222 protein-coding genes, 1 tRNA gene, 2 pseudogenes and 1 other annotated feature (2 of these 226 running past the window's edge) are annotated in these 230,686 nt (G+C 49.5%); of the genes and pseudogenes, 47 read left to right on the plus strand and 178 right to left on the minus strand.

The genetic code is table 11. From position 1 onward, the window contains the following. Positions 1-440 carry the 5' portion of a nitroreductase family protein gene (locus ACAN54_RS08930; RefSeq protein WP_379153145.1) on the minus strand. The gene continues 160 nt to the left of window position 1, outside the view, so only the first 440 of its 600 coding nucleotides appear in the window; the start codon lies at positions 438-440; its stop codon lies off the left edge, out of view. A 430-nt stretch (positions 441-870) separates the two neighbouring features. On the opposite strand from ACAN54_RS08930, the gene ACAN54_RS08935 reads away from it, so the two are divergent. Then, on the plus strand, positions 871-2,151 hold the full coding sequence (locus tag ACAN54_RS08935; RefSeq protein ID WP_379153147.1) for a metallophosphoesterase: 1,281 nt from the start codon (positions 871-873) through the stop codon (positions 2,149-2,151). A gap of 76 nt (positions 2,152-2,227) precedes the next feature. Here the strand turns inward: ACAN54_RS08935 and ACAN54_RS08940 are convergent, their stop codons facing one another. The 21 genes from ACAN54_RS08940 to ACAN54_RS09040 all read right to left on the minus strand — a co-directional run bounded on the left by ACAN54_RS08940 (position 2,228) and on the right by ACAN54_RS09040 (position 29,146). Next, complete coding sequence (locus ACAN54_RS08940) at positions 2,228-3,745, minus strand: copper amine oxidase N-terminal domain-containing protein (protein WP_379153149.1); 1,518 nt, start codon at positions 3,743-3,745, stop codon at positions 2,228-2,230. An 88-nt stretch (positions 3,746-3,833) separates the two neighbouring features. Then, a complete protein-coding gene (locus ACAN54_RS08945; RefSeq protein ID WP_379153151.1) occupies positions 3,834-4,502 on the minus strand; it encodes a TraX family protein in 669 nt (222 codons plus the stop codon). Between the two features lie 262 nt (positions 4,503-4,764). After that, positions 4,765-5,928, minus strand: a complete 1,164-nt coding sequence (mmsB, locus tag ACAN54_RS08950; RefSeq protein WP_379153153.1) for a multiple monosaccharide ABC transporter permease — start codon at positions 5,926-5,928, stop codon at positions 4,765-4,767. Between the two features lie 6 nt (positions 5,929-5,934). Beyond that, positions 5,935-7,464 carry a multiple monosaccharide ABC transporter ATP-binding protein gene (gene mmsA / locus ACAN54_RS08955; protein ID WP_379153155.1) on the minus strand — a complete coding sequence of 510 codons (1,530 nt, stop codon included), beginning with the start codon at positions 7,462-7,464 and terminating at the stop codon, positions 5,935-5,937. A 104-nt stretch (positions 7,465-7,568) separates the two neighbouring features. Continuing rightward, the gene (gene chvE, locus ACAN54_RS08960) at positions 7,569-8,663 is read right to left on the minus strand and encodes a multiple monosaccharide ABC transporter substrate-binding protein (RefSeq protein ID WP_379153157.1); all 1,095 of its coding nucleotides are present in this window, start codon (positions 8,661-8,663) and stop codon (positions 7,569-7,571) included. Positions 8,664-8,907: 244 nt separating this feature from the next. Further along, positions 8,908-10,137, minus strand: a complete 1,230-nt coding sequence (locus ACAN54_RS08965; protein ID WP_379153159.1) for a response regulator — start codon at positions 10,135-10,137, stop codon at positions 8,908-8,910. Positions 10,138-10,162: 25 nt separating this feature from the next. Then, entirely contained in the window at positions 10,163-12,025 is a 1,863-nt protein-coding gene (locus ACAN54_RS08970) for a cache domain-containing sensor histidine kinase (protein ID WP_379153161.1), read from the minus strand. Between the two features lie 23 nt (positions 12,026-12,048). Continuing rightward, positions 12,049-13,062, minus strand: a complete 1,014-nt coding sequence (locus ACAN54_RS08975; protein WP_379153163.1) for a substrate-binding domain-containing protein — start codon at positions 13,060-13,062, stop codon at positions 12,049-12,051. Positions 13,063-13,269: 207 nt separating this feature from the next. Next, positions 13,270-15,075: an LTA synthase family protein gene (locus tag ACAN54_RS08980; protein ID WP_379153165.1), complete on the minus strand. Its 1,806-nt coding sequence runs from the start codon at positions 15,073-15,075 to the stop codon at positions 13,270-13,272. A 174-nt stretch (positions 15,076-15,249) separates the two neighbouring features. Next, on the minus strand, positions 15,250-16,239 hold the full coding sequence (locus ACAN54_RS08985; protein ID WP_379153167.1) for an aldose 1-epimerase: 990 nt from the start codon (positions 16,237-16,239) through the stop codon (positions 15,250-15,252). Positions 16,240-16,322: 83 nt separating this feature from the next. After that, on the minus strand, positions 16,323-17,045 hold the full coding sequence (locus ACAN54_RS08990; protein ID WP_379154181.1) for an MgtC/SapB family protein: 723 nt from the start codon (positions 17,043-17,045) through the stop codon (positions 16,323-16,325). A 256-nt stretch (positions 17,046-17,301) separates the two neighbouring features. Beyond that, on the minus strand, positions 17,302-18,093 hold the full coding sequence (locus ACAN54_RS08995) for an SDR family oxidoreductase (protein ID WP_379153169.1): 792 nt from the start codon (positions 18,091-18,093) through the stop codon (positions 17,302-17,304). Between the two features lie 284 nt (positions 18,094-18,377). Continuing rightward, positions 18,378-19,490 (minus strand): rhamnogalacturonan acetylesterase, encoded by a 1,113-nt coding sequence (locus ACAN54_RS09000; protein WP_379153171.1) that lies wholly within the window; start codon positions 19,488-19,490, stop codon positions 18,378-18,380. A 34-nt stretch (positions 19,491-19,524) separates the two neighbouring features. Beyond that, positions 19,525-20,364: a carbohydrate ABC transporter permease gene (locus ACAN54_RS09005; protein ID WP_379153173.1), complete on the minus strand. Its 840-nt coding sequence runs from the start codon at positions 20,362-20,364 to the stop codon at positions 19,525-19,527. Between the two features lie 3 nt (positions 20,365-20,367). After that, positions 20,368-21,264: a carbohydrate ABC transporter permease gene (locus ACAN54_RS09010; protein ID WP_379154183.1), complete on the minus strand. Its 897-nt coding sequence runs from the start codon at positions 21,262-21,264 to the stop codon at positions 20,368-20,370. Positions 21,265-21,370: 106 nt separating this feature from the next. Further along, positions 21,371-22,702 (minus strand): ABC transporter substrate-binding protein, encoded by a 1,332-nt coding sequence (locus ACAN54_RS09015; protein ID WP_379153175.1) that lies wholly within the window; start codon positions 22,700-22,702, stop codon positions 21,371-21,373. A gap of 148 nt (positions 22,703-22,850) precedes the next feature. After that, positions 22,851-24,410: a response regulator transcription factor gene (locus ACAN54_RS09020; protein ID WP_379153177.1), complete on the minus strand. Its 1,560-nt coding sequence runs from the start codon at positions 24,408-24,410 to the stop codon at positions 22,851-22,853. Further along, the gene (locus ACAN54_RS09025; RefSeq protein WP_379153180.1) at positions 24,385-26,178 is read right to left on the minus strand and encodes a sensor histidine kinase; all 1,794 of its coding nucleotides are present in this window, start codon (positions 26,176-26,178) and stop codon (positions 24,385-24,387) included. The genes ACAN54_RS09020 and ACAN54_RS09025 overlap by 26 nt, the downstream gene beginning before the upstream one ends. 155 nt (positions 26,179-26,333) lie before the next feature. Continuing rightward, positions 26,334-27,128, minus strand: a complete 795-nt coding sequence (locus tag ACAN54_RS09030; protein ID WP_379153182.1) for an ABC transporter ATP-binding protein — start codon at positions 27,126-27,128, stop codon at positions 26,334-26,336. Beyond that, the gene (locus ACAN54_RS09035) at positions 27,115-28,041 is read right to left on the minus strand and encodes an ABC transporter permease (protein ID WP_379153184.1); all 927 of its coding nucleotides are present in this window, start codon (positions 28,039-28,041) and stop codon (positions 27,115-27,117) included. The genes ACAN54_RS09030 and ACAN54_RS09035 overlap by 14 nt, the downstream gene beginning before the upstream one ends. Before the next feature lie 64 nt (positions 28,042-28,105). Beyond that, positions 28,106-29,146 carry an ABC transporter substrate-binding protein gene (locus tag ACAN54_RS09040; protein WP_379153186.1) on the minus strand — a complete coding sequence of 347 codons (1,041 nt, stop codon included), beginning with the start codon at positions 29,144-29,146 and terminating at the stop codon, positions 28,106-28,108. A 326-nt stretch (positions 29,147-29,472) separates the two neighbouring features. Here ACAN54_RS09040 and ACAN54_RS09045 point away from each other — a divergent pair, with 326 nt between their 5' ends. Then, positions 29,473-30,402, plus strand: a complete 930-nt coding sequence (locus ACAN54_RS09045; RefSeq protein ID WP_379153188.1) for a C40 family peptidase — start codon at positions 29,473-29,475, stop codon at positions 30,400-30,402. 115 nt (positions 30,403-30,517) lie between these two features. Here ACAN54_RS09045 and ACAN54_RS09050 read toward each other — a convergent pair whose 3' ends face one another. From ACAN54_RS09050 to ACAN54_RS09065, 4 genes are all read right to left on the minus strand, one after another. Further along, the gene (locus tag ACAN54_RS09050) at positions 30,518-30,805 is read right to left on the minus strand and encodes a stage VI sporulation protein F (protein ID WP_379153190.1); all 288 of its coding nucleotides are present in this window, start codon (positions 30,803-30,805) and stop codon (positions 30,518-30,520) included. A gap of 71 nt (positions 30,806-30,876) precedes the next feature. After that, on the minus strand, positions 30,877-32,928 hold the full coding sequence (gene recG / locus ACAN54_RS09055) for an ATP-dependent DNA helicase RecG (protein ID WP_379153192.1): 2,052 nt from the start codon (positions 32,926-32,928) through the stop codon (positions 30,877-30,879). Between the two features lie 13 nt (positions 32,929-32,941). Continuing rightward, positions 32,942-33,802, minus strand: a complete 861-nt coding sequence (locus tag ACAN54_RS09060; protein ID WP_379153194.1) for a DegV family protein — start codon at positions 33,800-33,802, stop codon at positions 32,942-32,944. Positions 33,803-33,902: 100 nt separating this feature from the next. Continuing rightward, a complete protein-coding gene (locus ACAN54_RS09065; protein WP_379153196.1) occupies positions 33,903-35,684 on the minus strand; it encodes a DAK2 domain-containing protein in 1,782 nt (593 codons plus the stop codon). Positions 35,685-35,875: 191 nt separating this feature from the next. Here ACAN54_RS09065 and rpmB point away from each other — a divergent pair, with 191 nt between their 5' ends. Next, entirely contained in the window at positions 35,876-36,064 is a 189-nt protein-coding gene (rpmB, locus tag ACAN54_RS09070; RefSeq protein ID WP_019911441.1) for a 50S ribosomal protein L28, read from the plus strand. 101 nt (positions 36,065-36,165) lie between these two features. Here the strand turns inward: rpmB and spoVM are convergent, their stop codons facing one another. From spoVM to ACAN54_RS09170, 20 genes are all read right to left on the minus strand, one after another. Continuing rightward, positions 36,166-36,246: a stage V sporulation protein SpoVM gene (gene spoVM, locus ACAN54_RS09075; protein ID WP_020431362.1), complete on the minus strand. Its 81-nt coding sequence runs from the start codon at positions 36,244-36,246 to the stop codon at positions 36,166-36,168. Positions 36,247-36,526: 280 nt separating this feature from the next. Continuing rightward, positions 36,527-37,195 carry a ribulose-phosphate 3-epimerase gene (gene rpe, locus ACAN54_RS09080; RefSeq protein ID WP_379153198.1) on the minus strand — a complete coding sequence of 223 codons (669 nt, stop codon included), beginning with the start codon at positions 37,193-37,195 and terminating at the stop codon, positions 36,527-36,529. 4 nt (positions 37,196-37,199) lie between these two features. Beyond that, a complete protein-coding gene (gene rsgA / locus ACAN54_RS09085) occupies positions 37,200-38,105 on the minus strand; it encodes a ribosome small subunit-dependent GTPase A (protein ID WP_379153200.1) in 906 nt (301 codons plus the stop codon). Positions 38,106-38,229: 124 nt separating this feature from the next. Beyond that, the gene (gene pknB, locus ACAN54_RS09090; protein ID WP_379153202.1) at positions 38,230-40,419 is read right to left on the minus strand and encodes a Stk1 family PASTA domain-containing Ser/Thr kinase; all 2,190 of its coding nucleotides are present in this window, start codon (positions 40,417-40,419) and stop codon (positions 38,230-38,232) included. Next, on the minus strand, positions 40,416-41,192 hold the full coding sequence (locus ACAN54_RS09095; protein WP_379153204.1) for a Stp1/IreP family PP2C-type Ser/Thr phosphatase: 777 nt from the start codon (positions 41,190-41,192) through the stop codon (positions 40,416-40,418). Before ACAN54_RS09095 ends, pknB begins: the two co-directional genes overlap by 4 nt. Positions 41,193-41,198: 6 nt before the next feature. Continuing rightward, the gene (rlmN, locus tag ACAN54_RS09100; protein WP_379153206.1) at positions 41,199-42,239 is read right to left on the minus strand and encodes a dual-specificity RNA methyltransferase RlmN; all 1,041 of its coding nucleotides are present in this window, start codon (positions 42,237-42,239) and stop codon (positions 41,199-41,201) included. A 194-nt stretch (positions 42,240-42,433) separates the two neighbouring features. Further along, entirely contained in the window at positions 42,434-43,894 is a 1,461-nt protein-coding gene (gene rsmB, locus ACAN54_RS09105) for a 16S rRNA (cytosine(967)-C(5))-methyltransferase RsmB (protein WP_379154186.1), read from the minus strand. A gap of 38 nt (positions 43,895-43,932) precedes the next feature. Next, the gene (gene fmt / locus ACAN54_RS09110) at positions 43,933-44,871 is read right to left on the minus strand and encodes a methionyl-tRNA formyltransferase (protein ID WP_379153208.1); all 939 of its coding nucleotides are present in this window, start codon (positions 44,869-44,871) and stop codon (positions 43,933-43,935) included. A 5-nt stretch (positions 44,872-44,876) separates the two neighbouring features. Beyond that, on the minus strand, positions 44,877-45,362 hold the full coding sequence (def, locus tag ACAN54_RS09115; RefSeq protein WP_379153210.1) for a peptide deformylase: 486 nt from the start codon (positions 45,360-45,362) through the stop codon (positions 44,877-44,879). A gap of 125 nt (positions 45,363-45,487) precedes the next feature. Further along, entirely contained in the window at positions 45,488-48,019 is a 2,532-nt protein-coding gene (gene priA, locus ACAN54_RS09120) for a primosomal protein N' (protein ID WP_379153212.1), read from the minus strand. Further along, a complete protein-coding gene (gene coaBC, locus ACAN54_RS09125) occupies positions 48,019-49,251 on the minus strand; it encodes a bifunctional phosphopantothenoylcysteine decarboxylase/phosphopantothenate--cysteine ligase CoaBC (protein WP_379153214.1) in 1,233 nt (410 codons plus the stop codon). The genes priA and coaBC overlap by 1 nt, the downstream gene beginning before the upstream one ends. A 227-nt stretch (positions 49,252-49,478) precedes the next feature. Next, positions 49,479-49,679, minus strand: a complete 201-nt coding sequence (rpoZ, locus tag ACAN54_RS09130; RefSeq protein ID WP_379153216.1) for a DNA-directed RNA polymerase subunit omega — start codon at positions 49,677-49,679, stop codon at positions 49,479-49,481. Between the two features lie 55 nt (positions 49,680-49,734). Next, the gene (gene gmk / locus ACAN54_RS09135; RefSeq protein ID WP_379153218.1) at positions 49,735-50,304 is read right to left on the minus strand and encodes a guanylate kinase; all 570 of its coding nucleotides are present in this window, start codon (positions 50,302-50,304) and stop codon (positions 49,735-49,737) included. A gap of 18 nt (positions 50,305-50,322) precedes the next feature. Next, the gene (gene remA, locus ACAN54_RS09140) at positions 50,323-50,583 is read right to left on the minus strand and encodes an extracellular matrix/biofilm regulator RemA (protein WP_006209218.1); all 261 of its coding nucleotides are present in this window, start codon (positions 50,581-50,583) and stop codon (positions 50,323-50,325) included. Between the two features lie 51 nt (positions 50,584-50,634). Then, positions 50,635-51,525, minus strand: coding sequence for a YicC/YloC family endoribonuclease (locus tag ACAN54_RS09145; protein WP_379153220.1), 891 nt, complete (start codon positions 51,523-51,525; stop codon positions 50,635-50,637). A 38-nt stretch (positions 51,526-51,563) separates the two neighbouring features. Further along, positions 51,564-53,438 carry a bifunctional homocysteine S-methyltransferase/methylenetetrahydrofolate reductase gene (locus ACAN54_RS09150; RefSeq protein ID WP_379153222.1) on the minus strand — a complete coding sequence of 625 codons (1,875 nt, stop codon included), beginning with the start codon at positions 53,436-53,438 and terminating at the stop codon, positions 51,564-51,566. Between the two features lie 154 nt (positions 53,439-53,592). Continuing rightward, positions 53,593-55,308, minus strand: a complete 1,716-nt coding sequence (locus tag ACAN54_RS09155; protein ID WP_379153224.1) for a methyl-accepting chemotaxis protein — start codon at positions 55,306-55,308, stop codon at positions 53,593-53,595. Then, complete coding sequence (locus ACAN54_RS09160; protein ID WP_379153226.1) at positions 55,305-56,609, minus strand: ABC transporter substrate-binding protein; 1,305 nt, start codon at positions 56,607-56,609, stop codon at positions 55,305-55,307. Before ACAN54_RS09160 ends, ACAN54_RS09155 begins: the two co-directional genes overlap by 4 nt. 249 nt (positions 56,610-56,858) lie before the next feature. Then, a complete protein-coding gene (dapF, locus tag ACAN54_RS09165) occupies positions 56,859-57,695 on the minus strand; it encodes a diaminopimelate epimerase (RefSeq protein WP_379153228.1) in 837 nt (278 codons plus the stop codon). A gap of 71 nt (positions 57,696-57,766) precedes the next feature. Beyond that, a complete protein-coding gene (locus tag ACAN54_RS09170) occupies positions 57,767-60,592 on the minus strand; it encodes a calcium-translocating P-type ATPase, SERCA-type (RefSeq protein WP_379153230.1) in 2,826 nt (941 codons plus the stop codon). Positions 60,593-60,784: 192 nt separating this feature from the next. Between ACAN54_RS09170 and ACAN54_RS09175 the strand changes: the two genes are divergently transcribed. Then, positions 60,785-62,710 (plus strand): Rqc2 family fibronectin-binding protein, encoded by a 1,926-nt coding sequence (locus tag ACAN54_RS09175; RefSeq protein ID WP_379153233.1) that lies wholly within the window; start codon positions 60,785-60,787, stop codon positions 62,708-62,710. 182 nt (positions 62,711-62,892) lie between these two features. Here the strand turns inward: ACAN54_RS09175 and ACAN54_RS09180 are convergent, their stop codons facing one another. The 11 genes from ACAN54_RS09180 to ACAN54_RS09230 form a co-directional block, all read right to left on the minus strand. Then, positions 62,893-63,795 (minus strand): PHP domain-containing protein, encoded by a 903-nt coding sequence (locus ACAN54_RS09180; protein WP_379153235.1) that lies wholly within the window; start codon positions 63,793-63,795, stop codon positions 62,893-62,895. A 49-nt stretch (positions 63,796-63,844) separates the two neighbouring features. Continuing rightward, on the minus strand, positions 63,845-64,744 hold the full coding sequence (locus tag ACAN54_RS09185) for a LysR family transcriptional regulator (RefSeq protein WP_379153237.1): 900 nt from the start codon (positions 64,742-64,744) through the stop codon (positions 63,845-63,847). Between the two features lie 137 nt (positions 64,745-64,881). Beyond that, a complete protein-coding gene (locus ACAN54_RS09190; protein WP_379153239.1) occupies positions 64,882-65,397 on the minus strand; it encodes a hypothetical protein in 516 nt (171 codons plus the stop codon). A gap of 36 nt (positions 65,398-65,433) precedes the next feature. Beyond that, positions 65,434-66,399: a GGDEF domain-containing protein gene (locus ACAN54_RS09195; protein WP_379153241.1), complete on the minus strand. Its 966-nt coding sequence runs from the start codon at positions 66,397-66,399 to the stop codon at positions 65,434-65,436. Further along, positions 66,380-67,288 (minus strand): EAL domain-containing protein, encoded by a 909-nt coding sequence (locus ACAN54_RS09200; RefSeq protein ID WP_379153243.1) that lies wholly within the window; start codon positions 67,286-67,288, stop codon positions 66,380-66,382. Before ACAN54_RS09200 ends, ACAN54_RS09195 begins: the two co-directional genes overlap by 20 nt. A gap of 208 nt (positions 67,289-67,496) precedes the next feature. Further along, positions 67,497-67,760, minus strand: coding sequence for a YlbG family protein (locus ACAN54_RS09205; protein ID WP_074088579.1), 264 nt, complete (start codon positions 67,758-67,760; stop codon positions 67,497-67,499). 39 nt (positions 67,761-67,799) lie between these two features. Beyond that, the gene (locus ACAN54_RS09210) at positions 67,800-68,240 is read right to left on the minus strand and encodes a YlbF/YmcA family competence regulator (RefSeq protein ID WP_379153245.1); all 441 of its coding nucleotides are present in this window, start codon (positions 68,238-68,240) and stop codon (positions 67,800-67,802) included. Positions 68,241-68,313: 73 nt separating this feature from the next. Then, the gene (locus tag ACAN54_RS09215) at positions 68,314-70,272 is read right to left on the minus strand and encodes a helicase-associated domain-containing protein (protein WP_379153247.1); all 1,959 of its coding nucleotides are present in this window, start codon (positions 70,270-70,272) and stop codon (positions 68,314-68,316) included. Beyond that, complete coding sequence (locus tag ACAN54_RS09220) at positions 70,269-71,969, minus strand: DNA repair helicase XPB (protein WP_379153249.1); 1,701 nt, start codon at positions 71,967-71,969, stop codon at positions 70,269-70,271. The genes ACAN54_RS09215 and ACAN54_RS09220 overlap by 4 nt, the downstream gene beginning before the upstream one ends. 123 nt (positions 71,970-72,092) lie before the next feature. Beyond that, on the minus strand, positions 72,093-72,521 hold the full coding sequence (locus ACAN54_RS09225) for a CBS domain-containing protein (RefSeq protein WP_379153251.1): 429 nt from the start codon (positions 72,519-72,521) through the stop codon (positions 72,093-72,095). A 79-nt stretch (positions 72,522-72,600) separates the two neighbouring features. Beyond that, positions 72,601-73,770 carry a M20 family metallopeptidase gene (locus tag ACAN54_RS09230; RefSeq protein ID WP_379154188.1) on the minus strand — a complete coding sequence of 390 codons (1,170 nt, stop codon included), beginning with the start codon at positions 73,768-73,770 and terminating at the stop codon, positions 72,601-72,603. Positions 73,771-74,007: 237 nt separating this feature from the next. Here ACAN54_RS09230 and ACAN54_RS09235 point away from each other — a divergent pair, with 237 nt between their 5' ends. Then, complete coding sequence (locus tag ACAN54_RS09235) at positions 74,008-74,355, plus strand: YugN family protein (protein ID WP_379153253.1); 348 nt, start codon at positions 74,008-74,010, stop codon at positions 74,353-74,355. After that, positions 74,352-75,596: a putative lipid II flippase FtsW gene (ftsW, locus tag ACAN54_RS09240; protein ID WP_379153255.1), complete on the plus strand. Its 1,245-nt coding sequence runs from the start codon at positions 74,352-74,354 to the stop codon at positions 75,594-75,596. The genes ACAN54_RS09235 and ftsW overlap by 4 nt, the downstream gene beginning before the upstream one ends. Positions 75,597-75,737: 141 nt before the next feature. On the opposite strand, the gene ACAN54_RS09245 is transcribed toward ftsW, so the two are convergent. Further along, on the minus strand, positions 75,738-76,103 hold the full coding sequence (locus ACAN54_RS09245) for an Asp23/Gls24 family envelope stress response protein (protein ID WP_019911482.1): 366 nt from the start codon (positions 76,101-76,103) through the stop codon (positions 75,738-75,740). A gap of 153 nt (positions 76,104-76,256) precedes the next feature. Between ACAN54_RS09245 and cax the strand changes: the two genes are divergently transcribed. Further along, entirely contained in the window at positions 76,257-77,327 is a 1,071-nt protein-coding gene (gene cax, locus ACAN54_RS09250; protein WP_379153257.1) for a calcium/proton exchanger, read from the plus strand. Positions 77,328-77,440: 113 nt separating this feature from the next. On the opposite strand, the gene ACAN54_RS09255 is transcribed toward cax, so the two are convergent. The 5 genes from ACAN54_RS09255 to ACAN54_RS09275 all read right to left on the minus strand — a co-directional run bounded on the left by ACAN54_RS09255 (position 77,441) and on the right by ACAN54_RS09275 (position 82,501). Continuing rightward, positions 77,441-77,746 (minus strand): Fpa/YlaN family protein, encoded by a 306-nt coding sequence (locus ACAN54_RS09255; protein WP_379153259.1) that lies wholly within the window; start codon positions 77,744-77,746, stop codon positions 77,441-77,443. A gap of 180 nt (positions 77,747-77,926) precedes the next feature. Then, on the minus strand, positions 77,927-78,172 hold the full coding sequence (locus ACAN54_RS09260; RefSeq protein WP_019911485.1) for an HPr family phosphocarrier protein: 246 nt from the start codon (positions 78,170-78,172) through the stop codon (positions 77,927-77,929). Between the two features lie 136 nt (positions 78,173-78,308). Beyond that, positions 78,309-79,424, minus strand: a complete 1,116-nt coding sequence (locus ACAN54_RS09265) for an aminopeptidase (protein WP_379153262.1) — start codon at positions 79,422-79,424, stop codon at positions 78,309-78,311. Positions 79,425-79,519: 95 nt separating this feature from the next. Further along, complete coding sequence (locus ACAN54_RS09270; RefSeq protein WP_379153264.1) at positions 79,520-80,425, minus strand: hypothetical protein; 906 nt, start codon at positions 80,423-80,425, stop codon at positions 79,520-79,522. Positions 80,426-80,494: 69 nt separating this feature from the next. After that, positions 80,495-82,501, minus strand: coding sequence for a sensor domain-containing diguanylate cyclase (locus tag ACAN54_RS09275; protein WP_379153266.1), 2,007 nt, complete (start codon positions 82,499-82,501; stop codon positions 80,495-80,497). 492 nt (positions 82,502-82,993) lie between these two features. Here ACAN54_RS09275 and rpsD point away from each other — a divergent pair, with 492 nt between their 5' ends. After that, positions 82,994-83,593, plus strand: a complete 600-nt coding sequence (gene rpsD, locus ACAN54_RS09280) for a 30S ribosomal protein S4 (RefSeq protein ID WP_379153268.1) — start codon at positions 82,994-82,996, stop codon at positions 83,591-83,593. Positions 83,594-83,709: 116 nt separating this feature from the next. On the opposite strand, the gene tyrS is transcribed toward rpsD, so the two are convergent. Continuing rightward, complete coding sequence (gene tyrS, locus ACAN54_RS09285; protein ID WP_379153270.1) at positions 83,710-84,963, minus strand: tyrosine--tRNA ligase; 1,254 nt, start codon at positions 84,961-84,963, stop codon at positions 83,710-83,712. 79 nt (positions 84,964-85,042) lie between these two features. Continuing rightward, positions 85,043-85,298, minus strand: a binding site (T-box leader). Positions 85,299-85,435: 137 nt separating this feature from the next. Between tyrS and ACAN54_RS09290 the strand changes: the two genes are divergently transcribed. Continuing rightward, positions 85,436-88,519, plus strand: a complete 3,084-nt coding sequence (locus ACAN54_RS09290) for a transglycosylase domain-containing protein (protein ID WP_379153273.1) — start codon at positions 85,436-85,438, stop codon at positions 88,517-88,519. A 100-nt stretch (positions 88,520-88,619) separates the two neighbouring features. On the opposite strand, the gene acsA is transcribed toward ACAN54_RS09290, so the two are convergent. Beyond that, positions 88,620-90,344: an acetate--CoA ligase gene (gene acsA, locus ACAN54_RS09295; protein WP_379153275.1), complete on the minus strand. Its 1,725-nt coding sequence runs from the start codon at positions 90,342-90,344 to the stop codon at positions 88,620-88,622. Between the two features lie 162 nt (positions 90,345-90,506). Between acsA and ACAN54_RS09300 the strand changes: the two genes are divergently transcribed. Next, positions 90,507-91,139, plus strand: a complete 633-nt coding sequence (locus tag ACAN54_RS09300) for a GNAT family N-acetyltransferase (RefSeq protein WP_379153277.1) — start codon at positions 90,507-90,509, stop codon at positions 91,137-91,139. Positions 91,140-91,167: 28 nt separating this feature from the next. On the opposite strand, the gene ACAN54_RS09305 is transcribed toward ACAN54_RS09300, so the two are convergent. The 3 genes from ACAN54_RS09305 to ACAN54_RS09315 all read right to left on the minus strand — a co-directional run bounded on the left by ACAN54_RS09305 (position 91,168) and on the right by ACAN54_RS09315 (position 93,720). Further along, positions 91,168-91,863 carry a 5'-methylthioadenosine/adenosylhomocysteine nucleosidase gene (locus ACAN54_RS09305; RefSeq protein ID WP_379153279.1) on the minus strand — a complete coding sequence of 232 codons (696 nt, stop codon included), beginning with the start codon at positions 91,861-91,863 and terminating at the stop codon, positions 91,168-91,170. Positions 91,864-91,956: 93 nt separating this feature from the next. Continuing rightward, positions 91,957-92,967, minus strand: coding sequence for a catabolite control protein A (gene ccpA, locus ACAN54_RS09310; protein ID WP_379153281.1), 1,011 nt, complete (start codon positions 92,965-92,967; stop codon positions 91,957-91,959). 321 nt (positions 92,968-93,288) lie between these two features. Further along, on the minus strand, positions 93,289-93,720 hold the full coding sequence (locus ACAN54_RS09315) for a hypothetical protein (protein ID WP_379153283.1): 432 nt from the start codon (positions 93,718-93,720) through the stop codon (positions 93,289-93,291). A gap of 249 nt (positions 93,721-93,969) precedes the next feature. On the opposite strand from ACAN54_RS09315, the gene ACAN54_RS09320 reads away from it, so the two are divergent. Then, positions 93,970-94,494, plus strand: coding sequence for a type 1 glutamine amidotransferase domain-containing protein (locus tag ACAN54_RS09320; protein WP_379153285.1), 525 nt, complete (start codon positions 93,970-93,972; stop codon positions 94,492-94,494). 141 nt (positions 94,495-94,635) lie between these two features. On the opposite strand, the gene ptsP is transcribed toward ACAN54_RS09320, so the two are convergent. From ptsP to aroA, 5 genes are all read right to left on the minus strand, one after another. Further along, complete coding sequence (gene ptsP / locus ACAN54_RS09325; RefSeq protein WP_379153287.1) at positions 94,636-96,402, minus strand: phosphoenolpyruvate--protein phosphotransferase; 1,767 nt, start codon at positions 96,400-96,402, stop codon at positions 94,636-94,638. Next, positions 96,399-98,285: a glucose PTS transporter subunit IIA gene (locus ACAN54_RS09330; protein ID WP_379153289.1), complete on the minus strand. Its 1,887-nt coding sequence runs from the start codon at positions 98,283-98,285 to the stop codon at positions 96,399-96,401. Before ACAN54_RS09330 ends, ptsP begins: the two co-directional genes overlap by 4 nt. A gap of 338 nt (positions 98,286-98,623) precedes the next feature. Further along, entirely contained in the window at positions 98,624-99,058 is a 435-nt protein-coding gene (locus ACAN54_RS09335; RefSeq protein ID WP_379153291.1) for a CoA-binding protein, read from the minus strand. Between the two features lie 133 nt (positions 99,059-99,191). Continuing rightward, on the minus strand, positions 99,192-99,740 hold the full coding sequence (locus tag ACAN54_RS09340; RefSeq protein WP_379153293.1) for a GNAT family N-acetyltransferase: 549 nt from the start codon (positions 99,738-99,740) through the stop codon (positions 99,192-99,194). Positions 99,741-99,782: 42 nt separating this feature from the next. After that, positions 99,783-101,075 (minus strand): 3-phosphoshikimate 1-carboxyvinyltransferase, encoded by a 1,293-nt coding sequence (aroA, locus tag ACAN54_RS09345; protein ID WP_379153295.1) that lies wholly within the window; start codon positions 101,073-101,075, stop codon positions 99,783-99,785. 113 nt (positions 101,076-101,188) lie between these two features. On the opposite strand from aroA, the gene ACAN54_RS09350 reads away from it, so the two are divergent. After that, positions 101,189-101,497 carry a rhodanese-like domain-containing protein gene (locus tag ACAN54_RS09350; protein WP_379153297.1) on the plus strand — a complete coding sequence of 103 codons (309 nt, stop codon included), beginning with the start codon at positions 101,189-101,191 and terminating at the stop codon, positions 101,495-101,497. Positions 101,498-101,522: 25 nt separating this feature from the next. Here ACAN54_RS09350 and ACAN54_RS09355 read toward each other — a convergent pair whose 3' ends face one another. From ACAN54_RS09355 to ACAN54_RS09370, 4 genes are all read right to left on the minus strand, one after another. After that, positions 101,523-102,035, minus strand: a complete 513-nt coding sequence (locus ACAN54_RS09355; protein ID WP_379153299.1) for a shikimate kinase — start codon at positions 102,033-102,035, stop codon at positions 101,523-101,525. A 189-nt stretch (positions 102,036-102,224) separates the two neighbouring features. After that, positions 102,225-103,637: an NADP-dependent phosphogluconate dehydrogenase gene (gndA, locus tag ACAN54_RS09360; RefSeq protein ID WP_379153301.1), complete on the minus strand. Its 1,413-nt coding sequence runs from the start codon at positions 103,635-103,637 to the stop codon at positions 102,225-102,227. 268 nt (positions 103,638-103,905) lie between these two features. Continuing rightward, complete coding sequence (locus tag ACAN54_RS09365; RefSeq protein WP_379153303.1) at positions 103,906-104,502, minus strand: hypothetical protein; 597 nt, start codon at positions 104,500-104,502, stop codon at positions 103,906-103,908. A gap of 348 nt (positions 104,503-104,850) precedes the next feature. Then, positions 104,851-106,140 (minus strand): MFS transporter, encoded by a 1,290-nt coding sequence (locus ACAN54_RS09370; RefSeq protein WP_379153305.1) that lies wholly within the window; start codon positions 106,138-106,140, stop codon positions 104,851-104,853. Positions 106,141-106,230: 90 nt separating this feature from the next. Between ACAN54_RS09370 and ACAN54_RS09375 the strand changes: the two genes are divergently transcribed. After that, a complete protein-coding gene (locus ACAN54_RS09375; protein WP_379153307.1) occupies positions 106,231-107,706 on the plus strand; it encodes an aminotransferase class I/II-fold pyridoxal phosphate-dependent enzyme in 1,476 nt (491 codons plus the stop codon). A 119-nt stretch (positions 107,707-107,825) separates the two neighbouring features. Here ACAN54_RS09375 and ACAN54_RS09380 read toward each other — a convergent pair whose 3' ends face one another. Together ACAN54_RS09380 and ACAN54_RS09385 are read right to left on the minus strand one after the other, a co-directional pair. After that, positions 107,826-108,149 carry a DUF1292 domain-containing protein gene (locus tag ACAN54_RS09380; protein WP_019911532.1) on the minus strand — a complete coding sequence of 108 codons (324 nt, stop codon included), beginning with the start codon at positions 108,147-108,149 and terminating at the stop codon, positions 107,826-107,828. Positions 108,150-108,239: 90 nt separating this feature from the next. Further along, positions 108,240-108,791, minus strand: coding sequence for a copper amine oxidase (locus ACAN54_RS09385; RefSeq protein ID WP_379153309.1), 552 nt, complete (start codon positions 108,789-108,791; stop codon positions 108,240-108,242). A 153-nt stretch (positions 108,792-108,944) separates the two neighbouring features. Between ACAN54_RS09385 and ACAN54_RS09390 the strand changes: the two genes are divergently transcribed. Beyond that, a complete protein-coding gene (locus ACAN54_RS09390; RefSeq protein ID WP_379153311.1) occupies positions 108,945-109,679 on the plus strand; it encodes an MBL fold metallo-hydrolase in 735 nt (244 codons plus the stop codon). Between the two features lie 75 nt (positions 109,680-109,754). Here the strand turns inward: ACAN54_RS09390 and ACAN54_RS09395 are convergent, their stop codons facing one another. The 5 genes from ACAN54_RS09395 to ACAN54_RS09415 form a co-directional block, all read right to left on the minus strand. Beyond that, complete coding sequence (locus tag ACAN54_RS09395; RefSeq protein WP_379153313.1) at positions 109,755-109,994, minus strand: DUF3892 domain-containing protein; 240 nt, start codon at positions 109,992-109,994, stop codon at positions 109,755-109,757. Positions 109,995-110,087: 93 nt separating this feature from the next. Then, entirely contained in the window at positions 110,088-110,531 is a 444-nt protein-coding gene (locus ACAN54_RS09400; RefSeq protein ID WP_379153315.1) for a GNAT family N-acetyltransferase, read from the minus strand. A 103-nt stretch (positions 110,532-110,634) separates the two neighbouring features. Further along, the gene (locus ACAN54_RS09405; protein ID WP_379153318.1) at positions 110,635-110,850 is read right to left on the minus strand and encodes a hypothetical protein; all 216 of its coding nucleotides are present in this window, start codon (positions 110,848-110,850) and stop codon (positions 110,635-110,637) included. Positions 110,851-110,917: 67 nt separating this feature from the next. Next, positions 110,918-111,997, minus strand: a complete 1,080-nt coding sequence (locus tag ACAN54_RS09410) for a site-2 protease family protein (RefSeq protein ID WP_379153320.1) — start codon at positions 111,995-111,997, stop codon at positions 110,918-110,920. Positions 111,998-112,149: 152 nt separating this feature from the next. Next, positions 112,150-112,632 (minus strand): cupin domain-containing protein, encoded by a 483-nt coding sequence (locus ACAN54_RS09415; RefSeq protein WP_379153322.1) that lies wholly within the window; start codon positions 112,630-112,632, stop codon positions 112,150-112,152. Positions 112,633-112,764: 132 nt separating this feature from the next. Here ACAN54_RS09415 and ACAN54_RS09420 point away from each other — a divergent pair. Further along, positions 112,765-112,836 (plus strand) — tRNA-Val (locus tag ACAN54_RS09420). Between the two features lie 142 nt (positions 112,837-112,978). On the opposite strand, the gene ACAN54_RS09425 is transcribed toward ACAN54_RS09420, so the two are convergent. Together ACAN54_RS09425 and ACAN54_RS09430 are read right to left on the minus strand one after the other, a co-directional pair. Beyond that, positions 112,979-113,170 carry a helix-turn-helix domain-containing protein gene (locus ACAN54_RS09425; RefSeq protein ID WP_379153324.1) on the minus strand — a complete coding sequence of 64 codons (192 nt, stop codon included), beginning with the start codon at positions 113,168-113,170 and terminating at the stop codon, positions 112,979-112,981. A gap of 504 nt (positions 113,171-113,674) precedes the next feature. Continuing rightward, complete coding sequence (locus tag ACAN54_RS09430; protein ID WP_379153326.1) at positions 113,675-113,917, minus strand: hypothetical protein; 243 nt, start codon at positions 113,915-113,917, stop codon at positions 113,675-113,677. A 383-nt stretch (positions 113,918-114,300) separates the two neighbouring features. Here ACAN54_RS09430 and ACAN54_RS09435 point away from each other — a divergent pair, with 383 nt between their 5' ends. Beyond that, the gene (locus tag ACAN54_RS09435) at positions 114,301-114,735 is read left to right on the plus strand and encodes a DUF4279 domain-containing protein (RefSeq protein ID WP_379154190.1); all 435 of its coding nucleotides are present in this window, start codon (positions 114,301-114,303) and stop codon (positions 114,733-114,735) included. Between the two features lie 561 nt (positions 114,736-115,296). Here the strand turns inward: ACAN54_RS09435 and ACAN54_RS09440 are convergent. The 3 genes and pseudogenes from ACAN54_RS09440 to ACAN54_RS09450 form a co-directional block, all read right to left on the minus strand. Next, positions 115,297-115,509, minus strand: a complete 213-nt coding sequence (locus ACAN54_RS09440) for a hypothetical protein (RefSeq protein WP_379153328.1) — start codon at positions 115,507-115,509, stop codon at positions 115,297-115,299. Between the two features lie 509 nt (positions 115,510-116,018). Continuing rightward, positions 116,019-116,213 (minus strand): annotated as a pseudogene (locus tag ACAN54_RS09445) (DNA cytosine methyltransferase); the annotation flags it as partial. 288 nt (positions 116,214-116,501) lie between these two features. Further along, complete coding sequence (locus ACAN54_RS09450) at positions 116,502-117,674, minus strand: fibronectin type III domain-containing protein (RefSeq protein ID WP_379153330.1); 1,173 nt, start codon at positions 117,672-117,674, stop codon at positions 116,502-116,504. Between the two features lie 160 nt (positions 117,675-117,834). Between ACAN54_RS09450 and ACAN54_RS09455 the strand changes: the two are divergent. Next, a pseudogene (locus tag ACAN54_RS09455) lies at positions 117,835-118,263 on the plus strand (ATP-dependent DNA ligase); the annotation flags it as partial. A gap of 173 nt (positions 118,264-118,436) precedes the next feature. Here ACAN54_RS09455 and ACAN54_RS09460 read toward each other — a convergent pair. The 5 genes from ACAN54_RS09460 to ACAN54_RS09480 all read right to left on the minus strand — a co-directional run bounded on the left by ACAN54_RS09460 (position 118,437) and on the right by ACAN54_RS09480 (position 121,347). Then, positions 118,437-118,508, minus strand: a complete 72-nt coding sequence (locus ACAN54_RS09460; RefSeq protein ID WP_379154193.1) for a helix-turn-helix domain-containing protein — start codon at positions 118,506-118,508, stop codon at positions 118,437-118,439. A gap of 92 nt (positions 118,509-118,600) precedes the next feature. Then, positions 118,601-118,777 carry a hypothetical protein gene (locus tag ACAN54_RS09465; protein ID WP_379153332.1) on the minus strand — a complete coding sequence of 59 codons (177 nt, stop codon included), beginning with the start codon at positions 118,775-118,777 and terminating at the stop codon, positions 118,601-118,603. A gap of 647 nt (positions 118,778-119,424) precedes the next feature. After that, complete coding sequence (locus ACAN54_RS09470; protein WP_379153334.1) at positions 119,425-119,898, minus strand: YhjD family protein; 474 nt, start codon at positions 119,896-119,898, stop codon at positions 119,425-119,427. Continuing rightward, positions 119,895-121,157: a DNA polymerase IV gene (locus tag ACAN54_RS09475; protein WP_379153336.1), complete on the minus strand. Its 1,263-nt coding sequence runs from the start codon at positions 121,155-121,157 to the stop codon at positions 119,895-119,897. The genes ACAN54_RS09470 and ACAN54_RS09475 overlap by 4 nt, the downstream gene beginning before the upstream one ends. Further along, positions 121,150-121,347, minus strand: a complete 198-nt coding sequence (locus tag ACAN54_RS09480) for a hypothetical protein (protein WP_379153338.1) — start codon at positions 121,345-121,347, stop codon at positions 121,150-121,152. The genes ACAN54_RS09475 and ACAN54_RS09480 overlap by 8 nt, the downstream gene beginning before the upstream one ends. Positions 121,348-121,597: 250 nt before the next feature. Here ACAN54_RS09480 and ACAN54_RS09485 point away from each other — a divergent pair, with 250 nt between their 5' ends. The 3 genes from ACAN54_RS09485 to ACAN54_RS09495 all read left to right on the plus strand — a co-directional run bounded on the left by ACAN54_RS09485 (position 121,598) and on the right by ACAN54_RS09495 (position 122,618). After that, positions 121,598-121,834 (plus strand): MATE family efflux transporter, encoded by a 237-nt coding sequence (locus ACAN54_RS09485; RefSeq protein ID WP_379153340.1) that lies wholly within the window; start codon positions 121,598-121,600, stop codon positions 121,832-121,834. Beyond that, positions 121,831-122,064, plus strand: coding sequence for an MATE family efflux transporter (locus tag ACAN54_RS09490; RefSeq protein WP_379153342.1), 234 nt, complete (start codon positions 121,831-121,833; stop codon positions 122,062-122,064). Before ACAN54_RS09485 ends, ACAN54_RS09490 begins: the two co-directional genes overlap by 4 nt. Before the next feature lie 251 nt (positions 122,065-122,315). Continuing rightward, positions 122,316-122,618: an MATE family efflux transporter gene (locus tag ACAN54_RS09495; protein WP_379153344.1), complete on the plus strand. Its 303-nt coding sequence runs from the start codon at positions 122,316-122,318 to the stop codon at positions 122,616-122,618. Here ACAN54_RS09495 and ACAN54_RS09500 read toward each other — a convergent pair. Both ACAN54_RS09500 and ACAN54_RS09505 read right to left on the minus strand, forming a co-directional pair. Beyond that, a complete protein-coding gene (locus tag ACAN54_RS09500) occupies positions 122,599-123,270 on the minus strand; it encodes a stalk domain-containing protein (protein WP_379153346.1) in 672 nt (223 codons plus the stop codon). The two genes, ACAN54_RS09495 and ACAN54_RS09500, sit on opposite strands and share 20 nt — an antisense overlap. A gap of 359 nt (positions 123,271-123,629) precedes the next feature. Further along, positions 123,630-123,743 (minus strand): YjcZ family sporulation protein, encoded by a 114-nt coding sequence (locus ACAN54_RS09505; protein ID WP_379153348.1) that lies wholly within the window; start codon positions 123,741-123,743, stop codon positions 123,630-123,632. A gap of 210 nt (positions 123,744-123,953) precedes the next feature. On the opposite strand from ACAN54_RS09505, the gene ACAN54_RS09510 reads away from it, so the two are divergent. The 4 genes from ACAN54_RS09510 to ACAN54_RS09525 all read left to right on the plus strand — a co-directional run bounded on the left by ACAN54_RS09510 (position 123,954) and on the right by ACAN54_RS09525 (position 128,304). Next, on the plus strand, positions 123,954-124,139 hold the full coding sequence (locus ACAN54_RS09510; protein WP_379153350.1) for a hypothetical protein: 186 nt from the start codon (positions 123,954-123,956) through the stop codon (positions 124,137-124,139). A 140-nt stretch (positions 124,140-124,279) separates the two neighbouring features. Then, the gene (locus ACAN54_RS09515; protein WP_379153352.1) at positions 124,280-124,474 is read left to right on the plus strand and encodes a hypothetical protein; all 195 of its coding nucleotides are present in this window, start codon (positions 124,280-124,282) and stop codon (positions 124,472-124,474) included. A 232-nt stretch (positions 124,475-124,706) separates the two neighbouring features. Next, positions 124,707-125,762 carry a LacI family DNA-binding transcriptional regulator gene (locus ACAN54_RS09520; RefSeq protein WP_379153354.1) on the plus strand — a complete coding sequence of 352 codons (1,056 nt, stop codon included), beginning with the start codon at positions 124,707-124,709 and terminating at the stop codon, positions 125,760-125,762. A 106-nt stretch (positions 125,763-125,868) separates the two neighbouring features. Then, positions 125,869-128,304 carry a glycoside hydrolase family 94 protein gene (locus ACAN54_RS09525; RefSeq protein WP_379153356.1) on the plus strand — a complete coding sequence of 812 codons (2,436 nt, stop codon included), beginning with the start codon at positions 125,869-125,871 and terminating at the stop codon, positions 128,302-128,304. Positions 128,305-128,433: 129 nt separating this feature from the next. Here ACAN54_RS09525 and ACAN54_RS09530 read toward each other — a convergent pair whose 3' ends face one another. The 6 genes from ACAN54_RS09530 to ACAN54_RS09555 all read right to left on the minus strand — a co-directional run bounded on the left by ACAN54_RS09530 (position 128,434) and on the right by ACAN54_RS09555 (position 133,172). After that, entirely contained in the window at positions 128,434-129,195 is a 762-nt protein-coding gene (locus tag ACAN54_RS09530; protein WP_379153358.1) for an ABC transporter permease, read from the minus strand. Between the two features lie 2 nt (positions 129,196-129,197). After that, a complete protein-coding gene (locus tag ACAN54_RS09535) occupies positions 129,198-129,956 on the minus strand; it encodes an ABC transporter ATP-binding protein (RefSeq protein WP_379153360.1) in 759 nt (252 codons plus the stop codon). Positions 129,957-129,971: 15 nt separating this feature from the next. Further along, positions 129,972-130,289, minus strand: coding sequence for a DUF1048 domain-containing protein (locus ACAN54_RS09540; protein WP_379153362.1), 318 nt, complete (start codon positions 130,287-130,289; stop codon positions 129,972-129,974). A gap of 12 nt (positions 130,290-130,301) precedes the next feature. Further along, complete coding sequence (locus tag ACAN54_RS09545; RefSeq protein ID WP_379153364.1) at positions 130,302-130,649, minus strand: DUF1048 domain-containing protein; 348 nt, start codon at positions 130,647-130,649, stop codon at positions 130,302-130,304. After that, on the minus strand, positions 130,649-130,954 hold the full coding sequence (locus tag ACAN54_RS09550; protein WP_379154196.1) for a PadR family transcriptional regulator: 306 nt from the start codon (positions 130,952-130,954) through the stop codon (positions 130,649-130,651). Before ACAN54_RS09550 ends, ACAN54_RS09545 begins: the two co-directional genes overlap by 1 nt. A gap of 250 nt (positions 130,955-131,204) precedes the next feature. Continuing rightward, a complete protein-coding gene (locus tag ACAN54_RS09555; protein ID WP_379153366.1) occupies positions 131,205-133,172 on the minus strand; it encodes a glycoside hydrolase family 127 protein in 1,968 nt (655 codons plus the stop codon). Positions 133,173-133,332: 160 nt separating this feature from the next. Between ACAN54_RS09555 and ACAN54_RS09560 the strand changes: the two genes are divergently transcribed. Then, positions 133,333-134,205, plus strand: a complete 873-nt coding sequence (locus ACAN54_RS09560) for a helix-turn-helix transcriptional regulator (RefSeq protein WP_379153368.1) — start codon at positions 133,333-133,335, stop codon at positions 134,203-134,205. 30 nt (positions 134,206-134,235) lie between these two features. Here ACAN54_RS09560 and ACAN54_RS09565 read toward each other — a convergent pair whose 3' ends face one another. Continuing rightward, positions 134,236-134,448 carry a hypothetical protein gene (locus tag ACAN54_RS09565; RefSeq protein ID WP_379153370.1) on the minus strand — a complete coding sequence of 71 codons (213 nt, stop codon included), beginning with the start codon at positions 134,446-134,448 and terminating at the stop codon, positions 134,236-134,238. A gap of 130 nt (positions 134,449-134,578) precedes the next feature. Between ACAN54_RS09565 and ACAN54_RS09570 the strand changes: the two genes are divergently transcribed. Both ACAN54_RS09570 and ACAN54_RS09575 read left to right on the plus strand, forming a co-directional pair. After that, positions 134,579-135,097, plus strand: a complete 519-nt coding sequence (locus ACAN54_RS09570) for a DUF3231 family protein (protein ID WP_379153372.1) — start codon at positions 134,579-134,581, stop codon at positions 135,095-135,097. Between the two features lie 118 nt (positions 135,098-135,215). Continuing rightward, positions 135,216-135,809, plus strand: coding sequence for a YitT family protein (locus ACAN54_RS09575; RefSeq protein ID WP_379153374.1), 594 nt, complete (start codon positions 135,216-135,218; stop codon positions 135,807-135,809). Positions 135,810-135,921: 112 nt separating this feature from the next. Here ACAN54_RS09575 and ACAN54_RS09580 read toward each other — a convergent pair whose 3' ends face one another. The 5 genes from ACAN54_RS09580 to ACAN54_RS09600 all read right to left on the minus strand — a co-directional run bounded on the left by ACAN54_RS09580 (position 135,922) and on the right by ACAN54_RS09600 (position 142,257). Continuing rightward, positions 135,922-136,971 carry a protein-glutamate methylesterase/protein-glutamine glutaminase gene (locus ACAN54_RS09580; protein ID WP_379153376.1) on the minus strand — a complete coding sequence of 350 codons (1,050 nt, stop codon included), beginning with the start codon at positions 136,969-136,971 and terminating at the stop codon, positions 135,922-135,924. Between the two features lie 30 nt (positions 136,972-137,001). Continuing rightward, a complete protein-coding gene (locus ACAN54_RS09585; RefSeq protein WP_379153378.1) occupies positions 137,002-137,805 on the minus strand; it encodes a CheR family methyltransferase in 804 nt (267 codons plus the stop codon). Positions 137,806-137,810: 5 nt separating this feature from the next. After that, on the minus strand, positions 137,811-139,547 hold the full coding sequence (locus ACAN54_RS09590; RefSeq protein ID WP_379153380.1) for a methyl-accepting chemotaxis protein: 1,737 nt from the start codon (positions 139,545-139,547) through the stop codon (positions 137,811-137,813). 26 nt (positions 139,548-139,573) lie between these two features. Then, positions 139,574-140,062, minus strand: a complete 489-nt coding sequence (locus ACAN54_RS09595) for a chemotaxis protein CheW (RefSeq protein WP_379153382.1) — start codon at positions 140,060-140,062, stop codon at positions 139,574-139,576. A gap of 95 nt (positions 140,063-140,157) precedes the next feature. Then, positions 140,158-142,257: a chemotaxis protein CheW gene (locus ACAN54_RS09600; RefSeq protein ID WP_379153384.1), complete on the minus strand. Its 2,100-nt coding sequence runs from the start codon at positions 142,255-142,257 to the stop codon at positions 140,158-140,160. Between the two features lie 216 nt (positions 142,258-142,473). On the opposite strand from ACAN54_RS09600, the gene ACAN54_RS09605 reads away from it, so the two are divergent. Both ACAN54_RS09605 and ACAN54_RS09610 read left to right on the plus strand, forming a co-directional pair. Beyond that, positions 142,474-143,241, plus strand: coding sequence for a threonine/serine exporter family protein (locus tag ACAN54_RS09605; protein ID WP_379153386.1), 768 nt, complete (start codon positions 142,474-142,476; stop codon positions 143,239-143,241). A gap of 45 nt (positions 143,242-143,286) precedes the next feature. Beyond that, the gene (locus ACAN54_RS09610) at positions 143,287-143,718 is read left to right on the plus strand and encodes a threonine/serine exporter family protein (protein ID WP_379153388.1); all 432 of its coding nucleotides are present in this window, start codon (positions 143,287-143,289) and stop codon (positions 143,716-143,718) included. A 142-nt stretch (positions 143,719-143,860) separates the two neighbouring features. Here the strand turns inward: ACAN54_RS09610 and ACAN54_RS09615 are convergent, their stop codons facing one another. Genes ACAN54_RS09615 through ACAN54_RS09625 form a run of 3 tightly spaced genes read right to left on the minus strand, consistent with a single transcriptional unit; the run spans position 143,861 to position 146,655 of the window. Next, complete coding sequence (locus tag ACAN54_RS09615; RefSeq protein ID WP_379153390.1) at positions 143,861-144,370, minus strand: GNAT family N-acetyltransferase; 510 nt, start codon at positions 144,368-144,370, stop codon at positions 143,861-143,863. 2 nt (positions 144,371-144,372) lie between these two features. Further along, the gene (locus ACAN54_RS09620; protein ID WP_379153392.1) at positions 144,373-146,394 is read right to left on the minus strand and encodes a Na+/H+ antiporter; all 2,022 of its coding nucleotides are present in this window, start codon (positions 146,392-146,394) and stop codon (positions 144,373-144,375) included. Positions 146,395-146,451: 57 nt separating this feature from the next. Further along, positions 146,452-146,655 (minus strand): helix-turn-helix transcriptional regulator, encoded by a 204-nt coding sequence (locus ACAN54_RS09625; protein WP_379153394.1) that lies wholly within the window; start codon positions 146,653-146,655, stop codon positions 146,452-146,454. 231 nt (positions 146,656-146,886) lie between these two features. On the opposite strand from ACAN54_RS09625, the gene ACAN54_RS09630 reads away from it, so the two are divergent. After that, the gene (locus ACAN54_RS09630; protein WP_379153396.1) at positions 146,887-147,648 is read left to right on the plus strand and encodes an MBL fold metallo-hydrolase; all 762 of its coding nucleotides are present in this window, start codon (positions 146,887-146,889) and stop codon (positions 147,646-147,648) included. A gap of 123 nt (positions 147,649-147,771) precedes the next feature. Here ACAN54_RS09630 and ACAN54_RS09635 read toward each other — a convergent pair whose 3' ends face one another. The 16 genes from ACAN54_RS09635 to ACAN54_RS09710 form a co-directional block, all read right to left on the minus strand. Next, on the minus strand, positions 147,772-148,647 hold the full coding sequence (locus tag ACAN54_RS09635) for a beta-1,6-N-acetylglucosaminyltransferase (RefSeq protein ID WP_379153398.1): 876 nt from the start codon (positions 148,645-148,647) through the stop codon (positions 147,772-147,774). A 75-nt stretch (positions 148,648-148,722) separates the two neighbouring features. Beyond that, positions 148,723-149,589, minus strand: a complete 867-nt coding sequence (locus ACAN54_RS09640; RefSeq protein ID WP_379153400.1) for a VOC family protein — start codon at positions 149,587-149,589, stop codon at positions 148,723-148,725. 245 nt (positions 149,590-149,834) lie between these two features. Beyond that, positions 149,835-150,566 (minus strand): metallophosphoesterase family protein, encoded by a 732-nt coding sequence (locus tag ACAN54_RS09645; RefSeq protein WP_379153402.1) that lies wholly within the window; start codon positions 150,564-150,566, stop codon positions 149,835-149,837. A 96-nt stretch (positions 150,567-150,662) separates the two neighbouring features. Then, positions 150,663-151,034 (minus strand): helix-turn-helix domain-containing protein, encoded by a 372-nt coding sequence (locus ACAN54_RS09650; protein WP_379153404.1) that lies wholly within the window; start codon positions 151,032-151,034, stop codon positions 150,663-150,665. 120 nt (positions 151,035-151,154) lie between these two features. Further along, positions 151,155-151,706, minus strand: a complete 552-nt coding sequence (locus ACAN54_RS09655; protein WP_379153406.1) for an O-acetyl-ADP-ribose deacetylase — start codon at positions 151,704-151,706, stop codon at positions 151,155-151,157. Between the two features lie 39 nt (positions 151,707-151,745). After that, positions 151,746-151,922 (minus strand): hypothetical protein, encoded by a 177-nt coding sequence (locus tag ACAN54_RS09660; RefSeq protein WP_379153408.1) that lies wholly within the window; start codon positions 151,920-151,922, stop codon positions 151,746-151,748. A gap of 424 nt (positions 151,923-152,346) precedes the next feature. Next, positions 152,347-152,625, minus strand: coding sequence for a hypothetical protein (locus tag ACAN54_RS09665; protein ID WP_379153410.1), 279 nt, complete (start codon positions 152,623-152,625; stop codon positions 152,347-152,349). Between the two features lie 143 nt (positions 152,626-152,768). Continuing rightward, entirely contained in the window at positions 152,769-153,194 is a 426-nt protein-coding gene (locus ACAN54_RS09670; protein ID WP_379153412.1) for an Rrf2 family transcriptional regulator, read from the minus strand. 52 nt (positions 153,195-153,246) lie between these two features. Further along, entirely contained in the window at positions 153,247-154,062 is an 816-nt protein-coding gene (locus tag ACAN54_RS09675; protein ID WP_379153414.1) for a hypothetical protein, read from the minus strand. Between the two features lie 79 nt (positions 154,063-154,141). After that, positions 154,142-154,888 (minus strand): type I methionyl aminopeptidase, encoded by a 747-nt coding sequence (gene map, locus ACAN54_RS09680; RefSeq protein WP_379153418.1) that lies wholly within the window; start codon positions 154,886-154,888, stop codon positions 154,142-154,144. Positions 154,889-154,909: 21 nt separating this feature from the next. Then, positions 154,910-155,425, minus strand: a complete 516-nt coding sequence (locus ACAN54_RS09685) for a YhfM domain-containing protein (RefSeq protein ID WP_379153420.1) — start codon at positions 155,423-155,425, stop codon at positions 154,910-154,912. Between the two features lie 180 nt (positions 155,426-155,605). Beyond that, positions 155,606-156,064, minus strand: a complete 459-nt coding sequence (locus ACAN54_RS09690; RefSeq protein ID WP_379153422.1) for a ferritin-like domain-containing protein — start codon at positions 156,062-156,064, stop codon at positions 155,606-155,608. A 259-nt stretch (positions 156,065-156,323) separates the two neighbouring features. After that, complete coding sequence (locus ACAN54_RS09695; protein WP_379153424.1) at positions 156,324-156,953, minus strand: SGNH/GDSL hydrolase family protein; 630 nt, start codon at positions 156,951-156,953, stop codon at positions 156,324-156,326. Between the two features lie 114 nt (positions 156,954-157,067). Then, positions 157,068-157,679, minus strand: a complete 612-nt coding sequence (locus ACAN54_RS09700) for a class I SAM-dependent methyltransferase (protein ID WP_379153426.1) — start codon at positions 157,677-157,679, stop codon at positions 157,068-157,070. A gap of 259 nt (positions 157,680-157,938) precedes the next feature. Beyond that, positions 157,939-159,117 carry an NAD(P)/FAD-dependent oxidoreductase gene (locus ACAN54_RS09705; protein ID WP_379153428.1) on the minus strand — a complete coding sequence of 393 codons (1,179 nt, stop codon included), beginning with the start codon at positions 159,115-159,117 and terminating at the stop codon, positions 157,939-157,941. Between the two features lie 18 nt (positions 159,118-159,135). Next, a complete protein-coding gene (locus ACAN54_RS09710) occupies positions 159,136-159,543 on the minus strand; it encodes a helical membrane plugin domain-containing protein (RefSeq protein WP_379153430.1) in 408 nt (135 codons plus the stop codon). Between the two features lie 332 nt (positions 159,544-159,875). Here ACAN54_RS09710 and ACAN54_RS09715 point away from each other — a divergent pair, with 332 nt between their 5' ends. Further along, positions 159,876-160,496 (plus strand): nitroreductase family protein, encoded by a 621-nt coding sequence (locus ACAN54_RS09715; RefSeq protein WP_379153432.1) that lies wholly within the window; start codon positions 159,876-159,878, stop codon positions 160,494-160,496. Positions 160,497-160,579: 83 nt separating this feature from the next. Here the strand turns inward: ACAN54_RS09715 and ACAN54_RS09720 are convergent, their stop codons facing one another. From ACAN54_RS09720 to ACAN54_RS09730, 3 genes are all read right to left on the minus strand, one after another. Continuing rightward, complete coding sequence (locus tag ACAN54_RS09720) at positions 160,580-162,769, minus strand: alpha-galactosidase (RefSeq protein WP_379153434.1); 2,190 nt, start codon at positions 162,767-162,769, stop codon at positions 160,580-160,582. Between the two features lie 253 nt (positions 162,770-163,022). After that, on the minus strand, positions 163,023-163,646 hold the full coding sequence (locus ACAN54_RS09725; protein ID WP_379153436.1) for a hypothetical protein: 624 nt from the start codon (positions 163,644-163,646) through the stop codon (positions 163,023-163,025). Positions 163,647-164,202: 556 nt separating this feature from the next. After that, on the minus strand, positions 164,203-165,090 hold the full coding sequence (locus ACAN54_RS09730; RefSeq protein ID WP_379154199.1) for a LysR family transcriptional regulator: 888 nt from the start codon (positions 165,088-165,090) through the stop codon (positions 164,203-164,205). A 168-nt stretch (positions 165,091-165,258) separates the two neighbouring features. On the opposite strand from ACAN54_RS09730, the gene ACAN54_RS09735 reads away from it, so the two are divergent. Further along, on the plus strand, positions 165,259-165,999 hold the full coding sequence (locus ACAN54_RS09735) for an SDR family NAD(P)-dependent oxidoreductase (RefSeq protein WP_379153438.1): 741 nt from the start codon (positions 165,259-165,261) through the stop codon (positions 165,997-165,999). 161 nt (positions 166,000-166,160) lie between these two features. Here the strand turns inward: ACAN54_RS09735 and ACAN54_RS09740 are convergent, their stop codons facing one another. The 9 genes from ACAN54_RS09740 to ACAN54_RS09780 form a co-directional block, all read right to left on the minus strand. Further along, the gene (locus tag ACAN54_RS09740; protein ID WP_379154201.1) at positions 166,161-170,348 is read right to left on the minus strand and encodes a X2-like carbohydrate binding domain-containing protein; all 4,188 of its coding nucleotides are present in this window, start codon (positions 170,346-170,348) and stop codon (positions 166,161-166,163) included. Positions 170,349-170,783: 435 nt separating this feature from the next. Then, positions 170,784-171,443 carry a YcnI family copper-binding membrane protein gene (locus ACAN54_RS09745; protein WP_379153466.1) on the minus strand — a complete coding sequence of 220 codons (660 nt, stop codon included), beginning with the start codon at positions 171,441-171,443 and terminating at the stop codon, positions 170,784-170,786. A gap of 15 nt (positions 171,444-171,458) precedes the next feature. Further along, the gene (locus ACAN54_RS09750; RefSeq protein WP_379153468.1) at positions 171,459-172,124 is read right to left on the minus strand and encodes a response regulator; all 666 of its coding nucleotides are present in this window, start codon (positions 172,122-172,124) and stop codon (positions 171,459-171,461) included. Beyond that, complete coding sequence (locus tag ACAN54_RS09755; protein ID WP_379153470.1) at positions 172,121-172,918, minus strand: sensor histidine kinase; 798 nt, start codon at positions 172,916-172,918, stop codon at positions 172,121-172,123. Before ACAN54_RS09755 ends, ACAN54_RS09750 begins: the two co-directional genes overlap by 4 nt. 244 nt (positions 172,919-173,162) lie before the next feature. Continuing rightward, positions 173,163-174,182 (minus strand): hypothetical protein, encoded by a 1,020-nt coding sequence (locus ACAN54_RS09760; protein WP_379153472.1) that lies wholly within the window; start codon positions 174,180-174,182, stop codon positions 173,163-173,165. A 32-nt stretch (positions 174,183-174,214) separates the two neighbouring features. Then, entirely contained in the window at positions 174,215-175,135 is a 921-nt protein-coding gene (cysK, locus tag ACAN54_RS09765; RefSeq protein ID WP_379153474.1) for a cysteine synthase A, read from the minus strand. A gap of 205 nt (positions 175,136-175,340) precedes the next feature. Next, on the minus strand, positions 175,341-177,038 hold the full coding sequence (locus ACAN54_RS09770; RefSeq protein WP_379153476.1) for a methyl-accepting chemotaxis protein: 1,698 nt from the start codon (positions 177,036-177,038) through the stop codon (positions 175,341-175,343). A gap of 257 nt (positions 177,039-177,295) precedes the next feature. Further along, entirely contained in the window at positions 177,296-177,991 is a 696-nt protein-coding gene (locus ACAN54_RS09775; RefSeq protein ID WP_379153478.1) for a Crp/Fnr family transcriptional regulator, read from the minus strand. A gap of 107 nt (positions 177,992-178,098) precedes the next feature. Beyond that, positions 178,099-179,634, minus strand: coding sequence for a DUF4153 domain-containing protein (locus tag ACAN54_RS09780; RefSeq protein WP_379153480.1), 1,536 nt, complete (start codon positions 179,632-179,634; stop codon positions 178,099-178,101). A gap of 112 nt (positions 179,635-179,746) precedes the next feature. Here ACAN54_RS09780 and ACAN54_RS09785 point away from each other — a divergent pair, with 112 nt between their 5' ends. Continuing rightward, positions 179,747-181,420, plus strand: coding sequence for an ABC transporter substrate-binding protein (locus tag ACAN54_RS09785; RefSeq protein WP_379153482.1), 1,674 nt, complete (start codon positions 179,747-179,749; stop codon positions 181,418-181,420). Positions 181,421-181,476: 56 nt separating this feature from the next. On the opposite strand, the gene ACAN54_RS09790 is transcribed toward ACAN54_RS09785, so the two are convergent. From ACAN54_RS09790 to ACAN54_RS09815, 6 genes are all read right to left on the minus strand, one after another. After that, positions 181,477-181,968 carry a DinB family protein gene (locus ACAN54_RS09790; RefSeq protein ID WP_379153484.1) on the minus strand — a complete coding sequence of 164 codons (492 nt, stop codon included), beginning with the start codon at positions 181,966-181,968 and terminating at the stop codon, positions 181,477-181,479. Positions 181,969-182,081: 113 nt separating this feature from the next. Continuing rightward, complete coding sequence (locus tag ACAN54_RS09795; protein ID WP_379153486.1) at positions 182,082-182,906, minus strand: carbohydrate ABC transporter permease; 825 nt, start codon at positions 182,904-182,906, stop codon at positions 182,082-182,084. Beyond that, positions 182,906-183,790, minus strand: coding sequence for a carbohydrate ABC transporter permease (locus tag ACAN54_RS09800; protein WP_379153488.1), 885 nt, complete (start codon positions 183,788-183,790; stop codon positions 182,906-182,908). The genes ACAN54_RS09795 and ACAN54_RS09800 overlap by 1 nt, the downstream gene beginning before the upstream one ends. A gap of 118 nt (positions 183,791-183,908) precedes the next feature. After that, positions 183,909-185,219 (minus strand): ABC transporter substrate-binding protein, encoded by a 1,311-nt coding sequence (locus ACAN54_RS09805; RefSeq protein WP_379153490.1) that lies wholly within the window; start codon positions 185,217-185,219, stop codon positions 183,909-183,911. A 193-nt stretch (positions 185,220-185,412) separates the two neighbouring features. Next, positions 185,413-187,194, minus strand: a complete 1,782-nt coding sequence (locus ACAN54_RS09810; protein WP_379153492.1) for a cache domain-containing sensor histidine kinase — start codon at positions 187,192-187,194, stop codon at positions 185,413-185,415. A 6-nt stretch (positions 187,195-187,200) separates the two neighbouring features. Next, positions 187,201-188,733 carry a response regulator gene (locus ACAN54_RS09815; protein ID WP_379153494.1) on the minus strand — a complete coding sequence of 511 codons (1,533 nt, stop codon included), beginning with the start codon at positions 188,731-188,733 and terminating at the stop codon, positions 187,201-187,203. A gap of 436 nt (positions 188,734-189,169) precedes the next feature. On the opposite strand from ACAN54_RS09815, the gene ACAN54_RS09820 reads away from it, so the two are divergent. The 3 genes from ACAN54_RS09820 to ACAN54_RS09830 are packed head-to-tail and all read left to right on the plus strand — an operon-like array spanning position 189,170 to position 191,635. Continuing rightward, positions 189,170-189,985 carry an ABC transporter ATP-binding protein gene (locus ACAN54_RS09820; protein WP_379153496.1) on the plus strand — a complete coding sequence of 272 codons (816 nt, stop codon included), beginning with the start codon at positions 189,170-189,172 and terminating at the stop codon, positions 189,983-189,985. A 20-nt stretch (positions 189,986-190,005) separates the two neighbouring features. After that, entirely contained in the window at positions 190,006-190,836 is an 831-nt protein-coding gene (locus ACAN54_RS09825) for an ABC transporter permease (protein WP_379153498.1), read from the plus strand. 7 nt (positions 190,837-190,843) lie between these two features. Further along, positions 190,844-191,635, plus strand: coding sequence for an ABC transporter permease (locus ACAN54_RS09830; RefSeq protein WP_379153500.1), 792 nt, complete (start codon positions 190,844-190,846; stop codon positions 191,633-191,635). An 86-nt stretch (positions 191,636-191,721) separates the two neighbouring features. Here ACAN54_RS09830 and ACAN54_RS09835 read toward each other — a convergent pair whose 3' ends face one another. From ACAN54_RS09835 to ACAN54_RS09850, 4 genes are all read right to left on the minus strand, one after another. Then, complete coding sequence (locus ACAN54_RS09835) at positions 191,722-192,165, minus strand: GNAT family N-acetyltransferase (RefSeq protein ID WP_379153502.1); 444 nt, start codon at positions 192,163-192,165, stop codon at positions 191,722-191,724. A 43-nt stretch (positions 192,166-192,208) separates the two neighbouring features. Beyond that, positions 192,209-192,745: an AAA family ATPase gene (locus tag ACAN54_RS09840; RefSeq protein WP_379153504.1), complete on the minus strand. Its 537-nt coding sequence runs from the start codon at positions 192,743-192,745 to the stop codon at positions 192,209-192,211. Positions 192,746-192,850: 105 nt separating this feature from the next. Further along, a complete protein-coding gene (locus tag ACAN54_RS09845; protein ID WP_379153506.1) occupies positions 192,851-194,260 on the minus strand; it encodes an NAD-dependent malic enzyme in 1,410 nt (469 codons plus the stop codon). Between the two features lie 106 nt (positions 194,261-194,366). Continuing rightward, positions 194,367-194,996: a TetR/AcrR family transcriptional regulator gene (locus tag ACAN54_RS09850; protein ID WP_379153508.1), complete on the minus strand. Its 630-nt coding sequence runs from the start codon at positions 194,994-194,996 to the stop codon at positions 194,367-194,369. 120 nt (positions 194,997-195,116) lie between these two features. Here ACAN54_RS09850 and ACAN54_RS09855 point away from each other — a divergent pair, with 120 nt between their 5' ends. Continuing rightward, positions 195,117-196,109: an acrylyl-CoA reductase family protein gene (locus tag ACAN54_RS09855; protein WP_379153510.1), complete on the plus strand. Its 993-nt coding sequence runs from the start codon at positions 195,117-195,119 to the stop codon at positions 196,107-196,109. Positions 196,110-196,231: 122 nt separating this feature from the next. Here ACAN54_RS09855 and ACAN54_RS09860 read toward each other — a convergent pair whose 3' ends face one another. The 7 genes from ACAN54_RS09860 to ACAN54_RS09890 form a co-directional block, all read right to left on the minus strand. After that, entirely contained in the window at positions 196,232-196,999 is a 768-nt protein-coding gene (locus tag ACAN54_RS09860) for a cupin domain-containing protein (protein ID WP_379153512.1), read from the minus strand. A gap of 163 nt (positions 197,000-197,162) precedes the next feature. Beyond that, entirely contained in the window at positions 197,163-198,755 is a 1,593-nt protein-coding gene (locus ACAN54_RS09865; protein ID WP_379153514.1) for a sensor domain-containing diguanylate cyclase, read from the minus strand. A 243-nt stretch (positions 198,756-198,998) separates the two neighbouring features. After that, positions 198,999-199,544, minus strand: a complete 546-nt coding sequence (locus ACAN54_RS09870) for a YfiT family bacillithiol transferase (RefSeq protein ID WP_379153516.1) — start codon at positions 199,542-199,544, stop codon at positions 198,999-199,001. A 47-nt stretch (positions 199,545-199,591) separates the two neighbouring features. Next, complete coding sequence (locus tag ACAN54_RS09875) at positions 199,592-201,217, minus strand: glycoside hydrolase family 9 protein (RefSeq protein ID WP_379153518.1); 1,626 nt, start codon at positions 201,215-201,217, stop codon at positions 199,592-199,594. A gap of 55 nt (positions 201,218-201,272) precedes the next feature. Continuing rightward, positions 201,273-202,010, minus strand: a complete 738-nt coding sequence (locus tag ACAN54_RS09880; protein WP_379153520.1) for a GTP pyrophosphokinase — start codon at positions 202,008-202,010, stop codon at positions 201,273-201,275. A gap of 144 nt (positions 202,011-202,154) precedes the next feature. Then, positions 202,155-203,189, minus strand: a complete 1,035-nt coding sequence (locus ACAN54_RS09885) for an HD-GYP domain-containing protein (RefSeq protein WP_379153522.1) — start codon at positions 203,187-203,189, stop codon at positions 202,155-202,157. Positions 203,190-203,333: 144 nt separating this feature from the next. Then, complete coding sequence (locus ACAN54_RS09890; protein WP_379153524.1) at positions 203,334-203,798, minus strand: hypothetical protein; 465 nt, start codon at positions 203,796-203,798, stop codon at positions 203,334-203,336. Positions 203,799-203,895: 97 nt separating this feature from the next. On the opposite strand from ACAN54_RS09890, the gene ACAN54_RS09895 reads away from it, so the two are divergent. Then, entirely contained in the window at positions 203,896-204,198 is a 303-nt protein-coding gene (locus ACAN54_RS09895; RefSeq protein ID WP_379153526.1) for a Dabb family protein, read from the plus strand. Here the strand turns inward: ACAN54_RS09895 and lepB are convergent. From lepB to ACAN54_RS09940, 9 genes are read right to left on the minus strand one after another with little or no spacing between them, the layout of a single operon-like run. Further along, entirely contained in the window at positions 204,195-204,692 is a 498-nt protein-coding gene (lepB, locus tag ACAN54_RS09900) for a signal peptidase I (protein WP_379153528.1), read from the minus strand. The genes ACAN54_RS09895 and lepB overlap by 4 nt on opposite strands. Positions 204,693-204,718: 26 nt before the next feature. After that, the gene (locus tag ACAN54_RS09905; RefSeq protein WP_379153530.1) at positions 204,719-205,120 is read right to left on the minus strand and encodes a DUF4265 domain-containing protein; all 402 of its coding nucleotides are present in this window, start codon (positions 205,118-205,120) and stop codon (positions 204,719-204,721) included. Positions 205,121-205,163: 43 nt separating this feature from the next. Beyond that, positions 205,164-206,048 (minus strand): SDR family oxidoreductase, encoded by an 885-nt coding sequence (locus ACAN54_RS09910; protein WP_379153532.1) that lies wholly within the window; start codon positions 206,046-206,048, stop codon positions 205,164-205,166. A gap of 54 nt (positions 206,049-206,102) precedes the next feature. Next, positions 206,103-207,245 carry a GNAT family N-acetyltransferase gene (locus tag ACAN54_RS09915; protein WP_379153535.1) on the minus strand — a complete coding sequence of 381 codons (1,143 nt, stop codon included), beginning with the start codon at positions 207,243-207,245 and terminating at the stop codon, positions 206,103-206,105. After that, positions 207,242-208,558, minus strand: a complete 1,317-nt coding sequence (locus ACAN54_RS09920) for a F390 synthetase-related protein (protein WP_379153537.1) — start codon at positions 208,556-208,558, stop codon at positions 207,242-207,244. Before ACAN54_RS09920 ends, ACAN54_RS09915 begins: the two co-directional genes overlap by 4 nt. Beyond that, positions 208,555-209,409, minus strand: a complete 855-nt coding sequence (locus tag ACAN54_RS09925; RefSeq protein ID WP_379153539.1) for an MBL fold metallo-hydrolase — start codon at positions 209,407-209,409, stop codon at positions 208,555-208,557. Before ACAN54_RS09925 ends, ACAN54_RS09920 begins: the two co-directional genes overlap by 4 nt. Continuing rightward, positions 209,406-210,401, minus strand: a complete 996-nt coding sequence (locus ACAN54_RS09930; protein WP_379153541.1) for an NAD-dependent epimerase/dehydratase family protein — start codon at positions 210,399-210,401, stop codon at positions 209,406-209,408. Before ACAN54_RS09930 ends, ACAN54_RS09925 begins: the two co-directional genes overlap by 4 nt. Next, entirely contained in the window at positions 210,398-211,627 is a 1,230-nt protein-coding gene (locus ACAN54_RS09935; RefSeq protein ID WP_379153543.1) for an ATP-grasp domain-containing protein, read from the minus strand. The genes ACAN54_RS09930 and ACAN54_RS09935 overlap by 4 nt, the downstream gene beginning before the upstream one ends. Next, positions 211,617-212,618, minus strand: coding sequence for a beta-ketoacyl-ACP synthase III (locus ACAN54_RS09940; protein WP_379153545.1), 1,002 nt, complete (start codon positions 212,616-212,618; stop codon positions 211,617-211,619). Before ACAN54_RS09940 ends, ACAN54_RS09935 begins: the two co-directional genes overlap by 11 nt. Before the next feature lie 304 nt (positions 212,619-212,922). Here ACAN54_RS09940 and ACAN54_RS09945 point away from each other — a divergent pair, with 304 nt between their 5' ends. Beyond that, positions 212,923-213,738: a hypothetical protein gene (locus ACAN54_RS09945; protein WP_379153547.1), complete on the plus strand. Its 816-nt coding sequence runs from the start codon at positions 212,923-212,925 to the stop codon at positions 213,736-213,738. Between the two features lie 93 nt (positions 213,739-213,831). Here ACAN54_RS09945 and ACAN54_RS09950 read toward each other — a convergent pair whose 3' ends face one another. The 9 genes from ACAN54_RS09950 to ACAN54_RS09990 all read right to left on the minus strand — a co-directional run bounded on the left by ACAN54_RS09950 (position 213,832) and on the right by ACAN54_RS09990 (position 219,276). Further along, the gene (locus ACAN54_RS09950) at positions 213,832-214,623 is read right to left on the minus strand and encodes a lipid II flippase Amj family protein (protein ID WP_379153549.1); all 792 of its coding nucleotides are present in this window, start codon (positions 214,621-214,623) and stop codon (positions 213,832-213,834) included. Between the two features lie 30 nt (positions 214,624-214,653). Then, the gene (locus ACAN54_RS09955; RefSeq protein ID WP_379153551.1) at positions 214,654-215,055 is read right to left on the minus strand and encodes a ribosomal maturation YjgA family protein; all 402 of its coding nucleotides are present in this window, start codon (positions 215,053-215,055) and stop codon (positions 214,654-214,656) included. 47 nt (positions 215,056-215,102) lie between these two features. Continuing rightward, positions 215,103-215,576: an NUDIX domain-containing protein gene (locus ACAN54_RS09960; RefSeq protein WP_379153553.1), complete on the minus strand. Its 474-nt coding sequence runs from the start codon at positions 215,574-215,576 to the stop codon at positions 215,103-215,105. A gap of 57 nt (positions 215,577-215,633) precedes the next feature. Further along, positions 215,634-216,089: a hypothetical protein gene (locus ACAN54_RS09965; RefSeq protein WP_379153555.1), complete on the minus strand. Its 456-nt coding sequence runs from the start codon at positions 216,087-216,089 to the stop codon at positions 215,634-215,636. 163 nt (positions 216,090-216,252) lie between these two features. After that, positions 216,253-216,840, minus strand: coding sequence for a putative ABC transporter permease (locus tag ACAN54_RS09970; protein ID WP_379153557.1), 588 nt, complete (start codon positions 216,838-216,840; stop codon positions 216,253-216,255). Positions 216,841-217,079: 239 nt separating this feature from the next. Beyond that, the gene (locus ACAN54_RS09975) at positions 217,080-217,265 is read right to left on the minus strand and encodes a hypothetical protein (RefSeq protein WP_379153559.1); all 186 of its coding nucleotides are present in this window, start codon (positions 217,263-217,265) and stop codon (positions 217,080-217,082) included. 187 nt (positions 217,266-217,452) lie between these two features. Next, on the minus strand, positions 217,453-217,626 hold the full coding sequence (locus tag ACAN54_RS09980) for a hypothetical protein (RefSeq protein WP_379153561.1): 174 nt from the start codon (positions 217,624-217,626) through the stop codon (positions 217,453-217,455). A 93-nt stretch (positions 217,627-217,719) separates the two neighbouring features. Next, complete coding sequence (locus ACAN54_RS09985) at positions 217,720-218,259, minus strand: hypothetical protein (RefSeq protein WP_379153563.1); 540 nt, start codon at positions 218,257-218,259, stop codon at positions 217,720-217,722. A 114-nt stretch (positions 218,260-218,373) separates the two neighbouring features. Further along, on the minus strand, positions 218,374-219,276 hold the full coding sequence (locus ACAN54_RS09990; RefSeq protein WP_379153565.1) for an ArsR/SmtB family transcription factor: 903 nt from the start codon (positions 219,274-219,276) through the stop codon (positions 218,374-218,376). 150 nt (positions 219,277-219,426) lie between these two features. On the opposite strand from ACAN54_RS09990, the gene arfA reads away from it, so the two are divergent. Beyond that, positions 219,427-220,935, plus strand: coding sequence for an arabinosylfuranosidase ArfA (gene arfA / locus ACAN54_RS09995; protein WP_379153567.1), 1,509 nt, complete (start codon positions 219,427-219,429; stop codon positions 220,933-220,935). Positions 220,936-220,966: 31 nt separating this feature from the next. Here the strand turns inward: arfA and ACAN54_RS10000 are convergent, their stop codons facing one another. Then, entirely contained in the window at positions 220,967-221,656 is a 690-nt protein-coding gene (locus tag ACAN54_RS10000) for an LrgB family protein (protein WP_379153569.1), read from the minus strand. Then, a complete protein-coding gene (locus tag ACAN54_RS10005; RefSeq protein ID WP_379153571.1) occupies positions 221,653-222,063 on the minus strand; it encodes a CidA/LrgA family protein in 411 nt (136 codons plus the stop codon). Before ACAN54_RS10005 ends, ACAN54_RS10000 begins: the two co-directional genes overlap by 4 nt. Positions 222,064-222,392: 329 nt before the next feature. Here ACAN54_RS10005 and ACAN54_RS10010 point away from each other — a divergent pair, with 329 nt between their 5' ends. Then, the gene (locus ACAN54_RS10010) at positions 222,393-222,776 is read left to right on the plus strand and encodes a winged helix-turn-helix transcriptional regulator (protein ID WP_379153573.1); all 384 of its coding nucleotides are present in this window, start codon (positions 222,393-222,395) and stop codon (positions 222,774-222,776) included. 108 nt (positions 222,777-222,884) lie between these two features. Here ACAN54_RS10010 and ACAN54_RS10015 read toward each other — a convergent pair whose 3' ends face one another. Continuing rightward, a complete protein-coding gene (locus ACAN54_RS10015; protein WP_379153576.1) occupies positions 222,885-223,262 on the minus strand; it encodes a YkvA family protein in 378 nt (125 codons plus the stop codon). A 136-nt stretch (positions 223,263-223,398) separates the two neighbouring features. Here ACAN54_RS10015 and ACAN54_RS10020 point away from each other — a divergent pair, with 136 nt between their 5' ends. Then, complete coding sequence (locus ACAN54_RS10020; protein ID WP_379153578.1) at positions 223,399-224,487, plus strand: low temperature requirement protein A; 1,089 nt, start codon at positions 223,399-223,401, stop codon at positions 224,485-224,487. Positions 224,488-224,559: 72 nt separating this feature from the next. Here ACAN54_RS10020 and ACAN54_RS10025 read toward each other — a convergent pair whose 3' ends face one another. Then, on the minus strand, positions 224,560-225,531 hold the full coding sequence (locus ACAN54_RS10025) for an acetylxylan esterase (protein ID WP_379153580.1): 972 nt from the start codon (positions 225,529-225,531) through the stop codon (positions 224,560-224,562). 127 nt (positions 225,532-225,658) lie between these two features. Here ACAN54_RS10025 and ACAN54_RS10030 point away from each other — a divergent pair, with 127 nt between their 5' ends. The 5 genes from ACAN54_RS10030 to ACAN54_RS10050 form a co-directional block, all read left to right on the plus strand. Next, entirely contained in the window at positions 225,659-226,480 is an 822-nt protein-coding gene (locus ACAN54_RS10030) for a sugar phosphate isomerase/epimerase family protein (RefSeq protein WP_379153582.1), read from the plus strand. A gap of 151 nt (positions 226,481-226,631) precedes the next feature. Then, on the plus strand, positions 226,632-227,738 hold the full coding sequence (locus tag ACAN54_RS10035; RefSeq protein WP_379153584.1) for a glycosyltransferase: 1,107 nt from the start codon (positions 226,632-226,634) through the stop codon (positions 227,736-227,738). A gap of 147 nt (positions 227,739-227,885) precedes the next feature. Further along, positions 227,886-228,653 (plus strand): SGNH/GDSL hydrolase family protein, encoded by a 768-nt coding sequence (locus tag ACAN54_RS10040; RefSeq protein WP_379153586.1) that lies wholly within the window; start codon positions 227,886-227,888, stop codon positions 228,651-228,653. 237 nt (positions 228,654-228,890) lie between these two features. Then, a complete protein-coding gene (locus ACAN54_RS10045; protein ID WP_379153588.1) occupies positions 228,891-229,427 on the plus strand; it encodes an RNA polymerase sigma factor in 537 nt (178 codons plus the stop codon). Continuing rightward, positions 229,424-230,686 carry the 5' portion of a DUF4850 domain-containing protein gene (locus ACAN54_RS10050; RefSeq protein ID WP_379153590.1) on the plus strand. 177 nt of this gene lie beyond the right edge of the window, so only the first 1,263 of its 1,440 coding nucleotides appear in the window; the start codon lies at positions 229,424-229,426; its stop codon lies off the right edge, out of view. The genes ACAN54_RS10045 and ACAN54_RS10050 overlap by 4 nt, the downstream gene beginning before the upstream one ends.

Here is a 230,686-nt window from a genome sequence, read left to right on the forward strand (position 1 = left end):
AGTGAAGCACCAAGACCGGCATCAGCAAATGCTGTCCATACTACAAACTGAAGAATCCCGGAGGATTGGTTAGACCAAATCGGGAAATTCTCAGCGTACAAGGCAAAGTTCTCCTGCAGATGCTTCACCACTGCCTGATCTTCAAAGAAAAGTACTGTACCGTAACCAGCTTTGAATGAAGATAATTTCTGGGCTGTACCTTCAAATTGTTCTGTGGGAACAATTTTACGAAGGGTTTCTGAAGTAATATCCCATACCTTATCATGCTTATCTCCCAACAGTACTACTGCTCTCGAGCTCTGGGAGTTAAATGAAGTCGGGCTATGCAGAACGGCCGTTTCTACAATTTCCTGGATTTCCGCATCAGAGATCGGGGATTCTTTGCTGATTGCATATACGGAACGTCTGCCTTTTACTGCTTCAAAAAAGTTTTTAGACATAAAATTTAAACCTCCATTTATTTAGTAACTTACTTTTTTAAATCTTAACACTTTTATTCCGAATTCACAATACTTTTTCTTAATTTTTCCTTTGACTGATTTTCAATGCCAACGCTTATTGTTGTTTGCCTCGAATATAATTATACGTTCCCCTATTCTGTATACTCCATTCCCATGATTAAGAAACAGTTACTCACTTTTCGATATACAATCCCCCTCCAAATAGGCTACAATAATTCAGCAAAAGTTCAAAAGAAGGGTTGATCGAATGAGATTTCAAAGCCATAAAGAGATGTTTTCTACAAAAAAGACCAATATATATGCACTTTCCTTACTTTTAGCGGCCGGCTTCGCTCTTGCAAGCTGCAAGGACACAACTTTGTCACTACGAAATACTGCAGCAGCAAGCGTAGTATCTGCGGAAGAAACAATGGCTCCTATATCTTTCTGGGTAGCTACGGATACCCATTATCTCGATAATGATCTTCAGGATGGCGGGGAAGCCTTTCAGGCTTATGTGAATGGCGGAGATGGTAAAATTCTGCCTTACAGCGATGAACTAATGGAAGCCCTTGTCTATGATGCAGGGGTAAAGAAGCCGGAGTTTTTGATTCTCAGCGGGGATCTTACCAATAACGGGGAAGCAAGCAGCCACAAGAAACTAGCCGAGAAGCTGAAGCGTGTGGAAGCCGCGGGCACCGATGTCTATGTTATTCCTGGCAATCACGACTTGAATAATCCATGGGCAAGATCGTTCAAAGGGGGGAAGCAAGTAGTAGCTCCGCATATCACTCCGGAGAATTTCACAGAATTGTATGCGGATTTCGGCTATAAGGAAGCTATTACCCGTGACAAGGACAGCCTTAGCTACCTCGTTCAAGCGGCACCTGAATTATATCTGCTGATGATTGACAGCAGTCAGTATGCCAACAACGAAAGCTACGGGTTTCCCCAGACAGACGGCCGTATCCTCCCTTCAACCCTATCCTGGATAGATGAGTGCACGAAGCTTGCAGCTGAGAAGCAGGCCTCCGTCATTACGGTGATGCACCATAACCTGATCAGCCATACCTCCATGTCTGTATCGGGATTCACCCTTAACAATAGTCAGGAGACGATGAAGACCCTGCGCAAAGACGGGCTAAACCTGGTATTGTCCGGACATATACATATGCAGGATATTGCGCGTGATCCAGAAGAAGTGACTGACGGTACTGCCGGTTCCGGAGACTCGCCGGTCTATGATATTGCTACTAGTGCTATGGCTGTGAACCCGCACCAGTATGGTGCAATGCACTTTGATCCTGTTACCCGGGAAGTCACCTATCACACTACAGCGGTCGATGTGGAGGGCTGGGCCAAGGCCAATGGTAGTACCGATCCCCATTTATTAGACTTTAAAAATTATGCAGAGAAGGTATTCGCGGGACAGTCGTATGAGAAGGCAATGTCCAAGCTCAAAGACTCCACCTTCAGCCAAGATGAAAAACAGTCGATGGCTGAAGTGATGTCACGGCTTAACGTGAATTATTTCGCCGGGACGGCTGCGAGTAGGCTGGATGAAATCAAGGCCATGCCGGGTTATGAACTGTGGATGGGTATGGACGGCGGATTCATGTCCGGATATATCCAAAGTATGGCTAAGGGTAAAGAACTCAGCAATGTTTCACTCAGAATGGTACTGTCAAATCTAAAATCTTTAGAAGAATGATCCTGCAAAGTATAGAACGTCAAAAAGCCGGAGCCTCTTGTATAAGAGATTCCGGCTTTTTGTTGTTTAGTTTAGCTTATGGACGGTCAATATAGATGTATCCATCTTCGTCCACTTCAACTTTTGCATGGAGCGCTTCTGCCAGTACACGAAGCGGTACATAAGCATCACCATACTCGTCCACGAATACCGGCTGCGGGAGTTTCACTGTCTTCCCGTTAATCAGAGCCTTGTTAGACCCAATTGTGAATACCAGCTTATCTCCGTAGACGTCATCGGTTACAGTGATCGCACGTTTTGCCCCATCCCACTCCACTGCTGCATCCATATCTTCAGCAAGATACCGTAGTGGCACGTAGGTAGTGCCTCCTTCGACAATCGGATAATAATAATCATCATCAGGTGCAATCATCAGGGATTTTGCGGTAATATTCATATCATTCTTGAGCATGTTGTAGACATCTGAGCCTGGCGCAAAGCTTCGGAGGGTCTCTCCTGGTGTAAGCCCGGCAGAAGTCAAATCCATTGCTCCGTCTGTTGAAATCGAATCTGCGGTTACCGCACCATTCACGTTCCAGGTTTGTGTAGCCATTTTGAGGGAAATACTCTGAAGCGGCAGATCCTCACTTGCCGGCAATGCGACAAAGAGATTGATATTTTGCTTGCGGACATGGAATCCACTATCTACAAACATATCGATATCAAGCTTGGTCTCTTTGCTCAGGATGGTTTTCAGTTCTGGGGTGGATGAGTATAGATTATCCAGCTGTTTATCATAGATAAGCAGAAGGGCATCTACAGCCAATTTGGCCGCATCATGCACTACAGTCACTACACCTTCCTTGTCTTCAAGCGGGATTTCGCCCAGTCCCAGATCACTGAGTTCGTCTGCCCCGATACCATTGGCTTCGAGAAGCGGGTACAGATAATCATAGAGACTGCTGATGAAAGTCGTAAAGCCTTCAGAATCCTTAGAAATGGATTTCAGGAAGCTCTTCACAAGCACCGGCATTTCATCGCCAGTAATCTCCGTATGTAGCTTAGTCAAATTCAGTTGTTCGCCATATACAGATTCATTTACAGCAGCTACACTGATCGCGCCGGGATTCGGCAGATTTTTCACCACGAACTGGGTCAGCAGCTTGGAAATCTCCTGTGCTTTGTTCTGGTCAAGTCCTTCAATGCCCATGGATTCTTCGTACCCGGCAATCGGGTAGTAGAATGGATGTTTTGCTCCTTCAACATTAAAGACGACAGCCTCTTTATCCATAAAGAATGTAAAAGGAATAGATAATTGCTTGAAGCCTACAACTCCAGCTGCTGATACGTTGCCATTGTCCTGAAGCTTCATACTGCTAAGATTCAGAGAGAAGGAATTGATGAGATCTACCATTTCCTTATCTTCCGCACTAATTCCCGCAGCAGGTACAGCATTCAATGACATGGTGGTGCTGGATTCAGAAGACTTCACATCCAGATCTCCCAGTAGCGCCTTGTTCACATCAAATCCCGCAATACTCTGGCAGCCTGCCAATATCAGCAGTACGGCGAGAAAAGGGAGCAACCACTTGGTTCTTGCTTTCATTTTCTTCATAGCATTTCTCCTCTGATCATATTTACAATCTATATCCATCAACTCATAAAGAGGGAGGATCGTGCATAAAAGGAAACCGCTAACAGGATTATATTGTAAACAGACTCTGCCAATCTATAAATACCCATTCCTGAAATATCAGAATCTTCACTATTGCCAGTACCGCCAAATGGGCCGGGTAGAATGACCACCAGATCCAGCGCGGCAGCCGTTTTTTCTCCAGAAGCCTCCAGAAATCCGGAACCGCTCCTATGAGAATAGCAGGCACGATACTGAACATTTGTATCACCCATCCATAATAGAATAAATACACAACATTGAGTATGAAATGGGCCAGAATGAGCCAGTAGAATCGGGCATAACGGAAGATAAGCACCAGCAGCAGACCATAGGCATTATAATCCATCGGTAGACGGTCCATGAGAATTAATGCAATAAGGATTACTGGAATTCCATACCAGAGATTAGGCAGCTTATCGAGTATAAATAAAACTGCTGCAGAGAGCAGCAAGGTGAATACGACATTCCAGCCGCCAGGATCCAATGCCAGATTATAGGGAATCTGGGCTAACAGCGCTATCCATAGCAGCCGCCTCAAATAACGGGTTCTTGATGATGTATGTATATGCCCTTGTACGAGCGCATAGCAGTATATTGGAAAAGCAATTCTCCCCACATATCTCCAGGCCATCTCTCCCGGAAAAAAAATGTAGCCGATATGATCAATCAGCATGGTCAGCATCGCGAGAATTTGCATCTGTGGCCTCCAGTTGAATGAATGATGGGATGACGTCTTATGTAAACATATTGTCAACATTATAGCAGAGATGTAAGCAGTTTACTAAGAAAGAACTGTCAATTCCATCCTGATTCTACGAAAGGATCCGGTTCATACCTCTCCTTTACTATCGGCCAGATCATGATCCGAGTTGAATTCTATATAGAAAAGAACCTCTCCTTTATAATACCAGGAGCGGTTCTTCACATTTCTACTTCTTGTATTACAGTAGCCAGAGTTGTTAAGCAGTCTTCGACTTATTGTAAATATCAAAGCCCACAGCCAGCAGCAGCACCAGGCCTTTAATACCTTGCTGCCAATCTACACCGAGTCCGATGAGTGACATCCCGTTGTTCATAACACCCATGACCAGGCCGCCGATGATGGCGCCTACCACCGTTCCGATCCCGCCAGATGCAGATGCTCCTCCGATGAAGCAGGCTGCGATGGCATCCAGCTCGAAGTTGGTGCCGGCTTTTGGTGTCGCCGAATTCAGACGGGCTGCAAACACCAGCCCGGACAGGGCTGCGAGCACACCCATATTAACGAATACCCAGAAGGTGACACGTTTGGTTTTGACACCGGAGAGACTGGCTGCCTTCTCGTTGCCGCCGAGTGCGTAAATGTGACGCCCCATCGTCATATGATTCATAACAAAGGAATAGATAACGATCAGCACCATCAGGATCACCAGAATGTTCGGAATCCCGTTATATTGGGCAATGACATAAGTGAACAAGTTAATGACGATTACTAGCGCTGCAGCCTTGGCAATGGAGAGCCAGACAGAGGTTTGCTCAAAGCCATATTTGACAGAGATTTTCCGGTTACGGAACTCCTGATAGACAACCAGTACGGACAGTATAACGCCCACCACTAATGTCAGGACATTCAGCGTGCTTCCTCCAAAGATATCCGGAATGAACCCGGAGCTGATCTTTTGAAAGGTTTTGGGGAAAGGGGCTATCGACTGGCCATTCAGCACAATCATCGTCAGCCCCCTGAACAGTAGCATACCTGCAAGCGTTACGATGAACGCGGGGATTTTGATATAAGCGACCCAGAAGCCCTGCCAAGCTCCAACCAGTGCTCCCATCAGCAGTGAGAGAATGACCGCCAGCACTGGATTCATCTGCATGTCCACCATCATTATTGCGGACAGCGCCCCGATAAAAGCGGCTACGGAACCGACAGAAAGGTCGATATGACCAGTGATAATTACGAGCACCATCCCGATGGCCAGCACCAGAATATAGCTGTTCTGAAGAATCAGATTGGTTACATTAAGCGGCTTAAGCAGAATGCCGTCTGTAAGAATCTGAAAGAAAATCGAGATAAAGATCAGAGCAATGATCATGCCGTATTGGCGGATATTCTTTTTGAAAATTTCAGTTATCGCTCCCATGCGGTGCTACCCCCTGCTTCGTGTCATATATTTCATTAGCAGCTCCTGCGATGCATCCTGCCGTTCCACTTCGCCGCTGATGCGGCCTTCACACATGGTATAAATCCGGTCACACATTCCGATAATCTCCGGCAGTTCCGACGAAATGACCAGCACCCCTTTGCCTTCTGCCGCCAGCCCGTTAATAATGGAGTAAATTTCGTATTTGGCTCCCACATCAATTCCGCGTGTAGGCTCATCAAGAATGAGGATATCCGGCTGGGCGTAGATCCATTTGCTGAGGACAACTTTTTGCTGATTGCCTCCGCTGAGGTTCACGGTTTTCTGCAAAATGCTTGGCGTCTTGATGTTCAGCTTCCTGCGGTATTCCTCCGCGACCAGCACTTCCTCGTTCTCATTAATGACACCCCGGCGGGACAGCTTCTTCAAGCTGCTGAGCGAAATATTACGTTTGATGTCATCGATTAGAATCAGTCCGTAATGCTTGCGGTCTTCAGTCACATAGGCCAAACCGCTGTCGATTGCTTTGTTGATATCATTCAGATGGACCTCTTTACCCTGCATGAACAACTGGCCGCTGATCCGTCTGCCGTACGATTTGCCGAATACACTCATTGCCAGCTCTGTCCGCCCTGCTCCCATCAGTCCGGCAATACCAACCACTTCCCCGCGCCGGATATGGAGATTGATATTGTCGAGCATTTTGCGTCCCGCCTGAGTCGGATGGTATACTTCCCAATCTCGGATTTCAAAAATTGTCTCTCCCAGATTCGGCGTCCGCTCCGGATAACGATTGGTCAAATCACGGCCCACCATGCCTTTAATAATGACATCCTCGGTAACCTCATCTTGCTTCATATCCAAAGTGCGGATCGTCTGCCCATCCCGTAGAATGGTTACAGAGTCTGCTACCTTCTCAATTTCATTCAGCTTGTGGGAAATGATAATTGAAGCAATCCCGCGTTTTTTTAGCTCGAGAATTAATGTAAGCAGGTTTTCACTGTCATCCTCATTCAATGCCGCTGTCGGTTCGTCGAGTATGAGTAGCTTAACCTCTTTGGACAACGCTTTGGCGATCTCCACCAGCTGCTGCTTGCCGACACCAATCGTGGATACCTGTGTGAACGGCGATTCACTTAGGCCGACGGTCTCCAGCAGCTCCTTGGTTTTGACCGTGGTTGCGTTCCAGTTGATCACCCCGCGACTTGCCTGTTCATTGCCGAGAAAAATATTCTCCGAGATGGACAGATAAGGAATCAGGGCCAGCTCCTGATGGATAATGACAATCCCCAGGCTTTCACTATCTTTAATATCCTTGAACTGACAGACCTGTCCTTGAAATAAAATATCCCCCTCATAGGTTCCATGCGGATAGACGCCACTCAGTACCTTCATCAGAGTAGATTTTCCAGCTCCGTTCTCACCACAGAGGGCATGAATTTCCCCGGCTCTAACCTGCAGGTTCACGTTGGAGAGTGCCTTGACCCCGGGAAAGGTTTTGGTTATGCCCTTCATTTCCAGAATAATCTCGCTCATTGCCTCTCACCCAGCTTTCCTTTATGACTGTTGCAGCGGTTGTTGCGGCTTGCAGCCTTTAAAAGCACTGCTTGCCGCATTCCGCTAAAAACATTCGCAGCCTGCTATTCGCCAAGCTGTTCTTTTGTATAGTAGCCGCCTTCTACGAGCACTTTATCCACATTGGCAGCATCCACTGATACTGGCTCCAGCAGGTAAGATGGTACAATTTTGACTCCATTGTCATAGGTGGTGGTATCGTTGACTTCTGCTTCTGTGCCGTTTAGTACACTCTCCGTCATCTCTACAGCTTTTTTGGCCAGCAGACGAGTATCCTTAAATACAGTCTGTGTCTGCTCTCCGGCCAGAATCGACTTCACAGAAGCGAGCTCAGCATCCTGTCCGGTTACAACCGGAAGCTTCTTGTCACCCGAACCATAGCCCACGCCTTTCAGTGAAGAAAGAATACCAATACTGATGCCATCGTAAGGGGACAGGACAGCATCCAGATTATCGCTGGCATAATTGGCACTCAGCAGATTGTCCATGCGGGCTTGAGCAGCCGCACCATCCCAGCGAAGTGTAGCCACTTGGTCCATCGTAATCTGCTTGCTGCGGACAACTAGCTTGCCCGAATCAATGTAAGGCTTCAAGATCGACATGGCTCCGTCAAAGAAAAAGTAGGCGTTGTTGTCATCCGGCGAGCCGCCGAAAAGTTCAATGTTAAACGGCCCTTTGCCTTCTTTCAGTCCCAGCTTTTCCTCGATATAAGAGCCTTGCAGCACACCAACTTTGAAATTATCGAAGGTAGCGTAGTAATCCACGTATTCGCTTTTCTTGATCAGACGGTCATAGGCGATGACTTTGACGTTAGCATCATGCGCTTTTTGCAGAACGTCTGTCAGGGCTTCACCGTCAATGGAAGCGATAACGATGGCATTCACGCCCTTAGTGATCATATTCTCGATCTGTGATACCTGGTTCTCAACAACATCCTCAGCGTATTGCAGGTCTGTGCCATAACCCAGGCTCTTGAATTCTTTTACCATATTGTTGCCGTCGTTCACCCAGCGCTCTGAGGACTTCGTCGGCATCGCAATGCCCACCTTGCCCTTCGTTCCTTCCGAACTGCCGCCGGAGCTGTTTCCTCCGTTATTGCCGCAAGCGGATAATACCAGTACAAGTGCCAATGCCAGCATAATGAATGAATACTTTTTCATAATCTGCGCTACCCCCTGAACTATTCTGGTGTCGCGGGCAGTCTGCCCGTTTGACAAGTTGAGTATAGCAAGGGGAACAGGGATCGGTATTTACACTCAGGCTACTGTTTTTATAAAATCAGAACTTTTGTCAGCGTTTTCAAAATTGATATGTATGTCGAACTTTTGATTTATTTATGACGATAAATAAACCACATACGGGATAAGCCGCATGTGGTTCCTTTTATAGCCTATGAGTATAGTCTTACTCTCCTTCGCGGCCTGTACGCTCTCCATCTTCCGGCAGTACACCTTTGCGAAACTGGAGCGGGGATACGCCCGTCTGCTTCTTAAAAGCGGTACTGAAATAATGCTGGGTTTCGTAACCTGTACGTTCCGCAACTTCGCTAATGCTAAGTTCTGTGGAGTGCAGCAGCTGCGCCGCTTTGCGGATGCGGATTTGGGTCAGATACGCCCCGAAGGATTCACCTAGTTCCTGCTTGAATAGTCGGCTGAGGTAGACCGGTGAGGCTTGAAGACTGCCGGCAGTAGATTCTAGAGTGAGCCCGTATTCATTAAAATGCTCCAGCATATACTGCCTCGTTCTGCGGACCAAGGGGGACAAGGGCTGTTCCCTGGAGAGGTTCACTCTGCATTTGCGGTAAGCGGCTGCCAGACTTGAGGTATCTCCCTCAACAGATTGGATGCCAACCTCAACGGCGATCTTGAGATGGCTTCGCACTACGGCCTCAACCCCGGCCAGTACCGGTTCCCCAGATTCATCCCACAACAGAATGATGATCTGACCTGCGGCATCCCGGAAGATTACCTTACGATAATCCTGAAACAACTCTGCCACAATGTTCTCAATCGCAAAAAGAAACAGCTGCCGCTCTTTCTCCTGCATCCCTGAGTTCTGTGTCTCCCTCCAGCGGATCATGCCGATAACTTCAGGACGCTCCGGCGGCAGGCGCAGGAAGTGCAGCTGCTCCCTGATTTCGCCCCGGCTCAGATTCCCTTCCAGCCATTCCTGGCAGAAGCGTTCCCTGAGCAGCGGGAAGTTCTTAAGAATCTGCCGGGAGGCCTGCTGGAGATGCTGGCTCTTTTGCTTCTCCAAGACCAGCTGATCCCTGACTCCGCGAAGCACCTGCATCAGCTGCTTGGGATCGGCAGGCTTGAGAATATAGTCGTGAACCTGCAGACGAATCGATTCCTGGGCGTAAGAGAACTCATCATGGCCGGTAATCACAATGATTTTACAGTCAGAACGGTTCTCCCGCAGCTGCTTCATCAGCTCAAGGCCATGCATGATCGGCATGTTCAAGTCCACTAAGGCAATGTGTACTTCATGCTGGACGGCCAGCTCCAGCGCTTCCTCGCCGTCCTCCGCTTCCGCAACTACCTGAAGCCCCAGACCTTCCCAATCCACACTTCGTCTGATCCCTTCACGGATGATCGCTTCATCATCGGCAATCATTACTTTCCAAGGTTCCATTGCTTTCGGCTCCTCCCTATCAGATTCATTTCTCCGGATAGCTGTCAAGGACAACGGGATGTCGCACAGTTACTACCGTTCCCTTACCGCGTTCGCTCTCAATATGCAGCCCATAGGGCTCTCCATAAGTGAGCCGCAGGCGGGCCTGCACATTCAGAATGCCGTAGCCACTACCCGCACTGCCCGGCACCGGCTGCTCGATTTCCCCGGCATCTCCGTCATTTCTGCCCACAGCCGAAAGACGCTCCTGTAGCATAGCAAGCCGTTCCGGGGTCATTCCTGCCCCATCATCTCGGATCGTCAGGTACAGCTCATTTGCCTGCTGTACCACCTCGATGGAAATATGGCCCGGCCCCCGGCGCTCCTTGATGCCATGGTAGATGGCATTCTCCACAATGGGCTGTAGCAGCAGCTTAAGCACATATAGCTCGTGAAGCTGCGGATCCACTTCAATACGGTAAGCCAGCTTGCTGCTGTAACGCACCTGCTGAATTTTCAGATAGCTCACCATATGCTCCAGCTCGTCGGACAACGGAACCAGATCACTGCCTTTGCTGAGGCCCAGCCTGAACAGCTTGGATAAGGATTGAACCACTTCCGCAATATCCTCCGCCCCCTTGTTGCGGGCCATCCAGTGGATCGTATCCAGTGTATTATAAAGAAAATGCGGCTTGATATGCGCCTGCAGGCTGCGCAGCTCCGCTTCCCGCTTCTGCCGGGCCTGAAGCTCTGTCAACGAGAGCAGCCGGGCAATCTGGGCCAGCATCGAGTTGAAGCTGCGGCCCAGCAGGCCAATTTCGTCAGAACGGTTGCCCCAGTAACGGATCGTCAGATCACCGGACTGCGCCTTGCTCATGAAGGAGGCCAGTTGACCGATCGGACGCGAAATCGAGTAGGCCAGATAGAACGAGGCTGTCATCCCCAGCATGCAGACGATAAATACGAAGGTGACCACATTGAATGTAATCTCCCTGACCCCATAGGCCGATTCGTCCATTGGGAACACGCCCATGGTGGTCCAGCCCGTAAAGGGAGAGGTTCGATAAATCAGCTGCAGATGACGGCCAGCCACGGTCTCTGATGTAAAACCCGAGGTTTCAGTGAACAACGCTTTTGGGATATTGTTCATAAAAGGATGTTGCGGCGCGTAGATGATCTCCCCGCTGCTGTCGACGACGGTAAGATAACCGGTTTTGCCCAGTGTGACGTCTCTTGCTGTTTCAGCGATGACCCTTAGCTTCAGATCAATCAGCACAACCCCCTGAACCACTTGTGTCTCGGGGTCAACAATGGCTCTTACAGCAGACACCACCTCGCTCTCCTTATAGTCCACATGTGACATTACGGCACGGCCATAAGGGTGACCGATGATTTTGAATATCCCTTTATTGTTTTCAGCTTCTTTATACCAAGCCTCATTAATCACAGAGGTGCCCGGCCGGGTATACATCTCATTGCTGATGAAATCGCCTTCACGATTAACCAGCATAATACCCGCAATTTCGGAGCTAAGGGTGGTAAAGCCCTGGAGAAATTTACGGATGTTATATTCCGCAGACTCCCCGCCTTCGTACCATTTCCCAGCTTGCTCCGGATCCTTCATTGATCCGTTCATAAAGGCCTGCACACCGGGGTCAAATGAGATCAGGTAGGTGATCTTCTGGAGATCCTCCACTTCATTTTCCAATGAGGAGTTGACTTTGCCGATAAGCTGCATTGTATTCTCGTTGCTTCTTTCCTCTACAATCCGATCAACTGTCCAGCCGATGAGCAGCCCGAGTCCGATGGAGGGGAGAATACTGATTAAGAGAAAATGAATAATTAGCTTATAGCGGATCGGGAGGTTATTCAGCTTCAGCTTTTCCACATTCAGGCTATTCTTGCGCACAGGCAGCCCTCCCCTGCTTCTCACTACTTGGCATAGTAATTATCCACATTGGCCCGGGTCACTACATCAATCCCGGTATCCACATTATCCGGCACGGGCCTCGGCTTGCTGCCCTCATAGGCCGCCCGGTCTTGCTGCAAATCACGGTGCAGGTGGAACAGCTCGGTCAGCGACCAATAACCCATGTTCCAGGTCCCTTGCGCCATAGTCGCAGCAATCCTGCCTTCCTTTACAAGGTCGAGTGTCCCCTTATCGGTATCGAAGCTGATAATCTGTAGCGTGGAACTGTCTCCCTGCTTCGCCTGCACGGCTTCGGCTACGCCTATTCCACCGTTCGACTCTGTTGCAAATATCCCTTGAAGCTGCGGATACTGAATCAACAGCTGCTCTGCCGCCTGCCGTGAAGCTACCTGATCTCCACGTCCATCCTTGACCGATACCAGCTTCATTTCCGGATACTCACTGCGGATCGTGTGACTGAACCCATCCGTGCGTTCCTGGTGATTGTGCTGGTCAGGTGTTGTAATCACCGCCACTTCGCCTTTGCCTCCGGTAAGCTCGGCCATTTTGCGGGCAGCTTCAACACCAGCATTGTAATTATCCGTCCCAAGAAAAGAATAGGCTTTGCTGTCAGGCGCCCCCGAATCAAATAGAACTACCGGAATTCCACTCTCCACCGCTTTGTTGATCGTAGCTGTAAGCAGCTTTGAATTCACCGCAGAAATGGCGATTCCCGCTGGTTTTTTGGCTATCGTCTGCTCCAGCACCGTCATCTGCTCATTGGCATTATGCTGGGTTGAGCCATGATATTCTACAGATACATTCAGCTCCTCAGCCGCATCCTCGAAGCCTTTGAGCACACTTTTCCAGTAATCTATGCCGATCTGGAACGTAACCATCACGTACTTATCTTCGATGTTCCCGCGCAGACCGGCATTTTCCCAAGGGTCCTCGGGGCCCGGCTGCAGCTTGTAATTCAGCACATAAATCAGGAATAGGCCAATCAAAAGCACATAGACAAGCCCCAGCTTTTTCAACATGTAACCCCTTTCAATAATAAAATAACAGCTATTCGCTTTATACCCGCTCCCACCCTCATATGTTAAGTCCAACATGCTGATTCCGTCAATGAATGTACCAGACATTCCCTTGTCCGATTCCTAGAATCAAAAAAAGAACTCTGCCATAACAGCAGAATTCTCATCTTTCAAAAGTATCATTTTTCTCCGGAACAATAGGGTTACTCAGAACATCAAATCTGCCGCATATCCTTCTCCTTCAAGCAGATCATACTCCACCATACGGTAATCATCCAGCAGCGGCTGCTGTTCGGGAGTCACCGTGGTTATCTTGTCTGTTGCGCCGATCAGTGCGTTTTTACTGAGGCCGGGCAGCTGTGTCTGCACCTGCTCCAGCATTTTATAGTAGGACGGGAGCGATTGGCCAGATAGCTTGAACACGGTTGGTCCAAGATAGGCAGGACTCAGCGTTCCCAGCTTTTCCTTCCCGATATCATAATTGGCCAGGATCATAAGCTTGGTCTCATGCTTCAGCCGGGGTTCCTGGTCCCAGCCAGCATCCGTATAGATTCCCGCCGACAACGCCGGCAGATGGTCCCCCCAGAACACTACAATGGTTGGCCGTTCGATCGTCTTCAGTTCCTGCTGCAAATAAGACAATGCCTCGTCAGTCAGCTTGGTGTCCTGAACATAGGTTTCGAGCTCATCCTTCCAGGAATCCTTAGCACCATGTACAGTGATCGTATTCGGGCCATTATGACCTTTGGTAAATGGAAAATGATTCTGCATGGTAACCATGTGCAAAAAGGTCGGAGTATCTGAAGCTTTCAGCTCATGGATAGCCTCTTGGACTGCAGCTTTATCAGAAATATATCCCTCTGGTGTGATCCGCTCTGCATGCTGTAAATCCTTCTCACTCGTAAAACGGTCAAACCCAAGTACAGGATATACCCGGTTCCGGTTGTAAAATGTCTCATCGAACGGATGCAGAGCCAGCGTCTGATAACCTCTTTCCTTCAGGATGCTGACGATGGAGGGAAGCGAGGACATTTTGACAATCCGCTGCTGATAAGGAATCGACCCGTCCCCCAAAAAATACATCGACATCCCCGTCAGCGCTTCAAATTCCACATTCGCCGTATTGCCTCCAAACTCAGGGGAAAGCAGGTACCCTGCCGGGGTTACCGTTTCCTCTTGATGAATAAATGACAACGGATCTTCACTGAACTGGAGGCCAGGCAGCCGGGTGGGATCAAAAAACGCCTCATCCATCATGAACATGATGTTCGGCTGCTCCACCGCTTTTGACGCTGCAGGAGTATCCGGCAAAGAGCCATATTTTGCAGCTATGACTTCAATTGCCGCCCGGCTATATCCTTCCGGTTTCTCCAGCAGATTCTGCCGCAGATTCCCTGTGAATGCAAACACAAAGCCATTCTGGGAGTAATTCACCTTCTGGTTCCAGAAAATATTCTGGTAATTCAGGGAGGAAGCAAAGGTCGTTTGTCCGCTGACCATCACCACAAAACCGGCCATCATACCCGCTGACACCGCAGTGAGCAGCAGTCGCAGCGGCAATTGCACTCTGACCTTGGGTAACTTAAGCAGCAGCCATACCCCCGCTGCAATCACCAGAATAGCAAATATAGCCGCAAGCGGAGAAATCATACCTTTCGTAATCTTGCTCATTTCTCCGGCATTCTTCACCAGCATCAAATCCCAAGGAAACAGTGGCTCCCCTGTTGTACCCTGCTTCTTGTAATTCGCGATACCCAGCAGAAGAATCAGAAGAGTCCCAATCACCGGGCCAATATACATATTGGGTAAGATCGCCGAAAAGGCCATAAGCACGAAGAAAAAGAACAAGCTGCCGCCTACATACAGCCAATAAGACTTCCCGATCCACTGGAGCACGCTTATGAAATTCATGTCCAGCGAAGCCGCCTGAATAAAAAAGTTCAGCACGAAACCGCCTAGCAGCAGGCCAAGCAGCAGAAAACCAAGTTTTTTGGAAGGTAGAATATAACGCATTGCTTTCACTCCTATCTGTACTAAACGTACAGTATACGCCTCTTAGCTTAAAGGAGCATTAAAGCGGCCTCATAAATTAAGCTTCATACTATATAGCTGCAAAAAAACAGGGCGCAGCCACATTCGCTGCACCCCATCCGTAACACTGCTTACTGAACTCCCGCACTTAGTGACTTATTTTACATAAATACGGCTGGTTTCTTCCCAATATTCGCCCGGCTCCAGGCCAAACAATCCGATATCATCTGCTGGTAGATCTACCTTAGGTGCGTTAACCAGATTGATCTGCGGCTCAGGACAGAAGAATCCTTCGGTTGCGCCGTTGTTCCAGATCATCCATTGCTTGTAGGAAGTTCCCACATCGTATACGAGTGTGACTCCGGCCTTGCTGTCCGTAAGCTCCATGCGGTTGCGTCCATTCTGGGCGACTGCAGTGTAATGATTGTCCATTGGCGCATAAAAAGGATACAAGCCTTCGTCACGAAGAGCAATCTCATCGGCGGTCAGTTCCTGGAAGGATCCAGTTGGCAGCATACGGTTGCTGAGCTCCCAGCGGTTCCCGATGGTTAGCTTCACCCGGTAATCCTGAGGAGTGCTTCCCGGTGCAAATGGTGCATTAATCGCAGTGTGGAATGCGAGCAGACACGGCATAAGTTCCTTACCATCATTATGCACCAGAAGCTGCTGGGACAAACCGGCATCGCTAAGGCTATAACGCAGTTTGACCGTATATTTGAACGGGAGGTATTGATACGATGGATGATTCTCGTCGACCTTGATGAACACCGTAACAAAGCTCTCACTAACCCCACTGCCGAATTCTTCAACCTGCCAGGCTGCTGTATGTAAGAATCCGTGCAGATGGTTGTGCGTAGCCTCTTCATTCACCGGGAGACGATAGGTTTGTCCGTTCCATGGAAATTCCCCGTCCTCATAACGATTCGGTGGAAACAGTACAGGGATACCGTGGATTCCTGGGTTCGCCTTGAACGCATCCATCTCATCTGCACCCGGCTCATGCAGAAAACGGTAACCGTTTTCGGTATCGCGGAAGCAAATCAGATTGCCGCCGATGCCTGGTAGAATAGCTGCTTCATACCGGCCCGCCTTCAACCAGACCGCAGCCTCTCCTTCATATAGTCCTTCATAAGCTGTAATTGTCATAGTGTGTTTCTCCCTTCCATAATCTCAAAATGACGCTCTCCTAGATAGATTACCACATCTGTCCAGGAGGGAACATGTCATTTTTACAACTGTTCTACTTCAACGCTCATTACATGCTCTATTTTCTTCACGTCATAATAGATTTCTGTTGCGTAATCCCGGTCAGGGGCGGAAATAACCATATCGATCATTTGTCTGCCATCATCCAGATCCTTGATTTTCATCCGGCGGATCGTTCTTCCGTTCCTCTTCGACTTCCGGGATTCGACGGCATGACGTTCCTCAATTTTCTGAATTACATCCGTCAGTACATAATTAGGCTCCATGATGATTTTGATAGAGATCTCATGCTTGTTCAGCACCCCAGGCCCAATGGCTTTGATCAGATGCGGGACAGCATTGACAGCGAACATCAGCAGCACAACCGCATACCCGGCTTCCATATAAAAGCCTGCCCCGACCGCAATTCCGATCCCGGACGCCGTCCAGATCAGCGCAGCCGAGGTGAGGCCCGAAATAGCATCCCCGCCGCGCCGGAGAATAACACCAGCGCCGAGAAACCCGATCCCGCTGACAATCTGCGCCGCGAGACGCATGGGGTCCATATTCGGATGCGACGTCCCACCAAATTTGTCGTAAGCGTGAATAGAGACGAGCGTCACCAGACAGCTCGCGATACTGATGACCATACTGGTCCGGATGCCCAGCGGCTTCTGTTTCAATTGCCGGTCAATCCCGATGAACAGCCCGAACAGCATGGCCACAAGCAATTTGATAATCGATTCCATGTGCAAATTTAGATCCATACTCATAAATGCCCTCTCTTCTAAGACGATAAAAATAGTATACCTAAGCAGCAACGCCCGCGCCATCTTTAATAAGGGATCCTTATTAAGGATATTAACGTGAAGTTGTCTCATCAATAGAAAATGAAGAAACGGCATCGCTGAGATCTGCTATGCTTGCAGCCGTTCAGAGCTGCGCAAGTGCAGAAGACAGAGTCCGTTTCTCCAGACCACTGTTTCATTCAAGGTATGCTTTTTTATTATCGGTTAGAAGAGGTCACCCGTGCAGTAACGACTCAGCACCATCACAAAAGATTTCCGTACCGGTAATGTGGTCGGAATCATCGGAAGCCAGGAATAATGCCAGCTTAGCAACCTGATCCGGACGCCCTGGCCCTTTTTCCAGCGGCTCACCGCCATCCGGGAATTCCACAGCAATCTGCACTTCCTTCAGATCCTCGGATGGATAGGTATTGTCGTCAATATTGGTAGTGATCGCTCCCGGACATATCGCATTGACACGGATTTTGTATTGAGCCAGCTCCAGCGCGGCCATCTTCATAAAAGCGACTTGCCCAGCCTTGGTGGTACTATAAGCTGAGAAGCCAATATTTGAAAAAACACGGTTACCGTTAATCGAACTGTTAATCAATATGCTGCCGCCACTCTCTTTCAAGAATGGAATTGCATATTTAACAGTGGCAAAGGTACCGCGCAGGTTGATGTTGATCGTCTGGTCCCAAGATTCAATGTCCATGGTCTCAATAGGTGTCATCGCCCCATTAATACCAGCGTTGGCGAAGACAATGTCAAGTCTGCCCCATTTCGCTGCAGCCTGTTTCACCGCCTCTTCCACCTGCTGCGGTTCAGCAATGTCACATGCAATGACAATGGCTTCTCCGCCTTCTTCCTCCACCTGCTGGCGTACCTTCTCGGCATTCTCAACCGTCCGGTCAAGCAACGCGACTTTTGCTCCGTTTCGGGCAAATTCCAGCACAGACGCCCGTCCTATGCCTGATCCGCCTCCACTGACTATGGCTACCTTGCCTTGAAGCCTTTGTTCTGCCATACCTGATGTCCCTCCCTAAGTAATTACGTGTTCAAGTTATGTTGTTTCCCTAACTTATACCTCGCATACCTTGTCGTGAATCGGCAAATCATCGGAACTTCGGGTATTTGGAGGTGCAGTGTTGGTCAATTGGCTCCATAGGGCGGCTAATGCTCATATGTACAATACATGCTAAAAGGTTCCCGCCAATGAAAAATACACCCAGCAGCGCTCCCCGGATGGGGGACCGCTGCTGGGTATATTTAATTATTGTAACTTGATATAGTGAAAAGTACTGCTTACGTTCATTCACCCTGGCGTAAGTGAATAATCAGATCATTCAGTCCGGCTTCGCGGATGCCATCCACGACAAGCTGTGCCATAAGACGTGCTCCCAGGATTTGAAAATGAGTGTTATCTTGTACTCCGGCAGAGTGGCATAGATACTCACCGGGATAACTCCACATGAACAAGTCCTTGCTACCCTCCGGACCGTAAGTTTCATACAGCCTGCGGCTTTTGGAAGCCAGGTCAACCAGTGGCACCTGCTCGTCAGCGGCTAGTTCCTGCATTGCCGCTAAATATTCGCCGTGGGTATCCACGATCAAGCCTGCCTGATCGAACCGCCGCCGGTGCATTGGAGTGACTAGCACCGGGTAGGCACCAGCGTTCCGTGCGGCCATAATCATCTGGAGCAGGTTCTCTTTATAAGTCGTGTACGGTTCCGTATGTCTGGCTTCATCGGGCTTCGAATCATTGTGTCCGAACTGGATGAAGAGGTAATCGCGTGGCCTGAGAACGGCACTGATCTCCTGGAGGTGGCCTTCCTGGATGAAGCTGCGCGTGCTGCGCCCAGATAAAGCGCGGTTATCTACGACAACCCCGGATTTGAAGAAGAGCGGAAGCAGCTGCCCCCAGCCCGCGTAGGGATAACCCTCCTCTCCCTGGTCGGTTACAGTTGAATCTCCAGCGAGTACAATCGCCAACGCCTCGGTATCCTCTTGAATCACAAGTGTGTTAATCCGCGGCGCCTGTCCCGAAAAGGACAGGCTTAGCTGCCCTCCGCTCACTCTAAGCGCGAAGGCTTCATACAAAGCCTGGCCTGCCGGAACGTTCAACGTTTCAAGGACATATTTGCCATTGCCCGGTCTAACTGTGGTAATGGTGTCAGCCAGTATATCGCCGACCAATAGCGTGACCCGGTAGATGCCATCCGGCATATCCACCAGAAACTTAGCCTTCTGCGGAATACAAAAGTCTCCCACGAGAGTATCATCACCACCCCGGAATCGTCCAAACACAGATGAACCGGGAGTGAAGCCAAAGCCCTGCTCAGGACTGTAAAGGCTATCCGGCTTCACTTTGGTGTAGCCGGGTGCCGCAGCCTGTATGCCAAAATCAAAACAATAACTTTTCACAGGCGAAGCGCATCCTTTCCCCATGCATGCATATCTAGCCCTTAAGCCCGCTGGTGCTGATGCCATCTACGATCTGCTTCTGGAAGATGAAGAAGATCAGCATAACCGGTGTCAGGCTCAATACGGACATGGCGAACATCGGCCCCCAATTGGATACGGACTCACTGTCCAGGAACATTTTGAGGCCCATGGACACGGTATACTTGGACGGTGAATTCAGATATAGCACTGGTCCCAGCAGATCCTCCCAACGCCAATAGAAGGAGAAGATTGCTGCTGTTGCCATCGAAGGACGGATCAACGGAAGGATGATTTTGTAATACAGTCTGAACTTGCCGCACCCGTCGATGGTTGCCGCTTCATCCAGTTCACCGGGAATGGTGCGGATGAACTGCAGCATAAGAAAGATGAAGAATGGAACTCCGAAGAACTGCGGAATTACAATCGGGCGGATGCTGTCCAGCCAGTTCAGCTTGGTATAAATAATATATTGCGGTACAAGCACGACGTCAGCCGGCAGCATCAGTGTCATCATCATGATTCCGAACCAGAGACCATGACCGACAAATTTATTGCGGGCAAAGCCGAAAGCGACCAACGATGAGGAAAATACTGCTCCAATTGTAGCTACGATAACAATTACAAACGAATTTTTGATGAAAACACCGAAAGAATAACCGGCTACCCCTTCCCAGCCTTTAGCATAGTTCCCCCATTCCCAGGGATGCGGAAGCAGGGTCTTAGCCGTAACAAACACCATACGGCTTTCCTTGAAGGAGCTCATGATCATCCATAGAATCGGGTAGAGCATAATGATGGCGAGCCCGCCGATAAGGATGTGATAGATCGGCCATTTGATTTTATTCTTCGCCATGACTCACTTTCCTCCTCCCGATTCGTAGAAGACCCATGATTTGGAGGTCTTGAACAGAATACCTGTCATAATGCCGACCAGCAGCAGCATCACCCAAGCCATAGCCGAAGCATATCCCATGTTGTTGAACATGAAGGCCTGACGGAATAGATACAGGGAATAGAGCATCGTGCCATCCATTGGTCCACCCTCGCCTTTAGAGATGATATAGGCAGGAACAAAGGTCATGAATGCACTGATCGTCTGCATAACCATGTTGAACAAGATGACAGAGCTGAGCAGCGGCAGCGTGATTTTGAAAAATTTACGGAAAAAGCTCGCCCCGTCCACACTCGCGGCTTCGTACATCTCACCTGAGATATTCTTCAGCCCGGCCAGGAATATCAGCATGGAGGAGCCGAATTGCCAGACTGACAAAGTAATCAGCATGAACAGTGCGGCATTCGGATTACCAAACCAGCTAACCGGTCCAAGACCAAAGAAGCCAAGCATGCCGTTGATAATACCGGTATCACTAAAAATATTACGCCACATGATGGAGACTGCAACACTTCCCCCGATGATAGAAGGCAGATAATACACCGTACGGTAAGCTCCCACCATCTTGGATTTTGTATTCAGAATCATCGCGACGAACAAGGCGAAACCCAGCCGAAGCGGCACTCCGATGAACACATACAGCAGCGTAACCTTAAGGGAATGTAAGTATTTCGGATCGCCGGTGAACATTTTGACATAGTTATCCAGTCCTATCCAGCGCGGCGGAGCGAACAGATTATATTTAGTAAAAGACAGATACAGTGATATGACCATCGGCACCAGTGTAAAACACAGGAAACCGATAATGAAAGGACTGATAAAGGCATACCCCGTCAAATTTTTGCGCAGCCGCTGACCCAGCGATTTTTTCGCTCTATAAGTGCCAGGACTTACGGTAATGGGATTACTTAAGCCCAATGTTCTCCAACTCCTATCCAGTTAAATTCACAGTATGGCAATCACCATTTTAGCGGTTCGCAAGAATCTCGCTGGCTTCTTTGCGGAACTGGGTTGAAGCTGCTTCTGGTGTAATCTGGCCAAAGTTCATCTGCTCTGCAAGGTCAGTCAGCAAGGCTACCACTTCAGGTGAACCTACAGGAGGACTCATCGGTGAAGTTTTCGGCTCCATATCAGCAACGAATTTGAATACCTGTTTGCCGGAGTCTGTTAATTCTGTAGCAAGCGATTCCTTGATTTTACTCGAAATCGGTACGCCGCGTTCGCCCTTGATCAGCTTGTTCGCCTCAGCATTATTGGTCCAGAAATCAATAAACTTGGCTGCTTCTTCCTTGGCTTTGGAGTTCGATGTGATCGACCAGTACATGCTCGGCTGCATATACAGACCTTTCTCCATATCCGGACCCGGCATCGGGGCCAGTTCCATCGGGCGGTTCACCGCGATTTGAAGCGCGACATATTGGTTGGACCACTGCCACATACCGATTCCAGTTCCTTTGACGATGTCAGATTCTTCGATAACGCCTTTATTCTGACTCAGCTTATCTTGCGACGGTACTGCCCCTTTGGCAATCAGATCAGATGTCATCCCGAAAAAATCAGTGAACAGCGCATCGTCATCATACCCGAGAGCAGAGCCGTCTGAATTATAGAGTGACAGGCCTTTAGTACGCAGATAGTAGTTGAAGAAAATATCCGCGGCCATCGAGGAGTCCATGAAGAGTCCGGCATCCTTGGCTTTCATGGCAATTTCTTTGTATTGATCCCACGTCCAGTTCTCTTGAATCGAATCTACACCGGCTTTCTTCAGCAACGCAGGATCATACTGGAACCCGAGTACGTTAACTCCCAGCGGAATACCATATTGTTTGCTGTCGATAACACCGGTAGAGAGGACATTCTCATTCACATCCCCCACCTGAATCGTTTTGTTCAGGTAAGGCGTCAGATCCTCCAGTTGGCCGTTTGTGCCGTATTGATTAATATAAGAAACATCCATTTGTACGATATCAGGGAGGCGGTTAGCTGCAGCTTGGGGAGCAAGTTTTTTCCAGTAATCATCAAAAGATGCATATTCCGGTTCGATCTTCACATTAGGATTCTGGGCTTCATACATATCAATGACCTGTTGGGTATACGAATGACGCGTATCGCTGCCCCACCAGGCAATCCGCAGGGTTACGGGATCTGACGAGCTGGCGGCCGTTGCTGCAGCTGGCTGGTTGCCTGCTGCGTTTGTGGCAGCCGCATCCTTGGCGGCGTTATTGCTATTGTTGCCGCCGCATCCTGCCAGTATAGACAGCAGCATCGGAACAGCCATTAATGCGAATCTCTTTTTCAATTGGATATCTCCCCTTTTAGTGAAATGAGTAGGAAGTCCAGTTGTTCTGGTAACGCTTCCATGAATAGATTTTCTCAAATTCCGCCGCTTTCTTGAATACAAAAAACCGTCATCTTTGTTCAATAATCAGGTCCAAGTGTTCAATCAATCACTGAGGCTTCATAAAGTCAGTCGGCGTCATCCCGGTTACCTTCTTGAACACCTGACTGAAATACTGCGCGTTGCCGCCAAATCCGTACAGCTCTGCAAGCTCAAATACCTTCACATCACCGCTGCGGGTAATATGCTCAGAGGCCTTGCCGATCCGATAATTAGTGACATAATTCGAGAACTTCTCGCCGGTCACTTTTTTGAATATTTTGCCGAGATAGTCCGGATTCATATATAGCATCTCTGCAGCCACCGAACCGAGCGACAGCTCCGAGTTCTGATAATCCGCCTCGATGATCCGGAGCATTTTATCTACAATGGACGATTGTCGGGTCACAAAATGGCGGTCATACATTCCAGTAAGTCGTTCTGCCGCCCTCATAACAAAACCTTTGAGATTGCCCAGCGTACCCAGCTCTGCCAGCTCTGCCAGCCCGGAAGTAAAGCTGCTGCGCTCGTCTGGAACGCATAAACGGATCATAGCCGAATACAGCTGAAGCACATAAGAACGCGTTACATTCATATCATAGCGCTGGTCTGCAAGTACGCTAAATAAGCGGTCCAGCTCGTTCACCACTGCATTTTGATTCCCGGCTTTGATCAGGAGACAGATCTGCTCCTCTTGCAGATCTATTTCGCCATGACCGCTAAGCTCATCCTCGGGAATATCGCTGCCAGTGATCAGACTGCCTTCTTCCAGATAAAAGCGGTGGCTCATGCACTGCAGCGTCTGCCTGAACAGACTGCGCGACTCACTCATCCTTCCCTGGTCGCTGACAGCGGTCGTAACATGGATTTTATAAAAGTTAAAAAATACCTCCTTCACACTTGAAATCCGCTCAAGCAGATGTTGCTGAGGGACTGCTTCTTCCGGCTGCTCCAGAAGAATCAGAAGTTGTGATCCGATATTTGTGCTGAGAAGCACCTCACATAGCATATCTTGGGCGATATTTTGCAGGGCGAACAAATGCTCATACTCAAAGGAATCCTCCAGCTTGAAAAGAATAAGCCGGACGTTTTTGCTGCCCAGCTCAATGCCGAACAGCTCCTGGTAATAATCCAGGTCATGGCTGCCATACATCTTATTGGAGATCCATTCCTTTAGAAATTGTGTTTTGACATGCGGCAGCACCTTGGTAAGGCGTTGTTTCATCTCGGTAACAAATTGCTCACGGCGGCTCTGCTCATCCAGTTCCTGCACAAGCTCCGTCAGCGCTTCATGAATCTGCTGCTCATTGCAGGGTTTCAGCAGGTAATGCCTTACTCCATGCTGCATGGCGCTGCGGGCATAATCAAAATCTTTATAGCCGGTCAGCATGATGAACTTTATCCCGGGATACTTGCTGCTGCAGCGGTCTACAAGCCCAAGTCCATCCAGCCCCGGCATGGAAATATCAGTGATTACAATGTCCGGTTCCAGCAGCTCAATTTGTTCCAGCGCTTCAAGACCGTTGCGCGCCGTTCCCACCAGCTCGGTCCCTGCAAGCCCCCATTCCACCACTTGGGATATCCCCTCCAGAATCAGGCGTTCATCATCTACCAGCAGCAATTTGTACATGTCTTATTTCTCCTCTCCAATACGGGATATGCACATGAATCGTAGTGCCTTCTCCCGGTTCACTCTCAATGTCCGTTCCCCATTCCTGCCCAAAAACAATCTGAATACGCTCTGTTATATTAGCCAGCCCAATCCCTTCTCCACGTGTCTGAATGTTGCCCTGCTGCAGTTCACGGATGAATTCAGCCGTCATTCCCGGGCCGTTGTCACTGACCATCAGATCCAGTCCGCTTTCCGTCTTGGTGATGGTAATCGAAATAATACACGGCTCAATATTTGGCTCAAGCGCATACCGGATTGCATTTTCTACCAATGGCTGCAGCGTGAGCTTGGGAATCAGCGCATCCAGCAGATCCTCAGGAACATCCATCCTGAAATCCAGACGTTCCTCAAACCGTGTGCGCTGAATCGTTATATAGCTTCGGACGATATTCAGCTCCTTTTCCAGGGAGATCAGCATGTCTTTAAGCCCGATAGAACTTCGGAGCAGAAATCCCAGTGCCTCAACCATTTCAGAAATTTGCTTCTGCTTGTTGACCTTTGCCAGCCAATTGATGGATTCCAGCGTATTATACAAAAAGTGTGGATTAATCTGGGCTTGGAGCGCTTTCAATTCTGTCTCCCGAATCACCAGCTGCTTGGCATAATTCTCGTCGATCAGCTCCCGGATCCGCCGGATCATCATCTGGAAAGTCCGGTTCAATTGACTTACTTCATCCTGCGCAGTTTGCGAGACAAACCCTAACGCCTGCTCCTCAAGATTATCCAGGTCGCCCTTCTCAATCCGCCGCATCTTTTGTGTCAGCTTGGAGATAGGCCGCGCAATGCTTCGTGCCAGCCGGTATCCCAGCAGCAGCCCCAGCAGGAGGATACAACCGAAGATGACTACCACTAGTCTTTTGACAAAGGTGATCTGTCTGAACATTTCATTGAACGGTGTAGCATTAATGTAGGTCCAGTCCATATAAGAAGAATTCGTCTTGGCTACAAAATACGTGCCCTTGCTGTAGCTAACGGTTCTGTAGGATTCCTGGCGACGCACTTCCTCAGTCAGTTCCTGCGGCAGAAGGAACGGATTAACCGGGTAAATGGACTCTCCGGTACCTTTATCCATTACAATAACCTGGCTGCCATCCTCCGCTGTGCTGGTGCTGTCCGCAATAATGCGTTCGACGCGGATACGGATGACAAGGGTTCCCAAATGGTCCAGTGTGAAGGTAGACCCGGTGTACGATTTGATTTGTCGAATGGCCAGAAGTGAATTTTTGCTTCCCTGGGTGTACCATACATTACTGCCTGCACCTTCGATCGCGAGCGGTTTAAGCCGGTCCTGCAGATCTTGTGACAGTCCTTCCCTGTTCCCCGCAGTCATCACTCCGTCGTTCGCATCCAATATCATCATCGAATACACATATTTCTCCGCACCCGCAAAAGCCACGAGCCGGTTGATGATCTTGTTGTGGAGCAGCTGACGCTGATACGGTGAAGGATTGTCCAATAATTGGCGCAGACAGTTCTGAATCTGTTCATCTGATACAACTGTGAAGGATAGCTGCTCCAGTTCTTTCAGTTCGTTCTCAATGCTGATCGACGACATACCCAGCACCTCTGAGGCTTTTTCATAAATTTGATGGTCATAAATTCGATAGACATATTGGAGGAAGATCAGAGAGAACAAGAACGACAGTAGTAGTAAAAACGAAATCAGCATGATCATCTTGCTAAAAATTCCTGAATTCTTGAAAGCGCTCTTATTTCTATGCAACATCATGTCTCTCCCTCTGCTTTCTCATTCTGTTGTAAAATATGTACTTCATTATATATTAATCGAAAGCGCCTGCCATGGAAATATAAACCAAAAAAACTTGAATATCAGTCACATTTGACTGAAATCCAAGTTTATTTGCTTTTGCCTATTGGCAACTAACCCAACATCATCCGGTCATCCGCCAGCTTATGTCCGCTGATGGCCTCAAATTCACCAAGCAACCGCTCAACCGTCAGATCCTGCTTGCGGTCCTCATTAATATCCAGTATGATGCTTCCTTTGTCCATCATGATCAGCCGGTTGCCCAGACGTATGGCCTGTTCCATATTATGTGTAACCATAAGTGTTGTCAGCTTCAACTCACGGACAATGGACTCCGTGAGCCCGGTGATCAACTCCGCTCGGGCGGGGTCCAGTGCAGCCGTATGCTCGTCAAGAAGCAGAATCTGCGGATTCGTGAAGGTCGCCATGAGCAGACTCAGAGCCTGGCGCTCCCCGCCGGAGAGCAGTCCTACCTTGGCTCTTAGCCGATTCTCCAGACCAATACCAAGCCGGCTTAGCTGCTCACGGAAAAGGGTCCGGCGTGCAGCAGACACACCGAGAGACATACGGCGGCTCTGGCCTCTTTTGTAGGCCATAGCCAGATTCTCTTCGATCGTCATGTGAGGTGCTGTACCCGCCATAGGGTCCTGAAAAACCCGGCCAATCCAGCGGGCCCGCTGGAACTCGGCGAGGGAGCTGATCGGGCTCCCTTCAATGTGCACTTCCCCAAGATCCGGTTTCATCACACCGGAGATGACATTCATCAGAGTGGACTTGCCAGCACCGTTGCTGCCGATGACGGTCACAAAGTCTCCGCTTCGAAGCTCAAGGTCAATACCGAGGAGCGCAATTTTTTCATCCGGTGTACCCGGATTGAACAGCTTGGATACACGATTAAGCTTTAACATCGGCTGCGCCCCCTTTCTTGTTGTTCAGCGCTTCTTGCACCAGCTCCACACTACGTCTGCGCGCCATTCTCTTCTGCTTCATGAAACGCTGAACCGAAGGGAATACGAGTGCAATAATGACAATGATTGCAGTGATCAGCTTTAGGTCCGATGCCTTGAGCCAAGGAACCCGTAGCGCCAGCGCAACAACTATGCGATAGACGATGGAACCCAGTATGACTGCCAGCGTTGCCCGGAACACATTTCCCGCTCCAAAGATGGCCTCACCTATAATGACCGAAGCCAGACCAATCACGATCATTCCTATCCCCATAGTAGAATCAGCAAAAGCTGAATATTGGGCTACCAGCGCACCCGAGAGCGCCACCATTCCATTTGCCAGACTGATGCCGAGGATAGTAGTGGTATCCGTATTCACTCCGAAGCTTCGGATCATTCTGGAATTATCGCCAGTAGCCCGGAGAGCAAGCCCCAGATCGGTACGCAGAAACAGATCCATCAGAATTTTGACGGCAATCATCACAATGGGCATTACCAATAGAGGGTTAATAGAGGTAAATAAAGAATCTTCGCCCATGATTGAGACGTTAGGCTTATCCAGAATCCGCAAATTAATGGAATACAATGCGATCATCATCAAAATACCGGACAGCAGGCCATTAATCTTCCCCTTGGTATGCAGAAGTCCTGTACACATTCCCGCTGCCATTCCTCCGACAAGTGCACAAATTGTGGCCAGCCACGGCGAATAGCCGTGCGTAATCATAACCGCGGCAATTGCTCCACCTGTAGTGAAGCTTCCATCCACAGTCAAATCAGGAAAATCAAGAATACGAAATGTAATATATACACCTAAAGCCATAAAAGCATATAACAAGCCCATTTCCACGGCTCCAATTATTGAATCAACCATTGCTGACTTCCTCCTTCAAGCGGCAAGGGGCGCTCCTTTCGGATTCCCCCCATTGTTGTCATAATTATTGAATAATATTATTATCCGGATCAGCAACTTCAGCCTTCATAGCATCTGTCACTTCAATCCCCTGCGCCGCCGCAGCTTTGAGATTCATAATCAGGTCCAGCTTCTCCTGCATGGTCACCTTCATGTCCCCCGGATTCTTACCGTTTTTCAACACTTCCACAGCCATTTGGCCTACTTGGTAGCCATGATCATAGTATTTGAACCCGACGGTTGCAAAAGCCCCTTTTTCTACCGTATCCCGGTCAGCGGAGAAAAACGGAATTTTGTTGTCATTAGCAGTCTGAATGATCGTATCCACAGCGCTTACTACCGAGTTATCGAGAGTGATGTACAAGGCATCCACACGGCCAACAAGTGATTCTGCTGCCTGCTTCACTTCAGAGGTGTTAGTAATCGCAGCTTTAACCAGCTCGATGCCATGCTTGTCCAGCTCTTTTTTGGCAATATCAGCCATTACGACAGCATTCGGTTCACCCTCATTGATAATAAGGCCGAGTTTTTTGACCTTCGGGAACTGTTCGGCGATAAATGTCATCAGGCGTGTGATCGACTCAGGGTTGGTATCCGAAGCCCCGGATACATTGCCGCCGGGATGATCCAGATCGGTTACGATCTTGGCATCCAGCGGGTCTGTGACCGCCGCGAACAGAATCGGTGTATCCTTGCCCTCTGCCTGAACAACAGCCTGAGCCGAAGGTGTGGCGATCCCCAGCACAAGGTCATTCTTGTCAGCCGCTATCTTCTGGGCGATAGACAGATTATTGGATGAGTCTGCCTGGGCGTTCTCCAGATCCACCTTCAGATTCTCGCCTTCCACCAATCCAGCGTCCTTCAGAGCGGCGAGGAACCCTTCCCGTGTAGCATCCAAAGAAGGGTGCTCGACATATTGTGAGATAGCTATTTTGTAAGTTTTTGAATCCGCGCTCCCGGAATCAGCTTTTCCTGAATCCGCAGCATTGTTATTGTTGGAACCACAGGCAGTAACCGCCAGCAACGCGCTTAGACTTAAACCTAGCCATATTTTCTTTGTTCTCATCGTATAAACCCCTCTTCTTTTTACGAATTCAGCGCGTGCTTCAAGGGTAGCGTCTCAGCAGTAACACTTTCATCTTTAAAAGCATTAAAGCAAAATCAGCCACGAAGCCCGTAACTAAAAAGTAAATATAATATGCTTATCTTATATAAAGGTTCATTTTCCGTCAATCACTTATGACAGGACCACTTTTTACAATAAACGCACAATATTGGACTTTATCTTATTTATCTGGGTGATTATTACAGCGCTTGTCTTCTTCTCTTCCTACATAAAATAGGGCTCACTGTGCAAACTTATACTACAGTTTGAATATGGAGCGTGCCATTATGACAACAAACCGATCTGTAAAATCCATCACTGTCTCCGCTTTGTTGACTGCAGCAATTATAGCAAATAGTGCTTGCAGCTACGGCACAAGCGATCAGAAGCCAAAGGTCAATGCAGTCACGCCTGCCGGATCTCTTTCAGGCAGCTATTATGAAAAAGCTTCGTTCACCGATAAACAAGGTAAATACTGGATCCCTCTGAAACCGGCAGCCGCTTCTATCGGTTACCGGATGAAGGATGATACCGCCAGCGGGGGCTATGCCAAAATCGGCTATACCGATGTAATGTACATGCTTCATCCGAATTCAACCCAAGTATTCTCCTTGGGGGAAAAAATAAAATTGCCGGATGCTCCGATTCGTCGAAACGGTCAAATTTATATCACTCCTACTTCACTGTCAAAATTATTGCAGACCGAAGTCGGCTGGAACTCCCGTACCGGTGAGATCAACGTCGCTTCTCCCGCCGATAAGGAGCGTGCTGAACAGACTGGCAGACCCGAATCAGCCAATACTCTGCGTATCCAAAGTCTGTCCACTGCAGACAGCAGAGAACTGGTTGCCTATGCCAAAAGGTTTCTCGGCGTTCCGTATGACTTCGGCGCAGGACCATACGAGGAAACCAAGCGGTTCGACTGTTCCTCATTCACTCGCCATGTCTATAAGAAATTTGGTGTAGACCTCCCCCGTTTAGCTAAAGACCAGGATAATCGAGGCAGACGGGTAAGCCGCAGTGAACTGGAGGTTGGCGACCTGATCTTCTTTACAGTACCCGGACGTTTTGAGAGTGATGCGGTTCCGGGACATGTCGGCATATACATCGGAAACGGCAAATTCATTCATACCTGGGGTGATCCGGGTGTCCAGATCAGTGATCTGGATACTGGCTACTGGAGTAATGTCATGCTACACATGCAAAGAGTTCTTTAAACCGGCAACGCACCATCACGTAAAAATGCAAGGGGATCAGGACTCCGGGTAGCCGAAGTACAGACTCTCCTTGCATTTTTTACGGCCGGCTGGGTCATCCTGAGTTTGCATATTACTACCGGAACATTCCCCATAACCGGATCAAATGAAAAGTATTGTTAGGGTCAATCTTCTGCGCAATAACAAATTTAACAATTTGCTCTTCCTGCGTGGAGGTCAGCTTCTCCCCCAGTACTACCGAGGCATTTCGCACCAGTCTGCGCACCACCGCAGGATCCTGAAGCTCCTGTTTGGAGACTCCGTTGATCATATTCTTAATACGTTCTTTAACAGCCGGATTTTTCATCTTCAGCTTGATGCGATCCACTAGCTGGGGACTGATTCCAAATTGCTGATAGCCCACGCGCAGCACCTCCTGTCATATTCCAACCATTCACAGTATATGAGGGAGAGCTGGCACATGTGCCTAATTAATTAATCGATTAAGTCCCCTTGAAAAATCTGCTCATTCTGCAAATAGCTCCGCAGTGGCGCATAGTCATTAGAGGTCCAGAAGTCAGTTTCTTTCAGCAATCCTGCAGCATCATCTCTGGCTTGCTCCAGCACATCAAAATCAGCAGTCATATCGGCCAACCTGAACTCCGGAAGCCCGCTCTGCTTAGTCCCAAAGAAATCCCCCGGGCCCCGCAGCTCCAGATCCCTTCGAGACACCTCAAATCCATCGTCTGTATCGGTCATTGCCGTCATGCGCTCACGCCCGATCTCTGATTTGGGATCAGCTACAAGCACACAGAAGGAGGCGTGCTGGCCCCGTCCTACCCGTCCGCGTAACTGATGCAGCTGGGACAGTCCAAAGCGGTCTGCATCCATAATGATCATCAGAGTAGCATTAGGAACATCGACACCAACCTCTACCACCGTTGTGGAGACCAGCAGTTGAACCTCATTACTATAAAAAGCACGCATGATTTCGTCCTTTTCCCCAGGTGTCATCCGTCCATGCAGCAGCCCTACCTTGTAATTGGGAAAAGACTGCGACATTTGAATATGCAGGTCAATCGCGTTCTGCACATCCAGCTTTTCCGATTCCTCAATGAGCGGACAGATTAGATAGGCTTGTCTGCCCTGATCGATCTCACGGCTGATCAGCTTCAGCACCCTCTCCATCAAGTCCGGTTTTACCCAATAGGTTGTGATCGGTACACGTCCCTTAGGCCGCTCAGAAAGTGTGGACACGTCCATATCTCCGAAGACCGTAATCGCAAGTGTACGTGGTATAGGCGTTGCCGTCATGGTCAACACATCCGGATTGTAGCCCTTGCGGCGCAAAATACTGCGTTGGTTAACGCCAAAACGATGCTGCTCATCCGTGACCACCATTCCCAGCCCCCGAAAAAAAACATCCTCCTGAATCAAGGCATGCGTACCCACCACAATATCGAGCATTCCCAATTGCAGGGAGGCTAACAGATCCTTCCGTTTGCGTCCGGTGACGCTTCCTGTCAAGAGACCGACCGTAATCCCAAATGGCTCAAACATCTTAGTGAGTGAACGCATATGCTGCTCTGCAAGAATCTCAGTAGGTACCATCAGCGCTCCCTGAAATCCTGATTTCACTGTGGCATACAGGGCAATTGCTGCGAGTACTGTTTTACCGGAACCCACATCCCCTTGTAAAAGACGATTCATGCAATGCGGAGAACGCATGTCCTGCAGGATTTCCAGCTCCACGTGCTTCTGAGCATCGGTCAGTTCAAAAGGCAGGCTGCGGACAAACTGCCGGACCGTGGCATTGTCTACCGTATGCACCACTCCATCCATTCTGCCGCGGTTTAGCACCCGGAAAGCCTGTACCTTAAGCTGGAACAGAAACAGTTCTTCATATACCATCCGCCGCCGCCCCTGCTGGCCTTCCCGCGTATCTTCAGGCCGATGGATGGTGGCAATAGCCCGTTTGCGGGACATAAAATCATATTTACGTATAATCATCTGCGGAAGAATTTCCGGAATCAGCTCACCATACTGCTGCAGGCCCTGATGAATCATTTTGCGTATCCAGGACTGTGTTATCTTGCCCCCCACAGAATAGACCGGCTGCAGGGTGCCGATTTTGCCTTCTCCCCGATCAGTAAATTCATAATCCGTAACAGTGATGGCGTTACGTTTCTGATCCCATTTGCCGGTTATTACAATTTCACGCCCCACGGTCAGCTGCTCACGTACATAATGCTGGTTGAACCATGTAGCTGTGAACATCCAAGGCTCTGCTACCATTTTGCAGCTCAGTCGGGATTTACCCCCAAAACGCTGCAGGACAGGTATACCGATAACCTTCGCGACAAGCGTAGCCTTATCACCGTGTTTGATCTCACTCAGTGAGCGGGGGCGGAAATCATCATAGCGGAATGGATAATACTCCAGCAAATCCTTCACTGTAAAGACGCCAAAGGCGTGAAGCTCATTTTGCTTTTGAGCGCTCACGCCATTTATTTGTTTCACTTCGATTGAATCCAAAGATAGTCCCATATTCATCCCCTATTTACGCAGGCCAGATGAAAACGGCTAAGGTACCGTTGCCAACATGGCTCCCCACAACCGGGCCCACATTGGTCAGCACTTTCTCTTCCAGGGTGAAGTGTCCGGCCAATTCCCTAAGGAACTCTTCGCCGGAAGCCGGTTCAGCCGTATGACCCACGGCCACGTTGATTTTGTCCACACCCGGCAGTTCATTTTTGAACAGCTCGATCATGCGGGCTACTGCCTTTTTACGTCCTCTAACCTTCTCAACCGCGTAGATAATTCCTTCTGCATCAATAGAAAGGATCGGTTTGATGTTAAGCAGCGTCCCCAGAAACGCGGAGGCTTTGCCGATTCTTCCGCCTTTTTGCAGGTATTCCAAGGTATCGACGAGAAAGTACAGCTTGCGGGATTGACGAAGACTCTCGACTTTAGTCAAAATATCTTCCGGGCTATGCCCCTCTGCCGCCAGCCTCGCCGCCTCGATAACCATAAAGCCGAATCCATAGGAAGCGGAGAGTGAATCAATTACAGTAATTGATTCACCTTCCTCTTCCAGCATGGATTTAGCCAGAACAGCCGATTGATACGTACCGCTAAGACCTGAGGAAATGTGAAAAGATAGAATTCGGCAACCCGGTACACGTTCCTGAATCGCCCGGTAGACATCCATATATTCAGCCGGTGATGGCTGAGAAGTGGTCGGAAGCTGCGTTGAACGGGGAAGACGTTCATAGAATTGCTCCGGCGTCATGTCCACATTATCCCGGAATGCCTCCTCGCCAAACATCAGAGTCAAAGGAACAACCTCAATACCATACGCTTCCGCCATGGACGGCGGGATATCGGAAGTGCTGTCGGTGACGATCACAGTACGATTCATGGATTTCCTCCCCAAACTATGATGTGGCAGACAGAATGGCAGACCTGATAAAGGACACCATGCTGATTCTGCTTAAGACTATATAAGGAGTAAATGAAGCCTACGGTTCGACAGAGAAAAGGTAATAATACAGCGGCTGGCCGCCTTCATGAACCTCAACTTCAACCTGCGGGTAAGCCTGTTCAAGCCAGCTCTTGAGTGTTTCGGTAACCTTTTCCTCGGATTCAGCACCTGTCAGAATAGTGACAATTTCATCACCATTCACAAGCATGCTTGTGAGCAGCGCCTGACTTGCAACCAGCAGATCATCGGCAGCGGATACAATCTTCGAATTGGAAATTCCGATATATTGCCCCGATTTGATCTCCAGCTCCTCGATAACCGTATCACGGACGGCATTGGTAATTTGCCCCGATTTCACTTGAGTGATAGCTTCCAGCATATTGCTTGTATTCGAGTCTACCGTGTCCTCCTCCTGGAAGGCAAAGGCAGCGGCTATCCCCTGCGGGATGCTTTTGCTTGGAATAACGGTGATTTCCCGTTCTCCTTCAAGCAATTCCTTGGCCTGCTGGGCGGCAAGCACAATGTTCGAGTTATTTGGCAGGATGTAAATATGCTTCGCCGAAATGGATGAGATCGCGTTAACGAAATCTTCGGTACTCGGATTCATCGTCTGCCCGCCGGACAGAATAGCATCCACCCCCAGGCTTCTGAAAATATCAGAGATGCCTTCACCCGAAGAAACGGCAATGAATCCGTACTGAGCCATATCATCCGCAGGAGGAACAGCTGGAGCCTGTACACTGCTCACTTCCTTAGGAATATCTGCAAATACCTCAGGCATAGGCGCAATATCCATTCCTGCAATCAGAAGATCACGATGCTGCTCGCGCATGTTGAGGATATGGATTTGTGTGATCTCACCATATTGAAGCGCCAGATTCAGTACCTCTCCCGGAGTCTTGGAATGAACATGTACCTTGATGGTCTCATCATCCGAAATGACGATAATCGAATCACCATTAACTGATAGTGCTCTGCGGAATGCCTCTTCATCAAAGTGCGTTTTCACCGAATTGCCAAGCAAACGGTTGATAAAAAACTCCATATCGTATAAAAATTCAATGTCTTCCGTAGACAGCCGGGATTGAGCAGAGGACTGCACTGAGGACAATACGTTCTCATGTTTGGTCAGCACTGGGGCTGGGGCCGCTGCAGGAGCGGGGGCTTGTCCTTGCACAGTAACGGGAACTGCCGTGCTTCCATGGCCCGTCAAATGTTCAAGAAATCCTTCGTAAATATATACCAAGCCTTGCCCCCCGGAATCAACTACCCCTACCTGTTTCAGCACAGGCAAAAGTTCTGGAGTATTGGCTAACGCTTCTTTGGCTTTGGCCAGGACCTCAGTCATCAGTTCTATTACATCCGTTGTGCGCCGTGCATAGTAGCCGGCATGTCTTGCAGCTTCCTTGGCAACTGTAAGTATCGTTCCCTCTACCGGTTTGACCACCGCTTTGTAGGCTGTATCCACTCCGGTCTGCAGCGCTGCTGCGAACTGCTGCGTGTTCAATTCTTCGTATTGGGCAGCGTACCGTCCAAGACCTCTGAACAGCTGTGACAAAATAACGCCGGAATTTCCCCTCGCGCCCATTAAGAGACCCTTAGACAATACTCCTGCACATTGGCCAACAGAGGCGGTATTATTTTTCTTCAATTCGTTCACGCCTGCAGTCATCGTCAAATTCATGTTGGTTCCCGTATCCCCATCGGGTACAGGAAATACATTCAGGGAATTGACGTGCTCTGCATGCTGCTGCAGCTTCTCCGCTCCGGCGAGTACCATTGCGGTAAAATCTGTTCCGTTTATAGAACGCTTACTCAATGAGAATTCCCCTTCCTAACTTCATGCCTAATCAATTCTATGATTAACTGGACATAATACACTAATTTATATTGTACTATAAGAGCCAAAAGAAATAAATGTTTTTGAAGCGGTTGACGAAGCAAATTTTGCTGTGATATTATATTTAAGTATTGTTTTACGCAGGTGTAAGTAACAAGGAGGTGTAATCTATGTCCCGCAAATGTACTGTAACTGGCAAGAAACCGGGCAGCGGCAACCACGTATCTCATGCGAACAACCGCAACCGTCGCTCTTGGGGAGTTAACGTTCAGAAGGTCCGTATCCTCGTGAACGGCAAACCGAAACGCGTGTACGTCAGCACCCGTGCTTTGAAAGCCGGCAAAGTTGAACGCGTTTAGTCTTAGGTTTTCCTAGGACCTAGCGATATCTCATATGAAGCAAAAAGCACCCTTTACATATGTAAGGTGCTTTTTTTCATGTTTTCTTTTCTATTCCGCCCTCAACTTTTCTGAAATGTGTTCAAAATCGCTTTAACAAAACCTCCCAAAAATCTTGGCAGCTTGAACGTGTAAAATTTCATTATTAACCCTCCCATCAATTCATGCCATACGGTAGGAGACTTTCCTGGCGAGCCGATAACCTGGCGAATGCAGACCTCCCTTATTGAATAAGAAGAAACGACTTGGCCGTCCCCTGGAAGAGGCGGTGTTTTTGTTTCTCAAAAAATAAAAGGATACAGGGAATACTGGAACTTCGGCTTTCCTATTCAAAAAAGGCTACATGAGATTTCTGCTCATGTAACCATATTTATGCGTCGGCAACTTGGCCTATACCATTAGATCGAACGTATCGCTTACGTTTTAGCGCAGGGCTGCCTCCGCCGCTTCCCGAATGGCCTTGATGGCAGCTGCGCGGTCACTTCGTCCGAACACCGCATTTCCGGCGACCAAAATATCCGCACCAGCTTCTGCAACTAGTGGAGCGGTCTCTTCGGCGATTCCACCGTCTACTTCAATCCGTAGGGAGGTATGATTCACTTCCCGGGCCCATTCCCGGATCTGACGGATCTTCTTCAAGGTGTGCGGAATAAACGATTGACCTCCAAAACCGGGGTTTACCGTCATTATAAGCACCATATCAATATCCTCCAGCACCTCTTGCACAGCTGATGCAGGTGTACCCGGATTAATCGCCACACCGGCCATTAGTCCAAGCTCCTTAATCTGGTGAACTACACGGTGAAGATGAACACAAGCCTCGGCATGAACTGTAATAACCGATGCCCCTGCGGCTGCAAACTCTGGGATATAGCGTTCCGGATTCTCAATCATCAAGTGGACATCGAGCGGCAATGAGGTGTGTGCTTTGACAGCTTTTACAATCGGTGGGCCTAGGGTAATATTCGGCACAAAATGGCCGTCCATGACATCCACATGAATCCAGTCCCCGCCACTGGCTTCGGCTTCTGCGACCTCTGCGCCCAGTGCGGCAAAATCAGCTGATAATATCGATGGTGCGATTGTAATCATAGGGTTAGTACCTCCGCTTTTTATCTTTCATTTCAGTATAGAACAGCTTGTAATGGTCATAACGGCTGCCTGCAATCACTCCCGTATTCACGGCATCAATGACATGGCATCCGGGTTCATGCAGATGGCTGCAGCCGCGGAATTTGCATTGTTCGGCAAAAGGGGCAAACTCCCGGAAACAAGTAGACAACTCATCCACACCGAGCTCCAGAAAATCCAGCTGACTAAAGCCCGGAGTATCGGCCACAAAACCTCCGTTGCCAATATCCATTAACTCCACATGACGGGTAGTATGCCGCCCCCGGCCCAAGCGAAGACTGATTTCTCCTGTTTCCAGTTCAAGGCCGGGCACAAGGCGGTTCAGCAATGTAGACTTGCCGACACCGGACTGGCCGGAGAAGACACTGATAATGCCTGCCAGACGATTCCGCAGCTCCTCACTGCCGGAGCCGGTAAGCGAACTGGTGACCAACACTTCGTAACCAATACGCTCATACAGCTCTTTGACAAGTGCAGTGGCTTCACCTTTATCGTCAGCCAGATCCTGCTTCGTCAGCACGATAAGAGTCTCCAGACCGGAGTGTTCAATGTGTACCAGGAATTTATCAAGAAGATTCAGATTCATATCCGGTTCCCGCACCGAGAAGAGAAGCACAGCCAGTTTGACATTGGCTACCTGCGGACGGATCAGCTCGGACTCCCTGGGAAGCAGCTCATCAACCATCCCTTCTCCATTTTCGGTCAGAATATATTTAATCCGGTCACCCACAAGCGGAGCAACCCCTTTCTTCTTGAGGATTCCCCGCCCTCTGCATTGTACAGCCTCTTCCTCCGTAGCTATCAATCCTTCACGAAGCGGCTTGACGTAATAATAACCGCTTAATGCTTTGATTATAATTCCTTCAGGCATACATCCTAAGCCTTCCTCTCCTGATATTGCACAAATGACCCAAGTCTATAAAAAGCTCCCGGGTCATTCTGCTAGCTGCAGTCAGCTCCGGAATTTCTTCAGAAAAGCTGCAGCTTTTATCCATTTATTTACCTTTTTTATCTTTTCCACTCTTCGAAGATGCCTGTACGTTTCCGGCATTGTTATTCGTAAATCCGGTCTGATCCGCTGCTCCAGTGCTGCCACCTTCAGTAGAAGGAGGTAAAATCTCCGGTGCTATTGTAGGATCAGCTGAAGCTGGTGCCTCCGTAGGGGCCTGAGTCGGCTCAGGAGTATTCTGAACCGGTGGCTCTGGATCAGGAACCGTCCCATTTTTGGCGTCTGAATATTTTATCGTATAGGTTTCGATGAAATCGCCATCCTGATATACAGAGATGGAACCGTCCTTATTAGGAGCTAGCAATAGATTCACAGCCAGATTCTGGCTTTTGGCTATCGTGCGGGTTCCCCATTCCTGGTTCTCGCCATCCTTACGGGCGTCAGCATAAATAATGCGGATTTTTGTCTTTTTACCTTCGACTGAAGGAGTCACCGGCACATTGAATGTGTATTCCAAAGCCTCAGGTGGATAACCTGTACTTACCGTAATATTGATCTTCTCACCCGGTGAGGCCGTATCGCCTTTTTCATATGGCCATTGGTTCATTACGATGCCTTTTTCTTCAGAGAAGCTGGATTCCTCTTTAACTTCACCAAGGACAAGACCGGCTGCCTCCAGCATAGCCTTCGCATCTTCCTTCGTGTGGCCTTTGAGATCAGGTATAGGTGTCGTCTCTTGCCCCAGACTGACGATCAGCTTGATCGTTGCTGTCTCAGGGTCATATGGACTGCCCGCGGCCGGCTCTGTGCTGATGACCTGCCCTTCAGGAAAGTCCTCGCTATAACGCGGATCTTCAGTAATCCGGTTCTGTTCAACACCCTCTGCGATCAGCAGTTTTTCGGCTTCGTCTTTAGGTTTGCCCGATAACTCAATCATCTCAGGCAGCTCCTTGGCAATACTAACTGTGAGCAGAATAGAGGTTCCTTCTTTGACCATGGTATCCGGAGCTTTATTTTGCTTAAATACCACATCAGGCTCCTTATTGGGATTGTACTCCGTCAGTGGTGGTTCTTCCGCGACGAGCCCTACCTTGGCCAGCTCTGCTTTGGCCGCTTCAAAGGACATGTCGGTCACCGAGGGTACTGCCACTTCATCCACATCGAATTTGTCACTGACATACCACACCAGCCCGCCCATCGCCGCCAATAGCAGCAGTGTGAGGCCGATCCATAGCACAGGACGTCCCCATTTCCGTTTGGAAGGGCTTCGCGGCATTTCTTCTTCGTCATCACGCCTCATCCGATCTTCGCCGCCACGGCTGCCTAAAGTCCGCTGCATCGGCCGGATTGCCGGAATAATACGGGTTCTGTCCTCATCTTCTTCATCATGGAACTGAGCTTTGGACTCGCTTCGACGTTCAGGCAGCAGACATGTCTCCAAATCCTGCAGCATTTCTTTGGCAGACTGGTATCTCTCTTCCGGATTCTTGCGCATGGATCTTAAAATAACATTCTCTACGCTTTGGGGTATCAGCGGATTCAGAAGACGCGGCTCTTCAAATTCCTCCTGTAAATGCTTCAAAGCTACGCTAATCGGGCTTTCACCCAAGAATGGAAGCACTCCGGTAAGCATCTGGTAAAGGACAATTCCCAGGGAATAAAGATCGGACTTTTCCCCAGTCGCTACCCCTTTTGCATGCTCTGGCGAGAAATAATGAACTGAACCAACTACAGATCCCGTCTGGGTTATGGTAGTAGAAGTAACTGCACGGGCTATTCCGAAATCTGTTACCTTGACTCGTCCATTACGGCCAATCAGAATGTTGTGGGGTTTGATGTCCCTGTGAATGATCTGGTTCTGGTGTGCATGGTCCAGGGCATCGCATATCTGTGAAGCAATACGGATGGATTCATCTACCTGAAGCGGGGCCCGTTCTTTAATAATCTCATTCAAGTTCTTGCCTTCTATATATTCCATAACAATATAATGAATTTCATCTTCCTGTCCTACATCGTATATGCTGACCACATTTGGATGAGACAAGGATGCGGCGGATTGCGCCTCCCGCCGGAACCGGCGGATAAATTCCTCATCATGCACAAACTGGTTACGCAAAACTTTAATCGCGACGTTACGGTTAAGCAGGATATCATGGGCCCTATAGACGAGCGCCATGCCACCTCCTCCAATCCGTTCGATAACCTGGTAACGGCCGCCCAATTCGTGACCGATCATTTATCCCACTCCTTCGTTTCGGGCACAGCGGCCACTCCTTGATGTTCTAGCAAAGCGACGCTAATGTTATCGCCACCGCCGGCAAGCAAAGCCAGCTGAAGTAAACGGTCCGCTCTTTCTTCCAGGGATATTTCATGTATCCCTGCCACCTTGCCCAAATGCTCCTGGCTGACGAAATTGCTTAATCCATCACTGCACAGAAGCAAAAGCTCCCCTTGTGACAGATGGACAGGTGCCAGATCAGCCGTTACCTCCGCATCCGTACCCAGAGCCCTGGTCAATACATTTCTACGCGGATGGTTGTCAAGCTCCTCGTGGCTGATCTGGCCATTCTTGAACAGCTCATTGACCAGCGTATGATCATCGGTTAACTGTACGGCTATACCATCCTTGATCAAATAGGCTCTACTATCCCCGATATGGCCGATATATCCATCCGGACCATTTAAAAGAACAGTAACGACAGTCGTACCCATGTTATGGTATTTCTCATCGCGGGAAGCCTCATTGTGGACTGCACTGTTGGCCTCATAAATGGCAGCAGCGAGCGCACCCTGAAGTTCTTCCTCCGGAAGATCAGGCTGTAGCCCGTCCAAGGCATTCTTTATGGTCTCCAGAGCAAGACGGCTCGCGGTGTCGCCAGCCAAATGTCCACCCATTCCATCGGCTATAATGCCGAGGGTATAGCCGTTATGTGTCACCCCGATCCAGACTGAATCCTCATTGACCGTACGTACCCGGCCAATGTCGCTGGCATGAACTGTTCTGATCAAATATCCTCACCCCAACTCCATATGTTTGGCGCGCAGCTGTCCGCATGCGGCCGCTATATCATGGCCCTGCTCACGGCGGATGGTTACATTCACACCGTGATCGGCCAAAATACGTTGAAATTCAAATATATCATTGCGTGAAGTCCGTACATATTTGCGTTCAGGCACATGATTGACGGGAATAAGATTCACGTGGCACAGCATCGTCTTAAGCACTCCGGCAAGCTCCTCGGCATGCTCCTTCTGGTCATTAACGCCACCAATCAGGGCGTACTCAAAGCTGATCCGCCGGCCTGTCTTAGCCTGATAATACCGCAGAGACTCAATCACATCATCAAAAGGATACCGCCGGTTAACCGGCATCAGCTTCGAACGAAGTGTATCATTGGGTGCATGAATGGAAATAGCCAGATTGATCTGTGTATCTTCATCAGCAAACTTATATATATTCGGCACAATACCGCTGGTTGAGACAGTGATATGCCGTTGTCCAATATTCAGGCCTTTCTCATGGATCATGAGACGCAGGAATCGCATAGTGGCGTCATAATTCTCAAAAGGTTCACCCGTTCCCATGATGACAATGCTGCTGACCCGCTCCCCACGGCTATCCAAAATCTGTTGGGACCGGACGACTTGAGCCACTATCTCGCCCGCGGTCAAATCACGCTTAAGACCACCAAGTGTAGAGGCACAGAATGTGCACCCGATCCGGCAGCCTACCTGAGTCGTAACACACACGCTGTTGCCATAATTGTGTTTCATAATTACAGTCTCTATCGCATGATCATCATGCAGCCCGAAGAGGAATTTCACAGTACCATCTTTGGATTCCAGCTTAGTGATCTCCGTAAGAGCCGTAATACGAAATTGTTCTTCCAGCTTGGCGCGCAGCGCCTTGGACAAGTTACTCATAGATTCAAAATCATTCACCCGTTTGACATACAGCCAGTCAAAAATCTGGCCTCCGCGAAAAGCCGGCTCACCATTCTCCTTGGCCCACTGCTGCAACTCTTCCAGAGAAAAATCATATATTAAAGGTTTCATTAGATTCAGCACCTGTACTTTCTTAAAATATTGAAATTTATTAGAATACGCATCAATTTATACATTTTTATCATATGCGTATTATTTCTCATTCTTCCTATTTTAACACAAATTTCAGAGACGGTAAAAGAAAAGCCCGCCGCGCATAAAGACGTGCGGGCGGGAGACCGTAAAATGTCTTAAAGTTTGCTATATTACAAGAGTCTTTGAAGCCTGGAAATGAAGAAACCATCACTGCCATAATGCTGCGGCAGCAGCTGTATTCCGTCGCCCTCAGCAAGCGCGGTTCCCTTTACTCTATCCCATACTGGGGAGCTGAAGGTTACAGAGCTAAATCCGGGATTATTCTGAAGAAATTCAGCGATAATTTTGCTGTTTTCCGCCTGTTCAGTTGTACATGTACTATAGACCAGAATACCACCGGGTTTCAATAAACCAGAGACTGTCTGCAGCAGCTCAGACTGTAGTTCAGCCACACTGGCTACATCCTCCGGCTGTTTACGCCATTTAAGATCCGGTTTGCGGCGGATCACCCCAAGTCCGGAGCAAGGGGCATCAAGCAGAATCCGGTCAAACGATTCCGGCTCGAACTTCTGTGCTAGCTGCAGTGCATCACTGCTTCCCGTAACTATGCTATCGAGTCCAAGCCTCTTAGCCTGGTCTCCAATCAGCTGTGCCTTGTGAGGATGCAGATCATTTGCATAGATGAACCCTTCGTCCTTCATCAGCTCACCCATATGGGCGCTTTTGCCGCCAGGAGCAGCACAGCAGTCAAGTACTCTCATACCTGGTTCCGGTGCAACTGCCTCCGCCACCAGCATGGAGCTCTCATCCTGAACAGACAAATAGCCGTCCCGGTACCAGGTACTAAGCGCGAGATTGCCGCCGCCTTTGACAATAATGCCATAAGGGCTGAGCTGGGAGGGGGAGGCCTCCAGTCCTGCTTCAACCATTTGTGCCAGCAGTGCTTCGCGGCTGATCATCGTAAGATTCACACGAACACTGGATACTGGCGGTTCATTGTTCGCAGCGCATATCGCTTCAGCAGCCTCCAGCCCATACTCCGCAGCCCACTGTCTAACCATCCACAGCGGATGGGAATGGAGTACGGAAATCCGTTCTTCGCGGCTCAGATTCTCTGGCAAAACTGGGAGATCCCCGGCGCGAAGCACGCTTCGAAGTACACCGTTCACCATGCCAGATATCCCTTGATGCCCGCGTTTTTTGGCGATATTCACCGCTTCGTTAACAGCTGCATGGGACGGGACACGGTTCAGATACATAATCTGGTACAAGCTAAGTCGAAGCAAATTGCGTACCCAAGGCTGGAGCTTGGCAACACCTTTGCTTACGAAACCACCAAGTACATAATCTAAGGTAATTAGGCGAGAGATACTGCCATATACCAGCTCCGTTGCCAGTCCCGTATCTTCACGGCTAAGCGAGGACTTCTGCAAGCTGCTGTTGAGCAGCAGGTTACTGTATGCTCCTTGCTGCTCAACACGGACAAGAATATCTAGCGCTACTTCCCGTGCAGATTCGGCTGCTCCGCTACCCGAAGCACCTGACCGGTTATTCCTACCACTAGCTCCTTTGCCTTTGCTGCCACCTGCAGGTCTCGCTCCAGATCCCTTACCGCTGCCGTTCGGCTTCACCTGTGGACCTTGGCGGTCCGCGCCGCCTTTGCCCGCGCTCAACCCAGCACCATCCCGGGCTTCATCACCCCTCCACGGCTGAAGTCAGCTGCAGTCATGGCTTTTTTACCTGCTGGTTGAACTGAAGTAAGCAGTAGACATCCATCCCCTGACTTCACCTCAATACCGTCACTGCTCACTGCAAGCACCGTTCCTGGCATAGTCCCTTTGCTTTCACTGTTCCCGGCAGGTTTCTGCGCACCCCATACCTTGAACGTTTCTCCATTCCAAAGTGTAAAAGCGCCTGAGAACGGGACCAGTCCGCGAATACGGTTATAGATATCAAGCGAATTCGCCTTCCAGTCAATCCGTTCATCTTCTCTGCTGAGATTTGGAGCGTAGGTTGCTTCACTATCGTCCTGAGGAGTTGCCTGCACGCGGCCACTGACAAGCCTCGGCATTTCATCCTTAAGCAGCTCACAACCTGCCAGACTAAGCTTCTCAAACAACGTTCCCGACGTGTCCGTATCTTCAATAGAAACCTCTACCCGCGAGATCATATCACCAGTATCTAGTCCCTCCGCCATATACATCAGAGTAACGCCGGTAACCTTTTCCCCATTAATAATACAACGCTGAATTGGAGCACCCCCCCGGTATTTCGGAAGCAGTGATCCATGGACGTTCACACAACCGAATTGCGGAAGATCCAGTACCGATTTGGGCAAAATCTGCCCGTAAGCAGCCGTAACAATCAGATCCGGCTTGTAGGCTGCCAGCTCAGCTACGGCTTCAGGGCGCCGCATCCGTTCAGGCTGCAGGACCGGCAGGCCCAGAGCCAGAGCCGCTTCCTTCACCGGAGAAGGCGTCAGTGTTTTTTTGCGTCCCTGCGGACGGTCCGGCTGGGTGACGACGGCCACAACCTCATAGCCCTGCTTAAGCAGCATTTGCAGGGAGGGTACCGCAAACGCCGGAGTTCCCATGAATACTATCTTCATTTCCTTCACTCCTCAGTTTCGCTGCGCTCAGCTGTATACTCATATACCTTCTCGGCAATATCCGTGAACAGCACCCCGTTCAGATGATCAATTTCATGCTGAAACGCCCGGGCCAGCAAGCCGCTTCCGGTGATTGTCACTTCCGTACCCTCACGGTCAAGTCCGCGTACAGTCACTGTCTCTGCACGGCGCACATCTCCATTTAAGCCAGGTATGCTTAGGCAGCCTTCCGGTCCGAACTGCTCACCTTCCATACTAACAATTTCCGGGTTGATCAGCTGGATCAGTCCATGCTCTTCATCTGCATCCACTACGATGAGACGCTTCAGAATGCCAACCTGCGGGGCAGCGAGTCCGACGCCCTCCGCATCATACATAGTATCCGCCATGTCATCCAGCAGTTTTTGAACATTGGGAGTTACCTTCGTTACTGTCTTTGCTGTCTTGTGCAGCACTTCATCCGGTTCTTTTACAATCAGCCTTATCGCCATATACACACACCATCCTTGAAGATTTCTATAGGTTATCTAATTCTAATCAATCCAAGCTTGCTTGCGCTCTATATTTGCATTTTAGAATTCTCTGTAATGCGTACTTATTGTAACATGCCTGATGATCACATCAACATCTGCGGGTCTACGTCCAGACTGATTTGAAGACCTGTATCGCGAACTGAATCCTCAAGTTCTTCAGCCACCTGACGGGCCAGCCCAATCGCATCAATAGAGCCGCGCCACTTGATAATACATTGGAATCTGTATCTGCCTTTCAGCCGCGGTAGCGGAGAAGCGACAGGTCCGAGCAAATCCAGCGCATCGGATGACAGCTTATCCAGACTGCCGAACCAGCGCAGCTGCCGGGCCTTTCCCTGCAGATTCAGCGCATAATTTTCTGCCATCCGCAGCAGCACTGGAAGCTGTTCATGGGAAAGGGTAACAAGAATCAGGCGGCAATACGGCGGATAATGCAGCTCCCGGCGGTGTTTCAGCTCTTCCCGCACAAACGAGTGATAATCGTGTCCGCTGGCATGCACAATTGAATAGTGCTCCGGCGTATACGATTGTACAACCACCTCTCCCGGAAGCTGGTGTCGCCCAGCTCTCCCTGCCACCTGTGTCAGCAGCTGAAAAGTCTTTTCTGCCGCTCTGAAGTCCGGCAAATTCAGTGCTGAATCTGCTGTGATCACACCCACCAGCGTAACATCAGGAAAGTCCAGCCCTTTGGCTACCATTTGCGTGCCCAGCAGCACATCTGCTTTCTTATCTCTGAACTGGTTAAGTAGTTTCTCATGCGAACCCTTCTCCGTGGTAGTGTCAACGTCCATTCGGATGACACGGATACCCGGGAACAGCTTTCCGAGCTCCTCCTCCACCCGCTGAGTCCCCGTACCAAAGAAACGGATATGCTCACTGCCGCATTCCGGACACAGCTTGGGCGCCGGTTCGGCATGGCCGCAATAATGGCAGCGCAGGTTATCGCTGCGGCTGTGGTAGGTAAGAGAAATATCACACTCTGGACAGCCGGCCACATACCCGCAGTTACGGCACATCACAAAGGTGGAAAACCCTCTGCGATTCAATAGTAATACTGTCTGCTCTCCGCGTTCCAGTCTGCTCTCCAGAGCCGAATGGAGCCGGCGGCTGAACATCGAACGGTTCCCCTCCTTGAGCTCCTCCCGCATGTCAGTCACATGCACCTTAGGCAATTCATTGCCGAGCGCACGGCTTGGCATGTGCAGGAGAACCGGCGAGAAATGAATATCGCTCTGGGAGCGGGCCGCATGATAGCTCTCCAGCGAAGGAGTCGCTGAGCCGAGAATCACAGCAGCTCCTCCCTGTTCTGCTCTACGAACCGCCACATCACGGGCATGATATTTCGGATTCTCCTCCTGTTTATAAGAGGATTCATGTTCTTCGTCCATAATAATGAGGCCAAGATTCACAAACGGTGCAAAAACTGCGGAACGTGCGCCTACCGCCACTGTTGCTTTGCCTTCACGAATTTTACGCCATTCATCATATCGTTCACCGACAGACAGGCGGCTGTGCATCACCGCCACGCCGCTTCCGAAGCGGCCTTTGAAGCGTTCGACCATCTGCGGAGTAAGGGCAATCTCAGGAACCAGAACCACCGCCTGTCTGCCCTGGTCCACACAGCGCTGAATACACTGGAGATAAATTTCTGTTTTACCGCTCCCGGTTACCCCATGCAGCAGGAACACCTCATGCCGCTGCTCATCGACGGTTGCTGCGATTCGCGTATACACTGCTTCCTGTTCGGCTGTCAGCGGCAATGGAGCAGTGGGCTTAAAGTCACGGCCACGGTAAGGATCACGGTATACTTCAATCTCTGTGATCTCAATAAACCCCTTATCTTCCAGTGCTTTCACCGTCCCGGCCGTTACTTGCAGAACTGATAATATATCCTTCATCGGCATGGGCAACACGGCTTCCATTTCAATCAAAAAGGCCAGCACTTCTTTTTGGCGGGCTGAACGCGCCGGAAATCCGGCGAGGGATTCGCGGGCTGCGGAAAGGCCAATGGCCAAATCGACTGCCTTTAGCTTTTTTTTGCCCATCTTATCCTTAATCGACTGGCTCTCAGCCAATACACCGCGGCGGAGCATAAACTTCACCGTCTCCGCAGCATGAGGAAAGGTACGTGTCAGCAGCTTCATGGAGACTTCACCATGACGTCCCACGAATTCAGTGATTCGGCTCTCTTCCTGATCGGTCTCCAGAAACATAGGAAACAGCTCATCCGGATTGCTTCCGTTGTCTTCCGAAGTATCGCCAAGTGTGATGAGCCGTTCGGCCTTGCCTTTCAGAGCGGTTGGAAGCATCGCCTGAAGCGCAGAAATACGTCTGCAGGCATATCTTTGGCTCATCCAGTCACCGAGCTCCACTAGCTCAGGGGATAGCGGGGGAAGCAAGTCCAGCACTTCCTGTATGGGTTTCAATCCCGATACTGCACTAGTCTCCCCTGATTCCAGTGACACTACAAAGCCTTGCACCGTCCGGTGTCCAAAAGGCACCGCCACCCGGCTTCCCACTTCAATCCACAGCTTAAGCGAGTCCGGTATCAAATAGTCAAAAGGCCGGTCAGTGCTGCGTACAGGAACATCGACAATGACCTTGGCTATCTCCATTATAATCCAGCTCCGGAAATGCGAGTTGCAGCCAATTGCAGCACTTGCCTCGCAACTTCGTCTTTTGAAACCAGCGGAAGATCAAGCACTAGACCCTTGGCGTCATAGATGGATACGATATTGGTATCTGTCCCAAAACCCGCACCTTCGGTTGCCACATCATTGGCAACGATCAAATCCAGATTTTTGCGGATCAGCTTGTCCTTGGCATAAAGTTCGGCATTACCTGTTTCGGCGGCAAATCCGATCAAAAATTGCTTATCCTTCATTTTCCCGAGGCTCTCCAGAATATCCGTTGTCTTCACCAATTCAAGTGTCATCGTATCGCCGCTTTTTTTGATCTTGGATTCAGCACTCTGCCGAGGACGGTAATCTGATACTGCAGCGGCCTTGATCAGGAGATCACAATCCTTCCAGCGGCTTACCACTGCTTCATACATCTCCGCAGCCGATTCAACCTTAACCACCTGGATCTCCGGGTCCTGTGGAGGTGCTTCGTCCGTTCGTGCTGCGATAAGTGTTACCTCAGCTCCCATTGCACGCGCAGCCCGGGTGAGTGCAAAACCCATTTTTCCGGAGGAATCATTGGTAATGTAGCGTACCGGATCAATCCGTTCAATGGTTCCGCCAGCGGTGATGATCACTTTTTTGCCGGTTAGGGGCCCGTTAGCTGAAGTATGCTGAAGAGTGAAAAATTGCTCTACAACTTTTACTATAGCTTCAGGCTCCTCCAGCCGACCCTTCCCTACATAGCCGCAGGCCAGCAGACCCTCGCCGGGTTCAATAAACTTCACACCCCGCTTATACAGCGTATTAATATTTTCGAGCACCGCCGGATGCTGGTACATGTGCACATTCATAGCAGGTGCCACCATTACGGGAGCCGTTGCAGCAAGCAGTGTAGTGGACAGCATATCATCCGCCAGCCCATGTGCCATTTTAGCGATGATATTGGCGGTTGCCGGTGCTATCAGAATAAGATCGGCAGAATCTGCCAGGTCAATATGCGAAATCGAAGACGGATCACGCTCCTGAAAAGTATCGCTGTATACGCGCTGTTTGGACAATGACTGCAATGTCAGTTCGGTTATGAACTGTTTCGCTGAAGCTGTCATGATCACATGCACCGTAGCCCCTTTTTGCGTAAGCTTGCTGGTCAAGGCAGCTCCTTTGTATGCAGCAATTCCACCGGTAATCCCCAATATAATCGTTTTGCCCTGTAAGCTCTTCAACTTAATCTCCCCCCTGTTTCCTTGCTGGCACCTCTACCATCCTCAATTATGAAAAGAAAAACCGAAAATCCTCACTTTTTGAGAAAAAAATAACAACCTTCCGGTTGTCAGGTACAGCCCGGTCCGGGCTATTTAAAATATTGGACCTCTAACCCAAGAAGAAACGGCAGCAGCCATACAAAAGGTTGCGTCCGTTTCTGATCATGGCTTAGCAGGAATAGCTCGGACTACTCTTCGCCGCGGGTTACAACGATGCGGTCTTCATAAATTTCTTCCAGAGCGACACCGACGTTCTTATGTGATCTCGGAGCTTTGACATCAGTCTTGCCGCCTTCACGCAGCGCTCTTGCCCGGCGGGCTGCAGCAACAACCAAGGAATACTTGCTGTCGACTTTGGTCATCATTTCATCAATGGATGGATATAGCATGTAAAACACCTCTTCATCTTTTACTGTGATATGAGCTTGAGTTCTGATGTAGCTATCATCTCACCTTACAATGCTCGGCGATGATGATACTTTCTATTCGTTTGCAGGCCAGATCAATCTCATCATTCACTACTGCATAATCGTAATGTCGGATCAGGCCGATCTCATCCTCTGCCACGGACATACGGTGGTTAATGACATCAGGATGCTCCGTACCGCGTCCGCGGATGCGGTCCTTCAATTCGTCCATAGACGGTGGAAGGAGGAATACAAAGATACCTTCGGGAAATTTGTCTTTGACTTTGAGGGCTCCCTGAACTTCGATCTCCAGAATAATATCTCTTCCGCTGTCGAGTGTTCTCTCCACAAAATCACGCGGAGTACCGTAATAGTTGCCTACGTACTCCGCATATTCAAGCAGTTGGTCAGCTTCAATCATAGCTGCAAACTGCTCTCTGGTCTTAAAGAAATAATTGACTCCGTTCTCTTCGCCTTCACGCGGCAAACGTGTGGTAGCAGATACGGAATAGACTAGTTCAGGCATCTTCGGCCGCAGTGCGGAACACACGGTTCCTTTGCCAACACCGGACGGACCGGATAGTATGATCAGCAATCCTCTTGACATAGTACACTCCATTTGTTGTTATTCGTCGTTATCGTCATCTTTGCTGGAAAGACGGTGTGCCACAGTCTCCGGCTGCACAGCCGAGAGAATGACATGATCGCTGTCAGTAATGATGACGGCCCGCGTCCGGCGGCCATAAGTGGCGTCGATCAGCATATGCCGGTCTCTGGCCTCTTGAATAATACGTTTGATTGGTGCAGATTCCGGGCTGACAATGGAAATAATTCGGTTGGCCGATACGATATTTCCAAAGCCGATGTTGATTAATTTAATTGCCATGTTCCGGTTGTTCCCCCCATAGGTTACATCGTTGCTTGCTTCAGATAGCTGTCATTCCAAATTCGCTGCTTGTTCACGTATCTTCTCCAGCTCAGCCTTCATATCCAGCGTGAGGTTAACCAGAGTCAGATGATTGCATTTGGACCCGATTGTATTCGTCTCCCTGTTCATCTCCTGAATGAGAAAATCCAGCTTGCGTCCTGCCGGCTCGCTTCCTTTCAGCAGAGCCTTACATTGTTCAAAATGACTATACAACCGGGTAAGCTCTTCATCAATATTACAGCGGTCGGCAAAGATAGCCATTTCCATTCCGAATTTATGCTCTTCAAAAGGGAACGTCCCGTCACTCAGCACGCTAAGACGCTGGCGCAGCTTCTCACGGTATTCGTTCACGACCACTGGAGCAAGCACAGCCATTTCAGCATGCAGCTCCTCCAGATGATTCAGCCTGTGCCCCAGATCAGCGGTTAGAAATCCGCCTTCACGTGCCCGCATCGCTATCAAGGCTTCCAGACTCTGGTTCAGACCCTGCACAAGAATATCCTTGAAGTCCTGGGACAAGTCGGATGCATGGGCATCTTCCTTGGACTCCATTACACCGGGTAGCGAAAGGACGTCTTGCAGCAGCAGCTCACCTTGAATTCCAAATTCTTCTCGCAGCTGCTCGGCAGACTTCAAATAGGAACGTACCGCCGAACGGTTCAGCACTTGTGCTAACTCAGCTTCTTCGGTATGCTCCCTGTTAATGATGACATCCACTCGTCCCCGTTTGATATGAGTTTGAACCTGTCTTCGCAGCATATCCTCATAAACCGTCCATTCCCGGGGCATCCGCAGTACAACTTCGTAGTAACGGTTATTCACCGATTTGACTTCGAATGTAATCTTGTAACCGCCGAATTGCAGGGAAGACTGACCGTATCCGGTCATGCTAAATGACAACGGAATCACATCCATTACACTATTGTAATTGATTATTACTAGCGAAACAAGGGGGACAATTTGCGTCCTTGTTTCTCCCACACATACTCCAGTAGCTGCACACTCATATCATAGAACATGAAAGGCGTCATCAAATAGATACCATTAAAATGCGCAGTAGCCGCATCCAGCAGTTCTTTGGCGATCCGTACACCCTCTGCACGTCCTTCTTCGCCTTCCAAGCCCTGCATTCGGCTTCTCACTTCCTGGGACAACTGTATGCCGGGAACTTCGTTGTGAAGGTATTCAGCGTTACGTCCGCTGGCCAGCGGCATAATGCCGATAAAAATTGGAATCTCCAGATGTGCCGTAGCCTTTGCAATTCGTTCGATCAGCTCTGGATCATAGACAGGTTGGGTCATGATATAGTCTGCACCGGAGGCGATTTTTTTCTCCAATCGTTCAACTGCCTTGTCCAAATGTTTAACATTAGGATTAAAAGCGGCTCCGATGACAAAATTCGCATTTTGTTTCAGCGGCTTGCCGGAGAAGGCGATACCGTCATTCAACTGCTTGATCATCCGTATAATCTCAAAAGAGGTCAGATCGTAGATCGAGCTTGAACCCGGCAAATCGCCGAATCTGGCCGGGTCACCCGTAACTGCCAGCACATGATCAATCCCTAAGGCATCGAAACCCATAAGATGGGACTGGGTTCCGATCAGATTGCGGTCACGGCAGGCAATATGAACCAGCGGGCGCAGCCCCGTACGAGCCTGTACCAGATGTCCCAGCGCCATGTTGCTCATCCGTGTTACAGCGAGCGAATTATCCGCCAGAGTCAGCGCATCTGCTCCTGCTCTGCGCAGCGCTTCCGCTCCACGCATGAACTTTGCGATATCCAAATCACGCGGCGGATCAAGCTCAACAATTACCGTATGGCGTTCCTTGACCAGATCAACAAGTGTCGGTTCATGGCCATCGCGTTCCTCGTTCTCTCCCAAATGCTCCTGCACTATAATTCGTTCCAGATTGTTCTGGACGGTAGGCTCCGGCAGGGGCTGCAGAGAATACCCTCTAAGTGCAGCAGAGATTTCGGTGATATGTTGTGGCGTTGTGCCGCAGCAGCCGCCAATAATACGGGCGCCCATATCCGCAAAGACCGGGGCCATCTGGCCGAAATAATCCGGCGACGCACCATACCGGTACTGGCCGTCCACATAATCTGCGATCCCGGCATTGGGATACACCGATGCGGGGAGCCTCAGGCTTCCCTGCAGCGAATTCAGCGCCCGCTTAATGCCATTAGGTCCGGTCCGGCAGTTGAAGCCGATAATATCCGCCCCATCCTGTTCAAGAATATGAAAGGCCTCCGTCAGTGTTAATCCGTCCAAGGTCCGCGCGGTCTCATCTACAGCGAGCTGGCAGATGACCGGGAGCTCGCTGAGCTTGCGGACTGATCTTAATGCCAGATGCAGCTCCTCCACATCATAGAATGTTTCCAGCATAATCCCGTCAGGCTGCTCTTCCAGAAGCGCCGAAAACTGCTGGGTATAAAACCGCTTCAGCTCCGAGCTGGACAGATTTGCCCGTTTACCTGCACGGATTGAACCTACCGCACCTACAACGTAACCGTTATCTCCAGCGGCATGCCGTGCGATCCGCACACCTGCGCGGTTGATATCAGCCACCTTGGCCTCCAGGCCAAATTTGGACAGCTTATCATAATTGGCGGAGTACGTATTACTCTCTAGCAGCACCGCTCCCGCTTCCATATAGCTCCGGTGTACATCTTCAATAACCTCCGGAGAGGTCAGATTCAATTCTTCATAGGAGATACCGACCGGGAAGCCTTTTTGATATAAAAAAGTTCCCATCGCTCCGTCTCCGACCAACACGTTATTCTTCCACGCAGAGCGCAAATCCGGCTTCACCGTAAGAACCTCCCCTATTCAGTCCATAGTTTCATACTAATGTAACATAAAACGGGATGGATGATAAGCTTTCGCCAGGTAAAAGCTAAACGTCTTATCCGAACTAAAAAAAGCAAATCTCCGTATTGGAGACTTGCTGTAAACACATGGAAAATCAGCTTATTCTGAATTTCCCGGCGAGTTCTAATAATTCTTCAGACATTTTTGCCAGAGCCATAGAAGCACCATTGACTTCTTCAACCGTCGCCAGCGTTTCCTGCGCAGAAGCTGATACACTCTGTGTCCCGTCAGATGTCTCATTGACAATTGCAGATATTCCTTCAAAAGTTGTAACCAGATTATTGGTATCACTGGACATTTCTTTGGAAGCCTCGGAAACTTCACTTATCTCAGCGGTCACACCATTCATGGCCAATTCTATTTGTTCAAAAGCTTCCCCCGCTTCAGTGACAGAACGGATGCCCACAAGCACCACTTCTTCGCCTTTCAATACCTTGGATACACTGATTTCGCTCTCCACCTGGATACTCTTGATGACCTCAGATATCTGTTTTCCTGACATTGCAGTTTGGTCAGCAAGCTTCTTCACCTCAGAAGCTACAACCGCAAAACCTCTGCCTGCTTCTCCTGCACGCGCTGCTTCGATGGAGGCATTCAAGGACAAAAGATGGGTCTGCTCTGCAATCTCATTAATAAAGTTAATAATCGTACCGATTTCCTTTGATTTCTCACCCAGGGATTTAACGGATATGGCAACCTCAGAAGAATTATCCTGAATCGATGCCATTTGCTGTATAGCTAATTTTACGGCGTCTGAACCCTGAACCACAATTTGTGAGGCATTAATAGCTGATTGATTCACACTGAAGGCACTTTCTTCTATAAAAGTTGCCTGTTCATTCATCCTGTTTACCATCTTCATGCTTCCGGCTATACTTTCAACTTGTTTATCCGTACCTTGGGCCAGATCCTCAGTAGTGCGGGCAATATGTTCAGTGGCCTGGCTTGTCTGTTCCGCACCTGCTGTCAGTTCTTCGGCTGAAGCTGCAACTTGCTCGGCATGAGAGCCGATTTCCTGAATCAGATGGCGCAGATTGCCTGACATGTGATTAAACGAAACTGCCAAATCGCCAAGTTCATCCTTATTCTTGATATGAATTTCGTTAAGTGTCAAATCGCCATCTGCAATACGGACTGCCGCTGCCTGCAGCAACTTGATGGGCTTTGATATCTGACTGCTGATCAGTAGAGATGACCCCACTGCTGCTATTAGCGATATGATACTGATTCCAATGATTGTCGTTTTCACATCTTTTGCACGTTGCTGTGCCATTACAGTTCTAGCATCAGCTTCCGTCTGTTCCGTGGTAACCAGGTTACGGGCTACTTCAACAAACTTATCCAGTACGACGCTTTGGTTAACTGCAATAGAGACAACGCTCTCTAGATCACCTTTATTTTTAGCGTCAATCATCTGATCAGAGATTACTATAAATTGCAGTTGCAGCAAATCTAGTCCGGCCAAAATCTGCTTTTTACCGGGATCCGTTATCAGTGATTCCAGCTTTGCATGATGATCCGTGAATTTGAGGCGTGCAGCTGCATAACCATCCATTTTTTTCGGATCAGCGGATATAATATAATCGGATACATTGGCATGTTCAGATTCGATGGTAGTGTTCAAATCTTTGATTAAACCAATGGTGGCCACTTGCTTTTTCAGGAGGCTGGTATAGGTTGCATTAATTTGCGAAAGATACATGTATCCGGTAGCTCCGAGAAACACCAGCAAAACCAAAACAATACCAAACCCTACATATAAACGCTGCTTGATACTTTTCGCTTGTAAAAACCCCTGGATTCTATTCACTTGTTTCCCTCTCCCCTTGGCCCCAAAATCTCTTCAGCTTGTGCTCTGAACGTGCTTGCAGCCACCTCCGGTGTAATACTGCCGGCATATAGGTTTTTTAGTATAATTTTCAGAGCGTTTTGAACAACTGTATCAGACAACGGTGCCGGCGGATCAATAGGGGTAGAGTGCTTGGCAATATAACTCATATATGTGTATTGTTCTTTCCCCTGTTCGGTGGACTGGCTGGATAATTCTTTTGCAATTTTAGCAGCAATCGGAACCCCTCTGTCACCCTTGAGAATGTTATTCGCTTCCTTGTTATTGGTGAGAAAATCAATGAATTTAACCGCCGCTTCCTTATGTTTAGCATAAGAAGATACCATTATGAACATGGAAGGTTTCACAAAGTTCCCTTCTGCAGTAGCTCCCTCGACCGTAGGAAGGTTCATGATTTTCAGCGTTCTGCCCGCTTCTTCACCGTTAGAGACCATTTGGTTGCTTACAAGTTGTAAAAATGCCGCTTTCCCTGTTGCCAGTGGATTTTTCTCATCCTTGGACGAATCTGTACCGGGGTTCAGAAGCCCCTGATCCAGCCATGTTTTCGTCAGTGTCAGATATTCAACCAGGGTAGCATCTTTGAAGCCAAGACCCGTTTTTTCCTTATTGTAAAAGGACTCACCCTTCATTCTGAACCAATAAGATAAATCAAACATTGCATGCAAAGGATAAAAACCCGGTGTTTCCACCTTATCTTTAAATTGCTGCATGGTTTGCTGCAGATCCTGAATGGAATACGAATCTTTAAGCGGCTCTATGCCATACTGTTCAAACATAGCAGGGTCATATCCGATTCCGAGGGCATTTGATCCCAAAGGGATACCATACTGCTTCCCCTCATACTGCCCTGAGGCCAAATAGGATTTATCCACATCCGACAGATCAAGGATTTTGGATTTGATATACGGTTCAAGCGGCTCGATCAAATTATGGGTGACATAGTTAAAAGCAAAATTATAGTCCGTTTGCATAATATCCGGTGTTTTTTGCTCAGCGGTATCCATTGCCAGCTTTTGCGCTACCTCGGCAGTTGAAGAATAATCCTCTGTACTAATTTTTATATTGGGATTCTCTTTCTCAAACATCTCTATAACCTTTAAGGTGATCTCCTTACGGGCCGGTTTACCCCACCACACAAAATTCAATGTGATTTGTTCATCCTTCTGTACTTCTTCGCTCTCTTTTCCGGCACAACCCACAAGTGATATCAACATCACAAAGGTAAATACAATAGCAGAAATACGTGTTGATTTGTGTTTCATGAATGCCCGCCTCTCTAATACGAATCAATTTCTGTAAAAATAAATTCCTATAATTGCAAGTAACTTATCATCTATATCGGCTGGTTCAGTTAATTATTGCTAAGTTTTTTCGACTTATTTCAACAATAAGAAACTATTCCTATTGTGTATAAATTCACATTTCTACATAAATGCGAAAAAGAGCTACTTCCAAGTGAATAATCCACTCGAAAATAGCTCTAGTTATTAATTCATCTTATAGAAGGGCCGTTAGATATCTATAGAACCAGTGTAAACCACCTGAGCCGGACCGGTCATGTAGACATGATTGTCTTGTTCGTTCCATTCAATGTACAGATCCCCGCCCTTCAGACTGATCGTCGCGGAGCGGTCGGTGAGACCATTCATCACAGAGGAGACTAATGTGGCACAGGCGCCGGTTCCGCAGGCCAAAGTAGGTCCCGCGCCGCGTTCCCAGACACGCATATCGACATGTCCGCGGTCCAGCACGGTAGCGAATTCAACGTTAACTTTTCTCGGGAACAGCGGATGAACTTCCAGCTTCGGTCCCCAAGTGTTCAGGTCAAAGCCTACAGCATCGTCCACATAGATTACGCAGTGTGGATTGCCCATGGATACAGCTGTGAATTTGAACTCTCTGCCATCCGCTTCAATCGGCTGATCCAGTACCGGCTCAGCGTCAATAGCTACAGGTATCTGTGTTCCCGACAATACAGGCTCGCCCATATCAACCGTAACAGTCTCCACCACGCCATTATCCACCTTCAAAGATACTTTCTGTTCGCCGGCACCGATAGTTTCGATAACGATCTGCTCCGAGCTTACCAGGCCGTGCTCATAGACATATTTGGATACGCAGCGGATCGCATTCCCGCATTGTTCGGCTTCCGATCCGTCTGAATTCATGATGCGCATCATATAATCGCCGCGTTCAGACGGCAGGATATATACCAGTCCGTCAGCACCAATGCCGAAGAACCGGTTACACAGCTTTACTGCAAGCTCAGAGGCATTGGCAGGAAGCTCCTGTTCGCCGAAAACGATAATAAAGTCATTGCCAAGGCCGTGCATTTTGGTAAATTCCATTGAGATCCCACTCCTAAATGTTATTAACGTTAACCAAGCATACCTTAAGGAGTAGGTTTAAGCTATTGATTTTATGCCGAAATTTTTGTACTTTTTATCATCGTCCGTCCTCCGCTGCGGCTGCGGTTTTTCTTACCACCCCAGACACTGCCCGCTCCCATAAGGAAGGTGGGGATGCCAGCGGTGACAAGTACCAGACACCATTCACGGAAGCTAAGCGGCACAGTCTTGAATACTGGCTGGAGCACAGGCAGATACATAACTGCCAGCATCAGCAGAACAGATGATAGCACCGCTAGCACCAGATATTTGTTCTGGAACGGATTCCGGTGGAACACCGAACGGGAGCTGCGGCAGTCGAAGACATGAATCAGTTGAGCCATAACCAGGGTGGCAAAAGCAACAGACTGCGCCCGAATCAGCTGCTGCGGACTGTTTGGGTCAATTCGCAGGGTAAGCCAGAATGCAGCCAAGGTGCACAGGCCGATTAACAGCCCTCGGCTGATGATTTTCCAGCCGAGACGGCGGGCAAAGATATTTTCCTTGGATCCGCGCGGCTTGTGTTCCATCAAATCTTTCTCGGCCTGGTCCACACCCAGCGCCATCGCTGGCAGGCCATCGGTCACCAGGTTAACCCAGAGAATCTGGATGGGAACCAGAGGCAGAGGTAATCCCAGCATCATGGCAAAGAACATTGTCAGAATCTCTCCGACATTCGAGGCGAGCAGGTAACGGATGAATTTACGGATATTCTCGTAAATGTTACGCCCTTCTTCGATTGCAGCTACAATAGTAGAAAAGTTGTCGTCACCAAGGATGAGTGCTGATGCTTCTTTTGTTACATCTGTACCTGTGATGCCCATGGAGATCCCGATATCCGCCGCTTTGATCGCCGGAGCATCATTAACACCATCTCCGGTCATAGCCACCACATGTCCATGACGCTGCAGCGACTTGACAATACGCAGCTTGTGCTCAGGGGAAACCCGGGCATATACATATACGTTATCCGACACTTTATCCAGTGCATCGTCGTCCATCCGTGTAAGCTGACTGCCGGTCAATACAGTGCCGCCACGCTGCAAAATACCCAGCTGATGGGCAATCGCTTCAGCAGTGGTACCATGATCTCCAGTAATCATTACTGTCTTAATTCCAGCTCTGCGGGTGATACTGATGGCATCACGGACCTCACGGCGCGGCGGGTCGATCATCCCGGCCAGTCCGGCGAATACCAGCTGGCATTCCGCCTCTTTTTCACTGCCCGCAACTTCTCCGGAGCGCATATCCCTGTAGGCCATTCCCAGTACCCGAAGTGCGCCTGAAGCCATTTCTTCATTGGCCTCCAGCACCTTCTGGCGCAAGGTAGGCGTACAAGGCACGACTGCACCCTCCCACAGCATATAAGAGCAGCAGCTCAGCAGAACATCCGGTGCACCTTTGGTGCAGATCATTTTACCACCCGGATGCTTCACAACCACTGACATCAGCTTGCGTTCCGAATCAAACGGGAACTCTGTTTCCCTTGTATAGGTTACAGCGAGCGACTGCGCAGTGAGCCCCATTTTTGCGGATAAGGCGACCAGCGCCCCTTCTGTAGGATCACCTTTCAGCTCCCACACGGACGACTGAACCATATTCTTGTCGGCTTCACTGCCCTTTTCTTTCTCCTTGCCTTTGCGCTTGCCGCGCGTTTCTCCGGGAGCAGTCTCAATAATCTCTGCGTTGCTGCACAATGCACCGATTTGGAGCATGCGCCGAAGGCTTTGGTCATTTTTCAGGTCAATGGGCTTGCCTTTTTGCAGCACATGTCCGATTGGAGCATAACCCTCACCCGTAACCTCCAACTTACGTCCGGCGCTCCATAGCCGCGTAACCGTCATTTTGTTCTGAGTCAGCGTCCCTGTCTTGTCGGAACAAATTACCGAGGCGCAGCCAAGTGTCTCGACCGATGGAAGCTTGCGGACAATGGCCTTGCGCTTGATCATCCGTTGAACGCCGAGTGCTAGAGCAATGGTGACAATTGCCGGCAATCCTTCCGGAATCGCGGCTACCGCAAGGCTTACCCCGGCAAGGAACATAGCAGCAACAGGCTGCCCGTGTAAAATACCCGCCGCGACAACTACAATCGTTAATCCTAATGAAACATAGATCAGAATTTTACCCAGCTGCTCCAGCCGGTGCTGGAGTGGAGTTTCCTGGGATTCGGTATTCAGGATCAGATCGGCAATTTTGCCCATCTCGGTATCCATGCCGGTTCTTACCACGATAGCCCGGCCGGTTCCCCGTGTGACCATCGTGCCCATGAACCCGATATTTTTCTGGTCACCAAGTGGAATTTCTTCGGCATGAATGGTTTCCGAGTGCTTCGAGACAGGCAGCGATTCACCGGTTAGCGCAGACTCCTCGGCGTACAGGGCGCTGCACTGGAGCCAACGGACATCTGCCGGAATCCGGTCACCGCTCTCCAGCAGCACAATGTCCCCAGGCACTAGCATTTTAGCAGGAATATGCTCAATCTTACCGTCCCGCAGCACTTTGGCAGAGGGTGCCGAGAGCTGCTTAAGCGCACGCAGCGAACGTTCTGCGCGGAATTCCTGTACAAAACCCAGCACTCCGTTCAACATAATAATGGCGACAATCGTTATGGCATCCAGGTATTCTCCCAGCAGACCGGACACCAGTGTTGCTCCCATCAGCACCAGCACCATAAAATCCTTGAACTGGTTGAGCAGCAGGATAAGCGGGGATATCGCTTTTCCTTCCGACAGCTCATTGTGGCCATTCTCCTTTAACCTCTGCGCGGCATCCTCTCCGCTTAGGCCCGATCCCGGATGAACGCCGAATAATTGCTGCAGTTCCTCTGCACCGAGCCGGTGCCAACTTTTTTGTTCCATATTTCTTCTTTCCCCTCCCGGTCGTTTCTTGACTTCCGGCGGCGCACAGCTTTTCCACCTGTTCATGTCCAAGTGTATTCATGGTCGTCCCAAAATATCACCTTCGCCCGGCTTCTCCTTTTGCGCAATTGTGTCAAAGTATGGCATCATAGAGAGAGTAACTTTATTATCAGGCGACAGGAGAACATGATTATGGCATTAGACGGCATTGTAACCAAAGCGATCGTGCATGAGCTTCAGCCCTTTATAGGTGCACGCATCGGCAAAATATATCAGCCCAGCACACACGATCTAATCTTCATCCTGCGTGGCTCCGGCGGTGGCGGCAAGCTGCTGCTCTCGGCCAATCCTACTTATCCGCGGGTTCATCTGACCGACAGAAACAGCATTAACCCGGCGGAAGCGCCGATGTTCTGCATGCTGATGCGCAAACATTGTGAAGGCGGAGCCATTGAGAGCATCACTCAAGTAGGTATGGAGCGCATTATTCATATTCAGGTACGGACACGGGATGAGCTCGGGGATGTATCGGCCAAAAAAATCATCATCGAGCTGATGGGCCGCCACAGCAACATCATTCTTACCGATCTTGCGACAGGCACCATTATCGACGGTATTCATCATGTTACACCGACGATCAGCAGTTACCGGAATGTTATGCCTGGTATTGCCTATATTGAGCCGCCGCAGCAGCATAAGCTGAATCCTCTGGAAATTGATCAAGAGTCATTCATCGATCTGGCAGCAGCTGCCGAGCAGGAAGCACGTTCAGCCGGCTCCGGTGAAGATCAGGAGCCCGAAGAGATCATTGAGGGCGAGCTGGCCGACCTATTGAAGTCGCTGGAGGAGCCTAAGGTTGACGGTTCGGGGGGACCGGCGCCATCCGCAGATCCTATAGGCTGGATAGTGCATGCCTTCAGCGGCATGAGCCCTCTGATTGCCGGTGAGATTGTGCGGAAGAGCGGCGTGACCGGCGCTGCTGCAGCAGATGGCTCCGCAGGTGAACCTTCTGTGGCTTCACCTGATTTGGATGAACATTGGACGCAAGGGATCACTTCCTTATGGAGAGCCTTCGACAAAGTGCTTGCACCCGTACGGGCATGCAGCTTCTCCCCGATGTCAGGAGCGAATGCCAAAGGTAAGCCTGTCTTCTCGGCCATTACACTGACACTTCCGGATGAGCATGTGAAGCATTACAGCTCTATCAGCGCCTGCCTGGAGGATTATTACGGAGATAAAGCCGAACGAGATACAGTGAAACAGCGGGTTAGTGACTTAATTCGTTTCCTGAGCAATGAACGGACCAAAAATATCAAGAAGCTCGCCAATCTGCAAAAGGACCTGGACGAAGCCCAGGATGCCGATCAATTCCGGATCTGGGGCGAGCTGCTGTTCGCTTCATTACACGCCGTCTCCAAAGGCGACAAGCAAGCCACGCTTGTGAATTACTACGATGAGGACCAGGCAGAAATTACTATCCCGCTAGATCCGCTGCTCACCCCCTCAGACAATGCACAGCGGTATTTCAAGAAATATAATAAATACAAGAACAGCCTGCTGGTGATCAATGAACAGTTGCTCAAAACCCATGAGGAAATAGCCTATATGGAAACACTACTCCAGCAGTTGGCCCATGCTTCATTGAATGACATCGAAGAAATCCGCGATGAGCTTGTAGGTCAGGGCTACCTGCGCGACCGTAACAAGAAGGGCAAGAAAAAGAAAAAAGTCACCCGCCCTACCCTGCAGGTATTCACTTCCTCGGAAGGCGTGGAAATCTATGTTGGCAAAAACAATCTTCAAAATGAATATGTCACCAACCGTCTGGCTTCAGGCAATGATACCTGGCTGCATACCAAGGACATTCCCGGCTCTCATGTAGTGATCCGGAGTGAAACATTTGGAGATGCTACCCTCGAGGAAGCTGCACAGCTGGCTGCTTACTTTAGTCAAGCCAAGCAGTCGAGCAGCGTCCCTGTGGACTGCACACTCATTCGTCATGTCCGCAAACCTAGCGGAGCCAAGCCCGGCTTCGTCATCTATGATCATCAGAAGACTCTTTTCGTCACTCCTGACGAGGAAAGGATCAAGAGTCTGCCGAATACGCTCAAGAGTTAACGCATACTTAGGATTGCTGCTGCAATATTGAGCGCAACCTAAGCTCTAACCTAAACATAAAGAACCACCAGCCGCATCCGTCCTTTGGCTGGTGGTTCTTTATGTATCAAGAATTCGTTGACAGCATAAGCGGGGGGGTGCAAATAAAGGCATTTCTGCCGTTATTCCTACCTATTTTTCACCTAAGCTCCAGATGCCTCGCCCTTCAGCTGTTCCAGCACCGACACCGGTACCGAGACACTGCCGATCTCTCCATGGAATACAACACCTTGGCGTGCACCGTGAAAATCCGAACCGCCGGTGACCAGCAGCCCGTACTCTTCAGCAAGCGAGAGGTAACGATCTTCATCGGCCCGGTTATGATCCGAATGGTAGGCTTCGATGCCGCGCAGTGTGCTGCGTTCAATAATACCGCGGACCAGCTCATCATCCCCGTAGATTCCCGGATGAGCTAGTACAGCTGCCCCTCCTGCTTCGGCAATCCATTCGCAAGCCAGCTCCGGCGTAATACGCGGCGGTGACACATAAGCTGCTGCACCTTCAGCCAGGTATTTGTCAAATGCATCGCGCATATCTGAGGCGGCACCGAGTCGAACCAATGCGTCAGCGATATGCGGACGCCCCACGCTCTCGTCCGGTTTCAGTTCCCGTCCTATACCTGTGATGACTTGGTCTAGAGTAATGTCGATGCCGAGTCCCTGCAGCTTAGCAATAATAGCCTCATTCCGCTGCGCGCGGGTATCTCTTTGCTCCGCAAGCCGGGACAGGAACAGATCCTGCTCCGTATCCATGTAATATCCCAACACATGGATCTCTTTACCGCCGGCTCGTGTACTGATCTCGACACCAGGAACAACGGTAATACCATATTTCCGCCCAGCCTCAAGCGCTTCAGCAACTCCGGCTACCGTATCGTGATCCGTGATTGCCACTGCCGCCAGCCCTTTTTCATAGGCCAAACGCACATTCTCAGCCGGAGGCTGCATTCCGTCCGAAGATAATGTATGGGTATGCAAATCGGCTCTGCCTGAGAAACCGCTGCCTGTCTGTTCTTTTAAATAGTTATTCATATGATTCTGACCCATCGCTTCTCCCTGCCCTTCAGGTCTAGTATTTACAACATAATTATACTCTTTACTGATCTCCTGCATGGTCACGCAAAAACGTCAAAAACGTCACCGCCGAGATAGGCAGCAGCGTCGATTTGAGATGGATCGCATAAAACTGCCTTTTAAACGAGGCATCCGCAATGTTGACAATCTTCAGTAATCCCAGTGCCACTTCATGCTTGACCGAGGAGGTAGAGATTATAGTGAGGCCGAGCCCTGCTTCCACCGCAGATTTCACAGCTCCTGTACTTCCCAGCTCCATCACCACACGCATCGCTCCCGGGTCTAGTCCTTTGGCCAGCAATTGTTCTTCCATGACCCGGCGTGTTCCCGAGCCCTGCTCGCGCAGAACAAACGGATGCTCCAGCGCTTCAACAAGTGTGACTTCGTCTCTCTCAGCCAGCGGATGCTCCCGGGGCACGATCAGCTTCAGCTCGTCCCCCATCACCGGTTCAATGACCATATCCGGATGAGAGATCGGCGCCTCAATCAGGCCGAAATTCAGCTGATGTTTGTGAATCTCCTCCAGCAATTGCGAAGTATTCATTACCTTCATCACTATAGAAATATGGGGGTAAGTTTTGCCGAATGGACCTAACAGGCGAGGCAGCACGTACTCCCCAATAGTCAGACTTGCCCCCAGCAGCAGTCGTCCCTCCAGCATATGAGTAAATGCCGACATCGCCTGGTCCGTATCACGCATCAGCTGAATGCTGCGCAGTGCGAACGGCATCAGGGTGCGGCCTGCTTCTGAGAGTATGATTTTTTTGCTGGAACGGTCGAAGAGCTTAGCTCCAAAATAATCCTCTAGCGCCTGAACCTGCATGGTCACTGCAGGCTGAGTCATGTGCAGCGTCTGGGCTGCGGCAGAGAAGCTTCCACGCTCTGAAACGGTATAAAAAATATGCAGCTGATGAAAATTCATCCTCATTACTCCTTCATCAAAATCCAAGTAGAAACGGCTACGCCTTCCTTAAATGTAGTGTAGGCCTACTATTTCTCTATATCAAAAAAAGAACATGCAGCCTTCCGCCGCATGCCTTCTCTGTAACCGTGCACTTGTTACCTGCGTCTGCGGCGTTTCTTCCCCAGCTTTATACGGCGGGAATGGCGCAGCCACGAAAAGTAGGCTCTCAGATCCCGCAGCTGTGGAGTTACCGAAATATTGCCGAGAAAACTAACCACAACCATCACATACAGCGGTTGGCCTGAGAGTGTGGTGGTGCCTTCCAGTTCCTTGAACTGAACCACCATCGACGTATTGTTGTCGATCAAGTAAGCATTATATTCAGTCTGCGAATACGGCCTTACCCGGTTCTGTTTCACGCATTGCCATATCCACGCGCCAATATCCGCTTCCTTACCGTCTTCATTGCTGATCCGGTCTGCATATCGGCTTTTCGCATGCGGTGTTATAACAATATCGGCTACCCTGTATTCATTCAGCATGATGTGAAAGGGCTCGTACACCCCCCACATTTCCATCCCCTTGACATGCATAATCATCACACTCCACTGAAAGGGTCTTGGCATGCTCTTATTGTTGTCAATCTTACCGCATTGACGTTTGTTGTTCAAGCATGCTCCCGTTTCAGACCCTGGTGCCGCAAATGATTAGCTGGGTTTATTTACGGATAGATCCCTATCATCCACATAACTGCTACCTTTGATCGATTTGCATTTTTTCTTAAGCCTTGCGGCCTCACCAGAGAGGTCCTCAATAGAATCGAATGGGCGGTAACGGTTCGTAACAACGGCTATGGAGATCGAGACCAGCGGAATTTCTTCCACCACGCCTGAACGGCTCTCGGTCAGCACGTAATGCTGTGCCAAATGCCCGGGATGATAGAACTCTAGCATCACTTTGTCAAACTCTGCCATGATGGTCTGGCAATATTCCTCATAGTGATAATCGTCTATACAAATAATAAAGTCATCCCCACCGATATGCCCCAAAAATCCTTCCAGCCGCAAGGTACAATGCTTTAGGATCTCCGCCGTGGCCTGAATCATCCGGTCGCCTTCCTTAAACCCGTAAGTATCGTTATACGCCTTGAAATGATCCAGATCTATGTACAGTACACTGAACTGCTCTTGCAGCAGCGATTTCACCATCCACTCATTGATGCTCAGATTTCCCGGCAGACCGGTCAGCGGATTCAAAAAGCTCGCGGCCACCGCCTGGATCTCGGCAAAATTCAGCAGCAAATCCCTCACGCTTACCGCCCCGAACAATGCCCCTTCATGGGTGACCAGCACGTAATCATACAGATGCTCTTCAGTTCTGTCCATTGCCAGCCGGCTAACCTCGGTAATTGGCGTTTTGTAATCTACAACCAGCGGAGAACCGTCCATGATCAGTCCGACGGAGCGGCCCATATATAGCGTGAAGCCATAGAGCGTGCCAATCTGCTGATAAAATCGAATCCTCATAATCAGTGCGACCGCTTGTCCGCCCTCCGTCACCGCCACACCTTGAAGCTGAGGGTTGCTTTTGAAAATTTGATCCACATACGCGCATTTCTGGTGAGGGGAGATCTCCGGAATTTGTTCAGCAATTTCACCGATCTGAAGAAACATGCTTATAACCTCCTCTAACTGGAACTTGTAGTGAATCCGTTGGAAAAGCGCCTCGCACAGGCAAGTGGCCGGGTCTGCCAAGCGCATAACCCTGTCCGAATTCAATGCCTGCCATTTGCAGATACAGCAGTTCTTCCCGCGTTTCAATGCCTTCGGCAATGATCCGGGTAGCAGAGCGATAAGCATATTCACGGATCAGCTCCAAAAGCTCCTGCTGCTCCCTGTTGCCGTGGATGCCTCGGATCAGTGATTTATCCAGTTTTATGAATTCTGGCTTCAGATAGACAAGCGTCTTGAGGCTATTATAGCCGGAGCCGGCATCATCCACCGCAATACGAAAGCCCTGCTCACGATAATGAGACAACACTTTCTCGAATCCTACATAATCCTGGACCGCCTGCCGCTCGGTTAATTCAAATACAACCCGCTCCGGGGAGAGATTCAGCTCCTGCAGAAGACTGAGCGTTTCTCCGCTTTTATGCCGGGCATCGTTCAGGACTCCAGGGTGTACGTTGATAAATACAAGCCTGTCTGTCCATACTTCATCTTCCGGCAACCGTTCCATGTAGCGAGATAGTGAAATCCGCCGGCAGTAATGCTCAAATCTGAACATCTGATCTGTGCGGCCAGCAAATTCGTAGAAATGCTCCGTGGTGGGAAATTGTGCAGAGTTAGGCGGCCTGTTCAGAACCTCATGTCCCATCGTCTGCCCGCTTCTCAGCTGCAAAATCGGTTGAAAAAAGGTATCCAGCCGCCCATGATTCATAATATCCAGCAGAGCAGACAGCCTTCCCAGCTCTTTCACTTCGTTACGCAGCCTTCCGCTGATATGTTGAACATACTGGGGAATTGCTGATATTTTTTGGGTTATTGCCATTCGTTTCGTCATTTGGTCACCTGTATGCTTTTCCTCGTGAATTTGGCCACTCTCTCCCCAGCTTAATCCGGAAGTATTAAGCAGCGATAAAATACAAGGGAAAACAGAGGCATTTCGACAAACTTCACAGCTTCACCAAAAGTCCAAAGCTCATATTTAACCTCCTTACACAAAAAAAAGCAGATGCCCCTGGCACCTGCTCATTCTCAAAGATCAGAACCTACAGACCATAATAACGGGTCTTGTCCGGTCCATTGCTTGTATATTCCGTCTTCAGTTCATTCCGGTAGGATCTTTCAATCTTGCGCACGTAGGAGAGTCTGCGGACGTTCTTCATTACTTCCTCGGCACGTTCAGCGTTCACATACATTACGGCGTAATGCATTTTCCTGGACACATAATGCAAAGTCCCGTATTTCTCCAGATTCCGTGCCGCCTTAACGTCACTTACCCATACAATATATCCTGTTCGTTCCGCAAACATCAGCTATTCGCCTCTCTTTCTCTTGCCCTGATCCGAAGCCTATCCGCAGGAGCAGCTACCGCCGCTTCCGCATCCGCCGCCCTTGGGAGACGGGTCATTGCTTGGAACCTTGATGCTCTCCGATACCGAGAAAGCAATGGTTTCCGACATGGAATGAAGCATGTCATCGAGGTTTTTCTCAGCCTGCTTGAAGCGGGCAACCTCTTCGAACAGCTCAAGCTTCTGCTCAACCGCTGTAACCTCATCCTTAGCAGAATGATAATTGGGATGGAAATGTCCAAACCGCTGCGTCTCCTCAAACAGCTCTTTTTTCATTTGCAGCTGCTTGACCATGGCCTGGACTTCTGGGTTGGCATCCACCTGGCCCTTCCAGTATAAGTAATCCGATACCTCGGCGGATTGATTAATCATATCACCTAATTCATAGGCGTATGTCAGCACTTCGGCCATATCAACCGTATTCAATTCCGCTACGCTCATGAACTTCAACTCGTTTCTCTGTTAATGTTCTACTTCATATCGTAGACTTACTTATCATACCATACCCGGCCGCCTAAGCAGAAGAGGAATTTCTCCGCATTTTGGGAATGATGAGCTGCATTTCCTGCCAATCCTCTGCGCCTAGACATGCCTCCTCCACACTATCCGAATCCACAGAGAGCAGCACACCCTGTACTTCCCAAGGATTCCGGCGGATGTGTGCGGGAACGAATTCATAGATTTGGCCCTTAACGGACAAACGGACCTTAATCCCCCAGTCCCAAGCCTGCTCCATCACTTTCTGAGCGGTCGTAACGTGATACTGGCGCCATTGCTTCATCCACATCTGTGGCACAGACGCAAGACCGGTGAGCATCGCCTCCTCGTCCGTATGCAGATTCAAATGGACTTTTGGCAGGTCTGGTGCGGTGACAAGCAGCCCTCGTTCAGGCACATATGCGGAAAAAGCAGATGCGGATGAGAGATGCACCTGGCTCCCGCTGATTAATGGCCATTCCTTCCCCGGCTTCTCTTCCACTCCCGCTATCCGCTTGGCTGGAGCCATTCCTGCTGCTCCCAGCTCCTTACGTACTGCTCCTATATCTTCTGCTTGGATAATAAAATGCAAGGGACCAATGCGGGACAGCTTTCCTGCCAGACGGGGATGGGCAGCGATATCATTGCCGTCTGTTTCGGACAGACAGGCAAGCAAGATTACCTGTGTGAGTTCCGTCCTGCCAATCCCTTTTCCCCACTGTTCCAAAGACAACTCCACCTGTTCCGGCAGTCCGCCTATTGCATGACTTGCCAGCCAGCTAATTACAGTTTGCGGTGAGAGCCCGAGCTCCGCTGCAGACTCCAGCTTTTCCCGGGTCAGCCGGTAGCTCCAAATATCGTCACTGTGCAGAAGCTCTGCACATGCTGCGAGTATCCAGCGCTGGATGTAAGGACACTCCCGAGGAACCAGCACTTCAAAATCAGGGTGAATAATGAACCCTTTAGATGCCGGAATGCCCACTTCTCCCGCTTGCTGTGTACCCTGCTGATTCCCTTTTATCTCAGCTTCGATATCCCGTTCTGCAATACCGCTGCCTGAGCATATTAGCATAGCAGACTCGTCCGAATGGATCTCCGGTTTAGCCGGTGCCCAGCGGAAACAAGCTGATCCGTCCTCCGTACTTCCCAGCTCACACCAGCCGAATCCTGCCAGCCCTTTGAGCCAACGATGTGCAGAACCCTCTAATGTTTCTAGAGATTGTCCATGCGCCATTCCCTGTTCAGACATCCAGGCCAGAACATCCCGGATCATATACCACTGGCCTGAATGATATGCGGATGAGGAAATGATATAACGGAAAAGCTGCTCTGCTGGTCCCAGAAGACCGTAACGATTCAATATCAATCCGTACAGCTGATTTGACATCTGCTTGCCGGTAAGCTGCAGCCAGCTTCCCAGTATGTCCGTTTCCACAAGGTATGCCGATTCCGTTCGGCGGATAAGCCCAAGGCATAGCAGCAGATCGAGCATAACCATAACCGGAAGTGGAAAAGGATACACTGCAAGCTGCTCCGGCGGGAACAATCCTTTCAGCAGTTCCTCGGACAGAGTAAGCTTGGCAGCTAGACGGCTGATACTTTTTTTATGAACAGCTCCTTTGGCTGTAACCGGCAGCCCATCGCCGGCGATGAACATAAGAGTTCGAAATAATTCTCCCGCGAGTTCCGGTCCGGCCTCCGCTTCAATTCCCGTTACCCTTTCTGTAGTCGGCATAGGCTTACGTCTGGGGAACAATTTGTGCAAAAGACCGGACAGGTGCTCTACGGGGATTTGATACAGCAGTTCCCCCCATAATTTCTGCCGAAGCTCCAGCATACCTGCCTCCCGCAGTTCCAGCAGAGCCAGATGCAGATCTACCCGGCACAGCGACACTGGAGACAGCTGCTCCGCCTGCGCTTCATTAAACGGGCGGGCAGCGTAGGCTTTGATAATCTGGTGGAGTACCAGCAATGCTTCAGGCGATAACCCCATCATAAGATAATCTCCTCCTGTTGCTCTGTCTGGACCGCATAATCATAACCCTGCTCGGTCAAAAACCTGCGGCGGCGCAGTGCAAAATCCTGCTCCCTGCTCTCTCCAGACACGAGTGTATAGAAGTAAGCCTTGTTCTCTCCGGATTTTGGCCGTAGAATACGTCCCAGTCGCTGGGCTTCCTCCTGCCTAGAACCGTAGGCACCAGACACCTCGATGCCTACAGAGGCATCCGGAAGATTCACAGCAAAGTTCGCTACCTTGGATACAACCAGAATCCGTATTTTTCCATCTCTAAAAGCAGAATACAACTCGCTGCGTTGCCGCTGCGGCGTTTTTCCGGTAATAAGCGGTGCACCCAGGCTTGCCGCCAGCTGGTTGAGCTGGTCCAGATATTGTCCGATGACCAGAACCGCTTCATCAGGATGTGCATTAACGATCCTTGTTACAGCAGCAATCTTAGCCGGATTGCAAGCAGCGATCCGGAACTTTTCTTTTTCTCCGGCATACAAGTACTTCAGCCTGATCTCAGCGAGCATGGGTACGACAACCTCTATGCAGTCTACTGAAGCTATCCATCCCTGCTTCTCCAGCACCTTCCACGGCAATTCGTAACATTTGGGACCGATAAGCGAAAATACATCACTCTCCCTTCCATCTTCCCTGACTAAGGTTGCGGTCAATCCAAGTCTCCGGGTGGCCTGAATATCCGCCGTAGCTCGAAATACCGGAGCTGGAAGAAGGTGTACCTCGTCATAAATAATCAGTCCCCAATTCCGCTGCGTGAACAGATTCATATGAACAAAAGCACCTCCCCTGGAACGCCGGTGTGTCAACATTTGATACGTCGCTACCGTTACAGGTAAGACCTCTCTTTTCACGCCGCTGTATTCCCCTACAGATTCTTCATTCAGTCCCGTTCTCTCCAGCAGCTCATCCCGCCACTGCGCCACTGAGGTGGCGCTTGAAGTTAAGATCAATGTCTCGCATTGCAGGCTCGCCAGCACAGCCAGACCCACAATTGTCTTACCAGCACCGCAGGGCAGAACTACAACTCCGCTAGCACCCATCTCCTTGAATCTACGGACTGCTGCTTCCTGATAGTCGCGAAGTCCAAAAACATCCTTAACGGAAGCCGTCCCGCTCGGCGCTGACTCTTTCCATGGCACATCCAATGCCTGACCATCCCGATAGCCTGCATAATCAAGAACAGGATACCCCATCCGTGTCAGCTCCTGCTTTAGCAGACCGCGTTGTTCCGACGGACACCGGTATTCCAAAGGAGCGGTTCTTATCAGACCAACCCCGCTCAAGCAGTTTTGCTCTGCCAATTCATCCATTAGCCCCGGGTTATCCGCTCGCAGAATGAGCAGCGAAGGATCCGCCGAATCGGTATGGAGCTGCAATCTTCCGTAACGGGAGACCAAAAGTCTGATCTCCTCCTCCAGACCGGCAGGAACTCCCGAGCTAGATAGCAGAGCCAGATTCTGCAGTATATCTTCGGCTGTTCTGCCTGAGGCCGCCGCATTCCAAAGTGACAGATGGGTAATCCGGTAAGTGTGATAGGCCGGCAGGCTCTTCACAAGCTCACAAAAATCAGCCAAAAGCATCCTCGCCGCCTCAAAACCCGAATGCCCGCATTCCAGCAGCAAGGACCCGTCCTTACGGACAGTGCACGCTCCCATTCCGCTACCTTTCATCCAATAACCTCCATTACAAATCTCTCAATGATCAACGGCACTATGTATCTTTTGAAAAAAATAAGATAGCAGGAAAAAGCCCACCCCCGTAAACAACGGACATGAGCTTCCCCTAATTATTATCTAATGCAGATGCTGCTGCGAAATGTCAGTCAAGGCATCCGCCGCTTCATCAGCGAAAATGTTCTTCACTGCCAAATCGCCTAGCGATACAATTCCGATCAGCTTTTTCCCTTCTACGACCGGTATACGACGAATTTGCTTGGAAGCCATCAGATCGGCTGCTTCATCTACAGAGGTGGTCTCAGATACTGCTGTGATCCCTTTGGTCATCACCGTTTCCACGGAAGTTGAACCGGAATGCTTCTGCGCATAACCGCGGATGACCAAGTCCCGGTCCGTAATGATGCCAATCAGGGTTTCTCCATCCGAATCCACAACAGGAATTACACCTGTATCGGCATCTTTCATCTTCACAGCAACCTCATACAGATTATCCTGCAGCTTCACACATACAGGATGTGCTGTCATCACTTCTTTGACTGTCTTCAAGATTGAACCCTCCTGTCATGTTATCCATGCTATTCGGAAGTAGGTTCCCCTTGAAGTCCAAAATTTATGCGTGAGTCATCTATTCATTCAGACAGGAATCAGCCATCGCTATAAGCAGTTTCGCTCCATACAGCAAAGCATCCTCGTCAAAGTCAAATTTGCTGTGGTGGTGCGGGTATACTGCATCTTTATCAGGGTTCCCTGCACCAACAAAGATAAAGCAGCCGGGAATTTCCTTGACATAGTATGCAAAATCCTCAGCCGGCATGATCTTCTCCATCTGTACAACGCTGACCGCATCACCGAGCGCGGATGGCGCCACACGGAGAAAACGCCGAAACTCCGCTTCATCATTCTCCAGCGGAGGATACCCCATTAAATAATCCATCTTGGCTTCCGCACCGTAAGTAGCCGCCACGGCAACCACCATCTCTTCCATTCTCTTCTTAATGAGGTAACGGGTCTCCTCGTCAAACGCGCGCACTGTCCCTGTCAGCCGGCAGCGCTCCGAGACGATATTCTGAGCGGAGCCTCCCTGAATCGTGCCTACATTGACTACAGCGGGCCGAAGCGGGTCTACGGACCGGCTGACTATGCTCTGCAGCTGTGTCACAAGAGCAGCTCCGGTCAGTATACTATCAACTGTGCGGTGCGGTGTACCGGCATGTCCGCCTTTACCGGTGATGTCAATGAAGAATTCATCGGCTGAGGCCATCAATGGTCCAGGTGCACTGGCTACTGTTCCAATCGGCAAAGGTGTCCACAGGTGAAGCCCATAGACCGCATCTGCACCCTCCAGCACCCCTTCTGCAATCATTCCCAGTGCTCCCCCAGGGCATATCTCCTCCGCCGGTTGGAACAGGAAGCGCAGCTCTCCTTGCAGCTCTTCCTTGCGGCTGCTGTAATAAGCCGCCGCCGCTAGCAGCATGGACGTATGTCCGTCATGACCGCAGGCATGCATGACTCCTGGTTTCTGCGAGGCATATTCACGGCCATTCTCTTCTGTAATGGCCAGAGCATCCATGTCAGCACGCAGCACAACTGTTTTACCAGGCTGCCTTCCCTTTAATATCCCGGTCAATCCATAACCGGCTTTGCTTCTAATGACTTCAATCCCGAATGCTTCCAGCTTGGCAGCAACAAATGCCGACGTTTCTTTCTCCTGGTAAGACAGCTCCGGATGACGGTGTAAGTGCCGGCGCCATTCCACCATATCCGGCATCAGCTGTTCAAGCTCTAACCTCTCCATATCCAATCCATTCCCTTCTCCTGATTCCTGCTATGGCAAGGCATATAAGTCTACCGTTCTACTTCCAATCAACCCTAAGGCTATATTTCTATTATTGTAGCAGAAACACAAAAAAGAGGGTACCGATAGGCCTCTCGTGCCTTGCAGAACACCGGGAAACATACTATCATGAAAAAGAACATCTATAATAATGAGCATAAAATTATGATTATACTTCATAAGGGGGATATGTGCGCTATGATATTTGAGAACACGGGCCTCGTTGGATTGAAGAGTGACCTTGTCTATCTGGACGAAAGTGCTGCCAAAGCCGGATTTATCCGCTGGCAGTGGGAATACTACCGTGCCACTTACGACTGCAAAATCGAAGATAAGCAGAACGGTGGAGAGTACTTTTTGCGGATCAATACACGTGCTGTCGAGGGTAAGCTGGAAAAATCGGATGCTGTGCTCGCAATTGAAGCCGTTTACTTGGGTAAAGCTACCTTTCCGCATGGTCTGGAGTATGAATCTCCGGTGCCCAAGCCTGTTCTGGATGATGCAGCGAAGCATATTCTTGAACTGAAAGCGTTGCTGGAGGCTTGAGCAGTGTAAAGGGAAAGACGGCCAAAAATGTCAGCCTGCCCAAAAGAGGAACACCTGATTTCCAGTTGCTTATTCTGACCCTCCTGCTTGTCGGCTTTGGACTGGTGATGGTCTTCAGTTCCAGTTCAAGCCTTACCCTGGCCAGTGAGAAGTTCGGAAATGACCCCTTATATTTTGTTAAACGCCAGATCATATGGGTGGTGCTTGGAAGCATTGTTATGTTTGTAACGATGAATATCCACTACACCAAATTCAAGAAATGGTATGCCCCAATCTTCATGATCACCCTATTTCTGCTATTATTCGTGGCATCCACAGAGAAAATCAACGGTGCCAAAAGCTGGATCGGCATTGGCGGACTCGGCATCCAGCCCACGGAGCTGGCCAAAATATCCATTATTCTCTATTTGGCCGCCCTGATTACCAAAAAAGGTGAACGGCTTAGAGACTTACGTACAGGATATATTCCCGTGATGGTTATTGTCGGAATTGTCGCCGGACTCATTATGATGCAGCCGGATTTAGGTTCATGTCTTATCCTTGTAGCCACAAGCGGGCTGGTCATCTACGCAGGGGGGGCCAGCATGAAACATATTATGGCCTCTATTGCTCTGCTTGTGCTGGGTGTCGGGATTGTTATGGGGGCGAAAACGGTTATAGATTCCCTGTCACCGTCTTCAGAGACCGCAGTAGTCAACCAGGACTACAAACAGGACCGGATCAGTGCCTTTATTGACCCCCTCGCAAATGCTGAGGACAGTGGCTTCAATATCGTTCAGTCTTTGATCGCTCTTGGTGAGGGTGGAACCCGCGGCTCAGGCTTCGGGCAGAGTATTCAGAAGCTACACTACCTCCCTTATCCCTATACAGACTTTATCTTTGCCGTTATCGGTGAAGAACTGGGATTTGTGGGAACCTCCATTTTTCTGTTGATCTATCTTTACTTCATTTGGAGAGGCATCCTGATTGCGCTTAGATGTACTGATCCCTTCGGGACCCTTGTCGGTATCGGTGTCATGGGTCTGATTGCCATCCAGGCCTTTGTCAACATCGGCGGTGTCACCAACACCATCCCGCTTACCGGGGTAACACTTCCATTTATCAGCTATGGAGGTTCTTCCTTGCTTGTTACCATGCTGTCCATGGGAATTATGCTGAGTATTTCAAGAGAGACCAACCGGCCAGCCAAAGAGGAAGTCACGAAATCTGTTACGACCGTTAGACAAGTACGTGCCCGCTGACGCTACATAAGTGTCATCTCAGCGACTAACCCCATCTAACATTTTTTTTACCAAATACACAAAAGGCAGCCCAGGATAACCTCCCGGACTGCCTTTTGTAATTTGGGTCAGCATGCTGCCCTCATAAGCCTTTATACAGTTTTACGAAATTTCGTCGTTCTTAAAGGCTACGCCTTCTACCTTAACATTGACTTCAACGATATGAAGTCCTGTCATGCTCTCCACAGCCTCACGGACATTCTGTTGAAGCATCCGGCACACCTCGTGAATCGGAGTTTCATACAGTACGATAATTCGCAAGTCTACTGCGGCTTCAAGCTGACCCACTTCAACGGTTACACCCTTTTGAACGTTCTTACCGCTGAGACGTTTAGCCCAGCCTTCCGACAAGCCGCCAGACATGGCCGCGATTCCCGGGGTCTCCAAAGCAGCCAGTCCGGCAATCTTCGAGACGACGTCATTTGATATCCGTATGTTACCCATTTCCAGTTGAAGTTGTTCCGCCATGCCATAACCCCCCTACACTCATTATCAATTATTGTAATTCGAAAACAGGCTAAAAAGCAAATGACTTTCTTGCATTCCCGTTTACACTTAGGAACAATTTGGGTATATTGATTATGAATTCAACCTACATATTGAGACTGGAGTGTGCTTTACTTGAAAAAATGGATATCTCCGGCGCTGTTAGCTGTTACTTTTCTCCTCAGCGCCATCGGACACTATGCGAATTGGGACCACACGCTGCAGTTCGTGCTTTCTGCCATTTCGGTCGTTTTTGTAGCAGGGTTTCTGGGAAGAGCTACCGAGAGTGTAGCCCACTATGCCGGACAGCGGCTGGGAGGCTTTCTTAATGCCACCTTCGGCAATGCGGCTGAGCTGATCATCGCCTTTTTCCTGGTAAAGGAAGGTCTCTTCGATATGGTCAAAGCCAGCCTCACCGGTTCCATCATCGGTAATCTCCTGCTGGTACTGGGCCTCAGTATTTTTGCCGGCGGCATGAAATTCAAAGTTCAGAACTTCAATGTCACGCTGGCTGGACTGAATGGCTCCCTGATGATCGTTGCGGTTATAGCCCTGTTTGTACCCGCCATGTTCTTCAACACCCATTCCATCACAGAAAAAGATACCGATGTACTAAGTCTCGTGGTGGCCGGACTGCTGATCGCCGCCTACATGGCCTGGCTGATCTTCTCCATGATTACACACAAAAAATATCTGGCAGACGTTACCGAAGACAACGATGAAGAACTGCCGAATGAACACAAGCCAGCCTGGTCTATGCGCAGATCAATTATCTATCTGGTGCTGGCAACGGTTATGGTTGCTTTCGTCAGTGAATGGCTGGTCGGCACACTGGAAACCTTGACCGAACGTTTTGGCTTCAGCGAGCTCTTTGTTGGTGCATTCCTTGTAGCCATCATTGGGAATGCCGCAGAGCACAGCGCAGCAATTATGCTGGCTATGAAGAACAAGATTGGGGCTGCGGTAGAAATTGCTGTCGGCAGCAGTCTGCAGATCGCCTTATTCGTTGCTCCGGTTCTGATCTTTGCCAGCTATTTCATGGGCAACACAATGGATATTGTCTTCACCACGATAGAGATTGTCGCGATCGCCGTATCGGTCTTTATCGCCAAATCCATCATTCAGGATGGTGCAACCAACTGGTATGAGGGATTGCTCCTGCTTGCCGTGTACATGATTCTCGGCGTTTCTTTTTATCTCGTGTAAGACAAAAAAGCACATGGGCGGACCAAAGGTCCCCATGTGCTTTTTTATAATATAAGAATTATAGGTTGTGCACCATTCATCATCCTGCTATTCACTGCTTCTAAAGGTTAGGATTACAGCATCTCGCGCTCCTCAGCCTTCTTATTCAACGCCTCGTACAGTACAGCCAGATTACGCTCCAGTTCGCTCAGAATCAGCTTGCCCGTAATTTCCGGAACCAGCCCTGCTCTGACCGCAAAGTCTACCTCTCTGGAGAAACCGTACATCTGGGTATCCAGCACTTCCTCATAGAGAGGACAGTAACGTGTCGCCAGATTCTCCATTTGCACTTCAATGAGCTTCTGAATTTTATCTGCATCTTCTTGTAGAAGAGTGATTGCTCTTAGATTAAGCTGTTCCTGTAAATCCGGTGAAGTCATGCATTATCCCCCCATTCCCAAAAGTTACAGCTGCAATTGCTATTAAGTCTAATATTAGTCGAAATCGGAACCCAATACAAGAATGCAGTTCATCCTCAGCCAGAAATGCAGTCTATATTCAAATATTTATAGAAAAAACGCCCTGCCGCACAGGCAGGACGTCCCACGGAAATAAATAATTTATTCCGCTACTACTGTAAATTTCAAACCGTGTTTGGCAAAAACTTCGCTCATTGCCTTCTTGGCTTCTTCAGCATCTGCGCCATGCACATGCAGCTCGTAGCTTTGGCTGGATACAAGAGTTGTAAACAAACCAAGAATACTCTTAACATCAATGTACTTGTTCTCTGCTTGCAGAACGATAGATGAGTTGAACCGGCTTGCCGTTTGGGCAATATCCACGATTGCCGCATTGTTACTGGACATAGGAATCCCTCCGCAACTTGATTATGAAACTTAAGTCTGGTGTAACCAATACCATGATACATTGAATCCGCTTACTCGTGCAAGGAATTTTCCTGAAAATAGAATGTAAGCAGCAAATTTCGCTTGTGATACCATTTTATTTCAAGTTTTCGGGGTTCAGACCTTCAAGCTCAGGAAGTACAAAAATCCCATCCTTACGGATCAGCACATCGTCAAAATAAATTTCGCCGCCGCCGTATTCCGGACGCTGAATGAGGACAAGATCCCAGTGAATCGAGGAACGGTTCCCGTTATCCGTTACATCATAGGCTTGGCCCGGTGTGAAATGCAGGCTGCCGGCGATTTTCTCATCGAACAGAATGTCTTTCATGGGGTGCAGGATATAGGGGTTAAAGCCGATCGCAAATTCGCCAATATGGCGGGCACCCTCATCAGAATCGAGAATCTCGTTCAACCGCAAGGTATCATTGCTGGTAGCTTCAATAATTTTCCCGTTTTCGAATTTGAATTTGACATTTTCGAAAGTCACACCGTTATAGAGTGTAGCCGCGTTATAGCTGATCGTTCCATTCACAGAGTCACGTACAGGGGCGCTGTAGACCTCGCCGTCCGGGATGTTTTTCTGTCCGGAACATTTCTCTGCACCAATTCCCTTAATGGAGAAAGTGAGCTCTGTACCTGGTCCGGCGATGCGGACCTTGTCCGTTCTGCGCATCAGGTCAGCAAGCGCGTCCTGAGCCTTGTCCATTTTGGCATAATCCAGATTGCAGACCTCAAAGTAAAAGTCCTCAAAGGCTTCAGTAGGAGTATTGGCCAGTTGAGCCATACTTGCATTCGGATACCGCAGAACAACCCATTTAGTGTGCTTTACGCGCTGCTCGCTATGTACCGGATGGGAGTACAGTGAATTATATAGCTTCATATTCTCTTCAGGGACGTCCGAAAGATCATTAACGTTCTCCCCGGCACGTATACCGATATAGCAATCCATTTGTTTCATCCGGTTCAGATCAATTTCAGCCCAGGCTTGAAGACCTTCGGGTGTTGCATATTTAAGCATGCTGCGCAGAACCGTACGGTCGGTAAGTTGCACAAATGCACGGCCTCCGGCTTTGCCCACTTCCTCCACCACAGCTTTGATCAAATCTCTTTCGCTGCCAATCATTTCCACGAGCACATTTTCACCCGGCTGCACGTTTACGGAGTAGCTTACAAGGTTCTCCGCAAGCTTTTGAATCCTTGGATCCTTCATTCTTTTCTCTCTTCCTTCCTCATGCTAAATAGTAGGCATACCGTTTTATTGTAGCATGCCTGTACTGGAGCGCAAGGCATTTGAGGCACTGAACCTCAGCGGTAGCCATAAAAATTGACCTGTGTTAGATAATTTTCCTCTGCAGTGTTGCCGCTTGCTTCCCGGACTCCCGGATAGCTTACTGTGCGGCTGCTGGTCAGGCTCCTCGGAAGATTTCGTTTGGTATCTACCTTGAGGTAGTACACAGTCTTGACGGATGCCCGTTGAAGCTTCTGATGAAGTTCATTATTCTTCTTTTCCCAGAGAAGCTGTAATGGCTCCAATCCCTTGTCAACCATCTGATGGTTTGCTGTCACCCCTTCGGGACGGATGGCATCCATCTGACGCTCCAGTTCAGCAGTTAACTGCCTGTTGGCCTCCGCTTCACTGAGCTCAATGCGCAGCACCCGGGTTCCTCTTGCTGCACCAGCTTCTTCGCTCACCTTTTTCTCCAGATTCTCCAACTCTTCAAGCTGGCTGATCGGATTAAGCGAAGGCAGCGGATTCTTGCCCTGGGCAGAACCCTTCTCCGATAATAGAGTCCACTTGCCATTTTTTTTCTCAAGCTTGGAATAGTAGGCCGGAGTTCCTGCTGAACTTGATTTCAGCGTGTTCTTCTTTTCGCCACTGACCGCAGTACGAGGTGTGCGACTATCCGGCAACAGCGTATAAAGGCTTACCTTGTTATGGTCTGCTACCGTTCCTCCATAGTAAAGAGCGGCTTCCGGGACTGGTTTACCGTCAAGCAGCAGGGAAGAAGCCCCTTCAAAGGTTACTCCGTCGCTCCCGTCCATCCCGGCCAGCACCAGACTCAAATTCTCAGCAGCAGGTTTGTCATTAAGAGCGCTACAACTCGTGCTAAGTATGGCGGTACACAGCAAAAATGTGCTTATTACCACCCTGTTAACTTTTCTCATGGCAGTCAGGCCTTTCGGGTTATGGATGCTTAGATTTCTTTCCATAGGATTTCCCGCCAGCTGCGGCTTATACGCCTTAAGATTTGCAGTTAAACGCAAAAAAAATCCTCAGGCTTACACCCAAGGATTCTGTACATTGATCTCAACTTTTTTGTTATCTATCACAACCAGGTTTCTGCCGTTATTCTTCGCTTCATACAGCGCCATATCTGCCCGATAGAAGAGCGATTCCACACTGACTTTATCATCGGTCCAACTCCACTCCGCAATACCGCAAGATACGGTAACATGTGGATGAGTCTCAGCCATTACCCGCTTGCGGATACGTTCTGCCACAAATACTGCCTGCTGGACGCCAAGCTGAGGCAAATAGACCGCAAGTTCCTCCCCGCCCCACCTTGCGGCAATATCCCCCTGACGGATGGATGACTTGACGATTTCGCTTACCTGCCTCAGTATTCTGTCTCCCTGTTGATGCCCGTATGTATCATTAACCATCTTGAATTGATCGATATCCACAACGATTAAAGAACCGCAGAAATCAGTAACCTGCTTATCCTTGATCACTTCGTCCAAATAATGCCTCGCGTACAATCCAGTCAGAGTGTCCCGGTTTGCCAGACGCCGTACCTCGGCATGCAGACGGGCATTGCCTACTGCAAGTCCAATATGGCCCGCCATTGCCTGCAGCAGCCTGTAGCTGTCATAAGAGAAGAAATGCGGATCACGGTGGGTCAGCATAATCGCACCACGAACCTCTCCACCGACACTAAGCGGAGTGGCAATCATGGAATTCGATCCTGTAGCATCCATCAGACGCGAGTAGGTTTCTGCCGAATTCTGATAATCGGATAGAATAAGCGCTTCGCCCGTAGCATAGACCTTTCCTCCAAGGCCAACACTCTCCTCAATAATCTCTCCCTGCATCGGATGATAATTGCAGGCAATCGTCTCAAGCCCGCCCTTTTCTTCATTCATATGTAAAATGCAGCAATAATCTGCATCAAACATTTCGAGCAGCTCTTCAAAAGCAAATTTAAAAATATCACCAAGCCGCAAGCTTTGATTCAGGCGCTGAGTAAGTTCATTGCTCATGCGCAGTTCCCGAATCAGCTGATTGGAGCGTTCATACAGTTTGGCATTTTCAAAAGCAGTCCCTGCTGTATCAGCAACCATTGATAGAAATCGCAAATCAACTTCCGGGAATGAGGGTTTGTCCATGACCAAATGAAATACTCCATACACCCCCTGCTTACCGCAAAGCGGGAGTCCAATTTCAACGGAATGGCTGTTATCACGGCCGGCATACAAGGTAACACGCCCATCTTTGAACGCCCTTGCACACACATCATCATTCCCCCAGCGGAGCGGGAGCGGTTTGACCTGCGGATGTGTGCTGCGGTGATCTTGAGACATGAAAAGCTCCAGTCTAGCTCCCGGGTACATGGCAGAAATACTGTCAATAACCTCTGTAAGCACAGCGTTCACATCTATATTGTCATGCATCCGCTGCACAATCTGGAAGAGTAGGGAACGCCTGCTGCTCTCACGCTCTGCATGAAGGTGCACACCGGCCATATCAGACACGAACACCTGCTCAAATCTGCGGTAGAAGCAGGTCTGGAAATGTGCAGCCATGGCTTCCGCAACATGCAGCCCGCCTTGCTCATATTGAGATTGCAGCATGGCACAGCCGAGCAGCGCAAAGATTTCATTCTGCGTACGCGAGAATACCGGCAGAACGATAACGGTCATTTGGCGTCCATCTGCCACTTGATGGGCCGTATAAACCTCTCTCGATTCCAAGGCAAAAGCGGCAACCTCTTCCCATTCATCCTTCCAGTTGTGCACCGAATGACCTATATCCTCTGTACTGCAAATATATTCACCTTCAAAATTAAGCACACCCCAGTTCCAGGACCTCGCGAATTCCGGTGCAACCTGGCTCTGCCATTCTGTGAAGCTCTCCACTATCAAATTGACTGCATAAGGAAAGTCATACGATACAATATCCATTTCCCTGAGCCATGCGGCCGGATCTTGATGTTCTCCGCTTGATCGCATGGTATCCTGTAACAGCACACGATTCTCCTTGCGTTCGTATGCTTCCCGTTCTGACATAAAAAGGATCCCCTTTACATCTCGTACAAGCAGAAACGGCTTTGCCAATCACCAAGAGGCCTGTACCGTTCCAGCGAGAAAGAGAAGGATATTTTTAGAATGTGAAACATATAAACACTTAAATTGCAAAATAGCTTTCCGATAACATCTAATTAGTTATATTTTACTCCCTTTCATTGGGTATTGCATTATATTTTCCTCAAAACCGGGATTTTTTTTAGGACCTAAGAACTAACGACAAAGTTAGACAAAATCTCTTTTAACTTGCACTTGACTTTATCTGTCGTTTTCATATAATATTTATTGTTGAACAAGACTGTAAGCAGTCTTAATTGGGCGTAACGTTGTGTCACCCTCACGCATCTCGTTACTGCCAGGGCAGCGGCTGAACTTCCCCGGCAGAGTGAAACCATCTAACGCTTTCACGGATACGATTTGCGGCGCAAATAGGCCCTAACATGAAATTTCAATTATAAAGGAGTCTACTATAACATGGCACGTTACACCGGACCTAAATTCAAACTCAGCCGCCGTCTGGGCATTTCCCTTAGCGGTACAGGCAAAGACCTTAAACGCCCTTTCCCACCAGGACAGCACGGCGCTAACCAACGCAGAAAAGTAAGTAACTACGGAATGCAGCTTTTGGAAAAACAAAAACTGCGTCACATGTACGGTTTGGGTGAAAAGCAATTTAAAACTCTTTTCACTAAAGCACAGAAGCTCCAGGGTATCGCGGGCGAAAACTTCATGTTCCTGCTCGAAAGCCGCTTGGACAACCTGGTATACCGTCTTGGTTTTGCTAACTCCCGCGCTGGTGCGCGTCAGCTGGTATCCCACGGACATGTTACCGTTAACGGTAAAAAAGTCGACATCGCTTCTTACCGTGTAAGTGTAGGCGACGTTATCGGACTTCGTGAAAGAAGTCGCGCTATGGCTTCCATCAAAGAAGCTTTGGAAAACCGTTCCCACCTTGCAGGCTATCTGGAATATGCTGAAGGTTCTTTCGAAGGCAAATACATTCGTTTGCCAGAACGCGCCGAGCTGTCCCAAGATATCGATGAAAAGCAAATCGTCGAATTCTACAACCGTTAAGATTTCGCCTACAAGCGAAAACGAGCAAAGCCTCCAGAGCAATCTGGAGGCTTTTTTCATTTCCATTGAACAAGGTATATCAGAGAGAGATCCCTTCGCTTGTTATTCAGCCATGCCTAGACCAAGATCAACTTGACGAACTTCCGCTTGCCCGACTGGATTATATCCCCATCCTTAGGCCGGAGTTCACCGTTGATGTCCTCCTGTTTCACTTTGTTCCATTTAACCGAACCTTGCTTGATACTTCGTTTGGCTTCACTTTTGGAGTCTGCAAAACCAATCCGGGTCAGAAGCTCCGCCAGTCTGATCATGCCGTTCTCAAGCTCAGCCTCTGCGAGAGTATACGTCCCGATATCCTCAGGCAGCAACCGCCGCTGAAAGACAGTGACGAAATGCTCCTGTGCGGCATCTGCCGCTGCCATACCGTGGTATGTACGTACAAAGTTATGGGCCAGCTGCATTTTGACATCCCTGGGATGTGCTTTTCCTGATGCCAGAGCTTCCTTCAGTGAAGCCAGCTCCTCATTGCTCAGGTCCGTAACCATTTCGTAGTATCTAAGCATCAGCTCATCCGGAACAGACATGGTTTTCCCGTACATTTCATTCGGCTCTTCATCGATACCAATGTAATTGCCAAGACTCTTACTCATTTTCTTAACTCCGTCAAGCCCTTCAAGCAGCGGCATCAGCATCACAACCTGCAGCTCTTCGCCGTATTCTTTCTGCAGAGTACGTCCCATCAGTATATTGAATTTCTGATCCGTGCCGCCCAGCTCGATATCAGTCTTATTGTGAACCGAGTCCATTCCCTGCATCAACGGGTAGAAAAATTCATGTATGCTGATGGCTTGGCCGCCCTGGTAACGTTTCGTGAAGTCATCACGCTCCATCATCCGGGCTACAGTGACTTTGTCCGACATATTTACTACTTCTGTAAAAGTCATCGGGCTCAGCCATTCAGAGTTGCATAGGACCTCTGTTTTTTCAGAATCTAGAATTTTGTAAATTTGCTTCTTGTACGTATCAGCGTTACGCTGAACATCTTCTTCACTAAGCTGTTTGCGTGTCTCGGATTTGCCTGTAGGGTCACCAATCCGTCCAGTGAAATCTCCGATAATCAATTGTACGTGATGTCCCAGCTCCTGGAACTGGCGAAGTTTGTGGAGCACCACTGTATGCCCGATGTGGATGTCGGGAGCGGACGGGTCCAGCCCCAGCTTAACGTTAAGCGGAATCCCTGTTACCACTGACTTTATCAGCTTGCCCCTCAGTTCCGACTCAGGCACAATTTCTGCCGCTCCGCGTGAGACGACTTTCAGTTGCCGTTCCACTTCCAGCTGCTGTTCCCGGGTCAACTCTTCCCATTTCATAACTACCCCTCCTCGAAAATCTGTCAGTGCACATTTCGTTTCAAGCCAAGCAACGCAAAAAGAGCCTTCCACTCATCCCATAAGGGACGAGAAAAAGACTCGCGGTACCACCCTAATTAAAAGCACTCGCAGCCGGCACGCCGGAGGGCTTTTCACTTCATTGCCATAACGGGATCCACCCGGAACCGGACTACTGGACAAATCTGAATTCAGATTATTGTTCCTCCGGTCAGCTCCAGACTGTAATTCAAAGGGGCCTGCTGCCGGTTCGCACCACCCACCGGCTCTCTGAAATACCTGGCTTCCCTTCTACTGATGTCCTTCTATGCCTTTATGATATCTAATTGAATCTATTTGTATCACAGCAGCTTTTCAAAAGTCAATATAAGGCTAAAAAGCCCATAAAGCAGGGGCGCATTCAAAATCGGCAAATTGTGCTATAATAGTTCCGTTAAAAGGAGGATTAACGTCGATGGTTGAGGAGAACAAAAAGAAGACCGCAAAGCAGCGTCCACCCCGTAGATCCTGGCTCCGCAGGTTCGGTTCCGTCGTGAAGTGGATGTTTATACTCGGCATACTTGGCATACTGTTTGCCGGTGGTGCTGTGGCAGGCTACGTCACTTCCATAGTGAAGGACGATCCTGTCCGTTCCGAAGAATTGATCCAACAGCAAGTCAGCCAGAATGCCGTTACCGGCTTTGCGTATTTCCGGGATGGCCAACCGATAGGCCAGCTTCGGACTGAAGAGGACCGCAGACTTGTAGAATTCAACAATATTCCGCAGCTTGTTATTGATGCCGTCCTCGCTATAGAGGACAATAATTTCTACAATCATAAAGGGGTCGATTTCAGCGGCACCCTGCGTGCCGTAAAGCAAAAGCTGCTGAACGAATCTGTCCAGACCGGCGGCAGCACCCTGACCCAGCAATTGGCGCGGCGCGTGTTCCTCAATCTGGACCGGACCGAGGACCGCAAGATCAAAGAGATTCTGCTGTCTCTAAGACTGGAACGTTATTTATCCAAGCAGGAAATTTTAACGGCCTATTTGAATAAGGTTCCTTTCGGGAATGGATCGAACGGTTACAACGTGTACGGTATCAAAGCAGCGGCAAAAGGGATTTTTGGCTTGGATGATCTGGATAAGCTGAATACAGCCCAAGCCGCGTATTTGGCCGGACTCCCCCAACTGCCCTCCAAATATTCCGCGTTTAATGGAGTCGGTGAATTTAATGAAACCGCATTTAATCGTGCTATGGAGCGGCAGAAGCTTGTACTTCGCCGGATGCTGGAGGAGAACAAAATTACTAACTCCCAGTATAACGAAGCGCTTCAGTTTGATATCAAGGGTTCTTTAGCACCGCATACGAAGAAGGCTTATGCTACATATCCTTATTTGATGCTGGAGACGGAGCGCAAAGCGGCCGAGATCATTCTGTCCATCAATGAAGGCAATAATGGTGTGATCGATCCAAACACCCCTGCCACTGAAGATAACAGTGTGCAGTTGGAGGAAGCACGCCTGCAGCTTATGACCGGAGGGTACCGCGTATACACAACGATAGATAAAAAAGTATACAGCGCCATGCACAGCATCTCCGAGGACAGCGAAAACTTCACGAAGGACAGTAAGGCCAGAGGTAAGGAACAGACAGCTGGCATGATGATCAATAACAAAACTGGGGCTATCCTGGGCATGATTGAAGGCAGAGACTTTAATATTGAGCAAATGAACTATGCCACACAAATGGTTCGTCAGCCGGGCTCAACCATGAAACCGATAGCAGCCTACCTCCCTGCACTGGACGCCGGATTAATTCAGCCTGCAGGCATTCTGGATGATGCGCCGATTATTCTCAAAGACGGTGGCAAAGGCTTCCACATTCCAAAGAATGCCAACAACCGGTATCAGGGACTGGTAACAGCCCGTTATGCGCTTAACAAATCCTTAAATCTGCCAGCCCTTAAGCTGTTCAACGATAAGGTTGGCATCGAGAAAGCATGGGCCTTCTCCAAGAAATTGGGCATTACAACTATACAGGATAATGATTACAACGCTCAGACCGGGGTTATCGGCGGGTTACGTTATGGGGTTACTGTTGAGGAATTAACAAATGCCTACTCTTCGATTGGGAATCAGGGGGCATTCAATGATGCCTATATGATCGAGAAGATTGTGGATTCACAGGGTAAAATTATCTACCAGCATAAAGTGAATCCGGAGCAGGTATACTCCAAACAAACCGCTTATCTAATGACGGATATGTTGCGTACGGTTATTACCGACGGTACAGCAAGCACAGTTAAGAAAAACTATAAACACTTCAAAGATGTACCCATTGTCGGCAAAACCGGGTCTACCCAAAACTATGGAGATGTGTGGTTTATGGGCTATACACCGGATGTAACACTTGGAATGTGGGTGGGCTACAAGGAACAAATCAATACACTACAGGGCGATACCCAAAAACGTCAGGCACAGACCCTGTGGACAAAAGTGATGAACGCCGTTATTGACAAGCAGCCTGAGCTTTTTGTTACCAAGGAATTTCCGAAACCTGAAGGAATCGTCAAAAGGACAGTATCTGCATACAGCGGCAAGCTCCCGACTGACTTGACCGACAGGTTCACCACAGATGTATTTAATGTGAAGTATGTACCTACTTCAAGCGATGATGGAATCTCAAGAGCCAAGTATATTAGTTATAACGGAGTTAATTATATCCCTCTCGAAGGCACTCCTGAGGATTTCCTCAAAGAAAAAATTGTCGTCAAGCGTGAAAAACCAATTCAGGATCTGGTGAAGGAGCTGCTTGCCGCATTCCCGTCGATGAAAGAGCATGAATCGCTGGAATATTATATGCCTGAAGATGCGAAATCCGATTATCCTACCGAGGTTGATCCCCGTGTGGATGATGGAAGTGCACCAACGGCTCCAAGCGGAGTCAATATATCCTACAATACAGGCAAAGCGGTTATCACCTTTAATCCGAGCGGTTCGCCGGATGTAATTGGCTACCGTTTGTACCGCTCGCTGAATGGTGGTTCGTTCCAAAAGCAGGCCATTCTGTCAGTTGGCGAAGGAACTACTTTCACACCGGGCACTCCGGCCAGTGTGAATGCGTCCTTTTATGTAGCTGCAGTAGATGTTGCCGGTCATGAGTCAGCTTCCGGCAGCGTGGCCGGGGCTACACCAACACCAGAAACCACCCCTCCACCCGTAGATCTTCCAGATGCAGAAGCTACACCAGAGCCGGGAGCTCTACCGGGAGCTACGGAGGATCCCGGGATGATTATTATCCCGCCATCGGATGGCTCTGACATTCCTACGGGATCCGGAACCAACGTTGCCGGCGGCGGCAATGCCGCTGGCGGCGGAAACGCAGCTGGTGGTGGCAACGCCGCTAGTGGTAGTAACGCCGCTGGTGGTAGTAACGCCGCTGGTGGCGGCAATGCCGCTGGTGGTAGTAACGCCGCTGGTGGCGGCAATGCCGCCGGAGGTAATGCCAGCGGCGGCGGGAATGCCGGCTCTGGCAACGGTGGAGCTAAAACCCCTTAATATTAGGTCTGCAGACACCATCATACTTTCGAAACCCCAAAAAACACCACTACCGGTTCATCACCGGCGGTGGTGTTTTTTCCATGTCTCTGGGAATCAATTAATCCTCTATGGTGGATAGATCTCCTGCGGGAAGATGCAGCTCCCAGGCTTTCAGCACGCGGCGCATAATTTTGCCGGAGCGCGTCTTGGGCAGCTTTTCCTTGAATTCAATTTCACGCGGCGCCGCATGGGCAGATAACCCGGTTTTGACGAAAGCCGCAATTTCCTCCTTCAGCTCTGCCGTAGGGAAATAACCATCCCGTAAAGAAATGAACGCCTTGATGATCTCTCCCCGCATGACATCCGGTTTACCGATTACCCCAGCTTCAGCAACTGCAGGATGCTCTACCAGTTTGCTCTCCACCTCAAAAGGTCCTATCCGCTCACCAGAGGAATTGATGACATCATCAATGCGACCCTGAAACCAGAAATAACCTTCATCGTCCATGTAAGCAGAGTCCCCGGAAATGTACCAGCCTGGAATGCGGAAATACTCCTCGTATTTCGCCTGATTGTTCCAGATCTGTCCCATCATAGAGGGCCAGGGGGTCCGGATCGCGAGGTTCCCCATGGAATAAGGCGGTAACAGATTACCCCTGTCATCCAGTATTGCAGCTTCGATACCAGGCAAGGGCCGCCCCATGGAGCCGGGCTTGATGTCCATTCCCGGATAATTGCAGATCAGCTGTGCTCCGGTTTCTGTCATCCACCATGTATCATGAATGCGTTGCTGATAGAATTTATCCCCCCAACGCACCACTTCAGGATTCAACGGTTCCCCTACTGACAAGACATGCCGCAGACTGCTTAGATTGGTCCCCTGCAGGCTCGCCTCTCCTGCCCCCATGAGCATCCGGAAGGCGGTAGGTGCGCTATACCATACAGTAACCGCAAAACGTTCAATGGTCTTATACCAATCCTGCGGACTAAAGCGCCCGCCACGAACAACATTGGTCACACCGTTCAGCCAAGGAGCAAAGATCCCATAGGATGTTCCAGTGACCCATCCCGGATCTGCTGTGCACCAATAGATATCATCAGGACGCAGGTCAAGTACAACCTTACCTGTATAATAATGCTGTATCATTGCTCTTTGCACATGGTATACACCCTTGGGCTTGCCAGTGGAGCCGGAGGTATAATGCATAATCAGCCCATCCTCCAGACTAAGCCATTCGGGTTCAAGCTCCGCAGATGCCGCAGCGGTCTCTTTTTCATAGCTGATTAGCCCTTGTTCACTATCTGCAGTGCCTCCTACCACAAAAATATGCTTCAGCGCAGGCAGCTCTTCACGCTTGACCCGCTGCAGCAATTCCGGGGTTGTAACGAGAGCTATGGCACCGCTGTCCTCCAGACGGTCCTTAACAGCTGTTTCCATAAACGCCTCAAACAACGGTCCCGCCACCGCACCGACTTTGAGCACACCCAACAGACTGAAATACAACTCCGGCTTGCGGGGCATAAAAATAAACACCCTGTCCCCCCGGCCAATACCGTGCGCACGCAACACGTTCCCAAAACGATTGGATCTCTCCCGAAGGTCAGAGAACGTATACTTCTCTTCCCTAGTGGAATCACTGTAGATTAAAGCCGTCGCCGCTCCGCGGCCTTCCTGGACATGCCGGTCAATCGCTTCATGGGCCATATTCACCTTGCCACTCTCATGCCAGGAGAAGTCTTTCTCCACATCCTCCCACCGGAATTCGCTAACTGCCCGGGAATAATCCGCCATATTGGCTTGCTTCACGCGGCCCGGTAAAATTTCGCTGTGGACTTGCCCCATTACTCTTGCCTCCCTCACTCGTTTGATTTAAGCTTTAAGGGCGAGACTCTTCTCTTAAGCAATGCTGTCAATGGATTAAATGTGAATATTTTATGTCGGAACTAGTATATCACAGGAAGCGGTTACATTCTAGATTAGCCTAACTTGGAGGGGAGCCTGTCCATGGAGCACCGCAAAATCCATGTATCCCATATTCTTCATCATCAAGAAAGCACCCTTACCGTTAGTGGACCTTTGTCTCCAGACAGGCTGAGGAGGCTCCAAATGCATCCTGATCTGGACGCCTTCCGTAAACCGCAGGAGCAGCTGGAAGCGCTTATAGAGATTGCTGGACTGCCTGAAGGGCGTGTAATAGCCGCTGTTGCTGACCACATGATCACCGGATATGTTACGTTTCATTATCCCGATGAATTGGAGCTGTGGTCGCAGGGTGGTATGGTAGATCTTATAGAGCTGGGTGCTATAGAAGTAGCAAATGTATACAGGGGGATGGGGCTTGCGAAGCTGCTGATTACCACTGCTTTTGAGCGGGAACAGCTGGAGAACTGCATCGTATTCACCACTGAATATTACTGGCACTGGGATCTTAAAGGCAGCGGACTTGATGTATGGGCTTACCGCCAGATGATGGAAAAACTTATGCAAACGGTGGATATGGTCTGGTATGCTACAGATGATCCAGAGATTTGCTCCCACCCTGCCAATTGCCTCATGGTACGTATCGGTCATGAAGTGCCGATGTCTTCACAGGAAACTTTTGACCGGGTGCGATTCAGACAGCGATTCATGTACTAGGCTGCAGATAAACCTCCGGAGAAATCGTTCACATTGCTTTCAGTATATATTCGAGGATGGCATGGGAGCGTTCGGCAGCGGTTACCGTAAATTCACGATAATTCGCATGCGCCGAACCATCTGCTTTATCAGACATCGAGCGGATAATGACAAAAGGAATCTCATTCATGAAGCAGACTTGTGCCACAGCAGCGCCCTCCATTTCCGCACATGCTCCGCCCAGCTGCTCCCGGAGCTCGGATACAGCGGCCGTACTGGCAATAAATTGATCCCCTGACAGTACGATTCCCGTAATCGACTTCTGCTTCATGGCATGGCAAGCACCTTCTGCCAGCTGCACAAGGACTGGATCTGCAGGGAAAAAGGATACCTCCTGATAAGGAATCACTCCCCGCGGGTATCCAAGAGCGCTAGCATCCATGTCATGCTGAATACACTGTGAAGAGATGACGATATCCCCAATACCCAGATCCGGGTGTAACGCTCCCGCAACACCTGTGAACAACACGCACCCCACTCCGAAGCTATCGATCAGAATTTGCGTCGTCACCGCAGCATTCACCTTACCGACCCCAGATTTACAAAGAACTACCTTTTGGCCCGAGATGGTACCTGAATAGTACGCAATACCTGCCTTAATAGTGCTCTCTCTGTCTTCCATACTGTCTAACAACAGCTTGATCTCCTCATCCATCGCTCCAATTAATCCAATGACTTCATTCATATGTATCCCCCTACGGTATAATTAACGATATAAAACATAAAAAGCCCCAAAAGGAGCTTTCTACGCACTTATGTTCCAACCTATTCCGATTGCTTACTTGTTCAAATGATTAACAGACAAACGGAGAATCGTCTCATGCGGCAAAATAACCCGCGGGTTCTCAACGGTTTCCTTCTTCATCAGCTTCGTCAGCAGTCTCATTGCTACCGCACCCAGATCGTACATGGGCTGTGCTACTGTCGTCAGCAACGGACGAACCATTGAAGCCATACGGATGTTATCCACACTGATAATGGAGAAGTCATCCGGAACTTTAAGACCTTCATCCTGAATGCTGTGGATTGCTCCGATCGCCATTTCATCGGTTGCAGCAAATACTGCCGTTGGTTTCTTCTTGAGTCCGAGGAAATACTTCATGGCTTCGACACCGGATTCGTAACGATAGTTCCCGATACGCACCAGGTCCTCCTGATACTCAATACCTGCTGCTTCCAGCGCTTTCTTATAGCCTTGGAAACGGGCATAGCCGTTGGCAGGATCCTGCAGGGTACCGCTGATCATCGCAATTTCGCGGTGGCCATGACGGATCAGTGTGTTCACAGCGTCAAAGGCAGCAGTCTCATGGTCGATATCCACCGACGGATAGCTACCCTTTTCATCACGCGTCGCGCAAAGTACGATTGGCACAGCAGATGTCTGAAAAGCTTGAATATGCTCTTCAGTTACAGTCCCGCCCATGAAGAGCAGACCATCCACTTGTTTCTCCAAAAGCGTATTAATTACACGAATTTCCTTCTCTTTGCGTTTATCCGCATTACACAAAATAATATTGTAATGATACATGTTGGCAATATCTTCAATCCCGCGCGCAATTTCTGCAAAAATCGAGTTCGAGATATCGGGGATAACAACCCCAACGGTTGTCGTTTTCTTGCTGGCGAGACCTCTCGCCACGGCATTTGGACGATAGCCCAAACGTTCAATCGCTTCAAAAACTTTCTTCCGGGTCTGCGGTTTCACGTTCGGGTTATTATTCACAACCCGTGATACCGTAGCCATAGATACGCCTGCTTCTCGAGCTACATCGTAAATGGTTACCGTCAAATTACTCTCTCCATTGCGATAAATTTTATCGTTCGACTAATTAAAATTATGATACGACACTTTGTACAATTGTGCAATGATAACGCTTCATTTTCCTTTCAAAATTTCTTTCAAAGGTTAAAACGCTATTCGCTATACGGAATAAAGGCCTGGTGTTGCTACATTTCCTCCGAGTAATTGCCACTAATGAGCCAGTCGCATTCATAGGTTTGTCTGATCTGATACTATCGTATCAAAAAGCGCGTGAAAAATCCAACATTCGTGAAATATTTTCATTGATTTTGCAGAAAAAATTTCAGAATCCGCTTTATTCTGCATTAATTACGTTCTTTCTGCAGGCTCAACTGTCAATTGAGATAGTCTTTTACCAGTTTCCTCCATCCACTTCCGGTCGGAACTATCTGCCGCTACCCGGTAGACATCCAGCAGTAAATCTACACGCCCCTGTATTGCACACCGGATCGTTTCCTCTACCTCAGACATTCCGCCTTCGAACAATCCCGCAGCAAAAGTTTCTTTCAGAACGCTTGCCCATTCATTGTTATCCGCAAAGGAAATATGCCTCTTAGGCGGAGAATCCCCAAGTTCATGAATCAGCTTGGACAGATCGCTTCTGATGAATGGCAGAGGGTCGTAACGGCCGCACACTCCACAGGTATAGACTGGAACATGTGTGATTTTTATTTTTGCGCTGTAGATCAGCGTATGCATATGTATGGTCATGATTCCGCCGCAGCCACACGACTTCTTCATTAATGGCTCTTTATACATCTCCCACACCTCAGATTTAATAGTAAATTCACTGAAAGTCTATCCCATGGAAAATCGCGAAAATTCTCCTGCTCCATTGCTATATTCGACTCGCATCCTCCAAACCCTTCTGATTTGCATAAAATGATTTAATTGGAAATTAAGTAAAACATTACTGTCACCAGGATGACTTCATATATCAAATTTGCTAGAATGTACTGAAGTCAAGATTAATGAAGGGAGCTGCAAAGCATGAGACTAACCGGAAAAAAGGTCATAGCACTCGTAGACGATGAGTTCGAAGATTTGGAGCTGTGGTACCCGGTGTACCGTGTCAGGGAAGAAGGTGCCGAGGTACATCTGGCCGGACTGGAGAAGAACAAAACTTACGTTGGAAAATATGGCGTACCCGCCAAAGCCGATTATTCCTGGGATGAACTGAACGCTTCTGATTATGATGGCATCCTCGTACCGGGCGGCTGGGCTCCCGATAAGATCCGCCGCTATAGCGCTGTACTGAAGCTGGTGCAGGATTTCAATGCTGCCAAGAAGCCGATCGGCCAAATCTGCCATGCCGGCTGGGTGCTGATCTCTGCGAAAATCCTGAATGGTGTCACTGTCACTTCCACCCCAGGAATCCGTGATGACATGGAAAATGCCGGAGCGATCTGGAAAGATGAAGCTGTCGTCACAGACGGACACATTATCTCAGCCCGCCGCCCACCAGATCTGCCGCCTTATGGCAAAGCCTTTTGCGATGCGCTCGCGGAAATATAAGATTAGAAAGCCCTGACCCTCTGCTATGCAGAGGGTCAGGGCTTTTATTATGGTATATGCAGCTGTTTACGGATGGAGAGGGAGGTTTTCTTTTATCGGATTAGGTAGCTATTGATCTTCTGAGTTGAGTCCTCCTGAAACTTACGAGCTTTTACTCTTCGCCTCGGCACCTGATCCAAGAGGAATCCCACTCCGTCCAGCAAAAGCTGTCAGCAGCTTTTCCGTCTCTGTACTGGTCCGATGTTTGAAACAGAGCTTGGCCGTTTCTCTGGCTTCCGAAGCCAGCGTATTCAGGGTACGGTGCTTCACCTTCAGCAGCGCCTGCGGCGACATGCTGAGGTTACTGATTCCCAGCTCCAGCCAGAGCGGCAAGGACCGTTCGTCTGCAGCCATCTCGCCGCATACACTAATATCGATCCCCACTCTCCGCGCTGCTTCCACTGTCATCCGGATCATCCGCAGCACTGCAGGGTGGTATGGATGATACATATGGGCAATCTGCTCATTCATCCGATCCACCGCCAGTACATACTGTACCAGATCATTCGTGCCGATACTGAAGAAGTCGACCTCTTCTGCCAAAAGATCTGCTATCATCACTGCTGCCGGAACCTCAATCATTATGCCTACAGGTATATTGCGGTTATAAGGAACACCCAGTTGATCGAGCTCTTCCTTGACCTCGTTAAGTACCGCTTTGGCAGCCTGTACTTCCTCAATGGAAGAAATCATGGGGAACATCATTTTCATATTTCCGTAATGACTGGCCCGCAGTATAGCGGTAATCTGGGTTTTGAACATGTCCTTACGATCCAGGCTGATACGGATTGCCCGGTAGCCCAGAAATGGATTCTGCTCTTCAGGAAGCTGGAAGTAATCCAGATGCTTGTCTCCTCCAATATCCAGTGTGCGGATGACTACCGTTTCGGCACCTACTTTTTCCGCAACGAGCTTATAGACTTCGAATTGTTCTTGCTCAGTAGGAAAGGAGGTGCGGTCCATATACAGAAATTCGGTCCGGAACAGCCCGACACCCTGCGCCCCGTACTTGAGCGCCATATCCAGTTCCTTCACGGAGCTGATATTACCGGCCAGACGCAGCGGTACGCCGTCTTTGGTGACGGCTTCCACGGTAGCGAGCAGCTCCAGCTGCTCTTTCTTGCGCTGCTGCTTCGCCCGTCTGGATGCATAATCCTCCACAGTCCGTTCATCCGGATAGAGCTGAACGACGCCGGCTTCACCATCCATAACCAGCATGTCGCCGGTCTGAATTGGAGTCAGTATCTTGTTCTCCAGCCCGGCTACCAGCGGAATCCCGAGCGCCCGCGCCATAATGGACGAGTGTGAGGTCTTGCCTCCCATCATAGTTACGATGCCAAGCACATAAGTAGGGTTCAAATGGGCCAGCTGTGAAGGTGACAGTTCCTTAGCAACCAGAATATAAGGCTGCGTATCAGACGGAAGAGTGACCTCTGGCGCCCCCAGGAGATGCTTCAGCAGACGGTTGCCGACATCCTTGATGTCGACAGCCCGCTCCTTCATATACTCATCGTCCAGCAGATCAAACATGGCGACAAAGTGGTCGATTGCTTCCTTGACTGCCACCTCGGCAGCCTTGTATTGGCGCTCAATAATACCGCGGATTTCACTCATGAAGACCGGATCATCCAGTATGGCCAGGTGGGCGTCAAAAATGCTTGATTCCTCAGGCCCGACAACCTCCCGGAATTCTTTTTTGATAAACTCGATCTCATCCTTTGAGGTACGGATGCCTTCATACAGACGTTCAAATTCCTTCGCCAGATCTACAGGGCTGACCTGTGTATCCGGTAGGCTCCATTCCCAGTTCGGCAAGACAAAGGCCTTCCCGATGGCTACACCTGCTGCGGCGCCTATGCCTTGTATCATGCTTCAATCCCTCCAACATTGCTTTCATGTAGAACTACGGACATCACGGAAGACTGTCCTTTTTTTACACTTTTAAAAGGAGCATAGCTCCAGGACTTAACGCGGTCCGGGTTGGTGATGACCATCGGGGTAGCCAATGAGGCTGCATGGTCACGCAGGTAAGTCAGGTCAAACCTGACCAGCAGCTGTCCTGGCTCCACGCTGTCCCCTTCCTTCACAAGCGCCTCAAACGGCCCTTTTAGCTGTGAAGTATCGATCCCGATATGCATCAGCACCTCTAGCCCCTCCGGAGTCGAAATGCCCACTGCATGCATGGTCGGGTATACGTGCATAACCTTGCCGAAGACTGGTGAGACGAGCTCCCCTTTTTCCGGGAAAAAAGCCACACCGTCGCCCACCAACTTCGCGGCAAAAATATGGTCCGGCACTTCTTCAATCGGCATCATCCGGCCCTGAATCGGCGAACTGAACAGCACCTGAGGCAGATCGCGGAGCAGAAGCTTATTGATCTCCTCACGGATCAGCTCCGAATAGGTCCCGAATACGACTTGGACATTTCCTCCACCCAGCTTGATAATACCTGCCGAGCCCAGGCCTTTTAGTGCCCCCGTATCTATATTCCGGTCATTGTGCACCGTTAATCTTAGCCTTGTGATGCAGGCTTGCACTTGTACGATATTTTCTTTCCCGCCCAGCGCTTCCAGGATCAATGGGGCCTGATAAGGGATATTGCCCGCCCAATCCCCAAGCTCCGAGCCCTCTTCGCGTCCTGGCGTCGGAATCTGAAAGCGCCGTATTGCCCAGCGGAACACATTATAGTAAACAATGCCATAGCCGATCCCTATCGGAATCAGCAGCCAGGCCCGCTGCGATAAATGCAGATTAAGAAAGAAATCAATGGCCCCTGCAGAATAGGAGAAGCCGTGATGGATGCCCAGTGAATAGGTCAGCACCATCGCCAGTCCGGACATCACCACATGCAGTGCAAATAAGTAGGGCGAAGCGAACAGGAAAGCAAACTCAATCTGCTCCGATACCCCGGTCAAAAAGCAGACCAATGCGGCGCGCAAAAACGTCTTCTTGATCTTAGGCTTCAAGTCCTCACGCGCTTCCTGGATAATGGCGAACGCAATTGCCGGCAGCGCGAACATCATGATTGGAAACAGTCCCGCCATAAAAACGCCTGCAGTAGGATCCCCGGCAAAAAAACGCGGCAAATCCCCCTGAACAACAGCACTGCCGTCAGGCGTAGCAAAGGTACCCATTTGAAACCAGAACAGATTATTCAAAATATGATGCAGACCAAAGGCTGTGAGAAGCCTGTAAAGAACCCCGTAGACGAAGACTCCGTATCCGCCCGTCGCCTGAATATCCCGGAACATTATATCCAGGCCATGCTGCAGCACCGGCGACAGTCCAAGCATCACCCAGGCGAACAGCGCAGAGAACAGTCCCATAAACAGCAAAACAAAACGCGATCCTCCAAAAAACTGGATCGCCTCCGGAAGCTTGATATTTTTGAACCGGTTATGCGCTACACCGGAGACAATTCCAAGGATAATTCCGATTAGTGTTGCGGGCTGTACGGCCCCGTCTCCCATGTTGGAAACAATCCGGTCATAAGTGAACATTCCTGCGAGTGCTGCCATCCCTGCCGGTCCGGCCTGATTGGACAACCCCCATGCCACACCGACAGCAAACAAATAAGGCATGAAATAAAAAATCCCCTGCCCCGCGTAAGTAGTCACTTCGGATACCGAAGAAAGTCCCCATGCAGACCACGGCAGACTGCCCAGACTAAGAAGGATAGCCGCTGCCGGAAGCACCATGGTTGGAAGCATTATGGCTCTGCCCAATTGCTGCAAAGATCCGAGCCAATTCAAGGTGACCCTCTCCTTTCATTCTATATTGAATGGTAAGCGCTACAGCAGCTTTTGTCAAAAGATTATGAACTTAAATTACCGAGTAAATGAGGAATTCGCACAAAGTGCAATAGTTGCATTTTATTAGGGTGTTATTTATTAAATTCACGATTTCCGGACTACAGTATAGCCTTCCCCACCGCTCGCCAGTCCTTTCGTGCGTATGCAAGTCCATGAAGAAACTGTGTGCTTGCTCAATAAAAAAGAACGTCCTGCTCCAAGAGTGAACCGGAGAAAAGGACGTTCTTCGTCTGCGTTCAGTATTTAACCATTCCGGCCGCTTGGCTCCACCTTCAACCTTATAGCCGGCTGCGGCCTTTCATCGTGATTGCTTCCTCGACCTTGATGCAGCGGTCCATAATGGCAATCATATCGTGCTCAGCCGCGATATCGGCTGCTTCCTGACTGATGATGCCCTGCTGGAGCCAGAGGACACGTGCACCGATAGCGGCGGCTTCCCGGGCTACATCCGCGCAGTATTCACTACGGCGGAACACATTGACAATATCCACAGGCTCAGGAATTTCCGCCAGCGTATGATAGCATTTCTCGCCAAGGATCTCGCCATCCACCGATGGATTGACCGGAATGATGCGATAGCCCCGGCTCTGCATGGCACCTGCCACCATATACGAAGTGCGGTCTGTTTTGTCGGAGAGCCCGACCACAGCTATATTGCCTGCGGAGGCAAGGATTTCTCCAATCTGTTCACGGCTTGGGTTCTCAAAGCTCATGTCTATTTCCCCTTTCTGTTAATTGTGCCGCTGGTAACTTAAGCAACATAAATGCTTTTTCCACACAGCACATTAATCTTTTGCTATTCCATCATACCGTGCAGCGTAAGAAGATCCAAATTTACAGCGTCAGCTAAAATTCGCTTACTTTGCACAACCATACCATGTGAACAGAATCGGGACCCCAATAGTCCTTAACCGTCCTGTAGGGTACTCCAAATTTCCGCAGCCATCTTGCCTGTGCACGTGTATAGCCGCTGTCAAGACAGAACTGTTCAATTCCTTGCTGGCGCAGATACGCCATAAGTTCCTTGATGAGCGCCGAACCTACACCTTGCCCCTGATAGTTCGGCATAATGTATAAACTCCCCAGTTCCCCAACATCATCAAGCTGGTTTCCGGTACATGATCGGATATCCTCACCACACGGTGCAAATGATATCGTACCGACGATAACCCCATCTATTTTTGCAACGAGGAAATAGGGGGATGTATTTCTTGAATCCAGGGAAGCTTCAGCCATTAACTTCTTTTTTTCAACCTCATTGTGAATGTCCTCTTGCAAATAAGCCAGTCCTTCTTGTTCAAAGGCATCCGAGATCGAACATGTGAAAAGCTGAATGACCGGCTGAATATCCTCAGGAGTAAGTGTGCTGATGCTTAGCTTACCAAGCTTAGTCATTATTAACACCTCAAAATAAAATAAGCTATACAGGCGGGAGGCTTATTCTACCCACTCTACATTTGCTCCAAGCAAACGCAGATGGTCGAAATACTGCGGATATGATTTGGCAACATGATGAGCATCCTTGATCCGCAGAGGCTGACGGGCGCGGAGGCCAACTACGGTCAGTGCCATAATCACCCGGTGATCATAGTGTGCATTAATCGTTACACCACCCTCAACGCCCTCCGGCTTGCCGTGGACAATGATCTCATCCCGCCGCTCCTCCACACTGGCTCCTGCCCGGGTCAGCTCAGCCAAATAGTCAGTGATGCGGTCGCATTCCTTGTACCTCAGATTCTCTACATTATAGAAACGTGAAGTTCCTTCGGCAAAAACAGCCGCAGCCACCATCGCGAGAACCGCATCCGTTGCCGCATCACCATCGAATTCCACAGCCTTCAGGATACCGTTACCCTGCACATGGACTGTACCTTTCTCATGGGTTAGCGGTACTTCCATCATGCGCAGCACGTCAACAATCGCTCTCTCTCCCTGCTTGCTTTGTTCGGCAAGCCGGTGGATTTTCACATCTGATTTCGTGACCGCCGCCGCCGCAAGCACAGCTGCCGACCCCGGGTAATCTCCCTGTACCGTGTATGATTTGGCTTCATAGGCCTGGCGGCCCGGCACCTTGAAGGACATATAATCCTCAGCAGCATGAACGACAATCCCTGCCTGCTCCAGAACCTCCAGCGTCTGTCCTACAACTACTTTTGACTTCAGGTCATCCAGGACAATAATTTCGCTGTCTTCCTCAAGCAACGGTGTCAGAAACAGCAAGGCGCTTAGATACTGCGAGCTGACCGCGCCTGATACCGTGATCCGTCCACCCGCCGGTTTACCGCCGCGGATCGTAATCGGCAATCTGCCGTTATGATGCTCAACCTCAACACCCAGCTGGCCAAGTGCAGTAATCAAATCGTCGTGGGGCCGTTTGCCCAGAGAATCGGGATACGTATTCACAAAGGTGACCTCAGGACTGAGCGCGGCCACAGCCATCAGAAACCGCAGTACTGCACCGGCGTTGCCCACATTAAGCTCTTTGACGTCACGGGGATGGCGGCCGAAGCCCTGAATAACGATTTTCTCCTCATCTTCAGTAAGCACAGCTCCCAGATCAGCAATACACCTGCGGATCGCATCACTGTCTTCGCTGTGCGCAGGGTGATAGATGGTGCTGACTCCTTCCGATAATGCGGCGACCAGCAGGTAGCGTGTAGTGTAATTCTTGGAGGACAGAGCTCCGAATTCACCTTGAAGGGCAGGTGTAGGCCTAACGATAACATCCATGTATTAGCTCTCCTTATCGGTTGGAATATATATTATGTATTGCTCGGTTTGACAGGGTAATCTGCGATTGTGTTATCATGAAGGCATTCTTCTGATGAAAAGAGGTCACAACCATGAATGAAATTCCCCAAATCACAGCAGTGCAATTGCGGCAGCGTCTGGAGACAGGTGAAGACCTTGTACTGATAGACGTCCGTGAAGACGACGAAGTCGCTTTCGGGATGATTCCCGGCGCGCAGCATATCCCCATGGGTGAGATTCCCCAGCATGCGGACGAGCTTCCCAAGGAAGCAGAGCTCATCTTCATCTGCCGCTCCGGTGCACGAAGTCAGCGTGTCTGCGAATATTTGCAGCAGTTTGGCTACAGAACATCCAACCTCAGCGGCGGGATGATTGAGTGGAATGAAACTGCAGACGCTTAAGTCTAGCACACATACGCTTAAAAGCTCAACCGCGGTAGTGCATTAAAATATGCTGCGACACTTCTTCCACACTAAGCTCCGTTGTATCGACCGTGCAATGTGCAAAACGGTAAGCGTCCCGGCGTTGTTCCAAAATCGCGCGTACCCGTTCCTGTGCGTTGCCGGCGAGCAGCGGTCTATTCTCATCCCCGCTGACACGGGCGATAATCTCATCCTCTGTAGCTGTCAGTGCGACTACAAGTCCTTTTTGCAGCATAATCTCTGCATTCCCCGGAGCCAGTACCGCGCCGCCGCCTGTGGAGATAATACGGCCTTCCCCCTCCAGCATTTCTTTCAGTACAGCCGATTCGATCTTCCGGAAATATTCTTCTCCGCCCTCAGCGAAGAGTTCTGCAATACTCCGTCCTTCGTTCTGTATAATCACATGATCCAGGTCAACCAGCTCATAGCCCAGTTGCTCCGCCAGCAGTGCACCCACCGTCGACTTGCCTGTGGCCATCATCCCGACAAGAATGATATTTTTATTGGTGTAATTCATAACGACCCTCCAACCGCGACATTTGTCATATCATAACACAGGGTAAAAACATTGCACAAATGATAAATCGCCCAGCAGAATAGGCTTCACGATCATTAAATAGAGGCAGTTTGCATAAAAAAAAGCCCGAAAGCCCCCGCATTCGCGCGGGTAGCCATTCGGACTGCTGTCTGTAGCTTATGTCTGAATCTATTCAGACAACCATTCGTGGTGGAAGACGCCTTCCTTATCCACACGTTTGAAGGTGTGGGCACCGAAATAGTCACGCTGTGCCTGAAGCAGGTTCGCAGGCAGACGTTCTGTACGGTAGCTGTCATAGTAAGCCAGGGCGCTAGAGAAACCTGGAACCGGAACCCCCTGCATTACAGCAGCGGATACCACTTTACGCCATGCAGACTGGTAGGAGTCCATGATATCCTTGAAGAACGGATCAAGCAGCAGGTTCTTAAGCTCTGGGTTGTTCTCGTAAGCATCAGTGATGTTCTGGAGGAAACGGGAGCGGATAATGCAGCCGCCGCGCCAGATTTTGGCCAGGCTGCCATACTTCAGATCCCAGTTATATTCCTCGGAAGCTACACGAAGCTGCGCAAAACCTTGGGCATAGGATACAATTTTGCTGGCGAACAGAGCTTTGCGGACATTCTCAATGAACTCGGCTTTGTCGCCCTGGAAAGGCTCGGTTACCGGACCGCTCAGCACTTTGCTGGCTGCCACACGTTCTTCCTTCATAGCAGACAGGAAACGTGAGAATACGGATTCGGTAATCATGGACAGCGGCACGCCAAGATCCAGGGAGCTTTGGCTTGTCCATTTGCCTGTACCTTTTTGGCCGGCAGCATCAAGGATGACATCCACCATCGGTTTACCGGTTTCTTCATCATATACTGCAAAAATATCCTTGGTAATCTCGATCAGATAGCTGTCCAGCTCTCCGTTGTTCCAGTCCTCGAAGATGCTGTGAAGCTCTTTGGCATCCAGACCAAGAACATCCTTCAGCAAATGATAGGCTTCCCCGATGAGCTGCATGTCGCCGTATTCGATACCGTTATGCACCATTTTTACATAGTGTCCGGCACCGTCAGGTCCGATATATGTACAGCAAGGCTCTCCGTCCACTTTGGCCGAGATTGCTGTAAGAATAGGTTCAACCAGCTTATAGGCGCTTTCCTGGCCGCCAGGCATGATGGAAGGTCCTTTGAGCGCACCTTCTTCACCGCCGGAAACACCCGTACCGATGAAGCGGAAGCCTTTTTCCTCCAATTCCTTGTTGCGGCGAACCGTGTCAGGGAAATATGCGTTGCCCCCGTCGATGATAATATCGCCCTGGTCCAAATGCGGCAGCAGCTGCTCAATGGTAGCATCGGTTGCTTTACCCGCCTGAACCATAATCAGAATTTTACGCGGTACTTCAAGCGATTCAACAAATTCCTCGACGGAAAAAGTACCCACAAGGTTTTTGCCTTCCGCTTCGCTGATAAGGTCATGAGTCTTCTCCGGGGAACGGTTATATACCGATACTGTGAAGCCTCTGCTCTCGATGTTAAGAGCCAAGTTTTTGCCCATTACTGCCAAGCCAATCACACCGATTTGTTGTTTTGCCATCTGGTTCTCCACCCTTTGCACCATATATTTTTGTGAAATCCATTTCTCGCAGTATTAGAATACCATCCTTTATCAGAGACAGCAAAGTTCTGCCTGCTTGAAAGCAATCAATTTCATTGACAAATTCCTGCGTAAATCGTGGAAATTGCTCACAATGAGTATTTTAACGGTTTTGCCGTCAGAAGTGAACCCCCGCGCACTGCTACTCCTCCAAAACACAAGGCACCCCATAAGCGGGATGCCCTGACCTGCGTGAAGTTCGGTTGTTTCACCATTCAAGCATATTGAGTTCTCTTGTCAACACCAGAAGCCTGGCTTTGCATGCCGCTATACGTTCCGTATCCTTGGCCTGAATGGCCTCGTGAAGCTGGTCCAGATACTCATCCACCTCAAGCCTGCGGTCACGGATCCGCTCTTCCCCATCTACAGAGAAGAACAGCTTAGTCAGCTCCTGATCAGAGAGCAGCGGGCCTTTCTGGTAGAGCACCCGCTGTTGATACCCGGAGATTTCCACCAGCCGGATCACTTCGCCGAACAAAATATTTTCAATAATGATCTGGCGGTCACGGAACCGTTTAACGACGGCATGCCCCCGCATATCACCAATCAGCTTCTCCATCCACTCAGACAGGCGCGCATCACGGATCATGTAATCTCCCACCAGTTTGAAGCCTTCCTTAATCCGCTGGAAACGCAGCTTCACAAGCTTGCGGCCGGTGCGCACCGAGATAAGAAAAACTGTTTCATTCTCGCTCCAATAAAGGGAATAGCCTTCCTTAATCAAGTCCTTAATCAGGTCCTGGAGATGCTGTCTGTCAAAGCGCAGCTCCACATTGCAATACTCGACTTCGTCGTTTTTGTTCACGGCACTCCCCCCTCACTGCTTTGTTACAGCAAAGCCAGCTTCATTAGCTTAACTTCGAGCAGAACCGACTGCCGGACCTCAACCTGCCTTATGAAATTTTGCGTTCGTCTTACTCTTATTTTATACTTCATTTTATGTAGCGGTAACTTGGTTTATTGACTATTTTTACCCGCTTTCTGTCATTTTCAAACGCTATTCTCCGGTTTTGCTGCAAATAAATGGTTCTCTCCTCCTAGGGCTCTTATTGAAACTAGAGAGTTGCCCCCAATTACGCGAAAAGCCGCTGCTTCCGGAATCTCCGGCTGCCAGCGGCTTTTGCTATTTCGAAATACGATCTCTAATCACACCTCAGCTTGTCCCGGTCTTCCGTCCGGTTCTGTGGACAATAAGCAAATGCAGCCCGAATAGCAGCACCATAACAAATGCACTAACCAGAAAAGGAGTGCTGTGACCCACTGAATCCCAGAGTTTCCCTGAGATCACGGGACCAGCCACCATACCAGAGCCCTGCAACGTTAGGAAAAGCCCCCATACAGTCCCTCTCTCTCCCTTAGGTACTTGCTTGGCCAGAAAAGCATTCCAGGCCGGAAGAATCAATGCATAACTGATACCTACGAGTGCTACTGCACAGAAGGCGAGCGGCAGCCAGCGCACCTGTGAAAAGAAGGCCAGAGAGCCGGCAGCGAGCAGGAATCCTATATTCAGGAAGATGGTTGTTCCGATCCTGTCCACCAGTTTACCAGCTGGAATCAGTGCCAGAACGGTAATGCCGCCTCCTGCGATCAGCAGCAGACTGAATTGGTTCGGCGTCACATGCAGCTCGGAACGAGCAAACAGGGTGACCACAGGGGTCATGAGACCTATCGCAAATGCCTGCAGAAACAGTGCAGGAAACAGCAGACGGCTGACCTTCAGCGAGGTTCTGACCTGATGCAGTGTTCGCTTTAGACTTTCCAGAGGTTTCATCCGTCCGCGTACGGTTGCCGCTCCCTCATCTCCCAGATCCCGCACAACTGCATGAGGCGTATGAGTTCCAATCCTTGACGGTAACAGCAGGGCAACGGCCGCTACAGCTGCAGCACAGCCCATAAGCACCAGAAAGACCACCCGGTAGCTCTGTCCGCCATGATCCATCATAAAATTGACGACGATGGGGCCAATCCCTGTCCCTGCCAGTGAGGCCATCTCTACCGCACCCATGGCCGCCCCGCTGCTTCCGCTTTTGGTCGAACCGGCCAGCTCAGTAATTCCGGTCATGGTACAAGGCCAGAGCGGCGAGGTGCCAATGCCCAGAATCAGACAAGCAACCGATAACCACACAGCATCTTTGGCATAGATGATCAGTCCAACGGCCACAAGGATCAGCAGCAGAGCCCCTGTCATCGTCCAGCGGTATCCGATGCGTTCCATAACCCAGCCCGACGGGCTGCGGAAAAGATTGTCACCGAGGTATTGCATGGCAAATGCGAAGCCTACTACCGTTACCGAAAGTCCAAGGACATTCTCCATATAAACCGGCAGGAGGGCTACCAGGAGTGACCCTTTTACAAATTCAACCAGAAAGATAATGACCCACATCTCCATAATAAACGGAGAGGCCAAATTGATATGCATACGTTCTGCTACTTTGCCAGACATTTTATCACATCCTAGTATTATGGTGATTGATTTGTTATACTGATGCTTGCTTGAAAAATTACTCTTCATGAAAGGTTGTGACAGCATTAAATGGATCAACACGTAACTCCCCTCTTCACCGCTCTCAAAAAGCATGCCGCCGGAAACCCAGTTCAATTTCATATTCCCGGGCATAAGAAGGGGCTAGGAACCGATGCCGAATTCCGTGAGTTTATCGGCGATAACGCTCTATCCATAGATTTGATCAACATCGCACCGCTTGATGACCTTCATCAGCCTACCGGCGTAATTCTTGAAGCTCAAAAGCTGGCTGCAGAGGCTTTCGGCGCCGACTATACGTATTTTAGCGTACAAGGCACGAGCAATGCCATCATGACTATGATCCTCTCTGTCTGCTCAGAAGGAGATAAAATAATTGTACCGCGCAACATTCACAAATCCGTGATGTCTGCGATTATTTTCTCCGGAGCCAAGCCTGTTTTTGTCTCTCCTGTACAGGATGAGAATCTTGGGATAGACCACGGTATTACTACCAGCGCACTCGAGAAGGCCTTAAAGCGCCATCCCGATGCCAAGGGTGTACTTGTTATTAATCCAACGTATTTTGGCGTGTGTGCCGATCTGCGTTCGATTGTCGACCTGGCCCACAGTTACGGAGTTCCCGTACTGGTGGACGAGGCACATGGAGTATTGATTCATTTTCATGAGGATCTCCCGGTATCGGCTATGCAGGCCGGAGCGGATATGGCGGCAACCAGTGTACACAAGCTGGGCGGCTCGATGACACAGAGCTCGGTGCTCAATCTGAATGCCAAGACCGGCCTGGTCAATCCGCAGCGGGTTCAGACCATTCTCAGCATGCTGACCACAACTTCAACATCATATATTCTGCTGGCATCTCTGGATACCTCTAGACGTAATTTGGCCCTGAACGGCCATGAGATGGCTGCCAGAACCATTGCCCTGTCGAACTATGCACGTGATGCCATTAACAGCATTGAAGGCCTGTACAGCTTCGGCAAAGAAATTCTGGGTACGGAAGCAACGTTCAATCTAGACCCTACCAAGCTGAACATCCATGTGCGCCACCTCGGCATTACCGGTTACGAAACCGAGAACTGGCTGCGCCAGAAATACAACATTGAAGTTGAGCTTAGTGACATGTATAACATTCTTTGCCTGATTACGCCAGGAGATACCCAGGAATCGGTGGACAAGTTGCTTGCCGCACTGAAAGTACTCTCCGCTATTCATTACAGCAAGGGCGAAATCTACGAGCTCAAGGTGCAGGTACCGGAAATTCCACAGCTGGCGCTGATCCCGCGGGATGCGTTCTATGCTGATACTCAACTGGTTCCTTTCCGCGAATCTGCTGGCTATATCATCGCAGAATTCATATACGTATATCCTCCGGGAATTCCAATTCTGCTTCCTGGTGAAGTAATTACCCAGGATAACATCGATTATATCATTGATCATGTGGAAATCGGGCTGCCCGTCAAGGGTCCGGAGGACCGCAGTATCACGAACGTCAAAGTCATTGTGGAGGCGGATCCGATCTCCTGATCGCCTCCCCTTCATACATTGTACATACAAAAACCCGATACTTCTTCAGTATCGGGTTTTTGTATGCAAGCCTCGCAGGTCTTGTCCAATGATCGAGAGGCCCACTTGCTTCATGAAATCTATTCTTGCTGGGCAAGCAGCTCGTTGTAAGCTTCTTCTACAGCTTTCCATTCAGCTTCATCTTCAATGTTGTACAGCACCATTTCTTCATCTTCTTCTTCCATACGCAGAATGATGCCGTCAGCTTCAGGGTTTTCGCGTTCCAGCAGCAATGCATATAACTTCTCGCCTACGTCGAACGTTTCCACCAGCACCATTTCTACATCTTCGCCCTGCTCGTTCGTCAAGGTCAGCACAAACTCCTCGTGCTCATGGTCGTGATCATGTCCGCAACCGCATGCTTCACCATGTTCATGGCCATGCTCATGTTTGTGATCGCTCATTGTAATACCTCACTTTGAATAGAATTATCCTACATTTGGTATCGTAACACGTAAGATAAGCAAGGTCAATTTGAGCGGGCCCTGAATGGATTAATCCAGCGCAGTGATTACCTTCTCTGACACAAGTACATAATCCGCGCCTTTGGAAGGTTTGATATAGAAGCCTACCCGGTATTTCCCGGCAGCCTTGAAATCATAGGTGAACTCTGAAGTTGGAAACCAGAAGTCCTCTTTCCTCGAGCTCCCCAGTTCCTGGGCCTGGATGTCCTTCACGTTGCCCGACGGGTCTGTGATCGCAACCTTTACCGCCGCAACATCCTCGGTCAGACTATCTACCTGGGTCAGTACCTTGATCTTAAGCTTGCCTACGTTCACATTGCCAAAGACGTTATCCCCTTTAAAAAGAGCAATATGCACATTGGGCTTCAGGATACTCAGTCTCCCCGAACCATCCCAACTGACAACGCCTCCCGCCTCTCTGGCCGGAATATAGGCTTTACCGTCAATCAAGTAACCGCCGTCCGATATTTCTTTGCCGTTGCTCCAGACTCTGATCTTCTGATTAACAGCATCCGCAAACAATAATGAACCGCCCATTAAGGAAAATACAACCACGCACAGTGCTATTTTTCTCCATCTCATCCCTAGAGACCCTCCAAGTAATTCATGCTGTTAATATATACTGTGAAAATTACGACAAGTTGCGGAATGACAGGGAATTATTTCATTCTATTTGTGAAGAATGATACGATAGGATAAATAGAATGGTTATCAATTCCTGGAGGGCTTTTTACCATGACAATGAACTTACAAATGCTGGGCACAGGAGATGCCTTTTCCAAAAACTACTATAATAATAACGCGCTGCTGCAGGTCAATGACTATACCCTGCTTATCGACTGCGGAGTAACCGCACCCAAAGCTATGAAGGCACTGGGGAAGTCATTCTGTGAAGTGAACGAAACCCTGATTACACACATCCATGGTGATCATATCGGCGGACTGGTGGAGCTGGCCCATACCCTGTACCGGGAATCACACGGTAAAATGAAATTGCTGCTGGCTGAGACTCTGATTGAACCGTTATGGCAGCATCCACTGCTTCATCAACTTCATCAGGAGGGCAACCGCTCCCTATCCGATGTGTTTGATATCCGGCCGCTTACAGCAGGGATTCCCCATTCCTTGTCACCCTCACTAACCGTGGAGCTGATCCGCACACCGCATATCCCCGGAAAAGACAGCTATTCACTCCTGCTGAATGAGCAGGTTTTTTACAGTGCGGATCTGACCTTTCAGTCTGAGCTTCTGCTCCGCCTTGTCCAGGAACGCGGGGTAACCACCATCCTGCATGATTGCCAGCTGCGTGGACAAGGGCAGGTTCATACTACCCTCAAAGAGCTGATGTCCCTGCCGGAAGAAGTAAGGAAGCTGATTTTGCTGATGCATTACAGCGATGAGAAGCCTGGCTTTGAAGGCCTGACGGGAGAAATGGAATTTTTGGAACAACAGAGGCTCTATAGATTTTGATGGATTGGGACATACAAAAACAGCCGGACAGTAGCGTCAATGCACGCCTGTCCGGCTGTTTTTATCTATACCGCCTTAAAATTGCGGAAGCTGATCCAGATTGTTAGTGGGGTCGCCGTCCGCATCCCCGCGGATATACATCTCGCCGTCTTTGCCTTTAAACACATTCACTCCGGCAATGGCGCCTGCCTGAACCTCCTGCAGCGCCTGCTGATAATCAAGCACCCGTCCTGAAGAGGTCTGGAAGCTGGTTAAATCTCCGTCTCCGTTACGCTGAGCCGCAATAAACCGTTCGCGTGTACTGTTACTGTTCATTTGAAAGCTGCTCCTTCGCATTTGGATTGTCCATGGTCAAAATCAACCATAGTTTGTCCTCCCAAGCCAAAGAGTATGTATCCACTTGCCCGTTTACAACGCCTTTTCCATCCGTACATGCAGGATACCGGCATCATAGAAAGGCTCCGGGGAGATTACTTTGTAGCCCAGCTTCATATAAAAATCTTCTGCATGGCACTGGGCGTCCAGAATAGAGGTTTCCAGACCAACCTCCCGGGCCAGCTCCTCCAGCGCCAGTAAAAGAATCCTTCCGTACCCCTTGCTGCGGTAAGCTTTAAGGACGGCTATCCGCTGCATTTTGGCCGCACCGGATTTATAATAGATCAGTCTTCCGGTCGCTACCGGAATCCCTTCATCCACAAGAAGCATATGATGGGCGTTGTCACCCACTACATCATATTCATCCACTTCCTCTTCCATGGGAACCTTCTGTTCTTCTACAAATACTTTCTTGCGGATATCCAGCCCCATTTGGAGTTGTTCCTCTGTAGTTACTCGGACAATTTCTGCTGCCATAGCCTATTGGATCTCCTCTCCATAGATCAAAAATGATAGTTGACCCATTATACAGAAATTCCATTTTTCTGTACAGCGCAAGAAAGATGGCCTTCGAGCACCTCTATTGCGTGGAATAGACATCTTCCGGGATGGAAAGACCATATACATCCTCTAGTACCGGCGACAATGTGCTGTCTGTCCGGTCTAATGGACCTTCCAGATCAGACATCCGATGGAGCTCCATCACGCCGGGAGCCTCATCTCTAGCCGTGCATCCCGCCATTCCCACCAGCACCAGCAAGCAGAATACAGCTTCCACCATTAATCTTCTGCGCATAAGCATACTCCTCCTATCCTTTAGCTTTTTACAGCTTTGACGGTTTGGAGTGCTGTTAAACAGGGGATCACAGATTTACATTTCCCACTACATGCACCAGGTACATCAGAATGCCGATACAACCCGCAAGCGCAAAATAGGCTGCACCGAATTTCCAGCGTGAGCTGGCCGGTACCTCATAATATTTATCGTTCTCAAACACCGTATACTGGACCTCGCACTGTGCACTTAGGTGCAGTCCGTTCTCTGCCGTCACCTGGTCAAGCCCGGTCAGTCTGACCTTCTCAATAATGCACTGTACAGGAAGTCTGGCGGTTCCGTAATAATCCAGGCTTTCGTAGCGGATGCCGATATATTGCTCCCGCTCCAGATCACTGTAGGTGGTGAACGGCAAATCCCGTTTATGCTCAGGTCCTGGAATCAGATACCCTTGTTCCTGCAAATGCTCTACAGGAATCAGAAATCTGTACATAACCGTCCTCACCTGGCTGTTCTTGCGCCGGCTGATATATTTCTTGTACATATCATAGGCAAACAGCACCCAGATAATCAGGAACAGGATCGACTTCAGGTACAGAATCACGCCCAAACCGCCAATCAGCCCCACCAGCCAGAGCCAGCGCGTAACCGCAGTCGCAATACGCCCCCCATCCAGTGGATGGATCGGCAGCAGATTCAGAAGGTTGAGGAGAAATCCGATATAGGCCAGTGAATACAACAGCGGACTGTGATAATAATAGGCGAATGCAAAGACAACAGCCGCCCCTGCGCTGCCCAAAAGAGGACCGCCAAAGGCTACATAAGCTTCCATTTTTGCGTCAAGCGGTTGTTTTTTCATGGTGATTAAAGCTCCCAAAAAAGGGATAAATAGCGGAGCACTGACCGGCAGACCGATCCTCTTAGCGGCGATCACATGTCCAAGCTCATGGATAAACAGTAGCAGGACAAAGCCGATGGCGAATTGCCAAGGATAGATTAGTGCATAAGCCCCTACGGAAACCATCATGGATATGAGCGGTCCGGCGATTTTTCCCAGCTTCAAAAGAGACAGTATCGCCTTTCCTTTCAGGAGCAGCATGGCTGCCCCGCCTCCCAGCCACTTCAGTCCGCCCGAAGCTTTTTTCTTGTGTTCATTAGGCTCTGGCAAATTCTTTGCTCCTTTTTCGTCGTTTGATTCCAGATTATCATGTTGACGGCAGCGATTCCACTATTGCGGAGGGAGCGGGATTTAACCGGGGACTCTATTATTATAGAAGAAACGGGATGGTGATTGCATGAAAGAGACCCTCCCAAATCTATTCACTTCCATTTATTAGCTACATGATCCTCACCTGTATAATAATCCACCTGGCTCTCAGCCATATAGACTTCTTCGTAAGGCAAAATGTTGATCTTCCCGGAATCCGGGTATTCGCAAATATCGATCCCAAGGTTCGTACGCAAATCCAAATATCTGCAAGGGGCATCAGAATGATTAAACAACTGATGCGCCCCATTCGGACCCGTCTCAAAAAACACAGTATCGCCTTCCTGTACTTCCTGGTACCCTGCAGGTGTTCTAAGTGTGGCTCGGCCCGACAAGATCACAAAGATCTCCTCAGCACTTCTGTGAAAATGATACGGATACGAATACTTCCCTGGATCTAGCGACCTGATCTCAAAGAGCAGATGCTTCGACCCTGCCAGCTCCGCGAGCTTCCTGCTTGTATACCAGGAAAACTCTGGGAGCGGGGACTGTTTTTGCTCCATCATAATATTCTGTTCATTAAAAATAGTAGCCATCGCAATCTCTCCTTAACCTAGAATATCCCCAGCATATCACAATGGAATAATATTCTAATCCCAAAATCGTTTACTCCCCCGAAAAAAATATTGCCTTCATCTTACATCCTGTGGTATTATAAATTTCGTTGCAGGACGGTAGCTCAGCGGGAGAGCACTATCTTGACAGGGTAGGGGTCATGGGTTCGAACCCCATCCGTCCTATACGTAGAAAGCCTTGATTATCAAGGCTTTTCTTTTTGTCTGCTATTCGATACAAACTGTAAAATATATAATTGGTGCCATTTTGGTGCCCTGTAGTAGGCTAAAGTAAAAGTGGTGCCATAATCGGCACCACTATTTTTTGTTATCCCTCCAGCCATTTGAGAAAGACATCCTTAGATACCTTGATCATTCGGCCAACACGGACGATATGAAATTGATTGGAGTTAAGGAGCTCATAGGTTTGCCTCTCCCCTATATCTAATATTTGCTGAATATCCCTAGCATTGAGTACTGAAGGAAAATCTGCAGTACTCTTATATTGAATATCACTCACCTTGCTCACTCTCCTTTTCTACAACCAAATTCAAATCTAGGGCTAACTTATAAAATGCCTTCCAGCGTATTTTACTGTATGTGCCCGAACTTATCGGAGGCTGGAACTTGAAGCAGTAAACTTTTTCATGAGTAATATAATCGTGCTCCGTAGTCATATATCGCTCTTTAATAAGGAACCCTTCCATCTTTGGCATTCGGTTTACCACTCGTTCGATCCTATCACAGAAATTAACACGTTGGCTTGGGTATCTACATTGAAAATCGCTATGTTAGCTGTCTGGTCACTTGTTGTGCCAGTGTACCCCTTAGGGGAATCGGACCAAGCTGTTGTGGTGTTCGCCTCGCGTTCCTCGAAAGATAAGAACTTATATATCCTATACTTTTCTAGAGCCGCTTCAACAGCAGCCTACGTCCTCTCTCTATCTATCTCAGGCAGGAAGCTCTGTTGCACCTGCTATCACCTCGCTGTAAAGGATTCCCCGACCGAAGCCGGGGAGTGTGCTTATTTAGAACGGCAGGTCGTCAGAGTCACACTCAGGAATATCTGGGCCTTTAGCGTCGTCTGGGTATTGCTTGCCTGGATCTTCTGGTTGGTCTTCATCGGAATCAGTAGCGTCAGGAGACGAATTCGGCAGAGATCAATCTCATCGCCCACATCTTCAGTTCCTTTAATCTCAAATTTCAGAATTTCCTTCTTGTCGTCCTTCTGCAACGACTTAAACAGCACATTCATTGTAGTTTTCATATATAATTGCTCCTCTCGGGTTTGGGTTTATGAAAAAGTAACTACTACAGCAAGAGCTAACATGCCAGCGATACAGATCCCGGCTATGTGCATGCTTCCTTCTTTGTTGCGGTCTATTTCTGCGATAGTGCCAGCGAATGAAATAATGACGATTATTGCGATTATGATCTTAACCCACATGGTCCTCTCACCCCTTAATAGATTCGTGTTGCCGTGTATCTTCGTACTGTTCATCATCTAACGGAGTCATTTCTCTCAAAAGAAAATAAAGTTATAATCTGTCGAAGGAATAGGAACGGGCAGAATAGCTCAAATAATGATACACTCGCCATTAAGAGGAATTTTTATAATAGGGGTGATTGATAGTGAATAAGACCAATGTTATGGCGTATTTCAGGTTATATGGAGACCATTTTCCGATAACTGAAGCTACGCAATTATTGGGTATCGAACCAACCAAGTCGTATAACAAAGGAGAAGTTATTGTCAGACTGACGAATGACAATATGACTTCTCACACCGTTAATTACAGAAAAATAACGGCTTGGGAACTTAGTTCAGGCTACCAAGAATCGTATGATGTTAAGGTACAATTGGACCATATTTTAGAAGCGCTAAAAAATAAAACAGCGATAATAAATCATTTAAAAACGAAGTATAATCTCGATTGTCTAATCTCAATAGTGATAAAGATAGAAAATGGTTTCACGCCAGGTTTTCATCTTGATACTCAGCAGATTGAATTCGCAAATAGCATAAAAGCAGAATTTGATTTTGATTTGTATGCAAACCCATATACAAGCGACTCTAACACTTGAAAGCTAATAATTAGCTAATTGCTGTTGCACTAACAGGAAGCGGGAAACGCGAATTAAATAAACCAACATTAGTTTAAGACTTAATTTTTTTAAGACAGCTGTTATTTTTTATATTGGATCCATAAAAACCAAATATTGGAATTCGCTAGTGATTAGTTTGCGTCTACTCCACCCTGTCCTGTAATAATGTGAGATACGCTGCCTCTGCATATGCCATCAGTGCCGCCCGCGCTGCCGGGTCTTTGGCTGGCTTAAGCAAAGTTATTGTCCGTCTGCTTCTTTGCTTTTTTCCCGGTTGATGATCTGATATTTGTTATAGAGTCCTTTGTCTTGATCGCTCATTGCTTATCAGCTCCTTTATAGGGAATAAATCCGTGAACTATTGCACTTGCCCTCATCCTCGGACATGTTATTATTTGGTTACTGGAGGTGCGTAAGTGAGAAATGAATGGGTAAGAACTGTGCTGTCAATAACATCCGCTTTACTCGCGTTTTTTGTTATCCTTAAAATTAATAGGGATAAAGAAAAGAATAAAGATAAATAACTTGGGTAGAGGGTAATTAACCCTCTACCTTTGTAACTACAATGCAATCTGAATCAACCTGATCAGAAATGCCTTTGAAATAAGGACTTTCCGCAGATACCTTGCCGTCAGGCCAGAGCTTGCCTTTGCAAACATCGCCTTTGAAAAACACCTTTCGGAAATGCCCCCAATCCTCCCAATAAACGTCTTTGACGACTTCAAATTCGCAAGGCTTTGATTTACGTGACATCGTTTATCTCTCCTTATAGGGGATACACCAGCCCCTTTAAATAATTGCTGCTATTTGGTTGCCTTCGGCTGCTACAGGACCAATGGACACCAGCGTTTAGCTGTTTTAATAGTTAGAGGGCTTTCGTAATTCATCGCCCCAAATCCTACGAAAGTGTTATCTGTTACTGCATTCGCTTCTGGATGTTGGCAATAGTATTTCATTCCGCCTAGGCGATTCTGTTGCGTCAGCATCCTGCCGTACTGCTTGCAGAAATTACAATATTTACACTGCATTTTCTTGACCTTCACTCCTTTGATCGCCATTTATAGCCCGGATAGTCTCTTTCAAATATGAACTTCCGCAGCTGTTCGTTGGTCTGCTTCTCAATTTCCTCAGCCTTCAGGATGCTTGGCTTCCCTTGGTCTTCAGCGAATCCGACATAATCACGGGTAATCTTCATCAAGTCATACCGAGGGAAACGCCGTAGCAAGTCGCGGATCTCTCGGATGTCAGCTGCGGAAGCTTTGTCATAGACTGAACTCCATCTGTCCCGCAGCAGGCTTGTATCTCTCCAGGGATAGCGCCCGGCCAGAGCCGACACACATATGCGGGAGGTTTGCCCGGACCAGTGCAGCTGCGAAAGGCGGCGGTACGGCGTTTCCACAGCGGGCGACCTGGGCACTCTTGGAATACTTTTGCCCGTCAGCATCAACATCAATAATGGGAAATCGACTTTAGGAGGAATGGAACTTGAACAAACGGAACAGATCGTTTCAAAGATATTGTGGTTTTCGATTTTGCCGTCATTGTGTGCGCGACGATTGTAAAATGGATTGGCCCAGCATTGGTCAGGATGAGCCGGAGCTACTACAACCCCTTCACACCACAGTAAAAACTCGATTAGAAGCATAAAAAAAAGCCCGCCGACCAATTAAGGTTGACAGGTTTTTACCGGTGCTTTGGATCCGTGTAACAAGACATTTTCATTCTTGGGGCGATAATAAATAATTTTATTTAGTAGAGTATTCATCGACGCTAAAGGTTAAAATTTTATCAAAAATCACATATTCTTTACGAGTTGTAAAAGGTCCCTTATTGTTATTATGTCTATCAATAGCAAACTTAGCCGGTCCATTTCCTGCATCCCGCGCATCGTACCAATTAAGGAAAGCGTTAATTTCTTCCATACTAAGGTCAAACTCTTTTTCAAGACCTGTGTTCATCGTTACAACAAGAATGGCTCGATCACCTGTTTGTTGTCCTGGTGTTGGTGTTGGTTTTCCGGAGGGCTCAGGAGTTGCCGTCGGTTCAACCGTTGGTGTTACTGTTGGTTCTGGTGCAACGGTAGATGTTGGCCATGGCGATGCACTAGATATTGGTGTTATTGTTGGTTCAGGGCCTATTGGAGTTGCAGAAGCTTCATTCGAATAATCAGATGATAAGCCATTTACAATTGCATTGACTACAAAGTAGTATTTTGTCCCATTGGTTAATCCGGGAATAACAAAATTACCATAATCGTCTTTTGTTGCAACTACCGTTTTATTGTACACTCCTGACTCAGTTCCTATTTTAACATTATAGGCTGATGCGTTTTCAACGGGGCTCCATGTAAGTGCAACCTGCTCATTTCCGGCGTGTGCTATTAAATTCATAGGGTCTTTAATATTTATAAACTTTCCGTCACTATCAATATCTATTGCATCTATTTGCATGTAGCCGTTTGCGTTATTAGTGATAATAACAGAGTGATATCCTAATTCTAAGTTATCTTTTTGATAAACTATTGCCTGATTAACTTCTGGCATACTTTTTGCCGAGTATATTTCCGTTACTCCATCAATTGTAATACTATTACTCGCAGAACGGTTTTCATGAAGAACATCTATAATTCGAATTTTAGTCCCATAAAAATTAAACTTGAGATATGCTCCAGTCTTTGTTGTAAAGTGAGCCGATCCATTGTATAAAGTGTACCCGCTTCTGACGTATTTAGTTATCCCCCAATTGCTTGAATATGTAGCATTTACATCATTGTCATCAATACGCATCCAGCCTTCTTCAGGTTGTGTAAGTGCGCTACCCACAGTTGCTGCATTTGCATTTGATTGATAAGAAAAAAATGACATAACCAATACTAAAACCAAAAATAATTTTGACTCTGTCCTCATCCATCTCTTCACCAAATCCATCTCCTTCAATATGTATACTTCAAGCCTATACTAAAAAAGGGCGAACAAACAGTCTGTTATTCGACAAAAAATTACATTACACTTAAGGGTTCTTTAGGAAGTAATTGGACTATTATAGAATTTAAGTAACTTCCAGGCGCGTAGAGCTGATAGGGTCAAGCAGCTCACAACTATGCTAACAGCCTATTACACCATCCTTAGCATCCTGAATTATAAAGGCCAGGACCTTACAGGTTTGCCGCTGTTGCGCCGCAAAAGATACTGCAGGATTATCCCTCCCTTCCGGCATTTTTGGTATAGTGCGTATGTGGAAGGCGCTGGTGAGGCGTTTTTTAATCAGATTGAGACACTGAGCATGGAGGGTGTCGTAGGCAAGCGTAAGAACAGTATCTACGAATTCGGCCGAAGGTCTCACGCTTGGCAAAAGGTATATGTAGAGATTTATATCACGGGATATCGTAAGCATGAATTTGGGTGGCTTGCTGTGGTGCCTGATCCACACGGCAAGCTACGCCCTGCGGGAATTATCGAGCTTGGGGCATCGCCTCTGCATAAGCAGGCTTTTCGAGGAGTAGCCTAACAACTTATGAAGGGTGAAGACAAAGAGTTTGTACATCTTGAACCCCGACTACGAGCATAGGTGAGAATAAGGAAATGGACCAAATCCGACATGCTTCGGAGTCCGGTGTTTACAGAATTCATAATTTAAAAAGAGCCTCCTAGGTTTATTCCTGTGACGGCTCTTCTACTTGTTCAATGAATATCGTTTGGCTGTACCCCGAAATGACTACAAAGCTTATCCAAGACCCCAGCTCTTACTTCCATTTAATTGGTTTGAGAGTTTACACAATATATTTTACAGACCCGGAGAAATCAATATGAAATTTACCGAACGTCTTTACTTAAATAATCACATCCTAACCACTCGATACAAATTGAAGAACTCCAATTACTGTAAGAATAATAAAAATCCCAATTATAATGCTCAGTGTGATCCATACAAATCTCCGGGGTCCAATAGCAGATGATTGCTCTAGTCTCGTAATTCGTTCTTCAAGCTCGTGTACCCTTTTCTCTGGATCATGATCGTTCATAGGATTCCCTCCAAGGATTGAATTACCTAATATCGGCACTTAATTCCATTATATTCAATTTGTCCCTTTATGTATATTGAAGCAAATAAAATCCTATAGTCTTCTACCTCTATAAAAAAGCCGCCCATCATGGATGGGTCGGCTTTTCAAATTAATTACTATTGTCTTATTCTGAGGACGTCTTGAGGCGCTCTACCCGTGCTTTGAATGACGGAAATTTCCGAGTTTGTAAGGTTGCGTCCTACCAGAATAAACGAGGATGTGACGTTGTTAAAGTTGAAATTACCCAAGTTCGCTACGCTTTGGCTGCCGCGGAATACACGGAAGGACCCCTGAAAATTAAAACCTGAGAATAATACAAGTGTTACTTGGGAGCTCTGCACAACATTTCTGAGCCGGAAACTCGAGAGAACATTGTTAAACCGAAACGCTCTAAGATCACGAACCGCAACGCCCCCACGTCTGAAGATAATCCTGCGAGCGGTAAAATTGGTTCCAGACCAGAGAGTAAGACGTACATCACTGTTTGCCATCTATATCACTCCTTTTCTTGGGATGATATAGTCTATTACTAACTTCAAAGAATGGTATAAGCCAAATACACTGTACTAAACGTTTGTTTTTCAAGGTTATGTAACAGGTACGATCTATTTCAAATAATCTTTTAGCACCGCCCCAATCTCGGCTGTATACCGGGTCAACCTTAAGCTTATCTCTGTGCGCATCACATCACGGGTCAGGCCAAAGCGCTCCTGATATCCCCGGCAAAAGATTTTGTAATACAGCAGGAATTCCTCCTGTTCATCCGCCAGCACCCTGATATTCCGCTGCTTGAGCTCTTTTTGCAACTGGTAGGTATCCTGCATGACCCGCCGCTGAATGGCTTGCGCAGCCATCAAATAGACGCGCTTGAGGATATTGCTGGAGTGCTCGATCTCCTTCAGGCTCTTGCCAACCATTGTATCTATGTAAGGAAGCAAAATAAGGTCACGCACCATCGTCCGCTCTTCGATCGTTATCATTTTATCTCCGGGACTACGCTGCTGCTCCTCGTACTGCTCCACATGCTCCGTCATAATCATCTTTGTTTTCCAGCGTTCATTGCCTTCAAGCTTGCTCATTTATAATGCCCTCCAATCTGTTCAGCTCTCTCCAGGGCAACTCCGGATTCAAGTAATGAGGAAGCCCTGATGAGGGCCTGATTACCATACCGGGCTTTAATTCCGTCGATGGCCCGTTCCTTATTGTAAGAGCGGACCCGGTCATCGAACAGTGTAAGCTGGATTACACCGTCGTCTGAGAGTCGGGACAACGTTACGGCTAGACGTCCTACAGGCAGCCCCGTCCAATGGTCCACGAACAATTTTAGCGCCGCTGCTGCGACTTCATGCGTCAATGATGAAGGCTCGGGCAATGTCATCTGACGCTCGTAAGCGTGCGAGTGCTCTCCATCCGTCTCCAAGACTGAAACAGAGACCACAGCCCCCATGTAACGATACCGCCGTGCCCGCTGGCACACCTCAATGACGAGTTCAAGCAGCACCACTTCGATATCCGTAAGCCGGGTGTATAAATTCCAGCGCAAAGCCTTGCCATGCCCTACTGACTTAATCTGATGGCGTATCCCTGTAACCACAGGGCTAGGATCAAGGCCACGTGCCGTTTGCCAATAATATTCCGCCTGGATATCACTTTGCTTGCCCATAGTAATCCGCATTCGCTGCTTAAAATCCGGCAGCTCCATACGGGCTATGTCTCCGATGGTAGATATACCCATGCGCCAAAAATTCCTGGTCATCCTGGACGCCACCATAAACATATCCTGGACCGGCAGTTTCCACAGAGTGGACTCTAATTGGTCAAAGGTAAGCTCATATATCCCGTCTTTCATCTTTTTGGCATAGTTATCTGTCGCCATTTTGGCCATCACTTTAGTAGATCCAATGCCTACACGGGTCCAGACCCCTGTCGACAGCAAAACATGGTGCTGGATTTTTTGAATCATATTTTGCAGCGATCCCCCAAAATAAGCGATTGAGCCTGTGACATCCAGGAACTGCTCGTCGATGCTATAGGGTTCCACCAAATCGGTATATGTCCGATAGATTTCTGATATCAACAGCGAGACCTTAATGTAAGTTCCCATACGGGGGCGTATGACGGTTAGCCCGGGGCATTTGGTCATAGCTTCCCCCACTCGTGATGCCGTCGTTACTCCCTGAGCTTTGGCAATGGGGCAGGCTGCCAGCACAATGCCGTTCATACGGGTAGGGTCTCCTATTGCAACAGGTTTATCCCGGTATTCGGGATGGGCTGCTTTTTCGACGCTGGCATAAAAGGACTGGCAGTCGGACAGTAAAATAACGCGGTTCTTAGGCATAGCGCTTCTCCTCTACCGGCTGCCAGGCCAGAATATTGGCCATGATAAATACGCGGGGTGCTCCGGCAGTAAGACAATGAGCCCGAAGCCGCCCGTCCCTGATTCCCACAACCTCGATTTTCCGCTGAGATATTTTCCCCGACTTATCCATATATACAATTTCAATAATTTGACCGTCTCGAATCTGCATAAGATCCGCCTCCAAAACAGGAACATTTGTTTGTATTATAACCGCCACACAGATTTTTAAGCAATGGTAAAATAGAACAAACGTTCCTAATTTACAGAAATCACCTAACTATCATGGTCATAGGCCGGCGGCTTTCTTAAAAGGGGTGAATGGGGATTCGGCTGAAAGCCGCGTAAATCCCTCTTGGTTTTAACCCCCCGGGGGGGGATATAATTAACTCGAATAAATCCAAATTTACAGGAGAATTATTATGCCGGAAGCAGTAATCATCAAAGACACCGAGTATAAACAAAAAATAAAAATAATCTTAGCACTTGCTGTACCTGCCATGATCGAGAACTTCCTGCAGACGATTGTAGGGTTTGTAGACACTCTTTTTGTTGCGAAGCTTGGTTTGGATGACGTTGCCGCTGTTGGTGTGTCCAATGCCATTGTGGCGGTCTATATTGCTGTTTTCATGGCTATTGAGTGGGAACTTCCTCATTGATTGCCAGAAGCGTTAGTGCGGGCCACATCGACCAAGCAAAGGCAGTCGCCCGGCAGTCCGCATGGATTTCTGCTATTGCAGGCATCTTGTTCGGTCTCGTTACTCTCTTCTTCGCGGAACCGTTATTGCGTCTGATGGGAGCTGAAGCAAATGTCATACAGCAAGGAGTTGTATATTTCCGGATCGTAGCTGTACCTTCTGTTTTCCTGGCCAGTCGGCATTTGGATTAATCTTATTCATATTGTGCTGGATTATGTGCTCATTTTTGGTCTTTGGGATTGGAGCGGAGGGGGAATCGCTGGCGCGGCCTGGGCAACATCAATCGTGCGGGTTATCGGTACTATAGCGTTGTACCTTTATATTCGTAAGTCCAAGCTTTCATTTTCTATCTGGAAAGGCTCTGGAAGCGGGGTTACCATCCCGTTGTTAAAGCTTTCCGGTCCTGCTGCAGCGGAAAGGTTAATCATGCGACATCATTCACATGGTCACGACAGCCCTTCGAATAGATGCTTTTGCCCAGCCATTCCTTGCTGTCGGGCTTGTACATGCCGGGGCGTTACAGGGTGCTGGAGACACCAAAAGCCCAATGTATAGTACAACAATCGGGATGTGGCTGATTCGAGTCGTGGGTGTGTATGTATCAGATTCAGAAGACATATGCATGCGGGCCAAGACCGAGCTTAATAACCCCCCTATCAAATACCCTGCCAATTCTGGCAGGGTACAGAGGTTGTGTAACATTCATTTTATAATGACAGCTAAATTTATTTGTAGTATGAAGTAGTCAATGGAATAAATACGGAGGAGCCGTCTTTCACATCTCCGGTTACATAAAGTTTACTTACTCCCGCAATGTTCACTTCTATCGTTATGAGTCCCTCCTGGGCCGTAATGTTCTGTTTCTTAAGCACCGTGTCGGTATCACTGTCGATAATGGAGAAGTCTTTAATATCATCGCCTATAGCTGCAACCTGGAGGTACAGCTTTTGATATTTTTTATCAGGGTAGAGCATAAAGGAAGAGCCACGGGTTCCATTGCCGTTATCGAAATGGACATCTTTATAATCTTTGTCTTTATACACCGTTTTGTCCGGATCTTTCGTATGATAGGATGAATCAAATCCGGCGGCAATAGATACACCCTCCGTTTGTTCGCCTAACAATATGGTGTTGGCTGCAGCATCAAAATTAACGGTAACCCCCAGCAGGTCAGACACCGCTCTCACAGGTAAGTACGTTGTATTCTTATAACTTATTGGAGCTACGACTGCACCGCTGCTGTTCTTAAGCTGGACAGGCTGGCCATCGACCTTAAATTTGATTCCGGGATTGAGGAAAGCTTTGATCTCTTGCAGGTTAGCACCGGCGTATACACCCGTCCCCATGCCTCCAAGCACAGCAAAAACAGTCAGCGCGGCCGTCAACTTCTTTTTCAATTCATCAAAACCCCTTTCCGTTATTTCAAATTTTAATATCTCTATTGGAGTATAATGAATCTTCCCATCGTATGCAATATTTTCCGGCTCTCCCCTTTTCTCGGCTGTAATAAAATCCAATATATGGTACGATCAATCTGGAGGTAGATAGTGATGGGTGTCTTTTACTGGGCTTTTTTGGTTATAGGAATAATCACTACCGGTGGTTTGATAGGTACCAAGAGACGCAGGTGATTCCTTGTACTGTATACGAACAATTACCACAATAGGCTATTATGGGATGATCTCCTCATCAGGCCAACCAAAAAATCCGCCAGCTTAAGGCTGACGGAGGGTACCTGTCGTTGCAGTGCAGATGCTTACAGCAGAATAGTTCTCGAGATGATTACCAACAAAATAAACAAAACCAGGATTGCACTGGTAGAGGTAAATGCGCCATATCCGCCACCGTATCCGCCAACATTTTCACCCATAATGTGTAATTCCTCCTTAATGTAGAGTACAGCTTAGAGTATGCGAATCGCCCCCATGTGCTTGGGCATAACTGCAAGAACTTGCTTCCGCGATTGGTGATTTCAAATAATAACAAAGATGTAACCTTAATAACTGTTAAGGATTGCCAAGGTGGTTTAAGTAATTAGTACATAGAGTTGTGAGATAGAAGTAAGGGAAGTGAAAGATCAATGAAGAAAAAAGATATTCAGCTTGCCCTCGTTGCCAGCATGTGTCAGCGTGTCCTTCTGGTGAGCGGAGAAATCTATACCGGAAAATGTGAAATCGATCCGGCTTCCGATGTGTTGGAGATCATAACGAATGAGGGGCGGCTTAAACTCCCCTACTGGACCATAAAACGTTTCGTAAGGCTGTAACCCCTGAGGTGAAATTCATGAGTAAATCCAAACATTCAGATCAAACAATCGTCTCATTTTTGCTCGGTCTGGCTTCTTTGTTGATTATCGCCTTTTTTGTCATCCGCTACATTATTCAGAATATTTAAACGGAGGCGGTAATGGTGCAGCAGGAAAAGAGGATCTGCCCCGCATGCGGAGGCAGCCAGTTCACGAAAGGAGTCATGAAAAGCAGTCATGCCAACGTAAGACCCATCGGCAAACCTTTTTCATTTGGCTCTCCATTGATTTTCACCTTTTGCAAACAATGTGGTGAAGTGGCTTCCATAGCAATTGAAAACCCCGAAAAATTCTAATCTACTGCCTCCTGGAGCAGATCAGGCATCCGGCCCATGGTGAACAAAGGACAGCACTGACTCTTCTCCTAATCCATCCCCCCCATAATGTGAAATGATAGTATGCATTACCGGCAATGATAATAAATCGCAGAAGATTGGCAAGAAAATTTCTTGGCTATGGTGATTGATTTCTGCAGAAATATATCTTACAATGGGTTCATAAACGCGCGTTTACAAAAAGGGGGACACTATGCGCAGCGAAGATATAGCCAAGCTCGCCGGGGTATCCCGAAGCACGGTTTCCCGCGTGATCAACAACTATTCCAACGTCCCTGAGGAGACCCGGGCCAAGGTGCTGAAGGTGATTGAGCAGCATCAGTATGAGCCGAACAGCTTCGCCCGGGCTCTGGCCGGCAAGAAGACCGACACGATCGGACTTTTCGCTATCAGCATGAATGAGAAAGAGAATACGACCCGGATCTATCAGAACAATTACTTCGCGCCTTTCGTGGATGCCGTTGTCGACACCTCGAATGCCCGCGGCTGTTATGTGCTGATACACACTGTATATTCTCCGGACGATTTCCTGAAGGTGAAGCAGGCCTTCCTGCAGAAACGGATTGACGGCGGCATTATCGTCGGCACCCAGAAGGATATTGATATCGTACGGGAGATGGTTAGCCTCGAATTCCCGCTCGTGCTGATCGATTACGACATTTCCGAGATTATGTCAGAGCATCTGGACCGCAACCATCTGGCTATCGTGAATTCCAAGGACTATGAGGGTACAGTCGAAGCTATTGAGTATCTGATCAACCTGGGGCATGAAGAAATCGGCATGATCTGCGGACGGATGAACACCTACTCCGGACGGGAACGCTACATGGCTTACGAGGATACGCTGAAGAAGCATGGATTGGCGCTGAATGAGAGATTTGTCCTAAAGGGTGATTTTCTCAAAGAAACCGCCTATGAAGAGGTCAAGAAGCTGCTTGCTTCCGGCGGATCTCTGCCGACCGCCTTCTTCTCCTCCAATGACGACATGGCTATCTCAGCGATGGAAGCGTTCTCTGAACATGGCATTTCCGTCCCGGAGGATATCTCCATCGCCGGATTCGATGATGTGCAGCTGGCTTCACGCATTCATCCTAAGCTGACCTCCGTCCGTCTGCCGATTTACGAAATGTCCAAGGCTGCGGTTGAGAAAGTGATCGAGCTGTGCGATTCCCGCCAGCCGACCTTCAGTACCATCAGCTTCCCGGCGCGGCTGGTCGAAAGAGACTCCTGCCAGCCGCCGAAGAAGTAAAGCAATCATTGCTAATCCTTATCTTTCGAGAAACTCCCTTTCCCCCGGGGGATTTTTTCTCAAGTTTGTAAACGCGCGTTCACAATTGAAAGGAGACTACTCTCTCATGAAATTCGGAACTTTTGACGACACTCGCAAAGAGTATGTAATCAACACTCCCAAAACGCCTTACCCATGGATTAACTACCTCGGCAACGAGCAATTTTTCGGCCTGATCTCCAATACTGCCGGCGGTTACACCTTCTACCGCGATGCGCGGATGAGAAGACTTACCCGTTACCGGTATAACAATATTCCGCTGGATACAGGCGGACGCTACTACTATCTGTATGATGACGGTGATTTCTGGACCCCGGGCTGGATGCCTGTAAAACGCGACCTCGATTTCTATGAGTGCCGCCACGGTCTGGGCTACACATCCATTACAGGCGAACGTAACGGTATTTCCGTGAACCAGCTCGCTTTTGTACCGATGGGCCACAATGCCGAAGTGCATCGTCTAGTTGTTAAGAACACTGGCTCCGCGAAGAAATCCGTGAAGCTGTTCTCTTTCGCCGAATTCTGTCTGTGGAATGCCAATGATGATATGACCAACTTCCAGCGCAACCTCAGCACCGGCGAAGTTGAAGTGAAGGATTCCGTAATCTATCACAAAACCGAATACCGTGAGCGCAGAAATCACTATGCTTTCTACTCTGTAAATAAAGAAATTGCCGGCTTCGATACAGACCGCGAATCCTTCGTGGGTATGTACAACGGTCTGGACGCTCCGCAGGCAGTCGCTGCCGGTGAAGCCACCAACTCCGTGGCCAGCGGCTGGTCGCCAATCGGCTCCCATGCCCTGAACATCACGCTGGAACCAGGCGAAGAACAAAGCTTCATCTTTGTACTCGGTTATATCGAGAACCCTGAAGATGAGAAATGGGAATCCCTGAACGTCATCAACAAGAAACCGGCTCAGGCTGTAATTGAGCAATTTGCTACAGATGCTCAAGTGGATGCCGCCCTGGCTGTTCTGGCTGCACACTGGGATAACCTGCTGTCCAAATATCAGATTCAGAGCAGTGACGACAAGCTGAACCGCATGGTTAACATCTGGAATCCGTACCAATGTATGGTTACCTTCAACATGTCCCGTTCCGCTTCCTATTTCGAATCCGGCATTGGCCGCGGTATGGGCTTCCGCGACTCCAACCAGGACTTGCTCGGCTTCGTTCACCAGATTCCAGAACGCGCCAGAGAGCGTATTCTTGATATCGCGGCAACTCAATTCCCTGACGGCAGCGCGTATCACCAGTACCAACCGCTCACCAAAAAGGGCAACAACGAAGTCGGCTCCGGCTTCAATGATGATCCGCTATGGCTGATCTCGGGAACGGCTGCTTACATTAAGGAAACCGGCGACTATTCGATCCTTGATGAGCAGGTTCCTTTTGACAGCAACCCTGACCACACAGCTACCCTGTTCGAACACTTGAAGCTGTCCTTCGAGCATGTAACGAACAACCTCGGACCACACGGCTTGCCGCTGATCGGCCGCGCGGACTGGAATGACTGTCTGAATCTGAACTGCTTCTCCACCGAGCCGGGCGAATCGTTCCAGACGACTGAGAATATCGCTGGCGGCGTAGCGGAATCCGTGTTCATCGCAGGCCTGTTCGTCTTCGTTGGACCGGACTATGCTGAAATTTGCCGCATGCGCGGACTGGATGATGTAGCTGCAGATGCGGTTGCAAAGATTGAGAACATGAGTGCCATCACTCTCTCCCACGGCTTTGACGGCGACTGGTTCCTGCGCGCTTATGACCACTACGGCGACAAAATCGGCAGCAAAGAGAACGAAGAAGGCCAAATCTTCATCGAGCCGCAAGGCATGTGCGTAATGGCGGGTATCGGCGTGGAGAACGGCGAAGCCGCCCGTGCGCTGACTTCCGTACAGGAACGTCTGGATACGGACTACGGTATCGTATTGCAGCAGCCTCCGTACTCCAAGTACTACTTGAACCTGGGTGAAATTTCTACGTACCCTCCGGGCTACAAGGAAAATGCCGGTATTTTCTGCCACAACAACCCTTGGATCATGATTGCTGAAACCGTGCTGGGCCATGGCGACAGAGCTTTTGATATCTATAAGAAAATCGCTCCGGCTTATCTGGAAGACATCAGCGAAGTTCACCGTATGGAACCTTATGTGTACTCGCAGATGATCGCTGGTAAAGATGCTGTACGTCACGGGGAAGCGAAGAACTCTTGGCTGACGGGTACTGCTGCATGGAACTATGTAGCCATCACACAGTCCATCCTGGGTATTCAGGCTGATTTCGCCGGTCTGAAAGTAGATCCTTGTATCCCTGCTGAATGGGATGGCTTCGAAATCACCCGTGTCTTCCGTGGAGATACTTATGTGATTCAGATCAAGAATCCGAACCATGTCTCCAAAGGCGTAGCAAGCCTCACCCTCGACGGCGCTGCTGTTGAAGGCAACATCATCGCCCCTGTCGGCGACGGCGCTGTGCATCACGTTGTTGTAGAGCTGGGCTAATCCGGTTTTCTGCTGCACGGATACATCGTATCCTTTAATAAAGTAAAGCACGGGCCTTCTCCTTGTAAAAGGAGGGGGCCCGTTGTTTATTGCGGATTATGGCTTCATAGCGCGCAATACTGGTGAAGCTTAAGCGGCTTTCCGTTTGAATGCGCGCATCGCAAAGATATAGGCTATGATCGTAATTCCGACACACCACGAAAGCGCGATCCATATCTCATTACCCACAGGCTGACCTGAAAGCAGCGCACGTATGGATTCCACGATTGAAGTTACCGGCTGGTTGTCGGCAAAAGCGCGAACTCCCTTCGGCATCGAATCGGTCGGCACAAAGGCCGAGCTGATAAACGGGAGGAAGATAAGCGGATAGGAAAATGCGCTTGCCCCTTCCACTGTTTTTCCGGACAATCCGGCAATCGCCGCGACCCAGGTCAAAGCCAGCGTAAACAGCACGAGTATACCGGTTACAGCGAGCCATGGAAGGATCCCTGCCGACGAGCGAAAGCCCATCATGAGCGCTACAAGAATGATGACGATAAGCGAAATGACGTTGGATACCAGCGAGGTCAGCACATGCCCCCATAGCACGGCGGAACGCGCAATTGGCATGGAGTGGAACCGCTCAATGATGCCCCGTTGCTTATCCATAAACAGGCGGTAAGCCGTATAGGATATACCGCTCGCAATCGCAATCAGCAGGATGCCGGGCAACAGGTAGTTCACATAGTTATCCGTACCGGTGCGGATGGCCCCGCCAAATACATAGACAAACAACAGCATCATCGCAATCGGAGTAATGCAGACCGTGATGATGGTGTCCATGCTGCGGAAAATGTGACGCATGGAACGCCCAAGCATAACGCTCATGTCGCTGAAAAAATAATTATTCATGGTTACTTATCCTCCTTTTTACCGATGATTGCGAGGAAGATCTCCTCCAATGAAGGTTGTTTTTCCACATACTCCACCTTTGCGGGCGGGAATAGCTTCTTCAGTTCTTCAAGCGTGCCACCCGCAATAATCCTGCCCTCATGCAAAATGGCAATCCGATCCGCAAGCTGTTCAGCCTCATCCAGATACTGAGTCGTCAGGAATACCGTCGTACCACCGTTCGAGAGCTCCTTGACAATCTTCCAGGCCTCCATGCGTGCCTCGGGATCAAGCCCTGTGGTCGGCTCGTCGAGGAAAATGAGCTGCGGTTTTCCGATCAGGCTCATAGCAATGTCGAGCCTGCGGCGCATACCGCCTGAATAGGTGGACGCCTTACGGTTGGCAGCATCCGTTAAGCCGAAGCGTTCCAGCAGATCGTCCGCAATTTGACGCGGATGCTCAAGATGCCGCAGCTTCGCAATCATAACCAGATTTTCCAGACCGGTCAAAATCTCGTCCACGGCGGCAAATTGCCCGGTCAGACTGAGTGATTGCCGCACATGGTCGGGCTGTGCCGCAATGTCAAATCCGTTTACGGCGGCAGTTCCGCTATCCTGTTTGAGCAGCGTAGTGAGAATTCTAACAATTGTCGTCTTGCCCGCGCCGTTAGAGCCCAGCAGGGCAAAAATCTCACCCCGCTTCACTTCAAAATCGACGCCTTTTAGGACTTCAGTGTTCTTATAAGATTTCCGCAGACCCTTCACTTCAATTGCTCTCTCCATCCCGCTTCCCTCCCGTTACTTTTTTTTATGGTCAAGAGATTCTTGGTAGATGTCCGCGTAAGTTTTTGAATCTTTGATTAAGTCATCGGAGAAAGCTGCTACGTCACTGCCCGTCACTTCCAGCACACCTTTCCCCCTAGCCGCTCCCTCTTCAAAAAGATCGACAATCCCCGAGAGTAACCCCGTCCCCTCGGTAAGCTCGACAGGGCCGACCTTGAAGAGATATTTTTGAATCTCTTTATAAACAATCTGATAATCCTGCGGGAGCGCCTGGACACGCGCCACGTGCGCGCGCCACTCTTTTTTGCCTTCGATAATATCTCGTATATTCATTTTATCCTCCTCCTATTTACCTAATTTTTTAGCGATATTATTGTTGAGCTGCTGACGCCATCTGTCGCGATAAGACTTTGCCCCTTCTTCGCCGGCCAGTGCTGAACAGAATCCTTTGATATCGTCACCTAATACCTCTTGGACACTCTGACCATCCGCCGCCGTCTCCTCAAGCAGGCCAAGCACACCATCAAGAATGGGCATAAGATTGCGTCCGGTGAAATCGGAGTGTGGCCAAAGATTGCCGTTAATTTCTGTCCATGCCACTTGATAATCCGCAGGCAGCTTCTTGGCTCGAGATTCAAAAGCTTTCATTTCCTTAGTCATGTCGCTGCCGGTGATTTTTTCCCAAAAATTCATTATTTCCTCTCCTTTAACTCGTTGATTTTTGAGGATACGAACTCCCACTTTTCCCAGAACTTCTGCAGCTCCTCACGCCCTGCATCGTTAATCGCGAAAAACTTTCGCGGCGGTCCCATGTCGGAGGGTTTCTTGGTGATCTCCACCAGCTTATTTTTTTCAAGCCGGATCAGGATCGTGTACACCGTCCCTTCAACAACATCTGTGAAGCCGAGGGCGTTCAGCTGCCGCGTAATTTCGTATCCGTAGGTTTCTTTGCGGCCTATAATTTCAAGTACACAGCCCTCAAGCACGCCTTTGAGCATTTCTGTTATGTTATCCAGCACAATCGCTCCTCACTATTCTGTATGACTGGTATGCAGTATTACTTACTACTGCTATAAAGTAACACGTAGTAGTCGCTTTGTCAATATCATTTTCACTGACTTTGGCCCCTGTAGCATATCGCCAAGCACAAAAACCACCCGTTCGTCCGCTGCTCAGCGGTACAACCGGGTGGTTGAGATTACATAAGAATAGTACGCTTACACACGGTTCAGGAAATGCCGCTGCAGCTTACGCCTTGCTCTCCGGGATCCATACCTTCATCTCGCCGCTGCCGCGGTTGCCCCACAGATAATAGGGAATGGCTGTGATCTCGGAGGGTGTCATTGGTGCCTTAGCTTTGCTATATAAGCCTCCGCTCCAGCCTGCCTGTTCTATCCGGCTGCCTTGACCTTTTACCACTACTGCACCGCCCAACAGTGAATCTTCAAAGTGCTCCGTGAACGATGCCGATTCATCTATCGCTATCGAGCTCAGAGGCGCTCCATTATCGGACTCTTCCAGGCAATAGACCAGCGGGCCCCGCTGGATGGCTGTCTTCCCTGCATCGGCCCGCAGCTCAGGATGGGCATAGACCCGGTGTGCTTCCATAGGCAGCTTCAGCTCGATGATATCCCCGGCGTTCCAGACTCTGCGGATCACGCAGTACCCCTGGGTTTCATTCTCGTCCAGACTCAGTTTCTCACCGCCGACCCGGATTTCCACATCGCTGCTCCAGGAAGGTATACGCAGGGCGATGCCGAACTCTCCCGACTGATCCGGATTTACCTTCAGCGTAACTGTCCCTTCCCACGGGTAGCTGCTCTGCTGACTGACCACTACTTCTGTCCCGCCCAGTGTGGTCTTTAATTCACTGCCAATGTACAGGTTGGTATACAGCGTATCGCCATGAACCGTATAGATATACTGATTCAGCGAGGTCAGTAGCCGTGCCACATTCGGAGGGCAACAGGCGCAGCCGAACCAGCCCTGGCGCTCGGATTTCACATGGTGCTTATCCGGGTTGCAGGTGCAGGCCTGAGGCCATACCTCCAGCGGATTCACATAGAAATAATGTTTGCCGTCCTGTGCCATAGAGCCAAGAACGTTATTATAGAGCGCCCGCTCCATCACATCCGCATAACGGGCATCCGGCTCCAGTTCCAGCATCCGCCGGGCAAAAAAGATCAGGCCGATCGAAGCGCAGGTCTCCGCATAGACCGTGTCATTAGGCAGGTCGTAATTGAAAGTAAAGGCCTCCCCCCTGTGCGTGGAACCAATACCTCCGGTAATATACATTTGCTTGCCTGTCATGTTATCCCATAATCTTACACAGGCATTGTGTAAGGCTTCATCCCCGGTAATCGCCGCAAGATCTGCCATCGCCGTATACATATAGACCGCCCGGACCGAATGCCCCACTGCCTCACTTTGCTCCCTCACCGGGAGATGGGCTTGATTATAGGCCAGATCTATACTGTCTGTCTGCGTTCCGCTCCAATGTGTAACCCGGCCACGGCCTTCCCATTCCTGCCGCAGGAAATTCGGCTCTTGCCCTCTCTGATCGATAAAAAAGCTGCTAAGCTTCAGGTACTTCTCCTCACCTGTCAACCGGTACAGCTTCACCAGTGCAAGCTCGATTTCCTGATGTCCGTCATACCCCTTCAGCTTGCCCTCCTCCGGTCCAAATACGGAATCAATATAATCGGCCATCCGGCGCATGATATGCAGCAGCTTGTCTTTACCCGTCGCTTCATAATAAGCAACCGCAGCTTCAATGAAATGTCCTGCACAGTACAGCTCATGACAATCCTGCAGGTTGGTCCAGCGTTTGCCGGGCTCCTTAATGGTAAAATAGGTGTTCAGGTAACCATCCGGCTGCTGCGCTTCAGCAATCAGGTCAATGACCGCGTCAGCCCGGGACTCCAGTTCCGGGTCACGTTTCAGACTAAGCGAGTAACCTACCGCCTCCAGCCACTTGGCGACATCGCTGTCCTGGAACACCCAGCCGTGGTACTGGCCTTCTTTTCTCCCGGCGGCAATTTCAAAATTGGCAATCGCATGGCTCGGCTCCGCATCCGGCACACGGTCATGCAGCGCTTCATATTGATAGGGAATGACCACATCCTGTACCAGACGGATATAGCGCCCCCAGAATTCATCCTGAATGGTTACGGACAGTTTGTCTGCTGCTTGATGAATTACGGATATTTTGTTCATTTCCACTACTCCTCTGTGTTTATTTCCTTCTCGCTAATTGCCATTATAGACGGTAAAATAAATAAAAAACAGGATCAGAAGCAACCCTGTTTTTGTACTATTTCACACTCGGATTATATCAGTGCGTTAGCGCAGATAACCTATTAATAAGGAGCAGAATATGATCTTTAATCCATCTTATATCCATCTGGCGGCACCGCCGTTCCCGTATTTTCTGGAAGGCGACCGTACTTTGTATCAGCCGGGAGATCAGCATCCCAGCCGAAGCCGCATGGGAAAATTCGATCTGCTGATTGTTGAACAGGGATGTCTGTTCATTGGGGAGGAGCACAAACAGTGGGCAGTGCCGGCTGGACATACTCTTCTCCTGCTGCCCGACCGCTACCATTATTCGGTTAAGCCCTGTGAGGAGACAACCTCCTTTGTATGGGTGCATTTCCACACCGTAGGTGAATGGATGGAAGCCGAGGGCGAGCCGGTATATGCCAGCCGGGAGCATCATTTCCAGCAGTTTCTCACCTACCCCTATACCATCCGTGTGCCGCAGTTTGGTCCGCTACCTGGTCCTTTAGCGCGGAGCGGTCAGGCTGAGCGGCTGCTGCAGCTGAACCAGGGGAGACGTTCCAGCGCGGTATGGCAACAGCAGCGGATCTTCGAGGATATCCTGCGGATGCTGGATCTCGCGCAACACCATGCTGAGGGGAGCCCTGCTGCAGAGATTGCAGAGCAGACGGAAACCTATCTGCGCAATCACTATACAGAACCGCTGACCAATAGCAGCCTGGCGGACGCGCTGCATTTCCACTACAACTATCTGGCCCGCTGCATGAAGCGGGTCTACGGCCTGACTCCCATGGAATATTTAACAGATTACCGGCTGGAGCAAGCCAAACTGCTGCTGCTTAAGACGGAAATTCCCATCGCCGGCATTGCCGAACGAACAGGGTTTGAGAGTACTGCCTATTTCTCACGGCGTTTCGCCCATAAGGTTGGCATATCACCGCTGCGCTTCCGCAAACGCTATTCCCGCTAACTCCGTGTCACGGCTTATTCCGGGGCTGCCTTAGCTCCTCTCTCCGCTGACCCGGAATTCATGCAGCTCCCGGTTATAGGACAATCCCCGGATCCGGACGGAGTGGGAGGTATAGGCTCTGATCGGCCCCCCGGGCTCTACAATTCCCGCACCGCCTTTTACGGCTACCATTACATTGATCTCCGACAGAGCGGCTGCCAGCAGTTCCATATCGCTCACCAGCACTTTATAGATAAAGCTCATTCGTATCACTCCTGCCCTGTGGGTAAATTTCAAGTATGCTTGTCATTAGGCTTCGTCTACCCGAATAAAACCTCTGCCGCCGGACATGCTAAATTACGTTCCTAATCTTATTGTAGAGGGGTATGTAATCATGGGAGTTCTTAACGGTAATCCTAAAGACGAGCCTTTGCATTACGGCGAAGTTTTCAATCTCTGGGAGTTCTCGGCTGCGGCCAAAATGGCCATGTCTGCCTATCAGGCTTATCATTATCATGCCGGGGATCACGATCTGAAAAAGATCATTGATGATCTTATGGATCAGGCTCAGCATGAAATCAAGGATTGCGACAGGCTGCTGAAGGAGAACGGGTTTACACCTCCCCCGTCTCTGCCGGACCGCCCCTCTGTCAAGCTGGAGGATATTCCGGCCGGAGCCCGGTTCTCGGATCAGGAAATCGCTGCCGCCCTCTCAAGCGGTGTCTCACTCAGTCTCGTCGTATGCAGCCAAATCATGGGCATGTCCATCCGGGAAGATATCGGTATGATGTTCATGAAGATTCATGCACAAATGGCTGCACTAGGTCTCGCTCTACTGAAGCTCAATAAGGAAAAAGGCTGGCTCGTCCCCCCTCCGCTGGAACTGAAGAAGCGGGAACCGGTTCATGCCTAAGATTAACACCTAGTGATCCTGCGCAAGCAGGATTTTTTGCTTTTTAGCTATTTTTTACCATTGATGCGCATATTCATTAAGACATGTTCTCTCTAAAGACATGCCTTAAGATCTGGAGATGTTGAGTATGCGATATTTGCCCAAAATCATCATTATCCTGTTATCCAGCTTGCTGATTGCCGCAGGCACGAACTTTTTTCTCGTTCCCTACAAAATACTTGATGGGGGAATTATCGGCATCGCCCTAATTATTAATTATATTTCCGGTACAAAAATCGGACTTGCCATCATCTTATGCAGTCTCCCGGTCTTTTGGCTTGCCTGGCTTAAAGAGCGGGATATTTTTTACAGCAGTGTGCTCGGGCTCATGGTGTCCTCCTTCCTGATCGAGCTTCTGGGACCGCTTCAATACTACTTTCTCTATTATATAGAGCTTGGTTCGATCTCCAGTGCGATTATCGGCGGCTTCCTGATGGGCAGCGGTCTCGGGCTTATGCTGCGGTTCCAAGCAAGCACAGGCGGTACGGATCTGCTGGCCAAATTCATTCAGCGCTACATACCGATTAATGTAGGCATCATTATTTTTCTGACGGATGTGCTGATCATTGGCGCTGGCGGCCTGCTGATCTCCAAGGAGACCTTTTTTCATTCCATTCTGACCATTCTCTCCGGCGGAGTGGCAACCGGTCTATGTACTCTTGAAGAAGGATAATGGAAATAAATATACTGCCAAAGGTCCTGCGCCAAAGTCAAAAAAATCCGCCAACCCGTCGGGCAGATTGAATATCAGACCGGCGGGTTGGCGGGCATTACAAGTAAAAACTCTATTGCAGCATAGACAGCAGCAGCCGGGGGATTGCAGAGAGGGCTGCCTGCTTCTCTACAGCACCCATCTCATAAGCCGCCTTTGGCATGCCGTAGACTACAGACGAGGCTTCATCCTGCCCGATCGTACGTGCACCTTTGCGGCGCAGGGCGAGGAGCCCCTTCGCCCCGTCATAACCCATCCCGGTCAGCAGTACGCCGATAGTCTGTGCGCCAGCCGCTTTTGCCGCCGATTCAAAGAGCACATCGACGGATGGGCAATGACCATTCACTTTCGCTCCAGCCGCACAATCCAGCCGATACTGCCCCCCAATCCGCCGCAGGCCTACCTGCTTATCTCCTGGAGCCACCAGTACCTTACCGGGTGCAACGAGATCACCATCCTCGGCCTCTTTGACCGTGAGCGCTGAACTGAGATTCAAACGGTCGGAGAACATACGCGAGAATACAGGCGGGATATGCTGTACGACTACGATTCCCGGCATATCCGGCGGCAGCACATTAAGCACGCTGGCAATCGCCTCAGTCCCGCCGGTAGAAGCTCCGATAACAATCAGTTGCTCCTTAAGGGCATGACCCGTGCCGGTGGTTCCCGTACGGGACCAATATCCTGGTCCTCCAGGCAGAGCAGGCTGCGCCGGAGCCAGAATTTTCGCTTGGGCAGCATTCTTGATCTTGATGATCAATTGTTCCAGGAAATGCTGCACACTGCCCGGTGAATTCATATCCGGCTTCGCTTCAAAGTCAACTGCTCCGGCGCTTAAGGCCTCAAACACAGCTTCCGTCACACCGCTTACGACGATAACCGGAATCACATATTGCGGCAGAAGGCGGCGGATGAATTCAATACCGTTCATCTTCGGCATCTGTACATCGCAGATCATCACATCCGGCCGTACACGCAAGAGCTCGTCTCTTGCTTCAAACGGGTCTCCCGCCTTCGCCGCCACTTCGATGCGCGGATCGGTAGAAATCCCCCGGGATATCACTTCACGGAACAATACAGAATCATCCACCACCAGTACCCGTATGCTTCGGGTATTCTTCATAAGAATCTTTCCTTCCCTGCAGCCGGGCTGTTATTTGCGGTAGACAGCAGGCATGATATAACGGTAATCCGTAAGCCCGCGGTCAAGTGACTCCGAATGGCCAATAAAGAGATAGCCGCCGGGTTCGGTCCATTCATAGAATTTGCGTACCAGCTTATAGCGGGTAGCATGATCGAAATAAATCATCACGTTGCGGCAAAAAATGGCATGAAACCGCCTGGTGAACGGAAAACGCTCCTCCATAAGATTAAATCTGCGGAACAGTACCTGACTCCGGAGATACGGCTTCACAGAGTACGTGCCTTCTGCCGAAGGTTCAAAGTACTTTTTTCTCCAGTTCCCGGGAAGCTCCTTCATGGCTGATGCCCCATAAGTCCCTCTGCGCGCCTTTTCCAGCACGGCACTGCAAATATCTGTGGCGAGCAGTTGCGTATCCCAGCCGAATTTGCCTCCCCCGAATGCTTCATCGATGATCATAGATAGCGTATACGGCTCTTCTCCGCTGGAGCAGCCTGCACTCCATACCCGCAGATCCCTTTCGTTCTTCCGCTTCATCACCTCTGGAAGGACATGATGCTGGAAATAAGAAAAATGTTCGCTCTCCCGCATAAAAAAAGTATGGTTTGTACTGATTTTGTCCACAAGCAGCGCAAGCTCGGTGGCGCTTCCCCCTGTTCGCAGAAAGCTGTAATATTCGCCGAAGCTGGCCATCCCCTTAGCCTGCACCATTTGTTGAAGTCTGCCCGACATCATCGCCCGTTTCTCCGCTTTGAGATGAATGCCGGCACGGGCTTTAATAAAGTCCGCGAGCTCGGTGAATTCCCGGTCTGTCATAGGAATCATAGGCTGTATTTGCCGAACTCGTTATCACTGAGGGCAATCGTAACGGGAGCTGCAGGCGTACTTTCTTTCACCCATGAAGACGCTGACGCTTTCTGGCCGCCCAACTTGTTTCGCGACATCTGCTCCAGCATCCGCAGAACTTCAGGGTTCAAATCCTCCATTCCCGTAAAAGCATTCTGCGGTTGCTGCTTCAGCTTGAACCTTGATACTTGCTCCCGCATCAGTTCCGCCTGTCCGGCCAGCTCTTCACTGGCTGCCGCAGTCTCCTCTGAAGTGGCAGAGTTCGTCTGAACCACCTGCGAGAGCTGCATTACTCCCTGATTAATCTGGCTGATGCCTGCAGCCTGTTCTGTGGATGCCGCTGTAATCTCCGAGATAATCTCCGCAACCTTGGAGACATCGCCGACAATCTGCTCCAAGGCGGAAGCCGTCGCAGCAGCGATTTTGGTGCCGCCCTCCACCTTTTTCATAGAGCTCTCGATCATAGCCGTAGTTTCTTTGGCTGCCCCTGCTGAACGTGCTGCCAGATTGCGCACTTCCTCGGCTACCACCGCAAAACCCTTGCCATGCTGGCCTGCCCGGGCCGCCTCAACCGCAGCGTTCAGTGCAAGAATATTCGTCTGAAAAGCAATTTCATCAATGACTTTAATAATTTTGGAGATACTGTCCGAGGCATCATTGATCTGCTCCATCGCCACCAGCATATCCTGCATTTGCGTATTACCCTCTACGGCATTGTTCATAGCCCCTTGGGCCAGCTTGTTTGCCTGCTCCGCACTATGGGCGTTCCGTGAAGTCTGTGCCGCGATTTCCTCGATCGACGCAGTCAATTCTTCAATGGAGCTAGCCTGCTCTGTTGCACCTTGCGAAAGCGCCATGCTAGACTCCGACATTTGCTTTGAACCCGAAGCCACCTGCTCGGCCGCCCCTTGAATACTGCCCATCACCTCATTAAGAGTGCAGGACATACGCCGGAAAGATTGGGACAGCTTGCCAATTTCGTCAGACGCTTCGCCCTGTATCTCCACATTCAGATCACCATCTGCAATCCGATCCGCAGCATACACCAGATTGACTACAGGCTTGCTGATCATACGGGACAGGACAATACCCAGGAGCACCGCCAACACCATAGCCCCGGCTACAACGATCATTAACACCAGGATGGTACGTGCGGCTCCCTTGGAGTACACTTCCGATTTGATCTTGCCGTTGGTCTCTTTACTGGCGAACAGATCGTCGATATGTTCATTGGCCTGGGCGACAATGGAAGAACTCTCCTTATAAAAGTAAGTGAGTGCTTCTTCCCGGCCAGAGGTTTCCGAGATTTCAATGGCCTTGTCTCGTACAGCATCATACTCGTTAATGACAGTTTTTAGATTGTTAAAAATATTACGGGTTTCCTGCGACTGGATACTTACGCCAAATTCATCAAGGCTGGCCGTAAGCTGTGTATCCAGCGTTTTGATTTTCTGAATAATCTCTGCTTTGTTCTGAGAACTATGGTTAATCAGCACATCGCGGGTAAGCGCGCGGATCTTGTGAAATTCAATGCCCGACTTTCCTATATCCCCCACACCTATCCCGTAATTCACATACAAATCCGTATAATTACGGTCGATCCGTTTCAGGTTCACTACTCCCACAACGCCTACGATACCAGCCATAATTGCAACAATAATAAACGAAGAGATCAGCTTGGTGCTTAATTTCATGTTGTTGAACCATTTCATCGTTATCTTCTCCTTATTCTTCTCGTCTAGAGTGCAATTCCCGGCAGTTCTACTTCAGCGTCCCGGAGCAGCCTGGCGCAATCCACCAGCAATTTCACTCCATGTCCGGTTTTCCCTATACGTGTTACAAATCCTCCGCCCCCCGGTGAATCCGGTGCCGGTACAATCTCCTCCGGCAGGATAGGCAGCACCTCCGATACACTCTCCACGATCAACCCCAATACCTCGTTCATAATGTCGATGACAATGATGCAGGTACGGTCATTATACGTTTGCGGCTCCATACGAAAGCGCATTCTTACATCCATCACAGGAATGATCTTGCCGCGCAAATTGATAATACCTTTGATATATTCCGGCAGATCCGGAATGGCGGCAATCGGATGAATCCCGATGATTTCGGTCACATACTGAATCTCAATCCCGTAAAATTGGCTGCCGAGCGAAAAAATCAAATATTTGTCCCGCAGGGTATCCTCCTCCAGCGCCTCTTCGTATGCATTGTGTCCAGACACAGGAACACCTCCTAAGCTGATTTAACTAAAACAATAAATTACATATATTCATACAGGCTGACATACCGGAGAGCATACTTACCGCCCGGCAGCCCTTAGAGAGCCGCCACGGCATTCATCGAAGAAGCCAGACGGACAACGTCTAGAATCAGACTGATGCTCCCGTCGCCCAGCAGCGTACAACCAACAAAATGCTTACTCCCCGCACTGCTCAAAATATAATCCGGGAGCGCCTTTACTACTACCTGCTGCTGGCCGAGCAGCTCGTCCGCAAGCAGGCATAGACTGCGCCCCTCGTCCTCTACCATGATGAGAATCCCTTCGTCTATGGGACAGCTGTGCTGTGGAGCACCCGTGAGATGATGCAGGCGAAATACCGGATAGCAGTTGCCGCGCACTATGATCCACTCCTGCCCATCAGGATCATTCAGCAAGTCTTTGGCATTCGCCCTGAAAGAACGAATGATCGATGCGGTCGGGAGCGTAAACCTTGATTGTCCAACACCTACATTCATTCCATCAATAATTGCCAGTGTTAGCGGAATTCTCAGAGTGATTATGGAGCCTGAACCCGGTATGCTGTCTACGGAAGCGGTACCCCCGACTTTCTCCAGATCCTTGACAACCACATCCATACCTACCCCCCGCCCGCTGAATTCGCTGATGCTGTCCTTGGTGGAGAACCCCGGATGAAAAATCAGCTTGAATATCTCTTTGTCGCTCATTTCGTGTTCATCCCGGGTCAATAGCCCGTTCTCCAGAGCCCGGGCAACAATCTTGTCCCGATGCAGCCCTTTGCCGTCATCCCGGATCATCACCATCACATCTCCCCCGGAGTGCCTCGCTTCCAGTGTTACCGTTCCACTTCGCGGTTTGCCTGCAGCCAGGCGCTCCTCAGGCATCTCAATCCCATGATCCAGCGCATTGCGCACCAGATGCATCAGCGGATCAGAAAGATGTTCGATAATATTCTTATCAACCTCCGTCTCTTCGCCAAGAATAACAAGGTTAGCCTCCTTCTCCAGCTTCCGGGTCATATCTCTTACGATCCGTCCCATTTTATGAAACGTAGCAGCTAGTGGCACCATGCGCAGTGACATGACCACATCCTGCATTTCTGCCGAAATCTTACGCAGCTGTCTGGCCGCTTTATTGAAATTGCCCAGCGATCCGCCTAGACCGGCAAGATCGGGATTCTGCGTTACCATGGCCTCTGCAATGACCAGCTCACCGATCAAATCCATCAGCTTATCCATTTTGGCCACATTCACGTTAATCATGGTCTGCTGGGATGAGGGTGGCGGGTTGCCCTCTTTAGATTTCTTCTCCCGGCCCGGTACAGTTAAGAGCTTCAGATCAGCATCCGGCAGCTCAGTAGCTTGAGGCACCTCCTCAGAAGCATCCGGTGGAGCCGGGATAGCAACAGCTGTATCTTCCGCTTCAAGCCGTTCTATTTCGACTTCCCTAACATAGGGAGCATTCCGCAAAAAAGCTGTAACCACGTCTTCTGATTCCACTGTGTGCAGTACAATTACAAATCCATGCCGGCGGATGACCTCGGCACTGTCGGGATTCTCTATAATATCCTCAGGCAAGTAGGTACAACTGCAGTCCAATGCTTCGCCAAGCTGATGAATCACTGTGAATGCGCGGATATTCTCCAGTTGACAGGTCTCTTCAAAACGCAAAACCGCTCTGTAACCTACGGATGCCTCTGTAGCCATATTAGCTCCCGGCAATCCGACATCAGCGTTCTGTCCTATTTCTTCCCGTATTCCCGCAGAACCGTTCTTAAGAAATTGCAAATAAGCCTTCAGTTCTTCAGCCAACAGGGCGCAGTCTCCATCTGCGTGATCTCCATTCTTGATCTTGATCGTCTCCAGCTTGGTAAAATCAACACCTTGCAGAATGAGATCCGACAGCTCAGAGGCATTATACGGCGTATGAGGATGGTCGCGCAGATAAAAAAACAAATCCTCCATTACATGTGCCAGGGAAGAAATATTCGTAAATCCCATCACGGCGGCCGAGCCTTTAACCGTATGCATTATCCGGAAGATTAGATTAATATCCTCAGGTTGAAGAGTTTCATGCTGTTCACTGGCAAGAATAGAGTCTTCCAGCTGCTGCAGCGATTGCAGGGTCTCGAAAATAAATAGATCAAGCAGTGAATCCTCCGGAAAAGAGCCTGACATTATGTTCTCCTTTCGGCCCATCAAATGGGAAGCGTTGTAGTGTTATGTGAGATTTCTCCATTTTTATATCGTAAGATGGAAATAAAAAATGAATATCTAATTTAAAATTTTGATAAATTTTGATTATTTAAGTGAACATTATGAATAAAGGTTGATCTTTTGAGAAATTGAAGCGACAATCGGATATATAACACTCCAGGGGAGGATCGAACGAAGTTGGATAGCACAAGCAACAATAGCAACACTTCCGCGCATGATATTATCGACCTGTGCCTGCTCGCCGGTAAAATCATGCTGCAAAGCGGCGCGGAAACCTACCGCGTGGAGGACACTATGAGCCGTATGGCGGCATCGCTCGGTTTTCCGGGAGCGCACAGCTATGTAACGCCAACCGTCATTATGTTCACCACCAGCCGGACGGAACCGGTGAAGCTGTTCCGTATTGCGGAGCGGACCACAGATCTGCAAAAGGTGTCCGAGGTCAACGACATCTCGCGGCGCCTGAGTGAACGCCAGCTTACCGCAAGTGAAGCCCGCGACCGGCTAAGTGTGGTGGACGATGCAGCCCACGCTTATCCGGTCTGGCTGCAGATTGTCGCCGCCGCCTTGACCGGAGCGTGCTTCACTGTAATGTTCAAAGGCAGCCTGTGGGATGCCCTGCCAGCTATACTAGTGTCCGGGCTGGGATTCGCCGCAGCGACATACCTTCACCGGCTGTTCCAGATCCGTTTCTTCGCGGAATTCACTGCCTCGTTCCTGATGGGACTGCTCGCCTTCCTGTCCGTGAAGCTCGGCGTAGGTCAGGAAATGGATAAGATCATTATCGGTTCAGTCATGCCGCTGGTGCCGGGACTACTCATTACCAATGCCGTCCGTGATCTGATGGCCGGACACTTGGTCTCCGGCCTCTCCAAGGGAGCCGATGCATTCCTGACGGCGTTTGCAATCGGGACAGGCATCGGGCTTGTGCTGTCACTTTTTTGAAACATACAATTCATGTACTTCACACGTGAAAGAGGTTAACTGTTCATGATTTTGCAATTGATAACCAGCTTTATTGCCGCTGCCACCTTCTGCATTCTGTTCAATGCACCGGTCCGTGCATTGGTACAATGCGGTTTTGCCGGAATGGTGGGCTGGATGCTGTATCTGCAGCTCGATGAAAGATGGGACACCGTGGTAGCCACCTTCGCAGCTACAGTAGTGGTGGGGGTGATCAGTCAGATCTTTGCCCGCATTTACAAAATGCCGGTCATTATCTTCAGTGTCGGCGGCATTATCCCGTTGGTCCCTGGCGGTCTGGCTTATGATGCCATGCGCAAGTTCGTCGAGAACGATAATAATCTGGCCATCCAGTTTGCTGTCCAGGCTCTGCTCCTTTCTGGAGCAATAGCAACCGGACTTGTGCTCAGCGAAGTGCTTGGACAGATGTTCCGGCGGAAGCATGTCCCCAGCTCTTAAGCCGGTCGACAAGGAACCTGCAACATGGCTCGTCACCATAAACATAAAAAAGCTGCTCCACAATGTCATGAAGATGACTAGTAGGAGCAGCTTTTTTATATGCCAGAGGGAGAGAGCCGTAACTACGCCCCCGGTTCCCTGGTCAGATTATTTTTTGATAGCTTGCAATGTCCAGCCATTGGCCGAATTTGTTGCCGATCTCTTTGAACAGCGCGCTTTGCTCATATCCGTGTCTGGTGAACAGCCGGCGGCTAGGTTCATTATCGGAGCATACGGTTGCCACCAGCACATGAAAACCAAGCTCGGACGCCCGTTCCTCAATGAAGCTTAGCGCTTTGCCGCCCAGTCCCTGTCCGCCGCTGCCGGGTCTCAGATAGATGCTGATCTCACCAGAGGTATCGTAGGCCTGCTTGTTCTTATGTCTGGCAATCAGAACATAGCCCTGCATTTCACCGTCCTGTAGAATGGCGTAGGACTTGAAGCGCGGATCACCGCTTAGCACCGACTCACGCATCGAAGCTGAGTCCAGCGGCGCGGTATGAAAAGAAACCGTAGTATTCAGTACATAATAATTATAGATATCTACTACTTCCGCCAGATGCTCTTCCCTAATCTCCGTAAAAGACAAACCGCGTGCTGCTGTTTCCCCCATGACTAATCCTCCCAGATCGCTGTTTCCAATTGATCGACAAATTTGCGTAGCTTACCAGCGATCTTCAGGTTGATCGCCCCATTCTGATACATTTGCTGCACCGTATTCCGCTGTTCCTGAATCGCCTGCAGCTTCAGCTCAAGCTTCTGGTCATCCACGACGCCATCCTTGATCCAGCCGTCTCCCTCGATAAGGCGGGACTCCATCTGCTCATACTTGTCAATAACCTTCTGTGAAGGCAGACGGTTCTCTTCACTCATTCCGGCGTTGACGGCAGAAATGGCAGCCTGGCACATTGAAATTTTGGCCATACGGGCACTCTCGGCATTCTGCGCTGCCAGCCGTCCTTCATCGCCGTTCAGCCGCCCGGAGAATAATCCCGAGAACAGGCGCTGAATTTCAGTGAGCGAAAATTTGATCTGCGTGTCTAGCCGCTTGCACATCAAGGCTTCCTTATGATCCAGCAGCTCTTCCATCTTCGCTGCTACGGGAGCCGCGACGGAGCCGTTCTCGAGCATCCGGCGGAGTTCCGTACGCTCAGCAGCAATAGCATTCCGCTTAGCCTGGACCCCCAGCTGCCGAAAGCGTTCCGCTTCCGGATCATCGCCCGTTTTCGGAGCGCACAGCTTGTCAATCTTGTCCGTGAATTCCAGCATGACCGGCTGATTCCCGGGCAGCGGATTCTCTGAGACCAGGCTTCGAAGCATGCTCATTCCGGCATCAATCACTACCGACCTTGCCGTCAGCTCAGAATTGACCGGCACACTCTCCACCACAACAGGGTCTTCCCCGTCCGCAAGCAGCGGCAAAAAGATGCTTGCTATGAGCAGCGAGACGAGAATGACACCTGCCGCAAGAGCAATGATGAGGTCCCGCTGCGGGAACGGTGAACCATCCCCAAGAACCAGCGGAATTGAGAAGGCACCCGCCAGCGTTACCGCACCCCGCACACCCGAAATCGATGTTATGAGCTGCGACTTCAGCGGTGAGCGGGGGGTTCTTAGCCTTCGGCTCTCGAACAAAGAGTATGCATACACCCACAGAAACCGCAGTACAATCAACAGCGCTGTGATCGCCAGTACATAACCGGCCACGATAAAGTTGTTCAAGGTATTGTCATTGTAAATCACTTGAACGACGTCCGGAACCGATACGCCCAGCATCAGGAAGACCAGGCCATTCAGAACCATCAGCAGCACTGACCACGTGCTGGCAGATACAAGCTGGAGCTTATATTGCGGTGATACGGCCCGATCCTTCTCTATAGCATACATCACACCGCCTGCCACTACGGCAAGGATCCCCGACACGCCGATCTCTTCACTCACCAGATAAATAATAAAAGGTGTAAGAATCTGCAGCAGCACATGAATGGTGACATCTTCCATGCCGAAGCGGCGGATAAATACACTAAGCCGGATGAGCACAAATGACAGCAGCGCTCCCAGCAGCAATCCCCCAGCAGCAATGAACACAAAGCTTATCGTCGCCTTGGGCAGGGAGAACATCCCGGTAACCGCCGCAGCAATGGCAAACTTAAAAGCAACCAGCCCGGATGCGTCATTCATCAGCGACTCTCCTTCAAGGATGCGGTGGATACTCTTCGGCAGATGCACCTTTCCGGCCAGCGCGCTGACTGCCACAGCATCGGTAGGCGAGAGGATGGCGGCCAGCGCAAAGGAAGCAGCCAGCGGTATGGACGGAATCATCCAGTGGATGGCATATCCGGCGACAAAGACTGTTGCAAAGACCAGTCCAAGCGACAGCAGCAGGATCGGCGCCCTTAGGTTCCACAGCTCGTCGCGTGGCGTCCGCCGCCCGTCATTGAACAGCAGCGGGGCAATAAACAGCACAAAAAACAGCTCCGGCTCAAACGACATATGAATTCCCATCGGGAAAGCGGCCGCAATAACTCCCAGCGCAATCTGAATCAGGGGAACCGGCACAAACGGAATGAACCGGTTCACGATATTGGAGACCGCGATCAGTCCCAGCATTAACAGTACAGCAAGAAATGTCTCCAAATCTCTCAACTCCCCCGATGTATAATCATGAAACTTGCTTCCATTCTCCGAACCCGCCTATCCGTCCTCTTCTTCATATTCAAAAATATCCTCAATGCTGAGCTTGAAGTATCTCGACAGCTTGAAAGCCAGAATGATCGACGGATTATACCTTCCGTTCTCCAGGGAGCAGATCGTCTGTCTCGACACCTCCAAGGCTTCTGCGAGCTCTTCCTGATTAATGCCCTGCTGTTTCCGGATTGTCTCAAGCTTGTTCTTCATCGCTGTTCCTCCCGGTCATGTAAAGTTAGCTTTACAAAGAGAATATCATCCTGAGCGTAAAATGTAAAGTAAGCTTTACAAAAAACTGAAAATGTTCATCGTTTACACGATTGACAAAAATATTTATTTGTGTTATAATATAATATTTTTCGATTGAAAACAGTTTGGAGTTTCAGTATGATATGCATTAGCCTGCAGGCACATTCTTATCTAGTGTAATGGAGGGATATTATGCATATCGCCAAAGGAATTGAAATGCTGGAGATTTCCGTCCCCGTGATGGGCGGAATAGACACGTTCTACCCTGCCTTGATCTGGGACGAAGAGGGAGCTATCCTGATCGATACCGGAGTACCGGGAGCAGAGCAAAAGTTCAAGCAAGCTGCAGCCGAGGCCTCCGTACCCTTGAGCCATGTTCGTACCATACTGATTACTCATCAGGATATCGATCATATCGGAAGCCTTCCGGCTCTTCTGGAACAGAGCCAATCTACGATAACTGTACTCGCACATGAAATCGAGCGGCCTTATATCGAAGGCGATAAGATGCTGCTGAAGCATACTCCTGACGCACTGGCTGCCGCCGAAGCCATGCTTCCGCCGTCTGTACCGGAGGAGTGGAAGCGCGCTTTCCTCCACGTGTTGGCCCATCCACCCAAAGGTCGAGTTGACCAGACGCTTACAGGTGGCGAGTATCTGCCCATCGGAGGCGGAATTACCATTATTCATACCCCCGGCCACAGCCCTGGCCATCTGAGCCTGTATCATCACACCAGCCGCACGCTGATCGCAGCCGATGCATTGACTGTGCGTGACGGCCAGCTCTACGGACCCGATGCAACGGCTACTCCCGATATGCTAACAGCGCTCCAGTCTCTTCACAAATTCGCGGATTGGGAGATTGACCAGGTGATCTGCTATCACGGGGGTCTCTATCGCGGCGATGTGAACCGGCGGATTGAAGAACTGGCTCAGGCTCAGGGAACACATTAATAAGCTGCTCACAGGTTGGGTTGTCACGGTAAACATAACAAGCAGGAGCTGGACCGTATCACCGGTCTGACTCCTGCTTTATTTTAACATCTGTCCTGCTTCAGCCCTACTATAGTTCGTCTGTCAAGCCAGCTGGAGGATATCCTGAACGATCTCACGGTCCACATCCAGATCAAACTTGCGGCCCCAAAAGCATTCCGTTCCCTTTTGCCGGATCCGTTCGTAATCCTCTGCCCTGAGTGTTCTCGGGAATTCCGGGCCCGTGTCCCAATCGGTATAGCGTTTGATCTCATTCACAACCTGCTGCTTAAAGCTGCTGTTCAAGATAATCGAATGAAAAAAGATTTCGTCTCCGCAAAAAGAGTTTTTAAACAAACGGACGTACCCGGGATTACTGCGGATATACTCCAAAATGTACTCCATACACGCTCCGGTAATCGACATCCAGTTCGAGCCCTTATATAAAGTACCCGGCAGATTCTTCAGGCTGCGCTTCAGCACCGGCACCGACATCACCAGATTGATATAGCGGTTGCGGATCTCGGAGACGGTTTTGGCGCGTGAGACGAGGAATCTCGGATAATACACGGACACTCTGTACATACAGCCCCACATCTCCGCTTCATTCGGCAACTGCAGATGTTTGACGAATTCTTTACCCTGATTTTCCTGAAAAAAGTCAACGATTGTCCGGTTCGGAACCAGCGGCAGATCCTGTCCGCTTATAATATGAATATAATCGAAGTGTCCCTTCTCCTTGATCAGCTCAAAACATTTGAGGATGCATTCAATCTGACCGTAATGCCCCCATTGCACATCCACCGGCTGCTGTACGAAATGAATGTCTTTCCGGTGGATAATCTGCGCCTCAATCCCGCTTTTCCGGTCCACATGGAGAAAAAATTCCACATGCTCATCCGTTAAAGCTTCCAGCAGCAGGTTGATCTGCTCCGGGTTCTTATGACAAAGGACCACATATGCCATTTTGAAATGTTTCAAAACATTCATCCTTTCGCTCATTGATTTCCACATATTATAGGGGAATGAGCGGAGATGAACAAGTTTTGCTTTATTTTACTGCTTTACCAGCAGCTTAATCCCTATGTTCCAAGGGTCGGTAACTGTTACTATGCCGTCCGTTACATCCACTCTGTATCCCGCGGAACGCACCCGTCCTTCTACGGCATCACGTTCCTGAACACTTGGCAGCAGCAGGGTAAAATAGTCAATGCCCGCCGCATCGGCCGGTGCTGCCGGAGCACCTTGACCTGCCCAGACATTCAGTCCCATGTGATGATGGTACCCGCCGGCCGAGATGAACATCGCCGCATCACCGTACTCAGCTGTCTGCTCGAAGCCAAGCGTATCGACATAGAATCTCTTGGCTTCGCCAAGATCACCCACATGGAAGTGAACGTGCCCGATCACGGTGCCCGCAGGCAATCCGGTCCATTCCAGACCCTCAGAAGCGGCCAGCAGACCGTCCACATCCACCGGATCTGTAGTCATTACAACGTGCCCGTTCGCCTCATACTTCCAGGTGTCCTTCGGCCGGTCGCGATAGATTTCAATTCCGTTATGATCCGGGTCCTCAATATACAGGGCCTCACTAACGAGATGATCGCCCTGTCCGACTTGGATCTCCGAATCAATCAGATTGCGAAGCACCAGCCCCAGGCTCGGACGGTCCGGCACAAGAATGGCGAAGTGATAGAGCCCTGCGACTGAATTCCGCCGGAGTACCCGCGCGTTCTCAATCTCCCGCAGAATAAGGAGTACGCTATGACCATCTGCTGTCATTTCGGCTTCACGCCCGATCTGGCGCAGAACCTTCAGTCCAACCACATTTTGATAAAAATCAAGCGAACGCTCCAAGTTACTTACCCGAATCTGCACAAGTCCAATTTCCAAAGTTTGCGGCAATGTTGCTGCTGTTGTCATATAAACCCCTCCTGAATTTAACTAAGATATTATCCAAATTCTGCGATTGCAGTTAGTCTTAACAAGTTCCAATATACCCATTCAAGGCTGTAACAGTTTCTGTTACATATCAACTAACTTTAGTTTAGTAGCATTCTATAAGTTTGTCAATTACTTTCCGAAAAAAAGAAAAACCCGACCACAATCGCGGTCAGGCTCAATCGTTACAGGACAGAATTCAAATTTTAGCCGCTGCCAGCTTCTGTTCAAACGCTTTTACCCCGGTACTCTGCCGTTCTAAGCTCCCGAATATACGGCTCCAAATGAGGCATCTTCGAATCTAAGGCCTGCTGTACAGCCTGCTCGATATCATAAGGAACTCTTACGAATTGTAAATTGAGCGGTGCCTGATCATGGCTGCCATAGTCCCCTTCCAAGATCGTATACGAAGCCTGTGTGATATCCAGAGGATTGCCGACACTCCCTACATTGAACAATGTTTTTCCTTCCGGATGCTGAAGATATACCCCGTGGATATCTCCATAGCCGGCCACATCCGCAGTCAGCAGTTCACCGCACAGCTCTGAAGGTTCAAACAAGGACAAGCGCAGCGCCAGATCATCCCAGGGCTGGATGCGCTCATTCACGCTCCGCGGCGAAGCATGGAACAGGCGGATATATTTACCGCTCATCCAGAATTCAATGGAGAACGGCAGCTTGTTCAGATACGCCCTTCGTTCGGTCCCCAGGAGAGCCTGGTGCCATTGTATCGCCTCTAGCTCACTTTCATATGCGATATATTCATCCCAGTTGCCTCTAACCACTTTCTCACAATGCAATCGAATCAGGTCAACCGCCAGATCCGAATTAGGCCCTTTGCCCACCAGATCCCCCAGACAGAAGATCCGGCTGATCCTGCGCTGCTGAATGTCCGCCAAGACGGCCTCCAGTGCGGTTACGTTGCCATGAATATCAGAAATAATGGCGATTCTCTCCACGTATGTACCCTCCATTGCTGTACTGTATAAACTCAACTTGTAATTTTATCATTTCGGGACTTGGTTCAATTTATTAAGTATGTAGTATCTATTTGTTTAATTAACCATTTTAGGGCCGATGTAGACTCCTTTTTCAGAGATTGCGGCTTGAATCCATTCCAGCAGCCCTGTCTTACTGAATAGAAACTGGTCATCCACCTTGATATACTGAAGCTTCATACCGCCAAAAGCTCCATCATTTCTCAAAAGTGAGTTTTCCGCCTTCATAATGTTCTTCACCTGATCTTCGCTGATACCCAGTAGGGTTGCGGTCTCCTGAAGCGTCAGCAGGAGCTTGTTATCCATGTCTTGGGCGTCAGCCTTCTGCCCGCTATTTGCCGGCCGGTCACTGCTAATAATTACACAGCCAATAATAATTGATAATCCCAGAATCAAGCTAGCCGCTAATAGCTGTAATTGATTTTTCATAAGCATCTCCTTGCTTCAAGTATCGCTGTATTCCATAAGCCAGCAGTCAGTCTTAATATTTACTTCATACCATTCATTCCTTTTTGGGGCTTATGATAAAAGATCCTTGCCAGAATCCTCTTAGTTGGCATTCGCTTGCAGTCTATCCAGGTATAAATTATAATTCTCATCGTCAAAACAAACAAAAATGATCTCTTCCAAGATACCCGTGTGCTGCTGAAGAAATCCGGCAACAGCCTGGAGAGCGATATCCGCAGCCTGTTCTTTGGGAAAACGATAGATCCCTGTACTAATATTCGGAAAAGCAATGCTTCGGCCCTTCAGGGTATGCGCCAACTCCATGGTGTTCAGGTAGCAGTTCGCCAGCAGCTGACGTTCGTCGCGCTCACCCTCATTCCACACCGGCCCTACGGTATGAATCACATAACGGGCAGGAAGTCTGCCGGCTGTTGTATAGACCGCTTCCCCTACCGCACAACCGCCTTGCTTATTCCTGATCTCTATACATTCAGCAAGAATAGCCTGGCCTCCGGCTCTATGAATAGCACCATCCACGCCGCCGCCGCCCAGAAGACTAGTATTGGCCGCATTTACAATAATGTCAGCCTGACATTTGGTGATATCTCCCTTAATAACTTTGAGCCGTGTGTCTCCGATCTGGAACACCTTCATGATGCATCTCTCCTATAGACAAAATATATCGCTCCAGCGTTACATCCGCTTATCAATAATATGCTTGTTCTCCCTGATGTCTCTGCGCAGCAGCCGGATTTCTTCGATCAATATATCCAGCTTGTCTGATGTCCGGGATCCGTCTACTGCCTTTCTGATTACAATCATGAGGACCACCAGACCAATGAACCATAAACCGAGTGCAAAAATCAACACAATCCTCTCCCTCCAGTAGAATGCATGTTGTCAGTCTACTGCATTTGGAATATTGTGTAAAGAAATAGACAGACATCATCAGCTTCTGTGTACGCTCTCTATACACAAAAAAGTGACCCCGCCAACGTCCGGCAGGGTCAAGGTCTATTTATAAGGGGGTCATGGGATTACTATAAGCCCTGAAGCTTAAAAGCATATGAAGATCAAATAAAGGTTTGCTGAAATTGTCGATTCCAGTGCTAGGCAAAATAAAAGACCCTGCCGAGGCACGACAGGATCTATGCAAAAATCTATCCACTGGGGGGTGGAGACCTCCACTATACTCCCCAAACCTTAAATTTACATAAATCTTTGCTGAATGTTTACTTAAATTTCATTCTTCTGCCCAGGCTGCTTGTTTAAACATAGCATCACATTCCTGATCCTAAGGCCCGCTCCCACCCGATGCGGCCGTCCAGCCGAGTCTATTCTTTTTCACATATACATAAGGCAAATCCGCTTGTGGCACAACATATAAATCCCCGTACCGCGGATCGTTTTGGATCCGGCCTTCAGTGACTTCTCCTGTAAAGGCAAGCACCGGATGCTTGAACAGCAGGCTTTTTCTTACAGCAAGCTCCGGGCTTAAGGAAGGGAAGAACGCCACATAGAATATCAATATTCCTGCAAGAATATAAAGATATCGGGCTTTACTCTTACGCATGATCGAATACCTCCTGTCCATTGTAGTCAGGATAATTTTACCATCACAACTCCAAGCCCGCACGCCCAAGCACAAAAAAGGGCATCCCACAGTCATCAACATGACGATGGGATACCCTGCAACTTCGCTACATCCACTAGACTTCAAGACACCACCGGAATCTGATTCACGATCTGATCCAGTGTAACCTCCTGAAGTACATTTTCCATCGCCTGCTGGGCAAGGGAAAAGACAGGAACTATAGCTCCAGCAATATTTTTGCCGACCGGGCAGCCGGGATTGGGATGTTCGTGCACGGAGAACAAGGTATCCGCCTCAACCGCATTTACTGCTTTATAAATTTGCAGCAAGGTAATTTCGCCAGGGCTTCGCGTAAGCTTCGCCCCCGCTACTCCGGGACGGACCTCAACCAGACCTGCCTTATGCAGCATACCAGTAATCCGCCGGATCACCACCGGGTTGGTGTTGACACTGCCTGCGATCCATTCCGAGGTGCTTTTGCCCTCCTTGTTGCTATCAATCAGTGTCAAAATATGAATAGCCACCGCAAACCGGGTGCTGATGTTCATGACAATCTCTCCTTGTGTGTTACCCCATAGATGCAACTATAATAGTTACATTCTAGCCGGTTGTCAATACTTGCAAGAGCTCAGCGACCTGAGCGGGGTATTTCTTGGTCAGTCTTGTTTTGCCCAGGTTGCTCTTCACAATCTTGCTAAGCCGGGCATCTCTGCTCTCCGCATATTTACGCAGCAAAGCAAATCCTGGCTCCGGCAGCCTGGCGGCAAATACGCTCAGACTATATTCCAGACCTTTGGACAACACGCGAAAATGTTCCGGGTCAGACGAACTTATAGTGTCGCTTCTGATACCCTCCATAATGCCGTCTGCCATCTCGAGACAATACAGGACATGGGACTCCGCCTTCAGTAACGGCGGATGCGCGAGCGCCGCCATGAAAGCCCGCTGCTCCAGCAGCGTAGCTCCCTCGCGCCATCCGTCCAACAGCTGCTGAAGCAGCGCAAAATCATATTCGCCCAAAGATTGCAGCCCCATGGCCGCCGCTTCACGCTGCCTCCATCTGGCATCATTCATCGCCGCCCGCAGGAACCCTTCCGCCTGGCTCTGTCGACCGGCATCCCCGTAGGCATAATGGGCTCCGCAGGCCCAGACCGCACAGAAAGCCAGGAACTCTTGCGGATCACCTGCCGCAGCTTCAGACTCAGAGATCTGCGCCCAGGCACAAATCAGCTCCCAGGCAGTCTCCGTCACTTCAGGTTTGGCATACAGGCCAGCAAAGCTGCCCGCAAGTTCGAGGTTAGCCCTCGGTCCGGGCAGCCCGCTCTCTTGCAGCATATCATTCGTCAGCAACGGCCACAGATCATGATTTCCCATCTGCTGCTGCAGTGTTGCCAAAAGGGTTAGATTTTCCTTCATCTCATTGCCCCTTTCCCACCGTTACTATTGTCTTCTAATGATTCCCTGCACATCATAGGGATAATCCATTTGTTCCTTTTCAGGCGCTTGTCAGGATAATCGGCTTCCCCTTGGTGACTATGATCGTATGCTCATACTGCGCTACACGGCTGTTGTCCTTCACGCTCAGAGTCCAGCCGTCTGACTGCTGCTCCACAAAATCCGCTCCGGTGGAGAGAAAAGGTTCAATCGTGATGACCTGACCTTCTTGCAGCACTGTCGTTACCCGCGGATTATAGAACGGAAGGATCTCAAAAGGCTTCTCATGCAGCGATCTGCCAATACCGTGGCTGCACAGATTTCGTACGGTTTTATATCCGCGTTTACGGGCTTCAAGCTCCATCACACGGCCAATCTCGTTAACTTTCATACCGGCTCTAAGGTGATTGATAACAGACATCATAGTCTCTTCAGTGCTGCGGCACAGATGGACAAGCTCCTCATTATATGGCGGCAGTTGAAAAGATACCCCGGCGTCTCCGTAATAACCATAAAGCTCAGCGGAGACATCTATATTAATCAGATCGCCAGCTTGGATGACTCTGGAGCCGGGGATTCCATGAGCTACCTCTTCATTGATACTGATGCAGGTGCTGCCCGGAAAATTATACGTGATCTTGGGAGCTGACTTCGCGCCGAACTGCTTCAGAATTGCTGCCCCCACTTCATCCAGTTCAGCGGTTGTCATCCCCGGCACAACACTTTTCCTCATTTCTGCTATCGTGTATCCTACTAGTTGGCCTACTGTCTTCAGCCCTTGCAAATCCTGTGCTGTATCACTAGTCATCTGCCCACATTCCTCTCGGTTCTATCGTTTCACTGGGAAATCTGAATTTGTTCTTACCGGCCTACTGACAGTAACCAAAACCTCAGCAGCTTCAGAGCCGGTGTCAGTGGCGGAGCTCTCTTCGGCATAGACAAGCTTTCTTAGCTTATCGGCATTCTTGACGGGAACAGAATATCCTTTGCCGCTGTTCTCCTCCGAAACCAGCAGTCCACGGTTCCCGCTAGCCTCTCCAAGATTCAGAATATAATCCTCTGTATAGCCATCCCCATAGGTCAGCTTCATCCTGAACTCGGCACCATAATCCAGCTCGCCCTTTATCCGTTTGCTGCCGTTCATCGCATCTGCCATCAGCTTGATAAATGCAGGATCAGTAAAGGTCTTGCTCTCGAAAGGTCCATCCTGTACTTTACTGTCTGATAACTGATAGTCAAGGGTAATCTCTGAAATCCATTTCGCATTAATGAATCCAAAAGCATTCTGGCAGCCGCTCAGCAGAACAGCCAGCAGAACCGGAACCATAAGCAGTAGCCTTTTCATGGATTCCACCTCCAAATCCTTATGTATCCTCTAATTATATCAGTCTTGTGAACCAAATTACATTCTGTCGCTTTTGCAAAAAAAAAAAGAACCTGCAATGCCTGCAGATCCTTCCCTTTAAGTTTCTGATTGAGACTCCAACCTGTGCTTATCCCGTCCAGAAAAATCTCCATTATCATTTTATATCTGTTTCATCAACCAATTCTGTTTGCCTATTAATTTCATAAGCTCAAGCTGCTGCTCTCCCCACAGCATATCCTCTTCCTCATCCTTGACATAATCCTTGAAAAGATCGTAGGATATTGGATCGCCAATCATGGATTCAAGGACCTCGCCTACTTGGCCTAAGCCGCTTTTTGAAAGCTCCACATCATATTTAAGCCATTCTTCGATATCTTCGTATACCGGAACTTCCTTCACTCCACCGTTCTTGACGATGCCGCCTAGATCAATAATACGGTCAATAAATTTCTCGACAAACTGCATCTCTTCATTTGCGTGTTCTGCATATTTCTCTCCAAGTTTTGAAAAACCCTGGCTGGCAAAAATTCTGGACTCTATTCTGTGTCCTACTGACTGCTGCGAAAGTATAGTTACTAACATCTGGAATAAATCAATAGTTTTTTCATTTTTAGGCATAATAGATTTCTCCTCGTATACTATTTAATAAACAATTTTGTTTTTTACAATTATATTTTACGCAATCTATTTACATGTTTTAACTTACTGCTAAAGTTAATCACTGTCAAGAGTAAAGTCTAATTAACTTAGTATTTTCCCTCGTGTATGGAAAGCGGGGCCTTCAGCTCAAAACAAAAGGCCGATCCGTTATATCTCAACGGATCGGCCTAAGAAATTGGCAGACGATTATGTAATGAAGTACAGGCTGCCTGCTAAATTAGCTAATGGCTCCTACTGCTCTCAGCCAAGCATCGGTGATGAGTGCATGTCCGGCCGGCGAAGGATGAACGCCATCCGGTGCCCAGTACGCAGATTCTGCCTTCACGGATGCAGCAGCGAACAATCCATCGAGCGGAACCAGGGAAGCACCATACTCACGGGCCAGTTCACGCACCACATGGATTTTCGGGTCCAGATCCTGGCGCCAGCCTTTGCGGTCTTCAGGAACCGGCAGCACAAAAGGCTCAACCAGTACCAGCTTGGCATTTGTAGCTGCCAGGGTGCGATCGATCAGATCACGGTAGATGGCCTCGAACTGTGCAGCCGAAGTTTCCTCACCGGAATCAAACCAGCGCCAGGTGTCATTAATACCGATATAGATTGAGACTACATTCGGCTTCAGCTCAAGACAATCCTTGTCCCAGCGTTTCTGCAGATCAACCGCACGGTTGCCGCTGATTCCGCGGTTGATGAAGGTCAGCTTCTTCTCAGGATATAGCAGTCCAAGCCGTGCGGCTACCATCAGTGCATAGCCCACACCGAGCGAGGACGGATCTTCATAGTTGCGTCCCCAATCTGTAATACTGTCACCCTGAAATAAAATGATATCATTTTCTTGAAATTCCATACTGAAAAACCTCCTATGAAACATTACTTTTAGTATAAACATAGTTATTATAGCAAATGGATTGGAATGATAACATTCTGCATGAACGGAAGAGAGTATGGTTGTCCAATCCCGCTATTTTTTCTTCACAATATAATCAACGAATCCTTGTCTGATTCTTTGACCTTCAAAGATTCTCTCTAATACCCTGCTCTCTTTGTACAATATTTCCATGTTCTCAAAATACACATCCGGTTCATCTTCTTCATAATAGGAATGGATTACAGGATGATCATCTTCCATCTGCTCATATTGATGCTCACCTAAGGCTACACCTGTCCCGCAACGAAAATCTTTTGTGGTAAGAAAGTTTGCAAAAAGCAGGCCGTTTGGCTTTAGAACGCGTATCATTTCATTCATAGATTTTACAACATCTGTCTTCATCATATGAAATACGGAATTGTAAGAATATACAAAGCTGAATGATTCGTTATCAAACTTTAATTGTCTCATATCTCCATGCTCAATGTTCAAATGCTGACTTTTCCTGATTGCATATTGATTAGCTTCTTCTAATTGCTTCGTATTAAATTCTATCCCATGTGTTAAGTATCCATAATCTGAAAATAAGCTGAGAGGCGGACAATCTCCGCCTGCACCACAATCTAATACTGTCTTATCCATAGTAGTGTCATTACAATACATTACAAATCTATATAATGGTATTTGCTTAAATATTTCATTCATTGTATCTTCCCTTTCATAGTTTATTCAACTTCACCTTGGCGGCAGGCAGAGCTTCCTGAAGCTCCTTGCCTTTAGGTTTCAGTCCCCGATTCACCCAGCATAAGGCAGCTTCCAACTATTTACTATGTAAATTTTCACCATTATCCAATCCTGTTCCACAGCAAAAAAACCTCCAAACCCACCCGTTCCTTATATAGCATAAGGAACGGGATCGGCTTGAAGGTCATCAAAGAAATTCAATAAAGTCATAAAAAGAATATTAGTATGCCAGGCTGAACAATCCCTTAATGTGAGACAAATAACGGATATTGCTCGCTTCCTTCATAAGGGTTGCAGGCAAACCTTTGAGCGGAGTATTGCTGGCGCCAATAATCGCCACTCCGTCTTTGCGTCCCAGGCTGGCTAGGGTACCCGAGTTGATCGGGCTGAACGTTTCAGATGCGGAGTTATTCAGATAAGCATACAGATTGTAACCGATCAGCTCGCCCATCTGCCAGGCGATTTGTGCGGTCGGCGGATATGGACGTCCATCTGCTGCGAACACAACGGCGCTGTCCCCTGCCACAAAAACATCCTGATGTGAGGTCGATTGAAGGAAGTCATTGACTGTGGCACGGCCACGGTTCACTTCAAGGCCGGATTCCCCAACAAGAGGGTTGCCCTGAACTCCACCGGTCCATACAAAGGTATTGGCTACAATCTGCTGCCCATCCTTCAGATCAATCACATTACCCGCCACATTGGTTACAGGAAGACCCGTCAGGAAGGATACGCCACGGGCAGTCAGACTTGTTACCGCACGTTCAATCAAATGATCCGGCAATACCGGAAGGATTTTGGGTCCGGCTTCTACCAGCATCAGCTTGATATCGTGAGGATTTACCCCATACCGTTTGGTCAGCTTCGGCAGCACATCAGCAATCTCGCCCACTAGCTCGACACCGGTCAGCCCGCCGCCTCCAATCAGAATTGCCGCATCGGCAGGATTCTTCGTTTTGGAGTATTCACGAATGCGGTCTTCAATATGGGAATGAATTTTGATCGCATCAGCAGCGGATTTCAGCACCATGCTGTACTCTTCCAGCCCTGGGATGCCGAAATATGCAGTAGTGCTGCCAAGTGCAACAACAAGCGCGTCATAGGTGAGTGCTGTACCATCAGACAGCTGCACCTGCTTGTTATCGACGGAGAATGACTTCACCTTGGCTATTTTAAGATCAATGTCTTTTCCGGCAAAAAGCTTGGTGAGCGGCATGGCTACAGCTTGTTCCGATGCACTCCCTGCAGCCAGACGATGGAGCTCGGTAATAATCTGGTGTGTCGGATACTGATTGACAACTGTAATTTTGGCTTCTGCCTTACTCATATATTTACGCACGTTAATAGCACTCAGGAGACCGCCATAGCCTGCACCGAGAATCACGATATGTTTTGACATAATAATTTTCCTCCGTCCTTATTGATGTGGATTACGTTCGCCGCTGACCTGCAGATAAGCATTCATGAAACGAAGCATTTTTTGCATCTGCGGATCTTTAATCATACGCATCATACCGAACAGGCTGATCGTTTCACTGCTCTCATTGGCACGATCCTTGGCTTCGATCACAGTAGCTGCCATCGTTTTTACCCTATCTACTACCGGCTCAGCAAGCTCTTTGATAGCACCCACTGTATCATTCTTCAGCACATCATCGGATGCAACAGCCTGCACAAAATCAAGCGACTTGGATAAAGCACCAATCAGCTGCGTAATCTGGGGAAGCTGCTCCACCAGTGTGGTTAAGGACTCCTGCACCTCAGGCTTCAAGAGCTGATCCATAAGTTCTTCATTAATTTTTGATTGCGTAATGGTTTCTGACATAATGAGCGCTCCTTTACATTAGCTTTATTTCATATAGAAATGGGACGAAATGATACAACTCATAATCAATGTGATTATTATAACATTCCTCATGTAATAAATGTCACAATCTTTTTGCCGGAATAGCCCCATTTTGTGATTAAAATCACTTCTATTCTTCGGATTTCGATAATTCCCTCTATTTCATAAAAAAATTTAGTACCGTATTACATTTAGTCATTGACGAAGGGAAAATGCCATGGTATGTTTAGTAAGTAACAAATAGTAAGTATATTTATTAATATTAGCTATTTATAATTATTAACTACTACATACACAATGGAGGAATGAACATGGGCACTTTTTCAGAATTGGTTCAAGCACGCAGATCAGCAAACAACTTCGTAGAGGGCATCAAGATTTCTAAGAGTGAACTGGAGGAAATGTTCTCGCTGGCCCGTCTAGCCCCTTCAGCCTATAATCTGCAGCACGCCCATTATAAAGTAGTCGCTGATGAAGACTTGAAAGAAAAAGTCCGCGAAGCCGCCTATGGCCAGTACAAAATCCATACAGCATCCGCCGTCATCGTTGTACTCGGAGACAAGAATGCGTATCTGCAGGCACCGGAAATTTATAGCGGCCTAAAAATGCTGGGAGCGATGAGCGAGGAAGAATATGAAGGAACCATCGAAGCCATCAATGGCTCCTACATTGGAAATGATGCTTTTCAGCGCGATGAAGCGATCCGCAATGCCTCCCTGTCAGCGATGCAGTTCATGCTGATCGCCAAGGACAAGGGCTGGGATACCTGCCCGATGATTGGTTTTGATCCTGAAGCCCTCAAGGCGACTCTGAATTTACCGGATCATATGGTGCCGGTCATGATGATTACCATCGGCAAAGACAATAAGCACAAGATCAGACCCCGCGGCTACCGTAAGCCGATTAATGAGTTCGTTGAGTTTTTTGAGTAAACAAGACGTACCCAAAAAGAGCCATCCGGGCAACCCGGATGGCTCTTTTTGCTTAAACATAACACTGCGGCAATCCCCAAGCTCTACACTCTGCGGAAGCGCCACAGGACACTTTGAAAATCACCGTGTAACGCAGGTAGCGGCAATCCCGCATACATCAGATGGTCGCCCCCATATACGCCTCCGCCTTCCAGCCATTCATAATCTGCAGCCGGATCAAGACCCTTAAGACGCAAGTGGTATAGCTTATCATTGGGCTCAGCCAAGGTGCGGACATAGACGACCACAGCTTCCGACTGATCCTCCGCCGCAATCAGCCACGCCGTCTCATTCCCTTCAAAAGGACTACGAAGCCGGTACTGCTCTCCAAACTGGACAAGCGTACGCAGTTCTTTGTAGAGCGCCACCTGCGCTTTTACCGCTGCTTTTTCTTCCTCTGTGAACTTCGTCAAATCCAGCTCATAGCCGAAATTACCCGACATGGCCACATGTCCACGGAGTTCGAGGGATGTGTTACGCTGCACCTGATGGTTCGGAACCGCCGACACATGGCTGCCCATGGCGCTCAGCGGATAGACGATACTTGTGCCGTACTGGATTTTGAGCCGGCTGATGGCATCGGTGTTGTCACTCGTCCAGGTCTGAGGCATATAAAAGAGCATCCCGGGATCAAAGCGTCCCCCGCCTCCGGAGCAGCTCTCGAACAGCACATTCGGGAACTCCGAAGTGATTCGCTCAAGCACACCATATAGACCAAGCATATAACGGTGTGCTGTTTCCCTTTGTCTCTCCGGTGGCAGCTGTGCAGATCCGATCTCTGTCATATTACGGTTCATATCCCATTTGACATAGGTGATCGGCGCTGACCGCAGAACGGCCGCGATCCGGTCACCGATCGCCTGGCAGACATCCTCGCGTGAGAAGTCCAGCACCAGCTGCGTACGGGCCAGCGTTCTGCGGCGGCCCTGCACATGGAGGCACCAGTCCGGATGCTGCCGGTACAGTTCACTATCCGGCGAGATCATCTCCGGTTCAAACCACAGTCCAAACTGCATGTCAAGCTGGTTCACCCGCCGGGCGAGGTCCTCTAATCCTTCAGGCAGCTTGTTCGGATCAACCACCCAGTCTCCAAGTGAGCTGCGGTCATCGTCCCGGTGACCGAACCAGCCGTCATCCAGGACGAACAGCTCCATGCCCAGCTCGCTGCCGGCCCGGGCGATATTTTCAATCTTATCGGCAGTGAAATCAAAATAGGTAGCCTCCCAGTTATTCACAAGCACAGGACGTGTACGGTCACGGAAGGTACCGCGGGCCAGCCGCGTACGGTACAGCTTGTGATAGGTTCTGGACATCGCGCCAAGGCCGGCAGCAGAGAAGACAAGCACTGCCTCCGGGGTCTGGAAGGATTCTCCCGGCTCAAGCAACCAGTTGAAATCAAAGGGATTGATGCCCATCGACAAGCGGGTTGTCTGATACGGCTCAACCTCAACCTGAGCGGTAAAACTGCCGCTATAAACCAGGCTGACGCCATATACCTCCCCCTGATCTTCGTCTGCCCCCTTCGATAGAAGGGCTATGAACGGGTTATGGGCATGGCTGCTTGCCCCTCTGCGGCTCTCTACGCCTTGCATCCCTGATGCAAGCGGCCTGCGTTCTACATAACGTTCTCTTGCCCATGAACCTGACAAGTGCAGCAGATCATAGCTGGAATCCCGCAAGTCTACACTCATACTGAGTCCGCGCAGCAGCTTCAGCTCCCCTGCACCTTCATTCACAAAACGAACAGATCGCGTAATCGCATTCAATTTATTAAATACAGTGTAACTGAGTATGATCCGCAGCCCGGCTACGCTATCAAGCAGTTCAAGCTCCAGAGTCTCCGCTTCATCCTCATGCTCGGCATAAGTCGCCGGGAGGCCTTCAAGTGCGGGTTTGCCGCTGTAGATCCGATGGGTATCATATACGGCCTCGGAGGCCGTCGTTCCGCCAGGTGCCTGAATCTGGTAGGCAGGATGGCGGAAATCCCCGACACCATACGAAGGATATTCCTGCGAAATCGTATCATAGGAGATGGACATATCCTCAGGGTAGGGGCTAGGTGAGAAAGAGCAACGCTCCGTCCGCTGGAGAATAGAAGACAATGCGGTTGGTCGAATGGCTCTGCCCCAATAGACATGAGCTGGGACTCCTGTCGGAAGCAGCTGGATAACATAGCTGGTTGCACGGCTCTGAATGTGAAATATACGATCTTCTGAATGATACTGAATTCCCATTTGATCCTCCTAAAATTGTGGGCGAAGCTTCGCAGTAATTGTTCCAACTTGCACCCGGAAGCATCCGCCTGTCTGGATTTGTTAGTGTTTCATCCCCGCAAAAAACTCATTAAATAAGCATAAATTTCATTTTTGTTAGCAAAATCCATATGTAACTTCAATGAAACGGGCTTATTCCGCAAGCAAAGGTTAAATTTTGTTAGCGCTATCTTAGTATACTATGAAATCGTTTCGATTTCATTAGTGCCAGCGGTCATTTTGCATACTGCAGAATGACGATAGCCGCCCGTTCCCTCCGCTCCGCATCCTCACTCTGCAGTGCGGCCTTCAATACAGCGAGCGCTTCGGCAAGCATTTCCCCGTCCACGTTTCCACCTGTTTTCTCGCTGGCCTGGCTTTCTATGGTTGACTCTGTGATCCATAGATCAAGTCTGGCACCAGGCAACGGCCCTGAGTATTGCGAGACAACCGCATCCTCCATTAACCACTCTCTCAGCGCGTGATGAAGCATTGCAACAGGAACGCTTTTGAGCCAGGTTACTCCCCGTCTGTGGCACCGCCCATCTTCTGCCGAATCAAAAGACTCCGCATAAAAATAATCACCCAGATCACCCAAATACGCCCATTCTTCATCCGCTATCAGCACATAATCTCCATCCTGCATACCATGAACGAATATCAGAAGATTATTCAGCGCGGTGTCCAGTTCAGTTCCTTCAGGAGTCCCGGCAAGCATCAGACGACTACGTATCTCCTCCTTGCCTGCATTCTCCAGGTCCCCCACACCGTAATAACCGATACATACATAGTTATCCTGCAAAAACTCCTTCACCCGCTCCACACCCAGCGGCTCTGTCTTCATCTGATACAGCTTCATCGATGATCATCCTTCCCTTAACGATCTTCAAGCTTATGTGTAAGTAATTATATCTTAATAAACTAAGGAAAACGCAGAATAATAGCGCTTACATTAGATTCTTTTTCAAAACAGCCCCAAATTTAAAGTATTCGCCTTTTTACGGATCCGGGAAATGGGGGTATAATTCAGTTATCAACTCAAGGAAACCTACACTGCTGAAAAGAAGGCGGAGGGCAGATACATTCTCTCCGATAACAATCTTTAGCAGATGAACTTCCTGAGATTGAGACTATATCTTTGATCCTGTTGCTGAAACTTTCAATCCATCCAAGGACGAAAGGGTATGAGCTTCTTATAGCTCAAACATTGAACCATGAGACCAATCGTTAACCAGCGGATGAATTAGAGAAGAATCATAAGCAGGATGGGCAAATTTAGTGCCACCTCGGACGATTTCTACCCGGCTGAGTACAAGGATAGGATAAGGAGTCTGAGAAAAACATGGGTATAGTATCTACACCATAAACCCCTATTGTTGATGCAAATCAATAATAGGGGTTTATGCGTGTTCCGGTCATAAAGGGGCAGCCAGCTCCTGTCTGATGAAATCGTAGATGCTGCGGACGACCGGTTTCAAGGGGTAATCCACAATCCGGCAAATGATGCCGCAGGTCATATCAACAGCTTTGCCCTCCAGCCTCCGGAATACAGTTCCGGCAGGAACCGGGTCAAGCGTAACCTCAGGCACAAGCGCAATTCCGAGGCCGCTCTGCACATAGAACTTCAGTGCAGACATGCTGCCGATTTCCATTGTACTCAGCGGCGGTCCGGCAGACTCCTTCAGCACGCTCTCCAGTTTTTTGCGGTAAGGACAACCGGGTGCAGTAATCAGCAAGCGATGACCGCGCAGATGATCTGCAGTAATGACAGGCTCAGATGCAAGTGGATGACCTTCCGGCATTAACAGCACAAATCCCTCTGTAAACATCGGTTCAAAATGCAATTCCTTCCCCAGCTCCGGAGCGGAGCAGAGTACAACATCCAATTCCCCGTGCAGGAGCCGCTCACAAAGCGCACCTGAACCCGCGATATCCACGGACAGCTCTACTTTGGGAAATAGCGATATATATTTCTGCAGAATGACTGGCAGACGGTAGCTTGCTGTCGGATCAGACGCGCCTATGCGCACACTCCCTGCTTCCCCTGATTTCAAATCCGTGATGCTGCTCTGCAGCCGTTCCATATCCTTCACAATTCTGAAGCTCTGTTCATGGAACAACCGTCCGGCTTCGGTTAATGTGATCCCTTTGCCCCGTTCCAGCAATATAACTCCCAGATCAGATTCCAGCTTCTGAATTTGCATCGTGACCGTAGATTGGGCATAGTTCAGTTCCTCTGCTGCCCGGTTGAAGCTCCCGGTCTGAACGATGGCATGAAAGGTTTTTAATGTTTTCAGATCCAGCATCCTTCACTCCCTCCACCTCAGAATACACTTTACTCATACTTACACTCACATTCACATTCACTTCAACAAAATTGAATTCTTCCTTCAATTCATTCAATTATACAAAATCCAGCGCGTTGTATACACTGCAAATAAGGATAAAACAACATCAAGGAGTGGATACTTATGGAATTAGCAGGAAAGGTTGCACTAGTCACAGGTGGAGGAACGGGGATTGGCCGGGCGACTAGCCTCGAACTGGCTGCACGCGGAGCCACAGTCGCTGTTAATTATTCACGGTCTGAAGCAGAAGCGATGGTTACAGTTCAGCAGATCATTGATCAAGGCGGACGGGCCCTTGCGGTTCAAGCGGATGTAGGGCGGGATGCGGAGGTAAGAAATATGGTTGAGAGGATCTCCGGAACCTTCGGTACCATCGACCTGCTCGTGAATAATGCGAGCATCACCAGACATATTCCTATGGATGATCTTGAATCGGCTACAGATGAGGTATGGGATGAACTGTACACTGTCAACGTCAAGGGTATGTTCTTCTGCGCAAGAGCAGCAGCGGCACATATGAACAAGAGCAAGCAAGGAGCTATTGTTAACCTTGGCAGTATAGCCGGGAATACAGGAACTGGCTCCTCCCTTCCCTATGCTGTATCCAAGGCGGCCGTTCATGGGTTAACCCGATCCCTGGCCCGCGCACTCTCTCCCCATATTCGGGTCAACTGTGTAGCACCGGGTGCGGTCGCCACCCGATGGTGGACGGGACGAGAAGAACAAATGCGCCAGCTTGCGCCGAATCTGCTGCTCCAGCGGATTGCTGAACCGGTGGATATAGCCCGCCTCATCTGTTCCACTCTGGAGCAGGAAGCAATGACCGGCCAGATCATTACGGCGGATAGCGGACAGACATTATAATGACCGAAGCGTAAATAACGAACCTATAGCTCTAAAGCGGGTTTCCCGTTATCATCAACAAAAACGCAGAGCAGTGATCCTCCAATAAAGGAATGATCACTGCTCTGCTCATTTTCTGCAACAACCCTGTTAAGTTCTTCTAATCCAGGTATGCGGGTAAGTTAGGAAGGTTCATTCCCCCATACCAGATTTCCGGAAAGATACACCGGAGCTTTCATCCAGTCTACATAGTTGGTATCTGCCCCATTGAAGGAGAAGTCTCCTGTCTGCGTGTAGGTGCTCCAGTTCGACTTCGCAGCCCGCATCTGGATGTCAACGCTTGCTCCAGCCGCCAAAGATCCGGCTGCACTGGTAAAGCCAATCTCAAGGTAGTAGTCTGCGCCAGTCTTGTCAGACGGCATTTTGACAAAGCTGCCTGTAACATTCGCACTGCCGACCTGAGACCAGTCACAGAAGAAGTTCTGAGTTTGTTCACCGTCAATGGTGTAGTAGTATCTTAATTTCACGTCTGCCAGCGAAATGCTGCTTGTCCCTGTATTGACCAGCTTAAACTTTGGATTAATGGATTGAACCGTTGCTGCTGTTGCACCGTTAAACATCTGCAATTTAAGTGCACCAACCGGTGCGGCGGTTGTATCCACAATACTTACTGCAAGTGATTGCGCTGCTCCGGCGCTGAAGCTGAAGGTTAGCGTAGTGGTGCCCACTGCCTGCGCCGCCAGGTACTCTTTCTTGATCGTTACAGTTGTCCCGCTGAGCGTATAATCCGTACCCGCCACCAGGGTAGCCGCACCGTTCTTGATTGAACTGAGGGTATTGCCATTCAGAGTCAGCGTTACTGGAACATCTGCCTGATTCACAGTTTTCTTATCAAAGCTGGCGCTCCCCGGAGCAATGGCCGAATTGGCTGCCACGGTTGTATCCCCAATAGTGACTGCAAGTGATTGCGCTGCTCCGGCGCTGAAGCTGAAGGTTAGCGTAGTGGTGCCCACTGCCTGCGCCGCCAGGTACTCTTTCTTGATCGTTACAGTTGTCCCGCTGAGCGTATAATCCGTACCCGCCACCAGGGTAGCCGCACCGTTCTTGATTGAACTGAGGGTATTGCCATTCAGAGTCAGCGTTACTGGAACATCTGCCTGATTCACAGTTTTCTTATCAAAGCTGGCGCTCCCCGGAGCAATGGCCGAATTGGCTGCCACGGTTGTATCCCCAATAGTGACTGCAAGTGATTGCGCTGCTCCGGCGCTGAAGCTGAAGGTTAGCGTAGTGGTGCCCACTGCCTGCGCCGCCAGGTACTCTTTCTTGATCGTTACAGTTGTCCCGCTGAGCGTATAATCCGTACCCGCCACCAGGGTAGCCGCACCGTTCTTGATTGAACTGAGGGTATTGCCATTCAGAGTCAGCGTTACTGGAACATCTGCCTGATTCACAGTTTTCTTATCAAAGCTGGCGCTCCCCGGAGCAATGGCCGAATTGGCTGCCACGGTTGTATCCCCAATAGTGACTGCAAGTGATTGCGCTGCTCCGGCGCTGAAGCTGAAGGTTAGCGTAGTGGTGCCCACTGCCTGCGCCGCCAGGTACTCTTTCTTGATCGTTACAGTTGTCCCGCTGAGCGTATAATCCGTACCCGCCACCAGGGTAGCCGCACCGTTCTTGATCGAACTGAGGGTATTGCCGTTCAGAGTCAGCGTTACTGGAATATCTGCCTGATTCGCTGTCTTCTTGTCAAAGCTGGCTGTGACTGGTGTAATCGCGGAATTCGCTGTCCCAGTTGTATCAACAACTGCTATGGTCAGTGTTTTTGCAGCACCCGCACTGAAATTAAAAGATAGCTGGGTAGTGCCTACTGTCTGGGCTGCCAAATAAGCTTTCTTAATCGTTACAACGGATCCGCTTACGCTGTAATCCGTTCCAGCGGTAAGTGTTGCCGAACCGTTCTTAATGGAGCTAAGTGAAGCACCATTCAGTGTCAGAGTCACTGTGAGATCTGCCTGGTTTGCAGTCTTCTTATCGAAGCTGGCAGCCGTTGGTGTAATCGACGCGCCGGCGGCAGGAGGATTGACCGGATCTGCATAGAGTGTGCCTCTTCCGTTAGTCCCGAGATAGACACGGCCATATACCCGAGGGTCTCCGGTAATTGCCATGTTGATTTTGGCATATTGATGGGCGTCATCATTGATCCGAACCCATGATGCGCCTGCATCATCAGAACGGAAGATACCTCTGACCCCATCGATTTTGGCTACAGTATAAAGTGCCATATAACTCTGGCCCGGAGCAGCCATTCCGAAGCCGATCAGATCGCTTTCCTCAACATTAGTTAGCTTGGTGAAGCTTGTCCCTGAATTGGTAGAGTGCCATAAGCCATATTTGTTCTCAACTGCGTTGCCGCCAGCAAACCAGATGTCGCCCTCGATGCCCGGCACAGCTTTCATGCTGACCTGCGCCTGGTTCGGCTGCAGATCTCCTACATTATTGGTCGGGAAACCCGAGGCCGCAGAGGCAGTGAAGGTAGCTCCGCCGTCTGTGCTGATATAGAAGGTTCCGGCATAGAAAGCATAGAATTTGTTCGGGTTCACCCGGTCGGATGCCACTTTGGCGCCTGCCGGAACCCCGGTGCTTGCAGTCCAGGAGTTGCCCGTGGTTTTGGAATAATAGACTCCAATATCCGAAGTGCTCCACAGGATAGAATTGCCGTTAGCCGATACCGCAACCTGTCCTTGTCCTGCGGTAGTCTTGATTCCGTTCGAAGGTTCGCCATTCGGCATATACCAGTTCACGCCGCCGTCATTGGAGATTCCGATCGATTTCATGCTCGGGGTCTTCTCCTTATCAGCACCTCCTACACGAACAACATAGGCAGGATTCAGTTCCGCATAATCAATGCCTGTTGTTGTTGCCCAGGACGGGCTGGTCTGGAACTTGGCGGGTGCCTGAGTGACATCTTCATACCGGAAGCCGGAGACGTCTCCAAGCGCCGTAATCAGGTGGGCGGTTCCCGAAGGAGGGCTGATCAGGCCAAGAACAGCCGTTTCTTCTACTCCTTTGGCCATCACAGAAATATTTACTGTGCCACCGGTATCCCATGAGGTCAGATTGTTCGTTCCATAGATCGTCGCTCCTGTGCCGTACATCATGCGGTTGGAGTTGAACGGATCGATCTCCAGATCACCCATCATCCAGCCCAGTTTTGGAGACGGATCCAGTGAAGTGGAGTTAGTGATTCCATGATTGAGCCAAGGCGCTGCGGTGATGTCCATAGCAAATTTGTAGCTCCGTTCAGGATAGCTGCCCCAGTCCCAGATCCGGCTCCAAGTGGCACCGCCGTTTGTACTGCGGAAGATCACTTCGTCCGGCCACCAGGCATTCAGACTCGATACCATCACGGTATCCGGGTGCTGGGCATCCACAGCCAGGCCGCCGAAGCCGTACCAGTTATCCGTTCCGGTGCTCGGGCTGATGTTGGTCCAGGCTCCGCTTGCCGTATTCAGCTTCCATACTTCACCCTTGCTTCCATCATAAGGGCCGACACCATTACTGTAGGTGATGTAAAGTTCTCCATTAGAAGACAGCACCCCATGATGAGGCAGGAGGCCGGTTGGCTGTCCGGGAACTGCCGTCCACGTTGCTCCGCCGTTCGTACTGCGGTAGACACTGCTAGCGGTATCCGCAACACCCACATAGATTGTTTGTGTGGCGTTGCCTAGCGTGCCGGTGCTTTTATCAAAAGTAATCCACGACAATCCTACCAGGTCATTACCGTACTCAAGCGTCGGATTCTGAATATAGGTGCCCACATTCGGGAAGGAGCTTACCTTCGACCAGGTAACACCCGAGTCTGCACTTTTCCATAAGCCATTGCCGCTTCGCGCTCCAAAAAAGAGAATGCTGTTCTTGTTAGGGTCGATAACCAGGCGCTCCCCTGCAGACCGGCCGGGCATATTGCCCCCAACCTTGAACGGCAGCGGAGTAGACTGCCAGGTATTCCCCCGGTCGCTGGAGCGCATAATCTGCCCGTTATCATCCCAGCTGTTGGTATAGGTTCCTGTAGCCATATATACCTTGTCCGGATTAATGGGGTCTGTAGCGAGTGCATCCACACCGTTCTTGTTCCAGTCTACCCAGCCTACCGCATCGCTGATGGATACCCAACTGCCAGTGGTTTGATTCCAGCGGTAGGCACCGCCGATATCAGTGCGTGCATAGATTAAATTCGGTTCACTCTGATTAAAAATAATGCCAGGTACAAAACCTCCGCCTGCGCCGGTGACGACACTCTTCCAGTTGTAGGCTTCGCTTGCCGCTGCTCGGGTAATCGCTGGAAAGGCGGTGAATAACGAGCTTGTCATAGCGGCCAGCAGTACAACCAGACCCAGTTTTCGGATACGTTTACGTGTCACGATTTACGCCTCCTATGATTTAATTGTTCCCAGTCCATTCCTTGTGGTTCTTGGGCTTTTCCCGTCTTCTTGCCCCTCCTTCCTGATCCCCGATCTAATCCGGCAAACAGCAGCTTGTACATATGGTAACGCTTACATTATAATTGGAAAATATTATAATATGATATGGAAAATGGTTGATTTTGCGGGAAAATGGTCGCCTATTTACGTACCATTTTCACACTATAAATTACATATTAAGTATATAATGTTTCTTCTGCCTATGTTTAGACGGAGGATAATCACATAAAAAAAACTATTCCTTGCTGTGAATACAGCATCACAGCAGAGGAATAGCATTATTAGCAGCATTGCTGGGCTTTTACGTCCTGCATCGGATATGTTCTATCCCCTTCTACGCAGCAGCCCAATGGCCGCCAGCAAAAATGACAGCAGAGAAATGCCCATCGTAATGTACAGCAGTGGAGAAACGTCTGCTTTGGTGTCAAGTTCTCCCATTATCGCATTGTGTTCGTCCATGCTCATCGAATCTTGGGCACCCGCGCTCATATCCGCCGAGCTGTGAGAGTGGCCGCTGCTCCCTGACGCTGCTTGTACAATCTCGGTGATGGCATGAGGAGTATCGGCTCCTTCATCACCGGACCATTGAACCAGACTGCCGTCGGCATAATGCTGGTAGGCATCCCAGGCGATTTCACCCGCAGTATCCGGATTTTTGGCCGTGAAGTAAAAACGTTGGAACTGCCCGGCCTCTATCCCTGCTCCAGTCGATGTCCAGCTGATTTTATTGCCGTCAATCGCCACTTTCCAACCCGGTACAGGCTCGTACTGTTTGAATTCTGCCCCTTCGGGAATGCGCAGGTCGATCTGCACGGTTGCAGCATCTTTTTCGGACGGCACTTTCAGGGTATATGTCTCCCAAGCACCGGTGGTTGATTCTGCAGGTGCCACAGTCACATGCGCACTGGCCACTGCTGTTAACAACATTAGAGCTGCGGCCGATGGTGCGGCCAGGATCGTTATTTTACGAAAAAGCCTATTCAAATGAAACGTCCTCCTCTATTTTTTCTTGGGAAAGTCCCGTTCCCGCGGAGCGATTCCCTGCTCCAGGGCATACCGTGTCAGCTGTGTTCGGTTCTGTAGCTGCAGCTTCTGGAGGATGTTTTTGAGATGGTTTTTGACCGTATGCTCCGATATGCCGAGCGTTGCCGCAATTTCCTTATTGGTGGAACCGGAGGATACACAGCCCAGTATTTCCCTCTCCCGTGCCGTTAATGCTTGCCCCTCTTCCTTAACGGATGTGACCGCAAATTCCTTCAGAATCTGAAAAGCCAGCTCCCGGCTCAGTGGAACCTCCTCACTGACAATGGCGAGCAGATATTCAATCCATGTGGACGGAGCCAGATTTTTCAGCAGATACCCTTGTGCCCCCTGCTTCAGCGCCTCGAATAAATAGGAGATTTCGTCGGAAACGGTTACGATTACGATTTTGACATAGGGGTATTCCTGTTTGATCCGCCGTGTAGTCTCCAAGCCATCCATTTCCGGCATCTGAATGTCGATCAGAATCAAATCAGGCATCCACTGACTTGTCCACGCTATAGCTTCAGCACCGCTCCCCACCGCACCAATAATCTCAAAACGCTCATCCATCGCCATAATCTCGCACATCGCCTCGCGGGCATGAGCATGATCATCCACTACAAGCACCCGGTGGCGATTCATAAAGAGTCTCCTCCTTTCGCGATCTCTATAGTGGTTCCGGATTCTCCCGACTTCAGCGTAAGCGTCCATCCCATACTTTCAACACGTTCTTTCATGATCTGCAGACCATAACTGCCGTTTACGGCAAAAGGGTCCTCGTGCCGGATTCCGGCACCGTCATCAGAGACTCCAACCCGCCAGCCCCGCCCATCTTCCCGTCCAGAAATCGCAACCTTGCCCGCGCGGGTATGTTTGCGTACATTAACCATTGCCTCACGGATGCAGGCGAGCAGCTCAACTTGTTCAGCAGCACTGAAGATGTCCTCCCGCAGATTCCAGTCCAAGGCTACCTCAACCGACACCTCATCCGCAATCTGTGCCAGCTGCCCCTGGACCGACAACATGAGCAGAGATGCCTGCGGACCCGCAACCGGAACCTTCAGATTCGATATAGCCTGCCGGACATAACGGTTGACCTCATGTACGGTTTTTTTGAGCTGCCTGATCGATTCCCCGTTCATCTCGCCCCGCTCCTGCTTTTGTTCCAGACGATCAATCCGTACCGAGAGCAAAAATAAGGACTGGGCCATCCCGTCATGAAGCTCTCTCGCCAGCGCCTCCCGGGCCTCCATTGCCGTCTTCAGCACACGTTCCTGCTCCAGTTCCCGGGCATTCTTTTCCATCAGGGAGAACAGAGGTACCAGCAGGACTATACTGAACAGGAACACAAGCACCGGTGTTAAGTAATTGCCCATGTTCATGGAGAGATAAGGCATCAGGAACTGATGGCGCACAATCTCCCAGATGCCCACCATAACGGTTGGAAGCAGCAGAATAAGCAGTTTAATTCTTGTATACGTTACTGTCGCCTCCCCAATCTTAGGATTACATTAGCATTCTCCCGCTAACCCGGGCATGACTCTTTAGGGCTATAACGCGGTTATAAATGTTACAAAAATAAGTATTTTAAATTCTCGCAAAAACAGATGCGGCTCGCACCACATCCGTTCATTCCGTATATTATCCATTCATTCAGACGGACACTGTCCAACCACCACTCTACAAAGGTGAGGTGTACCGGCTATAGCGGATATCCATTTCCTTCATATATGCCCCCTGCTGAAGAAGGAAAAACGAATTCACACCTTCCGCACCCCACCAGTTGATACCAAGCGCTACACCGGTTGCAGTCCTTGCCGCAAAGAGCAGTGAGAACATCTCCGGTAGGATTTCGCCTCCGTCATCGACGCGCCAGACTGAATATTCATTGTCCTGAATGACAGCAGGATAGTCCGTGAAGCTGAGCTCGGTATTCTTTTGCAGAACCAGACTAAACAGCATATTCTTATCCTGTCTCGCGAACTGAACCAGATACAAATGGAGCTCACCGGTCGGGTCTGCCAAGTCTGCCAGTTTCCAGATCGATTGAATTTCCCGCTGCTTAAGCGCAAAGATTGCCGTCCGCACCGGATGATCGGCTTTTAGCTGGTGTAGCTGTTCTACCGCAGGTTTGACTGCAAGCAGCGCCCCTGGAGCAAATACTTCAGAAACTGCCAAGTAGTAGGTCTCATCTGTTGCAGCACTGCCTTCTTCTACAGTAAAAACATATCCCGACAAATTGGCAAAATTATTTGCCAGATCTCTACCATTCGTCTCTGCATGGCCAGGCTGCCATTTCTCGAATCTTACAGTGAGCAGCTGGCCATTGTGGCCAACAGCCCTATTCAGCTTTTTCATCTCCACCAGCTTGCTATCATCTTCCCATGCCGCCAATATGTGCTTGCCTGTGCTATCTGCAAACCCGAAGTTTGCAGTCAGGCTCGCTGGATCCAGAGTTGGCACTAGTACCTTTGTGGGTGCAGTTGAAGATGGAACATTACTGGCAGCTGTTGCCTCGTCAGAGGGCACATTAACCTCATCTGTTGCCGCTGGTGATAGCGGCGCTGGCCGATCGCTCTGTTCTGCGGAGGCTGTAGGGGAAGCGCCTGGATTAAGCCCGTCCGTTGAGTCCGCTTCCTGCGATGAGCATCCGGCCAGCAGCACAAAGACCATTACAGAAATTCCAAGCCGCTTCAGCATTGATGTACCCTCCTGGACAAAATCATATGGTTCTAAAATATACCCATACTCAGGTAACGTTCACCCGTGTCGGGAGCGATGCACAGCACCCTTTTGCCGCTGCCGAGCCGCCGTGCTTCCTGAAGCGCCGTCCATACCGCCGCTCCGCCGGAAGGCCCGATCAGAATTCCCTCTGTGCTGGCCATGCGTCTGACTGTCTCCAGTGCATCCTCATCAGAGACCTGGACAATCTCATCATATACTCCGGTATTCAGGATCGCAGGTACAAACCCCGGGCTGGTCCCCACCAGCTTATGTGGCCCAGGCTGTCCGCCGGAGAGTACAGGAGAGCCCTGAGGCTCCACCACAACAATGCGGATCTCAGGCAGCCGCTGACGCAGCACCTCTCCGGTTCCCGTAATTGTGCCTCCTGTTCCTGAAGTAGCTACGAACACATCCAGCCGTCCTTCCATTTGCGCCAAAATCTCTGGTGCCGTCGTGGTCCGGTGAATATCGGGATTTGCTTTGTTCTCGAACTGCTGCGGAATGAAGCTGTCCGCGATTTCATTCCCCAGCTCCAGCGCCTTAGCAATGGCTCCGGGCATCCGGTCCGCTGCGGGGGTCAGAACAACTTCTGCCCCGTATGCTTTTAGAATATTGATCCGTTCCTTTGTCATATTATCCGGCATCACCAGAATGGCTTTGTAGCCTTTAGCCGCGGCGTTCATGGCCAGTCCGATGCCGGTATTTCCGCTCGTCGGTTCAATAATCGTTCCGCCCGGCTTCAGGTTTCCGGCTAACTCAGCCTGGTGAATCAGATTATAGGCCGCCCGGTCTTTCACGCTGCCGCTGGGGTTGAACATTTCCAGCTTCACATACAGCTCGGCATCCTGAGGCCCGGTCAGACGGTTCAAGCGAACCACCGGTGTATGGCCGATTAATTCCGTAATATTGTTAACTACTAGAGATGACATGGGTAAACCTCCTAATTACTTGTTGTGCTGTTTATCACTCATTGTAGCGCTGCAGGACTGCTCTTGTCGATTGTCTGATATTCAGCTTCATTATAAGCAAATCTTGAAGAAAGACCCAAAAAGAGGCCCCGCCGTCTCCGGCAGGGCCCAGATTTCAAAGCTGCAGGAACCGTAGATCAAGCTTTGCTGAAATACAGTCCAATAATTATACAATAAATCTGGCAACCAATCCTTGCAGCCCTTGAGCCATAGCGTTCAGGACGCTTGCGGAGGAGGCGATTTGCTCAACCGAGGCCATCTGTTCCTGTGAAGCAGCAGAAGCCTGCTGTGTATTCGCTGCAGTAGTCTCAGAGATTTGCACCACAGTGCGGATAGACTCCACAATTTCTTCAGTAGCTGCTGTAATTTGTTCCACTGCTCCGGAAACCTCCTGCACCTGGTCAGCCAGGGAATCGATGGAATTGCGGATTCCGCCGAAGGACCTGCCAGCTTCTTCGATAACCGCTGTCCCTCCCTGTACCTCGCTCATGCTGTTCTTCATAATCTTCACCGCATCGTCGGCATCGGACTGAATACCAGCTGCCATCACAGCAATGAGATTGGCTGATTCACCGGACTGCTCAGCCAGCTTGCGCACCTGATCCGCGACTACCGCGAACCCGCGTCCCTGCTCTCCAGCTCGTGCCGCTTCAATCGTTGCATTCAGTGCCAGCATATTGGTCTGCGAGGCGATGTCCTTGATGACGTCCACAATGCTGGTAATCTCACGTGAACGACCCACGAAGCTCAGCACCTGGCCGGACAACATCTGGATGGAGCTGTTGATAGAAGCCATCTGCTGAACCGCGGCCTGCAGGGACTCATCACCAGCAACTGCATATTCGCTTGATCGAATCGAAGCTTCAGATATATCCTGCACACTGGAGGCGATCTGCTGAATGCCAATGGACATCTCCACAATTGTGGTCATATTGGTCTGCAGATCGTTCATCTGGCGGTCATTGCCTGAGGCTACCTCGCCCATAATGCCTGCGATCTTCTCAGTAGCCTCGGCAGTAATCCCACTGTCTGAAGTTAGTTGTACGGAGGAAGCTGCCAGTCCGCTTGCCGACTCTGTCACCTGCCCGATCATCACAGCCAGATTATCCGTCATCTTGTTGAAGTTATGGGCCAATTCCCCGATTTCATCTTTACTCCCTATCGTCAGCTTACGGGTCAGGTCAGCATCGCCTTCGGCAATTTCCTTCAGCTGTGCATTGACATGGCGAAGCGGCTTCAGAATCCGCGCCGACAAGAGCAGTGCAATCCCTGCTGCTAGCAGTACAGACAGACCCGTCACGCCCAGGCTGACGGCCATCGCAAAACCGCGGTGATTGGCTGCCTCGCTCTGTTCCTTCTGGATTTCTTCGGTTAGCACGTTCTGAAGCACCAGCTGGGAATCTATAATTTTGTCCAGAGAAAGCGTCGTGAACGCCTTTTGGGCTACAGGGAAATTCCCTTCTTTTGCCTGCGCAAAGGCACTTTCCAGCACGGTTAGATAATTACTCCACTCATTCTGCAGATTGGTAATTCCCGCCTGCTCGGCTTCGCTAAGCCCGGTGGCCTGGAGTTCCTTGACCGCCTCTGTAATTACAGGAATCTGGGCTTCATAGCTGGTCAGATATGTCGTCCGTTCCTCATCGGTGTTGCTCATCACATACCTTGCCGCCAGGCCGTCAGCTGTACGGATTTTGTCCGTCAGCCCCTGCACGAGCGACAGCTTGCTGTAATTACGGTTAATCTGATCCGTAAGCATGCTGACCTTGCTTTGAAAGAAGGTATTGCCGGCAATAGCGACAAGAAACACAATAATAACTGCGGTGAAGCCGAGTAATATTTTGGCGCGAATTTTGGTGAACATCATAAGTATTCCTCCGTATCTGTATGTACTAATTAGCGTGCTGCAACATGGTTCTCTGTTATGTAAAGAACAATTGCTATAATAGGCTCTACGCTCCCCTTCCCTGAAATGAAGTTAAGTATTTTCTGATAGTTTCATCCTACTTCTCCAAGCTTAAATGAAGCTGAAGCAGAGCTAAGAGTTGTCTATGGATATCCAGCGATACTTGAAAACACAAAAAAACCGTCCTCCAGCCTAAGGCCGAAATTGACGGTTGTGGTTTACTCATACAGATTGCCATTCGCCAGCAGAGCCAGCTTGTCCTGGTCCAGCACACTAAGGCTCCCTTTCCTGCGCTCAATGATCCCTTCCTCGACAAAACGGCGCACTATCCGGTTCAGATGCCGGTAGCTGGTCCCGAGCAAATCTGCAGTTTCAGCAAGTGTAGAGGTACGGATCTCTTCCACGCGTTGCCCGCCGCTGTCTGCAAACAGGGACAGCAAGTAGCTGGCAAAACGGTTTTCCAGCGGATATAGCAAATTCAGTGCCGTAGTCTGGCCAAGCGTATACATTTTGTGACTAAGCTCTCCCACCAGAAAACGAAGCAGTGCCGTATTTTGCTCCAATTCCTTAAGAATTAACTCGCGTCCGGCCACCAGCAGCAGACTATCGTCCACCGATACCACTTCATTCTTAACCGGATATTGCTGCAGCAGCTCCACATCTCCGATCAAAGACATCGGTCTCGCAAAACGCACCAGCAGTGATTTTCCGTTAGGCAGCAGTGTATGAATCTTAAGCCTGCCCTGCACCAGAATATACAGATGCTCCAGGTGGTCCCCCACCAAACATATGGCTTCCCCGTCACTGTAGCGCCGCAGCTCCATTAAGGCAATCACCCTACTGCTGAATATATCCTCCAGACCATTTTGCCCGGCCAAAGCACTAACCTGATTCCGGTCTGCAATCCACTGCATACAGTAGCTCCCCCCGTCCTGTCACGAATGAACTAAATGTAACACAGCACCGGGGAAGCAGCCAACTTCTCTGTACACAGGAGTTCACCGTATGCGGCTGCATCATTCTACTCTCCAAAATAATGCTCCAAAGCCCGCTCCGCACGATCCTTCGCGACATTAAAGGATGTCCATCGGTGCGTGGCCTGCGGCTGACTTTCCCACTTTTCACGGAGGATGGCATCCAGTTTGCCGTTCTCCTGCTTATTGAAGTCGATCAGCAGCGGCATAACGTCCGGTGACAGCTGGGATAAATAGCTGGTGTCGAGCACGCCGCTCTTCTGATAACGCTGGATATTCTGCTTCGCAATAATATGATCCATGCCGAGATAGTTCACCAGCACGTAAGAGAGCAGGCCTAGCGCAAGACAGCACTGTGCGAGCGGGAACTGCACCCGGCTGATCCGCACCGCCGCCAGCACTAAGAGCAGCCCGAGGAAGATCATAAACGCATGCACCAGAAACCGGATATACGTATAGCCATAAGCTTCTTCATACAGCATCAGCCGAGAATAGGCAGAATACAGCATGATTACAGAACAGAGTACGAGGACGTAGAGCAGAATATGAATGGTTGTACGCATTACGCTTCGCTCAGGTCTATCCGAATGCAAGGACAGCAGGAGCAGAATGAAGTTGATCGAAGTCACCAGGATCAGCTCAAAAAAACCGTTCCGCGCGTAATCGGCATATGTGCTTCCCTCCGGCAAAATGCCATCCCAGGCACCGAAAAGGTAGGAAAATTGTATACTGACAAACAGTACATATACCGTATTGATGACCGTGAGAATGGTAGTAAGAATTACCGGATCCACTTTCAGTGATAAAGGCTCAGGCATCAGCTGGAGAGCAGAATCGGGGGTTTTTATATTTTCCATATTCAGCTCCGGCTTAGGATTCCATACATATACCTTGTGATCGACATAACCCCAAAGGAGACCGAACATGCCCAGACCCAGCAGAATGATCCATAACAGACGTGCAAACCCTTCGCCAAAAGAAATCCGTTCCAGCATCTGCGGGAACTTTGACAGCAGCTCATGGAATACCCCGTCTGCCGAGGAGAGAAGTGAGGTTACAATGAGCAGCAGCGGCAAAGAAATTCCCAATCCAATCAGCACTTTGATCAGCACCTGCTTGCGTTCATCCTGTATTTTCTCCCCGCCGAAGATTCTGCGGATAATTCTTGGCGCAGTTCCCCAGTGCCGCAGACTTTGGGCAAAAAAATGCTCTGCAGCAGCTCCTATAATCCCGATCCCGCTCCAAGAGGGCTGTTTATAGCTAAGCATGTAGGTCATATGTAATATGATCAGCGCCGGAATGACCAGCAGGTTCAGTCCGAAGAATAACCAGTTCGCAAACAGTGCATAGGTCAAGGAGAGAAGCAGGATTGCTCCCACCCAGACATAGCTAACCACTGAAGGCGGACGCATCTTCTCTTTGGCAAAATAGAGTACAAACATATAAAATAAACACACAAAAATCGGATAGGAAACTCCCGGTATGGCCCCGTAAAACAGATACTGGTTCAGAGACGCCAGCAGAAAAGCCGCTCCCAAAGCCTGGAGAGCCCGTCCCGGATTCGATACGGATAGATCATTCATTGTAAATACCCCCATCTTTTTGCTTTCTCACCCTGATTTTAACTGATAAAATAAGAAGAAAAAGAGAAAGAATATACGGATTATTTCCTATTTTAGAAGGAGACCACAATTCATGAAGCTGCACAGCCAATTTCTGAAGCTCCACTCTCAGCATGGAGGACCGGCGGAAATTTCCGTTACTCTGGATGAGCTGGCCGCAACCTTTAACTGCACTCACCGCAATGCCCTTCATATTGTCAATAAAATGGTCGGGCAACACTGGATCGCCTGGACTCCCAGCCGCGGCCGGGGAAAACGCTCAAAGCTGGCTTTTCTTGTGGAAGCAGAGGATATTGCGCTGGAGTCCATGAAGCAGGCAATCAGCAGCAAAGACATGGGGAGCGCAATAGAAGGGATACGAGGACATGCAAGTTCCTCCTCACTTCAGGATACACTGCAGGGCTGGCTGCTGGCCTATTTTGGCCATCATTCAGAAATCCGCAGCAATAAACAGATCGATACGCTGCGACTTCCGGTTACCCAGAAACTTCAGACCCTCGACCCGCTGTATATGAATCTGCTGGCCGAGTCCTTCGTCTCCAGCCATATCTTTGACGGGTTGGTAGGAAGAAGCGGGGATCGGGGCATTGTTCCAGGTCTGGCCCATGCCTGGGATGTGGATGACAGCCGCACAGAATGGACATTTCATCTGCGTAAGGATGTTCTGTTCCACCATGGAAAAGTGCTGTCTGCCGAGGATGTGGTCTATACGCTACAGCGGCTGTTGCAGTCCTCACAGCGGACGCTTTACAGTTCTATCTTCAAGGAAATCAGCAGGGTCGAAGCACTGAATGCTGCTACGGTACGCATGATACTTCGAAATCCGAATGAGCTGTTTCTGCCGTTCCTCTGTACCAGCCGGGCAGCGGTTGTTCCTCGTGAACCAGAATCAGCAACGGCGAGTGCCTTTGGCCGGAGACCTGCCGGCACCGGACCCTTCAAGCTGGTGGAGATGAATGAGGATCTCTGCGTGCTGGAGGTATTCCCTTATTACTTTCAGGGCCGGGCTCATCTGGACCGTGTGGAAATTCTTCATGTACCGTTCAGCAATGAGCAGGTACCTCCTGATACTGTATCGGCCTTTCATATTATCCACAATCCTTCGGCAGCAGACTCCTCCTCCTGGAGCCAGATTCATTCTGAATCCTGTGTGCGCAAGTTTGTCACCTGCAATACCAAGAAAAACGGACCGTTAAGCGATCCCCAGCTCCGCGCGGACATCCTGTCCTGCCTGGATGGAACTGCAGCGTCTCCGGCCAGCGATATTCAAGCAAGGCAGACAGAAGCTTTGCAGATTGCCACCATTCCGCAATATCTTGGGGACGCTAGCCACATTGCCTCCCTGCTGTCACAGTACGGTTATACCTGCAGCCTCTTGTCGGTGTCGCCAGAGGAATTCAAAGGTCCTGTGCGCCTGCAGGCCGACCTCATTGTCTTCTCTCTGCTACGGGATCAGGACGAGCAACTCCGGCTGTACGATCTGTATGTAACGTTATCACAACATCTGGATCCCGGCACACGGGCAGATATTGAAGGTTTGCTTAACCTCATCTCAAGAGAGCCTGATCCAGCCGCAAGAGCGGGGAGCTTCAAGCGGATCGAAGACAAACTGACAAGGGATCATCAGCTGCACATCCTTTACGAAAAGCCAGTTCAGACGGCATATCTTCCGTCTGTGCGAGGTGTTACCTTCAACAGTCAGGGCTGGGTAGACCTGCGTCATCTGTGGTTTCCGCGCGGCATATAAAACAGCTCCGGCAGAAGACCCACCGGAGCTGTTCGTTCGTGTATTGAATTAGAACTTTATGCCTTACCAGGAAGGCTGTCCATAAGTCCCTTCCCGATTAGATTGGCGGAAGGCGGTTTCTTACCGACTTCTCTGGCCCACACGGAGAGCTGACCGATATGATGAATTTCGTGGGCAATCATATGGCGCATGATCTCGCCCCAGGCATCTGTTGACATCGATCCGTCTGGCTGCTGTTCCGTGAAGACATTCCGCTCCATCCCCTCATTCCAGCTCAGTACAAAAGGCTCCACCTCCAGCCGGAAGCGTGCATCAAGCTCTCTCACCTTTTCCAGACTGCTGAACTCGGCGAAATCCTCCTGGAAATCAGGTTTGCCCAACATTCCCATGGTCCAGCTCCACTCCACATCGGCTATATGAAATAATGTCTTCAGAATGCTGCCAACCCCGCCAACCCGCGGTTTGAGCAGTTCCTCCGCCGTCAGGTCTTCACACCACTTGTACCATTCCTCCCGAACCATCCAGTTATAGCGGAAAAATGTCTGCATGAAATCCCTCCAATTCATAGATATAAGAACAGCAAACTATTGTTAAATAGATCACAATTGTTTCCAGTTTATCACATCAGAGGAGGGACTCGGAAGGTAAAAAATACTTATAATTATTTCACCGATCCAACCATGCCGGCTACAAATTGCTTCTGCATCAGGAAGAATACCAATGCCGTCGGAATCGTACCGATCACAATTGCAATCATAATCATCCCAAAGTCTGGAGCATAGCCTGAGCCTAGCGTGGAGATCAGAAGCGGCATGGTCTTCGTCTCAGGAGTCTGCAGGACAATCAGCGGCCAGAGGTAGTTATTCCAGCTCGACATGAAGGTAATGATGGCACCGGCGGCATAAGTGGTTTTCATCGTCGGCAGATAAATCCGCAGGAAGATCCCCAGCTCGCTGAGTCCGTCCATACGTCCCGCCTCCAGCAGCTCCTTAGGAAACATCTTCGTGCTCTGCCGGAAGAAGAAGATCAGAAATGCCGTGGTCACCGTAGGCAATATCACCGCCGTCATCGTGTCGATCCCCATCCAAGGGAAGACATTGGAGATCTGTCCGAACATCCGGTACAGCGGAACCATCAAGGCGGCAAACGGAATCATCATCGACAGTAGCAGGATGTTGAATACGATGTCCTTTGCACGGCTGCGGAACACCTCAAAGCCATAACCGGCGAGCGAGGCGATCAGGAGTGCCAGAATCGTTGTCGTGATCGAGATTTTCGCCGAGTTGATGAGTGACTGCTGCAGATCTGTAGTTTCCAGCAGATTACGGAAGTTCTCCAGTAGATAAGAGCCTGGCAACAACCGCCCGCGGGTAACATCAACAGACCGGTTTGTAGAGCTTACCACCATCCACAGAAATGGGAAGATCGAAATGGCGGCAGCAATACTGAGAAGCAGGTATGTGAAAAACCGTTTACTTTTAGCCATTATTTATCACCTGCCACTTTGAACTGGATGAACGACAACACTGCAATCATAATCACAATGGAATAGGATACGGTAGCCGCATAACCGAAGTCTGCTGCATATTTGAAGGATAGATTATAAATATATTGGGAGATCGTCTGTGTAGCGTTACCGGGACCGCCCTTCGTAATATTCATAACCTCGTCGAACAGCTGCAAGGTTCCGATAGTGGATGTAATAGAGGTAAACAGGATGATCGGCTTCAGCAGCGGTACGGTAATGCCGAAAAACTGCCGCGTTGCGGAAGCCCCATCAATTCTGGCTGCCTCATAGATTGAACTGTCGATATTCTGCAGAGCAGACAGATAGAAGATCATATTGTAACCGGTCCACCGCCAGGTAATCGCGATAATAATTGTGATCTTGGCCCAGAACGGATCGGATATCCACTGAATGGGCGTGTTAATCAGATGAAGATTCATCAGGAAAGTATTGACAAGGCCGTCGCCGGCAAACAAATATTTGAACACTACCGAGTACGCAACGAGCGAAGTTACACAGGGCAGAAAGATCGCTGTCCGGAAAAAACCTTTGAATTTCAGCTTACTGTCGTTCAGCAGCACCGAGATAAACAGTGCCAGAACGATCATCAAGGGAACCTGAACCAGCAGGAAGATAAAGGTGTTTTTGACCGAAGTAATAAACGTTTTGTCTGACAGCAATCTTGTATAATTATCAAACCCTGTAAAGGTAAGGTTGGTTCCTGTCCCTGTCTGGAACGATAATATCAAAGCCTGCAGCATCGGATAAAAGTAGAATACAAAGATTAGGATAACGGCCAGCAGGACAAAGGACCATCCGGTGAGCGCGCTTTTTCTGCGAATGCTTAGGTTTGCATGTTTCACTAAGGCCCAGCCTCCTTGAAAGTATAAGTGTCATTAAAAACCCCCGGACGCACTTTCTTCTCCTGAACGTTAGGAGCAGCAAGATACGCCCAAGGGTTAATGGTTTGAACCGTTTTAGCTATTTAATCTGTGATTCGGCCTGGGCCTGGGCATCACTCAGTACCTTGTCGATATCCTTGCCGTTCATGTAGTTTTGCATTTCCACGATCAGAATATCCTCAATAGCATAGGTGTTGACGCCATAATTCACGCTTGGAATCTGCTCTGTCCATGAAGCAAAATCAGAGACAACCTTTTGTCCGCCAAAGAATTCATTGGCCTGGCTGTAAGCCTCTCCACTCGATGCTGCTTTGAGGGTACCAATTACACCAATGTCTTTAAGCAGCTTTTGATACAGATCTGCATTAGAGCCAAAGGTCTTAGCCATGAAGTCTGCAGCAGTTTCTTTGCCGTCGACATTCATCACGTACCACGAGCTGCCGCCAAGGTTGGAGGCATGAACCGATTTATTGTTCGTCAGCTTCGGAAGCGGAGCAATACCCCATTTGCCGGATTGGGAAGCCTCAGCAGTAATCGATGGTGTAATCCAGTTACCGGTTGGCACGGATGCTACTGCACCGCTGTTCAGGGCCGCCACGAATTGGCTCCAGTCCGCATGTACATTGGCTACATTGGCTTCAGTAAGCTCTTTGTAGGTTTCAAATGCTTCCTTCAAAGGTGCATTGCCGGCAATGTTCGGTGTTTTTCCGTCTTCTTTCAGGTACCAGGAGCCGGCAGACTGAATCATCACACGAATCAAGCCAAGGTCGTTCGGATCTAGCGTAATCAGAGACTTTCCGGTTTTCGCTTTCACAGCTTTACCGATTTCAATGTATTTCTTCCAGTCTATATCCTGCAGATCTGACAGCTTGTAGCCGGCCTGTTCCAGATAATCGGTTCTGAAATATAGACCGGTTACCCCGGAGTCAAACGGAATCCCGTATTGCTTGCCGTCAAGGCTGGTCGGACCGCTTTTGTAATCTGCAAAGTCAGAACCTTTAATATAGCTGCTGAGATCGAAGAAGGAATCCTTATAAGCTTGAAGGAAGCTCTGGGACCGGTAATCCTCAATCAGTACTATATTCGGCAATCCCTTGGTTGTCCCAGAGTTCAGGCCGGTGTTCAGCTTTTGAATAATATCGCTTTGGGCATATTCGACAATATTGATTTTTACATCCGGGTTGGTTTTGGCATATTCAGCTTTTGCTGCTTCCAGAGCGGCAATGTTAAAGGCAGGGTCCCACGCCCAGATTGTAATTTCTTTGGCCTGTGCGGTCTTGCCTCCGGCATTCCCCTCTTTTCCAGTGTTCGCCGCGTTGTTCTTGGAATTGGAACCGCAGGCAGTTAACAGCAGCATACAAATCAGTAGTAAGGCAAAGCTCTTTTTCATTTGTTATCCTCCCTTTTTTTGTGTGCTTGAGTGAGTGAATGCGCCTTTCTGTAAGCGCTTCCCGATTACATAGATAATCTTATCATCCGTCTTGCAGGTTCCGTTAGAACTTACTTTGTGTGGATTGGTCATTCTATCGCCTGTTTGTAAGCGTTACCTATTGCTTCCTTTGTTCTTTTTTTGGATATTGGTATTAATTTTGTCCACGCAATAGCGGAAGACGAATTTTGACAGCAGTGCCTTCACCCGGACGGCTCTTGATCGTAATCCCGTATTCTTCGCCATACAGCAATACAAGGCGGTCATGCACATTCCTGATTCCAATTCCGGTGAACTGCTGGCGTTTGCCCTCTGGCTCGGATAAAGGAAGATCCTGCTCATCGATCTCCATACCGTCTCCATTGTCGATGATTTCACAGACCAGCGAGCCGGCATCCTGAGAAATTAGCACATGGATGTAGCCTTCGCTTTTCTTCGTAAAAGCATGAAAAAAAGCATTCTCAATAAACGGCTGAATAATCAGCTTCGGCACATGAAACTCCATGCAGTCCGGTGAGATAAAGAAATTGACCCGGATCCGTTCGCCGTACCGCACATGGTTAATAAAGACATACGACTTCAGATTCTCCAGTTCCTGGGTTATGGTGATACTCTCACTAACATTGCTCAGCGCATTTTGCAGCATCGATATCAGAGCATGAATCGTATGCACCGCCTTGTCTTTGCTGCCCTGCTGCACCAGGAAATTAACAGAAGCCAGCGTATTGTAGAGAAAATGCGGATTGATCTGATGCTGTAAGGCGGCGAGCTCTGCTTGACGCTGATCTTTTTGTGTCTGAACTAATCGGGCCACATAATCATTCAACTCATCAAGCATGTAGTTGTAAGTATGCCCAAGCTCCTGAAATTCAAAGCTTCCGGTTACGGTAATATAATTATGGAAATTCCGGTGTGTGATTTTGGACATCTGCCGGGTGAGCAGCGTTAAGGATCTGGTAAGTTTCCGGGAGATCAAAAAAACAATGATCAGTGCCACGATCACGATAGACGAGCAGATCAAGACGACCGCCTTCTTATCAACCATCTGGCCGAGGGCGGTTTGTTTATCAATCAAATTGACGATATAAAAATCGTAGGAAGACAAATAATCTGCAATCAGAATCGAGTCTGTCCCCCGGAAATCGACATTCATATATTCAAGCTTCTGGGCTTCAATATCCTTGGCGTATCCCAGCAAATCTTCAGCCTTCTGCCCCATGAGGTCACTGCGGTTACTGGAGACAATGACTCCGTCCCTGTTCAGTATCGCCACATCGTTCCCAGTGCTGACAAAGCTGGCGTAAAAGGGCCGGAAGTCCTTTTCATGAATCGTAAAATACAAGGTTCCGTAAATATCGCTTGTCGTCCGCTCCATGAGCGCTTTGCTGCCAACGATTACCCCGTCTTTCTGATTCGAACCTGGTCTGGACTCCTGGTAGAACTGGTACATCAGTCTTTTGGGTTCAGCCAGTGTGTTTCGCGTCAGTTCATGCTCCCGCAGCTCTGCATCGGTCATCAGCAAATTATTGGTATTGGTGGAATAGCTGCGTCCGTTTTCCCCCATGATTTTGATCCCGACCTGGTAGGTGTCCAGCGTCGACTGGATTTTTTTCATCTGGGTTGTCATGTTGTAGAAGGTTCGCAGCTCACGCACAGAGGTAGAGTCTTCATCCGTCAAAAAGCTCTTAATCGTTCCGCTCAGCTGTGCATTATTGGTAGCCGTGACGATGGAATAATGGAAGGTTTCAAAGTTAGCCTTAATCTGGTTCAGCACCTTCGAATTCGTAATACTGAAAGTCTCCATGAACAGCTTCTCCGACATGCGGACTGTCGTCCAGGATGCCGAAATCGCTACGGCGATGATGCTGATGACCATAACAATAAAGATTTTGATAAACAAACTGTGAAATTTATAACGCTCCCAGTACCTTCGCATATCTATTTACTCCTGCCCATAAAATTGACGTCTATAGCCGCTTGGGGATAATCCGGTGTATTTCTTGAATACTTTGCAAAAATAGCTGTGATCCCCATAGCCGACCATACTGCTGATCTCGGAAATAGGGGCCTCCCCCGCACGCAGCAGCTCTGCCGCTTTATCCGTGCGGACCGTGTTGAGATGTTCCTTGAACCCTTCCTGGTTATGCGCCGTGAACAGACTCGATAAATACGAGGGGTTGAAATGGAAATGGCGGGCGAGTTCCGTCAGACTCAGCGGCTCTGCATAATGCTCCTCAATAAATTCCAGCAGCTTCTTCATATTGGCGTGACTGCCGGAAGCGGGTGCAGCCGAGGAAGCCAGCTCCATGACCCGGTCCAAAAAACCATCCAGAATCCCGGCAGCCGCATCCGCGTAAGGAGCCTCATCAATCGAGCGGAAAAGATCATATTTCTCCTCCTCCAGCACCTTCAAGTGACTGAACTGATTGGTCACATTGAAGATGATATTTCCCAGAAAGGATTTGAACTGAAAGACATCATTCTCATAATACGAGCAGAGCTCAGCCACATGCTGGCGAAGATCCGCAAAACCCTCCTCCAGCTGCAGCCGCTTGAGCTGCTCGGTGAACTGGCTCAGATTGAACTTTGGAAGTTCTTCAGGGAGTGGAGGCAATTCATCAGGAATCAGCACCATTAGTTCCGGAAAATAAAACCTGTATTGTTTGAGTTTCAAATAACTGTCCTGATACACAGCCGCCGCCTCATTCACCGCGCCAAAGGCCATGCTCAGACTTATGCGAAATGCTGGTTCATGTCCGGCCTGCTTCAAGGCAAGCTCTTGGAGTACCTGAATGGTATCCTCCCACATCGAAGCTTCCAGATTGATCAGAAGAAGTACAGAATCGGGCTGTACTCCGGATATCGAAACAGTAACCAAGCCCGGAACCCTCCGTTCCAGAGCTTCGCTAATCGCTGTGTAAGGAATGTGCTCTTGTGAAGACTCTCCCAAGAATCTGAATTGTCCATTCGGAAAATATTGCTCTAAAAAGACTGCGTCTTCTGCATTTAGCTCATAACCGGAGATTAATCTGCTTAGCAGGGATTCCGGGGAACGACGTTGATCTTTTGCCGCCTCGGCAGCCCCAAGTCCGGGAATCCGTTCCCTGGTCTTCTGGAGAACCTGCAGCAGTGCTCCTGCTTCCAGCCTCGGCTTCAGGATATAATCAGCTACCCCGTGCTGGAATGTGGAGCGCACATACTCGAATTCACTGAAGCTGCTCAGCACGATAACCTCCATGTCCGGGTAATCCCGCTTCACAATCCGCGTTAATTCCTCCCCATCCATGACGGGCATCACAATATCAGTGATCAGAATATGCGGCTTCAAGGTGAGGAGGGTATTTAGCGCTTCCTGCCCGTTGGAGGCTTCACCTACAATCTGAAAGCCTTCCCGCTCCCAATCCAGCACATATTTGATCCCCTGGCGGACCAGAATTTCATCGTCTACAATCAGTACCCTGCATAGCTCATTCAAGTGAATCCCCGCCTTCTTTCGTTATGATAATGAATAGCCTGCCACATATGAAGGGATTATAGAGCGCTATCACGGATATGGTCAAAGGATAATTTTTCCTTGGTAAGCTAAGACATCGGGGTTTCAGCAACAAAAAGCAGTAACGGCAGGGGATTACGCAACCGTTATGAGAACACAAAAAAACCGGTGAATTCATCACCGGTATCAACATTCCTATTTGAGATACATATGTAAAATAAAACCCATTTTTCCTGCGTTAACTATAAAATTAATATAGCATGGAAATGTCAAGATAGCAAGCATTTTTATGGAAAATGAAGAGAATCCATAGTCTCCCCTTCCGGAGAACTTAGACTGGATCAACAAACGTCCTAATTCCATTTTATCTCAGCCTATCGGTAATGTTATGATCTTCTGCACGAAGGAGGTGCGCTGGATGCAAATTGAAGTCAAAGATATCCGAAAATCATTCAAGGTGTACAAACGTCCCGAAGGAAAATGGGGTCTGCTGAAGGGGGCCTTTATGCGCAATGTGACCCAAGTGGAAGCTCTCGGGGGAATCAGCTTTGAGATTAATGAAGGGGAGCTGGTCGGGTATATCGGGCCTAACGGTGCCGGCAAATCCACCACAGTCAAGGTGATGAGCGGCATCCTTACACCGGACAGCGGTGAATGCACCATTATGGGCAAGGTTCCCTGGAAGAACCGCGTAGAGCATGTGTCCAGAATCGGCGTCGTGTTCGGGCAGCGCTCCCAGCTGTGGTGGGATGTGCCGGTAGCCGACTCTTTTGATGTGCTTAAGGATATCTACGCCATTCCTCCTGGAGACTACAAGACAAGACTTGCTGAATTAACGGCAACCCTTGGTGTGGAAGCGCTTGTAAAAACACCCGTCAGACAGCTTTCGCTTGGACAACGGATGCGTTGCGAGTTGGTGGCAGCACTGCTGCACCGGCCGAGAATCCTCTTCCTGGATGAGCCTACTATCGGGCTCGATGCGGTATCCAAGCTTGCACTCCGGAACTTTTTGAAGGAGGAAAACCGTAAGTACGGGGTGACCATGGTGCTGACCACGCACGACATGGATGACATTGAAGCACTCTGCGAACGGGTGATGGTCATTGGGCATGGACAACTGCTGTACGACGGACTACTGGGTGGCCTGCAGGAAAAATATGCTCCAGAAGTGATCATGAAGGTAAATACGGATGCCATGATCGCTGCGATGTATAATGACCTGTCGCTGGTATAAAAACTTTTAGGAGGTGTATGATGAATTTCCGGAATACCTGTAAGGCCTGCGTCTCCCTCTTCCGCATTCGTATGGCTGAAGGGCTGCAATACCGGGCTTCCGCAATATCAGGTGTGTTTGTCAGTGTCTTCTGGGCCTTCCTGGAGTGCGTACTGTTCACCGTATTTTATACATACAGCGACAACGGTGCCTGGAATAATAACGGCCTTTCTCTATCACAGACCATCTCCTACGTATGGCTGGCCCAAGGCCTGTTTGTGCTGCAATCAATGAACATTGACGGTGAGATTATGGCCAAAATCAACAACGGTGATGTCGGTGTGGAGTTATGCCGTCCGATGAATCTGTATACGCACTGGTTCGTCAAAAGCTCGGCAGGCAAGCTTGGAACCTCCTGGCTCCGCAGCCTCGCCACCATCCTGGCCGGTCTGCTGATGCCTGTCAGCTATGCGCTGGGGGCTCCTGCTTCCCCTCTTGGTTTTGTCTGTTTTCTTCTGTCAGTGGTGATGGCCTTTCTGTTGTGCTCCGCTTTTGCCATGTTAGTCACCTCCATCCGATTAAATATCACCTGGGGTGACGGGCCAACCTATATGTTATTACTGTTCAGCGGGATATTGTCGGGCACCTATCTTCCGCTCCGTCTCTGGCCTGACTTTATGCAGACTTTTCTGTATCTCCAGCCCTTTGGGGGATTCGCGGATATACCAGTCCAGCTGTATGTCGGCAGTCTCTCGCCACCAAGTGCCCTGCCTGCAATCGGTTTACAGTTTTTTTGGAGTGTCCTCTTTATACTCGCCGGACGATCGATCATGACCCGCAAACTAAAAAGTATTATCGTGCAGGGAGGTTAACAGAAGGATGATTGTTGAAGGCAAAATCTATTTCAAATATTTGCGGATGCACTTGTTGTCGGGAATGGAATACAAAGGCTGGTGGCTAATGCTGATCCAGGTGTTTGTTGTGGTCATTTCGGACCCTATCTCCACCGTGCTCCTCTTCTCACGCTTCGGCAACATCGGGGAATGGACGGTCGCCCATATTATACTGGTCTATTCACTAGCGGTAGCTTCCTTTGGACTTGCGGAGAGCCTGTGCCGCGGCTTTGATTATTTTCCCTGGCAGATGCTACGCTCCGGTGACTTTGACAGACTTCTGCTCCGTCCCCGCTCCCTGTTCGTTCAAGTCGCTGCATCCAGATTCCATCTGCACCGTCTGGTCCGTCCTGTTACGGGAATATGCGCGGCAGGCTGGGCACTCTCCGAGCTTGGTGTTTCACTTACCTTGGGGAAGATCGGCATTCTGATTATGGCACTGGCAGGGGGGTGCATTATGTACTGCGGGGTGTTCGTCCTTACTTCAGGGCTCGCGTTCTTTACCATCAAAGGGCTGGACTGGATCTATATCCTGACCAATGCCAGCTATCAAATCACACGCTGTCCTGAGCCCTACATGCCGAGAGCACTAAAAAACATGTTCAGCTTTGTACTGCCCATGTTATTTATCAGCTTCTACCCTGCAGCCACGGTATGCGGCTGGAACTATCCGCAGTGGTTGGGCTACTTGGCCCTCCCTGCCGGTGCAGGGTTTCTGGGCTTCTCTCTTCTGGTCTGGCGCTTTGGGGTACGGCATTATAAGAGCACGGGCAGCTGATATTTCGGAAGTGTACTGTTGGAAGCCATAATCGCCCACCGCAGGTTCATAGCAAATAAACTGGTGAACAAACCGCAAGTAGTCTACTAATGCGAGCTAAGATGCTTGCGGTACCCTTCTACCTTTTCCTCCCGATAACCCATGGCTTCATAAAAGACATGCGCTTCCTTCCGCTTCTCGCCGGATACGAAGATGATGTAGTAGCAGTCTTTTTCATGTGCGATGGTCTCCATGGCAGTCATAAGCTTCTTACCAAGGCCTTGACGCCGTGCCCGGGAAGAAACAACCACATTCTCAATCACCATGAACGGACGGCAATCGCCAATGAGATCCTGGCACACGATGCCCATCATTGAACCCAGCAGCTCCCCGTCTACATAAGCACCTAATAATATGTACCGGTTATCGGCCTTGATCGACCGAAATGCAGCTTCCAGCTTTTGCGGATCTGTAGGACGGTCGATCAGCTCATGGTAAAGTTTGTTCAGTGCGTCCAATGATTCGAATTCAATTTCTTTAATAGTGATCATATACAGGCACCCGCTTTCTAATGATTGATAAGACTATTCCTCTTCATACAACACGATATTCCTTAAGCACAGCCTCCACACGCTCTTCGACCGTCATATCCCCTTCCAATCTCAGCACGGGACATTGCAGCTGTGACATCCAGTCTTCATGAAGCACTCTGCTCCTAACTTCCGGCCCTGCTGTATCGTACAAAGACGCCCACTCCATAAAGGCTTGTACCTCTTGGAACATGCTTCCTCCAGGCAGACTCTCCGCACCATAGCGCTCAACTTCCCTGGCTCGCAGGCGTTCTAGCCGAACTTCCTGGGGAATCCAAAGAAATATAACCAGATCAAAACGCGGGCGCAGCCCGTCACCCCAACCACAGACCGCACCGGACAATATCCAAGGCTCCTGCTGATCGAGATCGCGCTGGATCTCAACCAGCCTTTCATTAATCTCCGTCTGTCTGGTATATTTATGCTCCCAGAAATAATCGTCGCTGTCCAAATGAACATGCGGCAGATGCTTAGTCAAAGTCCGGCCCAGCGTGCTGGTTCCAGAACCTGAAGCTCCCATGATATGAATTCTGCTGTACATATGCCCTCCTGTTCATGAACGGATTACAGCCCATTGTATATTTTGGGACAAAAAAGATACAGCGATACATCTCACTGTACCTTTTTCTGCTACAAATGTCCGGCCTCACTCCGAGATATCCGGTGGAATCCTCCGCGCCATACCCGTTGCAATGGCGGCCCGAATCACCGCATCACGTATCTCTTCAACCACTTTCTCGTTAAAAATACTCGGGATGATATATTGCTCATTCAGCTCATCCGGATGAACCACAGAAGCTATCGCCTGTGCTGCAGCCAGCTTCATCTCCAGATTGACTGTTTTGGCCCTGCAGTCCAGCGCCCCGCGGAAAATCCCGGGAAAACAAAGCACATTATTGATCTGATTGGGATAATCGCTTCTTCCGGTAGCCACTACCCTTGCGTAAGGCTCAGCCAGCTCCGGCTCAATCTCAGGGGTAGGGTTAGCCATAGCAAACACGATATTATCCTCCGCCATACTCTGAACATGCTCTACTTTCAGGATGCCACCGCTAGAGACGCCAATAAACACATCCGCCTCAGCAATAGCCTCCGTCAGTCCTCCAGTCAGCCCCTCAGGATTGGTTGCCCCGGCAAGCCAGCTCCACTCCGCATTGTCATAGCTCTGCCCCCTGTGCAGAATGCCTGCCCGGTCAACGGCATATATCTTCTGTGCACCCGCCGCCAGCAGCAGCCGGCAGATCGAAACACCCGCTGCCCCGATGCCCACAACGACAATCCGGCAATCCTCTACTCTTTTCCCAACGACTTTAAGCGCATTCAAAAGACCAGCCAAAGCTACAACCGCCGTCCCATGCTGATCGTCATGAAATACCGGAATATCCAGTTCCGCAGACAACCTCCGTTCAATCTCAAAGCAGCGGGGAGAGCTGATATCCTCCAGGTTAATGCCCCCAAACCCGGCAGCAACCGCTTTCACAATTTGGATGATCTGCTCCGGGTCTTTGGTGTTCAGACATAGCGGAAAAGCATCGATATCTGCAAGCTGTTTAAACAACATGGCTTTACCTTCCATCACAGGCATCGCCGCTTCCGGCCCGATATCGCCGAGACCCAGTACCGCAGTGCCGTCGGTGACGACAGCTACTGTATTTCTTTTCATCGTTAGTGAATAGGCTCTCCCCGGGTCCTCGGCAATCGCCATACAGACACGCGCCACACCAGGTGTGTAGACCAGTGACAGATCCTCACGGTTCTTGATCGGCATCTTCGGTGTGATCTCGATTTTGCCGCCAATGTGAGCCAGAAAGGTACGGTCCGATACATTAATGACCTTAATCCCCGGCATGTCTGCCAGTACCGTGATAACCTCGTCATTTGCGGCATCCTGCACATTTACCGTAATATCCCGTGTGGTTACATCCTTGCCTGCGCGAATCACGTCAATGGCCACAATATCGCCACCAACCGCAGCCAGCCTCGAAGCCACATCCCCAAAGGTCGCAACCGACTTGCGGATTTCCAGCCGGATGATCATCGTTGTTGCTATCGACATAGAGTCAGCCTCCTTGATCTGAGCAATCTATGTCCAATATACTACAGTTCACACTTTATACATAATTGTATCTTTTTATTCCAGCTCCATTTGCCCACATAGGCTCTCAGCCCTTCAACAGCTTGCTATCTGTTCTTTTCCCAGAGCTAAGCACTTTCATAACCGCCGCATAACAGGATTCTTTGAACACGGCATGAAGCTCATCGTTGTCGGTCATCAGCCACTGGATCAGACAGCCGTCGATGATTGCACGGATGACGGGGGCCGTTGTCTTCGGGGACAGCTCCTTGGCAAAGATCCCTTCCGCCTGCCCCAGCACCAGCACCTCCGTACTTATCCGCGCACAGTTATCATAGAAACGCTGGTTAATCTCCCGGTAGACGGGAGTCCGGCTCGCCCGGGCCAGGAAATCGAGATACACCCGATAAAAGGAACGGTTCTTGGCAGGTCCCGGAAACGCGGAGTCAATGTAGGCCTGAAGTTTGCCGGTCGCTGTTTGCTGCTCCTGCACGGCTGCCAGCTCTTTAGCGGATATTTTACTTGTCAGCCATTCCAGCAGCTCTGCCAGCACAGCATCCTTATTGTCAAAATAATAATGCACGACCCCCTTGCTGACTTCAGCATGATCGGCAATCGTCTGCAAGGTCACAGAATCATACCCCAGCTCGGACAACGCCTGAAAGGCTGCGGACAGAATCTGTTTGCGTTTCTCTTCGGACTTCTTATAACGTACCATGGGACCCCCACCAATTCAGAAATAATGTACATTATATCATAGAGATTAAAAAGTTGACCGGTCAGAATAAATATTATATAACAGACTTACCCATTACTGCTCGTCTAAGGAGAGACCTACATGACAGAAACCTTTCAAGCTTTGGTTGTGGACAAAACAGACACGTTTTCAGTAGCGGTACAGCCGCTGACTTTGGAGAAATTGCCAGCGGGAGAAGTACTGATCCGCGTTGCTTATTCCAGTGTGAACTATAAAGATGGACTTGCGAGTATCCCTAACGGAAATATCGTCCGTAATTATCCTTTTATCCCTGGGGTCGATTTGTCGGGAACAGTTGTCTCCTCCGCTGACCCGCGCTTTCAGGAAGGGCAATCCGTCATTGCCACTGGGTACGGTATCGGCGTATCCCATTACGGAGGCTTCAGCGAGTATGCGCGTATCCCGGCCGAATGGGTTATGCCTTTGCCGGAGGGACTTACATTGCGGGAAGCAATGATCTACGGTACTGCCGGCTATACCGCCGCCATGTCTATTCTCGCGATTGAAGCACACGGTGCTGCACCGGATAAGGGTAAAGTACTGGTCACGGGTGCAACCGGAGGTGTTGGCGGAGCGGCTGTTGCGATGCTGGCCAAGAAAGGCTACCAGGTTACAGCAAGTACAGGCAAAACAGATGCAGCTGAATATTTACAGACTCTGGGCGCTTCTGAAGTCATCTCCCGTGAGGAGGTCAGCGCCGGTTCAGGTAAACCGCTGGACAAGCAGTTGTGGCAGGCAGCTGTTGATGCCGTCGGTGGTGCTCCACTAGCAGCCGTACTCAGCAAAATCGCCTACGGCGGTTCTGTTGCGGCCAGTGGACTAACCGCAGGAACTGCGGTTCCGACGACAGTTCTGCCTTTTATCTTGCGGGGTGTCAGCTTACTTGGAATTGATTCGGTCGCTTGTCCGCTGGAGCAGCGCATTCAGATTTGGGATCGGATGGGGTCCGATCTGAAGCCTGAACGACTGGACGCGCTTGTGGACCGTGAGGTCACCTTAGCCGAGCTGCCTGCTGCACTGGAAGATATCCTACAATCCAACACCAGAGGCCGCGTATTGGTCCGTTTGTCGTAGACAGTGAAGCCACCGCAGGGAGTATTTCCCGGGTGGCTTTTTGTTTGGTCTGAATCCGTCTAGTACTCCGGCCTTGCGTTATGCTGTTCACAAGCACTAAGCGTTCAGCTGGTACTTTCTATTCAAACATTCTGCATACCTGGATAAGGTTGAACATAAGGCTGCTGACGGTACTCCTGAACATACGGCTGGTCGTAATATCCATGTGCAGGTGTAGGCTGGTAGCCAAAGGGCTGAAGCAATTGCGGAGCTTGAGGATACATGTATGGAGCCATATTTTTCGCGTGTGCAGCATTCGCTCCCTCTGTCTTGCCAGGTTCACAGCAACCCGCAGGCGGTCCAATAAAGGTTCCCGGTTTCACCGGTGCCAGCGCTTCCTTGAGTTCAGCTTCATTCATACAATACGTATGGGCAAGCACTTTGGGTGGCGTAAGCGTCAGCAGATCGGAGCCCAGTATGACTTCCGGAATAGGGGCATTGAATATTGCCAGCAAATGCGTGCAATCGGTTGTAGCCACCTCATAATGCCACCACCCTTGCGGTACATTCGCCACCTGGCCCGGTGTAATGGGGAAATGCAGCAGCTCATTGGTAAATGGATTGATCAGGGAGACGACGGCTTCACCAGTAATACAGTAGACCAGCTCAGCCGCATTCTGGTGGTAATGGGGTTCCACTACGTTAGACTTACTGAGGAAAATATCAAGGAGAGAGGTATTCTCCAGCGTGTTAAGCTCTTTAATCGACAGCGTATTGATATAATTACAGTCATCCTTCTTGAACGTTGTGTTGCAGTTCACATCATAGCTGAATTGTGTATTCGGTGATTTGTAATCCATGTATGAAGTCACCTGGGTATCCTTCCCTTCCGCAAATCCGGTTTTTAGCATTCTTGGAATAGCATATGTACCCGCCCAGGCCCAGGTGAATGATTTTCTCCATCTGAAGCCCGCAGAGACGGAACACTTAAGAATAAGCGGTCGATTCATAGCATAGGGGATATCCTTTCCAGCTCAAAAAAAAGCACCTTCCTTGTGGAAGATGCTTTCACATTTATTCACCTGCGATAATCGTCCGGTTCCTGCCCTGTTTCTTAGCTGAATACATCGCATAGTCCGCCTGCTTCAGCAGTTCCTCCAGTGAGCTCCCGTCGCTCGGATAATGGGCAATCCCCTGTGAGGAGGTTACCTTCATCGCCAGCGGAACATCACAGATTTCGAGCGTTTTACGGATTCGTTCCGCAACTAAATAGGCATCGCCAGCCTTGGTTCGCGGGAGAAGTACGACGAATTCTTCGCCGCCCAAGCGGCAACAGACATCCCCTGGACGAATGCTCGCTTTCAGTATACCCGCAACCTGCTTCAGAACCTCATCCCCTGCCAGATGGCCATAAGTGTCATTCACAAATTTGAATTTGTCGACATCCAGTACAATCACAGAGAAAGAAAATTGCGCGGCAATCCACTGATTCATCGTATTTTCAAGGGATCTGCGGTTGGGAAGTCCTGTCAAACTATCCGTCATCGCTTCCTGGGTGAGCTGATCGGTCTGTTCCTGAATATCTCTCCAGGCAATGGCCACCGCTTTGGTCAAAAGATCCGCCTCCCGGTTCCAATGCGGCTTCAGTACAGGGAGCTCAGCCTTTTCCTTCCCCACCTTGTTCATCAGATCAGCTAGCATGACAAAGGGCCTGGCTAATTGATGCGCCAATACAAGCACCAGCATCAGGAGAATCACAAAAGGGATCAAAGTATAGGCAAGGGTTTTGCGGAATTGGCTCCATAGCTCATCCTGAATGTAACTAACAGGAGATACAACAACCACTCCCCAGCCATTGGCCGGAACGTTCGAATAACCAGCCAGCATAGGGATACCTTTTACATTGGTTGCTTGCCTTTGCCCGCTGTGTCCTTGCATTAATTCCTGTACAATCTCATTGCTGCTGATATCCTCGTTGAGCCTTCTCTTATCCGGATGAAAGATCAGATGACCGTCCGCGCTGACAATATAATAATAGGAGCCTGTATGGTCAACTTCATTATCGTTACCATATATCATACTCAGTATATTGTTATCCTGCAGATAAATAGTCCCGCCCAATTGACCAAGATAATGTCCTTCCGAGTCAACCATGGGTTCACTCATAAAAACAATCATTCTTCCGGTTGAAGCAGAGGTATACGGCTCCGAGAGATATGGAGTTCTAAGCCGAAGCGCTTCCAGAGCCCAAGGGGAAACAACCGGTTTACCTGCCATTTCAAGGGTTGCCGGTGAAGTATTGCGGATGATCCCATCTGCGCCAACCAAGAGAATTGAATTGAAATAGGTGCTGCTCTTCCGCATCCATTCAAGGTAATCGTCCACTTGTTCAGGCTGCTCCCCCTGGATTCGGGAAAGTGTGTCCGCATTGTACTCCATACTGCTGCGCATGGACCGGAATAGTGAATCCACTGTCTTGCTCATGCGTTCAGCGTTGGTAAGATTTAAATTCAGGGTCGTTTCGATTAGAGAATTTTTTTTCGATTGAAAAGAAGCGGTAAGCAGGATCGTTGAAGTCAGAACAACCACCAATGTGACCAGACCAATCAACAATAGGGTCAGACTGAGTTTCTTGTGTGTGTGTCCTGCTTCTCCCAGTCTAGACATTCCTCAGCCTCCTTATGTTACTGGGCAGCCATTGCCGGCAGGTCCATTTGGTATTCATTATATACGATCGGCAAACAGAGTCTAGACCGTTAATATTTCCAAAACATTGCACTGCGGGCACAATTGGGGGACGGCTAAGGGGGAGCCTCAATGGCAAACCGGCCGCCAGGCTGTGCAAACATCCGAAAAGAGCAAGCGGCGGGAACTGCTCCCGTATCCGCTTGCTCTTTCTGTTCTCTAGAGTTACCAGCCGCTTCGTTCAATCAATGAAGTAATATGGGCCAAATGATGGCGGTTATGCCAGTTGTATCGCTGAATTGCTGTATCTAAAGTCAACGTACCCAGCATAAGGCTTCTAAAAGTTCTTTGAAATTGTTCCTCTTCCAGAGAATCCAGCAGGCCAGCGAATCTCCGGTTCAGATTCTCAAGCAGTGCAAGTGAGGTTTCAATCGGCTCCTCATAATAATCACTTAACTCAGCCCAAAGCTCCTCCCGGTAGGTAGGAATCTCCGGCGCTTCTTCGGTGAGTCCCCGCTTAAAGCGCAGGTAAGCATTCATATTGTTGTCGGCAAGATGGTGAACCACCTGCTTCACATTCCAGCCTCCTGGGCGGTAGGGCGTATGCAACTGCTCGAGCGTAAGTGGCAGTACGGTTGCTCTTAACACTTGCGCTATGTTACGGATTTCGTCAATGGATTGTTTGCGCTCTGACGCCGTCGGCTGTCCCGGGCTAACAAAAGGACCAATGGGATAACGTAATTGTTCGATATCGGGTAGATTAGAGTTCACTGGGCTCCCGCCCCTTTCTGCGTGCAATGCCACGCCCATCTTATTCCCTACATATTAAACCGCGCCGTCACAAACACAGCCGGGGAGTTCCAGTAGATTGTAACCTCATTCGTGGAATAGCTGAGATCATGATCAGCGAAGCACTGTGCGGCTGGCTTGCCTTGCAGATGCTGAACAACATATTCATCATGCAGCCCGCGGTCCGGTCCACCGGATACCATGCCGGGAACCGGATCAGCTACACCGTCACCAACCGATGGGCGGTGATGAGGATGCATAACCGGACGGTCGCCGAACCCTGTCACATAGCTGATGTCCAGCACATTGCGGCCCATCAGATAATGCAGATGATCCAGCGCACAGTCGCTATAGACAGTCTCCCCGCTAAAATGCTCAGCCGCCAGCAGAAGCATTGCGTTATTCATAACCAGCATATTGCTGCCCCATATATAATCCTCTTCCAGTAAGGAAATGCCGTAGCCATCCTCCCGGCTCTGCCGCACCAGACGGTCAGCTTCAGCCAACAGCCCCTGCTTAAGTGAAGTATATAAGCCCTTCTCAGTTGCAGATTCTCCGGTTAATAGATATGCCAATGTTCCATAACCGCCCATATCTGCCCAGCCCAGACTGTATTTCGGAAAAGAAAGCTCAGCCAGTGCCTGAACCGCCTGGTGATAGACCTCATCACCTGTTGTCCGGTACAGCTCAGCCGCTGCCCAGAAACGCTCGTCACGGTCCATTCCGTCTCCGTATTCTCCGGTGGTAATCTCCGGCGGATTGGTGAACCCGGGCATCTCCGGATGCTGTTCCAGCCAGCCCCATGCAGCCTGAGCCGCTGCGAGGCACTTACTTGCATAGCCTTGATCGTAAGGCTCATAGACCCTTGCCGCCATCGCCATCACACCGGCAAAGTCTCCTGTAGCAGTAGCCGAGACTGGTGAAAAATATAGAGCAGCCGTATCCTCCTCGGGCATCACATCAAGATCAGGAAAGTTCAAAGTAGTCAGCTTGTGATATACTCCGCCTGTACTCGATTCCTGCATTTTAAACAGCCAATCCAGCTCTACCTTGCATTCCAACAGCACATCCGGTGTCTTGCCATCACTCTCCGGGAGCGGAATCGAAGCCGTAAATGCAGTCGGATACAGCTCATAGGCAAGCAGCAAATCGGCTATAGCCTTCGCTCCAGGACCAGAATATTTGCCGTAATCTCCGGCATCATGCCAGCCGCCGCAGCTATCCAGCCGCAGCTCCGGTTGTCCATGTACGATGCCTTCTGTCGTGTGGCACGCTCCGTGGGCCCATGGACCGGCAAATTCTTCGGTCAGCTCGACACCGCAGCGGAAATAATAAAAGGCTTTCAAAAGTCCCTGCTGCAGTTCTCCATACGGTTTATCCGCAATGACAAAGGAAGCAGAGATATGACCACTGTCTCCTTCAAGATGGTACCTTCCTGGCGTGTTAAGCCCGGAGAAGTCCGCCGTACGAACGATGGCACCGCTGGGTTTATCCTGGACCGCGGGACCGGAATTTCCGGTATACACTACGAATCCCGTGTCTTCATTGATCACCCGGAATTCATGTCCTTCCCCGCTGAATATAGCGACTTTGGCTCCTTCTGTGGCATAACCGATTTGATTCACAAAAATATGGCGATGATCATGCGTGCTCAAGTGTTCTTCTCTCCTCTATTTAAGTGATTTTTCAGAAAGATATTCATTCCCTCTATTATTCACCTAGCAGCTTAATGAAATTGGCCGGCAAATTAAACTGCTGGTTATTGATCATGATCCGGTGCAGCTCTTCATCGGAATCGTCGCCTTGCGCCTCCTTGATTTCCTTAATTTCACGGTGGAGACGCTCCATCTGCAGATCCAGCTCATACGCTTTATCGGCTGCATTCTTCAATTCACGTGTCAAATGCTCTGGCACTGCTTGGCTGTATTTATAGAAAATCTTATGCTCCAGGCTGGCCCAGAAATCCATAGCAATCGTACGAATCTGTACCTCTACACATACATGCTCCTGGCAGTCTGACAAAAACACCGGAACCTCCACCAGCAAATGCAGGCTTTGATACCCATTAGGCTTGGGATTCTTGATATAATCTTTCACACCCAGTACCTTCAGATCATCCTGCTTCTGCAGCATGGCACTGACCTGATAAATATCGGAGATAAAAGAGCAGGTTATCCGCAGTCCGGCGATATCTTTAATGCTGGCTTTGATCGCATCGAGCGACAGCTCGCTATTTTTGCGTATCATTTTGTTCATAATGCTCTCTGGGGATTTAATCCGTGATTTGGTATGTTCAATCGGACTATAGTCATGGAGCATCTGAAATTCCTGTTTCAGGATATCAATTTTGGTCTCAATTTCCTCCAGCGCAAATTTGTAAATCATCATAAAACGGGTCAATTCATATTTAATCTGTTTAAATTTCTCGATCTGATCCTGGGTGTTCATGCTTAAGTCTCCTATCTTAATCTTTCATTCATCATAGCCAATCTACCAGCTGATTTCAAATTCCTGGCAACCAAAAAGGTTATCCCGAACTTCCGCTGCGAAACGGCTGGGATAACCTTCAGTCATGGCTCATGATTTCTGAGACTATAAAATTATTTCTTCAACCGACAAGCTGCGCTCGCGCGACAAATCCTTGAAGACATCGTCCACTTTGACGAGCGGTTTGAACATGTCCTGCGGATTGTTCATCACAATTATACCGATTTCCCCGTTGGACAGCTGAACACTTTTGCCGACAAATCCTGGCAGAAGATGTCCCGTCAGCGCCTGCACTACCGTTCCGTTCAGCTTGCCGAAGCCCATCTCATGCACCTTGCGGAGTACGGATACGAGCCCTTGCTTTGGCTGATTCAGCCTGGAGGTAGTCAGCCCCATATAAATATTCGCCACTGTGACGATTTCAGTGTAAGGATGAATCTCATTCTTAAGAATCTGATTCGGATACCCTGATCCGTCCTCTAATTCATGGTGCTGAAGTGCTACGAGTGCAGTCTTCTCATCCATCTTGGAGCCACGGATAATATCATATCCATAGGTGGTATGACGTCTCAGCTCTTCCTCCTCGGCAGGAGTCAGAATTCCGACTTTGTTCAATATCGATAATGGTACCTGGCTTTTGCCGATATCATGCAGGTAACCCGCACGGCTAATCTCATAACGCTCCTCTTTGGAGTGGCCGAGCCAAGCAGCGATATAGTACGACAGCAGGCCAACCTGCAGGGAATGATGATATGTATCAATGTCGTCACGCTCCAGCAATAACAGCAAAGAAACGACATCTTTCTGCGCGTCCAGCGTCAGGAGCAGCGGCTGTAGTGTCTCATCCACCATGGATTGCGTGAAAGAGCCATGAGCCAAAGCTTCCAGGAAAATAGATTCGTAATTCTGGATTGCAAAATCGAAATTGTCATTAAGATTATGACCGAGCCCACTTACATTTTCGGCTGTGCTAATAGGGCGCGGCTCAATATCCACATAATCAATTTTGTGCCGGATTAGGATGATGACTTCTTCACGCTGAATAACGGTTCTCTTAGGGAGAACGTGCAGGCCTACACTGTTGAAAGTGTCTGTCAGAAGACAGTCGCCGTGTTTAAGATCTGTGACATGAACTTTCAAGTCTCAGCACCCCTTTTTATGTATAGGAATAATTCCTTGAATCTTAACTAGATCATAGCCCAAAAGCCGGCAAAGTAACAATATGGTTAAAGTCATGGAACCTGACCCTGTATAGGTATTTTGAATCCCCGACTTTAGCCTCTGCTACATCCATTTCACGAATCTTTTATAGGCCAGTTTGACCCCGTTCACTTCCGCCCAGCGGGTTAATTCTTTCATAGCCTGCTCACGATCATCGATAAAACGGAAGGTAAGTCGAATAGGAGCAATCTTTTTGCCAACCGGTTTGATGCCTACGTCGGGTCCGTCAATCTGGATCATCTGAATCCCCTGTGGGTAAATGGTTTCACCGCGGATTTGCAGCGAATCGTTCCCCCACTTGATTTCTGCCGCCGGCCGCAGGGCCTTCACTATCGACAGCACAAGGATCAACCCGCATACTACCAGCCAGACAGCCATGACAAGGTGAAGTGTGGAATGGGGATGAAACGCATTGCGCGTCTCAGTGTTCCATAACCAAAATTGCATTGTAAAAATCAACCCAAGCCCCAGAATCAGACGTAGGTTCAGCGGATTCTTGATTCTGGATACAGGTAATTTGTCCTGCATGTTATCTCACCTTTCATGAATCGGAATAACGAAACTCTATCCTTAACCAGATTATGTAGCTATAATCGAAATAAAAATACTTGGGAGGACACTAACTATGTATGAGCATCTGGTTGTTTTTAGATTCAATGAGCAATACCAGCCCGAAACCGGAGAACAGCTGGTGCAGACCCTTATGGCACTGAAGGATGCTATTCCCGGAATTGAGGAGCTTACGGCAGGTATCAACGAAACGGAAGAAACAGAGAATATCCATGGCTATACGCTGGGGCTTCGCGTGACCTTCACGGATCAGGAAGCCCTTCGCAACTATGGACCGCATCCGGCACATCAGCATTTTGTGGGGCTGCTTGAGGGGATCATCGAGAATGTAGTGGTAGTTGATTACCCTATTCATTAGAAAAGATCATTGACATCCACAAGAACTTTGCCGATCAGCTTATCTTTGGCTACGAAGGGTGTGGTCCACAGATGGGCATCATAACTCGTATTCCGGTTGTCGCCCAGAAAAAAATAATGGTCTGCGGGAACCGTGACCGGCCCGAACGTATAGTTCATCTTTTCCTGAAGATATGGCTCCTCGATCTGGCTGCCGTTTCTGTACAAAGCTCCGTCCTTGATCTCAATAGTATCCCCTGGAAGTCCTATGAGGCGTTTGACATACTTTTTCTGTTCATCCCCAGGCACAGGTGGATTGAATACGACAATATCGCCATGCTTAAGCGTAGTCATCCAGAGCATTTTCTCTACCACCAACCGGTCATTGATCTGTATCGTCGGAATCATCGAACCGGTTGGGACTCGCATGGCTTCAGCTACATATGTACGGATAAATAACGACAGAACAATACCGATGGCTATGCTAGGTACCCATTGCTTCAGAAACTTTTTCATATTATATCTTCCTTTCAGATCCCGGATTATATATCAAAACGTTCAAGAATCAGAGCCATTTCGCTCTCTACATCAATCTCAGAGAACCTGGAAATATAGATCACCAGCAGCCCGCCGAAGATCTGCTCCCATCTGCCCTCATGAGCTCTAATCCTTTGCTTGAACTCTTGGATCTCACGCGATCCTGCGGCCACCTTGCTCAGCAGCCAGGCATATCGGATGTAGCCCGATTTCTGCACCGTTTCCACATAGTACGCAATCCCCTGTTTCTCTTCGACCCGAATGATATCTCCAAGCGTAATACACGGGTTGAAAATCGGCGTTTCTTCAATACGGTACTTGCCCCGTGCTATAGGCGTCACATCGAGAATCTCAATCTCCCGGCCAAGCTCATCAAAGCAAATATGCAGTCCTACTGTACCCGGCACTAGGCACACCTCCATTCCTGTCAGGCCAAATATATCCTGTTAATTATTTCATGTTTTTAAGCGATTTGGCAATAATCCTTTCGAACACCTTCCAGGGCAGCAGTGTTTTGCCAATCATCAGCAGACGGGAGCCCTTGCCGACAGGGTACCGCAGCCTTGGAGCTTGCATTGCTGTAATCCGTGCAATCAGCCTGGCAACTTGATCCGGTTCGGGTGCGGTCTCGGCACTTTGCCGGGAATAACGCACTACTTGGGACAACTGCTCTTGATAGGGAGATTGATCGCGGGTATGCATCCCCTCCAGCCCTTTGCCCCAGATCGGTGTGCGGAATGAAGCAGGCTCTACCAGTACGACCCGGATCCCAAACGGAAGCAGCTCCTGGCGCAGGCTTTCACTGAAACCTTCCACAGCGTATTTGGAAGCAGCATACGGAGCATATCCTGGAAAGCCGGTTAAACCGCTGACGCTGCTAACATTGACGATCAGACCTGTCCGCTGACTGCGCATCACTGGAAGTACGGCTTGAGTTACTTCGATCAGGCCAAAAAAGTTCGTATCCATCTGCCGGCGCCATTCCTCCATGCTCACCTCTTCCACAAAGCCGCCAACGGCAAACCCGGCATTGTTGACTAGTACATCTATCCTTCCGAATCTCTTCTTAACTGCTGCTATTGCAAGCTTTATGGACAATGAGTCCGTAACATCCAGGGCAAGCACATGGACCCGCTCTGCGACCCCGGCTTCCTCAGCCTGACGCAGCAGTTCTCCTTGGCGGGTCAGATCCCGCATGGTGGCCGCGACCTGATATCCTTTGCGTGCCAGAGCCAGTGCGGTCAGCAGACCAAAGCCGGAGGAGGCGCCAGTGATGAGGGCAATGTCATCTGCGCTTTGTCCGTTGTCGTTATTCATAACTGTACCTCGATTCAAGGAATTCACTTAGTGCAAAACTTGCTGTGGCAGCTTTAGCGTAAAATAAATCGGTTAGAGCTTCAACTTTTGGATCAAGGGTATGCCTACACGCCTGAGCAGCAGCCCCAGAAACGACCAGCCGGAGCGGTTCAGCCAGGGTGTTCCTTTATCCAATACTACCGAGTACTCTGTGGCGGCCACAGCTCCGCGGTTGCGTTTGAATTGACCTACCCCGGAGCTCTCATGCAGCAGTTCTCCCCGGCTTTCAGCAAGATCAATCAACACAGCTGACAGCATTCGGTATAGGCCGATTGACTGGGGCAGCGTAGTATCATAGCCGAACAGTGGCGCCGTCATCGCACCTTCACGGCTGTAGAAGCCAAGCACGGCGTCAAGCCTGCCATTTTTACGCAGACCGTAAATATGTAGTGTCCTCTTCTCCAATGCCAGACGGATGTAGGCTGCGGTGAACTTCGGATTGTGCTCCGAATATTTATGAATATATAGAAGCTCATATAGCTCCACAATACGGGAGATGTCCTCCTGCGTAATCCGATCAGGCGGCTCAACAGTGTATCCCTGCTTATCCAGCATAGTACGGTCACGTTTCACCAGCCATTTGGCCTTCGAGCTCTGGGGATGCTGCAGCAGATAAATCTGGCGGCTTGGTACCCATTTGCAGCCATAACCGCTGAGTGCATCCATTAATGGCCCTGAAGTCTCCTTGCTTAAGGAACGAAGTAGAATCGTATAACCGGGATACTCGGCGCGCAGATAATCCAGCACCTTCAGCAGTTGCTCCGGGTTCACCGGAGGATATAGGTTGGTGGAGAGCAGCCAGTTGTTAACCTGAACCACCCGGTTAAACCGGGCAGTTCTAAGCATAAAACCCATCCCCCGCAAAAGAGCGGCAAGGACTCCCTCCAGCAGCCGGTTATTCAGCAAAGCAAGCTCTTCATGGGCATAGCTGACATAGTGCGTATAGGGAGAGCAGACATACGAGTTGGTATACTCGGCTTCATTTATGGTAATGGGTATAGGCAAGCCGTCAACTGCAACTACCCTGATGGTTGTACGCACATTAGTAAAGTAATGTTCTGCAGGATGCTCCAGCATGGCTGAAATATATTGCTGTGCATGGCGGCCATAATCCGTATCCGGCCATTGCAGTTCCCGTAGGCTGTTCCTGTCGTATTCAAATACTCTGTTGCTCAAAGCTTCCAGCTCCTCTCTACCCGCCGAAGCTTCACCGGACCAGGAGAGAAGCTATATTCGGTGAACTGAAGCTGAGGCGGAATACACCTGAGACGGGAAAACACACGCGCGAATTCCCCGGTTAACAAGGATTCAATATCCTCAGAGCATCCCTCTCGTGAGCGGTACGAAATTTCCAGATCCAGCGGACTGCGCTGAATAACCCGGTAATGCTCGATCTCCGGAGAAGCAGCCAGTACAGCCCGGGTGATAAAATCGGGAAACAGCGTGACGAGCTGTCCGTTCTCCAAATGGGGAAGATACAGAATATCATCGCACCGTCCTTCAATACGTTCTATGGCGGTAAACAAAGAACCGCAAGAACAAGGCGCAGACCGTTCGGTCAGAATATCATTCAGCCGGTAGCGGATAATGGGCTGGATCTTTCTTGAAAAGTCCGTCACCACCGGCACGAAACGCCTGGATTCACGATCCAGATACTCTTTTTCAATATGAACAATATCTTCATTAAGATGCAGGGTGCCGTGCTCACAGGTATATCCAAGAAATCCCTCCGTACATTGGTAGGCCTGGTGTACCTTCTGACCAAAGATTCGCTCGATATACTCCCGGTCCAGCGGGTCCAGAACCTCCGCAACAGAAATCAGGCGACGTGGATGAACCGTCAAGCTGCCCGACAGACGCGCTTCAGCGAGCATACGAAGCATGGACGGCGGCGCGATCCAGATGTCCGGGCTGTACTGCTCCAGCCTTGCCACCAGCTGATCGACCGGCTCCAGCAGATCGAAATACTGGAATTGCAGCCGTCCTTGTCTGACAGATTCATAGAGATTACTGTTAGCCCGCAGGAAAAATGCAATCTTCGTCCGTTGCCATAGTCCTCCCGGCAGCAGCTTGGCCAGAACGGTACCCGTCCAGGCAGCCTGTTCTTCTTCACTGACAAGAAAGATCCCCCGGCTTCCTGATGTTCCCGACGACAAACCAACCGTAATTCCATGCAATGTTGGTTTAAAATGACGGCTGTTCTCTGCTTCATAAGCCTCAGCGAAAGCCATGTCTTTGGTAATCCCTACTGTATTGAGTGTATCAAAATGATCCATCATGAGCTGTTTCTCAATGATTGGAAAGCGGCGCCAGTCCGCGGCTGGGATATTATCCCACAGATCACGGTAATAAGGCGAGTCATGGCGGATCTGTTCCACATGGCGTCTGATCCTCTTCTCCTGCCACCGTTCCAGAGCATCCCGGTTCTTCCAGTGCTGCCGCCGCTTCGTAAGGCCGTAATACCATAGTGTCCGCAGGAGCCGTCTCATTTCACACCGCCTGTTCCCCACAGTGCCAGTGCTTCGCGGCAGTGGCTGGGTACAATCCTCAGCCCTGGGAAGTTCTCGTGAATCTGACGTAAAAGGTCAAAATTCAGCCGGTATTCCTTGCGGTTAGACATAATGATACCGGCTGCAGGATGCGGCCTGCGGTTCTCGCGAAAAGCACGGCTCGACCATACGGTATCCGCGCAGAGCAGGTAGTCATTCCCTCCATCAGAGACAAACAAGCCGATCATCCCGGCGGCATGACCGGACATTTCTACCGCCAGCAGACTTCCGTCTCCCAGCAGGTCATATGCATCTTTGAAGGGAAATCCGGAATCCAGCGGGCGTCGCGGTGAACGCTCGTCTATAGGTAAAGAACGTGCAGCAAAATCTTCAGGAAGCAGGCCCGGAAGAAATCCGGCCCGCAGTGCCTTAATGGTTCCAAGATTGCGTACGGACTCGTAAGCTTTCTGCAAATAAATGAACTGTGCCCGGGGGAAGTCCCGGACACCACCGATGTGGTCAGCATGAAAATGCGAGAGCACCATATAACGAATCTCTTCAGGCTGAATACCAGCTTCCCGAAGCCGCTCCACGGCACTTTCGCCTTCCTTGAAAACTACGGGTGTAATATGACGGTACAGTGCAGCCGGAAGCTTCGCTGTCTCTTGAAAGAACCGGGCACTATATCCTGTATCGAACAAGATCGGTCCATACTGTGGATGCCTCAGCAGCGCATACCCTGCTGGAAAAGGAACGGATCTAAATGTGCCTCCCCTCAGTGTCAATGCTTCAGGATGCACGCAGTATCCAGCAGACAAGATCGACACCGTTACCGGGATTGAAGTTATCATTTGTATTCTCTCCACCATTCCGCAAAGGACAGAAGACCTTCGTCTATAGTTACACGGGGATGATAGCCAAGCATTTCCCGCGCTAGTGAAATATCGAGTGTCTGAGAGACCCCGAGGGCCGAAGCCGAATAACGGGTAAGCATCGGCTCACCCAGAAATGGAAGCAGTGTATGTACCCCCTCCAATATTCCGGCAACTGCATAAGCGGAACGATATGGAATCTGTCTGCTACGCAGCGGGATCTCTAGCCGGGCAAACAGCCGCACGAGCAGTTCCTTGAACATAATTGGCTCGTCGTTTGAAATATTGTACGCTCGTCCGGCCGCTGTGGACGGGGCGCTGCTGCAGAGCAGCATAGCATCAACAACATTCTCCACGCAGGTCACATCGATCATAGCCCCTCCACCATCAAGCAGAGGTACACCTTTAGCCTCATTGGCCGCGAGCAGCCGCGGAAACAAGGCATTGTCCATAGGACCGAATATCGCCCTCGGGCGCAGTATAAATGCCATTAGTCCCTGGGCAGCAGCCTGCTCTACTGCCTGTTCCGCCATTAATTTGGTTGCCGCATAGCGGTTAGCCGGTTTCGGAGGGAGCGGATCTGCTTCCCGGATGCCGAACCGGCTTTGGCGGCTTGAATATATGCTCGGGGTCGATATATGAATCAGCCGCTGGACCTTGTGCCGCATGCAGCCCTCAACAATATTCTGTGTAGCTGTAACGTTGCATGAGTAAAAGTCACTATATTTGCCCCAGGGCGATGATAGTGCCGCACAATGGAAGACTACATCCATTCCGGCACACGCCCGGACCGCCGCTTCACGCTGACGCAAATCCTCACATACAAACACAGCACCAGCCTGTTCAATCTGTTCGCCGATTTCCCGGTTGCGCCCGAGGCCATATACTTCCCAGCCCAGCTCTACAAGCCTCCGTACCGTATGAAGGCCAAGAAAGCCGGTTGCGCCTGTTACAAGTGCTCTAACCATCATTCACCGTTCCATTCTATGTCTTCTGTCAAGGCTTCAGTAACCGAAATCTTATTCTGCCGGGCTAGGCGATAGGCATGGTAGACAATGCGAAGCTGCTCGCGGAAAGGTCGCATATCATCCTTACGGAAGATCACATCTTCAGCTGCACGGAACGCCTTTATCCACCTCACCCAGCCCCCCGGTCCAGGGTGTAGGCCACACGAAAGCATGGGTAGGGCGAGCATTGCTTTTTTGCCTGAACGCGGTGTGCTGACGCTTCCGTGCTGTTTAATCATATCAGGACTAAGCAAAGCCTCGACCAGCCCATCATCCGGAGCGAACAAATGAATTCCGCTGGTCGCCCGCGGGTTACATTCGATCGGGTACAAAACGCCGTCCTCCGCCTGGATGAAATCGAAGCCGATCTGGCCGCTGAATCCGGTGGCCCTGGCGAAATGCTGTATCCATTCAAAGGCTCCCGTATGCTCCACTAGCTCGAAATACACGCTCGCCCCCGCCTTACCCGTCCTGTACCTGCTGCCATAAGCAGCATGAGCGGACACCTCACCTTGATGCACAACACTATAAGTGCATATTGCCGCTCCCTTAATAAATTGCTGAGCCACCCATGGAGCAGCCAGGCCAATGCCAAGCGGAGCTGCAGCCCTGCTTGATCCGGCAAGGTCTTCCTGACCTCCGCTGATATCACCGGGCAAAATGACTTTGGAAGCAAAGCGGGAATATGCCGGCTTGTACACCCAGGATTCTCCCATCCGCGCCGCTTCCTCCGTCTGACTGTTCCATTCTTCAGGGCTGCTTAGCAGATGTGTCACAGGGATAGTAAATCCCAGCTCCCTCGCCCAGGCCATGAAATCACCCTTATGATGCAAACGGGCCAGCGTCTCCCGACCCGCAGAGAGCACGCGGCAGCCGCTAAAGCGGTCAAGGCTCGCTGATATATAAAAAATCTCTTCGCACAGTGGAATCAGCACATGAATGTCCAGTTCTTTGACCAGCTTCACCAGCTCATCAATATAGTCCGCCGGACGATGCCTTGGCGGGGGCACAAGATAGCTGCATTCTACAGCTGAGGAAACCCTGCACAGGTGATACTCGGCGCTTTCAGCAGCAAATACCCGGTGGCCAGATACCCGCAGCAGCCTGGACAACTCCAGTGCCACAGGGGCCCTCCCCCCTGTAATAAGCACATTCTTTACTGCTGGTTTGGCTGGGAGATCAGTAGTCAATAATCATGCCCCCCAGTGATAATCCTGCCGCAGTGCCAATGAACAGTATGCGGTCTCCCCGCTGCACCCGCCCCTGTATGACCGCTTCATGTAGTCCCATGGGGATGGAGGCTGCAATGGTATTGCCATGTCCTGGCGTATTATCGAGAAATCTGTCCTCGGCAATACCAAGCTTTTTGCGGAGCAGCCTCATTGCCATCGCGCTTCCCTGATGAGGTACAACCAGACGGAAATCATCCATTTGCGTATCTGTCTGTGTCAGCATTTCATTTATGAAATCCGGAAGAAGCTTGGAAGCTTTGCGGAATATGGCTTGCCCGTCCATATGAAATAAATAAGGCAAAGCATTCTCCTTACTGTATTTGTGAGCATGCAGCCTTGTTCCTCCGCCGGCAATCTCAGAGTATCGTGCACCGCTACTGTAGGTTTTGAGCGAGGCATGGAGAATCTTCGAGGAATCACCGGCAGCACTCGGGCCGATGACCACTGCAGCCGCCCCGTCGCCAAATAACGCCGCACTCTCCTTATCCTCATAATTAAGTCCAGCTGAGGCAATCTCTGAAGCTACCAGAAGCACGTTCCGGTATCTGCCGGCTTCCACCATATAAGACATAACATCCAGACCTACCAGAAAGCTGAGACAGGTAGAGTCGATATCAAAAGCCGGGACACCGGAGTCCTCCTGTCCCATCGCCTGTTGAATAAATACTGCCGTACTGGGCAGGGGTTGCTCTTTAGTTCCGCTCGTGCAGACCAGGCAATCAATATCGGCAAAGCTCAGTCCCGCTGCCGCAAGCGCAGCTTCAGCGGCTCTGGCACCCATACTGGAGGCGGTTTCGCCCTCCCCGGCATAATGCCGTACGCCTACTCCTGTTACTTTGCCGACCCAGCCGGAAGGTGTGCCGAGCCTCATATCCAATTCCTCGTCCGTCACCTTTCTGCCTGGTAAATACTTGCCGGTACCCAAGATTTTCACATGTCTAAGCTGCACGATGTCATCTCCCTGTCTATACTGCTTCTGCTGCGGGTTTTATCCATTATTGTAAACTCTAGAACTATTCTACTAGATTTCTTGGATCAGTTACATGAAAATAGCAGGAAAAGACAAAATAAGCGAACCTGCGTTCTTTTTTTGGTTGACGATCTCAGGATTACCAGCTATAGTAAAAGAACAGATTTCATACGATAAGCGGGAGAAGCACCTCGCAGGACAGGCCATTGCGCCTTTCTTGGAGGTGCTTTTTGGCGTCTATTATCGACCATACTATTCGACAATACTTTAGGAGATGATGAGAATGACAGCGGGACCATGGAAATGGAAAACTTCTTCAGAACAAAGGAGCAGCACAGCCTTTTACCGCACGTGGATAGGAATACTGTTACTGCTGGCTGTATTCAGCATGTATATCCCCCATGCTGAAGCGGCATCGGATTGGGACTCTGCCTTGGAAGAGATTCATGCGATGTATAGCGACTACACCGGGCTCCAAGCGACTCTGAAGTCTGAAAGTACAAGAACCCAGACACTCCACAAGCAGAACAATGCCGATCTCACAGCCATAAATCTCAAGCTGCAAGCCGTAGATTCCGCCTTGATAAACCGGTTGAAGGCTGAAGCCGAAGCCATGAAGAAGAAACATTCACCGCTGCTGGAGGAATACAGTTCAATCGGACAGCAGATTACAGCAGCCCGAAAGGCCGGAAATCTGAGGTCTGTGACCTTGCTGGAGATTAAGCGTAACAAGCTTAAGGCGGCCGCAGCCGCTGCACGGGCCGAGGTCAAGGCGAAGAACTCCCTGTTAACGGAAGCCCGGGCCCGGACAGCAGCCAAACTCAAACCCGCCAAGGATGCCCTGGCTCCCATAGCCGGCCTCAAGAAGCTGATTACTGCACAAAACAAAGCAGCCAGCACCGCTCAGGCAGAACGCACAGAAGCCGATAAGCGGTATAAAGCAGCGGTTGCAGCAGGCGATGCCGTCACTGCTGCAGCGGCAATGAAATCGTCTTATGCCCGGATGGGCGAGCTCCGTACGTTCGGCCAGCAATCGTATGCCTGGGAGCAGAAGATCACACTTGCGCTCCGTGCAGCGGAAGCCAAGCTGCCTAACTAAGTGTGTAACTTTATACGGTTCATATAATGAAGCGCCTCGTTTAATAGATCATCTATGTATGGATACAGCGGCTATATGTGCTTGGGCTTTCCTTTAGATCAGCTGTACAAGCCAGATAATCGAATGGGCTGCGGGCAAAAGCACAAGCTGGCCAAGCAAGGTTCCCAGAAATCGTGAACCCATCAGGAGAACATAGATTTTGCCCAGCTGATCACGGGAATCTGCATTTTCAGTGGCCTTATGGGTTATAATTCCAAGCTGGGGGTCGATGAAGATGGTCAGCATAATAGTGGCAAGCCCGTTGATCAACCCTGAAGCCTGGGAAGCAGTTGTGCTCAGAGCCGGTACGAGATGTGCTGCCATTAATGAAGATAGTACACCGACCGTATAAAATCCTGTAACAAATATATTCATGACAATAAATCTCTTCGGAATGCCCAGATACCGAAAGCTGTGCAGCTTCACTTTGGGCTTGCGGATATACTTGCGGGTATTCTTAAGCTGGCTGATCGTTACACTGGTCAGCAGTTTGGGTAGTGAGCCTTCGATCTCCAGCTTGGAGATGATTCTGCCTGACAACCCCACAAAGGTAGGGAATAAGGCAATAGCAATCAATGTACCCAGCGAGGAAGCCAGCATGGTGATCCGCAGATAATTCTCCAGAGGGAAGCTGACATCTATTTTGGCAAGATCAACAAATTTGGCCGTGAGCGGGGCTTGAACCATATTGGCGGTTCTGGATACCAGTACGATGATGCCGGTTAGAGATAAGGCGATAGCGATTTTATTCAGCTTCACGCCGGCAAAACGAACCGAATAAGACAACGTTTCGGCTGTATGAATGATCATCGTCAGCATACACACTAAGATTAAACTGTTTGTCATAAGACCATCTCATCTCCACATCAGGCAGTATTAGGAAGACTTCAGGCTTCGATCATGCCAACAATTACATAGGCAGTCCAGTACATGGGCGAATATTATCCCCGCCGTGTATCGCAGAAGATCGACCCAGAGAAACCCTTTTCCGAGGATCAATCCGCCGACTACCGTATCCCGCACGCCATTAATCCATTCACTCTGATAGAGCTGGCTGAGTTCAATTCCGAAACAGAAACCTAAACTGAGCAATAGTGACAGCCATAAAGACTGCCGGGTGAACAGCACCCGACAGCTGAAATAAATCATCGAAGCCCAGAGCGCATCTCCCAGGTGGTCGGCAACTAACGTTGGCAGACGGTCACCATATTCTCTGGAGCCAAGGCCCAGGACGATGGCCAGGAGCACAGCACAAGCATATATGATTTTGGCCCTCATTACCTTCATCCTCATTACCTTCATCCTCATTATTATATTGACGTGTATTATTCGAAGATGACCCGCTCTTCAGCAGAACCCTCCATGAAAATCTCCCTTGGATATGGAATGGCGAGTTCCGGAAGCTCTTCCTCGCTGAAAAATGCGAGCTCCTCTGCCTCTCCGTCGATACTCCGGAGCGTTCCCTTGACGATGGAGCATGCAAACACAATGACCGAATATTGTACCCGGTCACCATTGATGTATTCATATGTATATTTCTCTCCGCCGAATACCCCAATGATGCGGAGTGGATTCACCATCAGCCCTGTCTCTTCATACACCTCCCTGCGCAGTGCCCTGGACGGTGTCTCTCCGGGTTCAATAGCACCTGCGGGCAGCCCCCACAGCTGTTCCCCGCCTTTGCGGAGCAGAAGAACCTCTCCTTCCTCATTTCTGATCACTGCCGCGACAGACGGCACCATTAACAGTTCACTCCCAGCCCTTTCCCGCAGCCCGCGGTAATATTCGGATATTGGCATAGTATCCCTCCTGTTTGTGGACTAGCGATATTCAGCATCAGCGCCTATGAATAGCTCTTATCTTTTATCCTTGGGGAAAGAAATCAAGCTGATGGTCTCTTCTTTCGCATAACCGTTGCAATCTGACAACTCCACTCTGTATAATTCCGTCGTCTCGGAAAGGCCGACAGCCTTGCATATATATTCAGTTCTCCCCGGGTTAGCGGCCATGCCGTCTCTGGAATTGTCCACGAACCAGTGGATCTCAGTGCCGTCACTATAGAAATCGTGAATGAACGGCCCACTGTCTATTCCCCATTCGAGCATGGTCAGATTATCCCCTTTACCTTCGCCAAATCGGGTTATCGCTTCTTGCATCCGCTTCAAATCGGCCTGGTCAAAATGTGTAATCAAATTGGGCTGCTCCCTGGACTCCTGCTTGCCTGCTGAATACAATAGCAAGCCTATCAACACTCCAATGATGAAGATCTCCAGGACGATAACAAAGGTACTAAGCTTTGGAATTCTCCGCATTTTCCCTCCCGGTGTATGTGCTCTTGTGGACTTCTCTCACTATATTTGACAACATTAGCATGTATTCCTTGTCTCTACAAACAGGAAAGGGACATTATCGGCCAGAAGGCTGATAATGTCCCTTGATTTTACATATAGCATATACAATATCATTACTCAGTTGTTACCCTTCCCTTAGCTCCAACACTTTTACACCGCGCCGCCAAATCCGCCAGGTCCAGAGCAGGTCAGCAGCAAACACCAAAGCTATTAGTGGCAGAAGCAACATCCACACAGCGGAAACAGGTAGGTACAGTAACTCTACAAGCGGCTGCAGACCATAAATACAGGCAGTTGCCAGCGCCCACCAGTACATTGAGAATTTCAAACAGATGTGCCCCTTCAATTGATAAGCCATCCCCGAGTAATCCCACCACTGCTTATGAAAAACGGACTTCAGCATCCACCCGCTCGCAAACTCCACAGCGGAAGGGATAATGAAGGCCAGAGATATAATGAGCAGCAGCGGAAAGTGCAGATCTTTAGCCGCCAGCAGCAGCAATGGAGCGAAACCGTACATGGGCTTGAAAGGCCCCTTGAGAAATCCCTCCTTGCGAAAAGACCCCCGGCTGTATAGATTATAGCTCCCTTCCAGCACCCAGCCCAGAAAAGAATACAGCATAAAATAGAAAAAATATTCTCCCGCCAGCATCGCACCGGGGGAATGTCCTAGCGACAGCAGATTTGATATCGATATTGTTCCCGCCCCCACCCTTTTTTAGGTTTAATTGGGAGTAGTATGCCCGGTATGGAGCAGAAACTATTAAGGTAAATACTGGTTGTTACTAAACAGCTATTCCTGAACAGTCTGATAATGCTGTAACAAAAAAACATAACCCGCAGGTTATGTTCTCATACGCAAAGCTATCAAAAACATACTGCCGAATGCTTTGGTATTCAAAGCCTTCGGCAGCTATGGTTAACCATTCTATTGTTCATCTTGTAAAGCGGTTAGTTTTTATCCTGCTGCTCTTTGAGCAGCTGTGTGAACGACAGTCCGCCATGCTGCCTTCTTAGCGTCTCCAGCTTCATGTCGCTGCGTACGCCAAAGTCCGAACCGTACTTTTTCTCAAGGTTGCCTACAAGCGCGTCCCCGCGCTTTTGCCTATAACGGCCGTTCTCGTTCCGACTCCTCATTTAGGATTCCTCCCCGCAAAATGGATTGCCCAGAGAACTGTGAAATCTGTAATGTAACGGAGAATGAAGAAATGCCGCAGTTGGACTTGATTTCAGTATACATTATTTACTAACCGCTTCTCAATATGAACTCGTATCAAAAAACAGACTACCTTGGAGGGTAGTCTGTCAGACAGGCATGCTGTTGTTAGTTCTTAGGAAGCGGATCAGGATGAGAGGTTTCCGCAGGTTTGGCTACCCAATCGTCGGCCTCCGGTTCAATGTCCACGCCATTTTCCATCTTTTTACGTTCCGCCAGTGAATTGCCTTTTTTATTTTCTTTATTGCGGATGTCCGCTTCATTTTCAAGTTGATCTGACATGTGAAATCCTCCTTTGCATGCTTTGCAATGTAGTGGGTTACTTAGTTTATAGTTACCCATTGAACTGTTTTGCAAACATATTTTCTGGAGGAGCTAAGGATTCCGGCTTGTTAAGCGGTCCTGCCAGCGCTGGATCAATTCATGGGATTCCTTCAATGAAGCCTCACGGCCGACTGTGGACAATGTCATGATAATGTCTCCTGCTGTACCTGTAGAATCGCTTTTATTCAACAGGGTATACAACTTACTGTAGGATCTCTGGACGGTGTATGAGGGACCGATCAACAAGCTCCACTTCGAATAATCCCCGCTTGAAAATACCATTCCGATGATGTCAGAAGTGGCACCCTTTGCGTCGGCGCAAGTTGCTATACCAAATTCAGGTGATAACCTGCATCTCTCCAGTTCGTTTCCATTAATCGTTATTTTACCTAAATAACTTTTGGATTTCTCATCAAAGACGCCTTTGAGGAGCAGAATCACTGGCTGAGAGAACTCCGGATTCCTTTCCTTGTAGGCGGTGACTTTGATCTCCTTATCCACATGAAATACTCTGGGGGCACTGACAAAGCCATACACGATAATTCCTGCCAGAGCGAGGACAGCACTGATGGCATAGAGCACTTTTCTCACCTGCAGCACCTCCATATTTTGAAAAGAAAAGCGCGCACGCACCATTTTTTAACAATATATGAAAGGTTATGGATCAGCAAGATAATATTTCACATCCCTTTGCACTTACACGGCTTATTCGTAATACACCCTGAATACAATATCCTGCTCATAATTTCCGAAGCCACGCCCAAACAAGGTTAATCCTCCCCGCCTTCGGGTGCTGTCCTCCGCAGTCAGCCGGAAGCTCCACTGATCCTGCTGCCAGAATACATTATCAAGCGTCACCGCCGAAATCTGCTGTCCATCAATGTAAGTGCCGCCCTTATTGATCCTCAACACTTTCAGCAGCCCGTATTGATTCACCTCTGCATTCCACCAGGACGGGGTTAGACGCCCTCTCATGACGCCAAAGTCACCGGGACTCGTCCACTTACCCAATTCCACCCCGTTCAAGCTAAATGTAATATCCGAAGGCCATTTTTCATTCACATGAGGAGCTTCTGAACCCATCTCCATGGAGATTTCGATTTCCTGCACCGTCTGATCCATGAAAAGATAATTGGGCACCTTGTACTCCACGTAACCTTTGGCAAACCAGAGTATTCCGGCATCCACACGTTCCGGGTCCAGAAAATAGCGCGGGTCATCATAATAGCCAATCAGTTTCTCAGTAGTGGCAATGCCGCATGTAGGTGCTGCCTGTAAATCGGTATATTGTCCGACGGGTACAGATACCTCGACTACTTTTCTGGATATTCCCCGTGCCCCTGACAACTTAATCTGCAAAAAATTAGCCGACAAAGAACAGTATTTATAAGTTCCGCCGCTGATTCTCTTCATCTGCGAGCTGACGAGCCCGGCCCTTTGCAGCTTGGCGACGTGCGAGCTTACAATTGCACTACTCAGGTATAGAGCCTGCGCAAGTTCTTTGATATGCATTTCCCGGACACTCAGCAGATCTATGATCCGCAATCTTACCTCACTGGCCAAGGCTTCGTACACTTTTAGCGATTCAGCACTCGTTGTTAAGTACATACTCAGCACCTCCACATCAAAAGGATTAGTGATTTTATTAATCCTGAATTTTTATATTGCTAAGTATAACGGATGATTCGTATGATGTAATTAACAAAATAAATACTTAATTAATATTTATATTAATTCTGTAAAAGGAGCAAATTATCCATGACTATTAAAGCCTCTATGATTGTGGACAAAGACTTCCAACTGGCAGAGGTAGATCCTCGTCTATACGGTTCATTCATCGAACATCTGGGCCGGGCTGTCTATGGCGGAATCTATGAACCCGGACACCCTACTGCAGACTCGAACGGATTTCGGCAAGATGTTCTAAATGCTGTCAAGGCACTGAATGTTCCAATTATCCGTTACCCTGGCGGTAATTTTGTCTCCGGTTACAATTGGGAAGATGGAGTTGGCCCCCAGTCGGAACGCAAGCAGTCGCTTGAACTCGCCTGGTGGACCACCGAAACCAATCAAATGGGCACCAATGAGTTCGTGGAATGGGCTAAGCTGGCTGGGTCAGAGGTCATGATGGCTGTGAATTTGGGTACCCGGGGTATTGACGCCGCCAGAAATCTGGTCGAATACTGCAACCATCCCTCCGGCTCCTATTGGAGTGATCTGCGGATCTCCCACGGGGTAGAAGCTCCTCATCGTTTCAAGACCTGGTGTCTCGGCAATGAAATGGACGGACCTTGGCAAATCGGGGCCAAAACCGCTGTGGAATACGGACGGCTTGCCAATGAAACCGCCAAAGCCATGCGCTGGGTTGACCCGACACTGGAATTCGTCGCATGCGGAAGCTCGGGAAGTGATATGAGCACTTTTGCCGAATGGGAAGCGACTGTTCTAGATCTGACGTATGACAATGTGGATTTCCTGTCTCTGCATACCTACTACAACAATAATGTGGGCGACACTGCCAATTTCCTGGCCAAATCACTGGATCTGGATCAGTTCATCGACAGCGTGGCAGCGATTTGCGATTATATCAAAGCGAAAAAGAAGAGCAAAAAGAAGATTTATCTGTCGTTGGATGAGTGGAATGTGTGGAAATCCCAGGGATCAAGCCGTATGGAGACCCGCTGGCAAGTTGCACCGCCGGAATTTGAGGATGTCTATAACATGGAGGATGCGCTGGTTGTGGGCTGCTGTCTGATCAGCTTACTCAAGCACGCAGACCGGGTGAAGATGGCTTGTATCGCCCAGCTGATCAATACCATCGCACCGATTACGACTGAAAATGGCGGCCCACTGTGGCTCCAGACCACCTATTATCCTTACATGCATGCTTCCCTGTATGGCCGGGGAACTGTGCTGCATCCGCTCATTTCCAGTCCTAAATATGATTCCAAGGATTTCACAGATGTCCCTTACCTGGAAGCAGTGAGTGTGTATAACGAGGAGCTCAGCGAGATTACAGTCTTTGCTGTAAACCGTCATATGAGCGAAAAGATGGAGTTCACTGTGGATCTACGCAGCTTCGGAAAAACTACAGTCATCCAGCACACCGTTATGGATCATGAAGATCTTCAAGCGGCTAATACCAAGTCAAGTCCGGGCAACGTCCTGCCGCATGACCATGGAACAGCCTCAGCAGAAGGCGGCCGTATCACCGCCCTGCTGTCCAAAGCCTCGTGGAATGTAATCCGGCTGCGTGTAGAAAATTAAAACGAACAATTGGTGATAGTATAGTGGTGCTTCAGTGGTACATGACCCAGGCCACTAAAGGCCCCACTACGGAACCTACAATGGCACAGACTGTCATCGCTACCGAGCTCATGGACACGGACTGTTCACCGTACTCCAGAGCCTTGGCTGTACCGAGGGCGTGAGATGCAGTACCCAGGCCAATGCCAATCCCGGACTCACTGCCGATTCTGAAGAGTTTGATAATATAAGGGCCGCCAATCGCTCCGGTAAATCCGGCAATCATCACAAATACGGAGGTTAAGGACGCGTCCCCGCCCAGGTTGCTGGAAATCTGGATCGCTACGGCTGTCGTAATGGACTTGGGCAATATCGAGAGCACATAGAGCTTGGAAAAACCCAGTCCGGCAGCCATCAACAGACCGCTGAACATGCCTACCAGCAGGCCGATAACCGTCCCCCCAAGAATAGCGGGAAGGTTCTGCCACAGCACATGACGCTGCTTGTAGAGCGGATAGGCAAGGGATACAACGGCTGGTCCGAGCAGGCGGTTGATCCATTGTCCGCCGATCATATAGGTGTCATAGGAAATATGGAAACCAAGTAAGAGAACTACAACTGTAAATGTCGCAGTTAGCGCCGGCAAAAGTACGGGGAGACGGAACCGTTTGTAGAGCATGGACATGAACAGATAGATGCCCACATTCATTAGAATGAAGCTGACGGCAAGCAAAATATTCATGCTTCGCTCCCCTTTTCACGCACAACTGTTAGGTTAGAGCGATTGCTGCGGGCTGCGCGGCGGCCTGTAATCCACTCGCTGGCATGTGCAGTCACAACCATCGTAAGCACACTGCTTATAACCAGTATGCCAATCATCAGCAGCCCGCGGCCGCTGAATATGTCCAGGTGATTCATAATTCCGGCAGTCGCCGGGATGAAGAACATGGGAAGATAGGCCAGAATGAACAATGATCCTTCTTCAATCAGCTTCACCGGCACAATGTTAAACAGCAATAAAACAAAAAGAAGCAACAACCCGACAATGCTGCCCGGAACCGGAAGATGCAGCAGCTTCTGCAAATAATCACCGGCAAGAAAAAATATGTACAATACAACAACCTGGGCAATAATACGAATGATTTTCATACTGCAGGAATCCCTTCAATCTTGAAATGATAATTCATTAGAAAAAGGCTCACTTCATTAGACTATCAGAATTTTCAGCAAGTTTTCAATTCTTTTTCGAAGCTTTTATGTATTTTCAAGACCTTCACACCACAAAAAACTGCTTTGCAGCAAGGCACGCGCAGAACGCAGCCACCAGCATAGCAGTTTTTTTCATTCATTACACAACCTGACCCGCGCTTTATTGACGGTATGAGGCTGCACATTTATATTAGAATATACATTCGCGTTTGAAGTACACACTTTAATGTGATGTAGTATACACAATGATACTGAGGGAGTGAGCTGTGATGCGTGACCGTAAAGGCGGATTCGGTGAATGCCCAGGAGACGATACGGCAGCCTGCCCTGTGGAGTTCACCCTTGACGTGATCGGCGGCAAATGGAAGGGTGTGCTGTTGTACCACATGATGGAGGAAAAGAAACGGTTCAGTGAATTCCGCCGGATCTGTCCCGGAATTACCCAACGCATGCTGACCCTGCAGCTGCGTGAGCTGGAAGAGGATGGCGTTGTCCACCGTGAAGTCTATCAACAGGTCCCACCTAAAGTGGAATATTCCCTGACCGAATTCGGCCGCACACTTATTCCTATTATCCTACTGATGAAGGATTGGGGCGAAGAATACCAGACCAAACAGCTTTCCAAAGAAAGCTGCCAGGTGGAGCGTTTGTGAAGGTGCAGCTAAAGCTGCAGCTTTTTTTATAACATTTATACCGTATCCTGTACAAAGCTTATAAAGAAGCTGTGGTGTGCGGCTAAAGGCCTCACATCGAATATATTTTTAGGTTTCCTGCTCAAAAAAAGCCTCTGATTTCTGACGGTGTTCATCCGTCACCTGTCCAGCTATCGCCCTTACCCCTGCAGCAATTATTGCTGCATCATCGGTAAGACCCAGGCCAACCAATGCATCTGGAATCGCATCAATAGGGGAAATGAAATAAGCCAATGCTCCAAAGGCGATCCCTTTCGCCCATAAAGGGGTTTTGGCATCAATGGCACAGTAATACATGGCCACCGCATCTTTGGTAAACGGGATTTTTCCGGCAAACTTCCGGGTCTTGCTCCAGAAGCTTTTTTTCACAAGCTGTTCGTTCTTCTCACTGTATTTGAAATGTTCTGCTTCAAGTTCTGCAGGAAGCTTGCCAACATCCTTCTCCATTTGCCAGTTCCTCCTCTAGTGGTCAGACTGCCTTGCAATCACTCGGTAAGAGCCTTTATTATAACATATAACCCGGAATGCTCCGGGTAAACAGATGACAGGAACCGAATTCATCCGGACAGCAAAGGAGCGCTGTATGACTGCAAAAAAAGTAACCTGGCTGGAGCTCTTCTATGATCTGTTGTTTGTGGCCGCCGTGTCCAAAGCCAGCCATGTGCTGCTGCATGTAGAGGACGAAACCCTCTCGCTTGAAACACTGGTCAAATTCGTGCTGATATTCATTCCCATTTGGTGGGCATGGGTAGGGCAGACACTGTTTGTCAACCGGTACGGGCAAGATATTGTCTCTCACCGGATATTTCTGATTATTCAACTGTTCTTCGTCCTTATCATGACGGCCAGCCTGTCAGTGGATTTCGACCAAACCTATTATTCTTTTCTGATAGGCTACATTGGGCTCCGCGCGATGACTGCCGTGCAGTATCATTTCGTTCATTCCAAGGAAACTGGTCATTTGAAGACAACCGCTCAATATTTGGGCACCCGGTTCTGGATGGGGCTTGTGATATCCGCCTGCTCTCTGTTCTTCGATTCCTGGGTTCGTTATGTGGTGCTGTACGCCGGTATTGCCCTTGATATTCTTCTGCCGTTAATAGGCCGGAGAATCCTAATCAAGACGCCAACCAATACCCACCATCTGCTGGAGCGATTCTCCCTGTTCGCACTGATTCTGCTCGGAGAAGCTGTGGTCAGTATTCTGGCTGTGCTGCAGTCGAGCGTCTGGACCTTGCATTCTGTCGGCTTCGCAGCTCTGACCTTTGTGCTGATTATTGCTATGTGGTGGCAGTACTATGACAATCTGGAGAAGAAAGTGGACAAAAATGTCCATACCGCAGGACAGACGATCATTTACGGCCATTTGTTCATCTTTCTGTCGCTATGTATGCTGGCCGCCTCGATCCAGCTGCTGTTCCTGAGCAAGCTGCATTATGACCAGATGCTGAATCTCATTTTTGGCTCGGCACTACTCTATTTTGCTTCCACTACCCTTGTCTTTCATGTCTATCGGCATAAGCAGCATCAGCTCGGGATCGTTCATCTGGGGATGCTGACAGCGATCCTCGTCTGCTTTTACATTCTGGACGTAATGGTACATGTGCCAAATGTGTTGATTATCGGAGAACTGGCGCTATTCTTTGCCGTCTATGCCAAAATCACAACCTGATAAAAAACAGGGCGTTCACAGCTGCATATGGCCGTGACGCCCCTTTTGTGTTCGTACAACCCTATTCCCGTTCTAGCCTTTCGCCTGACCCAGATGCTTTTGGAGAAACAAAACCTTTTGGCGGTTATGATATTCACTAACCTCATGTCCTGAAAATGGATAATCCATTATCTGCTTATCCGATTCTATGCGGTTGTAAGCCGCATATACGGTTTCAGGCATGCATACGGTATCCTTCCAGCCGACAGAGATAAGAACCGGAGCCTTGATGCGCGGCGCCAGATTCACGATGTCAAAATAAGCTAGCGTATCCAGCACCTGCTCCAGATGCTCAGGATACCGTTTCACATAAGCGCCAATTTCTGTCAGGGAGCTTGTTGAATTCAGCACACCGAAATCCAGACGGCACAGGTTGGGAATGTCTGCGGCAACAGCGGCGACCCTCGTGCTTAGTGCACCTGCCAGCAGCGCAATCCCGCCCCCTTGGCTGCCGCCTGTAATCGCAATTCGCGATGGGTCCACCCCAGGAAGCTGTGCTGCTGTTTCCAAAGCCCTGACAGTATCCATGGCTACGCCCAAATAATAAGAACGCTCCTTCTCCAGAAGACCCTGGGTAATCCAGCCTTTTACCACTCCGCCCTCCAGTGCCAGCAGGTTGCCGGTCTCTCCGAGCTGTCCCCTCACATCCACGGCGAGAACGGAATAGCCGAGCAACACCCAGGAAGCGTAACGCTCCGGATATCCTCGGTCATCCGTATAGCCGGGAAACGTAACGATACAGGGAAGCTGCTCCCCGCTTGCTTCTGTATATGAAGGCTGAATATGCCAGGCATTGACCCTCGTGTCATCAAAGCTGTGAAAGCTGACCTTGTCCACCCGCATGCCTGGATAAGGCGTCACTTCAGGAACGGAAATAATATCCAGAGGTTTGCCGGCATACTCTGCAAGGATACCATCCCAAAATCTGTTGACCGTCGCAAGCTCCAGGGTCGGTTCAGGACGGCAGTTCTCCAGTTCCTGCTTGCGCTGCTCTATCGCATTCATTAGTTTCTCTCCTATTCTGTCAGCGCTATACCGTTGCATGTAGTTGAAAGCGCTATTAATATAATAGTTAATACTAATACAAATCCCTACTTTTCAAAAGGAGCTGTTTTTTATCCGTTACGGTACTTTGGCCCACACCGCAGGTTGTCTGCCGCTTAAAGAACTCACCGCTGCACTTCAAGATTACGGAATCAGTTTTGTACAGCTGGCTTTGTCCAAAGCCATACAAGATATCGACACCTCTACCGGAAAGCTTAGTCCTGGCCTTGCCAATTATATCGGTGAACAGTTTGACCGCGCCGGGATCCGTATCGGCGTGCTCGGCTGTTACATTAACCCGATTCACCCCGACCCGGCTGTCCGCCGGCAGGAGATCGAACGGTTCAAGGAACATTTGCGTTATGCCCGGCAGTTCGGAGCACCGATGGTCGCTACAGAGACCGGTAGCTTGACTACTTTTGCAGAATTCGAGCCTTACCGGTATGAGGAGCTGGGCTGGGAGACTCTGCGGGCCACCGTGGAAGAACTGGCCGAGGAAGCAGATAAATGGGGCGTGTTCCTGGGACTTGAGCCCGTAAGCTCCCATACCTTATCCACTCCTGCCAAAATGCGCCGTATTCTCGATGAAGTCCCTTCTACCTCCATTGGCGTAGTCTTTGATCCATGCAATCTGATCGGAGACCAGGTGAAGCGGCAGGATGAAATCGTTGACGAGGCCTTCAGCCTGTTCGGGGACCGGATCATCCTGGCCCATCTGAAAGATATATATGCCGAGGGTGCCCGTACCCGTCACGGGCAGGCAGGCGGGGGAATCTTCCACACCGCGGAGTTCCTGAAGAAGCTCCAGGCCCGCAAGCCGATGATCGATGTCTCACTTGAAGATATCCAAGGCCAGGAAATCCGCAAGACGATAGCCCTGTTGGAGAGTCTCGGCAGTCTTTCGTCCTAATCCTCCCATACCATAATGCACATCCGGTTTGAAGTGCTGCTGAAGAATTTATACCCGCTGATCTGGTACATTTCAGTTTCCGCCTGAATAAAATAGCATGCATAATCTTTATTCGCTATTTTTTGCAGCTTCAGAAGGGATCTGATCATTGATGAAGTTTACGTTCCCCATTCTTACCTTGTGTCATGGCGGGGCCCAGCGCATGCTGGTAGAACTCACCAACGGACTCACTGCCCGGGGCCATGAAGTTGTGATCCTCATGCCATCGGGTGGCGATATTGCCTATGAGGTCCATTCCCAGGTAGTGCGTACGGATCACACGGTGCTGAGAGAAACTGATTTTCCCGTCAGTGAAATTATCATATCCAATTTCTACACGATTGTCCCTGTATCAGAGGCTGCAAGTCAAAACGGAAAAGGCATGCATATCCGTCTTTCCTTATGTTACGAACCGCTATTCCTGCCGGATAATGCCGTGTCATTCTCTACCTATCATATCACTGACAAGCTGCTAGTTTTATCCCGGTGGCAGCAGGAAATTATAGCATTGAGCCATGGGATCACCGGGAACATTGTGCCCGTAGGTATCAGTACAACGTTCCATAACCAGCATATCCGTCATATGCTGCAGGAGCCGCTCAACATCACGGCAATTTTGCGTAAGGAAGATAATGGATTCAGCTCACACCGTGAGCAGGACTATCTGGTAAAACAGCTTGACATCGTCAAGCTTATCGCTCCACAGGTGAACATCAACTTCATCTGTCCACCGGAAGAATTCAATACCTCAGAATCCTTGCAGAAGATGAGAGCGCTAGGGAAATACCGCTTTTTCACCCCGAAGAATGATGTTGAGCTCTGTTATCACTATAATGGAGCAGACCTGTTTGTCAGTTCCAGCGCCTTTGATGCCGGATCTTTGCCTGGGCTGGAGGCTATGCGCTGCGGTGCAGCCCTGGTCTCCGTATACTCCGGAGGGAATCTCCAGTATGCCCGTCACGGTGAGAACTGTCTGCTCTCCTACCGTTATGAGAACCGGCTGGCTCAAGATATATTGCGTCTGATCTATGATACTCCGCTCAGAACCCGGTTAGCTGAACAAGGAGAAGCTGATTCTTTGGCCTGGACCTGGGATAACAGTGTAAATTGTCTGGAGCAGGCTGTTATACGGTTTGTGCAGAATATTTCCCAGAAGGAGTCAAGCCGAACCTCAATATTACACCGATTGACCAGCTCTATAAAGCACAAAGACCAATAGCTTAAGCGAAAATACAGCAGTTGCGTTCCGTTTCCACGGATGTCGCAGCTGCTTGTTTGGTATGACCCGTGACGTTTATACATAGGCAATGCCTCCATGAATGGTTTACACTAAGATTAAGTACAATATAGTGTCGGAGGTGAGCCAATGCCTGGCAATGAAGGTCGTGTGACAGCAGCAGGTCTGGAGTATAAATATATGGTTAGCGGAGACTCCATCTCGAAGGGTGTAGTCTATGATGAGGGCAGAAGTAAATATGTAATCCTGGAGGATAATTACGTTTCGCTGCTCCAAGGAAAACTTAAGGGAGCATTGCGCAACACCGCCAGGTTCGGCAATACACTGCTCAAAGGTTTCGGCAATCTGAAACGGGATGTGCTTAAAGAGAAGCCCGACCTGGTGCTGATTGAATACGGGGGAAATGACTGCGATTTCAACTGGGAGGACATTGTAAGCCATCCTGAGGCCGAGCATAATCCCAAGACCGATTTTCCGGCATTCGAAAGTATGCTCAGAGATATGATTGATTTTCTGAGAAACCAAGGGATCATGCCTATTCTAATGAGTCTACCGCCGCTAAATGCAGACAATTATTTCAAATGGGTCAGCAGAAACAACCCCGCTTCGGAAGAGAGTATCTTGAAATTCCTCGGCAGTGTCACGAAGATCTACTGGTGGCAGGAAAGGTACAACTCTACGATCATCAGGGTCGCCGAGAGTACGAAGACCAAAATCATTGATGTCCGCAGCGCATTCCTTCAGCAGCCGGATTATACGGAGTTCATCTGCCGTGACGGGATCCATCCCAACCGGGCGGGACACCGCATCATCTATGATAAGGTACTGGAGTTCATCTCCAGCACTGAACCTCATCTACTGCTGGACAGCAAAGGACAGGCTCTGCATAGCCATTAGAAAAAATCATAGTCAGGGCCCGCAGCACATTCGGGTATGTGCCGCGGGCCCTTGTTTGCCGTTCAGGAACGTTTGCAGTACACTCCGGGAGCTGCGCCGTTTCCCCTAAACGTTGTACTTCTAGATGGACTGCCTCTTTTTAGCTGCGCCAATTTACCTGCCTAATATTTTTTCCCAAAAAAAGAAACTTTTCCGGGAATGCGGAGGTCAATACAGTAGAGAACAAGGGGGGACAGCATGTCTATCGTAACGAATGAATCGGCCACCATGACCGCCGCCGCGCTGCAGACACTGATGGAGCATTATGGCGAGGATGTATGGAACTATGCCTATTACCTGGCTCGGAGCAGGAGCGCTGCTGATGATATTGCCCAGGAGACCTTCATCCGGGCCTTCAAATATATGAATACCTTTCGCGGGGAAGGCGCAATCAGAACCTGGCTGCTTCAGATTACCCGGACCCGTTGGCTCTCCTACCGGAGCAGCAGCTTTATCCGGCGCGTAACCCTGCAGGAGAACATGGGCAAAGATCCTTCTAGCCCGTCTGCCGAAGAGGTGTTTTTGCAGCAATCCCTGAGCAGTGAGGTATGGAGGATTGTTCTGCAGCTCCCCCGCAAGCATAGAGAAGTGCTGATGCTCTACGCCCACTACGGGCTGAGTATGGAGGAACTATCAGGACTGCTGGGAATCTCGCTCTCTGCGGCCAAATCGAGACTGCACCGGGCAAGGAAACAAGCGAATGAATGCTGGGAGAAGGAGCTGGGAAGATCATGAGCACATCACCTGAGGATTGGGAAAAACAATTGAAGGAGAAGCCTTTTGACGGTACACAATTCACACCGCAAATGAGACAGAATGTCGAAGAACGCCTGAGAACACAGCGGCACAAGCGGGTTAGGAGCTGGAGCTACGCAATTGTACTGCTACCGCTAACCGTCATATGCTTATGGCTGGGTTACAACAGTTGGGAGCCGGGTAAACCTGCCGCCTCCCCCCTAGCCGCAGTTACACCGTCCATCACTCCACAGGATAATGGAAAGCCGGAGAACGCCCCGGCGAACAGCGCTCCAGGCAGCTCTAACAATGATCGTGCAGTTGGTATTGCACACAACTATAAAGCCACGGTCCCCTTCCCTTCTTCAGAAGAGGGGCATACAGAAATAATCCTACCGCTGACTGTTATGTTCTCCGTTCCAGCTCTGGAGGGTGGCGAAACACATTATACTTATCCTCCTCTGCCCAACATGACATACCCGTTGCCTCCAAATATGGAAGGCAAACTTCAGGCTGCACTTGTCTACAAGGCCGATACCGGCAGCGCCTATATGCTGCTGGCACCTGCAGGCTGGACAGCATCTGCCGTCACCGGAGCCAATGGCTCCTATGGAGTCACTTTTGAAGATCCGGAAGACCCGCAGCAGACCTTGCAATATTCGGATAATGCCTGGGGCTGCCAAGGCTGCGCCGTAGGTAGCATCGGCACCTATTTCCCCGGCAAAGCCAAGTGGGCTGATGACTATGGAATCACCATCAATCCCCCGGAATTCACCCGGCAACAGGTAATGGGAACCGAAGGACCGGATGCCCGGACGGTGCGGTACACAGGTGCAGCAGAAGCAAGGGGATATCAGACCGATGGAGCCGCCTATTATGAAGAGGGGGAATGGGGTTACCTTTTCCGCAATCTGGAGCTGACCGCCTCCCCCAGCTCCTCCGGGCAGAGCATGATCGACACCATTCTGAGTTATTTCACAACCTATCATGGTCCTCTTCTCCTCCCTGCTGTCCAGAATACAGACCCTGCCGCAGGCGATACGGGAAATACAACAGAATCCCTCTACCTGGCTCTCGAACAGCGGGGGATGAGGCTGAACCGTGTGCCGGACACCGAGGAGCATTTGTTCAAAAAAGAGCTGGCGGGCAGATGGCCGGATGAACTGCTGATTGACAAGACCAATACTCCGGTGCGCCCGGACCGCTTGTCTGTCTATACCTATGATAATGCCGTGGAATGCGCCGCCGGGCTGGACGCG

This window comes from Paenibacillus diazotrophicus (assembly GCF_042610465.1).

What these genes read in the sequence shown, in the direction of transcription:
- ACAN54_RS09390 (WP_379153311.1), top strand. Translation starts at nt 108,945, where the DNA reads ATGACAATGAACTTACAAATGCTGGGCACAGGAGATGCCTTTTCCAAA.
- ACAN54_RS09375 (WP_379153307.1), top strand. Translation starts at nt 106,231, where the DNA reads ATGGATCAACACGTAACTCCCCTCTTCACCGCTCTCAAAAAGCATGCC.
- arfA (WP_379153567.1), top strand. Translation starts at nt 219,427, where the DNA reads ATGACTATTAAAGCCTCTATGATTGTGGACAAAGACTTCCAACTGGCA.
- ACAN54_RS09230 (WP_379154188.1), bottom strand. Translation starts at nt 73,770, where the DNA reads ATGGAGAGGTTAGAGCTTGAACAGCTGATGCCGGATATGGTGGAATGG.
- ACAN54_RS09775 (WP_379153478.1), bottom strand. Translation starts at nt 177,991, where the DNA reads ATGCAGTGGATTGCAGACCGGAATCAGGTTAGTGCTTTGGCCGGGCAA.
- ACAN54_RS09185 (WP_379153237.1), bottom strand. Translation starts at nt 64,744, where the DNA reads ATGAATTTTCATCAGCTGCATATTTTTTATACCGTTTCAGAGCGTGGA.
- rpe (WP_379153198.1), bottom strand. Translation starts at nt 37,195, where the DNA reads ATGATTACAATCGCACCATCGATATTATCAGCTGATTTTGCCGCACTG.
- ACAN54_RS09585 (WP_379153378.1), bottom strand. Translation starts at nt 137,805, where the DNA reads ATGACAGACCGGGAATTCACCGAGCTCGCGGACTTTATTAAAGCCCGT.
- ACAN54_RS09845 (WP_379153506.1), bottom strand. Translation starts at nt 194,260, where the DNA reads ATGTCGATAGCAACAACGATGATCATCCGGCTGGAAATCCGCAAGTCG.
- ACAN54_RS09320 (WP_379153285.1), top strand. Translation starts at nt 93,970, where the DNA reads ATGAGACTAACCGGAAAAAAGGTCATAGCACTCGTAGACGATGAGTTC.
- ACAN54_RS08995 (WP_379153169.1), bottom strand. Translation starts at nt 18,093, where the DNA reads ATGGCAGAACAAAGGCTTCAAGGCAAGGTAGCCATAGTCAGTGGAGGC.
- ACAN54_RS09975 (WP_379153559.1), bottom strand. Translation starts at nt 217,265, where the DNA reads ATGAGGAGTCGGAACGAGAACGGCCGTTATAGGCAAAAGCGCGGGGAC.
- ACAN54_RS09835 (WP_379153502.1), bottom strand. Translation starts at nt 192,165, where the DNA reads ATGATCACTATTAAAGAAATTGAATTCGAATCATTGGACGCACTGAAC.
- spoVM (WP_020431362.1), bottom strand. Translation starts at nt 36,246, where the DNA reads ATGAAATTTTACACGTTCAAGCTGCCAAGATTTTTGGGAGGTTTTGTT.
- ACAN54_RS09380 (WP_019911532.1), bottom strand. Translation starts at nt 108,149, where the DNA reads ATGAGCGATCACAAACATGAGCATGGCCATGAACATGGTGAAGCATGC.
- ACAN54_RS09435 (WP_379154190.1), top strand. Translation starts at nt 114,301, where the DNA reads ATGGCGTATTTCAGGTTATATGGAGACCATTTTCCGATAACTGAAGCT.
- ACAN54_RS09210 (WP_379153245.1), bottom strand. Translation starts at nt 68,240, where the DNA reads ATGAGCGTAGCGGAATTGAATACGGTTGATATGGCCGAAGTGCTGACA.
- ACAN54_RS10020 (WP_379153578.1), top strand. Translation starts at nt 223,399, where the DNA reads ATGACTGCAAAAAAAGTAACCTGGCTGGAGCTCTTCTATGATCTGTTG.
- ACAN54_RS09720 (WP_379153434.1), bottom strand. Translation starts at nt 162,769, where the DNA reads ATGGGAATTCAGTATCATTCAGAAGATCGTATATTTCACATTCAGAGC.
- ACAN54_RS09805 (WP_379153490.1), bottom strand. Translation starts at nt 185,219, where the DNA reads ATGAAAAAGAGCTTTGCCTTACTACTGATTTGTATGCTGCTGTTAACT.
- ACAN54_RS09485 (WP_379153340.1), top strand. Translation starts at nt 121,598, where the DNA reads ATGCCGGAAGCAGTAATCATCAAAGACACCGAGTATAAACAAAAAATA.
- ACAN54_RS09385 (WP_379153309.1), bottom strand. Translation starts at nt 108,791, where the DNA reads ATGAGATGGAGAAAAATAGCACTGTGCGTGGTTGTATTTTCCTTAATG.
- ACAN54_RS09470 (WP_379153334.1), bottom strand. Translation starts at nt 119,898, where the DNA reads ATGAGCAAGCTTGAAGGCAATGAACGCTGGAAAACAAAGATGATTATG.
- aroA (WP_379153295.1), bottom strand. Translation starts at nt 101,075, where the DNA reads ATGGATGTTATCGTTAGGCCTACACCTGCCCTTCAAGGTGAATTCGGA.
- ACAN54_RS09740 (WP_379154201.1), bottom strand. Translation starts at nt 170,348, where the DNA reads ATGACAAGCTCGTTATTCACCGCCTTTCCAGCGATTACCCGAGCAGCG.
- ACAN54_RS09535 (WP_379153360.1), bottom strand. Translation starts at nt 129,956, where the DNA reads ATGGAGAGAGCAATTGAAGTGAAGGGTCTGCGGAAATCTTATAAGAAC.
- ACAN54_RS09340 (WP_379153293.1), bottom strand. Translation starts at nt 99,740, where the DNA reads ATGACTAAGCTTGGTAAGCTAAGCATCAGCACACTTACTCCTGAGGAT.
- gmk (WP_379153218.1), bottom strand. Translation starts at nt 50,304, where the DNA reads ATGTCAAGAGGATTGCTGATCATACTATCCGGTCCGTCCGGTGTTGGC.
- ACAN54_RS09550 (WP_379154196.1), bottom strand. Translation starts at nt 130,954, where the DNA reads ATGCTCAAAGGCGTGCTTGAGGGCTGTGTACTTGAAATTATAGGCCGC.
- ACAN54_RS09565 (WP_379153370.1), bottom strand. Translation starts at nt 134,448, where the DNA reads ATGAGCTTTATCTATAAAGTGCTGGTGAGCGATATGGAACTGCTGGCA.
- ACAN54_RS09415 (WP_379153322.1), bottom strand. Translation starts at nt 112,632, where the DNA reads ATGGCTACTATTTTTAATGAACAGAATATTATGATGGAGCAAAAACAG.
- ACAN54_RS09920 (WP_379153537.1), bottom strand. Translation starts at nt 208,558, where the DNA reads ATGAGACGGCTCCTGCGGACACTATGGTATTACGGCCTTACGAAGCGG.
- ACAN54_RS09685 (WP_379153420.1), bottom strand. Translation starts at nt 155,425, where the DNA reads ATGAAAAGGCTACTGCTTATGGTTCCGGTTCTGCTGGCTGTTCTGCTG.
- remA (WP_006209218.1), bottom strand. Translation starts at nt 50,583, where the DNA reads ATGGCAATTAAATTAATCAACATCGGCTTTGGAAATATCGTATCGGCC.
- ACAN54_RS09710 (WP_379153430.1), bottom strand. Translation starts at nt 159,543, where the DNA reads ATGTCAGAAACCATTACGCAATCAAAAATTAATGAAGAACTTATGGAT.
- ACAN54_RS09925 (WP_379153539.1), bottom strand. Translation starts at nt 209,409, where the DNA reads ATGATAACTTCAATCCCGGTAACGGTGTCGATCTTGTCTGCTGGATAC.
- ACAN54_RS09895 (WP_379153526.1), top strand. Translation starts at nt 203,896, where the DNA reads ATGTATGAGCATCTGGTTGTTTTTAGATTCAATGAGCAATACCAGCCC.
- ACAN54_RS09700 (WP_379153426.1), bottom strand. Translation starts at nt 157,679, where the DNA reads ATGAATGAAATATTTAAGCAAATACCATTATATAGATTTGTAATGTAT.
- ACAN54_RS09030 (WP_379153182.1), bottom strand. Translation starts at nt 27,128, where the DNA reads ATGTTAAAGCTTAATCGTGTATCCAAGCTGTTCAATCCGGGTACACCG.
- mmsA (WP_379153155.1), bottom strand. Translation starts at nt 7,464, where the DNA reads ATGAGCGAGATTATTCTGGAAATGAAGGGCATAACCAAAACCTTTCCC.
- rpsD (WP_379153268.1), top strand. Translation starts at nt 82,994, where the DNA reads ATGGCACGTTACACCGGACCTAAATTCAAACTCAGCCGCCGTCTGGGC.
- ACAN54_RS09300 (WP_379153277.1), top strand. Translation starts at nt 90,507, where the DNA reads ATGGAGCACCGCAAAATCCATGTATCCCATATTCTTCATCATCAAGAA.
- ACAN54_RS09245 (WP_019911482.1), bottom strand. Translation starts at nt 76,103, where the DNA reads ATGGCGGAACAACTTCAACTGGAAATGGGTAACATACGGATATCAAAT.
- ACAN54_RS09675 (WP_379153414.1), bottom strand. Translation starts at nt 154,062, where the DNA reads ATGAAGGAAAATCTAACCCTTTTGGCAACACTGCAGCAGCAGATGGGA.
- pknB (WP_379153202.1), bottom strand. Translation starts at nt 40,419, where the DNA reads ATGATCGGTCACGAATTGGGCGGCCGTTACCAGGTTATCGAACGGATT.
- ACAN54_RS09600 (WP_379153384.1), bottom strand. Translation starts at nt 142,257, where the DNA reads ATGTCAGGCTCTTTTCCGGAGGATTCACTGCTTGATCTATTTATTTTC.
- ACAN54_RS09405 (WP_379153318.1), bottom strand. Translation starts at nt 110,850, where the DNA reads ATGCGCAGAAGATTAATGGTGGAAGCTGTATTCTGCTTGCTGGTGCTG.
- ACAN54_RS10035 (WP_379153584.1), top strand. Translation starts at nt 226,632, where the DNA reads ATGAAGTTTACGTTCCCCATTCTTACCTTGTGTCATGGCGGGGCCCAG.
- ACAN54_RS08935 (WP_379153147.1), top strand. Translation starts at nt 871, where the DNA reads ATGGCTCCTATATCTTTCTGGGTAGCTACGGATACCCATTATCTCGAT.
- ACAN54_RS08990 (WP_379154181.1), bottom strand. Translation starts at nt 17,045, where the DNA reads ATGGATCTAAATTTGCACATGGAATCGATTATCAAATTGCTTGTGGCC.
- ACAN54_RS09040 (WP_379153186.1), bottom strand. Translation starts at nt 29,146, where the DNA reads ATGAGAACAAAGAAAATATGGCTAGGTTTAAGTCTAAGCGCGTTGCTG.
- ACAN54_RS09950 (WP_379153549.1), bottom strand. Translation starts at nt 214,623, where the DNA reads ATGACAAACAGTTTAATCTTAGTGTGTATGCTGACGATGATCATTCAT.
- ACAN54_RS09170 (WP_379153230.1), bottom strand. Translation starts at nt 60,592, where the DNA reads ATGGAACAAAAAAGTTGGCACCGGCTCGGTGCAGAGGAACTGCAGCAA.
- ACAN54_RS09205 (WP_074088579.1), bottom strand. Translation starts at nt 67,760, where the DNA reads ATGTTTGCGGAACGAACAGGATATATTGTATGGGTAAGTGACGTTAAG.
- map (WP_379153418.1), bottom strand. Translation starts at nt 154,888, where the DNA reads ATGACTAGTGATACAGCACAGGATTTGCAAGGGCTGAAGACAGTAGGC.
- ACAN54_RS09760 (WP_379153472.1), bottom strand. Translation starts at nt 174,182, where the DNA reads ATGCTGAAGCGGCTTGGAATTTCTGTAATGGTCTTTGTGCTGCTGGCC.
- dapF (WP_379153228.1), bottom strand. Translation starts at nt 57,695, where the DNA reads ATGGAATTTACCAAAATGCACGGCCTTGGCAATGACTTTATTATCGTT.
- ACAN54_RS09770 (WP_379153476.1), bottom strand. Translation starts at nt 177,038, where the DNA reads ATGATGTTCACCAAAATTCGCGCCAAAATATTACTCGGCTTCACCGCA.
- ACAN54_RS10040 (WP_379153586.1), top strand. Translation starts at nt 227,886, where the DNA reads ATGCCTGGCAATGAAGGTCGTGTGACAGCAGCAGGTCTGGAGTATAAA.
- ACAN54_RS09160 (WP_379153226.1), bottom strand. Translation starts at nt 56,609, where the DNA reads ATGAAACACAAATCAACACGTATTTCTGCTATTGTATTTACCTTTGTG.
- cysK (WP_379153474.1), bottom strand. Translation starts at nt 175,135, where the DNA reads ATGTCATCTCTAGTAGTTAACAATATTACGGAATTAATCGGCCATACA.
- ACAN54_RS09480 (WP_379153338.1), bottom strand. Translation starts at nt 121,347, where the DNA reads ATGCAGATTCGAGACGGTCAAATTATTGAAATTGTATATATGGATAAG.
- lepB (WP_379153528.1), bottom strand. Translation starts at nt 204,692, where the DNA reads ATGAAAAAGTTTCTGAAGCAATGGGTACCTAGCATAGCCATCGGTATT.
- ACAN54_RS09810 (WP_379153492.1), bottom strand. Translation starts at nt 187,194, where the DNA reads ATGCGAAGGTACTGGGAGCGTTATAAATTTCACAGTTTGTTTATCAAA.
- ACAN54_RS09820 (WP_379153496.1), top strand. Translation starts at nt 189,170, where the DNA reads ATGCAAATTGAAGTCAAAGATATCCGAAAATCATTCAAGGTGTACAAA.
- ACAN54_RS08985 (WP_379153167.1), bottom strand. Translation starts at nt 16,239, where the DNA reads ATGACAATTACAGCTTATGAAGGACTATATGAAGGAGAGGCTGCGGTC.
- ACAN54_RS09790 (WP_379153484.1), bottom strand. Translation starts at nt 181,968, where the DNA reads ATGCAGACATTTTTCCGCTATAACTGGATGGTTCGGGAGGAATGGTAC.
- ACAN54_RS09465 (WP_379153332.1), bottom strand. Translation starts at nt 118,777, where the DNA reads ATGAACGATCATGATCCAGAGAAAAGGGTACACGAGCTTGAAGAACGA.
- ACAN54_RS09180 (WP_379153235.1), bottom strand. Translation starts at nt 63,795, where the DNA reads ATGGGTCAGAATCATATGAATAACTATTTAAAAGAACAGACAGGCAGC.
- ACAN54_RS09305 (WP_379153279.1), bottom strand. Translation starts at nt 91,863, where the DNA reads ATGAATGAAGTCATTGGATTAATTGGAGCGATGGATGAGGAGATCAAG.
- ACAN54_RS09825 (WP_379153498.1), top strand. Translation starts at nt 190,006, where the DNA reads ATGAATTTCCGGAATACCTGTAAGGCCTGCGTCTCCCTCTTCCGCATT.
- def (WP_379153210.1), bottom strand. Translation starts at nt 45,362, where the DNA reads ATGGCGATAAGGCTGATTGTAAAAGAACCGGATGAAGTGCTGCACAAG.
- acsA (WP_379153275.1), bottom strand. Translation starts at nt 90,344, where the DNA reads ATGGGGCAAGTCCACAGCGAAATTTTACCGGGCCGCGTGAAGCAAGCC.
- ACAN54_RS09510 (WP_379153350.1), top strand. Translation starts at nt 123,954, where the DNA reads ATGAAGAAAAAAGATATTCAGCTTGCCCTCGTTGCCAGCATGTGTCAG.
- ACAN54_RS09830 (WP_379153500.1), top strand. Translation starts at nt 190,844, where the DNA reads ATGATTGTTGAAGGCAAAATCTATTTCAAATATTTGCGGATGCACTTG.
- ACAN54_RS09275 (WP_379153266.1), bottom strand. Translation starts at nt 82,501, where the DNA reads ATGTCAGAACGGGAAGCATACGAACGCAAGGAGAATCGTGTGCTGTTA.
- ACAN54_RS09960 (WP_379153553.1), bottom strand. Translation starts at nt 215,576, where the DNA reads ATGCCAATATCCGAATATTACCGCGGGCTGCGGGAAAGGGCTGGGAGT.
- ACAN54_RS10005 (WP_379153571.1), bottom strand. Translation starts at nt 222,063, where the DNA reads ATGAAAATCATTCGTATTATTGCCCAGGTTGTTGTATTGTACATATTT.
- ACAN54_RS09955 (WP_379153551.1), bottom strand. Translation starts at nt 215,055, where the DNA reads ATGAGGGCCAAAATCATATATGCTTGTGCTGTGCTCCTGGCCATCGTC.
- ACAN54_RS09705 (WP_379153428.1), bottom strand. Translation starts at nt 159,117, where the DNA reads ATGTCAAAACATATCGTGATTCTCGGTGCAGGCTATGGCGGTCTCCTG.
- ACAN54_RS09175 (WP_379153233.1), top strand. Translation starts at nt 60,785, where the DNA reads ATGGCATTAGACGGCATTGTAACCAAAGCGATCGTGCATGAGCTTCAG.
- ACAN54_RS09220 (WP_379153249.1), bottom strand. Translation starts at nt 71,969, where the DNA reads ATGAAAGGTAGCGGAATGGGAGCGTGCACTGTCCGTAAGGACGGGTCC.
- ACAN54_RS09350 (WP_379153297.1), top strand. Translation starts at nt 101,189, where the DNA reads ATGAATGAAATTCCCCAAATCACAGCAGTGCAATTGCGGCAGCGTCTG.
- ACAN54_RS09865 (WP_379153514.1), bottom strand. Translation starts at nt 198,755, where the DNA reads ATGTCTAGACTGGGAGAAGCAGGACACACACACAAGAAACTCAGTCTG.
- tyrS (WP_379153270.1), bottom strand. Translation starts at nt 84,963, where the DNA reads ATGAAATGGGAAGAGTTGACCCGGGAACAGCAGCTGGAAGTGGAACGG.
- ACAN54_RS09750 (WP_379153468.1), bottom strand. Translation starts at nt 172,124, where the DNA reads ATGAATCGCCACCGGGTGCTTGTAGTGGATGATCATGCTCATGCCCGC.
- ACAN54_RS09520 (WP_379153354.1), top strand. Translation starts at nt 124,707, where the DNA reads ATGCGCAGCGAAGATATAGCCAAGCTCGCCGGGGTATCCCGAAGCACG.
- recG (WP_379153192.1), bottom strand. Translation starts at nt 32,928, where the DNA reads ATGGGACTATCTTTGGATTCAATCGAAGTGAAACAAATAAATGGCGTG.
- ACAN54_RS09400 (WP_379153315.1), bottom strand. Translation starts at nt 110,531, where the DNA reads ATGGCAGCAGAAATTGTCCGAGTAACTACAGAGGAACAACTCCAAATG.
- ACAN54_RS09315 (WP_379153283.1), bottom strand. Translation starts at nt 93,720, where the DNA reads ATGAAGAAGTCGTGTGGCTGCGGCGGAATCATGACCATACATATGCAT.
- ACAN54_RS08945 (WP_379153151.1), bottom strand. Translation starts at nt 4,502, where the DNA reads ATGCAAATTCTCGCGATGCTGACCATGCTGATTGATCATATCGGCTAC.
- ACAN54_RS09725 (WP_379153436.1), bottom strand. Translation starts at nt 163,646, where the DNA reads ATGAAGCTGTATCAGATGAAGACAGAGCCGCTGGGTGTGGAGCGGGTG.
- ACAN54_RS09515 (WP_379153352.1), top strand. Translation starts at nt 124,280, where the DNA reads ATGGTGCAGCAGGAAAAGAGGATCTGCCCCGCATGCGGAGGCAGCCAG.
- ACAN54_RS09540 (WP_379153362.1), bottom strand. Translation starts at nt 130,289, where the DNA reads ATGAATATACGAGATATTATCGAAGGCAAAAAAGAGTGGCGCGCGCAC.
- ACAN54_RS09335 (WP_379153291.1), bottom strand. Translation starts at nt 99,058, where the DNA reads ATGAGCTTTGAGAACCCAAGCCGTGAACAGATTGGAGAAATCCTTGCC.
- ACAN54_RS09355 (WP_379153299.1), bottom strand. Translation starts at nt 102,035, where the DNA reads ATGAATTACACCAATAAAAATATCATTCTTGTCGGGATGATGGCCACA.
- ACAN54_RS09640 (WP_379153400.1), bottom strand. Translation starts at nt 149,589, where the DNA reads ATGACAACAGCAGCAACATTGCCGCAAACTTTGGAAATTGGACTTGTG.
- ACAN54_RS09025 (WP_379153180.1), bottom strand. Translation starts at nt 26,178, where the DNA reads ATGTTGCATAGAAATAAGAGCGCTTTCAAGAATTCAGGAATTTTTAGC.
- ACAN54_RS09505 (WP_379153348.1), bottom strand. Translation starts at nt 123,743, where the DNA reads ATGGGTGAAAATGTTGGCGGATACGGTGGCGGATATGGCGCATTTACC.
- ACAN54_RS09020 (WP_379153177.1), bottom strand. Translation starts at nt 24,410, where the DNA reads ATGTACAAATTGCTGCTGGTAGATGATGAACGCCTGATTCTGGAGGGG.
- ACAN54_RS09495 (WP_379153344.1), top strand. Translation starts at nt 122,316, where the DNA reads ATGGTCACGACAGCCCTTCGAATAGATGCTTTTGCCCAGCCATTCCTT.
- ACAN54_RS09655 (WP_379153406.1), bottom strand. Translation starts at nt 151,706, where the DNA reads ATGAAGGTGTTCCAGATCGGAGACACACGGCTCAAAGTTATTAAGGGA.
- rlmN (WP_379153206.1), bottom strand. Translation starts at nt 42,239, where the DNA reads ATGAAACCTTTAATATATGATTTTTCTCTGGAAGAGTTGCAGCAGTGG.
- ACAN54_RS09255 (WP_379153259.1), bottom strand. Translation starts at nt 77,746, where the DNA reads ATGACTTCACCGGATTTACAGGAACAGCTTAATCTAAGAGCAATCACT.
- ACAN54_RS08940 (WP_379153149.1), bottom strand. Translation starts at nt 3,745, where the DNA reads ATGAAGAAAATGAAAGCAAGAACCAAGTGGTTGCTCCCTTTTCTCGCC.
- ACAN54_RS09990 (WP_379153565.1), bottom strand. Translation starts at nt 219,276, where the DNA reads ATGTACTTAACAACGAGTGCTGAATCGCTAAAAGTGTACGAAGCCTTG.
- chvE (WP_379153157.1), bottom strand. Translation starts at nt 8,663, where the DNA reads ATGAAAAAGTATTCATTCATTATGCTGGCATTGGCACTTGTACTGGTA.
- ACAN54_RS09545 (WP_379153364.1), bottom strand. Translation starts at nt 130,649, where the DNA reads ATGAATTTTTGGGAAAAAATCACCGGCAGCGACATGACTAAGGAAATG.
- ACAN54_RS10010 (WP_379153573.1), top strand. Translation starts at nt 222,393, where the DNA reads ATGCGTGACCGTAAAGGCGGATTCGGTGAATGCCCAGGAGACGATACG.
- ACAN54_RS09440 (WP_379153328.1), bottom strand. Translation starts at nt 115,509, where the DNA reads ATGTCACGTAAATCAAAGCCTTGCGAATTTGAAGTCGTCAAAGACGTT.
- priA (WP_379153212.1), bottom strand. Translation starts at nt 48,019, where the DNA reads ATGGAGATAGCCAAGGTCATTGTCGATGTTCCTGTACGCAGCACTGAC.
- ACAN54_RS08980 (WP_379153165.1), bottom strand. Translation starts at nt 15,075, where the DNA reads ATGCGTTATATTCTACCTTCCAAAAAACTTGGTTTTCTGCTGCTTGGC.
- rpoZ (WP_379153216.1), bottom strand. Translation starts at nt 49,679, where the DNA reads ATGCTATATCCATCCATTGATGAAATGATGACCAAAGTCGACAGCAAG.
- ACAN54_RS09395 (WP_379153313.1), bottom strand. Translation starts at nt 109,994, where the DNA reads ATGAACAGTAACAGTACACGCGAACGGTTTATTGCGGCTCAGCGTAAC.
- ACAN54_RS09570 (WP_379153372.1), top strand. Translation starts at nt 134,579, where the DNA reads ATGGGAGTTCTTAACGGTAATCCTAAAGACGAGCCTTTGCATTACGGC.
- fmt (WP_379153208.1), bottom strand. Translation starts at nt 44,871, where the DNA reads ATGAAGATAGTATTCATGGGAACTCCGGCGTTTGCGGTACCCTCCCTG.
- ACAN54_RS09615 (WP_379153390.1), bottom strand. Translation starts at nt 144,370, where the DNA reads ATGGGGGAAACAGCAGCACGCGGTTTGTCTTTTACGGAGATTAGGGAA.
- ACAN54_RS09860 (WP_379153512.1), bottom strand. Translation starts at nt 196,999, where the DNA reads ATGCTAAAAACCGGATTTGCGGAAGGGAAGGATACCCAGGTGACTTCA.
- ACAN54_RS09265 (WP_379153262.1), bottom strand. Translation starts at nt 79,424, where the DNA reads ATGAAGGATCCAAGGATTCAAAAGCTTGCGGAGAACCTTGTAAGCTAC.
- ACAN54_RS09290 (WP_379153273.1), top strand. Translation starts at nt 85,436, where the DNA reads ATGGTTGAGGAGAACAAAAAGAAGACCGCAAAGCAGCGTCCACCCCGT.
- ACAN54_RS09475 (WP_379153336.1), bottom strand. Translation starts at nt 121,157, where the DNA reads ATGCCTAAGAACCGCGTTATTTTACTGTCCGACTGCCAGTCCTTTTAT.
- mmsB (WP_379153153.1), bottom strand. Translation starts at nt 5,928, where the DNA reads ATGGGAGCGATAACTGAAATTTTCAAAAAGAATATCCGCCAATACGGC.
- ACAN54_RS09625 (WP_379153394.1), bottom strand. Translation starts at nt 146,655, where the DNA reads ATGAAGAACAAGCTTGAGACAATCCGGAAACAGCAGGGCATTAATCAG.
- ACAN54_RS10015 (WP_379153576.1), bottom strand. Translation starts at nt 223,262, where the DNA reads ATGGAGAAGGATGTTGGCAAGCTTCCTGCAGAACTTGAAGCAGAACAT.
- ACAN54_RS09965 (WP_379153555.1), bottom strand. Translation starts at nt 216,089, where the DNA reads ATGCGGAGAATTCCAAAGCTTAGTACCTTTGTTATCGTCCTGGAGATC.
- ACAN54_RS09980 (WP_379153561.1), bottom strand. Translation starts at nt 217,626, where the DNA reads ATGTCAGATCAACTTGAAAATGAAGCGGACATCCGCAATAAAGAAAAT.
- ACAN54_RS09005 (WP_379153173.1), bottom strand. Translation starts at nt 20,364, where the DNA reads ATGGCGAAGAATAAAATCAAATGGCCGATCTATCACATCCTTATCGGC.
- ACAN54_RS09780 (WP_379153480.1), bottom strand. Translation starts at nt 179,634, where the DNA reads ATGAATGATCTATCCGTATCGAATCCGGGACGGGCTCTCCAGGCTTTG.
- ACAN54_RS09715 (WP_379153432.1), top strand. Translation starts at nt 159,876, where the DNA reads ATGGGCACTTTTTCAGAATTGGTTCAAGCACGCAGATCAGCAAACAAC.
- ACAN54_RS09695 (WP_379153424.1), bottom strand. Translation starts at nt 156,953, where the DNA reads ATGGAATTTCAAGAAAATGATATCATTTTATTTCAGGGTGACAGTATT.
- ACAN54_RS09580 (WP_379153376.1), bottom strand. Translation starts at nt 136,971, where the DNA reads ATGAAGAATACCCGAAGCATACGGGTACTGGTGGTGGATGATTCTGTA.
- ACAN54_RS09045 (WP_379153188.1), top strand. Translation starts at nt 29,473, where the DNA reads ATGACAACAAACCGATCTGTAAAATCCATCACTGTCTCCGCTTTGTTG.
- ptsP (WP_379153287.1), bottom strand. Translation starts at nt 96,402, where the DNA reads ATGATACAAGGCATAGGCGCCGCAGCAGGTGTAGCCATCGGGAAGGCC.
- ACAN54_RS09880 (WP_379153520.1), bottom strand. Translation starts at nt 202,010, where the DNA reads ATGAACACCCAGGATCAGATCGAGAAATTTAAACAGATTAAATATGAA.
- ACAN54_RS09555 (WP_379153366.1), bottom strand. Translation starts at nt 133,172, where the DNA reads ATGAACAAAATATCCGTAATTCATCAAGCAGCAGACAAACTGTCCGTA.
- ACAN54_RS09665 (WP_379153410.1), bottom strand. Translation starts at nt 152,625, where the DNA reads ATGCGTAAGAGTAAAGCCCGATATCTTTATATTCTTGCAGGAATATTG.
- ACAN54_RS09945 (WP_379153547.1), top strand. Translation starts at nt 212,923, where the DNA reads ATGACAGCGGGACCATGGAAATGGAAAACTTCTTCAGAACAAAGGAGC.
- ACAN54_RS09575 (WP_379153374.1), top strand. Translation starts at nt 135,216, where the DNA reads ATGTTGAGTATGCGATATTTGCCCAAAATCATCATTATCCTGTTATCC.
- ACAN54_RS09930 (WP_379153541.1), bottom strand. Translation starts at nt 210,401, where the DNA reads ATGATGGTTAGAGCACTTGTAACAGGCGCAACCGGCTTTCTTGGCCTT.
- ACAN54_RS09690 (WP_379153422.1), bottom strand. Translation starts at nt 156,064, where the DNA reads ATGCCTAAAAATGAAAAAACTATTGATTTATTCCAGATGTTAGTAACT.
- ACAN54_RS09060 (WP_379153194.1), bottom strand. Translation starts at nt 33,802, where the DNA reads ATGAATCGTACTGTGATCGTCACCGACAGCACTTCCGATATCCCGCCG.
- ACAN54_RS09590 (WP_379153380.1), bottom strand. Translation starts at nt 139,547, where the DNA reads ATGAAATGGTTCAACAACATGAAATTAAGCACCAAGCTGATCTCTTCG.
- ACAN54_RS10025 (WP_379153580.1), bottom strand. Translation starts at nt 225,531, where the DNA reads ATGAATGCGATAGAGCAGCGCAAGCAGGAACTGGAGAACTGCCGTCCT.
- ACAN54_RS09855 (WP_379153510.1), top strand. Translation starts at nt 195,117, where the DNA reads ATGACAGAAACCTTTCAAGCTTTGGTTGTGGACAAAACAGACACGTTT.
- ACAN54_RS09850 (WP_379153508.1), bottom strand. Translation starts at nt 194,996, where the DNA reads ATGGTACGTTATAAGAAGTCCGAAGAGAAACGCAAACAGATTCTGTCC.
- ACAN54_RS09560 (WP_379153368.1), top strand. Translation starts at nt 133,333, where the DNA reads ATGATCTTTAATCCATCTTATATCCATCTGGCGGCACCGCCGTTCCCG.
- ACAN54_RS08965 (WP_379153159.1), bottom strand. Translation starts at nt 10,137, where the DNA reads ATGGAACCTTGGAAAGTAATGATTGCCGATGATGAAGCGATCATCCGT.
- ACAN54_RS09890 (WP_379153524.1), bottom strand. Translation starts at nt 203,798, where the DNA reads ATGCAGGACAAATTACCTGTATCCAGAATCAAGAATCCGCTGAACCTA.
- ACAN54_RS09630 (WP_379153396.1), top strand. Translation starts at nt 146,887, where the DNA reads ATGCATATCGCCAAAGGAATTGAAATGCTGGAGATTTCCGTCCCCGTG.
- ACAN54_RS09215 (WP_379153247.1), bottom strand. Translation starts at nt 70,272, where the DNA reads ATGATGGGGTTATCGCCTGAAGCATTGCTGGTACTCCACCAGATTATC.
- ACAN54_RS09195 (WP_379153241.1), bottom strand. Translation starts at nt 66,399, where the DNA reads ATGTTTCTTCAGATCGGTGAAATTGCTGAACAAATTCCGGAGATCTCC.
- ACAN54_RS10045 (WP_379153588.1), top strand. Translation starts at nt 228,891, where the DNA reads ATGTCTATCGTAACGAATGAATCGGCCACCATGACCGCCGCCGCGCTG.
- ACAN54_RS09370 (WP_379153305.1), bottom strand. Translation starts at nt 106,140, where the DNA reads ATGTCTGGCAAAGTAGCAGAACGTATGCATATCAATTTGGCCTCTCCG.
- ACAN54_RS09235 (WP_379153253.1), top strand. Translation starts at nt 74,008, where the DNA reads ATGATATTTGAGAACACGGGCCTCGTTGGATTGAAGAGTGACCTTGTC.
- ACAN54_RS09755 (WP_379153470.1), bottom strand. Translation starts at nt 172,918, where the DNA reads ATGGTGGGCATCTGGGAGATTGTGCGCCATCAGTTCCTGATGCCTTAT.
- ACAN54_RS09795 (WP_379153486.1), bottom strand. Translation starts at nt 182,906, where the DNA reads ATGGCTAAAAGTAAACGGTTTTTCACATACCTGCTTCTCAGTATTGCT.
- ACAN54_RS09200 (WP_379153243.1), bottom strand. Translation starts at nt 67,288, where the DNA reads ATGACGAAACGAATGGCAATAACCCAAAAAATATCAGCAATTCCCCAG.
- ACAN54_RS09610 (WP_379153388.1), top strand. Translation starts at nt 143,287, where the DNA reads ATGATTTTGCAATTGATAACCAGCTTTATTGCCGCTGCCACCTTCTGC.
- ACAN54_RS09530 (WP_379153358.1), bottom strand. Translation starts at nt 129,195, where the DNA reads ATGAATAATTATTTTTTCAGCGACATGAGCGTTATGCTTGGGCGTTCC.
- ACAN54_RS09650 (WP_379153404.1), bottom strand. Translation starts at nt 151,034, where the DNA reads ATGAAAAATCAATTACAGCTATTAGCGGCTAGCTTGATTCTGGGATTA.
- ACAN54_RS09840 (WP_379153504.1), bottom strand. Translation starts at nt 192,745, where the DNA reads ATGTACAGCAGAATTCATATCATGGGAGCTTCAGGTTCTGGAACCAGC.
- gndA (WP_379153301.1), bottom strand. Translation starts at nt 103,637, where the DNA reads ATGGCAAAACAACAAATCGGTGTGATTGGCTTGGCAGTAATGGGCAAA.
- ACAN54_RS09035 (WP_379153184.1), bottom strand. Translation starts at nt 28,041, where the DNA reads ATGGTTGATTCAATAATTGGAGCCGTGGAAATGGGCTTGTTATATGCT.
- ACAN54_RS09430 (WP_379153326.1), bottom strand. Translation starts at nt 113,917, where the DNA reads ATGAAAACTACAATGAATGTGCTGTTTAAGTCGTTGCAGAAGGACGAC.
- rpmB (WP_019911441.1), top strand. Translation starts at nt 35,876, where the DNA reads ATGTCCCGCAAATGTACTGTAACTGGCAAGAAACCGGGCAGCGGCAAC.
- ACAN54_RS09525 (WP_379153356.1), top strand. Translation starts at nt 125,869, where the DNA reads ATGAAATTCGGAACTTTTGACGACACTCGCAAAGAGTATGTAATCAAC.
- ACAN54_RS09785 (WP_379153482.1), top strand. Translation starts at nt 179,747, where the DNA reads ATGAAGCTGCACAGCCAATTTCTGAAGCTCCACTCTCAGCATGGAGGA.
- ACAN54_RS09260 (WP_019911485.1), bottom strand. Translation starts at nt 78,172, where the DNA reads ATGTCCAGTAACAATGCGGCAATCGTGGATATTGCCCAAACGGCAAGC.
- ACAN54_RS10000 (WP_379153569.1), bottom strand. Translation starts at nt 221,656, where the DNA reads ATGAATATTTTGCTTGCCGTCAGCTTCATTCTAATGAATGTGGGCATC.
- ACAN54_RS09735 (WP_379153438.1), top strand. Translation starts at nt 165,259, where the DNA reads ATGGAATTAGCAGGAAAGGTTGCACTAGTCACAGGTGGAGGAACGGGG.
- ACAN54_RS09270 (WP_379153264.1), bottom strand. Translation starts at nt 80,425, where the DNA reads ATGGAAAGAAATCTAAGCATCCATAACCCGAAAGGCCTGACTGCCATG.
- ACAN54_RS09670 (WP_379153412.1), bottom strand. Translation starts at nt 153,194, where the DNA reads ATGAACATCAGCACCCGGTTTGCGGTGGCTATTCATATTTTGACACTG.
- rsgA (WP_379153200.1), bottom strand. Translation starts at nt 38,105, where the DNA reads ATGCCTGAAGGAATTATAATCAAAGCATTAAGCGGTTATTATTACGTC.